General features: G+C 59.4%; 236 protein-coding genes, 1 tRNA gene and 5 pseudogenes (2 of these 242 cut by a window edge). 119 read left to right on the top strand and 123 right to left on the bottom strand.

Features of this window, described 5'->3' with window-relative positions; translation table 11 throughout:
* From IHQ71_RS28865 to pheT, 5 genes are all read left to right on the top strand, one after another.
* Nucleotides 1–36, top strand: partial view of a flippase-like domain-containing protein gene (locus IHQ71_RS28865; RefSeq protein WP_258159823.1) — the 3' end only. 924 nt of this gene lie to the left of the window's left edge; only the last 36 of its 960 coding nucleotides appear in the window; its start codon lies beyond the left edge, outside the window; its stop codon occupies nt 34–36.
* A 295-nt stretch (nt 37–331) separates the two neighbouring features.
* Nucleotides 332–535 (top strand): 50S ribosomal protein L35, encoded by a 204-nt coding sequence (rpmI, locus tag IHQ71_RS28860; protein ID WP_258159822.1) that lies wholly within the window; start codon nt 332–334, stop codon nt 533–535.
* A 36-nt stretch (nt 536–571) separates the two neighbouring features.
* Nucleotides 572–976 (top strand): 50S ribosomal protein L20, encoded by a 405-nt coding sequence (rplT, locus tag IHQ71_RS28855; protein WP_258159821.1) that lies wholly within the window; start codon nt 572–574, stop codon nt 974–976.
* A gap of 116 nt (nt 977–1,092) precedes the next feature.
* Nucleotides 1,093–2,175, top strand: coding sequence for a phenylalanine--tRNA ligase subunit alpha (gene pheS / locus IHQ71_RS28850; protein WP_258159820.1), 1,083 nt, complete (start codon nt 1,093–1,095; stop codon nt 2,173–2,175).
* A 21-nt stretch (nt 2,176–2,196) separates the two neighbouring features.
* A complete protein-coding gene (gene pheT / locus IHQ71_RS28845) occupies nt 2,197–4,626 on the top strand; it encodes a phenylalanine--tRNA ligase subunit beta (RefSeq protein WP_258159819.1) in 2,430 nt (809 codons plus the stop codon).
* Here the strand turns inward: pheT and IHQ71_RS28840 are convergent.
* From IHQ71_RS28840 to IHQ71_RS28815, 6 genes are all read right to left on the bottom strand, one after another.
* Nucleotides 4,623–4,919: a type II toxin-antitoxin system RelE/ParE family toxin gene (locus IHQ71_RS28840; protein ID WP_258159818.1), complete on the bottom strand. Its 297-nt coding sequence runs from the start codon at nt 4,917–4,919 to the stop codon at nt 4,623–4,625. The two genes, pheT and IHQ71_RS28840, sit on opposite strands and share 4 nt — an antisense overlap.
* On the bottom strand, nt 4,909–5,127 hold the full coding sequence (locus IHQ71_RS28835; protein WP_258159817.1) for a DUF6290 family protein: 219 nt from the start codon (nt 5,125–5,127) through the stop codon (nt 4,909–4,911). The genes IHQ71_RS28840 and IHQ71_RS28835 overlap by 11 nt, the downstream gene beginning before the upstream one ends.
* A gap of 59 nt (nt 5,128–5,186) precedes the next feature.
* A complete protein-coding gene (locus IHQ71_RS28830; RefSeq protein ID WP_258159816.1) occupies nt 5,187–5,813 on the bottom strand; it encodes a 3'-5' exonuclease in 627 nt (208 codons plus the stop codon).
* Between the two features lie 309 nt (nt 5,814–6,122).
* Nucleotides 6,123–7,115, bottom strand: a complete 993-nt coding sequence (locus IHQ71_RS28825) for an aldo/keto reductase (RefSeq protein ID WP_258159815.1) — start codon at nt 7,113–7,115, stop codon at nt 6,123–6,125.
* A gap of 126 nt (nt 7,116–7,241) precedes the next feature.
* Nucleotides 7,242–7,730 (bottom strand): thermonuclease family protein, encoded by a 489-nt coding sequence (locus IHQ71_RS28820; RefSeq protein WP_258159814.1) that lies wholly within the window; start codon nt 7,728–7,730, stop codon nt 7,242–7,244.
* A gap of 57 nt (nt 7,731–7,787) precedes the next feature.
* Nucleotides 7,788–8,243, bottom strand: coding sequence for a GNAT family N-acetyltransferase (locus IHQ71_RS28815; protein WP_258159813.1), 456 nt, complete (start codon nt 8,241–8,243; stop codon nt 7,788–7,790).
* A gap of 144 nt (nt 8,244–8,387) precedes the next feature.
* Here IHQ71_RS28815 and IHQ71_RS28810 point away from each other — a divergent pair, with 144 nt between their 5' ends.
* Complete coding sequence (locus IHQ71_RS28810) at nt 8,388–9,374, top strand: Gfo/Idh/MocA family protein (protein WP_258159812.1); 987 nt, start codon at nt 8,388–8,390, stop codon at nt 9,372–9,374.
* A gap of 194 nt (nt 9,375–9,568) precedes the next feature.
* On the opposite strand, the gene IHQ71_RS28805 is transcribed toward IHQ71_RS28810, so the two are convergent.
* Nucleotides 9,569–9,979: a hypothetical protein gene (locus IHQ71_RS28805; RefSeq protein ID WP_258159811.1), complete on the bottom strand. Its 411-nt coding sequence runs from the start codon at nt 9,977–9,979 to the stop codon at nt 9,569–9,571.
* 128 nt (nt 9,980–10,107) lie between these two features.
* On the opposite strand from IHQ71_RS28805, the gene IHQ71_RS28800 reads away from it, so the two are divergent.
* Nucleotides 10,108–10,881 (top strand): helix-turn-helix domain-containing protein, encoded by a 774-nt coding sequence (locus tag IHQ71_RS28800; protein ID WP_258159810.1) that lies wholly within the window; start codon nt 10,108–10,110, stop codon nt 10,879–10,881.
* A 6-nt stretch (nt 10,882–10,887) separates the two neighbouring features.
* On the opposite strand, the gene IHQ71_RS28795 is transcribed toward IHQ71_RS28800, so the two are convergent.
* From IHQ71_RS28795 to IHQ71_RS28785, 3 genes are read right to left on the bottom strand one after another with little or no spacing between them, the layout of a single operon-like run.
* Entirely contained in the window at nt 10,888–11,247 is a 360-nt protein-coding gene (locus IHQ71_RS28795; protein WP_258159809.1) for a transporter, read from the bottom strand.
* Between the two features lie 6 nt (nt 11,248–11,253).
* Nucleotides 11,254–11,946, bottom strand: a complete 693-nt coding sequence (locus IHQ71_RS28790; protein WP_258159808.1) for a class I SAM-dependent methyltransferase — start codon at nt 11,944–11,946, stop codon at nt 11,254–11,256.
* 21 nt (nt 11,947–11,967) lie between these two features.
* Entirely contained in the window at nt 11,968–12,966 is a 999-nt protein-coding gene (locus IHQ71_RS28785) for a glycosyltransferase (protein ID WP_258159807.1), read from the bottom strand.
* Nucleotides 12,967–13,108: 142 nt separating this feature from the next.
* On the opposite strand from IHQ71_RS28785, the gene IHQ71_RS28780 reads away from it, so the two are divergent.
* Nucleotides 13,109–14,968: a hypothetical protein gene (locus IHQ71_RS28780; protein WP_258159806.1), complete on the top strand. Its 1,860-nt coding sequence runs from the start codon at nt 13,109–13,111 to the stop codon at nt 14,966–14,968.
* Between the two features lie 32 nt (nt 14,969–15,000).
* Here IHQ71_RS28780 and IHQ71_RS28775 read toward each other — a convergent pair whose 3' ends face one another.
* The 5 genes from IHQ71_RS28775 to IHQ71_RS28755 form a co-directional block, all read right to left on the bottom strand.
* On the bottom strand, nt 15,001–16,359 hold the full coding sequence (locus tag IHQ71_RS28775; RefSeq protein WP_258159805.1) for a hypothetical protein: 1,359 nt from the start codon (nt 16,357–16,359) through the stop codon (nt 15,001–15,003).
* On the bottom strand, nt 16,359–16,622 hold the full coding sequence (locus IHQ71_RS28770; protein ID WP_258159804.1) for a hypothetical protein: 264 nt from the start codon (nt 16,620–16,622) through the stop codon (nt 16,359–16,361). Before IHQ71_RS28770 ends, IHQ71_RS28775 begins: the two co-directional genes overlap by 1 nt.
* An 80-nt stretch (nt 16,623–16,702) precedes the next feature.
* On the bottom strand, nt 16,703–18,082 hold the full coding sequence (locus IHQ71_RS28765; RefSeq protein WP_258159803.1) for a cytochrome P450: 1,380 nt from the start codon (nt 18,080–18,082) through the stop codon (nt 16,703–16,705).
* Nucleotides 18,083–18,084: 2 nt separating this feature from the next.
* Nucleotides 18,085–19,314, bottom strand: a complete 1,230-nt coding sequence (locus IHQ71_RS28760) for an alpha/beta fold hydrolase (protein WP_258159802.1) — start codon at nt 19,312–19,314, stop codon at nt 18,085–18,087.
* Between the two features lie 88 nt (nt 19,315–19,402).
* Entirely contained in the window at nt 19,403–19,738 is a 336-nt protein-coding gene (locus IHQ71_RS28755) for a PilZ domain-containing protein (protein WP_258159801.1), read from the bottom strand.
* A 147-nt stretch (nt 19,739–19,885) separates the two neighbouring features.
* Here IHQ71_RS28755 and xseA point away from each other — a divergent pair, with 147 nt between their 5' ends.
* Nucleotides 19,886–21,472, top strand: a complete 1,587-nt coding sequence (xseA, locus tag IHQ71_RS28750; protein WP_258159800.1) for an exodeoxyribonuclease VII large subunit — start codon at nt 19,886–19,888, stop codon at nt 21,470–21,472.
* Nucleotide 21,473: 1 nt separating this feature from the next.
* Entirely contained in the window at nt 21,474–22,064 is a 591-nt protein-coding gene (locus IHQ71_RS28745; RefSeq protein ID WP_258159799.1) for an NAD(P)H-dependent oxidoreductase, read from the top strand.
* 1,072 nt (nt 22,065–23,136) lie between these two features.
* Here IHQ71_RS28745 and IHQ71_RS28740 read toward each other — a convergent pair.
* Nucleotides 23,137–24,375, bottom strand: a complete 1,239-nt coding sequence (locus tag IHQ71_RS28740; RefSeq protein WP_258162985.1) for an aminopeptidase — start codon at nt 24,373–24,375, stop codon at nt 23,137–23,139.
* A gap of 195 nt (nt 24,376–24,570) precedes the next feature.
* Here IHQ71_RS28740 and coaBC point away from each other — a divergent pair, with 195 nt between their 5' ends.
* The 4 genes from coaBC (at nt 24,571) to IHQ71_RS28720 (ending at nt 27,325) form a co-directional block, all read left to right on the top strand.
* Nucleotides 24,571–25,782, top strand: coding sequence for a bifunctional phosphopantothenoylcysteine decarboxylase/phosphopantothenate--cysteine ligase CoaBC (coaBC, locus tag IHQ71_RS28735; RefSeq protein WP_258159798.1), 1,212 nt, complete (start codon nt 24,571–24,573; stop codon nt 25,780–25,782).
* A 122-nt stretch (nt 25,783–25,904) separates the two neighbouring features.
* Nucleotides 25,905–26,246, top strand: coding sequence for a helix-turn-helix transcriptional regulator (locus IHQ71_RS28730; RefSeq protein ID WP_258159797.1), 342 nt, complete (start codon nt 25,905–25,907; stop codon nt 26,244–26,246).
* Nucleotides 26,227–26,703 (top strand): SRPBCC domain-containing protein, encoded by a 477-nt coding sequence (locus tag IHQ71_RS28725; RefSeq protein WP_258159796.1) that lies wholly within the window; start codon nt 26,227–26,229, stop codon nt 26,701–26,703. Before IHQ71_RS28730 ends, IHQ71_RS28725 begins: the two co-directional genes overlap by 20 nt.
* A gap of 4 nt (nt 26,704–26,707) precedes the next feature.
* A complete protein-coding gene (locus IHQ71_RS28720) occupies nt 26,708–27,325 on the top strand; it encodes a glutathione S-transferase family protein (protein ID WP_374989932.1) in 618 nt (205 codons plus the stop codon).
* Nucleotides 27,326–27,379: 54 nt separating this feature from the next.
* On the opposite strand, the gene IHQ71_RS28715 is transcribed toward IHQ71_RS28720, so the two are convergent.
* Entirely contained in the window at nt 27,380–28,198 is an 819-nt protein-coding gene (locus IHQ71_RS28715; protein WP_258159795.1) for a class II glutamine amidotransferase, read from the bottom strand.
* Nucleotides 28,199–28,379: 181 nt separating this feature from the next.
* Here IHQ71_RS28715 and IHQ71_RS28710 point away from each other — a divergent pair, with 181 nt between their 5' ends.
* From IHQ71_RS28710 to IHQ71_RS28690, 5 genes are all read left to right on the top strand, one after another.
* Nucleotides 28,380–29,291 (top strand): pirin family protein, encoded by a 912-nt coding sequence (locus IHQ71_RS28710; protein WP_258159794.1) that lies wholly within the window; start codon nt 28,380–28,382, stop codon nt 29,289–29,291.
* Between the two features lie 160 nt (nt 29,292–29,451).
* Complete coding sequence (locus IHQ71_RS28705) at nt 29,452–29,829, top strand: hypothetical protein (protein ID WP_258159793.1); 378 nt, start codon at nt 29,452–29,454, stop codon at nt 29,827–29,829.
* 154 nt (nt 29,830–29,983) lie between these two features.
* A complete protein-coding gene (locus IHQ71_RS28700) occupies nt 29,984–30,604 on the top strand; it encodes a glutathione S-transferase family protein (RefSeq protein ID WP_258159792.1) in 621 nt (206 codons plus the stop codon).
* An 8-nt stretch (nt 30,605–30,612) separates the two neighbouring features.
* Nucleotides 30,613–31,017, top strand: a complete 405-nt coding sequence (locus tag IHQ71_RS28695; protein WP_258159791.1) for a GFA family protein — start codon at nt 30,613–30,615, stop codon at nt 31,015–31,017.
* 34 nt (nt 31,018–31,051) lie between these two features.
* On the top strand, nt 31,052–31,423 hold the full coding sequence (locus IHQ71_RS28690) for a VOC family protein (RefSeq protein ID WP_258159790.1): 372 nt from the start codon (nt 31,052–31,054) through the stop codon (nt 31,421–31,423).
* A 4-nt stretch (nt 31,424–31,427) separates the two neighbouring features.
* Here the strand turns inward: IHQ71_RS28690 and IHQ71_RS28685 are convergent, their stop codons facing one another.
* The gene (locus IHQ71_RS28685) at nt 31,428–31,955 is read right to left on the bottom strand and encodes an Lrp/AsnC family transcriptional regulator (RefSeq protein ID WP_258159789.1); all 528 of its coding nucleotides are present in this window, start codon (nt 31,953–31,955) and stop codon (nt 31,428–31,430) included.
* A 65-nt stretch (nt 31,956–32,020) separates the two neighbouring features.
* Here IHQ71_RS28685 and IHQ71_RS28680 point away from each other — a divergent pair, with 65 nt between their 5' ends.
* Complete coding sequence (locus tag IHQ71_RS28680; protein ID WP_258159788.1) at nt 32,021–32,422, top strand: RidA family protein; 402 nt, start codon at nt 32,021–32,023, stop codon at nt 32,420–32,422.
* A gap of 30 nt (nt 32,423–32,452) precedes the next feature.
* Here IHQ71_RS28680 and IHQ71_RS28675 read toward each other — a convergent pair whose 3' ends face one another.
* Nucleotides 32,453–33,160, bottom strand: coding sequence for a glutathione S-transferase family protein (locus IHQ71_RS28675; RefSeq protein WP_258159787.1), 708 nt, complete (start codon nt 33,158–33,160; stop codon nt 32,453–32,455).
* Between the two features lie 105 nt (nt 33,161–33,265).
* Here IHQ71_RS28675 and IHQ71_RS28670 point away from each other — a divergent pair, with 105 nt between their 5' ends.
* Genes IHQ71_RS28670 through IHQ71_RS28660 form a run of 3 tightly spaced genes read left to right on the top strand, consistent with a single transcriptional unit; the run spans nt 33,266 to nt 35,751 of the window.
* Nucleotides 33,266–34,156 carry a LysR substrate-binding domain-containing protein gene (locus tag IHQ71_RS28670; RefSeq protein ID WP_258159786.1) on the top strand — a complete coding sequence of 297 codons (891 nt, stop codon included), beginning with the start codon at nt 33,266–33,268 and terminating at the stop codon, nt 34,154–34,156.
* 53 nt (nt 34,157–34,209) lie between these two features.
* Nucleotides 34,210–35,154, top strand: a complete 945-nt coding sequence (locus IHQ71_RS28665) for a threonine/serine dehydratase (RefSeq protein WP_258159785.1) — start codon at nt 34,210–34,212, stop codon at nt 35,152–35,154.
* Between the two features lie 12 nt (nt 35,155–35,166).
* A complete protein-coding gene (locus tag IHQ71_RS28660) occupies nt 35,167–35,751 on the top strand; it encodes a YigZ family protein (protein WP_258159784.1) in 585 nt (194 codons plus the stop codon).
* Between the two features lie 182 nt (nt 35,752–35,933).
* On the opposite strand, the gene IHQ71_RS28655 is transcribed toward IHQ71_RS28660, so the two are convergent.
* Nucleotides 35,934–37,517: a peptide chain release factor 3 gene (locus IHQ71_RS28655; RefSeq protein ID WP_258159783.1), complete on the bottom strand. Its 1,584-nt coding sequence runs from the start codon at nt 37,515–37,517 to the stop codon at nt 35,934–35,936.
* A gap of 90 nt (nt 37,518–37,607) precedes the next feature.
* Here IHQ71_RS28655 and dut point away from each other — a divergent pair, with 90 nt between their 5' ends.
* From dut to IHQ71_RS28615, 8 genes are all read left to right on the top strand, one after another.
* A complete protein-coding gene (dut, locus tag IHQ71_RS28650) occupies nt 37,608–38,081 on the top strand; it encodes a dUTP diphosphatase (RefSeq protein ID WP_258159782.1) in 474 nt (157 codons plus the stop codon).
* Between the two features lie 2 nt (nt 38,082–38,083).
* On the top strand, nt 38,084–38,998 hold the full coding sequence (locus tag IHQ71_RS28645) for a serine hydrolase (RefSeq protein ID WP_258159781.1): 915 nt from the start codon (nt 38,084–38,086) through the stop codon (nt 38,996–38,998).
* A 224-nt stretch (nt 38,999–39,222) separates the two neighbouring features.
* A complete protein-coding gene (locus IHQ71_RS28640; protein ID WP_258159780.1) occupies nt 39,223–39,534 on the top strand; it encodes a hypothetical protein in 312 nt (103 codons plus the stop codon).
* A gap of 13 nt (nt 39,535–39,547) precedes the next feature.
* Nucleotides 39,548–39,928, top strand: a complete 381-nt coding sequence (locus tag IHQ71_RS28635; RefSeq protein WP_258159779.1) for a hypothetical protein — start codon at nt 39,548–39,550, stop codon at nt 39,926–39,928.
* A 9-nt stretch (nt 39,929–39,937) separates the two neighbouring features.
* Nucleotides 39,938–40,105, top strand: a complete 168-nt coding sequence (locus IHQ71_RS28630) for a hypothetical protein (protein WP_258163015.1) — start codon at nt 39,938–39,940, stop codon at nt 40,103–40,105.
* A gap of 10 nt (nt 40,106–40,115) precedes the next feature.
* The gene (locus tag IHQ71_RS28625) at nt 40,116–41,513 is read left to right on the top strand and encodes an APC family permease (RefSeq protein ID WP_258159778.1); all 1,398 of its coding nucleotides are present in this window, start codon (nt 40,116–40,118) and stop codon (nt 41,511–41,513) included.
* A gap of 4 nt (nt 41,514–41,517) precedes the next feature.
* Nucleotides 41,518–42,213, top strand: a complete 696-nt coding sequence (locus IHQ71_RS28620) for a hypothetical protein (protein ID WP_258159777.1) — start codon at nt 41,518–41,520, stop codon at nt 42,211–42,213.
* Between the two features lie 10 nt (nt 42,214–42,223).
* Nucleotides 42,224–42,490, top strand: coding sequence for a hypothetical protein (locus IHQ71_RS28615; protein WP_258159776.1), 267 nt, complete (start codon nt 42,224–42,226; stop codon nt 42,488–42,490).
* Here IHQ71_RS28615 and IHQ71_RS28610 read toward each other — a convergent pair.
* The gene (locus IHQ71_RS28610) at nt 42,480–42,932 is read right to left on the bottom strand and encodes an Lrp/AsnC family transcriptional regulator (protein WP_258159775.1); all 453 of its coding nucleotides are present in this window, start codon (nt 42,930–42,932) and stop codon (nt 42,480–42,482) included. The genes IHQ71_RS28615 and IHQ71_RS28610 overlap by 11 nt on opposite strands.
* 111 nt (nt 42,933–43,043) lie before the next feature.
* Between IHQ71_RS28610 and IHQ71_RS28605 the strand changes: the two genes are divergently transcribed.
* From IHQ71_RS28605 to cysK, 5 genes are all read left to right on the top strand, one after another.
* Nucleotides 43,044–43,943: a DMT family transporter gene (locus IHQ71_RS28605; RefSeq protein WP_258159774.1), complete on the top strand. Its 900-nt coding sequence runs from the start codon at nt 43,044–43,046 to the stop codon at nt 43,941–43,943.
* A gap of 13 nt (nt 43,944–43,956) precedes the next feature.
* Complete coding sequence (locus IHQ71_RS28600) at nt 43,957–44,259, top strand: NIPSNAP family protein (protein WP_258159773.1); 303 nt, start codon at nt 43,957–43,959, stop codon at nt 44,257–44,259.
* 1 nt (nt 44,260) lies between these two features.
* On the top strand, nt 44,261–45,142 hold the full coding sequence (locus tag IHQ71_RS28595) for a GNAT family N-acetyltransferase (RefSeq protein WP_258159772.1): 882 nt from the start codon (nt 44,261–44,263) through the stop codon (nt 45,140–45,142).
* Nucleotides 45,143–45,234: 92 nt separating this feature from the next.
* Nucleotides 45,235–45,846: a LysE family translocator gene (locus IHQ71_RS28590; RefSeq protein ID WP_258159771.1), complete on the top strand. Its 612-nt coding sequence runs from the start codon at nt 45,235–45,237 to the stop codon at nt 45,844–45,846.
* A gap of 137 nt (nt 45,847–45,983) precedes the next feature.
* Nucleotides 45,984–46,952, top strand: coding sequence for a cysteine synthase A (cysK, locus tag IHQ71_RS28585; protein WP_258159770.1), 969 nt, complete (start codon nt 45,984–45,986; stop codon nt 46,950–46,952).
* A gap of 57 nt (nt 46,953–47,009) precedes the next feature.
* Here the strand turns inward: cysK and IHQ71_RS28580 are convergent.
* Nucleotides 47,010–48,458 (bottom strand): annotated as a pseudogene (locus IHQ71_RS28580) (YifB family Mg chelatase-like AAA ATPase); the annotation flags it as partial.
* A gap of 43 nt (nt 48,459–48,501) precedes the next feature.
* On the opposite strand from IHQ71_RS28580, the gene IHQ71_RS28575 reads away from it, so the two are divergent.
* Entirely contained in the window at nt 48,502–50,184 is a 1,683-nt protein-coding gene (locus IHQ71_RS28575) for a recombinase family protein (RefSeq protein ID WP_258159769.1), read from the top strand.
* A 68-nt stretch (nt 50,185–50,252) separates the two neighbouring features.
* Here the strand turns inward: IHQ71_RS28575 and IHQ71_RS28570 are convergent, their stop codons facing one another.
* The gene (locus IHQ71_RS28570) at nt 50,253–50,891 is read right to left on the bottom strand and encodes a recombinase family protein (protein WP_258159768.1); all 639 of its coding nucleotides are present in this window, start codon (nt 50,889–50,891) and stop codon (nt 50,253–50,255) included.
* A 125-nt stretch (nt 50,892–51,016) separates the two neighbouring features.
* On the opposite strand from IHQ71_RS28570, the gene IHQ71_RS28565 reads away from it, so the two are divergent.
* Nucleotides 51,017–51,268 (top strand): hypothetical protein, encoded by a 252-nt coding sequence (locus IHQ71_RS28565; RefSeq protein ID WP_258159767.1) that lies wholly within the window; start codon nt 51,017–51,019, stop codon nt 51,266–51,268.
* Between the two features lie 24 nt (nt 51,269–51,292).
* On the opposite strand, the gene IHQ71_RS32115 is transcribed toward IHQ71_RS28565, so the two are convergent.
* On the bottom strand, nt 51,293–51,604 hold the full coding sequence (locus tag IHQ71_RS32115; protein WP_374990067.1) for a Rap1a/Tai family immunity protein: 312 nt from the start codon (nt 51,602–51,604) through the stop codon (nt 51,293–51,295).
* 607 nt (nt 51,605–52,211) lie between these two features.
* Between IHQ71_RS32115 and IHQ71_RS28560 the strand changes: the two genes are divergently transcribed.
* A complete protein-coding gene (locus tag IHQ71_RS28560; protein ID WP_258159766.1) occupies nt 52,212–52,871 on the top strand; it encodes a DUF4145 domain-containing protein in 660 nt (219 codons plus the stop codon).
* Nucleotides 52,872–52,922: 51 nt separating this feature from the next.
* A complete protein-coding gene (locus IHQ71_RS28555; protein WP_258159765.1) occupies nt 52,923–53,273 on the top strand; it encodes a hypothetical protein in 351 nt (116 codons plus the stop codon).
* Here the strand turns inward: IHQ71_RS28555 and IHQ71_RS28550 are convergent.
* Nucleotides 53,236–53,784 (bottom strand): hypothetical protein, encoded by a 549-nt coding sequence (locus tag IHQ71_RS28550; RefSeq protein ID WP_258159764.1) that lies wholly within the window; start codon nt 53,782–53,784, stop codon nt 53,236–53,238. The genes IHQ71_RS28555 and IHQ71_RS28550 overlap by 38 nt on opposite strands.
* A gap of 53 nt (nt 53,785–53,837) precedes the next feature.
* On the opposite strand from IHQ71_RS28550, the gene IHQ71_RS28545 reads away from it, so the two are divergent.
* Nucleotides 53,838–54,032: a hypothetical protein gene (locus IHQ71_RS28545; RefSeq protein WP_258159763.1), complete on the top strand. Its 195-nt coding sequence runs from the start codon at nt 53,838–53,840 to the stop codon at nt 54,030–54,032.
* Nucleotides 54,033–54,035: 3 nt separating this feature from the next.
* On the opposite strand, the gene IHQ71_RS28540 is transcribed toward IHQ71_RS28545, so the two are convergent.
* From IHQ71_RS28540 to IHQ71_RS28525, 4 genes are all read right to left on the bottom strand, one after another.
* Nucleotides 54,036–54,788 carry a hypothetical protein gene (locus IHQ71_RS28540; protein ID WP_258159762.1) on the bottom strand — a complete coding sequence of 251 codons (753 nt, stop codon included), beginning with the start codon at nt 54,786–54,788 and terminating at the stop codon, nt 54,036–54,038.
* Complete coding sequence (locus tag IHQ71_RS28535; RefSeq protein WP_258159761.1) at nt 54,785–56,533, bottom strand: type I restriction enzyme HsdR N-terminal domain-containing protein; 1,749 nt, start codon at nt 56,531–56,533, stop codon at nt 54,785–54,787. Before IHQ71_RS28535 ends, IHQ71_RS28540 begins: the two co-directional genes overlap by 4 nt.
* 479 nt (nt 56,534–57,012) lie before the next feature.
* Nucleotides 57,013–57,435 carry a hypothetical protein gene (locus IHQ71_RS28530; RefSeq protein WP_258159760.1) on the bottom strand — a complete coding sequence of 141 codons (423 nt, stop codon included), beginning with the start codon at nt 57,433–57,435 and terminating at the stop codon, nt 57,013–57,015.
* 136 nt (nt 57,436–57,571) lie between these two features.
* Nucleotides 57,572–60,160 carry a DNA polymerase gene (locus IHQ71_RS28525; protein WP_258159759.1) on the bottom strand — a complete coding sequence of 863 codons (2,589 nt, stop codon included), beginning with the start codon at nt 60,158–60,160 and terminating at the stop codon, nt 57,572–57,574.
* 371 nt (nt 60,161–60,531) lie between these two features.
* On the opposite strand from IHQ71_RS28525, the gene IHQ71_RS28520 reads away from it, so the two are divergent.
* A complete protein-coding gene (locus tag IHQ71_RS28520; protein WP_258159758.1) occupies nt 60,532–61,191 on the top strand; it encodes a hypothetical protein in 660 nt (219 codons plus the stop codon).
* A gap of 386 nt (nt 61,192–61,577) precedes the next feature.
* On the top strand, nt 61,578–61,760 hold the full coding sequence (locus IHQ71_RS28515) for a hypothetical protein (RefSeq protein WP_258159757.1): 183 nt from the start codon (nt 61,578–61,580) through the stop codon (nt 61,758–61,760).
* A gap of 64 nt (nt 61,761–61,824) precedes the next feature.
* Here the strand turns inward: IHQ71_RS28515 and IHQ71_RS28510 are convergent, their stop codons facing one another.
* Both IHQ71_RS28510 and IHQ71_RS28505 read right to left on the bottom strand, forming a co-directional pair.
* Complete coding sequence (locus IHQ71_RS28510; RefSeq protein ID WP_258159756.1) at nt 61,825–62,268, bottom strand: hypothetical protein; 444 nt, start codon at nt 62,266–62,268, stop codon at nt 61,825–61,827.
* A 6-nt stretch (nt 62,269–62,274) separates the two neighbouring features.
* Nucleotides 62,275–62,754 (bottom strand): YccF family protein, encoded by a 480-nt coding sequence (locus IHQ71_RS28505; RefSeq protein ID WP_258159755.1) that lies wholly within the window; start codon nt 62,752–62,754, stop codon nt 62,275–62,277.
* Between the two features lie 145 nt (nt 62,755–62,899).
* On the opposite strand from IHQ71_RS28505, the gene IHQ71_RS28500 reads away from it, so the two are divergent.
* Entirely contained in the window at nt 62,900–63,238 is a 339-nt protein-coding gene (locus IHQ71_RS28500; protein WP_258159754.1) for a helix-turn-helix domain-containing protein, read from the top strand.
* A 65-nt stretch (nt 63,239–63,303) separates the two neighbouring features.
* On the opposite strand, the gene IHQ71_RS28495 is transcribed toward IHQ71_RS28500, so the two are convergent.
* Nucleotides 63,304–63,672: a hypothetical protein gene (locus IHQ71_RS28495; protein WP_258159753.1), complete on the bottom strand. Its 369-nt coding sequence runs from the start codon at nt 63,670–63,672 to the stop codon at nt 63,304–63,306.
* A gap of 131 nt (nt 63,673–63,803) precedes the next feature.
* On the opposite strand from IHQ71_RS28495, the gene IHQ71_RS28490 reads away from it, so the two are divergent.
* Both IHQ71_RS28490 and IHQ71_RS28485 read left to right on the top strand, forming a co-directional pair.
* Nucleotides 63,804–64,595 (top strand): metallophosphoesterase, encoded by a 792-nt coding sequence (locus tag IHQ71_RS28490; protein WP_258159752.1) that lies wholly within the window; start codon nt 63,804–63,806, stop codon nt 64,593–64,595.
* 444 nt (nt 64,596–65,039) lie between these two features.
* Nucleotides 65,040–65,246: a hypothetical protein gene (locus IHQ71_RS28485; protein WP_258159751.1), complete on the top strand. Its 207-nt coding sequence runs from the start codon at nt 65,040–65,042 to the stop codon at nt 65,244–65,246.
* Between the two features lie 9 nt (nt 65,247–65,255).
* Here IHQ71_RS28485 and IHQ71_RS28480 read toward each other — a convergent pair whose 3' ends face one another.
* From IHQ71_RS28480 to IHQ71_RS32110, 7 genes and pseudogenes are all read right to left on the bottom strand, one after another.
* A complete protein-coding gene (locus IHQ71_RS28480; protein WP_258159750.1) occupies nt 65,256–66,416 on the bottom strand; it encodes a PIN domain-containing protein in 1,161 nt (386 codons plus the stop codon).
* Between the two features lie 74 nt (nt 66,417–66,490).
* Entirely contained in the window at nt 66,491–67,609 is a 1,119-nt protein-coding gene (locus IHQ71_RS28475; protein WP_258159749.1) for a hypothetical protein, read from the bottom strand.
* 521 nt (nt 67,610–68,130) lie between these two features.
* A complete protein-coding gene (locus tag IHQ71_RS28470) occupies nt 68,131–68,475 on the bottom strand; it encodes a hypothetical protein (RefSeq protein WP_258159748.1) in 345 nt (114 codons plus the stop codon).
* Nucleotides 68,472–69,563 (bottom strand): annotated as a pseudogene (locus tag IHQ71_RS28465) (IS5 family transposase). Before IHQ71_RS28465 ends, IHQ71_RS28470 begins: the two are co-directional and overlap by 4 nt.
* 261 nt (nt 69,564–69,824) lie before the next feature.
* Complete coding sequence (locus IHQ71_RS28460) at nt 69,825–70,613, bottom strand: HNH endonuclease (RefSeq protein WP_258159747.1); 789 nt, start codon at nt 70,611–70,613, stop codon at nt 69,825–69,827.
* A complete protein-coding gene (locus IHQ71_RS31940) occupies nt 70,610–72,649 on the bottom strand; it encodes a calcium-binding protein (RefSeq protein ID WP_308737887.1) in 2,040 nt (679 codons plus the stop codon). Before IHQ71_RS31940 ends, IHQ71_RS28460 begins: the two co-directional genes overlap by 4 nt.
* Before the next feature lie 57 nt (nt 72,650–72,706).
* Nucleotides 72,707–73,139 (bottom strand): annotated as a pseudogene (locus IHQ71_RS32110) (SOS response-associated peptidase).
* A 195-nt stretch (nt 73,140–73,334) separates the two neighbouring features.
* On the opposite strand from IHQ71_RS32110, the gene IHQ71_RS28440 reads away from it, so the two are divergent.
* The gene (locus IHQ71_RS28440) at nt 73,335–73,712 is read left to right on the top strand and encodes a hypothetical protein (RefSeq protein ID WP_258159745.1); all 378 of its coding nucleotides are present in this window, start codon (nt 73,335–73,337) and stop codon (nt 73,710–73,712) included.
* 30 nt (nt 73,713–73,742) lie between these two features.
* Here the strand turns inward: IHQ71_RS28440 and IHQ71_RS28435 are convergent, their stop codons facing one another.
* The 5 genes from IHQ71_RS28435 to IHQ71_RS28415 all read right to left on the bottom strand — a co-directional run bounded on the left by IHQ71_RS28435 (nt 73,743) and on the right by IHQ71_RS28415 (nt 76,052).
* Nucleotides 73,743–74,039 carry a hypothetical protein gene (locus IHQ71_RS28435; protein ID WP_258159744.1) on the bottom strand — a complete coding sequence of 99 codons (297 nt, stop codon included), beginning with the start codon at nt 74,037–74,039 and terminating at the stop codon, nt 73,743–73,745.
* A gap of 815 nt (nt 74,040–74,854) precedes the next feature.
* Nucleotides 74,855–75,346 carry a carboxypeptidase regulatory-like domain-containing protein gene (locus IHQ71_RS28430; protein WP_258159743.1) on the bottom strand — a complete coding sequence of 164 codons (492 nt, stop codon included), beginning with the start codon at nt 75,344–75,346 and terminating at the stop codon, nt 74,855–74,857.
* Nucleotides 75,347–75,456: 110 nt separating this feature from the next.
* Nucleotides 75,457–75,672: a hypothetical protein gene (locus tag IHQ71_RS28425; protein WP_258162982.1), complete on the bottom strand. Its 216-nt coding sequence runs from the start codon at nt 75,670–75,672 to the stop codon at nt 75,457–75,459.
* 20 nt (nt 75,673–75,692) lie between these two features.
* The gene (locus tag IHQ71_RS28420; RefSeq protein ID WP_258159742.1) at nt 75,693–75,890 is read right to left on the bottom strand and encodes a hypothetical protein; all 198 of its coding nucleotides are present in this window, start codon (nt 75,888–75,890) and stop codon (nt 75,693–75,695) included.
* Nucleotides 75,891–76,052 carry a hypothetical protein gene (locus tag IHQ71_RS28415; RefSeq protein WP_258159741.1) on the bottom strand — a complete coding sequence of 54 codons (162 nt, stop codon included), beginning with the start codon at nt 76,050–76,052 and terminating at the stop codon, nt 75,891–75,893.
* A gap of 144 nt (nt 76,053–76,196) precedes the next feature.
* Between IHQ71_RS28415 and IHQ71_RS32105 the strand changes: the two genes are divergently transcribed.
* The 5 genes from IHQ71_RS32105 to IHQ71_RS28395 all read left to right on the top strand — a co-directional run bounded on the left by IHQ71_RS32105 (nt 76,197) and on the right by IHQ71_RS28395 (nt 82,767).
* Nucleotides 76,197–76,745: a PadR family transcriptional regulator gene (locus IHQ71_RS32105; protein WP_374990066.1), complete on the top strand. Its 549-nt coding sequence runs from the start codon at nt 76,197–76,199 to the stop codon at nt 76,743–76,745.
* Nucleotides 76,746–76,945: 200 nt separating this feature from the next.
* Nucleotides 76,946–77,596, top strand: a complete 651-nt coding sequence (locus IHQ71_RS28410; RefSeq protein ID WP_308737973.1) for a sugar transferase — start codon at nt 76,946–76,948, stop codon at nt 77,594–77,596.
* Between the two features lie 230 nt (nt 77,597–77,826).
* On the top strand, nt 77,827–78,720 hold the full coding sequence (locus tag IHQ71_RS28405; protein WP_258159740.1) for a DUF429 domain-containing protein: 894 nt from the start codon (nt 77,827–77,829) through the stop codon (nt 78,718–78,720).
* Nucleotides 78,721–78,745: 25 nt separating this feature from the next.
* On the top strand, nt 78,746–80,332 hold the full coding sequence (locus tag IHQ71_RS28400) for a hypothetical protein (RefSeq protein WP_258159739.1): 1,587 nt from the start codon (nt 78,746–78,748) through the stop codon (nt 80,330–80,332).
* The gene (locus IHQ71_RS28395; protein WP_258159738.1) at nt 80,329–82,767 is read left to right on the top strand and encodes a hypothetical protein; all 2,439 of its coding nucleotides are present in this window, start codon (nt 80,329–80,331) and stop codon (nt 82,765–82,767) included. The genes IHQ71_RS28400 and IHQ71_RS28395 overlap by 4 nt, the downstream gene beginning before the upstream one ends.
* Nucleotides 82,768–82,851: 84 nt before the next feature.
* Here IHQ71_RS28395 and IHQ71_RS28390 read toward each other — a convergent pair whose 3' ends face one another.
* A complete protein-coding gene (locus IHQ71_RS28390; protein ID WP_258159737.1) occupies nt 82,852–83,352 on the bottom strand; it encodes a hypothetical protein in 501 nt (166 codons plus the stop codon).
* A gap of 235 nt (nt 83,353–83,587) precedes the next feature.
* Nucleotides 83,588–83,914: a hypothetical protein gene (locus IHQ71_RS28385; protein ID WP_258159736.1), complete on the bottom strand. Its 327-nt coding sequence runs from the start codon at nt 83,912–83,914 to the stop codon at nt 83,588–83,590.
* A gap of 1,240 nt (nt 83,915–85,154) precedes the next feature.
* On the opposite strand from IHQ71_RS28385, the gene IHQ71_RS28380 reads away from it, so the two are divergent.
* The 5 genes from IHQ71_RS28380 to IHQ71_RS28360 all read left to right on the top strand — a co-directional run bounded on the left by IHQ71_RS28380 (nt 85,155) and on the right by IHQ71_RS28360 (nt 91,448).
* On the top strand, nt 85,155–86,567 hold the full coding sequence (locus IHQ71_RS28380) for a DUF4236 domain-containing protein (RefSeq protein WP_258159735.1): 1,413 nt from the start codon (nt 85,155–85,157) through the stop codon (nt 86,565–86,567).
* A 64-nt stretch (nt 86,568–86,631) separates the two neighbouring features.
* Nucleotides 86,632–88,092, top strand: coding sequence for a hypothetical protein (locus IHQ71_RS28375; protein ID WP_258159734.1), 1,461 nt, complete (start codon nt 86,632–86,634; stop codon nt 88,090–88,092).
* On the top strand, nt 88,064–88,891 hold the full coding sequence (locus IHQ71_RS28370; protein WP_258159733.1) for a hypothetical protein: 828 nt from the start codon (nt 88,064–88,066) through the stop codon (nt 88,889–88,891). Before IHQ71_RS28375 ends, IHQ71_RS28370 begins: the two co-directional genes overlap by 29 nt.
* Nucleotides 88,888–90,378 carry a hypothetical protein gene (locus tag IHQ71_RS28365; RefSeq protein WP_258159732.1) on the top strand — a complete coding sequence of 497 codons (1,491 nt, stop codon included), beginning with the start codon at nt 88,888–88,890 and terminating at the stop codon, nt 90,376–90,378. Before IHQ71_RS28370 ends, IHQ71_RS28365 begins: the two co-directional genes overlap by 4 nt.
* A 62-nt stretch (nt 90,379–90,440) precedes the next feature.
* On the top strand, nt 90,441–91,448 hold the full coding sequence (locus tag IHQ71_RS28360) for an OmpA family protein (protein WP_258159731.1): 1,008 nt from the start codon (nt 90,441–90,443) through the stop codon (nt 91,446–91,448).
* Nucleotides 91,449–91,452: 4 nt separating this feature from the next.
* Here the strand turns inward: IHQ71_RS28360 and IHQ71_RS28355 are convergent, their stop codons facing one another.
* The 3 genes from IHQ71_RS28355 to IHQ71_RS28350 form a co-directional block, all read right to left on the bottom strand.
* Complete coding sequence (locus tag IHQ71_RS28355; RefSeq protein WP_258159730.1) at nt 91,453–92,133, bottom strand: thermonuclease family protein; 681 nt, start codon at nt 92,131–92,133, stop codon at nt 91,453–91,455.
* Between the two features lie 480 nt (nt 92,134–92,613).
* The gene (locus tag IHQ71_RS32100; protein WP_374989931.1) at nt 92,614–92,838 is read right to left on the bottom strand and encodes an excalibur calcium-binding domain-containing protein; all 225 of its coding nucleotides are present in this window, start codon (nt 92,836–92,838) and stop codon (nt 92,614–92,616) included.
* A complete protein-coding gene (locus IHQ71_RS28350) occupies nt 92,829–93,095 on the bottom strand; it encodes a DUF3892 domain-containing protein (protein ID WP_258159729.1) in 267 nt (88 codons plus the stop codon). The genes IHQ71_RS32100 and IHQ71_RS28350 overlap by 10 nt, the downstream gene beginning before the upstream one ends.
* A gap of 154 nt (nt 93,096–93,249) precedes the next feature.
* Between IHQ71_RS28350 and IHQ71_RS28345 the strand changes: the two are divergent.
* Nucleotides 93,250–93,558 (top strand): annotated as a pseudogene (locus IHQ71_RS28345) (hypothetical protein); the annotation flags it as partial.
* Nucleotides 93,559–93,623: 65 nt separating this feature from the next.
* On the opposite strand, the gene IHQ71_RS28340 reads toward IHQ71_RS28345, so the two are convergent.
* Complete coding sequence (locus tag IHQ71_RS28340; protein ID WP_258159728.1) at nt 93,624–94,010, bottom strand: response regulator; 387 nt, start codon at nt 94,008–94,010, stop codon at nt 93,624–93,626.
* Between the two features lie 354 nt (nt 94,011–94,364).
* On the opposite strand from IHQ71_RS28340, the gene IHQ71_RS28335 reads away from it, so the two are divergent.
* Nucleotides 94,365–95,345, top strand: coding sequence for a L,D-transpeptidase (locus IHQ71_RS28335; RefSeq protein ID WP_258159727.1), 981 nt, complete (start codon nt 94,365–94,367; stop codon nt 95,343–95,345).
* Between the two features lie 124 nt (nt 95,346–95,469).
* Here the strand turns inward: IHQ71_RS28335 and IHQ71_RS32095 are convergent.
* The 8 genes and pseudogenes from IHQ71_RS32095 to rsmI form a co-directional block, all read right to left on the bottom strand.
* Nucleotides 95,470–95,571: pseudogene (locus IHQ71_RS32095) on the bottom strand (ATP-binding protein); the annotation flags it as partial.
* Between the two features lie 203 nt (nt 95,572–95,774).
* Entirely contained in the window at nt 95,775–96,722 is a 948-nt protein-coding gene (gene gshB / locus IHQ71_RS28330) for a glutathione synthase (protein WP_258159726.1), read from the bottom strand.
* A gap of 123 nt (nt 96,723–96,845) precedes the next feature.
* Nucleotides 96,846–97,910 carry a sn-glycerol-3-phosphate import ATP-binding protein UgpC gene (locus tag IHQ71_RS28325; protein ID WP_308737886.1) on the bottom strand — a complete coding sequence of 355 codons (1,065 nt, stop codon included), beginning with the start codon at nt 97,908–97,910 and terminating at the stop codon, nt 96,846–96,848.
* A gap of 25 nt (nt 97,911–97,935) precedes the next feature.
* Nucleotides 97,936–98,778 (bottom strand): sn-glycerol-3-phosphate ABC transporter permease UgpE, encoded by an 843-nt coding sequence (ugpE, locus tag IHQ71_RS28320; protein ID WP_258159725.1) that lies wholly within the window; start codon nt 98,776–98,778, stop codon nt 97,936–97,938.
* Between the two features lie 13 nt (nt 98,779–98,791).
* Nucleotides 98,792–99,673: an ABC transporter permease subunit gene (locus IHQ71_RS28315; protein WP_258159724.1), complete on the bottom strand. Its 882-nt coding sequence runs from the start codon at nt 99,671–99,673 to the stop codon at nt 98,792–98,794.
* A 162-nt stretch (nt 99,674–99,835) separates the two neighbouring features.
* Nucleotides 99,836–101,134, bottom strand: a complete 1,299-nt coding sequence (locus IHQ71_RS28310) for an extracellular solute-binding protein (protein WP_258159723.1) — start codon at nt 101,132–101,134, stop codon at nt 99,836–99,838.
* 137 nt (nt 101,135–101,271) lie between these two features.
* Nucleotides 101,272–101,637 carry a YraN family protein gene (locus IHQ71_RS28305; RefSeq protein WP_258159722.1) on the bottom strand — a complete coding sequence of 122 codons (366 nt, stop codon included), beginning with the start codon at nt 101,635–101,637 and terminating at the stop codon, nt 101,272–101,274.
* A 2-nt stretch (nt 101,638–101,639) separates the two neighbouring features.
* Nucleotides 101,640–102,545: a 16S rRNA (cytidine(1402)-2'-O)-methyltransferase gene (gene rsmI / locus IHQ71_RS28300; protein ID WP_374989930.1), complete on the bottom strand. Its 906-nt coding sequence runs from the start codon at nt 102,543–102,545 to the stop codon at nt 101,640–101,642.
* A gap of 183 nt (nt 102,546–102,728) precedes the next feature.
* Here rsmI and dnaN point away from each other — a divergent pair, with 183 nt between their 5' ends.
* The 3 genes from dnaN to IHQ71_RS28285 all read left to right on the top strand — a co-directional run bounded on the left by dnaN (nt 102,729) and on the right by IHQ71_RS28285 (nt 105,152).
* The gene (gene dnaN, locus IHQ71_RS28295) at nt 102,729–103,847 is read left to right on the top strand and encodes a DNA polymerase III subunit beta (protein WP_258159721.1); all 1,119 of its coding nucleotides are present in this window, start codon (nt 102,729–102,731) and stop codon (nt 103,845–103,847) included.
* A gap of 114 nt (nt 103,848–103,961) precedes the next feature.
* Entirely contained in the window at nt 103,962–104,555 is a 594-nt protein-coding gene (gene pmtA, locus IHQ71_RS28290; protein WP_258159720.1) for a phospholipid N-methyltransferase PmtA, read from the top strand.
* A gap of 9 nt (nt 104,556–104,564) precedes the next feature.
* Nucleotides 104,565–105,152 (top strand): histidine phosphatase family protein, encoded by a 588-nt coding sequence (locus tag IHQ71_RS28285; RefSeq protein WP_258159719.1) that lies wholly within the window; start codon nt 104,565–104,567, stop codon nt 105,150–105,152.
* Nucleotides 105,153–105,170: 18 nt separating this feature from the next.
* On the opposite strand, the gene IHQ71_RS28280 is transcribed toward IHQ71_RS28285, so the two are convergent.
* Nucleotides 105,171–106,046 (bottom strand): sigma-70 family RNA polymerase sigma factor, encoded by an 876-nt coding sequence (locus IHQ71_RS28280; protein WP_258159718.1) that lies wholly within the window; start codon nt 106,044–106,046, stop codon nt 105,171–105,173.
* 122 nt (nt 106,047–106,168) lie between these two features.
* Between IHQ71_RS28280 and IHQ71_RS28275 the strand changes: the two genes are divergently transcribed.
* The 5 genes from IHQ71_RS28275 (at nt 106,169) to IHQ71_RS28255 (ending at nt 109,221) form a co-directional block, all read left to right on the top strand.
* Nucleotides 106,169–106,624 (top strand): carboxymuconolactone decarboxylase family protein, encoded by a 456-nt coding sequence (locus IHQ71_RS28275; RefSeq protein WP_258159717.1) that lies wholly within the window; start codon nt 106,169–106,171, stop codon nt 106,622–106,624.
* Nucleotides 106,625–106,718: 94 nt separating this feature from the next.
* Nucleotides 106,719–107,411, top strand: coding sequence for an orotidine-5'-phosphate decarboxylase (pyrF, locus tag IHQ71_RS28270; RefSeq protein WP_258159716.1), 693 nt, complete (start codon nt 106,719–106,721; stop codon nt 107,409–107,411).
* A 33-nt stretch (nt 107,412–107,444) separates the two neighbouring features.
* On the top strand, nt 107,445–107,732 hold the full coding sequence (locus IHQ71_RS28265; protein WP_258159715.1) for a DUF1330 domain-containing protein: 288 nt from the start codon (nt 107,445–107,447) through the stop codon (nt 107,730–107,732).
* 67 nt (nt 107,733–107,799) lie between these two features.
* The gene (locus IHQ71_RS28260) at nt 107,800–108,780 is read left to right on the top strand and encodes a complex I NDUFA9 subunit family protein (protein ID WP_258159714.1); all 981 of its coding nucleotides are present in this window, start codon (nt 107,800–107,802) and stop codon (nt 108,778–108,780) included.
* A gap of 297 nt (nt 108,781–109,077) precedes the next feature.
* The gene (locus IHQ71_RS28255) at nt 109,078–109,221 is read left to right on the top strand and encodes a hypothetical protein (protein WP_258159713.1); all 144 of its coding nucleotides are present in this window, start codon (nt 109,078–109,080) and stop codon (nt 109,219–109,221) included.
* Nucleotides 109,222–109,289: 68 nt separating this feature from the next.
* On the opposite strand, the gene IHQ71_RS28250 is transcribed toward IHQ71_RS28255, so the two are convergent.
* Nucleotides 109,290–110,093 (bottom strand): undecaprenyl-diphosphate phosphatase, encoded by an 804-nt coding sequence (locus IHQ71_RS28250; protein WP_258159712.1) that lies wholly within the window; start codon nt 110,091–110,093, stop codon nt 109,290–109,292.
* Nucleotides 110,094–110,242: 149 nt separating this feature from the next.
* Between IHQ71_RS28250 and IHQ71_RS28245 the strand changes: the two genes are divergently transcribed.
* From IHQ71_RS28245 to IHQ71_RS28205, 9 genes are all read left to right on the top strand, one after another.
* The gene (locus tag IHQ71_RS28245; RefSeq protein ID WP_258159711.1) at nt 110,243–110,935 is read left to right on the top strand and encodes a glutathione S-transferase family protein; all 693 of its coding nucleotides are present in this window, start codon (nt 110,243–110,245) and stop codon (nt 110,933–110,935) included.
* On the top strand, nt 110,916–112,049 hold the full coding sequence (gene queG / locus IHQ71_RS28240) for a tRNA epoxyqueuosine(34) reductase QueG (protein ID WP_258159710.1): 1,134 nt from the start codon (nt 110,916–110,918) through the stop codon (nt 112,047–112,049). Before IHQ71_RS28245 ends, queG begins: the two co-directional genes overlap by 20 nt.
* On the top strand, nt 112,049–112,921 hold the full coding sequence (locus tag IHQ71_RS28235; RefSeq protein WP_258159709.1) for an SDR family oxidoreductase: 873 nt from the start codon (nt 112,049–112,051) through the stop codon (nt 112,919–112,921). Before queG ends, IHQ71_RS28235 begins: the two co-directional genes overlap by 1 nt.
* 324 nt (nt 112,922–113,245) lie before the next feature.
* Nucleotides 113,246–113,611, top strand: coding sequence for a septal ring lytic transglycosylase RlpA family protein (locus tag IHQ71_RS28230; protein ID WP_258159708.1), 366 nt, complete (start codon nt 113,246–113,248; stop codon nt 113,609–113,611).
* 76 nt (nt 113,612–113,687) lie between these two features.
* Nucleotides 113,688–114,977, top strand: a complete 1,290-nt coding sequence (locus tag IHQ71_RS28225; protein ID WP_258159707.1) for an RsmB/NOP family class I SAM-dependent RNA methyltransferase — start codon at nt 113,688–113,690, stop codon at nt 114,975–114,977.
* A gap of 104 nt (nt 114,978–115,081) precedes the next feature.
* The gene (locus IHQ71_RS28220; protein WP_258159706.1) at nt 115,082–116,359 is read left to right on the top strand and encodes an imelysin family protein; all 1,278 of its coding nucleotides are present in this window, start codon (nt 115,082–115,084) and stop codon (nt 116,357–116,359) included.
* A gap of 41 nt (nt 116,360–116,400) precedes the next feature.
* Nucleotides 116,401–117,909, top strand: coding sequence for a di-heme oxidoredictase family protein (locus IHQ71_RS28215; protein WP_258159705.1), 1,509 nt, complete (start codon nt 116,401–116,403; stop codon nt 117,907–117,909).
* The gene (locus tag IHQ71_RS28210; RefSeq protein WP_258159704.1) at nt 117,910–118,992 is read left to right on the top strand and encodes an imelysin family protein; all 1,083 of its coding nucleotides are present in this window, start codon (nt 117,910–117,912) and stop codon (nt 118,990–118,992) included.
* Nucleotide 118,993: 1 nt separating this feature from the next.
* Nucleotides 118,994–120,073: a DUF1513 domain-containing protein gene (locus IHQ71_RS28205; RefSeq protein WP_258159703.1), complete on the top strand. Its 1,080-nt coding sequence runs from the start codon at nt 118,994–118,996 to the stop codon at nt 120,071–120,073.
* Here the strand turns inward: IHQ71_RS28205 and IHQ71_RS28200 are convergent.
* The 8 genes from IHQ71_RS28200 to pcaD all read right to left on the bottom strand — a co-directional run bounded on the left by IHQ71_RS28200 (nt 120,070) and on the right by pcaD (nt 126,756).
* Nucleotides 120,070–121,383, bottom strand: a complete 1,314-nt coding sequence (locus IHQ71_RS28200) for a type II toxin-antitoxin system HipA family toxin (RefSeq protein WP_258159702.1) — start codon at nt 121,381–121,383, stop codon at nt 120,070–120,072. The two genes, IHQ71_RS28205 and IHQ71_RS28200, sit on opposite strands and share 4 nt — an antisense overlap.
* Nucleotides 121,373–121,717 (bottom strand): helix-turn-helix transcriptional regulator, encoded by a 345-nt coding sequence (locus IHQ71_RS28195; protein WP_258159701.1) that lies wholly within the window; start codon nt 121,715–121,717, stop codon nt 121,373–121,375. Before IHQ71_RS28195 ends, IHQ71_RS28200 begins: the two co-directional genes overlap by 11 nt.
* A gap of 154 nt (nt 121,718–121,871) precedes the next feature.
* Complete coding sequence (locus IHQ71_RS28190; RefSeq protein WP_258159700.1) at nt 121,872–122,918, bottom strand: 3-carboxy-cis,cis-muconate cycloisomerase; 1,047 nt, start codon at nt 122,916–122,918, stop codon at nt 121,872–121,874.
* Nucleotides 122,919–122,945: 27 nt separating this feature from the next.
* Complete coding sequence (gene pcaF, locus IHQ71_RS28185; RefSeq protein WP_258159699.1) at nt 122,946–124,148, bottom strand: 3-oxoadipyl-CoA thiolase; 1,203 nt, start codon at nt 124,146–124,148, stop codon at nt 122,946–122,948.
* Between the two features lie 50 nt (nt 124,149–124,198).
* Nucleotides 124,199–124,822, bottom strand: coding sequence for a protocatechuate 3,4-dioxygenase subunit alpha (gene pcaG / locus IHQ71_RS28180; protein WP_258159698.1), 624 nt, complete (start codon nt 124,820–124,822; stop codon nt 124,199–124,201).
* A 1-nt stretch (nt 124,823) separates the two neighbouring features.
* Nucleotides 124,824–125,564, bottom strand: coding sequence for a protocatechuate 3,4-dioxygenase subunit beta (gene pcaH / locus IHQ71_RS28175; RefSeq protein WP_258159697.1), 741 nt, complete (start codon nt 125,562–125,564; stop codon nt 124,824–124,826).
* A complete protein-coding gene (gene pcaC, locus IHQ71_RS28170) occupies nt 125,561–125,959 on the bottom strand; it encodes a 4-carboxymuconolactone decarboxylase (RefSeq protein WP_258159696.1) in 399 nt (132 codons plus the stop codon). Before pcaC ends, pcaH begins: the two co-directional genes overlap by 4 nt.
* A gap of 11 nt (nt 125,960–125,970) precedes the next feature.
* The gene (pcaD, locus tag IHQ71_RS28165; RefSeq protein ID WP_258159695.1) at nt 125,971–126,756 is read right to left on the bottom strand and encodes a 3-oxoadipate enol-lactonase; all 786 of its coding nucleotides are present in this window, start codon (nt 126,754–126,756) and stop codon (nt 125,971–125,973) included.
* A 91-nt stretch (nt 126,757–126,847) separates the two neighbouring features.
* Between pcaD and pcaQ the strand changes: the two genes are divergently transcribed.
* A complete protein-coding gene (pcaQ, locus tag IHQ71_RS28160) occupies nt 126,848–127,774 on the top strand; it encodes a pca operon transcription factor PcaQ (RefSeq protein ID WP_258162978.1) in 927 nt (308 codons plus the stop codon).
* Nucleotides 127,775–127,782: 8 nt separating this feature from the next.
* Here the strand turns inward: pcaQ and IHQ71_RS28155 are convergent, their stop codons facing one another.
* The 3 genes from IHQ71_RS28155 to ubiE are packed head-to-tail and all read right to left on the bottom strand — an operon-like array spanning nt 127,783 to nt 130,583.
* Nucleotides 127,783–128,166, bottom strand: a complete 384-nt coding sequence (locus tag IHQ71_RS28155) for a DoxX family protein (RefSeq protein ID WP_258159694.1) — start codon at nt 128,164–128,166, stop codon at nt 127,783–127,785.
* Nucleotides 128,167–128,223: 57 nt separating this feature from the next.
* On the bottom strand, nt 128,224–129,804 hold the full coding sequence (ubiB, locus tag IHQ71_RS28150; RefSeq protein ID WP_258159693.1) for a 2-polyprenylphenol 6-hydroxylase: 1,581 nt from the start codon (nt 129,802–129,804) through the stop codon (nt 128,224–128,226).
* Between the two features lie 2 nt (nt 129,805–129,806).
* The gene (ubiE, locus tag IHQ71_RS28145) at nt 129,807–130,583 is read right to left on the bottom strand and encodes a bifunctional demethylmenaquinone methyltransferase/2-methoxy-6-polyprenyl-1,4-benzoquinol methylase UbiE (RefSeq protein WP_258159692.1); all 777 of its coding nucleotides are present in this window, start codon (nt 130,581–130,583) and stop codon (nt 129,807–129,809) included.
* Nucleotides 130,584–130,874: 291 nt separating this feature from the next.
* On the opposite strand from ubiE, the gene IHQ71_RS28140 reads away from it, so the two are divergent.
* From IHQ71_RS28140 to IHQ71_RS28130, 3 genes are all read left to right on the top strand, one after another.
* Nucleotides 130,875–131,546 carry a hypothetical protein gene (locus tag IHQ71_RS28140; RefSeq protein WP_258159691.1) on the top strand — a complete coding sequence of 224 codons (672 nt, stop codon included), beginning with the start codon at nt 130,875–130,877 and terminating at the stop codon, nt 131,544–131,546.
* Nucleotides 131,547–131,613: 67 nt separating this feature from the next.
* Entirely contained in the window at nt 131,614–133,005 is a 1,392-nt protein-coding gene (locus tag IHQ71_RS28135; protein ID WP_258159690.1) for an O-antigen ligase, read from the top strand.
* A complete protein-coding gene (locus IHQ71_RS28130) occupies nt 133,005–133,784 on the top strand; it encodes a metallophosphoesterase family protein (RefSeq protein ID WP_258159689.1) in 780 nt (259 codons plus the stop codon). The genes IHQ71_RS28135 and IHQ71_RS28130 overlap by 1 nt, the downstream gene beginning before the upstream one ends.
* A 291-nt stretch (nt 133,785–134,075) precedes the next feature.
* On the opposite strand, the gene IHQ71_RS28125 is transcribed toward IHQ71_RS28130, so the two are convergent.
* Nucleotides 134,076–134,609 carry a transglutaminase-like cysteine peptidase gene (locus IHQ71_RS28125; protein WP_258159688.1) on the bottom strand — a complete coding sequence of 178 codons (534 nt, stop codon included), beginning with the start codon at nt 134,607–134,609 and terminating at the stop codon, nt 134,076–134,078.
* Nucleotides 134,610–134,754: 145 nt separating this feature from the next.
* Between IHQ71_RS28125 and IHQ71_RS28120 the strand changes: the two genes are divergently transcribed.
* A complete protein-coding gene (locus tag IHQ71_RS28120; protein WP_258159687.1) occupies nt 134,755–135,450 on the top strand; it encodes a hypothetical protein in 696 nt (231 codons plus the stop codon).
* Nucleotides 135,451–135,554: 104 nt separating this feature from the next.
* A complete protein-coding gene (locus IHQ71_RS28115) occupies nt 135,555–136,040 on the top strand; it encodes a GFA family protein (protein ID WP_258159686.1) in 486 nt (161 codons plus the stop codon).
* A gap of 4 nt (nt 136,041–136,044) precedes the next feature.
* On the opposite strand, the gene IHQ71_RS28110 is transcribed toward IHQ71_RS28115, so the two are convergent.
* Nucleotides 136,045–136,734: a TetR/AcrR family transcriptional regulator gene (locus IHQ71_RS28110; RefSeq protein WP_258159685.1), complete on the bottom strand. Its 690-nt coding sequence runs from the start codon at nt 136,732–136,734 to the stop codon at nt 136,045–136,047.
* Nucleotides 136,735–136,928: 194 nt separating this feature from the next.
* Here IHQ71_RS28110 and IHQ71_RS28105 point away from each other — a divergent pair, with 194 nt between their 5' ends.
* Nucleotides 136,929–138,131, top strand: a complete 1,203-nt coding sequence (locus IHQ71_RS28105) for a multidrug effflux MFS transporter (RefSeq protein ID WP_258159684.1) — start codon at nt 136,929–136,931, stop codon at nt 138,129–138,131.
* A gap of 57 nt (nt 138,132–138,188) precedes the next feature.
* On the opposite strand, the gene IHQ71_RS28100 is transcribed toward IHQ71_RS28105, so the two are convergent.
* From IHQ71_RS28100 to IHQ71_RS32090, 3 genes are all read right to left on the bottom strand, one after another.
* Nucleotides 138,189–138,569, bottom strand: a complete 381-nt coding sequence (locus tag IHQ71_RS28100) for a hypothetical protein (protein ID WP_258159683.1) — start codon at nt 138,567–138,569, stop codon at nt 138,189–138,191.
* A 22-nt stretch (nt 138,570–138,591) separates the two neighbouring features.
* Nucleotides 138,592–139,035, bottom strand: a complete 444-nt coding sequence (locus tag IHQ71_RS28095) for an isoprenylcysteine carboxylmethyltransferase family protein (RefSeq protein WP_258159682.1) — start codon at nt 139,033–139,035, stop codon at nt 138,592–138,594.
* A 94-nt stretch (nt 139,036–139,129) separates the two neighbouring features.
* Complete coding sequence (locus IHQ71_RS32090) at nt 139,130–139,507, bottom strand: YegP family protein (RefSeq protein WP_374989929.1); 378 nt, start codon at nt 139,505–139,507, stop codon at nt 139,130–139,132.
* A gap of 155 nt (nt 139,508–139,662) precedes the next feature.
* On the opposite strand from IHQ71_RS32090, the gene IHQ71_RS28080 reads away from it, so the two are divergent.
* Nucleotides 139,663–140,214: a sugar O-acetyltransferase gene (locus tag IHQ71_RS28080; RefSeq protein ID WP_258159681.1), complete on the top strand. Its 552-nt coding sequence runs from the start codon at nt 139,663–139,665 to the stop codon at nt 140,212–140,214.
* 50 nt (nt 140,215–140,264) lie between these two features.
* Here IHQ71_RS28080 and IHQ71_RS28075 read toward each other — a convergent pair whose 3' ends face one another.
* From IHQ71_RS28075 to ung, 3 genes are all read right to left on the bottom strand, one after another.
* The gene (locus tag IHQ71_RS28075; protein WP_258159680.1) at nt 140,265–141,101 is read right to left on the bottom strand and encodes a hypothetical protein; all 837 of its coding nucleotides are present in this window, start codon (nt 141,099–141,101) and stop codon (nt 140,265–140,267) included.
* Nucleotides 141,101–142,933 (bottom strand): translation elongation factor 4, encoded by a 1,833-nt coding sequence (gene lepA / locus IHQ71_RS28070; RefSeq protein WP_374989928.1) that lies wholly within the window; start codon nt 142,931–142,933, stop codon nt 141,101–141,103. Before lepA ends, IHQ71_RS28075 begins: the two co-directional genes overlap by 1 nt.
* 887 nt (nt 142,934–143,820) lie before the next feature.
* The gene (gene ung, locus IHQ71_RS28065) at nt 143,821–144,513 is read right to left on the bottom strand and encodes a uracil-DNA glycosylase (RefSeq protein WP_258159678.1); all 693 of its coding nucleotides are present in this window, start codon (nt 144,511–144,513) and stop codon (nt 143,821–143,823) included.
* 193 nt (nt 144,514–144,706) lie between these two features.
* Here ung and IHQ71_RS28060 point away from each other — a divergent pair, with 193 nt between their 5' ends.
* The gene (locus IHQ71_RS28060) at nt 144,707–145,918 is read left to right on the top strand and encodes a mandelate racemase/muconate lactonizing enzyme family protein (RefSeq protein WP_258159677.1); all 1,212 of its coding nucleotides are present in this window, start codon (nt 144,707–144,709) and stop codon (nt 145,916–145,918) included.
* A gap of 30 nt (nt 145,919–145,948) precedes the next feature.
* On the opposite strand, the gene IHQ71_RS28055 is transcribed toward IHQ71_RS28060, so the two are convergent.
* Nucleotides 145,949–146,218 carry a DUF1488 domain-containing protein gene (locus IHQ71_RS28055; RefSeq protein WP_258159676.1) on the bottom strand — a complete coding sequence of 90 codons (270 nt, stop codon included), beginning with the start codon at nt 146,216–146,218 and terminating at the stop codon, nt 145,949–145,951.
* A 228-nt stretch (nt 146,219–146,446) separates the two neighbouring features.
* Between IHQ71_RS28055 and IHQ71_RS28050 the strand changes: the two genes are divergently transcribed.
* Both IHQ71_RS28050 and IHQ71_RS28045 read left to right on the top strand, forming a co-directional pair.
* Nucleotides 146,447–146,908 (top strand): hypothetical protein, encoded by a 462-nt coding sequence (locus IHQ71_RS28050; protein WP_258159675.1) that lies wholly within the window; start codon nt 146,447–146,449, stop codon nt 146,906–146,908.
* 3 nt (nt 146,909–146,911) lie between these two features.
* Nucleotides 146,912–147,187: a hypothetical protein gene (locus IHQ71_RS28045; protein WP_258159674.1), complete on the top strand. Its 276-nt coding sequence runs from the start codon at nt 146,912–146,914 to the stop codon at nt 147,185–147,187.
* A 60-nt stretch (nt 147,188–147,247) separates the two neighbouring features.
* Here IHQ71_RS28045 and IHQ71_RS28040 read toward each other — a convergent pair whose 3' ends face one another.
* Together IHQ71_RS28040 and IHQ71_RS28035 are read right to left on the bottom strand one after the other, a co-directional pair.
* The gene (locus tag IHQ71_RS28040) at nt 147,248–147,385 is read right to left on the bottom strand and encodes a hypothetical protein (protein WP_258159673.1); all 138 of its coding nucleotides are present in this window, start codon (nt 147,383–147,385) and stop codon (nt 147,248–147,250) included.
* 26 nt (nt 147,386–147,411) lie between these two features.
* Nucleotides 147,412–147,765 carry a hypothetical protein gene (locus IHQ71_RS28035; protein WP_258159672.1) on the bottom strand — a complete coding sequence of 118 codons (354 nt, stop codon included), beginning with the start codon at nt 147,763–147,765 and terminating at the stop codon, nt 147,412–147,414.
* A 247-nt stretch (nt 147,766–148,012) separates the two neighbouring features.
* Here IHQ71_RS28035 and IHQ71_RS28030 point away from each other — a divergent pair, with 247 nt between their 5' ends.
* Entirely contained in the window at nt 148,013–148,321 is a 309-nt protein-coding gene (locus IHQ71_RS28030) for a hypothetical protein (protein ID WP_258159671.1), read from the top strand.
* Nucleotides 148,322–148,339: 18 nt separating this feature from the next.
* On the opposite strand, the gene IHQ71_RS28025 is transcribed toward IHQ71_RS28030, so the two are convergent.
* Complete coding sequence (locus tag IHQ71_RS28025; protein ID WP_258159670.1) at nt 148,340–148,687, bottom strand: hypothetical protein; 348 nt, start codon at nt 148,685–148,687, stop codon at nt 148,340–148,342.
* 184 nt (nt 148,688–148,871) lie between these two features.
* On the opposite strand from IHQ71_RS28025, the gene IHQ71_RS28020 reads away from it, so the two are divergent.
* Nucleotides 148,872–149,810 carry an adenylate/guanylate cyclase domain-containing protein gene (locus tag IHQ71_RS28020; protein WP_258159669.1) on the top strand — a complete coding sequence of 313 codons (939 nt, stop codon included), beginning with the start codon at nt 148,872–148,874 and terminating at the stop codon, nt 149,808–149,810.
* On the opposite strand, the gene IHQ71_RS28015 is transcribed toward IHQ71_RS28020, so the two are convergent.
* Together IHQ71_RS28015 and IHQ71_RS28010 are read right to left on the bottom strand one after the other, a co-directional pair.
* Nucleotides 149,807–150,247 carry a GNAT family N-acetyltransferase gene (locus IHQ71_RS28015; protein WP_258159668.1) on the bottom strand — a complete coding sequence of 147 codons (441 nt, stop codon included), beginning with the start codon at nt 150,245–150,247 and terminating at the stop codon, nt 149,807–149,809. The two genes, IHQ71_RS28020 and IHQ71_RS28015, sit on opposite strands and share 4 nt — an antisense overlap.
* A 21-nt stretch (nt 150,248–150,268) precedes the next feature.
* Nucleotides 150,269–151,666, bottom strand: coding sequence for a phosphomannomutase (locus tag IHQ71_RS28010; RefSeq protein WP_258159667.1), 1,398 nt, complete (start codon nt 151,664–151,666; stop codon nt 150,269–150,271).
* 165 nt (nt 151,667–151,831) lie between these two features.
* On the opposite strand from IHQ71_RS28010, the gene IHQ71_RS28005 reads away from it, so the two are divergent.
* From IHQ71_RS28005 to IHQ71_RS27990, 4 genes are all read left to right on the top strand, one after another.
* A tRNA-Ala gene (locus IHQ71_RS28005) sits at nt 151,832–151,907 on the top strand.
* 783 nt (nt 151,908–152,690) lie between these two features.
* Nucleotides 152,691–152,846: a DUF6471 domain-containing protein gene (locus IHQ71_RS28000; protein WP_258162976.1), complete on the top strand. Its 156-nt coding sequence runs from the start codon at nt 152,691–152,693 to the stop codon at nt 152,844–152,846.
* Between the two features lie 44 nt (nt 152,847–152,890).
* A complete protein-coding gene (locus tag IHQ71_RS27995; protein ID WP_258159666.1) occupies nt 152,891–153,793 on the top strand; it encodes a hypothetical protein in 903 nt (300 codons plus the stop codon).
* A gap of 276 nt (nt 153,794–154,069) precedes the next feature.
* A complete protein-coding gene (locus IHQ71_RS27990; RefSeq protein ID WP_258159665.1) occupies nt 154,070–155,095 on the top strand; it encodes a class I SAM-dependent methyltransferase in 1,026 nt (341 codons plus the stop codon).
* On the opposite strand, the gene IHQ71_RS27985 is transcribed toward IHQ71_RS27990, so the two are convergent.
* From IHQ71_RS27985 to IHQ71_RS27875, 23 genes are all read right to left on the bottom strand, one after another.
* The gene (locus IHQ71_RS27985) at nt 155,090–156,640 is read right to left on the bottom strand and encodes a hypothetical protein (RefSeq protein ID WP_258159664.1); all 1,551 of its coding nucleotides are present in this window, start codon (nt 156,638–156,640) and stop codon (nt 155,090–155,092) included. The genes IHQ71_RS27990 and IHQ71_RS27985 overlap by 6 nt on opposite strands.
* Nucleotides 156,641–156,933: 293 nt before the next feature.
* On the bottom strand, nt 156,934–157,983 hold the full coding sequence (locus IHQ71_RS27980) for a hypothetical protein (RefSeq protein ID WP_258159663.1): 1,050 nt from the start codon (nt 157,981–157,983) through the stop codon (nt 156,934–156,936).
* On the bottom strand, nt 157,973–159,076 hold the full coding sequence (locus IHQ71_RS27975) for an HlyD family secretion protein (protein ID WP_258159662.1): 1,104 nt from the start codon (nt 159,074–159,076) through the stop codon (nt 157,973–157,975). Before IHQ71_RS27975 ends, IHQ71_RS27980 begins: the two co-directional genes overlap by 11 nt.
* An 83-nt stretch (nt 159,077–159,159) precedes the next feature.
* Nucleotides 159,160–159,810, bottom strand: a complete 651-nt coding sequence (locus IHQ71_RS27970; protein WP_258159661.1) for a MarC family protein — start codon at nt 159,808–159,810, stop codon at nt 159,160–159,162.
* 104 nt (nt 159,811–159,914) lie between these two features.
* Nucleotides 159,915–160,490 carry an OmpA family protein gene (locus tag IHQ71_RS27965; protein WP_258159660.1) on the bottom strand — a complete coding sequence of 192 codons (576 nt, stop codon included), beginning with the start codon at nt 160,488–160,490 and terminating at the stop codon, nt 159,915–159,917.
* A gap of 4 nt (nt 160,491–160,494) precedes the next feature.
* Nucleotides 160,495–160,917 (bottom strand): hypothetical protein, encoded by a 423-nt coding sequence (locus IHQ71_RS27960; protein WP_258159659.1) that lies wholly within the window; start codon nt 160,915–160,917, stop codon nt 160,495–160,497.
* 266 nt (nt 160,918–161,183) lie between these two features.
* Complete coding sequence (locus tag IHQ71_RS27955) at nt 161,184–161,486, bottom strand: hypothetical protein (protein ID WP_258159658.1); 303 nt, start codon at nt 161,484–161,486, stop codon at nt 161,184–161,186.
* Nucleotides 161,487–161,628: 142 nt separating this feature from the next.
* Nucleotides 161,629–162,267 (bottom strand): lysophospholipid acyltransferase family protein, encoded by a 639-nt coding sequence (locus IHQ71_RS27950; RefSeq protein WP_258159657.1) that lies wholly within the window; start codon nt 162,265–162,267, stop codon nt 161,629–161,631.
* A gap of 87 nt (nt 162,268–162,354) precedes the next feature.
* Nucleotides 162,355–163,617: an alpha/beta hydrolase gene (locus IHQ71_RS27945; RefSeq protein ID WP_258159656.1), complete on the bottom strand. Its 1,263-nt coding sequence runs from the start codon at nt 163,615–163,617 to the stop codon at nt 162,355–162,357.
* A gap of 117 nt (nt 163,618–163,734) precedes the next feature.
* Entirely contained in the window at nt 163,735–163,860 is a 126-nt protein-coding gene (locus tag IHQ71_RS27940) for a hypothetical protein (RefSeq protein WP_258159655.1), read from the bottom strand.
* Nucleotides 163,861–163,928: 68 nt separating this feature from the next.
* On the bottom strand, nt 163,929–164,255 hold the full coding sequence (locus IHQ71_RS27935; RefSeq protein ID WP_258159654.1) for a hypothetical protein: 327 nt from the start codon (nt 164,253–164,255) through the stop codon (nt 163,929–163,931).
* 24 nt (nt 164,256–164,279) lie between these two features.
* Entirely contained in the window at nt 164,280–164,936 is a 657-nt protein-coding gene (locus tag IHQ71_RS27930; RefSeq protein ID WP_374990065.1) for a L,D-transpeptidase, read from the bottom strand.
* A gap of 41 nt (nt 164,937–164,977) precedes the next feature.
* The gene (locus IHQ71_RS27925) at nt 164,978–165,922 is read right to left on the bottom strand and encodes a glycine betaine ABC transporter substrate-binding protein (protein WP_258159653.1); all 945 of its coding nucleotides are present in this window, start codon (nt 165,920–165,922) and stop codon (nt 164,978–164,980) included.
* Nucleotides 165,923–166,035: 113 nt separating this feature from the next.
* Nucleotides 166,036–168,081 (bottom strand): mechanosensitive ion channel family protein, encoded by a 2,046-nt coding sequence (locus tag IHQ71_RS27920; protein ID WP_258159652.1) that lies wholly within the window; start codon nt 168,079–168,081, stop codon nt 166,036–166,038.
* Nucleotides 168,082–168,114: 33 nt separating this feature from the next.
* Nucleotides 168,115–169,098 (bottom strand): HupE/UreJ family protein, encoded by a 984-nt coding sequence (locus IHQ71_RS27915; RefSeq protein ID WP_258159651.1) that lies wholly within the window; start codon nt 169,096–169,098, stop codon nt 168,115–168,117.
* Nucleotides 169,095–169,982, bottom strand: coding sequence for a peptidylprolyl isomerase (locus tag IHQ71_RS27910; RefSeq protein WP_258159650.1), 888 nt, complete (start codon nt 169,980–169,982; stop codon nt 169,095–169,097). The genes IHQ71_RS27915 and IHQ71_RS27910 overlap by 4 nt, the downstream gene beginning before the upstream one ends.
* A 133-nt stretch (nt 169,983–170,115) precedes the next feature.
* Nucleotides 170,116–172,038, bottom strand: coding sequence for a DUF3604 domain-containing protein (locus IHQ71_RS27905; protein ID WP_258162974.1), 1,923 nt, complete (start codon nt 172,036–172,038; stop codon nt 170,116–170,118).
* Nucleotides 172,039–172,127: 89 nt separating this feature from the next.
* Nucleotides 172,128–172,919: a hypothetical protein gene (locus IHQ71_RS27900; protein ID WP_374989927.1), complete on the bottom strand. Its 792-nt coding sequence runs from the start codon at nt 172,917–172,919 to the stop codon at nt 172,128–172,130.
* A gap of 55 nt (nt 172,920–172,974) precedes the next feature.
* Nucleotides 172,975–173,751 (bottom strand): transporter, encoded by a 777-nt coding sequence (locus IHQ71_RS27895; protein WP_374990064.1) that lies wholly within the window; start codon nt 173,749–173,751, stop codon nt 172,975–172,977.
* Between the two features lie 260 nt (nt 173,752–174,011).
* Nucleotides 174,012–175,442 (bottom strand): DUF1254 domain-containing protein, encoded by a 1,431-nt coding sequence (locus tag IHQ71_RS27890; RefSeq protein ID WP_258159648.1) that lies wholly within the window; start codon nt 175,440–175,442, stop codon nt 174,012–174,014.
* Between the two features lie 143 nt (nt 175,443–175,585).
* A complete protein-coding gene (locus tag IHQ71_RS27885) occupies nt 175,586–175,942 on the bottom strand; it encodes a hypothetical protein (protein WP_258159647.1) in 357 nt (118 codons plus the stop codon).
* On the bottom strand, nt 175,939–176,739 hold the full coding sequence (locus tag IHQ71_RS27880) for a DUF2092 domain-containing protein (protein WP_258159646.1): 801 nt from the start codon (nt 176,737–176,739) through the stop codon (nt 175,939–175,941). The genes IHQ71_RS27885 and IHQ71_RS27880 overlap by 4 nt, the downstream gene beginning before the upstream one ends.
* Nucleotides 176,740–176,812: 73 nt before the next feature.
* On the bottom strand, nt 176,813–177,094 hold the full coding sequence (locus tag IHQ71_RS27875) for a hypothetical protein (protein WP_258159645.1): 282 nt from the start codon (nt 177,092–177,094) through the stop codon (nt 176,813–176,815).
* Nucleotides 177,095–177,356: 262 nt separating this feature from the next.
* On the opposite strand from IHQ71_RS27875, the gene IHQ71_RS27870 reads away from it, so the two are divergent.
* Complete coding sequence (locus IHQ71_RS27870; protein WP_258159644.1) at nt 177,357–179,129, top strand: hypothetical protein; 1,773 nt, start codon at nt 177,357–177,359, stop codon at nt 179,127–179,129.
* A gap of 26 nt (nt 179,130–179,155) precedes the next feature.
* Here IHQ71_RS27870 and IHQ71_RS27865 read toward each other — a convergent pair whose 3' ends face one another.
* The 5 genes from IHQ71_RS27865 to dctP all read right to left on the bottom strand — a co-directional run bounded on the left by IHQ71_RS27865 (nt 179,156) and on the right by dctP (nt 183,663).
* Nucleotides 179,156–179,665 (bottom strand): DUF2721 domain-containing protein, encoded by a 510-nt coding sequence (locus tag IHQ71_RS27865; RefSeq protein ID WP_258159643.1) that lies wholly within the window; start codon nt 179,663–179,665, stop codon nt 179,156–179,158.
* Nucleotides 179,666–180,272: 607 nt separating this feature from the next.
* Complete coding sequence (locus IHQ71_RS27860; RefSeq protein WP_258159642.1) at nt 180,273–180,725, bottom strand: type II 3-dehydroquinate dehydratase; 453 nt, start codon at nt 180,723–180,725, stop codon at nt 180,273–180,275.
* A 5-nt stretch (nt 180,726–180,730) separates the two neighbouring features.
* A complete protein-coding gene (locus IHQ71_RS27855; protein ID WP_258159641.1) occupies nt 180,731–182,032 on the bottom strand; it encodes a TRAP transporter large permease in 1,302 nt (433 codons plus the stop codon).
* Complete coding sequence (locus tag IHQ71_RS27850) at nt 182,029–182,553, bottom strand: TRAP transporter small permease (protein ID WP_258159640.1); 525 nt, start codon at nt 182,551–182,553, stop codon at nt 182,029–182,031. The genes IHQ71_RS27855 and IHQ71_RS27850 overlap by 4 nt, the downstream gene beginning before the upstream one ends.
* Nucleotides 182,554–182,679: 126 nt before the next feature.
* Nucleotides 182,680–183,663 (bottom strand): TRAP transporter substrate-binding protein DctP, encoded by a 984-nt coding sequence (dctP, locus tag IHQ71_RS27845; protein ID WP_258159639.1) that lies wholly within the window; start codon nt 183,661–183,663, stop codon nt 182,680–182,682.
* Nucleotides 183,664–183,805: 142 nt separating this feature from the next.
* On the opposite strand from dctP, the gene IHQ71_RS27840 reads away from it, so the two are divergent.
* The 5 genes from IHQ71_RS27840 (at nt 183,806) to IHQ71_RS27820 (ending at nt 188,966) form a co-directional block, all read left to right on the top strand.
* Nucleotides 183,806–185,695 (top strand): bifunctional sugar phosphate isomerase/epimerase/4-hydroxyphenylpyruvate dioxygenase family protein, encoded by a 1,890-nt coding sequence (locus IHQ71_RS27840; RefSeq protein ID WP_258159638.1) that lies wholly within the window; start codon nt 183,806–183,808, stop codon nt 185,693–185,695.
* 63 nt (nt 185,696–185,758) lie between these two features.
* Nucleotides 185,759–186,406 carry a TetR/AcrR family transcriptional regulator gene (locus IHQ71_RS27835; protein WP_258159637.1) on the top strand — a complete coding sequence of 216 codons (648 nt, stop codon included), beginning with the start codon at nt 185,759–185,761 and terminating at the stop codon, nt 186,404–186,406.
* A 132-nt stretch (nt 186,407–186,538) separates the two neighbouring features.
* On the top strand, nt 186,539–187,381 hold the full coding sequence (locus tag IHQ71_RS27830; RefSeq protein ID WP_258159636.1) for a shikimate dehydrogenase: 843 nt from the start codon (nt 186,539–186,541) through the stop codon (nt 187,379–187,381).
* A 162-nt stretch (nt 187,382–187,543) separates the two neighbouring features.
* On the top strand, nt 187,544–188,125 hold the full coding sequence (locus IHQ71_RS27825) for a hypothetical protein (protein WP_258159635.1): 582 nt from the start codon (nt 187,544–187,546) through the stop codon (nt 188,123–188,125).
* Between the two features lie 136 nt (nt 188,126–188,261).
* Nucleotides 188,262–188,966, top strand: a complete 705-nt coding sequence (locus IHQ71_RS27820; protein ID WP_258159634.1) for a TetR/AcrR family transcriptional regulator — start codon at nt 188,262–188,264, stop codon at nt 188,964–188,966.
* Between the two features lie 4 nt (nt 188,967–188,970).
* Here the strand turns inward: IHQ71_RS27820 and IHQ71_RS27815 are convergent, their stop codons facing one another.
* Complete coding sequence (locus IHQ71_RS27815) at nt 188,971–189,624, bottom strand: TetR/AcrR family transcriptional regulator (protein WP_258159633.1); 654 nt, start codon at nt 189,622–189,624, stop codon at nt 188,971–188,973.
* A gap of 280 nt (nt 189,625–189,904) precedes the next feature.
* Between IHQ71_RS27815 and IHQ71_RS27810 the strand changes: the two genes are divergently transcribed.
* The 11 genes from IHQ71_RS27810 (at nt 189,905) to IHQ71_RS27760 (ending at nt 202,855) form a co-directional block, all read left to right on the top strand.
* Nucleotides 189,905–190,981 carry a phosphotransferase family protein gene (locus tag IHQ71_RS27810; protein ID WP_258159632.1) on the top strand — a complete coding sequence of 359 codons (1,077 nt, stop codon included), beginning with the start codon at nt 189,905–189,907 and terminating at the stop codon, nt 190,979–190,981.
* A complete protein-coding gene (locus IHQ71_RS27805) occupies nt 190,978–191,448 on the top strand; it encodes a hypothetical protein (RefSeq protein ID WP_258159631.1) in 471 nt (156 codons plus the stop codon). Before IHQ71_RS27810 ends, IHQ71_RS27805 begins: the two co-directional genes overlap by 4 nt.
* 36 nt (nt 191,449–191,484) lie before the next feature.
* A complete protein-coding gene (locus IHQ71_RS27800; RefSeq protein WP_258159630.1) occupies nt 191,485–193,101 on the top strand; it encodes an AMP-binding protein in 1,617 nt (538 codons plus the stop codon).
* Between the two features lie 18 nt (nt 193,102–193,119).
* Nucleotides 193,120–194,334, top strand: a complete 1,215-nt coding sequence (locus IHQ71_RS27795; protein ID WP_258159629.1) for an acyl-CoA dehydrogenase family protein — start codon at nt 193,120–193,122, stop codon at nt 194,332–194,334.
* Between the two features lie 14 nt (nt 194,335–194,348).
* Complete coding sequence (locus IHQ71_RS27790) at nt 194,349–194,786, top strand: MaoC/PaaZ C-terminal domain-containing protein (RefSeq protein WP_258159628.1); 438 nt, start codon at nt 194,349–194,351, stop codon at nt 194,784–194,786.
* A gap of 15 nt (nt 194,787–194,801) precedes the next feature.
* Nucleotides 194,802–195,803: a hypothetical protein gene (locus IHQ71_RS27785; protein ID WP_258159627.1), complete on the top strand. Its 1,002-nt coding sequence runs from the start codon at nt 194,802–194,804 to the stop codon at nt 195,801–195,803.
* Between the two features lie 225 nt (nt 195,804–196,028).
* A complete protein-coding gene (locus tag IHQ71_RS27780) occupies nt 196,029–196,997 on the top strand; it encodes an ABC transporter permease (RefSeq protein ID WP_258159626.1) in 969 nt (322 codons plus the stop codon).
* A 50-nt stretch (nt 196,998–197,047) separates the two neighbouring features.
* The gene (locus IHQ71_RS27775; RefSeq protein ID WP_258159625.1) at nt 197,048–198,070 is read left to right on the top strand and encodes a sugar ABC transporter substrate-binding protein; all 1,023 of its coding nucleotides are present in this window, start codon (nt 197,048–197,050) and stop codon (nt 198,068–198,070) included.
* A 74-nt stretch (nt 198,071–198,144) separates the two neighbouring features.
* Entirely contained in the window at nt 198,145–200,265 is a 2,121-nt protein-coding gene (locus IHQ71_RS27770; RefSeq protein ID WP_258159624.1) for an SMP-30/gluconolactonase/LRE family protein, read from the top strand.
* Nucleotides 200,262–201,359, top strand: coding sequence for a hypothetical protein (locus tag IHQ71_RS27765; protein WP_258159623.1), 1,098 nt, complete (start codon nt 200,262–200,264; stop codon nt 201,357–201,359). Before IHQ71_RS27770 ends, IHQ71_RS27765 begins: the two co-directional genes overlap by 4 nt.
* Complete coding sequence (locus tag IHQ71_RS27760; RefSeq protein WP_258159622.1) at nt 201,359–202,855, top strand: sugar ABC transporter ATP-binding protein; 1,497 nt, start codon at nt 201,359–201,361, stop codon at nt 202,853–202,855. Before IHQ71_RS27765 ends, IHQ71_RS27760 begins: the two co-directional genes overlap by 1 nt.
* Before the next feature lie 7 nt (nt 202,856–202,862).
* Here the strand turns inward: IHQ71_RS27760 and IHQ71_RS27755 are convergent, their stop codons facing one another.
* The 5 genes from IHQ71_RS27755 to IHQ71_RS27735 form a co-directional block, all read right to left on the bottom strand.
* Nucleotides 202,863–203,306: a PaaI family thioesterase gene (locus tag IHQ71_RS27755; protein WP_258159621.1), complete on the bottom strand. Its 444-nt coding sequence runs from the start codon at nt 203,304–203,306 to the stop codon at nt 202,863–202,865.
* A 3-nt stretch (nt 203,307–203,309) separates the two neighbouring features.
* Complete coding sequence (locus IHQ71_RS27750; RefSeq protein ID WP_258159620.1) at nt 203,310–203,747, bottom strand: VOC family protein; 438 nt, start codon at nt 203,745–203,747, stop codon at nt 203,310–203,312.
* A 77-nt stretch (nt 203,748–203,824) separates the two neighbouring features.
* The gene (locus tag IHQ71_RS27745) at nt 203,825–204,823 is read right to left on the bottom strand and encodes an NADPH:quinone oxidoreductase family protein (protein ID WP_258159619.1); all 999 of its coding nucleotides are present in this window, start codon (nt 204,821–204,823) and stop codon (nt 203,825–203,827) included.
* 16 nt (nt 204,824–204,839) lie between these two features.
* Nucleotides 204,840–205,688, bottom strand: coding sequence for an SDR family NAD(P)-dependent oxidoreductase (locus IHQ71_RS27740; protein ID WP_258159618.1), 849 nt, complete (start codon nt 205,686–205,688; stop codon nt 204,840–204,842).
* The gene (locus IHQ71_RS27735) at nt 205,681–206,895 is read right to left on the bottom strand and encodes an acyl-CoA dehydrogenase family protein (protein ID WP_258159617.1); all 1,215 of its coding nucleotides are present in this window, start codon (nt 206,893–206,895) and stop codon (nt 205,681–205,683) included. Before IHQ71_RS27735 ends, IHQ71_RS27740 begins: the two co-directional genes overlap by 8 nt.
* 291 nt (nt 206,896–207,186) lie before the next feature.
* On the opposite strand from IHQ71_RS27735, the gene IHQ71_RS27730 reads away from it, so the two are divergent.
* Genes IHQ71_RS27730 through IHQ71_RS27690 form a run of 9 tightly spaced genes read left to right on the top strand, consistent with a single transcriptional unit; the run spans nt 207,187 to nt 217,917 of the window.
* Nucleotides 207,187–207,969 carry an enoyl-CoA hydratase-related protein gene (locus IHQ71_RS27730; RefSeq protein WP_258159616.1) on the top strand — a complete coding sequence of 261 codons (783 nt, stop codon included), beginning with the start codon at nt 207,187–207,189 and terminating at the stop codon, nt 207,967–207,969.
* A gap of 4 nt (nt 207,970–207,973) precedes the next feature.
* Nucleotides 207,974–209,788, top strand: a complete 1,815-nt coding sequence (locus IHQ71_RS27725) for an acyclic terpene utilization AtuA family protein (protein ID WP_258159615.1) — start codon at nt 207,974–207,976, stop codon at nt 209,786–209,788.
* Entirely contained in the window at nt 209,785–211,275 is a 1,491-nt protein-coding gene (locus IHQ71_RS27720; RefSeq protein ID WP_258159614.1) for an acetyl/propionyl/methylcrotonyl-CoA carboxylase subunit alpha, read from the top strand. Before IHQ71_RS27725 ends, IHQ71_RS27720 begins: the two co-directional genes overlap by 4 nt.
* A 2-nt stretch (nt 211,276–211,277) precedes the next feature.
* Nucleotides 211,278–211,784 carry a biotin/lipoyl-containing protein gene (locus IHQ71_RS27715; RefSeq protein ID WP_258159613.1) on the top strand — a complete coding sequence of 169 codons (507 nt, stop codon included), beginning with the start codon at nt 211,278–211,280 and terminating at the stop codon, nt 211,782–211,784.
* A gap of 1 nt (nt 211,785) precedes the next feature.
* A complete protein-coding gene (locus tag IHQ71_RS27710; protein ID WP_258159612.1) occupies nt 211,786–213,393 on the top strand; it encodes an acyl-CoA carboxylase subunit beta in 1,608 nt (535 codons plus the stop codon).
* 10 nt (nt 213,394–213,403) lie between these two features.
* A complete protein-coding gene (locus IHQ71_RS27705; protein ID WP_258159611.1) occupies nt 213,404–214,000 on the top strand; it encodes a 2-hydroxychromene-2-carboxylate isomerase in 597 nt (198 codons plus the stop codon).
* The gene (locus tag IHQ71_RS27700) at nt 213,993–214,766 is read left to right on the top strand and encodes an enoyl-CoA hydratase-related protein (protein WP_258159610.1); all 774 of its coding nucleotides are present in this window, start codon (nt 213,993–213,995) and stop codon (nt 214,764–214,766) included. Before IHQ71_RS27705 ends, IHQ71_RS27700 begins: the two co-directional genes overlap by 8 nt.
* A 40-nt stretch (nt 214,767–214,806) precedes the next feature.
* Complete coding sequence (bktB, locus tag IHQ71_RS27695; RefSeq protein WP_258159609.1) at nt 214,807–215,988, top strand: beta-ketothiolase BktB; 1,182 nt, start codon at nt 214,807–214,809, stop codon at nt 215,986–215,988.
* A 27-nt stretch (nt 215,989–216,015) separates the two neighbouring features.
* On the top strand, nt 216,016–217,917 hold the full coding sequence (locus IHQ71_RS27690) for a propionyl-CoA synthetase (RefSeq protein ID WP_258159608.1): 1,902 nt from the start codon (nt 216,016–216,018) through the stop codon (nt 217,915–217,917).
* A gap of 5 nt (nt 217,918–217,922) precedes the next feature.
* Here IHQ71_RS27690 and IHQ71_RS27685 read toward each other — a convergent pair whose 3' ends face one another.
* The 4 genes in view from IHQ71_RS27685 to IHQ71_RS27670 are tightly spaced (at most 47 nt apart) and all read right to left on the bottom strand, a layout consistent with a single transcriptional unit that may run on beyond the window.
* A complete protein-coding gene (locus IHQ71_RS27685; RefSeq protein ID WP_258159607.1) occupies nt 217,923–218,864 on the bottom strand; it encodes a nitronate monooxygenase family protein in 942 nt (313 codons plus the stop codon).
* Nucleotides 218,865–218,911: 47 nt separating this feature from the next.
* Nucleotides 218,912–220,078 carry an ABC transporter substrate-binding protein gene (locus tag IHQ71_RS27680; RefSeq protein WP_258159606.1) on the bottom strand — a complete coding sequence of 389 codons (1,167 nt, stop codon included), beginning with the start codon at nt 220,076–220,078 and terminating at the stop codon, nt 218,912–218,914.
* 35 nt (nt 220,079–220,113) lie between these two features.
* The gene (locus IHQ71_RS27675; RefSeq protein WP_258159605.1) at nt 220,114–221,160 is read right to left on the bottom strand and encodes a branched-chain amino acid ABC transporter permease; all 1,047 of its coding nucleotides are present in this window, start codon (nt 221,158–221,160) and stop codon (nt 220,114–220,116) included.
* 1 nt (nt 221,161) lies between these two features.
* Nucleotides 221,162–221,867: the 3' portion of a branched-chain amino acid ABC transporter permease gene (locus tag IHQ71_RS27670; protein WP_258159604.1), read on the bottom strand. Its footprint extends 167 nt past the window's final position; the window shows 706 of its 873 coding nt (coding positions 168–873); its start codon lies off the right edge, out of view; the stop codon is at nt 221,162–221,164.

The following is a 221,867-nucleotide window of genomic DNA, read 5'->3' as shown; positions in this document are numbered from 1 at the left end:
CCTTCGATGTTCGTAAGAAAGAGCCCCTCACCCTAGCCCTCTCCCCGTGAAGGACGGGGAGAGGGGACGCTGGAGGCGTAGGCGTTGCCACGAGTCCCTTCTCCCCGCTTGCGGGGAGAAGATGCCGGCAGGCAGGCGCAGCATGTCGCGCCGGAGATGAGGGGCAAATCCTGTGCGAAAGAATCTCCACCCACCCCGTTGCGCTTTTCCCCCACCCCGGTTATACACCGCCCGTCCGAACGGTCCGGCAGGGCATGCCGTGGCCGTTCTTTATGCTTGAAATGGGCTTCATCGGCTCGTTTCTCAAAAACCAGAACAATGGAGTAGCAAAATGCCCAAGATGAAGACGAAGTCGTCTGCCAAGAAGCGGTTCAAGATCACCGCCACCGGCAAGGTTCTGTCGGCAGCTGCCGGCAAGCGCCATGGAATGATCAAGCGCAGCAACAAGTTCATTCGCAACGCCCGCGGCACCATGGTTCTGGCTGAACCCGATGGCCGTAAGGTGATCAAGAATTACTTGCCCAACGGTCTCTGAGACCAGCGCATATTTGTTGTTTAAGGAGATCATGACATGTCACGTGTAAAAAGAGGCGTTACCTCGAGCGCCAAGCATAAGAAGGTTTTGAAGGCCGCCAAGGGCTTTTACGGCCGTCGCAAAAACACCATCCGCGCTGCAAAGGCTGCCGTCGATCGCTCGATGCAGTACGCAACGCGCGACCGCAAGGTCAAGAAGCGGAATTTCCGCGCCCTCTGGATCCAGCGCATCAATGCCGCCGTCCGCGAGCATGGCCTGTCCTATGGCCGCTTCATCGACGGCCTGACCAAGGCCGGCATCGAAGTCGATCGCAAGGTTATGTCCGAAATGGCGATCAGCCAGCCGGAAGCCTTCGGTTCGCTCGTCGCCGCCTCCAAGAAGGCGCTGTCCTACCTCAAGGACGCAGGCACCACCAACGAGTTTGAAAGCGCGGTCAAGTAAGCCAGCGCTTCCCAAATTCTATTTTCATATTGGGAAACCCGCGCTGGCAGGGCTAGCGCGGGTTTTTTCTTGTCCAGCCCCCACCTTATCCAGCCATTCCATTCATGGGCGAAGAAATGTCCGACCTCGATCAGTTGAAATCATCCATATTGGCGGAAATCGCCACCGCGTCAGACGAGGCGGCGATCGAAAATGTCCGCGTCAATGCGCTGGGCAAGAAGGGTTCGATCTCCGAACTCCTCAAGACGCTCGGCAGCATGAGCGCTGAGGAGCGCCAGACGCGCGGTGCTGCGATCAACCAGCTCAAATCAGAGGTGACCGAGCAGATCGGCACGGCCAAGTCGTCGCTCAGGGACAAGGCGATCAACGAACGCCTCGCCCGCGAGACCGTCGATGTGACGCTGCCGGTTCGCTCCTCCCCCGCCGAACGCGGCCGCATCCACCCGATCACGCAAATAATTGACGAGATCACTGCGATCTTCGGCGACATGGGGTTCTCGATCGCGGAGGGGCCGGATATCGAGACCGACTATTATAATTTCACGGCGCTCAATTTCCCGCTCGGCCACCCGGCGCGCGAGATGCACGACACCTTCTTCCTGCCGCCCGACGCCAATGGCGAGCGCAAGGTGCTGCGCACGCATACGTCGCCAGTGCAGATACGCACCATGGAGGCGCAGCAGCCGCCGATCCGCATCATCATTCCCGGCAAGACCTACCGCCAGGATTCGGACGCCACCCATTCGCCGATGTTCCACCAGGTCGAAGGCCTCGTCATCGACAAGTCGGCCAATGTCGCCAACATGCGCTGGGTGCTGGAGGAATTCTGCAAGGCCTTCTTCGAAGTGCCTTCGGTCAACATGCGTTTCCGCCCGTCCTTCTTCCCCTTCACCGAGCCCTCGGTCGAGGTCGATATCCAGTGCGACCGCTCGGGCGACGTTATCAAGTTCGGCGAAGGCAACGACTGGATGGAGATCCTCGGCTGCGGCATGGTTCACCCGAACGTTCTGCGCGCCGGCGGGCTCGATCCGGATGTCTACCAGGGCTTCGCCTGGGGCATGGGGCTCGACCGCATCGCCATGCTGAAATACGGCATGCCCGACCTCCGCGACTTCTTCAACGCCGACGTGCGCTGGATGAACCATTACGGCTTCCGCCCCCTCGACATGCCGACGCTGTTCGGCGGCTTGAGCGCGTGATCGGGCGAAGGAGATAGAGACATGAAATTCACACTGTCCTGGTTGAAGGATCATCTCGAAACCGACGCGACGCTCGAGCAAATCTGCGAGCGGCTGACGCTGATTGGCCTTGAAGTCGAAAGCGTTGACGACAAGAAGGGCTTCGCGCCCTTCGTCATCGCCAAGGTGCTGACAGCGGAGAAGCATCCGCAGGCCGACAAGCTCAAGGTGCTCTCGGTCGATATCGGCTCGGGTGCGCCCGTGCAGGTCGTCTGCGGCGCGCCGAATGCGCGTGCGGGCCTTGTCGGTGCATTTGCCGCTCCGGGCGTCTATGTGCCTGGCATCGATGTCACACTCGGCGTCGGCAATATCCGTGGCGTGGAGAGCCGCGGCATGATGTGCTCGGAGAAGGAACTCGAAATCTCCGACAGCCATGACGGCATCATCGACCTCCCCGAGGATGCGCCCGTCGGCACATCCTTCGCCAAGTATTACGGCATCGACGATCCGATGATCGAGATCAACCTGACGCCGAACCGTCCCGATTGCACCTCGATCTATGGCATCGCCCGCGATCTCGCGGCTTCCGGCATGGGCACGCTCAAGACCCGTCCGGCCCCGTCCTTCAAGGTCGAGGGCGAGACGCCGGTCAAGGTGGCGCTCGATTTCGCTGGCGACGACAAGGCACTTTGCCCCGGCTTCGCGCTCCGCCTCGTGCGCGGCGTCAAGAACGGCCCAAGCCCGGCCTGGATGCAGAAGCGTCTGCGCGCCATCGGCTTGCGACCCATCAACGCGCTCGTCGATGTCACCAACTACCTGACCTTCGACCAGGGCCGGCCGCTGCATGTGTTCGACGCCGCCAAGGTCAAGGGCAATCTCACCGTCCGCCATGCGAAGGAAGGCGAAAAGGTACTGGCGCTCGATGGCCGCGAATACAGTCTTTCGCCGGCTAACGTTGTTATCGCTGATGAGAATGGTGTCGAATCGATCGGAGGCATCATGGGCGGCGAGCATTCCGGCTGCGACGAGAACACAGTGGACGTGCTGATCGAATCGGCGCTGTGGAACCCGCTCAACGTCGCCCGCACCGGCCGCGAACATGGCATCATCACCGATGCGCGCTACCGCTTCGAGCGCGGCGTCGATCCGGAATATATGGTGCCGGGCCTCGAACGCGCGACCGAACTGGTGCTGGAGCTTTGCGGCGGCACGCCAGCCAAAACAGATGTCGTCGGCTACGAAGGCTACACCCCGAAGGCCGTGACCTTCCCGTTCTCCGAGGTCAAGCGCCTGACCGGGCTTGAGATCGCGAAGGACGAGTCGCGGTCGATCCTCAATCGTCTTGGCTTCAAAACCCAAGGCACTGGCGATACAGTGACGGCCTACGTTCCCTCATGGCGCCCCGATGTCGATGGGAAGGCCGACCTCGTGGAAGAAGTGATGCGCATCCACGGCATCAACGAGATCGGCCCGCAGCCGCTGCCGCGCCTCGGTGACGTGAACCAGAAAATCCTGACCACGCTGCAGATCCGTTCGCGGCTCGCCAAGCGGGCGCTCGCCGCGCGCGGCATGCTGGAAGCGGTGACTTGGTCGTTCATCCCGGCCGAGCATGCCGCCCTCTTCGGTGGCGGTTCGCCGTCGCTCAAGCTCGAAAACCCGATCGCGTCGGATATGTCCGACATGCGGCCCTCGCTGCTGCCCGGCCTGCTGGCGGCCGCGCAACGCAATGCCGACAAGGGCCATGGCGACGTGGCTTTGTTCGAGGTCTCGGGTACCTATGAGGACGACACGGCGGACGGCCAGCGCCGCATCGCCGGCGGCATCCGTCGTGGCACCGCGACCCTCAACGGCTCTGGTCGGCTGTGGTCGAACAAGGACAAGGGCGGCGGCAGGCAGGTCGACGTCTACGAGGCCAAGGCCGATGCGCTGGCCGTACTCGAAGCTATCGGCTTCCCAACCGCCAACCTGCAGATCGAGCAGGGCGGACCGAGCTGGTATCACCCCGGCCGTTCCGGCACGATCAAGATGGGTCCGAAGCTGGTCATCGGCCATTTCGGTGAGTTCCATCCGAAGACGCTGGAAGCGCTCGACGTCTCGGGCGCGCTTTGCGGCTTCGAACTTGTCATCGACAAGCTGCCGGAACCAAAGAAGAAGGCGACCCGCACCAAGCCGGTACTGGAACTCTCGCCCTTCCAGGCCGTGAAGCGCGACTTCGCCTTCGTGGTCGATCGCAAGGTCGATGCCGGCTCGATCGTCCGCGCCGCCACCAGCGCCGACCGCAAGTTGATCACGGGTGTCTCGGTGTTCGACGTCTTCGAGGGCGCCGCGCTCGGCGAAGACAAGAAGTCGATCGCCATCGAAGTCTCGATCCAGCCGGCCGAACGGACGCTGACCGACGAGGATTTCGATGCGCTGACCAAGCGGATTATTGCGAATGTGGAGAAGTCCACGGGTGGGGTGTTGCGGGGTTAGTCGCCGCGATCTTCGATTCTTTTGAGATGCCGCTGGTCATAGGCAACGCTTCGATGGGCGACGCTTATGACCAGCACCAATCCTCCGTCCGTTTCAAAGAGTTGGCAAACCAGCCGGATGTCGCCGACGCGCAGTTTCCAGAAACCTTTCATGTTGCTGGAATAGGGTACCAGTTTCTGCCGTGGATCATCGAGTGCTGCTAGCCCATCAAGCACCTTCTTGATGCGCCGCTGATCGGGCGTGCCCAGCTTCCGGAGTTCGTTGACCGCCTCCGGATGCCACTCAATTTTCAATGCCTAGGTCCTTCCAGACGTCATCGTTAGAGACGGCTTTGAAAGGCTTAGCGAGGCGTTCCCGAACGACGTAAAAGTCCTCGAGTTCTTCCAGCTTATCGATGATCGCCTGACGGAAAAGCTCACTCTGGTTCAGGCCATGGATTTTGGCCAGGCTGTTCCAGCGATTCTTGGTGTCGTCGTCGATACGGATGCTGACGGTCGCCATTCTGCGCTCCTAGTGCTACATGTAATACACGTAACACAAGCGTCAGCAAACGCCAAGCTCTACCACCCCACCCGCCGCGCATTCCGCAGCGGCTTCATCTCCGGCTCCACCCAGTTGCTCGGCGGATGCAGCAGATCGTCCCGTGCCTCGGGCACCGGCAGGCCGTGCAGCCAGAGCCACACCTGCATGCAGAGCCAGGCATCTTCCAGCGCGCCGTGCTGCTTGCCGCGGCCGCGATGGCCCATATGGGCGAGCACCTTGTCGAGCCCGCCGGGGCGGCCGTATTTCGTCTTGTAGCGCCGCATCGAGCAATCGAAGCGTGCCGGCCCCAGCGTGTGGCCGCAAAGCGAGAATTCGCCGCGCACGAAACGCTCGTCGAAGGCGGCATTGTGGGCGATGACGCTATCGGCACGCTCGAAGGGCCCGATGATCTCTTCGGCATGGGTGGAGAAATCCGGCTGGAAGGTGAGCGTCCAGTCGTCATAGCCATGCACGGCAGCCGCGAATGGATTGCTCTTGCGGCCGGGATTGAAGATGAGATGACCGGTGTTCGTGCAATCGGCGCCATCCTGCAGCGCCTCGATGTCCAGCTCGACGGCACCAAGCGTGATCACCCGGTCGTCATAGGTGAGACCCGTCGTCTCGACATCGACGAAGAGAAGATGCCTCGGAGTTTTGCCTGCCACGTGTCGAACCCGCCTTGCTGCCCGATTCCGGGTTAGACCGGCGGGGCTGAGTTGGCAAGTGACGTGAGCAAGCAATCCCCTTTGAACTAGCCGTCTCTGAGAGGCTATAGCGCGCGCCGGCAGCAGCGAACTCCCGCTTCTCCCCTTGGGGAGAAGGTGGCGCAAAGCGCCGGATGAGGGGTTCCCATCCATCCACTTTGCGCTTCGCGCAACCCCTCATCACCGGCGCGACAGGCTGCGCCTGAGCCCTTCGGGCATCTTCTCCCCAAGGGGAGAAGCGGGAACAAGCGTCGTTCGGCGCCTGCTCCGTCAGAGATTGGTCATCTTCATCATCGCTTCGGTATAGCGCGCACCGGCCGCCGCCTCGGGCGACACCAGTGCGCCCAGCGCATCCGCTTCCGCATCAGTGAGCACGATGTCCACCGCCGCGGCATTGTCCTCGATATTGCGGATCTTTCGCGCGCCGGGGATCGGCACGATGAAATCGCCCTGGTGCAGGACCCAGGCGAGCGACAGCTGCGCTGCCGTCACGCCCTTATCCCCAGCCATGTCGGCGATCTTGGCGGCGAGAGCGGCGTTGCGGTCGAAATTCTCGCCCTGGAAGCGCGGCAGGCCGAGGCGGAAATCGCCCTCGGCGAGATTTTCGGGCTTCAGCGTGCCGGTCAGCATGCCGCGCCCGAGCGGGCTGAAGGGCACGAAGCCGATGCCGAGTTCGCGGCAGGTATCGAGCACATTCTCCTCGGGATCGCGGGTCCAGAGCGAATATTCGCTTTGCACGGCGGCGATGGGATGAACCGCATGCGCGCGGCGGATGGTGGCGGACGAGGCTTCGGAGAGGCCGAGCGTGCGTATCTTGCCCTCTTTCACCAGATCGGCCATGGCGCCCACCGTTTCCTCGATCGGCACATCGGGATCGACGCGATGTTGGTAGTAGAGATCGATGACATCGAGACCGAGCCGCTTCAGCGAAGCCTCGGCCACGGCGCGTACGTTCTTCGGGGTACTGTCGGTGCCGCCCGCCTGTTTCGTCACGCCGTCCTTCGTCTCGTAGCGAAAGCCGAATTTCGTGGCGATCGTCACCTTGTCGCGCAGCGGCTTCAACGCCTTGCCGACGAGAATTTCGTTGGTGAGCGGCCCATAGGCCTCGGCGGTATCGAAAAACGAAATGCCGATCTCCACGGCGCGGTGCAGTGCTGTAATCGCGTCCTTCTTGTCCGCGCCGCCATAGGCGTGGCTGAAACCCATGCAGCCGAGGCCGATGGCGGAGACTTCGAGTTCTCGTCCGAGTTTGCGCTTCTTCATGGAAATATCCTTTCGAGATAGCGGATTGCCGGACCGGGCGGGCTGGCAAGCAGGCGCCGGGTCAAGAGAAAGGGAAACCATGAGATAGAACCGCCCGGAACAGCTTGCAAGGCGCAGCGGTGGATTTCAGCCGAATGATCCGTCGTTTTCGGTGCACCATGGCTGGCGGCGTCCGGTCCAGGTGCGGGCGATGCCCTCGCTCACCAGGATATCGCCGATCGAGCGACCATCGCGCATGACGACGCGGAGCTTGCGGCCGTATCTGTCCTCATCACGCCCGGCGCTGACGAGTTCGAAGGCGCCGGCGCTCAGGAGTTCCGAGAGCCGGTTGGTCGCACGGTCGCCGAGATCGGCCTCTTCGGCGCAACGCGGCGGATGCGTCTCGGGCGCATCGATATCCGCTATGCGGATCTTGTCCTTGGCCGTGTAGAATGTATCGCCATCGACCACGCAATTGCGCCGCGTTGTCCTGGAGCAAAGCGGATAGGGCCGTTGCGACATGACAAGAGGAACCGGCTCGGGGCGAAGCGAGACATTCTCGACATCTCGGGATCGATCGCCGTAGAGCCAAATGCCACCGAGGCTGAGACCGGCGCCGACCAGCAGGACTGTCATTGTGTTTGCCATGGCGCCGACAGTAGATCGGCGGCCTTAACCCAAACTTAAGACGTGCTACTTGCGGCCCGCAAACTTCATCCTGTACCTGACATGCCCGTCCGGCTTCACATAGGAATCATAGAGCTTGCGCGCCCGGACATTGCCCTCATCGGTATGCCAGTAGAGCCGCGACCAGCCATTCTTCTCACAGAGCGCCACGAGGTCGTCGAGCAACGCGCGTCCGATGCCGGCGCCGCGAAACCGGTCATCGAGATAGAGATCCTCGAGATAGCAATCGTTGTTCATCACCCATGTCGAGGGATGGGTGAGATGGATCGCGAAGCCGGCCAGTTCGCCGTCCTGCTCGGCAACCCGCATCGCCATCGGCGAGGATGGATCGAGCAAGCGTGTCCAGGTGAAATTGGTGACCTCGGCCGGAACATCCACCTTATAGAAGGCGAGATAACCCGCCCAAAGCGCACGCCACGCCTTTTCGTCTCCCGCAGCCACGTCCCGGATCACCAATGCCATACCGTCCTCCATCATGATGATCCGGTTTAGCCTTTACCGGTCCGGATTTACAAGCCACCGCCGGAGGTACGTCCGTCGTTTCCCGATTGCCTTGGTTCCGGCTTGCAAATATGGTGCCGGCAAATCAAAGATCGGGAGAAAAACATGCTACGTTTCGGGATCATTTCGACCGCGCGCATCGGCCATGAGCAGGTCATTCCGGCCATCCAGGATGCCGAGAATTGCGTCGTCAGCGCCATCGCCAGCCGCGACCTTGCCAAGGCGCGCGCCATGGCCGATCGCTTCTCCGCACCGCACGCCTTCGGTTCCTACGAGGAAATGCTGGCATCGGACAAGATCGACGCCGTCTATATCCCCCTGCCGACCTCGCAGCATGTCGAATGGACGATCAAGGCGGCCGATGCCGGCAAGCATGTGCTCTGCGAAAAGCCGATCGCGCTCCATGCCGATGAGATCGACCAGCTGATCGCCGCGCGCGACCGCAACAAGGTTCTGGTGACCGAGGCCTATATGGTCACCTATTCGCCGGTCTGGCGGAAGGTGCGCTCGCTCTTGCAGGAAGGCGCGATCGGCACGCTGAAACATGTGCAGGGTGCCTTCACCTATTTCAACAAAGACCCCGGCAACATGCGTAACATCCCGTCGCTCGGCGGCGGCGGCCTGCCGGATATCGGTGTCTATCCGACCATCTCCACACGCTTCGTCACCGGCAAGGAGCCGCAACGGGTGCAGGCGACGACGGAGCGGGACAAGGAATTCGGCACAGATATCTATTCCTCGGTGCGGGCCGATTTCGGCGATTTCGAATTGTCTTTCTACATCTCGACCCAGCTCGCGGCCCGGCAGGTCATGGTGTTCCATGGCGACAAGGGCTTCATCGAGGTGAAATCCCCCTTCAACGCCAACCGCTACGGCGCCGAGGAACTGGAACTCACCACCCAGAACCATTCCGAATCCCGCCACTTCCGCTTCCAGGATTGCCGCCAGTACAAGCTCGAAGCCGAGGCCTTCACCCGTGCGGCACTGGGCGAGAAGGAAGAAGTGGTGACGCTGGAGAGCTCGAAGAACAACCAGAAATTCATCGATGCGATCTATCGGGCATCGGAGAAGGATGGGTGGGAGACGGTTTGAGGCTGACGCAGAAAATAGCAATGAAGACCCCGCCCCGAACCCCGCCCCACAAGGGGGAGGGGCCAACTCGCGGTGCCCTCGGCGCCCCACGCATCGCGGCAGCTTGCGTATTCGGTGATTTGTGTCGAAGTCGGCGCAACAGCGTAAGCCCCTCCCCCTTGTGGGGAGGGGTTTGGGGCGGGGTCTTTTCGCTTTCACACCATCGCCGTCCGGCCGCGCCGGCCCAGCCCGATCACCTTCAGCAGCATGATATCGGCAACCGCGATAGCCATCACCGCGATGAACGCGGCGCCAAGCGCGGTCAGCCCCTGCCAGTCGATGAACAGGATCGCCGCACTACCCGCGACCCAGATCGCATCGCCGATGATTGCCACCTTGACGCCCGCCGCCGGTGCCTCTGCCCGGCTGCCCATCCCTAGATGAAAGAGTCCCCAGAGCAGCAGAAAGGCACCGAGCCCGATCACGACCTCCGCCGTAAAGGCCGGTCCGACCAGCTCGGCCACCAGCGCGGAGAATGTGAGGAAGGCAGTGCCAGCGGCGACGCAGACGACGCCATCGACAAGGAGTGTGCATTTCAGGAGATTGCGCTTGATGAGGTCGAGCATGGTGTGTTCCTTTCGTTGTTGACGCAACCATCCTCGACAAAACAGGGAATGAAACCAATTACCTCTGAGGTAATGGAAATGATGCCACGCTTGCTGTCTTATGCCGCCAGGAATCATGGAGGCATGACATGCAGTTCGGCGAACAATTGAAGGAATGGCGCGGCCACAGGCGGATGAGCCAGTTGGACCTGGCGACGGAGGCCGGCATTTCCTCGCGCCACCTGTCGTTTCTCGAAACCGGGCGCTCGCGGCCCACGGAGGGCATGATCCTCAGGCTCTCCTCGGTGCTTGATATCCCGGCGCGCGAACAGGGCATGATGTTCTCGGCCGCCGGTTTCCGTCCCCGTTTCGGCACCAAGCCGGCGCAGGCGCTCGACAACCTCCCCTCACCCGTCGCCGAAGCGATCAGGCTGATCCTCGGCCGGCACGATCCTTATCCGGGCGTCGTCTTCGATCATGAATACAACATGCTGGCGGCGAACAATGCCTTCGTCAGCCTTGCCGGCATGGCGGGTGTCGCGGTCTCACTCGGCGACAATTTCCTCGATGCCTATCTCGGGCCGACGCCGCTCAAGGACATCATCGTCAACTGGGAGCGGTCGGCGGCCGATCTTGTCCATCGCATTCGGGGCGAGGCCTGGCTGCAGGGACCGCGCTCGGCTCTATCGAAACGGCTGGAACGGCTGGCAAAGCTTCCCGAGATCGTCGCAGCGCTTGAGGCTTTCCCGGAATCCGAACGGCTGCCGGTGCTGCCGATCGAAATGAAAATCGGCGCCAAGCGTTTCAACTGGATCACGACGCTGACCAGCTTCGGCTCGGTGCAGGATGCGCTGGTTCAGGGCGTGCTGATCGAATCCTTCTTCCCGGCTGACGAGGAGACGAAGCGGCATTTCGAGGGCTGAATCCGGCTAACTATTTATAGCGACCATCCCGCCGATGATCAGCGCCACGCCGAGGAAATAGCGAAGGGTCAGCGCCTCGCCGAGGAAAAGCTGTGCCAGCAGCGGCACGAAGCAGAATGTCAGGCCCATGAACGAATAGGCGATCGTCAGCGGCACCTGCTTAAGCACGAATATCCACACGATGGTGCCAAAGGCATAAAGCGCCAGCGCCGCAATGAATAGCGGATTGAGCAGCAGGCCCGCCAGACCGTTGGCATTCAGCCCGCCGGTGGTCGCGCTCGTCAGTTTGAACAGAACCTGGCCCGCCGCGATCAGGAACGGCGTTCCGAGAAGGCCAATCCAGATCGGGACCGGAAGGCTGAACATCGGATTCTACGCCCTGTCTTCCGAATAAAAAATATCGCGGCCGACATCGACGCAGGCATAGACCGGCGGCACCGGATGCATCGCGCGCAGGAAGGAATGCACATAGGGAAAAAAGTTGAAATGCGGATTGAAGGCGTAGCGCGATTCCCGCTCGCGCGGCACCACGATGATCAGGCGCTTTTTTGCGACGCGCCGCAGTTCGGCGATCGCCTTGTGATATTCCAGCACGTGCTCGATGACATGGGTGCAGATCACGGTATCGAACTCGCCGTCGGCGAATGGCAGTTCTTCCACCTTGGCGGCGACATAGCCGATGCCTTCGAGCTTCGATGCATCGTCGATGACGAAGTCGACGCCGGTCAGGCGCTCGAAGGATCGCGACGCCTTGATCCGGGACAGAACCGCGCCGGTTCCGCAGCCGACATCGACGACGCTGTCGCCTTCGATCGACTCGATGATGCGCTTGATGCAGGCTTCGGAATTGTCGGTTCCTTCATGCACGCGCGGATGCTTGCGGTAGAGGTCGGCATATTCTTCATCGGTCAGGAACGGCGCGCGCTCGCGGAAACGGGCCAGATGATCGATATGCTCGCCCCAGGCGAGCTTGGCGGCATGCCGGAAGATCTGGGAATCCCGTACCACCGGCGGCAGGATGTCCTCGATCACGAAACGAATGCGGTTGGTCATTTCCCGGTTCATGGGATTTTCCTTAAGAGACCGTCAGGCGGCTTTTTTCTTTGCGGGCGTGCCATCGCCCTTTTCGCGCTTGAACGAAAATGCCGAATGCGCCGCCGCGAAGATCGACGGAATGGCGAGATATTGCAGGCGAAGCTGCTCGACCCGCGCCCGCGCCACGGAATCGAGGATCAGCCCGGCCATGAAGATGCCGAACGACATGGCGACCATGGTCACGGCCAGCACCCATGTCGGCATGCGCGTGACAAGCCCCGTCGTGAAGAACTCGTAGAGCACCGGGACAGAGAGCGTGACGCCGCCGGCGAACAGGGCCGCCGCGAAAATCAGGAAGAAGGAGAATGGCCGCGTCATCTTCATCAGCATCGCGAACATCCAGAGAATCTTCGCGCCGTCGTTGACGCTGGAGAGCTTGGAATGCGAGCCCTCGGGCCGCCGGCCGTAGTCGAGTTCCAGTTCACAGACGGGCAACCTCAATCGTGAGGCATGCACCGACATTTCGGTCTCGATTTCGAAGCCATCCGAGATGGCGGGGAAACTCTTGACGAAGCGGCGCGAGAAGGCCCGGTAGCCCGAGAAGATATCGGTGAAATCGCGGCCGAAGATCGAGCGATAGAGCCGGTTGAAAATCTTGTTGCCGAAGGCATGGCCCTTGCGGCCGGCATCGACCGTCACGTGGCGGCGCGTGCCCACCACCATGTCGACGCGCTCGGTCAGCAGCGTGTTGATGAGGTTCTCGGCGTCCTCCGGCGAATAGGTGCCGTCGCCATCGGCCATCAGATAGATGTCGGCCTCGATGTCGGCGAACATCCGCCGCACGACGTTGCCCTTGCCCTGGCGGGATTCGCGGAACACGGTTGCGCCCGCCAATGCCGCGCGCATCGCGGTGTCGTCGCGGGAATTGTTGTCGTAGACATAGATGCGCGCCGTGGGCAGCGCACGCCGGAAGCCCATCACGACCTCGCCGATGGTCAGCGATTCGTTGTAGCAGGGAATGAGCACGGCGATCTGGTGGCTCTCGGTCATCTCTATCCGATCTCTAGGGTCAGGAGAATCTGTCCTGACCCTTATGCGCGAGGCCCGCGCGGTTCTCCTCGGCTTTACTATTTCTTGAGGAGGTTAAGTTTAGGTTTCGGACTCGGCGAATATTCCTCTTTTGGGCTTTGAAATGGCGACTGACCGCGGCAAACCGATAGCCGGACCCACCTATCTCGTCGCCTGGCGCAGGCCGGACCTCAATGACCAGGTAAGCTACGGCCGCTTTTCCCTGATGATCCTGCTGTTCAGCCTGGCGATCATCGCGTTCCAGCTCGCCCTGTGGTTCCTCAAGGCCAAGGATTATGTCGGCATGGATCCGGACGATGCCATGCGGCTCGTCGAGGTGCGGGACTATCTCGGTGGCCAGGGCTGGTTCGATCTGACACAGTACCGGCTCGGGCCGGATGGCGGCACGCTGATGCACTGGTCGCGGCTGATCGACTGGCCGATCGCGACGCTGGTCTCCCTTTACGCCCCGTTCCTTTCACCGCATCAGGCTGAAGTCGCGGCAGTCGCCACATGGCCGCTGCTGCTGGTCGTTCCGCTTCTCGCCTCGATCGGCCTTGCCAGCTATCGCCTTGGCGGCAAAGGCGGCATGGTCATCGGCCTCCTCCTGTCGGTCGTGTTCCTCGCCGCGATCGTGCGCTTCCGGCCCGGCGCCATCGATCATCACAATGTCCAGCTGGTTCTCGCTGCCTTCATGACCGCCATGCTGATCGACCCGCTGGCGCGCGCCTCGAATTTCGCAGCCGCCGCCGTTGCGGGCGGACTGGCGCTGGCCATCGGTGCCGAAACCACGCCGCTCGTCGCGGTCTCGGCCATCGTGGTCGCGGTGCTCTGGGCCATCGACAGCGAACGCTACCGCAGGGCCGCGATCGGCTTCGGGCTCGCCTTTGCGGCGGCCACGGGCGCGATCTTCTTCGGCACGACACCTTTAGGCCACTACGGTTCGGTCACCTGCGATACGCTGTCACTCGGCTATCTGTCGCTCGCCACCGTTGGCGGCGCGGCGCTGGCCGCATCGGCATTCGTCCTGACGGACAAGCCGATCCACATCCGCTTCACGGCGCTGGTGCTTGCCGGCATCCTGGTTCTCGCGACCGCGATCCTCGTTGCACCCGAATGCCTGCAAAATCCGCTCAACAATCTCGATCCGCTGCTCAAGTCGATGTGGCTCAGCACGATCAAGGAAGCCCAGTCGATTGTCGCCGAGATGCAGCACAGCCCGGAGGATATCGGCGGTTTCTATGCCGTCGGCCTGCTCGCGCTCGCGGTCTGCTTCATGCGCATCATGCGCCGCGAACAGACGATTGCCCATGCTATCCTTCTCGCGCTGATCGGGATCAGCTGGGTCGTCAGCGCGCTGCAGGTGCGCGGCATGATGTTTGCGAATTTCCTGGCATTCATTCCGCTTTCGGCGCTGATCGCCGATCTTCGTGCGCTCTATGTGAGCCGGCAGAAGGATAGCCGCGCGGCGCTCGCCTTCGTCATGGCGGCATTGCTCAGCGTGCCCGCGGTCTGGACGATGGGCGGGATGGCGGCTTTCAAGGCAGGCGACGCCATAGCCGGCGTGCCCGCAAACAGGGATGCCGAGGACCCGGATGCCGAAGCCTGCGTTACCGAAAAGCGCGTCGCCGACTTCGCCAGGATGCCCGCCGGGCGGATCCTCGCGGGCTTCAATACAGGCCCCGCCCTGCTGCGCTTCACGCCGCATTCGGTGCTGGCCGCCAACTATCATCGCAACCAGGCCGGCATGATCGCCACGCTGAAAATCGCCATGGCCAAGCCGCAGGACGCGCTGCCGATGATGGAGGCGCAGGGCGTTGGCTACGTCCTGTTCTGCAACGACGATCCGCTGGTCGACCTGATGAAGACGAAATACCCGGATGGCTTTCTGGCGCAACTCGGCAAGGGCGACGTGCCGGGTTATCTCGAGGAAATCCCGCAACGTGCCGCCGGCCTGCACATCTACCAGATGATCCAGAGATAGAGCCGGCGGGACAAACCCGCCGGAACAGATGGTTAGACGAACGCAACAGCTTTCGCGACCAGCGACGCGCCCGATGGCCGGAATGGATAGAGGACGAATTCGTCGTACCATCCGTTGGCGAAACCTGAACCCCGACCGAGAAAAGCCGAGGTGAATGTCGCGTCATGCGGCGTCGCCGAAGTCGCGATGGCAGCGCCGTTATAGGATCCCGCCTTGCCGGCGCCATCCCAGCCGACCGCCGTGCCGAAAGCCGGCAACGGCGCCGTCACGGCGGAGCCGACCTGTATGGCCGATGCATTGCCCAGCGAAATCTGCGTCTGCGCGGTGTTGAGGCCGACGATGCGGGAACTTGCGCAGCCGACGAAATTGCCCGATGGACCCCAGATCGCCTCGCCCTTGAGGACGATGCCCACCGCCGTTCTGCCGATCAACGCCAGCGCCTTTGGACCGAACTGGCAATTGTCGGCGGCACGCGTTGCGGCAGTGCCTGTCGTCGGAATGTAGCTCGTGCAGCGGGGCGATTTTTCGAGCTGTGGGCAGGCGACATCGATCACGGCAGTCCAGGTCTGCCCGGTCGGCAGCGAAACGCCGAATTGCGATCGCACCATGGTCTGGCCGCCGGATGGAAAAACACCACCATTCAGCATGATGGTATTGTCACCAGTGACCAGGTTGGCGCTCTGCATGCTGCCTGTAGGCGTTTGTGCCTCGGTCAGCATGCTTACCGTGTGACTTGACGATATGACCGCCACGAAGACGGATGCCGACCAGAGTTCGCCCGCCACGCCCGCAACCTCGGCAAAGCGAAACCGGGGAAACTGCGTGGAGCCGGTGGCATTGGCGATGTTGAATTCGAGCCTTAGACGCTTCCGCCCCCTGCTGTCGGTGATCACCGAGATGAGATCTACGTAGCCGGTGTTGGCGCCGCCGAAGTTCACCGACATGCCTGTGGGCAGGACGCCGACATTGCCGATGCCATCGTGATAGCGCCGGCCTGCGGTAAAGCCGGTCATCTCCGAAGCCAGAACGGCGTTGGCCGAAGCGCCTTCGAGAAGAAGCTGCCGTTTGCCATTGGTATGGTCGAAGCGCGGCACATCGGATGCAGCGATCTGCAAGTTACCGCCCGCGTCGATGAAACTGGCATTGCTCGCACGGGTGAAGCTGAAGAGGCCGGAGAAACCCACGGCCTGCATCTGGGTCAGCGCATCCGCGGAGGCGGCCGCGATCGACGCGGCCTCCCGGTTGGTAACGGCGTAGCGTCCCAGCCGGAACGAGGCGATCGACGCCGGCAGCCGGGATATGCCGGTGCCCTCCTCGGTCGCCGCACGGGCCGGCGCCTGCCACCAGGCCTTCTGGCCGGCAAGCATGATGTCCAATCCGGTTCCCAGCATCAGACGAGCCCCAGAATATCCGTGGCACTCGTCCCCGTGGCCATGACCTTGGTCGTGCGCACGGGCAGCACCGTGCCCGAGGCGACACCGATGAAGGTGACGCTCGCGCCCGACGCCATGACGATGGCAAGGGTGCCGGCCGAACCGACATAGAGCGCCCGCGTCGTCTCGGACAGCACGTTCGTATCGTTTGGCGTCACGGCAAATCCGTGCGCGGCGGGGCCGGAAAGCGAAGGTGAGGAATTCTGAAATCTGTCAGGCATGAAATTGCTCCTTTGATATAATCGACGCGCCATTATCCCACCGCCCAAAAGGGCGGGGATGGCAGGCGCCGAAAATATTTTCACGAGCGTTTTGTTAGTCTTAGCCGAATTCCGTTTTCGGACCTGAGCGTCAACCGCGCGACCGGGCGCGGCACGTGGCCCTCGACGGGTTGGATATCGTAATGCCGCATGATCATCGCCAGGATGATCGCAGCCTCCTGGAGCGCGAAGGATGCACCGAGGCAGACGCGCGGCCCCTGGCTGAAGGGCATGTAGGCCGAGCGGATCGCATCCTTCTCGTCATCGCGCGAAAAGCGGTCGGGATCGAACATGTCCGGGTTCTTCCAGATCTCGCGATGACGGTGCAGCAGCCAGAGCGAGATGAAGATCGCCGAGCCCTTCTTCAGCTTCTTGTCGCGCATCGTCTCGGGCACGGTGATGTCGCGCGGCACGAAGGAAACGGGCGGATAGAGCCGAAGCGTCTCGCGGAACACATCGCGCGTCAGCTTGAGGAACTTGAAGTGGCGGGGTTGCAGCCCGCCTTCCTGCCCGAAGGCGAGTTCGGTCTCGGCATGCATGCGGTCCTGCACATCGCGGTCACTGGCGATCAGGTAGAGCGCCCAGGACAGCGCGCTCGCCGATGTCTCATGACCGGCGAGGAACATCACCGCGATCTGGTCGATCAGTTCCTTCTCGGTGAATTTCGAACCGTCGCCATCGCGTGCCTCGATCAGCGACTGCAGGATATCCTGCGGCCTGGTCTCGGGGTTGGTCTCCAGCAGTTCGAAGCGCTTGCGCACCATTCGCGCCAGCGGGCCCCTGATGTTGCGTGCATGGCGGATAGCGCGCAGCCTTGGAATGGAGAGCGCCTGGGGCAAGCCCGCCATGTTCCACACACCGTGGATATAGGCGAGTTCCTGGTAGTTGTTGAAGGCGGTGAAGATCGACTCCGCGTCCTCGGGCGGGATCGGCTCGGAGAAGATTGTCCGGAAGATGATATCGGCCGTCACATGCGTCATCTCGAAATCGATCGAGACCTCGCGGCCGTCGGCGACCGCATCGAGCCGCTTTTTCATGTCTTCGGCCGCCTGCATCATCAGCGGGAAGACTTCAGAGATGCGGGCGAATTCGAAGGCCGGGTTCATCATCCGGCGCTGGCGCTTCCACACCTCGCCGTTCGAGACGAACACGCCGTTGCCGAGGATCTGGTAGAGGATCGTCCCCATCAGGTCGCTCTTGGGGTAGAGCGCCACGTCCTCGCCGAGGATGCGGTTGACGATATCCGGCTGCGTGAGGAAATAGAACCTGCGGCGGGCGCCGGTGAATTCGCCCATCTTCATCGAATAGCTCTTCTCGAAGAGAACGTCGAGCGAGGAGTGCCGCCCCTTGATGATGCGGGTGAGCGGCGAGGGCCGCGTCTTCCTGATCTCCGGCATCGGGCCGATGATGCGGCGGCTCATTCTCACTTTTCCTTCTTGAAATACGGCTTGCCAGACTGTCTTGCGGCGTAGCGCTGACGCGCGCTTTGATTTCCCGCAATCAGCAGCACGAAATCGTAGAGATCGGTGCCGATCTGCGGATGTCCATTGGCATGCAGATAGAAGAAATGCATCAGCATGCGGAAATAGCGCGCCTCGTTCATATGCTCCTCGGTGTGGATCTTATGAAACTGGGCGTTCAGCATCTTCGGCATGCTCTTCGGCGGATTCGGCAGGAAATCCAGCACGTTGATCAGCGCGAAGCAGGCGCCATCCGGCGGCGAAGAGAAATCCAGCCAATTGAAATCCGGGAATTTCGCGAAGCGCGACAGCTCCTCGTGGTACCAGCCGTGCTTCTTCCGGAACGACAGCAGCGATTGGGTCTGGCCAAGCGTGACAAATCCGAGCGGGGAATCCTTGCCCCCCCATTCCGGCCGCCGTTCCAGCACGCGCGCGGCAACGATGGTGGCAAGCGTGGTGCCGAAACTGTGGCCGATGATCAGCGCCTCATCCGGCTTGCCCTCCTCGATCGACGCCACGATATGGTCGGCCATCTGGTTGAGCCGTTCGTCGAGACCGGGCACACTATCGCGCGAGATCGCCATCTTGTTGGCAAACACGCCGATCCGCCCGTTCCATTCCGGCCGGTAACGATCCATGTTCTTGCGGATCCACCAGAACGCATAGGCGCCGATGCCGATCAGCGCCAGCGCGATGACCTTGCCGATGATGCCGGGGAAGAAATAAAGGCCGATGAGCCCGATCAACGGCAGCAGCACGCCGAGGCCATGCAGGATGGCGGTCGCGGCAGGTGCGACCATCACAGTGGAAATCGGCCAGGAATCGCGGATCGTACGGGTAAAGACCCCATCTAGGAAAAGCCGCCACAGCACCCCGATTCCCTGGAGATAGACCAGCCAGTTACGCTTGTCCCAATGGGCGCGGATGATGTCGTCCCATTGCAGGAAATCGAAATTCGTCTCGGCCGGACCGCCCGGAATATCCGAGGTAATCACCCAGCGCCGAACCAGTTTGCCGATATTCTTGCGCGGACCGGTCTTGACGGGATAGCCGCTGGTCTCGCTCCACTTGTCGGTCTCGGTGACGCAGTTCTTGTGCAGGAAGAGCGCGCCACGCGGATCGTAGCCGCTGATGAAGAACACCTGGCGGCGGAACGGTTGGGTTTCGGTTTCCTGCATGTCACCCCGGATCATGGACGCGTGATCGCGGCGAGTGCTTGCCCGCCGGTGGCCGTTCCTTAGCGGAAAAGCGTATGTCCGTCCATGAAAAGGCGTGGTTCGCTCAGAAGCGCCTTGCGGCCAGCCTGTCGATCTCGTGTGGCGGCAGCATTTCGGTGAATTGCAGGTTGAGCCGCACCGCCGTCCGGCCCACCACCGTACACCCGATCTTGGCGGGAAGCCCGGCGATGACGATATGAAGGTCGTTGGTCAGCCCGTCCGTCGAGGCGCATGAGACCATGCAGCCGCCTTCCGAGAGGTTGAGCACCATGGCCGACTGGGAGATATAGCCGCGCAGGCCGCTGCGCATGCACGAGAGCATCGCATCCAGCCGGACCTGCCTGCGGCGAAAGTGCCGCTGCTCGTCTTCCAGCACGATGCTGTTGTGGGCATTCATCATGAAACCCTCCGTTAGAATATTCGAAATTAGCCATGGAACAAATTAAGATGCGATTAACGCCGGCCCGGCCATCGCTGCTCAACCGGTCATCGCTGCTCGAACCGGCCATCGCTGTTCAAACCGGCGTGAACCGGTCAATATCCCGACATGACCTTCTTCGAGAATGATTCGCCGTCAAACCTCATCGAATATACGGTGACCGAGCTCTCCGGCTCGATCAAACGCACCATGGAACAGGCCTTCGACCAGGTGCGGGTGCGCGGCGAGATTTCCGGCTATCGCGGCCCGCATTCTTCGGGCCATGCCTACTTCGCGCTCAAGGACGATCGCGCGCGGCTGGAAGCCGTGATCTGGAAGGGATCGTTTTCCAAGCTGAAGACGCGGCCCGAAGAGGGCATGGAGGTGATCGCCACGGGCAAGATCACCACCTTCCCCGGCTCGTCCAAATACCAGATCGTGATCGAGAGCCTGGAGCCCGCCGGCGTCGGCGCGCTGATGGCGCTGATCGAGGAGCGCAAGCGCAAGCTCCAGTCCGAAGGCCTGTTCGACGCCGCGCGCAAACAATTGCTGCCCTTCATGCCGATGGTGATCGGCGTCGTGACCTCGCCGACCGGCGCCGTCATCCGCGATATCCTGCACCGCATCTCGGACCGCTTCCCGTTGCACGTCATCGTCTGGCCGGTGAAGGTGCAGGGCGAAGGCTCGGGCGCGGAGGTCGCCAACGCCATCCGCGGTTTCAACGAGTTCGAACCCGGCGGGCCGATCGCCCGGCCCGATGTGCTGATCGTGGCGCGCGGTGGCGGCAGCCTTGAGGATCTCTGGTCGTTCAACGACGAGATCGTGGTGCGCGCCGCGGCCAGCTCGGAAATCCCGCTGATCTCCGCCGTCGGCCACGAGACCGACTGGACCTTGATCGACTATGCGAGCGACCAGCGCGCGCCCACCCCAACCGGGGCCGCCGAAATGGCCGTACCGGTCAGGGCCGACCTCGAAGCCCAGATCGCCAATCTCGCCGCTCGTCTCTCCCGCGCCATGAGCCGCCAGATGGATACGCGCCGCCGCGAGGTTCGCGACCTTATCCGCGCGCTCCCCTCGCTCGACCAGATCCTCGCGCTCCCCCGCCGCCGCTTCGACGAGGCCGCGTCCCGTCTTGGCCGCGGGCTGGAAATGACCACGGTCACCAAGCGCCGCGCCTTCGAGCGTGTCTCGGCCAATCTCCGCCCCGCCATCCTCTCGACCCGCATCGCCGAGCAACGCCAGAAGCTCGGCGAGCGGATGACCCGTGCCGAACGCGTTATCGAGCGCATGTTCGACCGCCAGAAGGCCCGCATCGCCAGGGCCGATGCGGTGCTCGCGGGATTCCCGGCACGTCTGCACACCCACTCCGAACGCCAAAAAGACAGACTCGGCAATGCCGCAAGGCGCGGCGATTCCGCCGTCGCCAATCTGCTCGCGCGGCACCGGCAGACGCTCTTGGCGCAGGACCGCATCCTGCAATCGCTGTCGTACAAGAATGTGCTGAAGCGTGGCTATGCGGTGATTCGTGGCGATGACGAGAGGGTCCTGTCTTCCGCCGCGATGATTTCGGAGGGCGATGCGCTGTCGATCGAATTCGCCGATGGCGCGGTCAAGGCCGTCGCGGGAGAGAACGCCTCGGCAATTGCTTCGCCGGCTAAGAAGCGATCTGCGCAAAAGCCGGCGCCCGAAAAGGGTAATCAGGGGAGCCTGTTCTGACATGCACATTCTCGTGGTCCTCGCCCATCCGATCAAGGAGAGTTTTGCCGCCGCCATGGCAAGGACGGCGGTGGAGGCCCTGCGGGCGAGCGGCCACACGACCGACCTTCTCGATCTCTACGCCGAAGATTTCGATCCGAGGCTGACGGCCGACGAGCGGGCGCGTCACATGGAGCCGGACTACGACATTTCCACTGTCGCGCCGCTCGTTGCGCGACTCCGCGCCGCGGATGGCCTGATCTTTGTATTTCCGCAATGGTGGTTCAACCTGCCGGCCATTCTCAAGGGCTATCTGGACCGCGTCTTTGCACCGGGCGTGGCGTACGAAATAGATCCGGGGAATGGCCGGCTTGTTCCCATGCTCGGCAATATCAGACATTTCTGGGCGCTGACGACGACCGGCTCGCCATGGTGGATCGTGCATTTCTACATGGGCAATCCGGTCAAGCGCCTGCTCAAGCGCGGCGTCGCCGCCTTCTGCTCCAAGGGGCTGGATTTCAGGATGGTGTCACTGCACAACATGGATCAGTCGACGCTGGAAAAGCGCGAGCGGTTTCTGGAGCGGGTCAGGCGGGAAGTCGCCACGCTTTGATTGTTCGGCGGCCGTTACGCGCCCTGAGACGGGCGAACCGCGGCGCCGTCGCGAAAATGTCCGTAGTTAAGACCCCGCCCCAACCCCTCCCCACAAGGGAGGGCCAAGCTGCAGCGCCGCCTCGCGCCATTCAACGTTACGCATGGGCCGCTCTCTTCGGCGCAACATGTGAAGGCCATGCTATGGTCGGATCAGGCGCCACGGATTGGCCCCTCCCCCTTGTGGGGAGGGGTGCGGGGCGGGGTCGTCCTTGACCCAGAAGCAAGCGCTCTTTGGTATTTTCTTTTTCAACCAAATCAAATGCTTGGTATTCATTTTAGGAAAATAATCCTCTTCCGTCTTCCCAAATTCCCAGCTCCATGCCATACTCCCTGCCGTTCCGCATCGGCTACACCCTGAGGCGTCAGGGCGAGGCGGGACCGGTGACCGGCATGGGGAAGCGACGTAAGTCTCCATGCGGGGCGTCCGCGAGAAGGGCCAGTCCTCTGGGGACGGCAGCCGCAAGGCTGAGTTTCGCCCCGGACGTGCGCTGTAGCGCACACATATCCGCCTCCAGTCCCGCAAGGATGGAGATACGGGGGCAGTGCTGGCGAGTTCGTGGATGGAGACACCGCATGACGGGGCACGGCGACGTGTCTTAACGGCCCGTTCCACAGGCGGGCCTATTACCTCGGCACGGAGACGTGCCCCGGCCGATCCTTCATGCCAAAGCGAAGGGATCGGGGACGTGCATGGCCAAACCACGGAGCGGAAACGCTCGCGTGAATGTGGAGGTGTGTTTTTGGGATAGGATCGCAAACTTTATGTGCCCTTGCATTCACCCCTCACCAACTACGGCCAAGCGTTCGCCTGCGGCTTACGCGGCCGGCGTATCCTCTCCCACAGGGGGAGAGATGGACTCGCGGCACTGTCTTGCCTCAAGTGAAAGCCGAGTGCGGGGCACCTTACCTCTCCCCCTGTGGGAGAGGATAGCAAGTCCGCGCGAGACCATGGGTCGAGTGCATGGACGCGCTTGGTGAGGGGTGAAAGCGTGACGAATTGCATGACATCGCGTGAGCGCGATACCTTAACGTCAAGCCCACTCCCCCTTTCTCATCACCGGCACCCGCGTGCCATCGTGCTTCACGCCATCCACATCCACCGCACCCGAGCCGATCATCCAGTCGATATGGATCAGGCTCGAATTGCCGCCCTGGGCGGCGATCTGTTCGGGCGTCAGGTTGGCGCCGTCGACAAAACATTTCGAATAGCACTGGCCGAGCGCGATATGGCAGGCGGCATTCTCATCGAACAGCGTGTTGAAGAACAACAGCCCCGAGGCCGAGATCGGCGAGGAATGCGGCACCAGCGCCACTTCGCCGAGCCGCGAGGCGCCCTCGTCGGTTTCCAGTACCTTTTTCAGCACTTCCTCGCCCTTCGACGCCTTGGCCTCGACGATCCGGCCGGCTTCGAAACGCACCTGGATATTGTCGATCAGCGTGCCCTGATGCGACAGCGGCTTCGTCGAGGATGCAACGCCATCGACGCGGTGCGCGTGCGGCGTGGTGAACACTTCCTCGGTCGGGATGTTGGGATTGCAGGTCACGCCGTTCTTGGCGACGGAGGCGCCGCCATGCCATTCGTGGCCGTCGGCGAGACCCACCGTCAGGTCAGTGCCGGGGCCCTTGAAATGCAGCGAAGCGAAATTCTGGCCGTTGAGCCAGGTGCTGCGGCTGTGGAGCGCTGCATTATGCGCCTTCCACGCCGCGACCGGATCGGCGACATCGACGCGCGAGGCGGCGAAGATCGCATCCGCCAGTTTCCTGACCGCCGCGTTTTCCTCGAGTTCCGGGAACATCTGCTTGGCCCAGGACGGATTCGGATACGAAACGATGTTCCAGTTGATCTCGAAATTGGAGATCTTTTCGAGCGCCGGCTTGTAGGCCGTCGACATGGCGCGGTTGGCGCGAGCGACCTTGTCCGGATCCTGGCTCGACAACAACATGGGATTGTCGCCGGAAATCGCCAGCCGCGCGGCACCATTGGCATAGGCCTCGGCCATGCCCTTGTAGAGCCAACCGGCGGCGCGATCGAACGTCGAATTCTCGGCGTGCTGGTAGCGCATCAGCGTCGTGACTTCGTCATTGTAAAACGCCGTCACCAGCCCGCCACCGGCGAGATAGGCGTGCTTGGTGATGAAGCGCACCAGCGGCATGGCGGCGACCGGCGCGGTGATCACCAGGTCCTGGCCCTTCTGCAGGTCGAGCCCGACCTTGACGGCCACTTCCGCCAGCTTTTCCAGCTTCTCCATGTCGATGACATCGCCGCTCATGGTGGCGCTCTGTGCTTCGTTCATATCCATCGGAATTCCACCTGTTCTTTTCATTTCTACGCCTGTCTTCCCCGATTTGGCGCCATTTGTGAAGGCATTCCAGCGGAAATCGGCATCGAAGTCGCCGTCGCATTGCACAACAGCCCGCACTCCACTATTTGTCGAAATGAGGCCGAAAGCAGGACGGATACCGGCATGATACTGACAGACAAGCGTATTCTCCTGATCATATCCGGCGGCATCGCGGCCTATAAGAGCCTCGACCTGGTCCGGCGGCTGCGCGAGCGCGGCGCGGTCGTCATTCCCATCATGACCAAGGCGGCCGAGGAATTCGTCACCCTACTGGCGGTCGGCGCGCTTGCGGCCCATAAGGTCCATACCGATCTCTTCTCCCGCGACGACGAGGTGGATGTCGGCCATATCCGTCTCGCGCGCGATTGCGACCTGGTGCTTGTCGCACCCGCCACCGCCGACCTGATGGCGAAGATGGCCAACGGCCTTGCCAACGACCTCGCCTCGACGGTGCTGCTCGCCACCGAACGCCCGGTGCTGATGGCGCCCGCCATGAACCCAAAGATGTGGTCGAATCCGGCCGTCAGCCGCAACGCCTCGCAGCTTCTCATCGACGGCGTACATTTCGTCGGCCCGATGCGTGGCGAGATGGCGGAAGGCGGCGAAGCGGGCACCGGCCGGATGGCCGAACCGCTCGACATCGTCGCTGAGGTGGAGGCCCTGCTCGACACCGCGCCAAAACCGTTAGCCGGCAAAAGAGCGATCGTGACTTCAGGCCCCACGCACGAGCCGATCGACCCGGTGCGCTACATCGCCAACCGCTCCTCAGGAACGCAGGGGCACGCAATCGCCGCAGCCCTGGTCAAATCTGGCGCCGACGTGACGCTGGTATCCGGTCCGGTCACGCTCGCCGATCCGCGCGGCGTCAAGGTGATCCATGTCGAGCGCGCCGAGGAAATGCGCGACGCGGTGCTCGCGAGCCTGCCCGCCGATATCGCCGTCATGGTCGCCGCTGTCGCCGACTGGCGCGTCGCCACGCGATCGGATGAAAAGATCAAGAAATCCGCCGACGGCTCCGTGCCATCGCTTGAGTTCACCGAGAATCCCGACATCCTCAAAACCGTCGGCCATCACGAAAAGCGACCGAAGCTGGTGATCGGCTTCGCCGCCGAGACCAATGATGTCGAAACCAACGCCACCGCCAAGCTCAATCGCAAGGGCGCCGACCTGATCGTCGCCAACGACGTCTCGCCGGAAACCGGCATCATGGGCGGCAAGCGCAACCGCGTCGCCATCATCAGCCGCGACAGCGTGGATCGCTGGCCTGATTTGTCGAAGGATGAGGTGGCCGACAGGCTGGTCACGCTGATCGCCGAAAAGCTCGCCGGAGCCTGAGCAGCATCTGAAATCCAGGATTGGAAGCCTACTTGTGGCGGAGCGTCTGGCGCACCCGCTTGACAGATTGCAAACCGGCAGATATTTAACAGACAGGTTAATTAACGCACTGGTTAAATTTAATGGATCGCCTCAACGAAACCTTTGCCGCCTTGGCGGACCCGACACGGCGCGCGATTGTCATGCGCCTCGCGAGCGGCGAGGCCACGGTCAATGAGCTCGCCGCACCTTTCGACATCAGCCTTCCCGCCGTCTCACGCCATCTCAAAGTCCTGGAATCGGCGGGGCTGATCGCCCGCGGCCGCTCGGGTCAGTTGCGTCCCTGCAAGATCGAGGCGGGCCCATTGAAGGAGATTGCCGATTGGGTGGAGCGCTATCGCGGCTTCTGGGATCAGAGCTTTGATCGCCTGGACACATTCCTCTCCAGCTTAAAGGGAAAAGACGATGCCGACGCCGACTCCTAACCTTCAGGAAAAGCCTGAGCTTCTTATCGAACGATCCTTTGCGGCCCCTCGCGATGTCGTGTTCAGGGCCTGGACGGACCCGCAATGGATGGCGCAATGGGCCGGCCCGAAAGACTTCATTGCGCGGGGCGATCAGCTCGATCCGCGTCCCGGCGGGATTCATCGGGCCTGCCTCATTGCCCCCAATGGCGACGAGCATTGGGTAAGCGGCAAATACATCGATGTGCAGCCGCCGCGCCGGCTTGTCTTTACCCACGCATGGGAGCTGGCGAACGGGGAACGCAGCCCGGAAACGGTCATCACCATAGAATTCACGGAGAAAGGCGATGCCACGCATATGCGGTTTCATCAGGCCTTCTTCGAAAGCATCGAGTCTCGCGATGGCCATGAAGGCGGCTGGTCGCAAAGCTTCGACCGACTGAAGCGGTTCGTTGAAAACGATGTCCCAGGGAGCTGAACCGGTGGCCAAACTTTTTTATTGCGAGACTCTCAATCCACGAAAGGCCTGTGCGGCGGCTCGTTTTCTCGATGCGGATGTCGAATTCGTTCGGGTCGATCTTGGTCGCGGTGAACAAAGGACGGCGGAATTTCTGGCAATCAATCCCAATGGCAAAGTTCCCGCGCTGCAGGATGGCGACCAGACGCTCTGGGAAGCGAACGCGATCATGTGCCACCTCTCCGACAGCGTCGGTGCGGATTTCTGGCCGCATGACGAGCGCCAGATCGACATAATCCGTTGGTTGAGCTGGGATGCCGGCCATTTCACCCACCACGGGGCCACCCTGTGGTTCGAAAATGAGGTCAAGCCGCTTTTTGGCGAAACCCCGAACGAGAGGATCGTGGAAGATGCCGAAGCCAGTCTCAAACAGTTTGCCCGTGTGCTGGACGACCACCTGGCCGACCGCCGCTATGTCGTCGGCGGAAGCGTGAGCGTCGCCGATTTTGCCCTGGCGGCCGCCTTGCCCTATGCCGCAACATCGCGATTGCCGCTCGACGCCTTCACCAATATCCGGCGTTGGCATGACCGTCTGGACGAGCTTGAGGCGTGGCGCGACCCGTTTCCGCATTCCAATCGGTAGCATTGGCGAATGATATTGCCGAAAGGCGACCGGGTTGCGGGTTTCGCATCCGTTTCACATCGCGGCGAGCAGGACCTTTTCCGAAATCGTCGCCTTGATCGTGCCCGTCTCGAAGACCGAGACTTCGAGCCCGTCCGGGCTCATGACGACGGCGCTTTGTTCGGGAATGCTCATCCAGTTGGCGCGGTTGCTGTCGAGCGGTTCGGAGACGAGGCAATAGCCGCCGGTTCCGATCGGGCTGGCATAGAGCGTCGGCGCGACCTCGTTGGTGGCGTAGCGGACCGCGTAGAGTTTTTCGCCATCCGAAAAGGCCGCGGTGAAGCGCACGTCGGCGCCAAGGCCGAAATGGATCGCCAGCCGCTCGATGAAAGCGATCGCCTCGCGGAAGGCAAGCAGCGGCACGCTTTCGAGGCCAAAATGCATGGCAAGCAGGAAGATCAGTTCGGAATCGGTCGTGCCGGTGCGGGCGGCATACAGCTCATCGGGCAGCATGTTTTCCAGCGGACGTCGCAGCTGGGCGAAATTCTCGATCTGGCCATTGTGCATGAACGACCAGCGTCCGTTGACGAATGGATGGCAATTGTCGCGCCGGGTGGAGCCGAACGTTGCCGCGCGAACATGGGCGAGAAAGAGCCGCGAGCGGATCTGGCGCGCGATGCTTTTCAGATTGCAATCGGACCACGCGGGCAGGACATCGCGATAGAGGCCGGGCGTCTCGCGCTCGCCGTACCAGGCGACCCCGAAACCATCGCCGTTGGTGGCGGTGCGGGCCTCGACCGCCGAATGCGATTGCGCGATCAGCGAATGCGCCGGCGAGGAGACGATGTCTTCGAGAAAGAGCGGTTCCCCGCAATAGGCGGCCCAGCGGCACATGACGAGATCCTGATGCGAACAATACGCCGGTCGATCTTGGGCCGTCATGGTAAACAAAGCCTTAAACACTCCACTGTTCACCGTTTGGAAAAGATTGTTCGCAGATCGATCATCTTTCGGAGACAATGAAGAGGCTCTATATTCCCATTCAAGTGAAGAACTCGAATGAGAGGAATGCGAAATGTCGATACGCCCTGTAAAATCCGAATCCCACGCCCAGCCGACCATGGAAGGTGCGGGCGTGCATTTGCACCGCGTCTTCGGCTTCGGCGATCCGTCGCTGACCGATCCCTTCCTGATGATGGATGACTTCCGCAACGACAATCCGGCGGATTATAGCCGGGGCTTTCCCTGGCATCCGCATCGCGGCATCGAGACGATCACCTATGTGCTGGCCGGCACGGTCGAACATGGCGACAGCCTCGGCAATCGCGGCCTGCTCGGCGCCGGCGATGTGCAATGGATGACGGCCGGCAGCGGCATCATGCACCAGGAAATGCCGAAGGGTGATTTCGCCGGCCGGATGCATGGCTTCCAGCTCTGGGCCAACCTGCCCTCGTCGCTGAAGATGACCGCGCCGCGCTATCAGGACGTCAAGGCGGCCGATATCCCTGTCGTGGTCGATGACGACGGCACGGCCGCGCGCATCATCACCGGCGAGTTCTGGGGCAAATCAGGTCCGGTCGACGGCATCGCCGCCGATCCCGTCTATCTCGACATCTCCGTGCCGCCGGGCAAGCGGAAGACCTTCAAGGTGGACACCTATCGCAAGGCCTTCGCCTATATCTTCGCCGGCTCCGGCACCTTCCGCGACGCGTCCAGGCCGGTCGGCGTTCGGGTCGAGAAGGAGGTCAACGGCGAGGAACTCAATATCCGCGACCTCTCCGGCAACCGTACGCTGGTCGTTTTCGACACCGGCGACGAGGTGACCGTGCAGGCGGGCGATGAAGGCATTCGCTTCCTGCTCGTCTCGGGCAAACCGATCGAGGAACCCGTGGCGTGGCACGGCCCGATCGTGATGAATAGCCACGAGGAGATCCGGCAGGCGATGCGCGACCTCCAGAACGGCACCTTCATCAAGGCCGCCCACTAGCGCATCGGCAGCTCGCAGTTCCTGGAAAGACTTGAAGCGGCTTTCCACGGAAAGCGTGCGCCCTCACCGTTCAGGTGAGGGCGCACGATCTGCACTTGCCATCGGCTTGTTTTTGCTGTCCATTCGCAGTTGCGAATACGGCTGTGAGGGACAAGTACGGATGCAATTCAAGAATGCTCTACGATTTGCATCGGTCGTGACGGGGTTCAACGTCCTCGTTTCCGCCAGCTTTGCCGTGGTCGGGCTGGTAAACCCTCTGTCGATGCTGCCGGCCGGCTCCGTCGCGAATGATGCGGCGTTCACATTCGCGCTTTATGCGGCGGCCCGCAGCTTGCCGCTCGCGGTCTTCGTGATGGTCTCCATCTTCATGCGGTTCGGGCGCATGCTGACGGTGCTAGGCTTTCTCGCCGGCATCATCCAGTTCGCCGACATGTGGGTCGGCATTTATGAAAGCAACCTGATCAAGACAATCGGGCCGTTCCTGCTGGGCTGCCTGCAGCTCTACGCCGTCTGGACGCTGCAGAACGCCAAGCGCTAATCGTTCCGGGCGATCTCCTCGCCGAGCTTGCCTTTCATGCCATCGAATAGGATGTGATGATCCGCTCGTTCGCAGCGACCCGCAAACCGTCGCCTATGGCTCTTCCAAAAGCCTCGGCAGACGATAGACTGACCGCGAATTCGAAGGGGGACGCATGTACAAGCTCTATGAATCGATCAATAGCGGCAGCTCAGCTGTCGAAGCCGCACTTGCCGAGGCTGGCGCCGACTATGTGACGGTGCCGACCAGCACTGCAGAGAAACGGCACCTCAGCGAGGAATACCGGGCGATCAATCCTCGCCAGCAAATCCCGGCGCTGGCCCTTCCCGACGGATCCCTAATGACTGAAGGCGCGGCGATGATGCTGCATCTCGCCGACGCCTTTCCTCATACCCAACTCGCGCCACCACCAGGCTCCAGCGCCCGCGCCCAGCATGACCGATGGCTGATTTTCATGGCCGTCAACATTTACGAAGGCGAATTGCGCAAGGCCTATCCATCACGATATTCGGACGATCCTTCAGGCAGCGATGCGGTGCTCAGTAACGCCACGACATATGTGAACCGTCACTACGAATTGCTCGAGGCGGCGATTGGAAAGGGACCCTACTTCTTCGGCGACCAGCTCACCATGGTCGATATCTATCTCTGGATGCTTGCCTATTGGATCGATGGCGACTGGCTTGCGGCACATTGCCCGAAGATCGTGAGCCTCGTGACCCGAGTGCGGAACCGGCCGAAGGTTACGCCCGTTCATGTCAAACATTTCACCTGAGGCACGACATGCATATCGACGGTCAATGCCATTGCGGCCATGTGCGCTACGAAGCGGAGATCGACCCCGACAGAGTGACGATCTGTCATTGCACGGATTGCCAGCGGCTGACCGGCGGCGCCTATCGGGTGACCGTCATTGCCGATAGCGACAAGGTGAAACTGACCGCCAATCGGCCGAAGCTCTATACGAAGCATGCCCAGAGCGGCCGGGCGCGCCTGCTGTCTTTCTGCCCGGAATGCGGCTCGCCGCTGTTCAGCACCGGCGAGGGCAAGGATGCCGCGCGCACGGGGATCAGGGTCGGGACCATCAACCAGCGGCGTGAACTGACGCCGAAAAGGCAAATATGGTGCCGCTCGGCGCTGCCATGGATCAACGATATCGCCGACCTGCCGGGTACCGAACAGGACTGATCAACACGGCTGACAGATACGACAGGAGAATGGAATGCTCGACCACATAGGCCTCAGGACCAGGCAGTTGAAGGAAATGTTCGCTTTCTATGAAGCCGTGCTCGCGCCGCTTGGTTTTTCCAAGCAGAAGGATTTTGGCGTCGCAGCGGGCTTTGGCAAGACAGGGATGCATCCACTCTGGATCGGGCAGGCGGAGGGCGATGCGGCTGCATCGTCGGTTCACCTCGCCCTGACCGCCGACAGCCGTGGCGCGGTCGACGATTTCTACAAGGCGGCACTCGCCAATGGCGGCTCGGACAATGGCCCGCCGGGCATTCGCCCGCAATATCACGAGAACTATTACGGCGCCTTCGTGATCGATCCCGACGGCAACAATCTCGAGGCCGTCTGCCACGAGGCGCAATAGGCTGTCACTCGGGCATCGGAAAATCCGGCCAGGTTTCCGTGACCTCGGCCTGGACCGGGCGATCGAGAAAGGTCGACAGCGCGATGAAGCTTTTCGTGCCCCTGACGCCGGGTACGGAATGGATCTGGCCGAGCAGGTGTTCGAGCGCCTGCGGGCTTTCGGTCCGGACCTTGAGCACCATGCTGGCATCACCCGCCACGGAATGCATTTCCTCGATTTCGGGATAGCGAGCCAGTTGCAGCAGGCGCTCGCTCTTGCCCCAGCCCGCCGCCTCGACATGAACAAAGGCCAGCAGGGATTTGCCGACGGCGGTCGCATCGATGCGCGCCACCGTGTCCCTGATGACGCCGGACTGCTTCATCCGCTTGACCCGCTCATGCACCGCTGGCGGGGAAAGCGCGACCTTGAGCCCGAGTTCAGCGAAACTCTGGCCGGCGTCGCGGGCGAGTTCGGCTAATATTCTTCGGTCGGACGCATCGACGGAGGCACGCTCAAGCCGTCTGCGCCGAACACCATCTGTATTTTCGTTCATGGCTCAAGACGTTCTTTCTCTGAATTATCTTCGGCATTAATCTCATTTTTCTGAAGATTATTCAAATGGAGATCACGATGACGACGATGATGGCGCGTAACCCTACCGAAGGCGTCTACCCCGCGACACCCGATTATGTGCATGCCATGGAGGTGAGCAATCCATCCCGGCTTCTCTTCGTGAGCGGCACGATGGGGTTGGATGCGGTCGGCAATGCAGGCCGGGACCTGAAAGAACAGCTGGACTTGATCTGGTCGAATCTCCGCGCCATCCTCGCGGATGCCGGCATGACCACCGCAAACATCGTTCGGGTCACCAGCTACCTCGGTGACAGGTCTTATGCCGAAGCCAATCAGGATGCGCGCGTCGCGGCCCTCGACGGGCGTATCGTGCCGACCACGGCGATCGTGGTGCAGACCCTCCGCGACGATTGGCTGGTCGAGCTCGAAGTGGTCGCGGCGGGTTGAGGCCGGCGGCTTGACCGCCGGCATCACGTGTTACGCAGCTTTGCGGATCTCGCCGAGCATGTCATCCATGCTCAGATGCCCCTGGAAGCCGCCGGCGCTGAGCGCCTCTTCCTGATGCTCGATCGCATGGGCGAAGCGGACGGCCGGGTCTTCCAGCATCCGTTGGTAGAGGCTGTTGAGCGCCGGAAACTGCCGACGATCGACCACCTTGTGGAAATCGTTCCACCGGGCGATCCCCATGAAATAGGCATCCGCGAAGCTGCGCTTGTCGCCGAGCAGCCATTGCTTGCCATCGAGCAAGGTTTCGAGATCGGCATGCGCCCGTTCGACCTTGGCGATGCCGTAATCGCGCAATGCCTGCTTCGCATCCGGCGCGAGGTCGTGCTCGATCGAATACCAGAGCGGGCTGAAAGCATTGAAGAAGCTGGTGTTGAGAAATGCCAGCATCTGCCTCAGGCGGTCGTCATCCGGCGAGCCCGGCTCGAAGCCGAGGCCCTTGTTCACCGTCTTGGCCGCGATGTGGCCGAGGATCGCCATGCTTTCGCTGATCAGCCGCCCGTCGGGCAGCATCAGCGTCGGCGTTTCGCCGACCGGGTTGATGTGCCTGTAGTCTTCGCTGGAGACTGCTTCCGGCATCTGGACGCGGCAGAGATGATACTTCGCGCCGGACCATTCGAGCGCGACGATCGAGCCGAACGAGCAGCCTTCGGGCACGCCGTAGAACAAAGTGAGGGCCATCGATCATTCCTTCCTGTTGATTGATATCGACCCGATTGATATGCCATTGCGGACGATGGACCGGTAGCCGTGACTTTGGAACCCTAATGTCCACGGATATGGACGATGGATATGAACCTCAACGATCTGCAATTCTTCGTCCAGGCGGTAGACAGCGGCGGTTTTGCCGCGGCGGCTCGACGGCTCGGCGTTCCGAAATCAACGATCAGCAAGCGTGTCGCCGAACTCGAAGCGCGGCTCGGTGCGCGACTGATCCATCGCACGTCGCGCAGTTTCTCGCTGACCGACCTGGGCCGCGACTTCTTCCAGCATGCCAGGGCCTCGGTGATCGAAGCGGAGAATGCCGAGAATATCGTCCGCACCCGCCTTGGCGAGCCGAGCGGTACCGTGCGCCTGACCACCTCGGTACCAACGGCGCAGTTCACGCTGGCGCCGCATCTCCAGGAACTGTCGGTGCGCTACCCCAAGCTGACGCTGGCGCTGCATGTGACCGATCGATTCGTCGATATCGTGCAGGAGGGCTTCGACATCGCCATCCGCAGCCATCAGCAGCCGCTCGCGGATTCCGCGCTGGTGCAGCGCAAGCTCGGCGTCCATTATTTCTACGTCGTGGCCTCGCCGGACTATGTCGAGCAGCATGGCGCACCGTTGCGTCCGGAAGAACTTGCCCAGCATAAAAGCATCGTCGCCAATCCCGCCGAGACGTCGTGGCGGCTTTCCTCGACCGCTGGCGACACCGTGGAAGCGGAGGTCAATCCCGTGATGGCCGCCGATGAACCCTTCGTGCTGCTCAAGGCCGCCGCCGCCGGCATCGGCATCACCTGCCTGCCGACATCAGTCTGCCGAGGCGCGCTGGCCGATGGAACGCTCGTCCGCGTGCTGCCGGACTGGACCGCCGGCAGCATCACGACGACGATCCTCATGCCGCATCGGCGCGGCCAGCTTCCCTCCGTCCGGGCGGTGGTCGATCTGCTGCTCGAACGGGCGGGCGGTTGATTTTCCAATCCATCCGCGCCAAGATTTCTCAGTCCCGCAGAGAGAGACCCAGCATGTCAGCCAGTATCGAAATTACACCGGACCGCATCGCGGCGGCCGAAGCCATCATCCGTCCGCATGTCAGGCGCACGCCAGTCATGATGGTTTCCATGGCGGATTTCGGTTTGCAGGGTGGCGCACTCGATCTAAAGCTCGAATGCCTGCAGCATTCGGGTTCGTTCAAGGCGCGCGGCGCCTTCACCAACCTGCTGACGCGGGATGTGCCCGATGCCGGCGTGGTGGCTGCCTCGGGCGGCAACCATGGTGCTGCGGTCGCCTATGCGGCGATGAAGCTCGGGATCAAGGCGACGATCTTCGTACCCTCGATCAGCGCCAAGGCCAAGACCGATCGCATCAGGAGCTTCGGCGCCGACCTCGTGATCGGCGGCGATCGCTATTCCGATGCGCTGGCGGCGAGCGAGATTTTCGCGGAAAAGTCCGGGGCGATGCAGATCCATGCCTTCAATCAACCGGAAACGCTTATCGGCCAAGGCACGCTCGGCAAGGAGATCGAGGATGACCTGCCTGGTATCGATACGCTTCTGGTCGCGGTCGGCGGCGGCGGGCTGATAGGCGGCATCGCGGCCTGGTATCGCGGGCGAGTGAAGATCGTGGCCGTGGAGCCCGAGGAGGCGCCGACGCTCAACATGGCGCTTGCGGCAGGCCACCCCGTCGATGCACCGGCGGGCGGCGTAGCGGCGGATTCGCTGGCGCCGAAACAGGTGGGTCAGTTGATGTTCCCGTTCGCACGCGATCACGTCGGCCAATCCGTTCTCGTCACAGACGACGCGATCCGGCAGGCCCAGAAGGCGCTGTGGGACAGTGTGCGGGTAGCGACCGAGCCGGGTGGGGCAGCGGCGATGGCGGCGATCCTGTCAGGCCGCTATGTACCGGCGAATGGCGAGCGGGTGGCGGTACTCGTTTGCGGGTCGAACACGACGGCTGTGGATTTCGGCTGAGATCACCACCCCATGTTTCAACTCGTCCAACCGGCAACCGCAGAACAGGTCATCAAGAAAAGCAGGTTCCTCGCGACCGCCGTTCCGATTGCCAACGAGCACGAAGCGAAGGCGGCACTCGCGGCGCATGGACATGTCGACGCGAACCACAATTGCTGGGCCTGGCGGATCGGCGCGGGCTACCGCTTTTCCGACGATGGCGAGCCGAGCGGCACTGCGGGCAAGCCGATCCTCGCGGCGATCGACGGGCAGGCAATCGACAAGGTCGTGGTGATCGTCACCCGCTGGTTCGGTGGAATTCTGCTAGGCAGCGGCGGGCTCGTGCGCGCCTATGGCGGCACGGCGGCGATCTGCCTTCGAGGCGCCGAACGCATCGAGATGAAGCCGTCGGTCGACGGGTATTTTCATCTGGAATTTTCTGATCTTGCCTTGGTCAAGGCGAAGCTCACCGCCTTCAAGGATTTGCAAATCCTGGAAGAGCGCTTCGGCGCGACGGGTGCGGATATCGCCGCCCGTATCGTGGAGACGGATGTCGAGGCGGTGTCGCGCCTCGTGGCCGACCTGACTAGCGGGCGGAGCGACGTATCGTTCGATTGACAGGCGGTCGTGCCGGCCACCGATGCCTTCGCGCGGCCCGCGCTCAGGCCTGCTTCGCTCAAATCAATTCCCTTGATTTGCCAGGCTGCGCCGGCAGCTCACGCGTGCGCCCTCGCGCGGCGTCGCGCTCGGGCCTGCTCCACTCAAATCAATTCCATTGATTTGCCCGGCTGCGCCGGTCGCTACGCAGCCTTGGCGACGTGGTATTCCTTGATCGCCACCATCTTGATCGCGGGATAGCGCTCGGCCTCATAGCGCAGCGAGAACGCGTCCTGCGCAAGGAAGACCGGATCGCCGTCGAGGTCGCGTGCGATGTCGCCGCGGCGGGCGGTGACGAACTTGTCGAGATCGAGCGGATTGTCGGCCGAGATCCAGCGGCAGACGGAGAAGCGGCTCATCTCGAAACTGACCGGCAGCGTGTATTCGCCCGACAGCCGTTCCTTGAGCACATCCAATTGCAGCGCGCCGACGACGCCGACGATTGCAGGTGAGCCATCTTCCGGCAGGAAGAGTTGCACGACACCTTCCTCGGCCATCTGCTGCAGGGCTTCGCGCAGTTTCTTGGCCTTCATCGCATCCTCGAGCCGCACGCGGCGCAGGATTTCCGGCGCGAAATTCGGCACGCCCTGGAAGACCAGCTGCTCGCCTTCGGTCAGCGTGTCGCCGATGCGGAGCGTGCCGTGGTTGGGGATGCCCACGACATCGCCGGCATAGGCGGTGTCAGCCAACTGGCGCTGCGAGGCGAAGAAGAATTGCGGCGCGGTCAGCCCGAGTTGCTTGCCGGTGCGGGCAAGCCGCGCCTTCATGCCGCGCTCGAGCTTGCCGGAGCAGATGCGGGCAAAGGCGATGCGGTCGCGGTGGTTGGGGTCCATATTGGCCTGGATCTTGAAGACGAAGGCCGTCATCTTGTCCTCGGTGGCGTGCACGGTCCTGACATCGGCGACCTGGTCGCGCGGCGGCGGCGCAATCTCGCCAAGCGCGTTGATGAGGTCGCGGACGCCGAAATTCCTCAGCGCCGACCCCCAGAAGACCGGCGTCATATGACCTTCCAGGAAGCTCTCCTCGTCGAAAGGCTTGCAGGCTTCGCGGGCGAGCAGGACCTCGTCGATGAAGGCTCCCTGCTCGTTCTGCGGCAGCCGGCTGGCGACGGCCTCCGGGCCGTTGACCTTCTTGGTATGCGCCTCGGTATCGGAGCCGCGCACCTCGTCGGTCGCGAGATGGTAGCTGCCGCAGAAGCTCTTCGAGCGGCCGATCGGCCATGTGATCGGCGCCGTATCGAGCGCAAGCTTCTCCTCGACCTCGTCGAGAATCTCGAAGGGATCGCGGCTTTCACGGTCCAGCTTGTTGATGAAGGTGATGATCGGGATATTTCTCAGCCGGCAAACTTCGAACAGTTTCAGCGTGCGCGGCTCGATGCCCTTGGCGGCGTCGATGACCATGATCGCGGCATCCACCGCCGTCAGCGTGCGGTAGGTGTCGTCGGCGAAATCCTCGTGACCGGGTGTGTCGAGGATGTTGAAGACATTGCCGTCATATTCAAACGTCATCACCGAGGTGACGACCGAGATGCCGCGTTCGCGCTCGATCTTCATCCAGTCGGAGCGGGTCTGGATGCGGTCCTTCTTGGCCTTCACCTCGCCGGCGAGCTGGATCGCGCCGCCGAACAGCAGCAGCTTTTCGGTCAGCGTCGTCTTGCCCGCGTCCGGATGCGCGATAATAGCAAAGGTGCGGCGGCGGGAGATCGCCTCGGCCAGTTGGTCCGTCATCAATCAAAATCCTGTTGAATGGCGGCTATCTAGCCATTCGGGCCGGCAAATGCAATTGACCCCGCCCGCCCCACGGGCGAGAAAGCATCCATGAGCCAGATCATCACGCCCCCGCCCGTCATCGGTCTCGTCCGCCTGCCCCATGGCGACGGACTGCCGCTCCCCGCCTATGAAACACTGGGTGCCGCCGGCATGGATATCCGCGCCGCCGTGCCCGAGGACAAACCCATCATCCTGAAGCTCGGCAATCGCGCCCTCATCCCCACCGGGTTCATTTTCGAGATACCGCCCGGCTACGAAATCCAGGTGCGGCCCCGCTCCGGCCTCGCCTTCAAGAACGGCATCACCTGCCTCAATTCGCCGGGTACTATCGACAGCGACTTTCGCGGCGAGGTGCATGTGCTGCTGATCAATTTCGGTGAGGAGCGGTTCAAGGTCGAGCGCGGCATGCGCATCGCCCAGTTGGTTGTGGCGCCGGTGGTGCAGGGGATCGTCGAGGAACGCGCGCTGGCCGGCGCCACGGATCGCGGCGCCGGCGGCTTCGGCTCGACGGGACTGCAATAGCAGTGCCATGGCGCCAGGACGGGCTTGCCAGGCTGGGCGTTGAGCTCGGCAGGGGCGGATCGACCGCATTCATGATGCTGCACGGCGGCGAGCAGGTGTTTGCCTGGGGCGACATCGCCGCGCGGTCGAGCGTGGCCTCTGTTCGCAAGAGCCTGGTCAGCATTCTGTTCGGCATATACACTGCCGAGGGGCGGATCGATCTCGATGCGACCTTGGCCGATATCGGCGTGGATGACATCGAGCAGCTGACAGTGGATGAGAAGCGCGCCACGATACGCGATCTCCTCACCACGCGATCCGGCGTCTATCATCCCTCGGTCTACGATACATCTCGCGGCCGACCCGCGCGTGGCAGCCATCCGCCGGGCACGCACTGGTTCTACAACAATTGGGACTTCAATGTGCTCGGCACAATCTTCGAACGCATCACCGGCATGGGGCTGTTCGAAGCATTTTCGAACCGCGTGGCAACGCCCCTCGGCATGCAGGATTTCGATGTCAGCGACCTCCGTTTCGAGCACGGACCGGAATCCATGCATCCGGTCTACAAGATGCGTCTTTCGGCCCGCGATCTCGCACGTGTCGGCCAACTCTACCTGCAGGGCGGGTCATGGAACCGGCACCAGATCGTTCCCGATGTCTGGGTTCGGGAGAGTGTCCGGCCGCATGTCGATCTCGGCGGCGGGCGAGGTTATGGCTACCTCTGGTGGACGGCCGAAGCCGGAGCGCCGGGCGATCGGCTCAATGCGGATGTGCCGCTCTACTATGCCAGCGGGTTTGGCGGGCAATACATCATCGTTCTGCCGGGCCACGACCTTGTCGTCGTACACCGCTCCGCTCGCGTCGATCACGGGATCGATCATGGCCGGATGGGCGAAATCCTCGACGTGACATTGGAAGCCATGTCCGCCGCTTGATGGCGCCAAGGGTGCAATGCCCTTGGCTCGCAGAAGCATAGTCAACTTTTCTCAGCTTGATTGCACTGCCCATTCCGTGGGCTGTCCGCACAAATCCTGTGCAGGATGCGTCATTTCAACGCAGACGATTGTTGACAGCGCTAACATCCGGTCGTATTCCTAACGCGAAAGAAATTTGCCTGGGAGGCAAATGTGTTTCTGCCCTCGCGGGCATGGGAGGACATATGATATTGGCAGAGGAACGCGCCGATGCGTTGCTGACGCAGCGCATCGACAGGATGCATGCGCGCGACCGTTTGGGTCTCATCATTTTCATCGTTGTGCTGTGGTGCACCATGCTTTTCGCATTGTTCACCATCTGGCCATTCATTGCCGTACCAGGCATCCGGATCATTCTTTCCGTGGCCTGCGCGCTGGTGCTGATCTTCAACACGGCGGCCATCGTCGCCATGCTGCGCCACTATTCCGACGACAAGCACTTCATTTACGGCCTCGACCTGAAGCATCTCGACGAGATGCGTGCACGCCGGCGCTAAGGGGGACACATCAATGGCATATCAACCGCCCAAACAAAGTCTCGGCGCGCAGGTCTTCGACGTCATCACGCTGCTCGTGCTGACGGTCGGAGCGCTCTACGTTCCGCTTTATCTCGGGCTCGCCGGCGCCGCCAAGACGCCCGCGCCGATCGCCAACCCGACCTGGGAGGCGCTTGGCCAGAATGCCACCGAGCAGCAGCAGTGGGCGGCACTCGGCATCACCGATCCAGCGGCCGCCAATGACATGATTACCGCCCGGTTCGATTATTCCTTCAGTTGGGCCGCGCTGATTACCATGGCGGTACTCGTCATCGGCTATTTCGTTCTCGTCGTCCGGCTCTCCGATCGGGAATATCGCGAAGTCATCGAAGAGCGTTTCGGCAACAAGAAATAGGGGCGCGACATGGATATCTGGACAATCCTGGAATACGCGGCATGGGCGCTTTCCTTCGTCTTCGGCGCGCTGATGCTCTACGACATGGTGCGCATCGATACGACCTACGACAACGACCTGCTGACCTCGTCGCGCGAAGGCGAGATCGAGGCCGCAGCCGAACGTCACGTGATCTGAGGGGGCTTCCATGGCAGACACAAATTCCACCACCGGCCAGCCCCAGCGACTTCAATTGCTGCGCGTTCTCGGCCCCGCCCACATCTGGGCGCTCGGCGTCGGCATCGTTCTTGTCGGCGAATATATGGGCTGGAACTTCTCGATCGGCAAAGGCGGCATGATCGCAGGCCTGGTCGCCTGCTGGGTGGCCGGACTGCTTTATACCTGCGTCGCGATGATCGACTCCGAAGTGACCTCGACGGTCGCCGCGGCCGGCGGGCAATATGCCCAGGCCAAGCACATCGTCGGGCCGCTGATGGCCTTCAATGTCGGCCTGTTCCTGGTCATGGCCTATACGATGCTGGAGGCCGGCAATGCGATCACGATCGGCTTCCTGCTCGATACGGTCGCCGGATTGCAGGGCCATTCGGGCCTCAACCAGCAGCCTTTCATCATTCTCTCCATCATGTTCCTGGCATGGCTGAACTATCGCGGCGTGCTGGCGACACTGAATTTCAATCTCGTCATCACCGGCATCGCCTTCCTGGCAATCGTGATCCTGTTCGTCGTGGTGCAGATGGGAGTTTCGACCGTTCCGCTCGATTTCTCGGCGGTGACCAGCGACCCGCTTCCCTATGGCTGGATGGGCATCATCGCGTCGCTTCACTTCGGGCTCTGGTACTATCTCGGCATCGAGGGCACCTGCCAGGCGGCCGAGGAAGTTCGCTCCCCTGCCCGCTCGCTGCCTTACGGCACCATGGCCGGCATCATGACGCTGCTGATCGCGGCGACCATGACCTGGTATGTCTGCTCGGGCCTGATCCCGTGGGAATATCTCGGCCAGGCCGGCACGCCGCTGTTCGATGCCGCGCGCGTCACCGGCAGCAGCGGCTTGATGGTGCTGCTGTTCATCGGCACGATCTTCTCGACGCTCGCCTCGGCCAACGGCTGCATCAACGATGCATCGCGGGCATGGTTCTCGATGGGCCGCGACCGCTACCTGCCGATCTGGTTCGGCGCGGTGCATCCGATCTATCGCACGCCCTATCGCTCGATCGTCTTCCTCGTACCGATCGCGCTGATCTTCGCGCTCGGCGCACCGCTCGACCAGGTCGTCACCTTCTCGATCCTGTCGGGCCTGCTCGGCTATACGTTCATGACCTTCAACATGGTGATGTTCCGCAACAAGTGGCCGCTCGGCTCGATCAAGCGCGGTTATGTGCACCCGATGCATCCGCTGCCGACCATCGTGCTCTTGATCCTCTGCGCCACGGCCTACTTCGCGGTGTTCCTGGGTTACGGAACCCAGCTCATCACCATGGTCGGGTTCTACGTCATCGCGTCGCTCTGGTTCCACTTCCGGCGTTATCAATATGTAAAGCGTGGCGACCAGTTCACCATGCCCTGGCCGAAGCCGCAGGGATATTGACGGGATGACCACCAGCTTCGCCTTGCTGATCCTTTCGCTGGCGGCATGCGCATGGCTCGCCGTCCGAGGGATCAGGGAACATCGGGATGCCATGGCTTCGCGCCATCGGCTTCTCGATGAAGCGGTAAACCTGCTCTCTGACGCCTCGATCATGATCGGACCGGACCAATTTCCGGTGGCTACCGGCAGGATCGCCGATGGCAGGCAGGTGAAGATCGAGCTCATCGGCGACAGCATGATCACCCGGCGGCTGCCGCAGCTCTGGCTCAGGGTGACGATCTACGACAGCGGCACGTATCGACGACCCTTGATCGGCGCCTTGGCGCGCCCGACCGGGGGCGAGTATTATTCGCTCGTCCACGACATGCGGGAATGGATGGCGCCGCCGAAGACCGGAACATCGATGCTGATGCGCGGCGACGGCTCCGCCACGCCATGGCAGGCAGAGCGGGTGCTCGGCCATTTCAGCACCGTGTTCGCCGACCCACAGGTCAAGGAAGCGGTGATCAGCCCGAATGGCGTGCGCATCATGCGCCAGGCCGCCCAGGGCGAACGTGCGGCGCATCTTTTCCTGCGCCAATCCCGTTTCGCCATCGCATCGGTGCCGGCCGAGGATATCAGTTCAGCGATCGCGATGGCCAGCGCGCTGGCCGAGGTGCTGCCGGATTCCGCACTGGCGCCGGTCACGGAAGCAGCTTAGAATTGCGCCGATGCAGAAAGTGATGAACCCCTATCTCGTGCTGGCCCTGGCGGTGATCCTGCCGGGCGCCGGGCATGTGGCCGCCGGCGAGCCGCGGCGTGGTCTGGCCTTCGCCTTCTTCGTGGTTCTGTTCGGCGCGCTGACCTATGCGACAACCACGCCGGAGATTTCATTCATCGGGCGCCATGCGGGCGGTCTGTTCATCTGGGCGCTCTCCATTCCTGATGCCTACCGGCGCGCGCGTATCCGGACGCTGAACGCCAAAGTCACCCGTTGAACGGCGGCAGGCGGCGCTCGACCGGCGAGGCCTTGATCATCGACGTATTGGTTTCCGCCCGCTCGGCGATCTTGTCCAGTATGCCGTCGAGCTCACCCATCGAGCGCACGACCAGCCGGGCGATGAAGCAATCGTCACCCGTGACCTTGTCGCATTCGATGAACTCAGGCGTTTCCTGGATCAATCGCTCGACGATGTGAAGCTGGCCCGGCAGCGGTCGGACGCGCACGATGGCCTGCAAGGGATAGCCGAGCGCCGCCAGACCGAGACTGACCGTGAAGCCGGAAATCACCCCACGATCCTCGAGCCGCCGCACGCGTTCGGCGGCACTTGGCGAAGACAGGCCGGCGATCTCGGCCAGTTCCTTCAACGGCATGCGGGAATTGCGGCTCAGGGCTTCGAGGATGCGCTGGTCGATGGCATCGAGCGTATCGTTAGGCATTCTACTCTCTCTGCTTTTCATTATTAGGCACGACGGCAGATGATCCTTCGCCAAACTATATAAAGAACACCATCCGCGCAATATCCTCCTCATAACCCGAGGAGCAAGGCAATGCAGAACGACATACGGCGCGGAACAATCGAAATGACGGCAGCGATGCTGATATCGGGCACGATCGGCTGGTTCGTGCTGGTGTCCGGGCAGCCGGTCGAGAATGTCGTCTTCTGGCGCTGCGCTTTCGGTGCCGTGGCGCTGATAGCCATCTGCGGCGCGCTCGGTTACCTCAAGCCCGGCGTCATCACCCGCCGGCAATTGTTGATCGCCGTGCTCGGCGGCATCGCCATCGTGTCGAACTGGCTGCTGCTGTTCGCCGCCTATCCCCGATCCTCGATCTCGATCGCCACAACGGTCTACAACACCCAGCCCTTCATGCTGCTCGGGCTGGGCGCGCTGTTTCTCGGCGAGAAGATCACACTGGAAAAGCTCGCCTGGCTGGCGCTCGCTTTCGGCGGCATGATGCTGATCGTACAGGCCAAGCCCGGTGGCGGAGCGACAGGCGGGAGCTATGCCATCGGCATCCTGCTCGCACTCGGAGCGGCCCTCTTCTATGCGCTGGCTGCCTTCGCCGCCAAGTGGCTGAAAGGCGTGCCGCCGCATCTCGTGGCGCTCGTGCATGTCCTGACCGGCGTGGCGATGCTGGCGCCCTTCGCGGACTTCCTCAATCTGCCCTCGGATGGCCAGACCTGGTCGCTGCTTGCCACGATGGGCTTTGTCCATACCGGCGTGATGTACATCCTGCTCTATGGCGCGATCCAGAGGCTGCCGGTCCACCTCACCGGCGCGCTGTCCTTCATCTATCCGGTCGCTTCGATCGTGGTTGACAGGCTGGCCTTCGGCCATCTACTCCAGCCGGTACAGATGATCGGCATGGCGCTGATCTTCCTGGCGGTCGCGGGCATGAATTTCGGCCTCAAGCTCGGAATTTTCAGGCGCGCGCCGACAGCACCATGAGGGGGAGCGTTTCGTGATCACGTGCTATCTTCGCTATGTCATCGATCCCTATAAACTGGCTGAATTCGAACATTACGCGAAGCTCTGGATACCTCTGGTGACGCGGCTGGGTGGCACGCATCACGGGTATTTCCTGCCAAGCGAAGGCGCCAGCAACATTGCGCTGGCGCTGTTCAGTTTTCCGTCGCTTGCCGAATACGAGATCTATCGCCAGAGGATGGCGGCCGACCCGGAATGCCAGGCCGCGCTGGATTTCGGCGAAAAGACGCGCTGCATCGTGAGCTACGAGCGCAGCTTCATGCGCCCGCTCTTCTGACATGGTCGGCCAATTAGAATTCCGTTCCGACTATTTCGGAGACCGGGCCGCATTCACGGCGCTAGTGGACCTTCTCTTCGACACGTTCGAGATCGATATCGGACAGCTCGACCGCCTGGGCGGGCCGGATCCGACGTCGATGCCGTTCGGCTATTTCGACGAGACGGGGCGCTGTGTGGCGAATTTCAGCGCATTTTCGACGCCGCTGGTCATCAATGGCCGGCGAGTACATGCGGTGGGCTACCAATCCGGCGCGGTGCGGCCGGAATATCGCGGCCAGGGGCTCTATCGCGACCTGATGCAGCGGGCCTTCGCCTGGGCCGAAGGCCAACGCTTCGAATTCGGAATGCTCCTCACCGACAAACCCGGCCTTTATACATCCTACGGATTCCGCGTCATTAAGCAGCACATGTTCCATGGCCCGATGCCAGCCGCTGCGGGCGTCCTGCCATGCCGGCACCTCTCCATCGAGAACGACGCGGATGTGGCTCTGATACGATCCGTGCTCATACAGCGAATGCCAGTCTCGGAGCGCTTCGCCGTCACCGGGCATATCGAGGAATTCCTGCTCAACGCCTGTTTCGATCCGTCGATCCGACTGTCTCATATGCCGGATCATGATGCGATCGTCGCCTGGCGAGAGGGGGCCGGGACCTTCCATCTTCTCGACATCGCCAGCCGCGATATTCCATTGCTTGCCCAAGTCATCGCGGCCGTGCAAACGCGTGCCGAACGCGCGGCCGTTTACTTCCCGACCGATCGACTGGGCTGGACCGGAGAGACTGGGCGTTACGAAGGCTCCTGTGATCTGATGGTCACCGGTGACACGGACGCTCTTCTCAATTCGGGGCCATTCATGCTTTCGCCATTGGCGGAATTCTAGCGCTTAAATCGAGCATATTCCGCAATTACAACGCAATTTGACCATTGTTTCCGCCTCTGGTATCAACGGCAAATCAGCATGGACCTACTCCAATGACCCTCACAGCCATCGCCGCCTATGCATTCGCCCTGTTCGTTGTCGTGCTCATTCCGGGGCCCGGGATCACCGCGCTCGTGGCCCGCGCGCTGGGGAGCAGCTTTCGCGAAAGCCTGGCCATGGCGATCGGCATCATGCTCGGCGACCTGGTCTTCCTCACCGCCGTCGTGCTGGGCCTCGCGGTCGTCGCACAGGCATTCGGCACCGTGTTCATGATCATCAAGTATGCCGGGGCGGCCTATCTCGCCTATCTCGCCTACAAGATCTGGACATCGGGCATGCTGAAGACCGATGCCGAAATCGGCCCCAGGCGGAGCATTTTCCAGTCGTTGGTATCCGGGTTGCTGGTGACGCTCGGCAATCCCAAGGCGATGGTCTTCTATCTGGCGCTGGTGCCGACACTCATCGATATCGCATCCATCACGGTGACGGATTATTTCGAACTGCTCGCCGTCACGACCGTGGTGCTGATGGCGGGAACGATTCCCTATATCGTGCTCGCCGCCAAGGCGCGCGAGTTCTTCCGCCGGCCGGTGGCGCTCAAGCGGCTCAACCGCACCTCCGCCACCTTCCTTGCCGGAACCGCCGGTTATATCGCCATTCGATAAATTCAATGGAGAATATTGCTTGGCTGCTGGCAATGCGGGAGGTTTATTTCCGAAATTGCGCTCCCCTCGCGCGAATCTGTCTGGAAAGACGAAACCCAAGCGCCTAGTTTCTCCCCAGACAAACCTGGGAGAGCAACATGTCAGACGCCAAGAAGCCTGGTCGCGGCCGGATCTACAATTCGATCACCGAAACGATCGGCGACACGCCCATCGTCCGACTCGACAAGCTGGCCAAGGAAAAGGGCGTGAAGGCCAACCTTCTCGCCAAGCTGGAATTCTTCAATCCGATCGCCTCGGTCAAGGACCGCATCGGGGTGGCGATGATCGAGTCGCTCGAGGCCCAGGGCAAGATCACCCCCGGAAAATCCACCCTCATCGAGCCGACCTCCGGCAATACCGGCATCGCGCTTGCCTTCGCCGCCGCCGCCAAGGGCTACAAGCTGATCCTCACCATGCCAGAGACCATGTCGATCGAGCGCCGCAAGATGCTGGCGCTGCTCGGCGCCGAACTGGTGCTGACCGAAGGCGCCAAGGGCATGAAGGGCGCCATCGCCAAGGCCGAGGAACTGGCCGCGTCGATCCCCGACGCGATCATTCCGCAGCAGTTCGAAAATCCGGCCAATCCCGAAATCCACCGCAAGACCACGGCCGAGGAGATCTGGAACGACACCAACGGCACGGTTGATTTCCTTGTCTCCGGCATCGGCACCGGCGGCACGATCACCGGCGCAGGCCAGGTGCTGAAGGCCAGGAAGCCTGGCCTCAAGGTCATCGCCGTCGAACCCGCCGATTCACCGATCCTCTCCGGCGGCAATCCCGGCCCGCACAAGATCCAGGGCATTGGGGCAGGCTTCGCACCTGCCATTCTCGACAAGTCGGTTTATGACGAAGTCATCACCGTCACCAATGACGACGCCTTCACTAACGCCCGCCTCGTCGCCAGGCTCGAAGGCGTGCCGGTCGGCATCTCGTCGGGTGCCGCACTCACCGCCGCGATCGTACTCGGGCAGCGCGAAGAGAATGCCGGCAAGAACATCGTCGTGATCATCCCCTCCTTCGCCGAGCGCTATCTCTCGACCGCGCTGTTCGAGGGCCTGGGCAGCTGACATTCTGCGTTGGTGTCGAAATCAGAGAGGGCCGGGCAACCGGCCCTTTCTTGTTTGCTAAGCCGCGCTCTGCAGCCGCTCTCCTGCGATCCTGTAGGAGATCGCCTCGGCCAGATGAATGCGGCCGACGCGGGCTGCCTCATCCAGGTCGGCGAGCGTGCGTGCGACCTTGAGAATGCGGTGATAACCCCGAGCCGAGAATTTCATCTTGTCCGCCGCGTCGCGTAAAAGCTGCAGCCCGCCGGCGTCCGGTTCGGCGATCTTTTCGATCAGCGCCGTCGAGCAGCGGGCATTGCAACTGACGCCCGGTTGCCCCAATGCGATGAAGCGGTCCTGTTGCAGTTCCCGCGCTCGTGCCACCCGCCGGGCGATCACGGCGCTCGTCTCCGCGGTCATTGGGCGGATCAGGTCGCCGGCCGTCACCGCAGGCACTTCGATCCTGATATCGATGCGATCGAGCAATGGACCCGATAGACGGGACTGATAATCGCTGACGCAGCGCGGACCGCGCGCACAGGTGTGACCGGGCTCGCCAGCCATGCCGCATTTGCAGGGATTCATCGCCGCGACAAGCTGGATATTGGCGGGGTAACTGACATGGTGGTTGGCGCGCGCGATGACGCATTCGCCGGTCTCGAGCGGCTGGCGCAGCGCGTCGAGCGTGGCCGGATGGAATTCGGGTAGTTCATCGAGGAAGAGCACGCCATTATGGGAGAGTGAAGCCTCCCCAGGCCGGGCGCGCAGGCCGCCGCCGACAAGGGCCGCCATGGTGGCCGAGTGATGCGGGGCGCGGAACGGCCTGCGATCCGAGAGCTTGCCGCCGGAGAGCTGCCCGGCGATGGAATGGATCATCGAGACTTCGAGGAGCTCCGCAGCGCCGAGCGGCGGCAGGATGGAGGGCAGCCGTTGCGCCAGCATCGACTTGCCCGAACCGGGTGGGCCGATCATCAGCAGGTTATGCCCGCCGGCGGCAGCCACTTCCAGCGCGCGCTTGGCGCTTTCCTGTCCCTTGATATCGGCAAGGTCGGGCAGATTGGCGGGGCTCTGGCGGATTGCCGGCTCGGGCCGGCTCAGCACCTGCGTGCCGCGAAAATGGTTGGCGAGGCCGATCAGGCTGCGCGGCGCCAGAATATCCATGCCGGCGCCCGCCCAGGCCGCTTCCGGGCCGCTGTCATGCGGGCAGATCAGGCCCTTGCCCATGGCATTGGCGCTGATGGCTGCCGGCAACGCGCCGGCCACCGGCGCGATCGTGCCATCGAGATTGAGTTCGCCGATAACGACATAGTCGGCCAGCGCGTCGGCGGGAATGGCGCCGAGCGTCGCCATCAGTGCCAGCGCTATCGGCAGGTCGTAATGGCTGCCTTCCTTCGGCAGGTCGGCGGGTGCCAGATTGACGGTGACTTTCTTCGGCGGCAGCGTCAGACCGGATGCGTGGAGGGCCGCCTGTACGCGCTCGCGGCTCTCGGCCACGGCCTTGTCGCCAAGGCCGACAATGTGCATGTTGAGGAGGATTAATTTTTCCGTTATGTAGTCTTCAAGGAGATTGCATATGCGACCTAAAGCCTACTCATACATCAGAATGTCAACGGAAATTCAGTTGCGAGGCGACAGTCTCAGGCGACAAACTGAAGCCGCTGAGAAGTATGCCAAAGCGCATAATCTCGACCTGCAGACGAATTTTAAATTGGAGGACATCGGCGTGTCTGCCTTCAAAGGCAGAAACGTCCGCGAAGGGCAGCTTGGTCGCTTCCTTAATGCCGTGCAGGCTGGAGAAATCGAAAAGGGTTCTTACCTCGTCGTAGAATCGCTCGATCGGATCAGCCGAAGTCAACCGCAAACCGCTGCATCACTTTTCCTTCAGATATTGGAGGCGGGCGTAAACATCATCACGCTGGTCGATAATAAGGTTTATGAGGCAAACAACTGCGCGTTCGTCGATATCATTATGTCCGTTGTCATCATGAGCCGGGCTCACGATGAATCTCATACGAAAAGTGTTCGCGTCGGTGCCGCGTGGGAAAACAAGCGAAAAGGGCTAGCCCACAAGAAGCTGACTAGAGTCTGTCCTGCTTGGCTCACACTCAATGACGATCGAACCGAGTTCACCATCACCGAGGATAGAGCCCAGCTCATTCAAACGATCTTCACCCAAGCCGACGCCGGCAAAGGTGCGTATCAGATTGCGCATGCCTTCAATGCCACCGGGGTGAAACCATTCTCAGATTCAGATGGTTGGCACGAGTCCTACATGGCCAAAATTTTGAAAAATCGATCCGTCATCGGTGAGTTTCAGCCTCATCGGTTTGTTGATGGCAAACGAGTTCCCTGGGGCGATCCAATTTCCGGATACTATCCCGCCATCGTAACGGAAGCCCAATTCGATCGCGTTCAAAAAGGCCGGAAGGTCCGGGGCGCGAGGGGAGCCGGGAGAAAGGGAACACGGCTCGTCAACCTTTTCGCTGGTGTTGCGAAATGCGGATACTGCGACGGCCCCATGTCGATCGAGGATAAGGGGGAAGGACCCAAAGGGGGTGTCTACATTCGTTGCACCAATTCGAAACGTTTCCACCGTTGTGACGCATCGTCTTGGCGTCTTCGTTATTTTGAAAAAAGCTTCCTCAGGTATGTTTCAGAGCTTGACCTAAGTGTGGTTCTGGGCCGGCCGGACGAGGGCCGTGAACTGATCGAGGCTGGCATCCTGGCTAAGACGTCAGCGCTGGAAAAGCTGGAGCTGCAACGTGAAAAGGCATTCGACTTGCTAGCTGATGCAGACAGCGCAGGCGACTTCGTCAAACGCCGCCTCGTATCCTTATCTGACGAAATTACGCAGATCGGAAAGGATATCGTTCAACTTCGTAGTGAGTTGGCGAACCATGCAACGCAGGCCGATCCCAGCTTACCTACTCTGGAAAACAAGATCGATGACATCGACTGGGACAACGCGAAGGCCTATGATGACCGTACGAAGATCGCGAATTGGATCAAGCTGAACGTCAGAGAACTGCTGCTTTATCCAGATGATCTCAGTGGCCCTCCCCCGAGAACGAAAGTCCGAGATTACACGTATTCGCCCGACAAACACTTTTCTGTGCTGTTTGACGATGGCAACTTTCGAACGCTGTCATTTTCTGCCGATGACTTGCTCACGTACAAAGTCTCGATCACGGCTGACGATGATGGTTGGACGCTAACAAACGCTCTGGGAGATGTGCAGCGCCATCTCGATAGCTAGCCTAGCGTAGCGGAAACGGAAATCAAAATCGAAATTGATCGATTTTGAGCGATTTAAAATCGCTGAAATTAAATCGCTGGGGTTGCTCCGCGCTGCAGATAGTTTTTCACAGTCTGCGGATAAAAGGAGCTTCCTGTACGAGTTTTGATGCCCATTGCGTTCAGCCGGCGAGCCAGTTCTGAATAGCCAAGGGACTCCCAGCCGTCGGGAAGCTTCGCGACGATTAGAGCTTTGAATTGATCTGCCGCCTCTGCATTTTCGATGGCAAGCTTTTTCCCGTTGGCTCCCAACAGCACTCCGCGCTGCCTTGCCTGGGCGAGAGCGGCCTTGGTTCTTAGAGAGATCATCCGACGCTCTTCCTGGGCCAAGGCAGCGAAGATATGAAGCTGGAAGTCTGTCGCATGCGGCATGTCAGCAACGACGAGTCCGACACCCGACTCCATCATGCTGGCGATGAAACTCACCCTTCGAGAGAAGCGATCAAGCTTGGCAATTAGAAGTGAGGCTCCAGTTTTCTTGGCAAGCGCGATCGCCTTCTTAAGCTCCGCCCGGTTATCCTTACGTCCTGAAACAGCTTCGATGAATTCTCCAGACAACCTATCGCCTTCTTTTAGAAAGGCCCTAATCGCCTGGCATTGGGCATCTAGGCCTAGTCCGGACCTGGCTTGGCGCTTTGTCGAAACACGATAGTAAGCGATGTACTGCATTGCACCTCCTATGGGAGGCGATCGTCCATTAACGCGTCAAGTTCAACTGGTTTTACACCGCCGACGATCTTGATTTCCAGCGAAGAAGACACAAAATCATTGCTAAGAAAAACAGGGAGGAAACTGTGGCTTTCAGTAGTCAGGAAGGTGCTTCGGTTATCCGGCCGGAAGATTTCAGCGCGATGGTCGAGATCTACAAGGCCGCAATACTTGAGCCTTCATTTACCCAGGATGAGGAAGAGCGGAAACGCTTCGCCAAGCTGGTCATCAGCGCCTACCGCAACGGTATGCACAATTACCATGAGCTTCGGGCTTATGCGCGGGAGCTGGCACGGGAGCAATTCTCGGTCGATGGCCCGGATGGCGTTGGGAATTGATAGGTCTGCCACGCGGCGGGGCGCCTATTTGCAGGGCCAAGCCTCAGAAAAAGACTTTTGCACAAGCTCGGTCGCGGACTGGTGCCGGTTTTCAGGGTGGTTCTCCAGATACTTACAAAATACCTCGTTGAGTTGGCCAACGGTAATGCCTTCCGTTAGGCAAACGCCTCCTTTAGCGGTGTTTACGGCTGACATCGCTACGTTATTTGCCGTTGTGCCAGGCATCGTATCCAGCGCCGTTAGCGTCGCTGCGTCTTTATCCCATTCGTGCTTTCCACCCCACCCGGCAACGTAGCCCGCTACGATCTGCGGTCTTGAAGTGCAGTAATCATGCATTTGAAGTCCGTTAAAGAATTCAGCATTCGCCGGCATGGATGTCAGGCAAAGCGCAGTTGCAACCCATATTCTCATTGAAAATCCCCCTAACGATATTCCGCCAGCGTTCTGTATAAGAGTCAATCCTCAGCCCATAACCATGCTACTGCGGCACTAGTAGAAGTTGATTGGACGCCGATATGTAAAGCCTAGCCGGTGGAGCTGGTGGCAGCGAGCCGGATAGCATTGGCGGAAGTCCCTTATCGCTCGTAGTCGTCTCAGGAATGATTGGGCGCTCACAATTAGGCTGTGGTCCAGTGTGAGGATTTCCCGCTGTGGGCTGTCAAGAAGAGGCTGACTGGTGGGCAAGCGGGGCGCGGGACGGCGACCAACTTGGCAACTTCCTAACGGATGTGCGGCTGGCCGTTGGCAGCAATGTGCTGGTTCGGCGCGACAGGCTGCTGGCATCGTAGCGACTCCAGCTAGATTCGGCTATGAAAGTCGAAAAGGGCGAGGGGCGGGAATGGATACAAAAATATGGAGGGAGTGGTACGGGAGTTATTTTCGGCCTTTGCCGTGCCCACGCTGTCCGACCGGCAAGCTCAAGCAGAACCAAAAGCAGCGACAGATGATACCGCCGCTTCATGCTGAGCGTCACTGGAAGAACAATGAGCTTTCACATGAGATGGAAACTGGCCAGTTCACGGCGGTTTTCACCTGTGACAACCCATTTTGTGGAGAAATAGTCACTGTCACCGGGCGGTATGAAAAGCGTACGCACTACGAGCATAATCCTGAAACTGACAACATGGACGAAAGCGAAGACCTGCTTTTCTGGCCGAAAAGCATGTATCCAGCGCCGCCCGTTATTAAAGTCCCTGAGGGCCTTGGGAAGCCTTGCAAGGAGCACCTCCAAGTCGCTTACAGTCTCATATGGGTAGACGGCGGGTCGTGTGCTAATCGCCTCCGCATCTTTGTGGAAGCGCTACTCGACCAACTGAAAGTGCCCACCACCGGTCCAAAGGGAAATCGCAAGAATGCCACCTGGGACCTGTCGGACCGCATCAAAGCGCTCGATGCGATTGACCCCGGTCACAAAGACAGCCTTGACGCCCTACGGTTTGTTGGAAACGTCGGAAGCCATGAAGGGAAGGTCGAATTCAAGACGGTCCTCCAGTGTTTCCAAATTCTCGAAAACGCGCTGGAAGAACTAATCAACCGCAAGAGTGAGAAGCTGCGCGCCATCATCGACAATTTGGTCGTGTCGAAGGGCAAACCAAAGGCTTGACTCTCCGCTGCAAATGGGAACAAACTCCCATTTGCAGCGGAGAAAATTCCTATGGTCTATCGAAAAGGCGAGTTGAGCGCGGCGGGTATCGACCGCGGCTGGCCGTATCAAGTGGCACTGCCGCAGGAGAAATGTGGCTCCACGAACTACGACATCCACGCAGAATTCAACAAATGCCTGTCTCTCTGCTCACGCGGGCATTCCGTGGTGTTTGAGGACGCCTGGTACAACGTGTTCTGCTACTCGCTCAAGGAAGACGCTGAGGCCTTCATGGCCCGCTTTGGCGGGGAATGGTTCGACCCACGGGAGCGGGGCAAGGGCGCGAAATGGATGAAATGGCATAAAGGGGAGTTAATCGGCAAAGCTAAGCCAAAGTTCTTAACAGTACCATTCGTAGGATAAGGAAGGCCAGTATCCACCCCGGAATCCACAACGGCTTGCGGAGAGGCTTCATAGAGGAGACGCGGCCAATAATGAACCCAGCCAAAACCCCAATGACGGCCCCTGCGGCGCCCACTACTGCCGCGTCAATGAACTGATTGGTCTTAGTGCCAAGAATTTTCTGAGCAAATGATGGCTTTGGCCGGGACTCATCATAGATTGCCATGAGCGCGGGGCGTGCTTTTTCACAGAAGGTTTTTTTCTGCTCCTCTGTCAACGCGTCAGCGTAGCCTTTAGCAGTTATGTCGCCCCTACGGCGCACTTCTTCAGGCACGATATCGTCCTGAGTGGCGACGATGGCGACGACTTCACCGACCATCTTGTCCATCCACGCCTCGGAAGGGCAAGCATGGGTGTAGGCGAGCATCATTGGGACGATATCCGATTTCAGCTTATCCGCTTCCTGAGCGGAGACCGACGCTGTGGATAGAACTGCGACGATGGTAGCAGCGTAGACCGGCTTGATGTTCATGACTCCCCCAACGTCCCGTGCCGGAACCTACGTAACCCGGTATACTGGCGTCAATGAAATCCTCAATATCCACTCACGTCGCGATGGTCGCCGCCCTGGGATGGGTGTTCGCGAAAAAAAGTGTGGGCATGAATGCTCTGGTCGGACAACCTGTCATCGTCCTATGGGATTTGCACGGCGCGATGCTCGTATCCTTTTTGCTGGCTGCGGGTGGTTATGTCGGCGGCATGGCGATGGGCCTGTGGTAACAGCTAGTCGTCCGGTTTTCGCTGGGACGCGCGCGCCTTCAACAACTCAGCATACTCGACGATTTCCGCGAGGCGCAACGCAGCAGCTCGGACTTGCATGACCGGTGAGGCCTGCCTTTCCTTCGCCTGACACGACTTTACTGCCGCAACGACAATATCGAAGCGATCAGGATTGTTCATGGTTATGGGCGTGTTGATCTTCGCAACCCCGTTTCCAGCATACTGACTCGTCAGTTGAGCAGCGATCCGAGCAACGAACTCGAAGTCTTCGACGGAGTCAGGGGCACTGACATTGATCACGTGCGCCCCCTCATGCGTGAAGTTGAACGGACTTTCGTGGAGCCATATGAGGCCTACAAGCTTATTGACCTCGGCTCGGAATAGGTCGTCAAGGTCCGCCCACTTTCGGCGCTTTTCCTCGTCTTCTAAGATGCGGGTTTGCGTTCCGATGTATTCAGCCTGTTTTCGCGCTTCGTCCGCCTGGGCCTTCATGACCTCACGCTGATGGACAAATTCCTCCCGGGTTAGCTGCAACTCAGTACGCTGCTCTCTTAGTTCGGCGGACTGTATCCAGACTGCGGTCACCAGCCAGACGAAGGCAATTGGGGCAAACACCCCAGCCATGAAATCTCCCCACTCGTTAAGCTTTGTTGGCATTTCATCGGGGGTAACGCGGGAGAGAGCAATGCCGGCTCCTATGACCCAGACGGCGGTAATGACGACAGCAAAGCGGTTAGGAGTGAATAAGTGCTTCATGTTGATAGTTCGCTGGCGGCCTGAGCGGCTACTTCGGCTGCGCGCTTTGCAAGCCCACGCTCTTCAGTCTCCTTCCACCAGGGCAGCAGGTCGCCTGGCTCGAACGGATACTTTTGGCTCGGGCGTACTTCTTTCACTGCATTCCGTCGGATTTCGCGAACGCTCCAACCCCGGTACTTGGCATCATGTGCCCCGGCGCGAAATGTCTCTTGGACATCCTCCTCGGTCGAGTGCGCTAGCATGTGTTCCATTTCGGAAATCGAGACGAACAGCGGGACGCGCTTATCCTCGGCGGTCATTTCCGGTTCTTTGGTTGCTGCCAGTTTTTCAGCCTCCGCAACCATCGTAGCTCGCAGTTCGGAAGAGGTTTGCGTCCATGGTTCCATCGTCAACACCACAGCGGCAACCTCGTCGGCTAAGTCCTGTTTGATGATGCCACGCCGCACGTGGGAGAAGAAACGCCATAGCTGGAAAACCGCATTGGCAATCTGGTCGTACTGATTTTTCGCCTCGGACGCCGGATCGTCGGCATATTGCGCCTGGAATGAAAGCTTGGTGGCCTTGCACTCAAACACTGCGACAATCTTCCCGTCTCGCTTCAGCAGTATGTCGGGTGTTTCTGCCTCGGAATTCTTATATTTGTATTCCTCGGCCGGGCAGGGGTCGAACCCGGGAATATAGGCCTTGATGAGTTGACGGGCATATTCTTCAAACCGGGCGCGGGCGTCGTTCATGACGGTGGTTCCGGCGGCGAAAAGGTCGTAGTAAAGCCCTACCGTGGCTCTGAACAAGATCAGCTCTGGCAATGGAGCGATGTAGTGGTTTCGTGGCGCTGCGCGGATGATGGGCTTCAGCCGAAGATAGCTGGGGTGATAGGCCACAGGCATATCCTTCCCAGCAGCAAGAGTTTGAAACAGTTCAAACGACTTGCGGCGGGTCGTCCAAAGCTCGCCGGATACCATCGCCATCGTCTTTTCCATGGCGTCTTCAGGCACATCAACGGGGAACTTGGTGAGGGGCGCGCACCACGGGGCCAGTTGCGTCTGAACCCAGAGAACGAAGCAGCAGGCCATGAAATCGCTGATGGAAAGCCCATAGGTCTTCTTGAAATACTCATCGCAGAGCCCCTGGCCATAGACGAAGGCATGACGGTAAAGGTTGGCAACGTTGTGCCAGCCGATCTGCCACGGAAACTGCCGATGCGAGATTCGGTGGAACTCGCTCATGACGTTTTCGGGGGTGAGGCGTGTGCTCTGCGCGTCCTCGCTGTCTTTGAGGAGGTTGAGCACTCCTGCGAACGAATCGAAATCCGAAGTGTTGATGGGCATCTTCAAGAACACCGGCACAATGTCCTTCTGCATGTTCAAGGTCACCGTCAACAGGGTTTCCAGTTCCCACTTGTGAACCATGTATTCCGACGTTGGGTCATTGGTCACCACCACAGGAGTATGCAGCATCATATGTTGGGCATGCTCGGCTCTCCCACTTTGCAAGGCATGCACGGCCCACACCATCGAGAGGATTGGCCCGTCGTCCGTATCCGCCAGACGTCGTAAGAGAATGGGGAAAGGGTTCTTTACGGGCTCCTGTTGAGATGGCGCTGTGGCGGCGGGTTTCCGAATAGGCTCGAAGCGAAGACGAGAAGCCCAGCCCCGGACGCTTGGCACCCAATCCTGGCTGAAGAACCCGTAATAGGATGGGCTTCGCATGTAGATGTTCCGGATTTCCTGTAGAAGATAGGTCATATTCCGCTGTGTAACAGATTCTTATGCTCGGAATGATAGAAAAAGGCCCGTGAGGCCCTCATGCACAGGGGTGACTAGGCTCGACTGACGACGAAGTTTGCCGCGTACTCAACGACAAGTCCCGACACCGCAATGAGCTGCTTGGCGAGATCCAGCACTTCCTCTACCAGCGCGACGTGGCAACACGTGCGGGAGCATAGCTCAACGCTATTGCTAGGATCGCCCGGGTGCACCATGGTTCAGCATCGCGAAATTCAGCCGTCCGACTGTGTTTGCGAAGCAGCTTGAACAAATGGAGACCGCAGATCCCAAGTTTTTAGAGCCCATAGGAGAGGCGACCAACGAAGCCGTCCTTCAAACATATACCTTGGATTACGTTGGACGATCGTTGACTGAGAATGGGCTGAACGATGAATACGGCCCCGCCACGTTTGCTTTTGGCCGCGGACTGATAGTCTGTGAGACTGTCTTTAGCTGAGCTACTCCCACTCCAGTACTATGTCACGCATCCCAATGTCGATGATTTTTTCGATGTTCCCGTTGCCATCCAACGTCACAGAGGCGTCGATAAAATGGGAGATGCCGGACGCAAGAAGGGCTGCGGTTAAGGTGCCTTTGTTTGGAGCATCTACCATTGCAATCTTTTCGAAGGTCCCGTCTATGAACGCGCCTTCGAATCCCGCCTTTTCAAGAAAGTCTCCAGTGATATTCTGGCCGCTAACGTCAATCACCTCATATTCACCTACGCGAAATATCGGTGCTATTACGAATTTGCCAAGGGTTTCGGTGCAGCTTGCGATCGTCAGAGCCTGCCATTCGGAGTCAAAGACATCACGGCAATGTTGTTCAGCCCTGCCTTCGTGGCGATAGAGTTTCCTGATGCGCTTGGTTGTACGGTCCACAAAGACCGATCCATATGCCCCCTCAGCAAGATATACAAAATTGGTACCCGAAATATGGGATCCTGCCCGTTTGCTCAATCTTAAGCCCTCAAATGTTTATCAATTAACGACACCAACTGGGCGTAGTTTGCACTAGTCATATCTCATCGGTTTCGAGTTCGGGATAGTGGTTCTGTTTCAACATCTCTAATGCCGCAATCACCTCGGGATTCCGGATGGCGTTTCTAGGCTTAAACTCTTTTGCGCGCTTCGCGTTATCGATATCCGAAATGGAGCACGGTATTCCAGAGGATTCCAATGCTTGCCTAAAATCACCATGACTGATTTTTCGTTTTGCTCGGATGGCGTCGAAGCCTGCCCTCTCGTGTTTGAAAGCTATTGTCAGTTGCTGCCGAAGTCTCGGCAATGGCCCGCGTGCGTATCGTGACACCTCTTCATTTGAGTACCGCCTTGATTCCATGGCACGCTGAAATTTGTCAAAATCCTCCAACGTCTTCAAATTGTGCTTGGTCTTCTTCGTGTATTTTTCCCAACTCTCGCGATAAGCACGAAACTCCACTTCATCCTCCAGTGGAACAGTCTTGTACATTAGGTGCGAAAAGATGTCGCCTTCGTACTCGAACTCTACATCTTGGGGGCTAACAGGCTTTCGCTTCCAGTCGAACTCCATCGACAGACGTTTCTCGACTGTCTTGAACACAAAATCTGTATCGTTGCGTATCATGTCTTTCACGCCGACAGACGACTTGTACGTTACGACGGAATCGGGCGTGCGATTCAGGAACTGCCTTACTGTGAAGTCGTTTTCCTGAAGGTCATCGAACAAAGCGTTGACCTTTATTCCGCCCTTTTGCAGAACCACTTCGGACGGATTAGACCGCTTGATGGTTGCGGAACCCCTGGTCCGCCATCCCACAGGCTGTGCGATTGTATGTTTCACATCAAGCGGAGGCCTGTCGGTGTCTAGTTGGGCAAGTGCCCCGGAAAATGAACGAAACAATGCCCCACTGGTCGCGTTTGTAATTTCCGCATCGGTGGCGTTCGACAAAAACCCGTCAGTGGTCACGCTGAAGACAGTTGTATTGGCGGAAAAACGGTTCAAGATTTCGCCGAGTACCGCCCTGGTATATGACGTGATGAATGACGCAAAGAACGGCTGTGTGATCTCGCTCTCAGGAATTGCCTTCAATTCATCGCTTCGCAGATCATAGACCCGTTTTTCGCGAAGGCCCTGAGCCGTCTTTCCATAGGTGCTGTTTCCGACTTCCTTCCAGAAGAGATTTCCGAAGGTGCCCTTTTGATGTTTGCTTCGCTCGTTGATGGACATCGAGATAAAATCTCGAAAGATCGGCATCTCAGGGTCTGTAGGGACATGAAGCCCCTTCCGAAAACGCAATTTGGCCCCGAGTTTTTGCGCGAGAAATAACTCAGGTGCGCCGCACTTGGTGTGACCTCGTAACGGAAAGATGATCCCGTTTGCAGTCCGCACCGGCAACGTGGGAAATCGCGTGGATGGATCGAACTCGAAGTCCATTGAAAAATAGCTAAGATGCCAAGGTTCGACGTCTCCAAAATCCTGGAGTCTGGTGACTTCGTTCCACTTTGGCATTCCAATTATCGACATCGCTGTCGTGTACGCTGAGCTGAGATCGTGGTCTCGCCAAACACCCTCATCAGCGACACCAAAGAGAAACTGCTCGTTTCTGCCGCCGTGATAAGTGCTGCAAACAAAATCCATTTCGTCATCGACGTCTTCGATGAACGGATTTTTCTGCGTGTTCAGGAAGTACCCGAGCTTAGGCTTGTACTGCCGTACCTCAACGGTTTCCCTTCCAAGCACGCTGTTCTTCGACCAACCCCTCTTTTTTTCCCAGCCTTCAGTTACGAGTTTAGTACCAAAGCTTGTAAGCGTCGCCGGGAGTTTGAAAACGTTGAACAGAACCTGATATTGACGCATTACCTTTGTCGCGTATTCGACACACACATGCGCGTCACGAATGGCGTATTCTCTGAATCGGAGCCAATTCTCGCTCCGGAAACGTGCCATATTCTCTTTGATGTCTAGTTCCTTTGCAGGATCAGCATCCAGCACAATTTTCGGAAGTCCGACAATCTCGCCAAGACCCGCAAGCGATCTTGCACTGCCCGGCGCCAATAGCATTGTGTCCCGGATCATCACTTCAAGTTCGGCATGGACATCGTCGCCATCACTGAGAGTGAGCTCCTTAAAGCGATCGATAGAGATGAAGGTATTGCGTATATTAGACATTACGGTCCTCAAGGACAGGAAGTCTTCGAACGCTGGGAGGTCAGCGCGAGTGAAGTGTCCAACCAAGTACACCTTTCGTGGGAGAACCACGTCGGGATACCTCTGCAGAAAGCTAGCGATTGCAATGCCGAGGAATTTATCCTGAGGGTAGCGATCGCCGCTGCTTGGAACAATAATACCCGCCGCGTCGAGATGACCGTGCTCCTCAGAGCGATGGATGAGCCGAACGTAGAATTGGTAAGAAAGCAGCTCGTTCTTGGCTCCCTCAGCAATCTTGCCTGTGGTGCTGTCTATCGATTGATACTCGGTATCAAAGCCAATCAGCAGATATGCGTCGACATCCGGCGGCTTTTTCCTACCTCTTAAGGGCTTTTGATAAATCGGCTGCTTGGCCAGCGTGACAGTTTCCTGGCGCCCGCCATGCTCGTCAGGTTCGATTTTGAATGTGTAGTCCATATGCAGGTGCTTACATTTTCGAGAACCGTGGGTCGCGCGCTAAAGCAGCGGAATCCGTAAAAGTTCTATATGGGTGTGGGGAGAGTAACATTTACGGATTTTGTATTCCTCTAGTCCTCGGATTAGTCGTTTTCTATGCTTAGAAATTTGAAGGGCTGGCCCGGCATTCGCAAACTAGGGACAATTTTTCAGCCAGTCCAGACCTTCAAATTTCTAAGTATATAAAACGGCTAATCCCTTTTCATCGCCTCCCTGTTTATACGCTTAGTTGCGCCCGAGCGAGTTAATACCCTCGTGCATTGCACCTCATACCCGATCTCTCAACGCGATCGGATTAATTCCGTATGCCCGAAAGCCTCATAGGACATCCCATGCAATCGAATCTCTCTAGCGACTACCACCGCCATCTCAACCCCATTCAGCGTGCCGCTATGCTTTCCCGGGCCTACGCTGATTTCGTCGATCAGACCATCATCGACTTTGTAGGTGACGCAGGAACCGACAAAGGAGCGGTGGACGAAGTCCAACGATACCTGACCACTCACGGCTGGTTTATCACATTCACCTTCTACGACCGAAGCTGCCAAGGTCTTTCAAATAGATTGAACAGCGACAACCCCTTGATGATAAAGCTCGATCATCTCTACAAATTGGTGTGTCGCGAATTGCTCGGTCCTCGATATGCCAAGCATAGAAACGAACAACCTCTTTGCATCGCCGCGCTCGATATCAATTCGACTCGATACCGTATCGCTCCATCTGAAGTTCGAAATCCCCATCTTCATTCAATCTGGGTGGCGCGACCTGGGACCGAAACGGCATTCATTTCCTTCATAAACCATGTCCGGGAAGACGCTCGGTTTGGAGGATTTGGCTTCAAGGACATCGACATCAAACCAATCATTTCGTTCAAGCAGTCGGTCGGCGATCAATCCGTACTGGGGTCATATTGCCCGAAGTTCCTCGGAAGAAACACTGATCAGATGGTCTATGCTGACGATTTCAGAGTCTATCCAGTTCACCGGCGATAAGGTCACTAGTTGGGCACGATTGTGACACGAAGGTTGTCGTTGCTAGTGCCATCAACTCCTCCTCTCAAGGACAGTGCATGCGTTAGGTCGAGCACGGTGCTGGCCATGAGGTAAAGCTATGTCAGAAAGAGAAATTGTTTATTTGAACGAGAACGGGGATCGTCTTCACACGTCGAGGCTAAGGCATCCTGTCACACTGTGGGATGAGGGGTACGCTCTGCCGAAGGGCGATATTTGGTACCGTCTGCGAAAGCGGGAAGTCGCTCGGATGAGAAAAGGTGGCCAACTTTTTTTTGATTATCCCCGAGTCAGTTTTGACACCAAGACCGAAGAGTTCCCAACCTATCGATGGGCGGGGTTTAATTGTGCCGAGAGGTGTAAGAAGAATGCTTGAGTATGACGGGTTTGCGATCGCGTCCGCGATCAGTCAGTCGGCAAAGTTTTCAGAGGGGCGTTTCGTTGATGGTCCGCTGACAATCGACGAATTTGTTGAGTTGGTGGAATATTGGGAACGGGAAGATGATTGGGTCCTCAACGCCGATGGGCATGGGATGTCTTTGATCCATTGAAGTCTGGGAAACTGGACCGACGAAATGCGACACGGGCGGCTTCAACGGCCGCCCTCTTGCCAAATCATGGCTCGGCGATCGTTGGATTACCATCATTATCGTAGATCTGACCAATTGTCTCCGCGCCATGATCGAACGTCGTCTGTTTTCCGTCAACGCAGATATGACGAAACTCAGGATTGGCCGGTGAGTCGAACTTTACACCAGTACTGGAATCAAACGTTATGAACCATCCGGTGGGTTCCCCGGCATACGCTCGCAGCTCTTCGACCAAATTGAACACGCATGCCCCATTAGCAACGCTTTCACCACGTTGCACCGCTACTTCCTCGGCTCGTTTGAATTTTTCCAACGGAAGCCTGATGCCATCTTCGGCATTAGCAGAGCAATGCAGAGATGCCACCGTGATCAACACCCCCACGAAGCCAACACGATTTTTCACGACCATATGCTGCGCTCCCACGTAACCAAGCTGTCGACAATGCGTTTTCAGCGTCTTTCCCGTCAACAGTTACTATCCGATCGTCACCCCTCTCGCCGCGCTGAGTTGGGCCTGTGCGTTGCCAATTCGGATAGCTTGGGCCATTTCCTTTGTTACCACTCGCCTCCCAACGGGCCACAATGAGATAGCCGCGAGTTTAAAAGCTTGGATGCCAAAGGGGATCGCAACGATCGTCACACAGCAGAGAATTCCGGCCAAAATGTATGCAAGCGCCAAGCTCAATCCAAATGTGAACAGCCAAATGACATTGGCAACGAAACCAATCGTCCCCGTGGTTGCCGTGACCACGTTGACGCCTTTTTGGTCGATCTCTCGGACGTGGACGACTTCTTTGCCAAACGGAAAGGCCGACATTTTCGCCATCTCGAATGCTGCCCGTGAGAGCGGTAGTCCGATAATGGAAATCGCGAAGGCCAAAGCTCCAATTAGCCACAGCAACGCAATCACGCCACCGCCTAAGACAAACCAAATTACATTGCCGAGAAATCGCATCCAGTCCTCCTGTAAAACCTCCGAACTCTATAAATGAGAGACGAACCAGAGGCGACAGTAAAATCGTATCACGCTACGATTTTTGCTGTTTTTAATCGTAACTAATGCGGCTTCCAATCTTTTCGCCCGTGGTCAATGTCGGACCATGGCGAATGAGAACAATATCGGTGCGATAATACGTGAGTTAAGGCGCACGCGCGGACTAACACAAGCACAGCTTGCTGATCGCAGCGGAAGAACGCTCGATACCATTTCTCAGCTAGAACGTGGCGTAAACTCGCCATCGCTGGATACACTGATGGCGATAAGCAATGGCTTATCGATGACAATGACATCCGTCGTTTCGCTGCTTGAGGTCGATGTTGGTGATAGTCATGTCAGGGAACTTGAACGCGCGCACGCCGCCATTACTAAGCTTCCGAGCGGCGACCTCTTAGTAGCAATCGACATTCTTGAAGCTTTGGCGAGGCATAGCAATCGATGAGAGTGGTTCGATAATCGTTGCATTGGATCATCGGCCGGCTAGCCGATGATCCCCGTTTGAATGGACTAGTTCTTTTTGAAGCCCGATCGGATTGCCTCAGCGGCCAACTCGATTTGCTGGTCAAGCTTCCCCTCGGAAACGGTCTGTTTCACGACCTTCAAGGCAGAAATCAATTGTGCGACGGATGCACATGCGATCCCATGACGACCCTTGGCCACCTCAAGAGCCTTGCTGCCGTACATAATGGCCAACTGAAACGTCCCGTCGGGCTGCTTGAAAATCCACCTGTTTCGTGCCGGGAGCTTCAGCGGTTCCTTCGACAGAACATCGAGGTAGCGGTCGATTTTGTCGGTCACTTTCATGCGCCTGCGCTCCTCCGTCGAGGTCGCAGTCCGCTGAACCGTCTCCAAAAATTTCAGATCATTCATTCCCATTGGCTCGCTCCTTTGTTGGGTGAGCTCCGGTCTCCTTTCTCTGCGCCACGGAAGACAACAGAGAATATTTTGGCGTTGAACATTCCGGTTTAGGACCGGACGGAACTGATTATCGCAATCAGGTTCAGCGGATGAAAATCACAACAATCGTTCCCGATAGGCCAGAGGTGTTCGTTGTCGCAATTGGCGATGTTCACGGCATGGAGGGCTTACTCGACTGTGTCCTTGCGCAAGTGGCGTTAGAGTCGATCCGGCTGAAATGCCAACCTATCTTCGTGTTTCTCGGCGACCTAATCGATCGCGGCCCACGAAGCTGCGAGGTAATGTGCGCAGTGGCATCAACGCTAGAGCAGTTTTCCGGATCAACGCTTGTGCTCGGGAACCACGACGAGTGGCTGCTCAAGTTCCTGCGAACAGACATCTCTCAATCGGAATTTGAAGCTTGGCTTGCAAACGGCGGCGACAAAACCTTGAAATCGTATGTAGGTGATTTCCGTGCAGATTTTGACGTCATTCACGACATCGCAACCGAGATCAATTCGCGATTCCCGAAACATATTCTGATGCTTTCGACGGCATCCGATATTGTCGTTTTTGGCGACTATGCGTTCGTTCACGCGGGCATTCGACCTGGTCTCCCGCTTCCGCTCCAGCAAGTCAGGGACTTGCGATGGATTCGACACGAGTTTCTGAGCTCATCAGAGGATCACTCGCACATAGTCGTCCACGGGCATACGATTACAGAAGGTTACGAGCCCGAATGGTACAGCAACCGAATCGCTCTCGACACAGGTGCGGCCAACAGAGGTCGTTTGTCTTTTGGCTTATTTCTTAGCCAAGGACTATTGGGGTTGTTCCAATGCCATGCGGCATCCGGCGGAAAATATCGCTTATGGAGCTTTCCATTTAACCGGCTTGCTTGATCCTGATCATTCCATGGAATTCACCTCAACGATAGCTTCGGTTGACCGATCCTCGGTATCCCTGAAGAAGCAAACGCTCGATTTCTTGATAAGGCCGAACTTCACCGAAGGGGGTCGACATGAGCGGCGGCTGATAAACGCAGCCTAAGAGGGGCGAACGCCGTAGCAGCGCCACCCACTTCGAAGCTTCGTCTTCGGTGGTGGACGACGGCATACCAAGCAGTCTCAGGTTGATGTCCTTTGCGTATCGGAGCAGCCGTCCAGCCACGGGGCGCATGCTTGATCCAATGCGGGCAATGTGGCCATCCGTCGATCGCCAGATATAGACGCACTGGTCCAACTGCCCGAGAGCGGGATCGTCAACACCTATTGCTATGCTTTTGTCGTCCTCATTGAGCCGCATCGTGGCAAAGGCGAGAAACAAGGACCAGTCAGGCGGTTGGGTTGCATCCCGAGGAAAAGCCGCTGTCGCGTACTGAGATTGCGCTGCGTGCCGCAGGCTTCAAGCCGGCAAATGGCAACGTCATCGATTTCCAATCCGCCATGAACAACTCGGACAACCCCAACCTTGGTGTCTTTGGCGGTGAACCGGAAAAGCTCACACGTGCCGATCGGGCATTGGCTTATGCAGGCTTTAAGCGGAAGACGTGAAAAGGTTGGTCAGTCGTCGCTGTTCTCCTCTGGTGGAGTGCCGAACCATACCGGTGGGCGCTCATCATGCCTCTTACCCGGATAAAATCCCCGGATCCCAAAATTGACGAGCTTGATAACGTGCTCCCATTTGGGTCGACGCACCAGTTTCCCCTGGATTTCGCAAAGCATGGAAGCAGAAAACGCTAAGTCGGCGGTGAGGGTGGGAGGCGAGACGCCGACTAATCGCCGACAAGCTCGCCATGGCTTTCTTCCCAAGGTGTATGGGCCGTAGGTAGCGACCTGCAGAAACCCAATCCATCCCTCCTGCAATTTCCGAGAATTGTTCAACCAAGTGCCACCTCCTATAGGGGGCGACTCAACGAGGGCTGTGTGATGCTTTTCGCATTGAGCCACGACATCCTGCCCCTCGTAGGCAACTTTCAAGCTGTATCGGGTTGTCTTACCTGTCGAATACTCCAAGACCACGGCTATTGGCTTATCGGGAAGCAGGTCGAATGGAAGATGGAGCAACTTGACCCCATCCGGGTTCTCGAACTCAAATGCCTTCTTTCCACTATCGTAGCAAAGCAGGCCGAACGATCGCCATTCGAACATGTAAGATCGGCGCCGACCGGCGAGCATCTTTTCTGAAGCGTCAGCTTTGAAGAAAATATGCCCATCAGCACCAAGTCCGATTCCAAAGACTAATGTAAGATTGCCAGGGTGCGGCTTGACGCACCCGTATAGAACTTCGCGAAGCGTACGGCCATGCAACTGCTGAGCATCAAGATCATGTTGTAGCGGCAGATCTTCGCTGAGCACGATCGCGTCTTCTTTGGCTGCCAGGGCAGCCAGGTGATTATCGTGCGTTGAAATCCCAGCAACTTTGGCTGTGGTGCTATGTACTTCGACTGCCTGCTCTGCGAACCAGTCTATTAGAGGCTCAAGACTACTGAGGTTTTGGCGGAAATCGATTAAGCGCGCTCTTGCTTCGTCAATCGCTGTTTCGGTGGTCAGGAAACGGTAGCCTAGTGGACGCAGATGCGTGATTGCGTTCATGCCTGCGCCCTCAATGATCAGACAAGTATCCAAGATGACATTCGCATCAAGTACGATGTTCCGCTGTTCAGGTGGTAACGGGCGATAGGTGAAGCAGTCGGGTGTGATGTCTCCGAAATAGCGCACCACATCAGCGTCCAAAGGCTAATCGAAAGTGAGAACAGTCCGACATTTTGACTCTCCGTGACACCTCTTTTCGTCGATCATCGAAACAATTCGATTGCCTTTGAGGCCAGCAATACTAAGGCGCCGAAAAGGATGAGATTGATGACGACTCTAAGATACCAAGGCATACGACCCGACAAAGGACGCGACATATCATACGAAAGACGGGGCCGGTCTACATCGCTAGGAATTCTAAGGCGCGCCGCATAATCCAATGCGTCTTGCAATTCGTCGTCGTGAGGTCGCTTGCTAGCTTCTCTTCTGATGCGGCGCACTGTTGCCGGAAGATCCGTATCTGTCGACGATATTATTCGTTGGATCGGAGAAAATTGCTGTTTTGGCGGAGCGACACCAGCGATCTGTTTAATAAAAGCCTGGACACGTTTAACCCGCACGTCCTCAGTAATCGGCTTAGGAAGATCAAGGTGATCTGCATCGATTCCGATCGGGTTCACGCCCGGAATGCCCGGGTTAGCGGAGGTCTGATCGACAACCAAGAGCCCATGGGTCTGCATCGTTTCGTAGAAGACCAATATGTTGATGTCCAATTTTGATAAGCGATTTCTAAACCAATTGTTTAGTTCAACGAGCTCCGGCTGATTGTCTCGCAATTCATCAACAGCCACGCTTGAGTTCGTGATCAACCTGAATCCGGCCAGATAGTCGGCTAGGGGAGAACCGGAATTTGGAGTGCCTAGAAACACAATTCCTTTAATGGATTTGGCAATTGGTTCATACTCAGTAGCGAGATCGAGACTCGTCTGCAGCATCCGCTTAGCTAGTAGCCCGCCATAGCTGTGGCAGATCAGGATTGTCGGAAGATTGGAGTCCATCACCGCAGCAATGGTGGCAAGGACATTAATGGACCGAGCGCCTATCGGCATTGATCCGCCGGCACGATTGGACATCGCCAGGCGATACGAGAGTGAATATATGCGGGTTTCGGGAACCGCTGCAGTTATCCACTTGAGCCATCCCGGAGTCTCGCTTCCTGTCAGTTGCCAGGTGTCAGCGTAATGCCCGGAAAGACCATGAATGAAAATGATATTTAGACGACTTGTTGAACCTGCGTCGGCAAGTAGAAATAACTCGGTCGGCGCCTGCTCGCTCTTTTTGACAGGATTGAACAGAGCGTTGAGAGACGAAAGCAATCCCACTATCTCAACCCCTCACTAGGCGCGAACGCATATTGCGCCAACCTGCGTTGCACCTGAAGGTATCTCCTAACTGCAAGTACATGGTCGCCCCCTACAGCTATAACGTGCCACCAGCATTATAGATGTCAATAGGAAGTTGGGGCGCGGTCTGTAGAAGTCATGATTCATCTCAATTGATTTTCGTTCAGTCTTCGAAGGCGTGGATGGAAACCAGAATACCAGCGCGTGCCATGAGCCGGCCAAGAGGGCAACCGTCGGCAACCGCGATCGATCATGGATGGCCGCACCAGGTGGCACTTCCATACGATCAGTGTACGGGCAAAAATTACGTGACGCCGCATGAATGACGTGCTGATTGGACATCTTGACCGGAACATATGATCTGGCAGGATAGCGGGATGAAGCGCGTGTCCACTTTCCGTCTGGGGATGATAGCAGGCGCCGTTTTCGTCATCGGTGCATATCTCGGCGCGTCCTGGCTTGGCTACTAGTACTCGCCCTGGCACCAACGACCGTGTCGCCTAGCAGGCTGTTGAAGAAGTCTCTCGTTTCGCCTTGAGGATGGCCTCATCGCCATTGTGAAAGGCAAATGTGATCTCGATAGAGCCGTCGTCGAGCAATTCGGCGTGACCGTCGCCGGCGACTTCATCCATTTCGTCGAATCCGGCCCATGTGAAGAATACCATCGACGGGCTGTAGCCGAGATCGAGGCTGGCTTGCACGACGCCAAAGGCAATTTCGCCATGATTGCCGGCCCCGATGGTGATCATGGCGGGCGCGACCAGATCGAGATAGTCCCGATCCCAAAGGTCCGCCTCGACGATCCGCCAGCGGCCGATCAAGTGGCAGCGCTCGGATGCCGTCATGACGACACCGCCAAGAGCTTCGGCAACCGCACCAGATTGTAGGCGGCGGCCGAGAGCGTGAAGGCCCATCCGACCCGATCGCGGCCCCGGAACTTCGTCTTGTCCTGCCCGGCGATGGTCTTGATCCAGCCGAACGCTTCCTCGATCCGCTTGCGGATGCGCAGGCTGACGGCATAGCCGTCATGTCGCGTCGTGCGTCCGTCGATCGCCGAGCGACGACCATTGGTGTTCTGCGTCACATGCGGCGTCACCTTCATGGACCGCAACTCGTTGACGAAGTCCTGGCTATCATAGGCCTTGTCGGCCCCCAGCGTAATCGCTCGCGGCCGGTCGGCGCGAGGCTCGATCATATGCAACGCCGCCACCCGTTCGGCATGGCCGTTGGCCTCGGTCAGGCAGGCATCGACCAGCAGGCCATGGCGGTTCTCCATCAGTCCATGCCCCATGAAGCACAGCTTCGCCTCCTTGCCCTTGCCTTTCTTATAGAGCCTGGCCTCGGGATCGGTCATCGAAGCATGCGTCTCATTCGAACGCCGCTCACCATGGAAGTCTGCTTCCGCGTTGCGTCCGCCGCCCTCTGCCGGCGGTTCGCCCGAGCGGTCCTTCGGCTTGACGCTCTTCATCGAGGCCCAGGCCTCGATCAGCGTGCCATCGACAGAGAAATGGTCCGTGGAAAGCAGCGTCTTCACCTTGGGCTGCACCAGGATCGCGCTCAGGAACTTCGCCGCGATGTCGCCCTCAAGCAGCCGGTCGCGGTTCTTCGAAAACACCGAATGGTCCCAGGCCGCATCGTCAACGCCGATACCGACAAACCAGCGGAACAAAAGGTCGTATTCCAGCCGCTCCATCAAGAGCCGCTCTGAACGGATCGAATAGAAAGCCTGCAGCAGCATCGCCCGCAGAAGCTTCTCAGGTGGGATCGATGGCCGTCCGATCGGCGAATAAAGCGCCGAAAACTCTCAGCCAAGTGGACCAAGCGCCTCGTTCACAATCAACCGGATCGCCCGCAGCGGATGATCGCGCCGAACCCGTGCTTCGAGATCGACATAGCTGAAAAGTGCACCCGTCCTGATATCGCCACCGCGCATCCATCAACTCCGAATCTTGTCGGAACCAGTGAATCATGGACAATCACGCCAGACCAGAGCCTTTTTCAACAGCCTGCTAGGCTCGGCACGTAAATCTTGCCGCCGAACGCCTGCGGAATCACGTGCTCATCTGTGGTTCCGATTTCCTGGCAATACAGACAATGGGGCGGCTGGCGGAGGGCTGGCAAGATTTTAATCATTCAACTTGAGGAGCCGAGACATTATCAAGGTGTCACAGCAAATAGCGATCATGCTCGAAAATCACAGCCATCTGCCCACAACGACACGATAGACCGGCGTGCCGAGAAAGCAGAGTAAGTGAATCCTAACGACCACGAAATCCGACTCCCCACGCGGTTCGATAGAAAGCGAATGCAGTCGATCTGGAATTTCTTCAATTCCCGCGCCCCCCACACAGTCATGAAAAAAATCGTTTCGGTCTCTGATGCGCTCGCTTAGGATCGCCTCAAATCCATCCAACCCCAATTCGGCAACTGCGTACCCATGGGCGATCTTGGCCAACACGCGCTTGAACGAGTAAGAGTCATGCGAACCTGGTGCGAAATCATCGATCCCGTATTTTCGTCTTAGTTTTCCCACGTCAAATGGAAACCGTTTCACCCACAAGTCGGTGAAGAGCGGTTCTTTTTGGGCCGAGAGTATCGGTGGTGCCGGATATCTCAGCATCAATATTGTCGAAGGATAATCCTCCACGTCGATCATCGTCTTGCGGTTCGATTGCGAGAATACCGGGAGCGCCTTGGGTAACTTCCTTGGCTCCCGAGACCTGAACGCCATTTGAATTCGAGGGGCGAGCAACATTCCCCGCAAGAGCAATGCATCGTCTCTGCCGGTAATTCGCTCGCATGCCCTGCAGCTTGCTTGGGGGATAACGAGATCGCCGTTCAAACCGAATGGAATAATATGCTCTTCGGCAAGCTGTCTGTCTGTGTCAGAAGAGTACTCCGTGGCGCCACAATAGATGCACCTACCGACTGCAGGATAACGATAAGACACCATCGGAGGCAGAACGACGTCTGGCTTCATCATATGACGAAATCCGTCCACTCCGAATTTCGAGCGTAAATCGTCGTGCTGTTGGCAAAGACTGCCGGATCCTCGTCTGAGGAAGAGTGACCGCCCGTAAAGCCAATGTTCCACCAGTGGCGATCGTAATCATCTTCAACGAGATACCATCCCGCCGCGATCTTCCCGTCCAGGTCCGGCTGCAGCAAGATCCCCCGAAGTCCCTCTATCGAGATCTTGTCAATGCCAGTTTGAAAACCCTCTATCTGGATACCTTCTGCAGAGCCGTTGATCGTAACGACGTTGTCAATATGGAGGGTCGTGGCTGCAGTAACCGACGAGCCACCGAAATCGAAATAAGTTCTATTGTTGGGGTTGTGCGTTAGATACATGCTTTGCCCCTCCGCCTTGAACGTGAAGTAGGTCGTATCGCCGAAATATGCTCCAACTTCCATCATGTCGATGACCAGGCTCTGTGCCGTGGACATCAGATAGGTGAAGGTAATGCCGACCGCCTTCTGCATGGCTTCGGCAAAATTTCCATTGTAATAATACTCAATTCTCGGCCAATCCTCGGCCAAATTGATCGACATACTCATTATCACGCCGGAACTGTAAAGACGGTAGGTATCCCCGCCTGTTCCTCCGTCAAGCACATCTCCTGCATCGTTGCCGTCAAGGACGTCCCGGCCAGCGCCTCCATACAGGAAGTCTATTCCAGCACCCCCGTAGAGTACGTCGTCGCCGGCCGCACCGTGCAGGGTGTCATTTCCCCCGTGTCCATATATGTGATCAGTTCCGGAGGTGCCGGTAATGCTATCCGCGACGTCAGACCCGATAGGTAGGATTTTTCCTGTCCAATCATGCAAGTATGCTTCAATATGTGCGAGGTTAATGGTGCCACTGGCATCAATCAGAAGATTACCCATGCCTGAAATCTTGACGCCATCCGCCTCCAGGGCGAGCAACTGCTGCTGGGAAAACCTGGCAGTTGCAAGACTGAAGTTTATTACGACTCGATTGACATCATGAATTTCGATGCCTCGAAAGTCATTCTGCCCTTGGACCAACAAGGTATTGATTTCGCTGGCCTCCAATGAGCCGCCGTATATCTTTTCACCTGCGACCGCATCGTTAGTAGCAAAGACGAAGGTATCATCTCCGCTGTTCCCATAGAGCCGATCAGCGCCAACCCCTCCATAGATTGTATCGTTATCGGCACCCCCGTCGATCAGATCCGCACCTCCTAATCCCCTGATCACATCGTCCCCTCTTCCGCCGTGACCGAAGTTATCAGTGGCTCCCATGAGGATGTTATCGTTGTAGTTGCTCCCAATGCGCAACTGACCGGTGACCGCCTGGGCAAACACATCGATGACGGATAAGTCATCCGTTTCGTAGTATGAGTTCAGATAGGTGCTGCCCTTCTTGAGCTCAGTCGCGACGGACAGCGCGGTCACAACAAAATTTGACTTGTTGCTCAGTAGCGCTCGCATCGAATCTTTGATGCCGCCCATGAACGTGCTTGCGCCGCTAGCGTTGTAAAACGCGTCGATGCAGAGCAGAAGGTCATACGTGCCGTTATCTGATTCAAGTATGTTCGATCGATAGGAGGCGTTTTCTCCAAACATAAGGAACAAGATGTTTCCAGACCACGCGCTTACATCACCGTTAAAATGGTTCTCGACCGCGTGAAAGGCATCAAGCTCGGCAATTCGCTTCAAGGTCGGCATACCCTTGGTTTCGAGCACACCGTTGATAACGCTCCTTCCAATTTCATTTGAAATCTCGGTCAACTGATCGCTGGAAAGCGGCGACAGCTCCCGGACTTCATGCTGGTAGGAAGTATAATTTCTAATGAAATCAGATGAGCCTCCGATGCCGCGATTCACGTCGGCGGCTCCTCTCAACCAGACGATCGCCCGATCATCGACGTTACGCAGGACTTTCTCGCCGAGATTCGCGAGATAGTCGTAGGCCATATCAATGTCGTCCAGGTTGAGATAGGTTTCCAGTCTCGTAAGTTGAGCTGGTGTTAGTTGCTTTTGCCTCTTGCCCATATCGTCCGCCGCTAGACTACACACTAAGGGCGAGTAATCGAGTTAATTCAACCAATGTCAATTGGGCGAAGTAAAGAATATATCAATCGAAGGCCTTATACACGCTAGCCTAAGCAACCTCTTACATCGGCATACTTCGACCGCGGCGACTTCGGGGGCGAGCGTCCATTCATAAAAGCCATCGGCGGGGATCAAGCAGCGCCTGGCTTCGAAGCTATCCTTGAAAGACCGCGACGTGGCGATAGTCTCGATCCTGGCATTGAACATAGTGCTTAGGCATTTCCGTCGCCCACCATGGGACCAGCCACCAGCGCGCCTCTTCCGCAATCTCGTTGCCGCTTTTGTCGTTGTGGATGATCGGCACGGTCTGGGTAGGGGCGATGTTGAAGCGCGGCGGCATGTCGTTGCGGCCGATGAACGGATCAAGCGTGAGGCTGTAGAGCCGGTGAACCTCCGACCATGGAACTCTTAGAACAAAGCGACCACACATTGGCGCCTCCTTCAAGACAGGAAGCTATTGATGCGAGCGATGGGCGTCAAGAACGGCGACACCAGTCATGATTCGCTACCACCGATGCTCCAGAGTACGCAGTTCCGGCTTGTCCACGGACTATTTACCCGAAAAGATGTCATACTACTCAGATTTCTGTAATAGTACGCGTCGTCACGGTTGGGAGGCAGGAACATGCGCAGCTCGGTTGGCCTCGATCCTGAAACGGATATGCTGATCCGTATCTCGATGCTAGAGCGCATCCGAAAGGAACGAGATCCGCGAGTGGCCAATGCGATAAAGCGTGAGATCTTGGTCAATGAAGCTCGGTCAAGCACGCTTCCGATAATTCTGACCGACGACACTGTCGAGATAAGAAACGAATCCGCTCAGAGAGCGACGCCGGTAACCACCGAGATAGTGAAGCAATTCGAGCTGGAGAGAGCAGAAAGGTCGGGCCCAAACGCACCGGCCTGGTTAAAGCGGTTTTGGAATGCGCTTGAAATCAAACCAGGTCTTTTTGGGATTCGCCTCGATGTCAAAAAGGCTATGGGTTGGGGCGAATGGACGTAGTTGCCTCCTTACTAACAATTGTCGTGGCGGCTATTCGCGTCCACGGTAGACTTCGACTGCGTCGCGCCCCACGCGCTTGAAAAAGATGCCGACGTCGTTTCCCCGCTCTCGCTGCTCGCCTGTATCCGCCCATAGCGCCTTCGCCAATCGCTCATCTTCCTGTTCTTGAGCTAAGTGGATGGTGACATCTGGCACGTGATTGCCGTTCTCGCCGAGCGACCCAGATATGATGTCGTGTATTGTGCCATCCTTCAGCATTGCATGAAACTGAAGTCTGAGTTCGTTCGCGGCACGCGCAGAAACGTCGAGAGCTTCATCCATACGCATTTGGATTCTCCTGCCCTTGGCATTAATTCAACAAATTTGCCGTAGCTGACACCGGCAGTTGTTTCGCTTAACCTTTAATCTCGTCGACTTACGTCGTGGCGACGTCGAGAGCGAGGTTCGACAGCAGCAATTGATGAACCCGAACTTTTATCCAACGAGCCCTGCTTGGTATTACCAACGCCCACGGTTTCCTAATTCTCTTCGCGCTCGTTCCGGAGTGCGTCTTTAGCGATTTGCTACGAATTGAGCCTCGAAATCAAGACAAACGTCCACACCAAAACAAATGCGAAACTGACGTACCGGACGGTTTTTGTGGTTGTGATGCGGCGACCTTTATTATCCTTCTCCTCATTAATTCGATGAAATAGCTTGCCGTTGAACATCTTCTCGATTTCAACACATCGGTCGGCACAGTTTCCCAACTGCCTTTCATAATACGGAACAATAAAAAACAACATAAGAGAAATACAAATACCGAATAGCGTAATAACTATATGTATTAAAAGAGGCAAATTGGAACCGTCCGGGTCATTTAGCTTAGATATTCCAAAAGAATCCAGCAATATTCCGTTTAGTATTAGAAACGTTCTTGAGTAATTTAAGCCAATATCCACACCCTTAAAGAAGTTGGATGAAGACTCTTTGTATTCCGTCATAAGACAATCCAAAATTTTATCAGGACTAACTTTTGAGAGCTCTTCTGAATCGTCCAAAGCACGTATCCCCCTCATTTTGTTGCAAACTTTCCGCTACCGTCCAGTTTCGCCCTCGTTCGTGTTTCTTCAAGACTTCTTTTTCATCATGCGTTCCCACTTCTATTGACCTGACATAATGACATTGACCGGCTCCCCGCCGCTCACTGTGGCGGTCTCCATGATATTCCCACCCTGTGACCAGTCGCCGGCCATCCATGTTACGGTCGTCACCACATAGTAGCTGCCATCTGGAATGTTCGCGAACGTGAACCGCCCTTCCCCATCCGCCTTTGTCGTCTTCGACAGAGCGAAATAGCGAGGATCGGTCTCTTTAGGTGCTCCGACTATGTTGTTGAATTTGGTGCCACGATAGAGCGCCGCAATTCGAGCGTCGGCATACTTGGTCTTCGGAAGCAGTCGGACTTCGGAGCCGGCCGCGTACACAACCACGCCGTCATTGCGCCTCATGAACGCCTGGCCTGTAATCGTCGCCGTTCCCGGCTGATTGATGAATGCTGCTTCATTCGGATCAAAGACAGCGTCGATTTTGGGTGTTGCAACGCATCCCGCCAGACAACCCAACAGCACAACGCCTATAGCTTTTAGCTTCATAGATTTCCCCCTCTAGTTTAGTCAAAATGCGCAGCTTGGCATCTCGAGTCAATCGAGTGAGGGGCATTTAAGTTGAATGATAGATAGGACCTGGCAGGCGGCCGTTTGTTCTACTCTTTCGGGGGAACGCCATTGTCGTCGGTGGTTTTAAAACTATCCGACAGATCACGCTTTCGCGGATCCTGAAGGTTCTCGCCACTGGCGTCCCGATCGACATCCGGGTCGTCCTTGGCAGGCAAGTAACCGCGCGGACGGGTTTCTTCTGGTCCTTCCCAGCGCGGGGATTGATCAGTGGTGCCAGGTGCACCGTCACGGGGTGATTTGATGGTCATCGGGGAATCCTTTCTCAGTCTCGTTTGTTGGTTTGCGTGCGGACATCGAAACCTGGATTCGGTGAAGGTTTCTTGTCTGCATTTTCGAGAGTGGCGTCGTCCTTCCCGGTGACCGCTCGCGGGGTGGCGCTGGCGAGACCGTTGTTCTTCCTGTCACCCTGCGACTTGGCAAACTGGCCGTTGGCGTCCTGCTGAATTTCTGTCTTGGCCATTTAACTGTCTCTCGGTGGCATCTCGTTGCGGACGTCGTTCGGATCGATCCCGATTTCCGGATTGCCCTCGAATTGCGGACCATCGAACTCGGTCGGGCCGAACCCTGGCTGAGCTCGCGGATCAAGCGTGCCGGTGCCAACAGCCGCCATTTCGTCAGGCAAATTCGGCTTTTGCGTTTCGGTGAATGCGAGAGTTTCGGCTTCTTCGGAGACGGATATTTTCGTGGCGGGAAGGCTGCCATCGCCGGCCGGTACAAGCTCGTCAATCGGATCGGGATTAGGACCGCGCCTCTCGTTGACATACTCATGCCCGCCGTGAGGACCGTTAGCGCTGCCTCCGGTCCTGCGATGGTCGCTGTTGGAGTTGGAACCGGGGTTATTTATTGCTTCGCTTGCCGTTGCCGCGTCTCCTCTGTGAGTACGATTAGAACTCAATCTGGAGGGCGCAGTTCCATGAGGAGGGATTTGCTAAATGGACGTTCCGGTTCGAGCATAGTTAACAAAATATTGACAGTTTACGGTACCCTATGTAGACTTATCTACATGCTTAAGGAAATCAGTCTCACATCTCAGACTAGGAGTGTCATAGCAGCCTTCATCGAGCGGCATGGAAATGGCGTATCGGGTGCGGAAATCGGGCGCAAGACAGGACTTGCGTCAGGGAGTCTTTACCCGATCTTGGCGAGGCTTGAGAAAGCGGGTTGGCTCACCAGCGAGTGGGAGACCGAAGAACCGTCCGCCCTCGGTCGACCGAGGCGCCGCCTGTATAAACTTACATCCGAGGGCATCCGCTGCATCAGTCGCATTGCGCGTGAAATCACTCCTGCGAAGGGAGGTCTGGCGTGGGCACAGTAGCAGTTATCATTCTGGCTTTATGCGGCCTGCTAGGCGCTGCCCTGTCCAAGATATTGGCTGAAGAGTTTCGGGCTTGGGCGCCGACACTCGTGAAATTCGTTATTCGAATTGCAGCGGCTCAGTTGCGACCCAGTGATCGCGAAAGATACGCGGAAGAGTGGCTTGCACACATTAACGAAACCCCAGGCGATCTCGGGAAGCTGTTTGCCGCATGCGGTATGTACTTCGCAGCCGTGAAAATGAGCGACGCTCGGCAACTTCAATTTGCGGGAAAGCGCTGCATTGACCTAGTCGTTTCGATCGGCGCATTGCTAATCCTGTTCCCATTTTTCATCGTCATCGCAATCGCGATAAAGGCTAACAGCGGTGGGCCAATTTTGTTTCGGCAGCAACGGTGGGGTGCGAATGGAAAGATTATTGAAGTCTACAAATTCCGCTCCTTGCGCCTCGACCAAAACGAACTTGCCACTTCCAACGGCACCGATCTGCGTGTGACAAGGATCGGTGCGTGGCTGCGAAAATCGAGCGTTGACGAACTTCCGCAACTCATCAATGTGTTGAAAGGCGACATGTCACTCGTCGGCCCGCGCTGCCATGCGGTGGGGATGCTCGCTGGCGGTAAACCCTATGAACAGGTAGTATCAAATTATCACGCTAGGCACGCTGTGCGCCCCGGTATAACAGGATTGGCACAAGTGCGGGGACTTCGTGGCCCGACTGTCTTCACCGCGAAGGCTCGCCAACGGATTGTCAGCGACCTGTATTATATTGAAAATTATTCGCTGCGCCTTGATCTAAGGATACTGGTCGGCACCGTTCGTAACGAGCTATTCGGCGGAATGGGCTTCTAAGGAGAGTCGACCTCGCTGTGACGGGCTGAAGCCCGCAGTCCGACCGGTCGTCGAAGCATCATTTAGCTGAGTTTACGCAATCCGTGACGTAGGAAACTCGGTCAGATCACTTGCCGGGTAGAACACGCGTTTATAAAAGACATGCTAATTAATCCTCTCCAACATCTGGAGGTTTCGTCTTCCAGTCACCTGTTGAAATGCTCCGTCAACAAGATTCCCTTTTTGGCGAAATGGAACTCATTATTCACGTTTTTGGTGTAGTCATTGCCGATCATTTTAACCTTCGTCCGCAAAAAAAAATGAACGTGTTTGGTATCGACTTTACCAGTTCCCCCAGCAAACGGAAGCCGATTACCTGCGTGGAATGTGAGTTCGACGACCATACCCTGGATTTTGTCGGAATTCGCGAATGGCAGAATTTTGGTCAACTCGAACAATTCTTGCGGGAGCCTGGCCCTTGGATCGCAGGGATCGATTTCCCTTTCGGCCAATCTCGAAAATTTGTGGAAACGATTTATTGGCCGCCCGACTGGGAAGAATATGTTCTTCATGCTTCCTCGTTAGGGCGGCAAGGGTTTCGAGATGCTTTGACAGCCTATCGATTATCTCGTCCGATGGGCGACAGGGAGCACAGAAGGGCAGTTGATGTCGCCGCGTCTTCGATAAGCCCCCAAAAGCTGTACGGCGTCCCAGTAGGACTAATGTTTTTTGAGGGAGCGGCTCGTCTATTAAGTTCCGGCATTACAATTCCTCACATGCTGGCGGGTGATCCGAACCGGATTGCGGTAGAAGCATACCCAGGCGTTCTTGCCCGCCGGCTCATCGGCCGCCGCAGTTACAAAAATGATGCTAAGAAGAAGCAGACGTCGGATCAACTTGCAGCACGCTACGAGATGCTGCGTCTTCTCCAAGGCGGTAGTGCTCTGCATATCTATGGATTTGCTGTTAAGGCGCCTGAACTGATTGCTTATGACCCTGGTGCAGATCATCTCGACGCGCTGTTCTGCGCAATTCAAGCAGCATGGGCTTGGAAACAACGAACTGATCGCTTTGGAGCTCCAAGTAATGTCGATACTCTGGAAGGTTGGATTGCGGATCCTACCTTCCGCAATCCACAAAATTGAACTGTAGAAAAACGAGAAAAAGTGAATGGATGACGCCGTTGTACGTCCGATTAGTTTCCCTGCCTGGACTGAATTTCAAAAGAAGAATGGCTTAGATCCGTTGGGCATGCAAAACAGCAGCGTTAATCTCTATCAAGCTTTGCTACCAGGTATCAGCAACGTTACTCTTCGTGTGCGATACTACGGAATGTACGCATGGCTGTGCAGAGCGTACGCGAAAGAGATTGGCGACACCGATCCAAATACTTGGAAACGATACGTCCGACGTTTCGAAGCACTTTACGCTTTGACCGCGTATCAGCGTGGAAGTGAAGGCGGTATCGCCGGAATCGAATGGGCTGGCAGAGTGCTGAATGCCGCTCTCGCCGACGAGATTGATTTCGCCAACGCTGCGGAGCCCGGAAGTGAGAACTATTATCTTAGGCAGTCATGGGGCGCGTATGGAGCCGCATATGGAAGCCAACTGTTCGAGATGGGAATTCTAACGGGCTCAGACGATCACTCCATCCCCATCCTTACGCCGGAACTTGGTGAACCCTTGGCAGATGCCTTAGACAATGCTGCTGGTCACTTGATGCGTGATTTCCTCGAGGCAATCAAACGAGGGTCAACGTCGAAAAAGGAAATGCAGAAGTTTAGGGCACTCACACCGTCCGAGATCGCAGTGGCGGGCGCTGAACGATCCCTTTACGAGAAGATCCTGCTGGGTGCATTCGAAGGATCGCAAATAAAGGATCACTCGCGCCGGGATACCCTGTTGCTCATTCTCAACATATTCCGACTTTTGGGACGGCCCCCGAGAGCTGAGGAAGTCCGTTGGATATTGTATTCAGGAATGAATGCGGAGGGCAGAGGCTTGGAACTGCAAAGTCTCGCTTTGGAAGCCCAAAGAAAACGGTGGGCAATTTATCAAGCCAACGACCTATGCCACATCGCGTTCGAAACTCTCCTGAAATTCGTTCTCGATATCCTCAGTACTTATCCATCCGGCATCGCGTTGGAACGCCTAATCCCGCTTTGCGTCGATCAGATCGTTGATGCGGCGGATCGGACACCCCAAAACTGGATCGAGTTTGTTGACGAAATCCAGCCTGCGACCAACGCCTTTTCGAAGGACAATGCAGAGTCAGAATGGTCTCTATCGCAGGACATCGTTCGCGGTGCTGGACGCAGCGACGATCGCTTTTGCGATTCTGAACATGCTTGGAAAGCTATCAAGCTCCTAGCTGTCGTTCAAAGGCGATTTCGCGAACACCAGAGTGAGATAGCTGTCGAACTTGCTCATTTGAATCCCGAAGCATTCAGGTCCTTGCTAAGCGAAACCCGGTTCACGGACAGCCATTCCCGCGACGATTTTTTGGCATTTCTTGGAACACTGATCGAACATCGAGTTATCCGTCGTCACCTGTGGGTAGCGATGCGTAAATTCCGGTTTCAAAAGGATTACACCTTCCTTTTTGAAATGGATAACGGTCGTCTGAGGCTTCGCGAGAAAGACGGTCCGGTATTTACCAATCCGCGTTTGGGCCCAGCAATCGAGTTTTTGAAAGATATCCATCTCGTCGCCGAGAGCGGTTTGACGAGTCTCGGACTAGCCGCGGTGAATGCATGATCAAGCTCTACGAACTTTTCGCAGACAAGAACTTTCACACAAGCGTTGCGACGACATTCGGTATCGACTTCGATGCATATGAAACCATTGTTCTGCCTCGACTGCGCGGCTCCGGGTGCCGCAACAATGTCGTTTTTGCGGACGGGAGGATGCTGACCCATGCCCTAGCCGGAGCATCCACATTGCCGAAACAGGCAGGCAAATTCTACAACGTGGAGGGCGTCCTCGCGCAAGGCGTCTTCCACCCCAAGATCTTCCTGCAGCTCGGTCGTCATGGTGGAAGGTTGATTGTCGGCTCTGCCAACATGACTTCTCCCGGCTTGGCAGGCAATCTGGAACTCGTGGATGTTCTTTCGTGCGGGGAAGAGGATTCAGGTGAGCAGCGAATTATTGCTCAGGCCTGGGACTACGTGGTGCAGCTGTTCGACACCGGAAAGCAAGGACTTGCGATACAGCGCGACTGGGCCCTGGCGAGGACGCCATGGCTGAAAAGAGCCATCGCATCCACCAGTGTTCAGGCGCTGTCTGACACTACTTCGGCAGCTTTACTACCGTCTGGTGAAGCGAGAGGCATTGGACGACGTTTCGCTGAACTTGTGACGGGTCCAGTGCTGCAACTTTTCGTGGTAAGCCCCTATTGGGATCGCAAACTGGACGCACTTTCTCATTTGAGGGACAAGCTAGCGCCGAAAAATATCGTGATCCTGTTGGACAAAGACGCAATGACCTTTCCCAAAGATGCGCTGAGACGTCACTCGAACGTCCTCCTTTATGGGCGGAAGGATTTTCGCAAGGGTCGGTTCATCCATGCGAAAATACTGATCGCGCATACGGCGGATGCCGATCATGTTTTACTCGGTAGCGCCAATTGCACTGTCGCGGCGCTGGGCACGGAGAGCTATTCTGGATTGAATGACGAGGTCAGTCTCTATAGGCGTCTACCACCTGGAAGAGCACTGGACGCATTGGAACTATCTTCTGCTTTTATACAGGACAGTATCATTGACCCCGCGACACTTCCCGAGCCGGAACGCGATAACGATCTGCCAATGGATGAACTACTGGGTCAGACGCCAGGGCAGTTCGAATGTAGAGTCGACGTACTGATTTGGCGAGCGCCCAAATTGACGATGGCAGACCCAAAAACAATCCAGCTATTGAAAGAAGATGGTGAGCCCATTGCATGTAGTCTCACGATGCTTTCCCTGACTGACGAACGCTACCGATTTCAAATCACAGGAACGAATGAGAGGCCAAGCTTCGCTACAGTCGTCTATTCAGATGGCCGACGATCTGCTCCGGCAATTGTTACGCTGGTTGACCTGCTTAGCACGGTGATCCGTGAGACAAGATCTAGTAAAACAGAGAATGCACTTCGGGACTTGGATATAGAGACCGAGGCCAGCCTCAAGCTGCTTGAAATTATTGAGTTCGTGGAGCAATTGGAGGCATCGGAAGAGCTCGAAACGATCGACAAAGAAGGCCGGTCAAGGCCAGGAAAGGCCCATTCGCCGAACGAGGAAATCAAATATGGGAAGTTGGACTATGAAAAGTTTATAGCCGGACGACGCCCGCGATCTGTTGGGAGTCCTTCGCACAACAGCCTTTCGGGTAGCGAACTGTCGAACGTTCGGGGACTTCTGAATCGGATTGTGGGCGTTGTAGATGGAATCGAAGGCGACGAAAACCCCACGAACGAAGATGCCGAAGATCCTAATGGGGCTGGCGGCGACACGGAAAGCGAAGACGATTTCCCTTCAATTAAGCAACCAGCCCACGCAGCCGATCTTGAAGAGCAAAAAATGCTGCTCCTTCAACGCAACGCCGCTCGTGCGAAAGCAACCAAGGAGCAGATTGTCGCCGCTGTTATGGCATTTGGGAAGCGGGTTAAGACACGCCAACTTCAAGGGTCGCTCGACAATCGCGATATTCTTCGACTTCGGGCACTATTGATGGTCGTCTGTACCGCAGGTTGGTCCGGAACCGACAAGCATTCAATTGGTGATCAGCGGCGATCGTCTGTACAGGTGCTGCCATCCGAGGGCGACGCTAACAGCTGGCCGTTTGTTATGGGCCGCCTTCTCTTTACGATGTTCGGCGGAAAGGATCCGGCAATCCGACAGCTATATCTCAAGAATGACCATGATCAGATTCCAGCCGATATAACCGAGTGCTGGGCAACGGCCTACTGGTGCCTGCAAGCCTGCTTAGCGGCAAACGTATCTGCACCTGAGAGCAAACGGATTGCGCAGTTCACACTACCAGTCGCAAACGTGGCCTACAGTCTTTGCCTACCAACAAAAGCCGAGTTGCTTGGTGAGGATGTGGCATCCATTATTTCAGGAATGAGCGGGCGTTACTCGAAGTCCGTGGGAGTCGATCCTACTGAAATAAGCAAAGGTCATTCTGCTTTGATCAAAAAGCTATTCGGTTGAATTGAGTAGTCTGCGCCCTACGAGAACATCACTGCTTCCTGATCGATCTATCCTAAATAGAGCAAACCTGCCTGCCTGCTCTCGTCATTTTATCTCGCAGTTTTTGAGGAGGAGGCTCACTGCCTTCCCCGAGCCGGCCACTCGCAATTCCTCAGTCGTCTTAACATCTACAGCCGCTATTTGCAGCCCAACCAGGACCTTCTTCCGAGCGCCGCCGATTTCCATCAATGTATCCAGAATTCCCGGCGAAGCGGAATCGATCTTGAAGCCCCCATAGCTTTGATTGTGCTGATACCCAGTGGCATCAAAGCGATGAGGTTCGGCACCATCAACCTTGACTACCAACGTCCCCGGAATGCCGGCAAAATTTTGGGGTGACGCGTCTTTCATAATAACGGAAAATTCAATCTGCTGACCGGCTTGGCAAGTCGCGTAGACAGATAGCTGTCGATCGAAACCACCGATCAAAGTCGCATCATTTTTACCGGTAAAGACATCCTCTTTGAGGGTAGTCATCCACTCCTGGGCATGAGCTGTTGCAGACACAGCGATCAACCCAACCGCAAGGCAAATAGTCCGATACATGCTCTCTCCCCGGCCTTGTTTTTTTATTTACGGACATTGCAACCAAGATGGGTCAGCGTCAAGCAGGGCCTTTTCCTGGCCACATATTCAGAAAGGCAGATCACTTTGTAAATTAGGCCGCTGACAAGAAATGTGCTCCTAAGACATGCGATGCGATGTTCAATCCTCTACAACATCTGACAGTTGGGGCTCACATAACGCGTGGCGACACCAGGCGCCCGGGCGTTGGCAAGGATCAACCCGTCCTCTCACACTGGTACTTTCCGAGCTCTACCAAATCTTCTCTTGCCATGGCCGCAGCATCCCAAACGGTGATGATAACGGACGAACCAACCGGCATCCCGGCTGAAAACAGATCGACGCAAAAGCTCTCTGCCAAACCGTCTCGTCGCGTCCCATCGTCGTGCACTGACACCCACAAGCTACTAGGTTGGGTGAACGTTGCGTCGATGACGACCTTCGCAGTTTTGATTTGCTCTATTGCCTGGCTCCGCCATTCATCTGCGTAGCTGACGCTCGAGATCATTGTCAAAGCGAAACCCGCAAAAAGTGAAATCTTCATCTGTCCTCCGAAGCCCAAGCGTTAATTAATGTCTCAGCGAGCGATGGCGCAATTGCGCATCCATTTTCCATATCATGTCGCACGGATTCGCCGTGGTCATTTTGCAATTGGAAATCTCGGAGATTGGTCATTGTCGGGACCGAAATCTGTCTGGCTGTCCTCGACACATGTACCTGGGTTTATCGAGCTTTCGACTTCTTCATTATATTAATGTCGATCGCATTTTCGGCATGCTCCTCTCTGAGTCTGTCCTGGATCACTCGGCGCCGGTCGACGTAAGGCGGCACACCCCATTTCTGGCTTCCCGCATGGCAATCCAAGATTCGGCCCGTGAATCCACTGGCAGACCTCACGACAAGGTTGTCAAGTTTGTTGCCTCGCATCTTCCTAACCTCTTGCGAGGAAATGACTTTCACGCCCTGAGCAGTATACACCCAAACGTGTGAGCCTTGCGATCCAGCGTAACTCTCCATTCGGTCACAGGCGTCGATTAAGTCCTTGCGTTTTATATTTGTGTCTAGTTTCGCTTGCACGAATATTGACTTGTCAAATACACCCGGTCCCCCAACTTCCGTGTTATCGAGCTTGTCCTCTAAGCGCTGCCCAAGTCTGGATGTAATGTCGGCTTCTTGCGTTACTCGATGTCCTAACATCGGGTCAGAATAGAGGTCGCGAACTATGCTATCTACCGCTGATCCCAGTCTGTCCATTATCAGGCCCCGGCTGTAGTCGCTAAGCATATCCCCCCACCTCGCAAACTTCATCTATTTAAACCGTTCACCGCAGCGCGTCTGCACCGCAGGTTGGTCCGAAACTGATAAGCATACGATTGGCGATCAGAGGCGATCGTCTGTACAGATGCTGCAGGACCATTTGTTATGGGCAAGAAATCAATCGAAAAGCGAGGGCGCTCGATGGCTGACGACAATCTCCTGTACGCATCTTCGATTTGGGCGATAGGCACTTATCAGCGCTTCTGCTCCAAATTCTGGATAGGCTCATTGTAGGCGGGATCCAGAGCGACATTTAGCAGGTGCGCTAGTCGATAACCTGCTTTTCTTACCCGTTCCTGGGCCACAGCTTCGAACTGGTTCAAGTACGCCTGGCTCACACGAATGGTTCGCTTACCCTTCCTTTGTGCGGTTGTGAATTCGATTGCAAAGCCAGCCATCAGTAAGCAGCTGTGTTCATTGATGTTGCAATGATTTTGTGACTAACTCTTCCAAATGGGGGAGAAGACATGTCGCTGCAGTTTCGGCACAGTTTCAAAGTATTTCCGGGGTTTCGCATTAACGTCAGTCGTTCGGGATTGAGTGCTTCAGTTGGAGCGCAGGGCGCAACGCTAAACTTCGGCAAAACGGGTATCCGTTCAACGATTGGAATTCCGGGTTCGGGATTGTCCGTTTCTAATTATACGCCGTATTCTACCCCGGAACCGCCCCCTGTTCCAAATCATCCAGGTGATGCGTCGAGACCCGCCATTTCGCGGCCGCAGGCGATTGCGTCAGCTGCAATTGAGAATTTGACAAGTGCTTCGCTGGTCGACGTTCAACGAACATTGATGCAAGCAAGAGACCAGGCAACACAGATCCAACGAAAGCTTCAGGACGCGATAGCTGCCAAGGGTAATGCCGAACGCGAGTTGGACCGGCGATCTCGAAGCATTTTTCGATTTTTTTATAAAGCGAGGATACGAGGGCTGCTGGAGAACCTACCAGCGCTAGACGAAGAAGTCGCAGAACTGATGGATTGGAAACGAAGCAGCACTGTAGAGCTTTCGTTCCAAGCTTCTGACGAGGCCAAGCGGGTTTACGGAGATGTCGTCCGAAAGTTTTCGGCTTTGCGAAATGTGTCGAAGGTTTGGGACATAACCGCTGAAGCACAGGTAGATCGGGTCAAGGCGAGGTCTATCGCGACTCGAAGTTTAGATCGCAAGCCAGCGCGATTGTTGATGGACAAGAGCGCCTATATCAAAACTGACACGAACACGCTCGTCTTTGAAAACAAGAATGGCGAAGACATCAAGATTCTGCCGGGTGTCGCCGTGCTTGAACGGGCCGATGGTGCACTTGCTCTTGTTGATCTCCGTGATGTCATTGTCGAATTTGACGTCGTGAACTTCGTCGAGGACGAGGTGGTACCGAGCGACGCCCATGTCATCCGTAAGACCTGGGCAAAGGTGAATAAGGATGGTTCACCAGACAAACGCTTCAACGACAATTACGAAATTCCGGTTTGCCAGTACGGCCAGCTTGTTCTTACGAGTCAGACAGGTATCCGGGAAGAATACCAGTTCTCAAATGCGCTGCCTGCGAGAGAATTCGCTGAAGCTTTCGCTTCCTACAAAAAAGCTCTTTCGAACTCGGACGACCGCATGTCGCCCGACATTTCTAAGCTTGCGATCAAGCCGACCAAAGCCAGCCAGGTCGACGGCACAAGCCAGATTCACTTTGATTTCGAGTTTCACTGCGCTGCCTGCGGGAGCTATGTCATAAGCGTCCCCGATGATCGCGCTGACCACGGAGGGGTTTCATGCTCAGACTGTGGCGCTGAATTTGGGAGTTTCAGCGAACTCAAAGAGAGAGCGACGGAGATTGGAAAGACATGGCTCGCCGATGGATCGTTGACCCTTTCAGCATCTACGAAACATTGAGCCATCGGACGGAAAATGAATTGGGCGACAACATATACAAGCTTAGGCGGTTATAAAAAAACAAATGGCAAAACGTTTTCAGGCACTTAACGACCTTTGGCAAACGGTTCGCGAAGCAAGCCACGATTTCCGTGCTTCGACCGATATTTTTCCAAGCTTCAACGTACAGCAAACAGCCAAGACACTTGAGCTGCAAGCGCATGGTGTGAAAAACGGCACAGAGAACCGGCCCACCAAGGCGGCTCGCGGCCTTGACGAAGTAGAGCAGCGTATCGTCTCCCAAGTGGAAGATGAGAAGAAGACGAGCTACCAGACCCTGGTCGATCAATTCAACCTCTTTTCCGACCGGATCAGAAGCCTCGACTTCGAAGGACAGTTTTCGATGATCCGTCAGGTCAATGCTTCCACATTTTCCGAATTCAAGGCTGCAGCCTCCGAAGGCGTCGATCAGTTGCACGGACTGCGTCGCGATCTCACCGAGGCCGAAGATGAGATGGACGCCTTCAAGAAGCGCCATAAACTGGAACGCGCGGCAAAGGTCAGCAGCGGTGCCCATACAGGTTTCAAAGTTTCGCTGATCGTCTTCCTGCTGTTGCTGGAGACGGTGCTGAACGGCAGCTTCCTGGCCAAGGGCAGCGAACAGGGTATCCTTGGTGGTGTTACGGAAGCGGTCACCTTTGCAGTCATCAATATCGGGTCTGCGCTGTTGCTCGCATTCTGGTGCGTCCGCTGGCTCCTGCACCGGAACTACTTCCTTAAGTTCCTGGGCTTGATCGGCCTCCTGACCTACATTGGGATCGCGGTATTTTCCAATCTGGCGCTAGCCCACTACCGCGAGGTTTCTGCCGTTGTCGTTGAGGGAGCCAGCCAGGCGGCACTGGCGGCACTCTGGGCAAACCCGGTCGGCTTGAAAGACCTCAGTTCCTGGACGCTATTCGGTATGGGTTTGATCGCATCGCTCATCGCTTTCATTGACGGCTGCTTACTGACCGATCCCTATCCTGGTTATTCGGGCGTACAGTCTCGGCTCGACAGGAGACGATCACTCTATGTTACCCGGCGATCCGATTTGATCAACGAGCTTCGCGATGTCAGGGATGACCACAACGAGAAGGTCGAGGAGATTATCCGGGACCTGAACGAGCGCCGGGCAGAAGGCCGCGCTATCATTCATCATCGGGCTCTTTGCGTCGATCTGTTCAAGGAACACCAGAATCAGCTTGAGAGGGCGCTTAACGCCCTACTCACGATCTATCGAGACGCAAACCGGGCAGCCCGAACAGAGGAAGAGCCAAGGACCTTCAGTACCCCCTACAAAATGGATCGTATTGCTCCGTTGAAAGGCCTGCCAGACGAGTGGAACGACGCGGAACTCAGCAAAAAAATCGACGTCGCTCAGAATGAGTTGACCGAGCAGATCAAGCAAATCCGCGCAGAATTCGAGCTTGCCATCGAGCGCTATCACCAGTTGGACAATCTTTTCCCGGAGGGCACGAATGGCCAGACCCAAGCGCAGACGGCGTAAAGCCGAAAGCAATTTTGGACTGATATTCGGTACAGTCGCGCTCGGTCTGGCTTCAGTCGCCATTCTTGGTGGGTACGGCTATCTGAAGTATTATCGGGGTGGTTCGCATGTCGCTATCGATAAGGCGAGCCTTTGCCCCGTTGACGGGCCGAAAGAGATCACCGCAATCCTGCTCGACGTTACTGATCCAATATCCCCGACGACAGCGACCGATCTGAGGAACAATTTTCAGGACACGGTCAATACGGTAACGGTCGGTGGCTTGATACAGGTCTATGCGCTGACGGATGTGACGGGCGAACTGAAACTCACTTTCAGTGGCTGCAATCCCGGCAGCGGTGAGGATGCGGATATCTGGACCAGCAATCCAAGGCTCATGCAGAAACGTTGGGAAGAGGGCTTCGAAAAGCCACTCAAGGACCTTGCGGACAGCATGGATCAGGGGGTTGAAGGCAAACAGTCGCCGATCATGGCGGGCATCCAGAAGATCAATCTCGACGTCTTTGGCAACCCGGCCCACAAAAACATTCTCAAGCGGCTTGTGATCGCGTCCGACATGATCGAGTACACCAAGAGTTTCTCGATGTATGCCACCGGTCCCGATTACGAGAAATTCCTCAAGAGCCCGGCAAGGGACGAATATCGTACCTCGCTGGCAGGGGTGACGGTTCGGATGCTAGTGTTCCAGCGGCCAGGTCTGAAGTTCACCACAAGAGAAATCGGTGAGTTCTGGGGTGAATGGGTGACCGCAAACAAGGGAAGCTGGGGCGGTTACGTCAGGCTGGAGGGCATTAAATGACGGCAACAAGCCGTGAGACCATTCGAGACATCGTCCGCAATAAGGGGCCGCTGGTTGTCTTCGCACTCCTGACATTTGGTGGAATGGCGTTCATCTGGACGGCTAAGCTGTTTGAGTGGGACACGGTCTTCGTCACGGCGTTGCCGATTGCTCTGATGTTGACCTACTTCACCATTGCATTCGTGGCGCAGGGGTTGCGGCTTCATAACGAGCAGGCGGGCGACAACCTCTATTACATGGGGTTCCTGTTCACGCTCTCCAGTCTTGGCGTCTCGCTCTATCGGTTCGCTGGGGACGTCTCGATTGAAGATATCGTCCAGAACTTCGGCATTGCGGTCACGTCCACAATCGTTGGCATCACGCTTCGCATTCTCTTCAACCAGATGCGTCGCGATCCGCTGGATATCGAGCGGCAAGCACGAACCGAGCTTTCTGATATGGCCCGAAAGGTCCGTGCCGAATTCGATTCCTCTGCACGAGAATTCTCGACTTATCGCCGCACCAGCAACCAGATGCTTTCTGAAGGCTTTGGCGAAATCGCCGAGCAGGCGGAAAAGAACGGTGAAGCAATCTTAAAAATGCTGGAAATGCTGTCGACAGAATCCGTCAAGCCTATCCAAGAGGCCGCAACGAAGATGGCTTCAATTCTTGATGCGACGAACAAGGTTCTCGAAGAGCGCACCCGGGCCACTGCCTACCTTGCCGAAACCGCGTCTGAAAAGCTTGAGTCCGCTTCCGATAAGCTTTCCGGCATCCTTGTGAAGTTCGGTGAGCGCGTGGATGCTATTGGCACCAAGCTCGATGAGATGCAGTTGCCGAGCGAAGTCATAAAACTCGAAATGCGCCCGGTGCTAACCGTCATCAAGGAACTGGGAGCGGTTCAGTCACAGAGACTGTCCGAAGCGGCCGAAAGCAACCGCGTCCAGACCGAGAAACTGACCGCTGTACTGGAACCGCTAAACCTGTTGCCGGAGCGCCTTGAAGCGTCTACGAAGCTACTGGCGGGACTTCCTGGCCATCTTGAGACACAGTTGAGGCCGCTTGGCCTGATCCCTGATCGCATCATGGCCTCGACTGAGCCGCTTGCGCAGATGAGCGAGAACATCGGGCGCACCTTGGCTTCGATTGAAGTGACGGTATCGAGCATGGATGATGCGGTGACGAGACTCGATCTTCTCGTCAATGACGTCGGCCGCAATGTTGGCGACCTCGCAAATCATATCGCTGAGCTGAAACGTCCGGCACCTGAAATGCTGCCCGAACCGGTGTTGTCTGATTTCGCCTTCAATGAAGTTGCAGACGGCAGGACAACTCTCCTTGACCGCATCATCGACGCTGCGGATGGCCCAGGCTCGATTACATCACAACCCGCCACTATCGACGGCGAGACGGTCGACCACCTGCCGGAGGTGGCGACAATCGGACCTCCAGGCGGAGGCAACGGTGAAACCGAACCCAAGAAGGGTTGGTTCAAGTGGCGCGAGTAACCGAGCCTGCCGTCCGACTTGAGCACAAGGGATATAACCGAGGGCTGATCCTTGGACTGACTATGGCAGAATCCATGCTGCTGTTGGTATTCTGCCTGCTGCTGGTCGCGGCCGCGATCATCAAGGCTGAACGGGATCGCGCCAATACGGCAGTCAATGAGTTGCACATAGCCAACTCGCTAATCACCACCTTAGAGAAAGAGAAGAACGACGCGGTTGCGCAAAACAAACTCCTCAAAAACCAAATGTTGCAACTCGCCACTGTCAGCCTGTCGCCAGCGGAAAAGAAGAAATTCGAAGATGAATGGCGGGAACTGGACTTGGCCAAACAGACCGTCGAAAAGCTTCGTGAACAGGGCTTGTCTCCGGAACGGCTTGAAAAATTGCAGGCGACCCTCACAGTCCTCGAAAAGAACGATCTCCTGAATGAGGACCCGAAGGTAGTTGAAGCCCGGCTCGAAAAGCTCAAAGCCGATGAAAAAGACCTGGCAGAACTGATCGAGACGCTCGCATTGGCCCAGGCCGAACTCGGCAACGCCCGATTGGAATTGGAGAGCGCCAGGGACCAACTCGCCGCCAGCAAGCCCCACGAGTGGCCGCCGATTATCAATCTGAGCGAGGCCAACAAGAACTTCTTCCGATCTGGAAGCGCGGAATTGACACCCGAGTTCGCAGACAAGCTTCGGGGAATGATCTCGAACGAGATTTCCGACAACCTCGAAAAATATCAAGTTGATATCATCGAAGTGATCGGCCACACGGACGAGCAGCCGCTTGCGCGAGCGTCATCGAACCTCGACGAAACTTATATCGACGTGATCGATGGCAAGAAGTCCATCGACAAGGTTCTGCCTGCCGACAATGCAGGGCTCGGGCTTGCCCGCGCAATCGCGGTAACCAATATCTTGAAGACCAATCCGAAGCTTGCGAAGGCAACGATCCTGCCGATGTCTGCCGCCCAGCTCATATTGCCGGGCGACATCCTGACGACTGGCCAACTCGGCAATGTGGAGGCTCGACGCCGGATCGAAATTCGCATTCGACGCAGGAACGTCCCGCAGACACCTTAAAGGGCTAACGACCCCATTGGGGCGCACGCCAGCCCGCCTGAACGGCCTCGCCCTCGGTGCAGAACCAGCGCTCCCCCTTTGCGACGTTGACCTTCGTGCGCTTGTACCAGGGCGACCATGGCGCGTGGTAGATATGGCCTTTCTCCGAGATATTTCCCTTTATTGGGCAACCGTTTGGGCTTTCCTGTTCCGCGCCTGCCCATTTCTCCGCACGATAATCCCATGGAGCTTGGGTGTCGGCCTGCCAGATGCCGACGCGTTTGGCATGCGCGTCGTCTTCTATGGACGCGTAGTCGGTCGAGTATTTGCGAAACGCCCAGGCTTTGCCTGTCATCACCATGGTTGCGTTGATGTCAACATCCCCGACCTTGCAGACACCTATCGTCCGGCCGTAGCCATCCTGCCCTCGATCATCGCAGACTGGCTCTGCGCCTGCCAAAACTAGAGATTCAAGCTCGGCGATGGCGACTTGGCCGCAATTCCACTTCTTACTACCGGCCCCGTTACATTTCTGCCCGGCTTCTGGCGCGTCAATTCCATGAAGACGAATGGTGACATCGTTCTTTTGAATGGTATCGCCGTCTATCACTCTGAGCGAGCTCGCTTCCGCTTTTCCACTGCCTATAATGAACGCCACCACCAAAACCGACCCAAACTTCACTGTATCCGCCGCTGGCTTTTGCATTTCACGAATTCTCTTTCACGCGCTGATCGCGCACCTGCTCGACTCGATCTGCGCGATTGTATCGAAGTCGTTGCGTTAAGCTATGGTTGGAGAGGGAACTTTGTCGGCCTGGCTCATTGCCCCACTGACGCATTCATTTGCAAAGTTGGCGAGGCCGATGCCATTGAACCGCTGCCGGGCAACTACACCCCAGATGCGGCTAGGGCGCGCGACGTTTTCAACAACACCATTTATGAGGTCTATGCCCACGACCAACATCCTGGAAGCAATGGGCGGCGCTAACAATGTCATAGTAGCACGCGCAGCCTTTGAAGCCCTTAAGCAGTCATCGCGCCCAATCGGCGGCTATCAATGCGCCATGGCGCCCATGAAACAGGCGCGGCGATAGGGAGAACCGAGACCATTTGAAACTTGAGACGTTCGCCGGAGTGATTTCATCTAATCAGCCAACCAAGCGTAGCGTTGCGCAGCGCAGCGCTGTCAATCCGCGCTGCCGCACAAAGTCTCGCATGGACTGCCGTCACCGTCACGGTCGAGCCTGCCGCCCCACGGACAGTTTTCGAGATACCAACGTGCCTCGTCACATGATTGTATCTTCGAACAGGTTTTGCGTGGTGAGCATTCCTGTGCTGTGACAAGGGCAGGCGTTGCCAACAGAAGGCCGGCGACCGCCACTGAGGCAATCAATTTTCGGTTTAACGGCATTCGGGCAGCGAGAGCGGATTATCGTTCCATTGGCCGTCGGCGTAGGTCCGAAGGTACTTGCCGGTCGCACGATTAATGATGCCGATGGCGCCGCGATTGCTGTCCACGCGAGTGTAGAACGTGTGCGCTTTGCGCTCTATCCAGGCGATCACATCCTGGCGCATCCATTTGCCGGACGAATTGCCTAAGTGGGTGATACCCTCATATGGGTCATTACGCGGAATTTTCTTGATGCAGGTAACCTGTATGTCGGCCATCTTATCCTCGTCCGAAGGTGACCGCCGGAGTGTGGCAGGATTCAAACTAGAGTCAAGGTTGCATAATACATCGCCATTCCGGCGGTTACGGCATCACAAAGTTGGCTGGTACGCTTGTTGATCGGGCATCGTAAACACCGCTACATTTTGGGCAAATGGCCGCCTGCCTATTGCCGGCATTCGAACTGTCAGACTGCGAGGACGCGCAATTCAAATCACGTTTCACGTTTTCGACCCACGGGTCGTTGAAAATCTGCTGGATTGAGGAGCCGTCGATGAATGGCGTGAGGAAGACGTCGCTACCAGGTTGGAGAATAGGCGTGGGGCCGCATATCACGCGAAGCTCTCGCATGCGTCCAAGAAAGCAGGCAAAGCTAAGCTCAAGTCGGAATGGGGACCTGAGGATGCTTCCTCGAAATTGGCCGGATGGGACGATTTCGGGCGGGACGGACTCCTCCGCTAGCGTGGGGCGAAAGTGCAGGTCGCCAGGCCGCTGAGATCACGTACAATCCCTTCTTTCGGCGATATCTATCGCCGAGCCATGGCGGCGGGGCGCGTGCGAAGTTGGCTTGCAAGTTCAGCTACGACGGTCTCCAACGCGTAGGGCTTGGAAAGGAAAATTACGCCTGCAGGTAAGGCATTTTCAGGAGGTATCGCCCGACCGGACGTGACTATGATTCCCATCGTTCGGGAAAATCCTGCGACCATGTCGACCAAGTCTAGACCGGAAAGTCCTCCGGGCATGTCGACATCGGTTACCACAGCATGGACATCGTACTTGGCTAGCATGGCAATCGCTTGAAGGACTGTTCGGGCCTCGACTACGGCGTAATCTTCGTCCTCGAGGGCGGACACAAGCGCGAGCCGGATCAGGGGTTCGTCCTCGACGACGAGTACTGTGAGTTTAGATGACATCGTGATCGCCTGTCGCTCGTTTTGAGGGGCAACTCACCTCGATCGTTTCCAATCGATGCGTGGCCGACAGTCTTTGCTAACAATGTTAATAAAATGCGAAGCACCCGATTGGCTATGGCGGTTGAGCTCGCCCTGGAGAGAATTATCGTCAGGTTCGAGGTCGCGGAGGAACTCGCCTGTGGACCAGAAGCTCAACATTAAGGGACTTATCATGGGTGCCGATACAGTCTTAAGCAAAAGCGACATGGCTGTATGCTTGTCATTGGGTCCAAACGGACACTGCGAGGCGGGTGCCGACCAGTTGGACTTGGCGAGCCGAAAGGAACAACTTGAGCTGCATAAACTTCTACGGTGATGAGAAACACAATCCGCCACCTAGCCCTTTCGACAGCTCTGACTCTCTGCAGTCCGGCTTTCGCTGCTTCGATCGACGCGCAAGCTGTCAACAGTGCCGATATCGCCGCCTTGCCAGGTGAAGCGCCAAATGCAACACCCTCCGAGCCTGATCCCGCCATTGTCCATCTTCAGGTCCTGCTCGATCGAGCTGGTGCTTCGCCAGGAGTGATCGACGGATACTTCGGCGAAAACCTCAGCAAGGCTGTCGCCGGGTTCGAGGCAATGCGGGATATGCCGGTCGATGGGAAGCTGGACAACAAGGTGCTGGATAGGCTTGAGGACAAAGTGCCTGTCATTCAGGCCTATGTAATCACGGCAGATGACGCAAAAGATTTGGTTGAGCGCATTCCAAAGGATTACGCGGAGCAGGCCAAAATGGAGCACCTGGCCTATACCAGCGTCGAGGAAAAACTCGCTGAACGGTTTCACATGGATGTGGGCCTGCTTAAGGCGCTCAATCCCGCTGCTGGCTTCACTCCAGGCGAAAAGATCGAAGTAGCTATGCCCGGCGCGGCAAAGTCCGGTACGGTCAAACGGATCGAAATTCGCAGAAAATCTGGAGAAGCCTTCGCGTTTGCGGAGGATGGATCGCTGCTCAGCGTGTATCCCGCCACCATCGGCAGTGAAGACTCCCCTTCCCCCAAAGGTACCCATAAGGTGAAGGGTGTCTCACGCATGCCAGTTTATTCCTACAACCCAAAGGTCAATTTCCAACAAGGCGAGAACAAAAAGGCATTAGAATTACCAGGCGGTCCTAATGGTCCTGTTGGCACGGTTTGGATTGATCTGACCGAGCCAACCTACGGCATTCACGGAACGCCTGAGCCGGAACTCATCGACAAGGTCGGTTCGCATGGATGTGTTCGTTTGACCAATTGGGATGCCGAAGAGCTTGCAGGCATGGTCAAGCCGGGGGTTGCTGTCAAATTCATCGACTAGCGAGCGTTACCAATCCTCCTGGAGTAACGACCGGTTGGCCGCCGCGCTATCACAAGGATGTCAAGGCAAAATTGGTGGGATGGGCGCGGCAAAAAATATTGTGTCTGCAAATGTTAATCCTCTACAACATCTGCATGTTGACCTTACCGGGGCCGATCATCACCTGCACGTCGACGGGCGCGCCTTCGATCCCCTGGAATGCAACCGTCGAAACCCTTGCCACCATCGCCGATGCCCCTGAATTTCCCGCCAAGCCAGCTGAAATGCACGTTTTAGCAGTTAACGATTGCAATCAAGCATGGATTATGGAATAAAACAAGAACAATTTACGAACAAAATCGCGACATGGATGCAATTCGGTTGTATCTGGTTGTGCGATGAGAACAAGCCCATTCAACCGGCGACTCGCCACGCGTGTATTCGTAAGCGTCAGGCGCGCTTGCGCTCGATGGCGTCCCACATCAGTGCCGCGACATCGACGCCACTGAAGCGCTTGACTTCGCGGATGCCGGTCGGCGAGGTGACGTTGATCTCGGTCATGTAGTCGCCGATCACGTCGATGCCGACGAAGATGAAGCCCCTTTCTCGCAAAGCAGGACCGATACGGGTGCAGATTTCGCGTTCGCGGGCGGTGAGCTCGGTATGTTCCGGCCGGCCGCCGGCATGCATGTTGGAGCGGGCATCATTCTCGGCCGGCACGCGGTTGATCGCGCCCACCGGTTCGCCATCGACAAGCAGGATGCGCTTGTCGCCCGCCCGCACATCAGGCAGGTATTCCTGCGCGATGAAGGGCTCGCGGAACATCTGGGCGAACATTTCCATCAGCGATGAGAAATTGCGGTCGTCGCGCGTGGAGTGGAAGACACCGGCGCCGCCATTGCCGTAGAGCGGCTTGAGGATGATATCGCCCATCTCGGCGCGGAAATCGGCGATTTCCTTGGGGTCGCGGGTGATCAGCGTCTTCGGCATCAGGTCGGCGAATTCGGTAACGAAGATTTTTTCCGGCGAGTTACGCACCCAGGCGGGATCGTTGACAACAAGCGTCTTCGGATGAATGCGTTCGAGCAGGTGGGTGGCGGTGATATAGGCCATGTCGAACGGCGGGTCCTGGCGGAGCAAGACTACATCCATGGTTGAGAGGTCGATCTTCTCGGGCTGTCCGAGCGTGAAATGATCGCCCTTGACGTCGCGCAGTTCCATCGGTTCGGCGGTCGCATGGATCTTGCCGTCGCGCATCGAGAGCTGGTTCGGCGTGTAGTGGAACAGCTTGTAGCCGCGGGCCTGCGCCTCGAGACTCATGGCGAAGGTCGAGTCGCCCGCGATATTGATGGAAGACACATGGTCCATCTGGACGGCGACATTGGTGATCCGCGCCATATTCAATCCCCTGAAACAATTTCGGCTGGATGCAACGCCGGACGGAAAACCGCTTCACACTTTTCCTGGCGTTGCCCCGAAGTTCGCATGATGTAGGACGCGGCACCGGCCAAGGCAAGCCCGTCAGGAGCTAGCTTTTACCACATCGATACGCCTACCGGTGCCGGTCGCGAAATAATGCACGTCCGCCGGGTCGATCGCCAGGTCGATCTCGCCGTCGAAATCATCTTCGAGCGCGGTCGCGACGACGAGTGGCTGGCCGTCGATCACGCCATGCAGCAGGCGCTGGGCGCCGAGTTCCTCGACATAATCGAGCTTCATGGTGAAACTGGCGCCGCCGGGGGCGGCGATGGTCAGGTCTTCCGCGCGCATGCCGAGGGTGACGGTTGCATCTCCGTTCGAAGCTTTCGCGATCGCCTGATCGCCGAACTTCCAGCTGCCGTCGCTGCGCGTGGCATTCAGCAGGTTCATCGCCGGCGAGCCGATGAAACCGGCGACGAAGGTGGAGGCGGGCTTGTGGTAGATATCGAGCGGGCTGCCGATCTGCTCGATCTGGCCGGCATTGAGCACCACCAGCCGGTCGGCCAGCGTCATGGCTTCGAGCTGGTCGTGGGTGACATAGATCGAGGTGGTGCCGAGCCGGCGCTGCAGCTTTCGGATTTCGCCACGCATCGAGACGCGGAGCTTGGCGTCGAGATTGGAGAGCGGTTCGTCGAACAGGAAGGCGGCCGGCTTGCGGACGATGGCGCGGCCCATGGCGACGCGCTGGCGCTGGCCGCCGGAGAGTGCGCGAGGCTTGCGCTCCAGATAGGGTTCGAGTTCCAGCATTTTCGCTGCTTCCGCGACGCGGGCCGCGATCTCGGGCTTCGGCGTACCACGGTTCTTGAGGCCATAAGCGAGATTGTCGTAGACGGTCATATGCGGATAGAGCGCGTAGTTCTGGAACACCATGGCGATGTCGCGGTCGGCCGGATCGGTCTTGTTGACGACCTTCTCGCCGATCTTCACCTCGCCCTTCGAGATATCCTCGAGGCCCGCGACCATGCGCAGAAGCGTCGATTTTCCGCAGCCGGAGGGTCCGACCAGCACGATGAACTCGCCATCGGCAACATCGACCGAGACGCCGTTCACGGCGGTCATGCCGTTGGAGTAGATCTTTGAGACCTGGCTGATTTCTATACGCGCCACAGCGGCATCCTTTTGAATTGCATGGCTACTTGTCGCTCTCTGTGAGGCCCTTGATGAACCAGCGCTGGAAGATCACGACGAGCAGGACCGGCGGCAGCATGGCGAGCACGGCAAGCGCGAAGGCCTCGTTGTAATCGGGGATCTGCGAGCCGATCCACACTTGCAGGATCGATTTGATGCCGCGCATCAGCGTGTAGAAGCTCTCGTCGGTGGTCATCAGCATCGGCCAGAGATACTGGTTCCAGCCATAGACGAACATGATGATGAAGATCGCCGCGATCATCGTGCGCGAGATCGGTAATAGGATATCGATGAAGAAGCGGAACGGCCCCGCACCATCGATGCGCGCGGCTTCGAGCAGTTCATCGGGCACCGACATGAAGAACTGGCGGAAATAGAATGTGCCGGTGGCGGATGCCAGCAGCGGCACGATAAGACCGGTATAGGTGTTGAGCAGATGCAGGTTCGACATCACCTGATAGGACGGCACGATACGGACTTCGAGCGGCAGCAGCAGCGTGGTGAAGATTACCCAGAAGGAGAAGGTCGCCAGCCGGAAGCGGAAATAGACGATCGCGTAGGCCGCCAGCATGGATAGCACGATCTTGCCGAGTGCGAAGCCGATGCCGAGGATGAAGGAATTGAGCAGCATGCGAGCGCCGGTCACCTCGCCAGTGAAGCCGCCCTTCTGGGTGAGCACTTTGGTATAGGTCTCTTCAAAATGATTGCCCCAGGAGAGCATCAGGCCCTTGGAATGAATTTCCGCCGCCTCGTGCGTCGAGGTCATGAAGGCGACAAGCACGGGCGTCACCATCAGCAGGCAGCCGAGGATCAGGATCAGGTGGTCGAGAGGCTTGGTCTTGTACATGTCCGCCGCCCTCTCAATTGTAATGGACGCGCCGCTCGATGAAGCGGAACTGGAGAATGGTGAGCACGAAGACGACGATCATCAGGATCACCGATTGCGCCGACGAGCCGCCGATATCGTTGCCCCGGAAGCCATCGAGATAGACCTTGTAGACCAGCGTGATCGGATTGTTGGCGGCCTTGTCCTTCACCATCACGTCGATGACGGCGAAGGTGTCGAACAGCGAATAGGTGACGTTGATGACCAGCAGGAAGAAGGCGGTGGGCGCGAGCAGCGGCAGGATGACGGTGAAGAAGCGTTTCAACCCGTTGCGGCAGTCGATCAGGGCCGCCTCGCGCACCGAGACCGGAATGCCCTGCAGGCCAGAGAGAAAGAAGATGAAATTGTAGGGGATCTGCTTCCAGACCGATACGAAGACCATGGAGAAAGCCGTGTCGAAGTAATTGAGCCCGACCTTCATGTCCCAGCCGAGATAGCCGGCGATCTTCACGAACGGGCCGATATGCTGGTCGAAAAACATCATGCCGATCAGGCCGGCGACCGGCGGGGCGATGGCATAGACCGAGATCAGCAGCGTCTTGTAGGCGGAGGCGCCGCGGATCACGGCATCGGCCTTGATTGCCAGCAGCAGGCCGATCGACAACGCGAAGAAGGTCACCAGCGCGGTGAAGATGGTCGTGAATTCGGCGATCTTCAGATATTGCGACGAGAAGATCGCATCCGAATAATTGGCAAACCCCACGAAGGTCGAGCCGAAGCCGAACGGGTCCTCGATATAGAAGGAGGATTGCACCGCCTGCACGGACGGCCAATAGAAGAAGATGAAGATCACGGCGAGCTGCGGCGCCAGCAACAGATAAGGCAGAGTGGGCGACGAGAACTGCACGCGCTTCATGAAAGGACTTTCGGGCGTTGAGAATCGCCCCTCATCCGGCTGCCGCCACCTTCTCCCCGTGAAAACGGGGAGAAGGGATTTGTGGCACGGATGGCGATCCTGGCGTCCCCTCTCCCCGCGAGCGGGGAGAGGGTCAGGGTGAGGGGCAACCGAGAGGCTAAATCAGCCGGCGGTCTTGGCGAAACGGGCGAGAAGCTCGTTGCCTTCCTTCTCGATCGTTTCCATGGCTTCCTTGACGGTGGTTTCGCCCGAGAAGATACGGCCATATTCGCGTTCCATCACGGCGCGGATCTGCGGGTAGAAGCCGAGGCGATAACCCTTCGACCACTCGCCCGACGGCAGCGACAGCTGCTGGATGCCGATTTCGGCAACCGGGTTCTCCTTGTAGAAGCCTTCCTTCTTGGTGAGCTCATAGGCAGCCTTGGTGATGGCGACGTAGCCGGTTGCCTCATGGTAGAACTTCTGGATCTCGGGCGAGGTCAGGAACTGGAAGAAGTCGGCAACGCATTTGTTCTCTGCATCAGGCTTGCCGGACATCGCGAAGAGCGCTGCGCCACCGATGAAGGATGACGTGCCGGCGCCCTTGATTGAACCCCAGTAGGGCAGGAAAGTCGCCGAGAAGGGCATCTGGGCAGTCTTCTTCAGGCCGCCGAAAGAGCCGGACGAACCGATCCACAGAGCTGCCTTGTTTTCTTCGAAGACCTTCTGATTGTCGGACCAGCCGGCGCCGTAATAGGCGAAGTAGCCTTCATCGGACCAGGTCTTGAGCTTTTCGAACATCATGACCAGGTTCGGATCGGTCACGTGGATCTTGGTATCGACGACCGAGTCATAACCATTGTTGTTGGTGGCGAACTGGATGTTGTTGCGCGAGAAGAAATTCTCGGTGAACTGCCAGGTCAGCTGTGCCTGGACGAGCGGGATGAAGCCGGCTTCCTTGAGCTTCGGCGCGATGGCTTCGAATTCTTCCCAGGTCTTGGGGGCCTCGACACCGGCCTTCTTCAGGGCGTCGGTGTTGATGTACATGATGGGCGCCGAGGAATTGAACGGCATGCCGACGAACTTGCCATCGGAATCGGCGTAGAAATAGCGGACGCCTTCGATGAAGGCATTGCGGTCGAACGTGTAGCCGGCCTTGGTGATCAGGTCCTCGGCGGGGACGACAGCACCCTTGGCATTGATGATGGTGGCGGCACCAGCATCGAATACCTGCAGGATGTTCGGCTGTTCGCCCGAACGGAAGGCGGCGATGCCGGCGGCAAGCGCTTCCTCATACGTGCCCTTGGAGACGGGATTCAGCACGCACTCGGCCTGCGCGGCGTTGAATTTCTGCGCCACTTCGTTGATGACTTCGCCGTTGCGGCCGCCCATGCCATGCCACCACGTGATGTTGGTCGCGGCGAGCGAGGACGTCGTCGTGAATGCGAATGCCAATGCGGCAAACGAGAGCTTCCGGATCATGGTTTTCCCTTCCCACCTTTGAGGCCGTCGGGCCTTGGTTTCGGGAACGTCCAGTAGGCCTCGTCCGTGACGGGTGCGTAACAGTTTGATTGCAGCTTCTTGACAGTCCGCGATGTCCACAGGCTGCCGGCGTTTTTTCAGAACGCGTCCCTGAGATGGACGGGCCAGCGCCAGGGCCGGACGGCGACAATGTCATAGGAATATGACAGAAGGCCCGCATCCTTCTGGCTCGAAAGCCAGAACATGGAGGCGTTGCGGATACGGTTCTGGGTCCAACCATCGACGGCGAAGACCGAGGCCTCGGTTGTCGCCCGCGCCTTGACCTCGATGAAGCTTACAACGTCACGCTTGCGCGCGATGATGTCGATCTCGCCGGATTTGACGCGGTAGCGCATCGCGACGATGCGGTAGCCGCGCAGCGTTAGGGACAAGGCAGCGAGATATTCGGAGACATGGCCGCGCCGCAGAGCCTTCTTTCGATCCTTGGGGCTGCGTGGCGGCATGATCAGCCTTTCAGCTCCAGCAGCCTGGAATAGAGATCCTTGCGGGGAAGGCCCGTCTGCTGGGCGGCGTGGGTCGCCGCGCGTGACACGGGCATTTCCTTGAGCAGACCTTTTAGCAGCGTATCGAGCACTTCGCCCTCCGGCGCCTGTTTCTCCGCGGGCGGCGCCACGCAGATGACGATCTCGCCCTTCACATTGTCATTTGCCTCATAATGGGCAGCCAGTTCGGCGAGCGTGCCCCGGCGGAATTCCTCGAAGGTCTTGGTCAGTTCGCGGCAGACGGCAGCGTCACGAGCGCCGAGCACGGCAGCCATGTCAGCAAGGCTCGATGGCAGGCGGTGCGGCGATTCGAAGAAGATGAGCGTGCCGGGAACATCCTTTACCTCGGCCAGCCGATCGCGCCGGGACTTTTCCTTCTGCGGCAGGAAGCCGGCGAAGAAAAAGCTGTCATTCGGCAGTCCGGATGCGGAAAGCGCGGTGACGACCGAGGATGGCCCCGGCACTGGTATGACCTTGAACCCTGCGGCCAGCGCCTCCTTCACCAACCTGTAACCCGGATCGGAGACCAGCGGCGTGCCGGCATCGGAAACGATCGCCACCGACCTGCCCTGCGCGAGCGCTGCGATCAGTTTCGGGCCGACCTCGTTGGCATTGTAATCGTGATAGGCGTAGGGCCTCTTGCCGATCGCGAAGCGATCGAGCAGCACCCGCGTCACCCGTGTATCCTCCGCCGCGACGACATCGGCGCCGGCGAGCGTTTCGAGCGCACGCAGCGTTATGTCGCCGAGATTGCCGATCGGTGTGGAGACGAGATAGAGCGCAGGCTCCAGCGGCCGGGCGGGAATTTCGAGCGTCCTGATGCGGTATGTCCCGGCTGACGGAAGATCATCGGTTTCGTTCTCGGCCAAGGGGGACTCCGCGAATTCGGCATTTCCGGCTTTATGCGCGTTGGGGATTACGTGCGCAACTATGAATTAATCATAGCCAATGCCCATAACCCCTTGCACAGCACGCGGTATTTCTGCCATTTTGCCCGTCCAATCAGGGACGGAATCCGGTTCTCCCGGCAAGAACACAAAACGGCAGGCATCATGCGTATCACTCTCGAGCGTTCCAATCTTCTCAAATCCCTCGGCCACGTGCATCGCGTGGTGGAACGACGCAACACGATCCCGATCCTTTCCAACGTGCTGCTCAAGGCTGAAGGTTCGAGCCTGCAGATGAAGGCGACCGACCTCGATCTCGAGATAACCGAAGCCGCGCCCGCCATGACCGAGAAGGCCGGCTCGACCACGGTGCCCGCGCATCTGCTCTACGAGATCGTGCGCAAATTGTCGGACGGTTCGGAAGTGGCGCTCGCGGTCAACACCGAGGGCACGACGATGACCGTGATGTCGGGCCGGTCGAAATTCTCGCTGCAATGCCTGCCGGAAGGTGATTTCCCCGATCTGACCGCCGGCACGTTCAGCCATTCGTTCCAGATCAAAGCCGCCGATCTCAAGATGCTGATCGAGCGGACGCAGTTCGCGATCTCCACCGAGGAGACGCGCTATTATCTGAACGGCATCTACTTCCACACCGTCGAGGCCGATGGGGCGCTGAAGCTGCGCGCGGTCGCCACCGACGGCCACCGCCTCGCCCGCTCCGAGATCGAGGCGCCCTCGGGCTCCGAGGGCATGCCTGGCATCATCATTCCGCGCAAGACGGTTGGTGAAATCCAGAAGCTGATCGAAAACCCGGATTCGGAGGTGAAGTTCGAAGTCTCGGATTCCAAGATCCGCCTCTCCTTTGGCGAGATCGTGCTCACATCCAAGCTGATCGACGGCACGTTCCCTGACTATCAGCGGGTCATCCCGGCAGGCAACGACAAGGAAATGCGCGTCGATTGCTCGACCTTTGCCAGCGCAGTCGACCGCGTCTCGACGATTTCGTCGGAGCGCGGCCGCGCAGTGAAGATCGCGCTCACCGATGGCCAGATGGTGCTGACGGTCAATAACCCCGATTCGGGCAGTGCGACGGAAGAACTCGCCGTGTCCTACGAGGGCGATCCGCTGGAAATCGGCTTCAACGCGCGTTACCTGCTCGACATTACCAGCCAGCTGACCGGCGAGGATGCCGTCTTCAAGCTCGCCGATCCCGGCTCGCCGACGATCATCCTGGATTCGTCGAGCGTCGATGCGCTCTACGTGCTGATGCCGATGCGCGTATAAACCACGCGCGTTAACCGATACAAAACTTTACACAATCTGGCGAATAAGAGCCTTGCTTTTACCGTTTTTTAGCTGTTGGAGTAGCCGCAACGAGAAGATGGGGAAAGCCGGAATATGCAGCGCATAAAGAGCCGTTTCGCCGAGAAATTCGACGACAACATCCGTTTCATCAAAGGCGTCATCTCCACACCCAAGACAGTCGGCGCCATCATGCCGACCTCGGCGCGCATGGCCAACCGGATGGCGAGCATCATCGATACCGGTTCCGGCCTGCCTGTTCTCGAACTCGGCCCGGGCACCGGCGTGATCACCAGGGCGATTCTCGACAAGGGCGTGAAGCCCGAGAACGTTGTGTCCGTCGAGTATTCCAGCGATTTCGTGCGCCACCTGCGCGGCAAATATCCGGGCGTCAATTTCATCAATGGCGACGCCTTCTCGCTTGCCGAGACGCTTGAAAATTATCGCGGCCAGAAGTTCGACTGCGTGATCTCGGGCATCCCGCTGCTCAATTTTCCCATGCACCAGCGCGTCAAGCTGATCGAGGACTTGCTCAAGCTCGTTCCCGTCGGGCGGCCCGTCGTGCAGTTCTCGTACGGCCCGGTCTCACCTGTCGTCGCGCGGCCGGACAGCTACACGATCAAGCATTTCGACTTCATCATGCGCAACATCCCGCCGGCGCAGATCTGGCATTACAAGAAGCTGCACTAACTTCCCCCGATGTTCGGCCTCTACATCACCCATCCACAGGTCAGGATCGATCCCGATGTGCCGGTTCCGAAATGGGGGCTGAGCGATGTCGGTCGCGAGCGCGCCATTGCAACATCAGCACTGCCGTGGGTGAAGAAGCTCGGCAGGATCCTATCAAGCGACGAGACCAAGGCGATCGAAACGGCTGAGATTCTGGCGGATGCCGCCGGCGTCCGGTTTGAGATCACCGACGGTGCGCACGAGAACGACCGTTCCGCCACGGGCTTCCTGCCGCCGCCGGAGTTCGAGAAGGCGGCCGACTGGTTCTTCGCGCATCCTGACGAGAGCTTCCACGGCTGGGAGCGGGCAGTGGATGCGCAGGCGCGGATCGTATCGGTCGTCGAGGCGGCGCTCGCCGATCACGACTCCACGGTCCCAATTGCTTTCGTCGGCCATGGCGGCGTTGGCACGCTGCTCAGATGCCATCTCGGCGGCATACCTATCGCCAGAAGCCATGACCAGACGGGCGGCGGTGGCGGCAATCTTTATGCGTTCCGACTGAGCGATCACAAGCTGCTGACGGGGTGGGTGCCGATGGAGAGTTGGCAGGGGCCCTAACTCGGACCCCTGCTTACCTCACTCCAGCACCGTCATCTCCATATTCGCCAGCGTGTCCTTATCAGCCACCGAGCTGATCTCGACGATCTTGCCATCGCGGATGACGACTTCCAGCACCAGCCGTAGCTGGCCCTCGGGCGCGATGATGACGCCGATGGCGCCGCCGACGAGGCCGACCTGGGCGTTGCGGGCGCGACCGGCGAAGGCGTGGGCCACGGCATCGGCGCCGCGGGTTTCCGGCGAGATTGCGCCGAGATTCATGGCGGCCACGTCGGCGCGCATGATCACATTGGGGTCGAGTACGGCGAGCAGGCCTCTCAGGTCGCCCGTCCGTGAGGCTGTCAGAAACGCGGCGACTATCGAACGGTTGCTGGCGAGTTCGGCTTCGTCCGGGCTCGGCTTGCCCTGCACGCGGCGGCGGGCGCGGCTGGCGAGCTGGCGGGCGGCTTCCGGCGTGCGGTCGACGATGGGAGCGATATCGTCGAAGGGCAGGTCGAACATGTCGTGCAGCACGAAGGCGATGCGTTCGGCCGGCGTCAGTTGCTGCAGCACGACCAGCATGGCGAGACCAACCGAATCGGCCATCATCGCCTCATGCTCGAAACCACCGGGATCGGAATGGCTCACCGAGGGCTCGGTGACGGTGGGACCTAACGGATCTTCGCGGCGGCTTTTTCGCGCGCGGAGCATATCGAGCGCCACCCGCGAGATCACCGTTGTCAGCCAGCCGCCCATGTTGCGGATATCGGACGCTTCCGCGCGAGACAGCCGGAGCCAGGTTTCCTGCACCGCATCCTCGGCCTCGCTCATCGAGCCCAGCATGCGATAGGCGACGCTCTTCAGGTGGCTGCGGTTGGCCTTGAATTGCTCGGCGAGAAATTTTTCTTCGTCCATCGGTCACATTCCCCGTTCGCGTTGCGTCAGATGGATGACGAACGAGATCCCGCCGATGTGACAGAGATCATGTCCCAGGGGAAGTCGTCGAACGCAACGCCTTGATTTCGAGGAGAAATATCATGCAAGCAAGAATGAACAACCCCGCCCTCATCCTGCCGCAGGCCCTGCAAGCGCTCTATGCGCTCAGCAAGTCGACCGAAGAGCTGGTGCCGCTGGTGACCCGCAAGCTGGTCGAGCTTCGTGCCAGCCAGATCAACGGCTGCAGCGTCTGCGTCAACATGCATGCGACGGAACTGAAGAAGAAGGGCGAGAGCGACGAGCGCATCTTCTCCGTCGCCGCATGGCGCGACACACCTTACTTCACCGATGCCGAACGCGCGGCACTGGCGCTCACGGAATCGGTGACGCGCCTTGCCGACAAGGCCGACCCGGTGCCGGACGACATCTGGGAAGACGCGACCCACCACTATCCCGAAAAGGAGCTTGCGGCGCTGATCGTGTCGATTTCGCTGATCAACGTCTGGAACCGCCTCAATGCGAGCGTGAAGATGGTCGCTGGCGCGCCTTGGAAGTGATCATTTTCCGGTGACTTGACCGTCTTTCGTCTTGCGGACCAGTGGCAGCCATGCGACTGGTCCGCGAGCGATTCCAAGGCAAGGAGCAGGCACTATGGCAGCCAGGGACCATCTGATCGTCGGGCTCGATGTGCCGAATATCGGTGAAGCCGAACAGATCGTCAAAAAGCTCGGCCATACCGTCGATTATTACAAGATCGGCTACCAGCTGGTCTTTGCCGGCGGCCTGGAATTCGCCCGCGACCTCGCGCGCGAAGGCAAGAAAATCTTCCTTGATATGAAACTGCTCGACATCGACAACACGGTCGCGTCCGGCGTCGAGAACATCGCGAAAATGGGCATGACGATGCTGACGCTGCATGCCTATCCCAAGGCGATGCGGGCTGCGGTCGAGGCGGCGCGCGGCTCCGGGCTCTGCCTGCTTGGCGTGACGGTCCTGACCTCCATGGACGAGACCGACCTGATCGAGGCGGGATACGAGTACGATCCGCATACGCTGGTGCTGCGCCGTGCCGAACAGGCCCGCCGCGCCGGCATGGGCGGCATCGTCTGTTCGGCCGAGGAGGCGAATGCCGTGCGCCGCATCGTCGGTGCCGATATGGCGGTGGTGACCCCGGGCATCCGGCCGGTGGGTTCCGATCCCGGCGACCAGAAGCGGGTGATGACGCCAGCCGAGGCCATCCGGGCGGGTTCCAGCCATCTCGTGGTGGGTCGGCCGATCGTCAAGGCGTCCGATCCACGCGAAGCAGCGCGTGCGATACTTGCCGAAATGGAGACGGCGCTCTAGATTTTGATAAATCATAAGTCCCAGGAGGAACTGATGGCCAAAGGATATTGGATCGCCCGCGTCGATGTACGTGAGCCGGAGCGCTACAAGGACTATGTGTCCGCCGCCAAGCCCGCATTCGAAAAATACGGCGCGGTGTTCCTCGCACGCGGCGGCCGCCATGAGCGGCTGGAGGGTCAGGTCCGGGCGCGCAACGTGGTGATCGAGTTTCCTTCGCTCGAAGCGGCGCATGACTGCTACCACTCGCCGGAGTACCAGATTGCCGCCGTGATACGGCAAGAGGTCGCAGACGCCGAAATGGTGATTGTCGAAGGGATTTAGCCGCTTCCAGTCACCGCACGATTGCGGTAATACGAACCAAGCAATTCCCGCTGTTCAGGAGATGGAAATGACGCTGTCCAACGTGCCGAAACTTGTGACCATATTCGGAGGGTCGGGTTTCCTCGGGCGTCATATCGTGCGCGTGCTGGCCAGGCGCGGCTACCGCATCCGCGTCGCCGTCCGCCGGCCGGATCTCGCTATCCACCTTCAGCCGCTCGGCAACGTTGGCCAGATCGCCTTTGTCCAGGCTAATCTGCGCTACCGCAATTCCGTCGATGCGGCAGTGCGCGGCTCCGACCATGTGATCAATTGCGTGGGCATCCTGCATGAGGCCGGCCGCAACGGCTTCGATGCCGTACAGGATTTCGGGGCGCGCGCCATTGCCGAAGCCTGCCGCAATGCCGGCGTCAAGCTCACCCACATCTCGGCGATCGGCGCCGATATCGATTCGGCCTCGGCCTATGCCCGCACCAAGGCGAAGGCGGAAAAGGCGATCCTTTCGCTGCTGCCGGATGCCGTGATCTACCGGCCGTCCGTCATGTTCGGCCCCGAGGACGGCTTCTACAACAAATTCGCCGACATGGCCCGCATCGCGCCCGCTCTGCCGCTGGTCGGCGGCGGCCACACCAGGTTCCAGCCGGTCTATGTCGATGACGTCGCCGAGGCTGTCGCGCGCTCCATCGAAGGCAAGGTCGAAGGCGGCAAGATTTATGAACTCGGCGGCGCCGAGGTGAAGAGTTTTCGCGCGATCATCGAGGATATCCTCCGGATCACCTGTCGCGAGAAGACGCTGGTGCCGCTGCCCTTCTGGGTGGCGTCGATCATCGGCTCGATCAGTTCGCTCATTCCGTTCATCACGCCGCCGATCACCGCCGACCAGGTGACGCTGCTCAGGAGCGACAACGTGGTTTCCGAAGCGGCGAAGAAGGAGGGCCGGACCCTGGAAGGCCTCGGCATCAAGCCGACGCTGGCAGATGCGATCCTGCCGAGCTATCTCATACGCTACCGGCCCGAGGGCCAGTTCACCCAGCCTGACAAGGCAGCCTGAACAGATCGGTCCTGAATTTTCACTTCCAATATCTCTCAAGCGCCGGGCATTCCGGCGTTTTCTGCGTTCGGCCGAACCAATTCAGCTCATCGTAATCCGACAGAGATTCGGCTTCCGCTGTAACGCCTATTCCGAAGTTGCAGAAAAGACGCATGAAAAAAGCAATGCGGCGTTAACGCCGTCTTCAGCATGCATGTTTTATTGCTAATGCAAATTTCGCTGACTAGAACCCGAGCCAAGAGACTGCCGGATCGGTAGGCAGATTGGGCAGCTTTCAGTCATTCCAGGGGAACTAAAATGGGCAAATCGATCGCATTGTTTTTTGCGTGTGCGGCGCTTGTCATTCTTGCCGGCTCGTTCGTCGCACCGCGCACGGTCGCGGCTGACCAGTCCAAGTGCTCGCCGGCTTACGGCGTCTGCGCGGAAAACACCGCCAAGTAAGACCAAATCGAGTTTGAATGAAAAGGGCCGTTTTCGCGGCCCTTTTTGTTGCTCCAGTTTCCCCAGGCTCAGCCGAGATAATAGAGGCCGAGCAGGCCCAGCGCGCCGACGATGATACGCCACCAGGCGAAAGGCGCATAGCCGCGGCGCGAGACGAAGGCGAGCAGCGAGCGCACCACGAACAAGCCCGACACAAAAGCCGCAAGGAAGCCGACGACGATTGCCGTCGTGTCGTCTATCGTCAGATCGTTGCGGACCTTGTAGAGTTTGTAGACGAAGGCGCCGACCATCGTCGGCATGGCGAGGAAGAACGAGAATTCCGCCGCCGAGCGCTTGTCGGCCCCCATCAACAACGCGCCTACGATCGTCGCGCCGGAGCGGGATGTGCCGGGTATCATCGCCACGCACTGGCAGATGCCGATCTTCAATGCCAACGGCAGCGGATAGGCCATCGCATCGAAATGGCGCGGCTGGAGCCGCAGGCGATCGACCGCCAGAAGCACGATGCCGCCGATGATCAGCACGTAGCACATGATCGCAGGCTTCTCGAGCATCTGGTTGATGTAGCTTTCGGCAAAGACCCCGACCACGACGGCGGGCAGGAAGGCGATGAGAATGGACAACACGAAATATCGCGACCGCTCGCTCGATCTCAGCGTCAGCGCCACATCCAGCAGTCTTTTGAAATAGACGAGCAGGATAGCCAGAATCGCGCCGAGCTGCACCAGGATCGTGAACGCATTGCTGGGCGACTCGAATTTGAGGAAATGGCTGGCCAGTTGGACATGCGCCGTGGACGAAACCGGGATGAATTCGGTGAGCCCTTCGATGAGACCTAGGATAAGGGCGCTGAAAATATTCGGTTCGCTCATGAGGACCTCATGGAAAATTAAGAATGATGCAGGGTTTTAGATGAGATAACGTGCAATGGGCTGGCAAGGTTAAAAACCCCTATACAGCCTTGACAGTCCGGCTGACCAGCCGCCATTGAGTGAAATTCGCTAATCCAGCCGGGACGAATATGCCTGTTCTTTATCACCACTCCATGTCCACCGCCTCGCGCTTCGTGCGCCTGATCTTCGCGGAATACGGCTTCCAGGCGGAACTGATCGAGGAACAGCCTTGGGAAAAGCGCAGGGATTTCATTGCCTTGAATCCCGCCGGAACTGTGCCCGTCTATCTCGACGACAATATGCGGACGCTCTGCGGTGCCACGATCATCTCGGAGTTCATGGACGAGACCAGCGGCGTTTTGAAGCGGGACCGCCGACTGCTCGCCGAGGACCCTTTCCAGCGCGCGGAAATCCGCCGGCTGACCGAGTGGTTTCTGTTCAAGGCCGAACAGGACGTGACGCGGCCCCTGGTGCGCGAGCGTGTCTACAAGCTGCAGATGACGCCGGACCATGGCGGTGGCGCGCCCGATTCGAAAATTCTGCGCACCTCGCGCAACAATATCCGCCAGCACATGCGCTATCTCGCCTGGCTTGCGGGCTCACGCACATGGCTTGCGGGCGAACGGCTGTCCTATGCCGATCTCGCCGGTGCCGCGACAATCTCCGTCCTCGATTATCTCGGCGAGGTCGACTGGAACGAGTGGCCGCAGGTCAAGGAATGGTACCAGAGGCTCAAATCGCGCCCGAGCTTCCGGCCGCTGCTCAACGACCGGGTGCGCGGCGTCACGCCGGTATCGCACTATGCCGACCTCGATTTCTAAAGACCCGAAGAAACTCTCGGAATACGCCAAGCGGCTGGCGCGTGAAACCGGTTTCGACATTTGCAGGATCACGTCCGCCGATACCGACGCGGTGCTGGGCGAAAACCTCTCCGCCTTCGTCGATGCAGGCCATCACGGCACCATGGCGTGGCTCGAAGAAACGCGCGAGCGCCGCGCTTCGCCAATGAGCCTGTGGCCGGAGGCGAAGTCGGTCATCATGCTGGGCATGAACTACGGACCGGATCACGACCCGCGTGAAGATTTGCAGCGGAAAAGCGTGGGCAACATCTCCGTCTATGCCCGCAACCGCGACTACCACGACGTGATCAAGGGCAAATTGAAAGAGATCGGTAGTCGTTTTGCCGCCCGCAGCGGCGCGGAGATCAAGGTCTTCGTCGATACCGCGCCGGTGATGGAGAAGCCGCTTGCCGCCAAAGCGGGACTGGGCTGGCAAGGCAAGCATACCAATCTGCTGAGCCGGGAATTCGGCTCCTGGCTGTTTCTCGGCAGCATATTCACCGATGCCGAACTGATCCCCGATACGCCGGAGGTCGATCATTGCGGCTCCTGCCGGGCCTGTCTTGACGCCTGTCCGACGAACGCGTTCCCGGCGCCCTACCAGATCGACGCGCGGCGCTGCATTTCTTACCTGACGATAGAGCACAAGGGGCCGATCGCGGCCGAGTTCCGGCCCCAGATCGGTAATCGCATCTATGGCTGCGACGATTGCCTTGCGGCCTGTCCGTGGAACAAGTTCGCGGTCGCCGGCCACGAGATGAAGCTCAAGGCGCGCGCTGACCTTGCGGCTCCGCCGCTGGCCGAGTTACTGGCACTCGACGATCCGGCCTTCCGGAGCTTCTTTTCCGGCTCGCCGGTCAAGCGGATTGGTCGCGACCGTTTCATCCGCAATTGCCTGATTGCCGCCGGCAATTCGGGCGATGCTGCATTGATCGAACACTGTCGGCGCTTGCTGTCGGACGCCTCGCCTGATGTCCGGGCGATGGCGGTATGGGCACTCTCGCGTCTTGGAGGGCTTGAAACTTCGCGCCATTTGTTGTCGGAAGAGACCGACGAGAATGTGTTGACGGAATTGCAGCAAGCGGAGAATGTGTGATGAGGCTCCTGATCCTGGGCGCGGGCTATTCCGGCAAGTCGATTGCGCGGATCTGCGGGCCATCCTTCGACGAGGTTTTCGGCACGACCCGCTCGGCGGCCAAATTCGCCGAAGTCGAGCGCGCAGGTGCCAAGCCGCTGGTGTTCGACGGCGCTACAATTTCGCCCGAACTGATCGACGCCTTCGCCGGCGCCACGCATCTCGTGCAGTCCATCTCTCCGGGTGAGTACGGCGACGCTTTCCTCAAGCGCTTCGGCGATCTCAAGGCACTTGCGCCAAATCTCCAGTGGATCGGCTATCTCTCGACCATCGGCGTCTATGGCGACCGCCAGGGCGGCTGGGTGGACGAGGATGCCGATCTCGAACCGGTCTCCGAACGCTCGCGTGAGCGGGTGATCGCGGAGAAAGAGTGGCTCGATGCTGGCGAAAAGATCGGCGTGCCGGTGGCTATCCTGCGGCTCTCGGGCATCTACGGCCCCGGCCGCAATCAATTTCTCAACCTGGAAAACGGCACCGCACGGCGGCTGATCAAGGAAGGCCAGGTGTTCAACCGCATCCGTGTCGAGGATATCGGCCGCTTCGTCCAATTCCTGATCTCGCTGAATTATGGCGGCATATATAATGTGACCGACGAGGAGCCCGCGCCCGCGCAGGATGTCGTGGAATATGCCGCCCGGCTGATGCATGTGCCGGTGCCGCCGGACGTCGCCTTCGAGACCGCCGAACTCAGCCCCATGGCCCGCTCCTTCTATGGCGAGAGCAAGCGGGTATCGAACGCCAAGGCAACGGCGCTGGGCTTCGAGTTTCTCTATCCCGATTATCGGGATTCCCTGACCAAGATGTGGAACGAAAACGCCTGGCGGTCGTTCTGAGACTCGGCCTCAAAGCTCATCCGCTCTCGACCGCCGGCAAAAATCTTACGGAATTGGCCGGTTAAAATATGCTTAACTTCAAGATTCTTCGCGAATTCTGTGAGTGTTGCGCGAATACAATGCCATCCGCGAACGTTGCTGCTTAATGTCTGTTTTCAAGGCATAAATAACTTACAGTTGTGTTAGGCGTCGCGCAGATTCACCTGCGATCACCCATTAAATATTTCATTCATTAATATTGCGTGATCACGCGAGGCACGTTTTTGCCATTTTTTACCCGTCAAAGCCGCTTTCACACATGAAACGGGACGGGAAAGTTCAAAATTGAAAAAAATAATCCACACTGCGGCGTTCGCCGCGACAATCATCGCGACGACGGCACTCTCCACGAACGCAGCATTCGCCAAAAACGGTTGTGGCGGCGCGTCCTGGTACGCTCTCCATTCCCGGACTGCATCCGGCGAGCGTATGAACCCTAAAAGGCTTACGGCGGCACATCGTTCCATGCGTTTTGGCACAAAGCTGAAAGTCACCAATCCCCGCAACGGCAAGAGCGTCATCGTACGTATCAACGATCGCGGCCCATTTATCAGGGGACGCATACTCGATCTTTCCAAGGCGGCTGCCAGCCAGATCGGCATGATCAGCTCCGGCCACGCCAAGGTCTGTTACGAGACTGTCAGCCGCTAATACGGCGCCTGACGCCCGAACGCTTGCTCTTCCCCGCAATCGCGGTTACGACCCCGATGGAGAACTGGAGAAGATCATGCGTTTGGGCGGTCGCCTGGCGGGGGCCATAGAGGTCCTCCACGATATCGAGACCCGTCGCCGGCCAGTGGCCGACGCGCTCAAGGACTGGGGCCTGTCGCGGCGTTTCGCGGGCTCCGGCGACAGGGCCGCTGTGGGCAATATCGTCTACGACGCGCTGCGCATGAAGCTCTCCCATGCCTGGCTGATGGATGGCGCAAGCCCTTCGGCAATCGCCCATTCGGTGATGTTTCGCCAGTGGGGCATCTCTCCCGAAAAGCTCGCTACAGAACTCGACGGCGACAAGTTCGCACCCGAGCCGCTCGATCCGCTGAGCCTCGCCGCGTTCCAATCCCGCAATCTTTCCGACGCGCCAGCCCATATCCAGGGCGACATTCCCGAATGGGTCGTGCCGCTGTTCGAGGAGAACTTCGGCGACAACTGGCTGAGAGAAGCCCAGGCGCTGGCGCTCCGCCCCTCGCTCGATCTTCGCGCCAATACGCTGCGTGCCACCCGCGACAAGGTCGTGTCGGCGCTTGAGGAAGCCCATGCCGTCCCCTCGCCGATCGCCCGCGAAGGCATCCGCATTCCCTCCGGCGAAGGCCCCTCGCGGCTGCCGAATGTGACGGCCGAGCTTTCCTTCGCCAAGGGCTGGTTCGAAGTGCAGGACGAGGGCTCGCAGATCGTTGCCGATCTCGTCATGGCAAAGGATAGCGAACAGATCCTCGACTATTGTGCAGGCGGCGGCGGCAAGACACTGGCGCTTTCGGCGATCATGCACAACAAGGGGCAGATCCACGCCTTCGACGCCGACCGCAAGCGGCTTGCGCCGATCATCGAACGGCTGCGCCGAGCCGGCACCCGCAATGTGCAGGTCCATGAGCGCGAAAAGGATCTCGCCCACCTCGTCGGCAAATGCGACCGCGTGCTGATCGATGCGCCCTGCACCGGAACCGGCACATGGCGCCGCCGCCCCGATACCAAATGGCGGCTGACGCAGAAGAACCTGGACGAGCGCATCAACCAGCAGCGCCAGGTGCTGGAGTCCGCTGCGCCCTACGTGCGGCCCGGCGGCATGCTCTGCTATGTCACCTGCTCGGTGCTTCCCGACGAGAACCAGAAGCAGGTCGCGAATTTCATCGCAAGCGATCCCAGTTTCGAATTGGTCTCGGCGCTGGAGGGCTGGCAGGCGCTGTTCGGCGCCACCGGCGTCGCACCGCTTTCGCATGACGGCATGACTGTAACGCTCTCGCCTGCGCTGACCGACACCGACGGCTTCTTCTTTGCCATGATGCGCAAGAAGGGCTGAACCAGGGCTTTAGCAGTTTGGATTCGTTGTAAACTATACTGTTTGACACAGGTATGTTTTTGCGCGAAGACCCCTCATCATTCCAGAACGGTGAGGGAGAATTCATGTCCAGGACCTTGATACGATCAGCCGCATTCGCATTCTTGGCAGGCGCATCGCTGATCGCGACCGCTGCCGGCGCCGCGACCGATCCTGCCGCCGTGGTCAAGCATTATGCCGAACTGGGCCATGCCAAGTATGAAGATGCGCTGATCACCGCCAAGGCGCTGGATGCCGCGATCGACGCCTTCCTCGCGGCACCTTCCGAAGAGACCCAGAAGGCGGCCAAGGACGCCTGGATCAAGGCTCGCGTTCCCTACCAGCAGACCGAAGCCTACCGCTTCGGCAATGCGATCGTCGATGATTGGGAAGGCAAGGTGAATGCCTGGCCGCTCGACGAAGGCCTGATCGACTATGTCGACAAGTCCTACGGCACCGAGAGCGACGACAACGGCCAGTATACGCTTAACGTCATCGCCAATCCGAAGTTCTCGATCGGCGGCAAGGAAGTCGATGCGACGAAGATCACGCCGGAACTGCTTTCAGGCACCCTGCAGGAAGCAAACGAAACCGAGTCCAACGTCGCGACCGGCTATCACGCGATCGAATTCCTGCTCTGGGGCCAGGACTTGAACGGCACCGGCCCGGGCGCCGGCAACCGGTCCTACATCGATTACGACCTCAAGAATTGCTCCAACGGCAATTGCGACCGACGCGCCGCCTATCTCAAGGCCGCCTCGACGCTTCTGGTCTCCGACCTCGAATTCATGGTCAAGCAATGGGCGCCGGATGGCGATGCCGCCAAGGCCGTGACCACCGATCCGACCAAGGGTCTGTCCGCCATGCTGACCGGCATGGGTTCGCTCTCCTACGGCGAACTGGCCGGCGAGCGCATGAAGCTCGGGCTGCTGCTGCATGACCCGGAGGAAGAGCACGATTGCTTCGCCGACAACACGTTCAACTCGCATCTCAACGATGCGATCGGCATCGACGGCGTCTATACCGGTAAATACACCCGCGTCGATGGCACGAAGATGGAAGGCCCATCGCTTTCCGATCTGGTGAAGGAAAAAGATGCGGCCCTCGACACCGAGCTGACCGGCAAGCTCAACAAGACGCTCGACGCCATGCACGCCATGGCCAAGCGTGGCGAGACGGTCGAAGCCTATGACCAGATGATCGGTGACGGCAACAAGGACGGCAATGCGGTGGTGCAGGCCGCGATCGACGGCCTTGTCGACCAGACCAAGTCTATCGAGCGTGCCATTTCCGCGCTGAACCTCGGCAAGATTGAACTTGAAGGTTCCGACAGCCTCGATAAACCTGAAGCCGTGTTCCAATAAGACAGGCAGGAGGCGGGCGTGATCCGCCTTCCTGAACGGCAATGAAAAAGCAATGGCTGATGGCCCTGCCGGCGCTGGCACTCGTGCCGGCGCTCTATGGCGCTTTCGCTCTGGCGACCGGCAGCAGCGAATTGACCGCTGCTGAGGCGGCGCGGGTCGAGGCGGTGCTGAAGCCGACGACGGATTTCTCCCAGGCAGAGGAATTCGAGGCGTTGCAGGCGGGCGCGGCAACCTCAATCGAAGAGCCCGACCGCCTCGCCTTCTCGCATTTCTCCACTAACCTGCCGGAGGACCGGCGGATGGATTTCCGCCTCGGCAATGCGCTGTTCCGCAAATTGTGGGTCGCCTCGCCATCCTCGACCCAGGCTTCGGATGGGCTCGGGCCGTTCTACAATGCGCGTTCCTGCGAGCAGTGTCACAAGGATGACGGCCGCGGCACGCCGCCGGATGGCAAGAATCCTGGCACGATGTTCCTGCGGTTGGCAAGGCCGGCCGCCACGGATGAAGAGCGGGCGTTTCTTGCCGAGACGATGGCGCCGAATTTTGCCGATCCGGTCTACGGCACTCAGTTGCAGGACAAAGCGATTGCCGGCATCAAGGCCGAGGGACAGATGAAAGTCACCTATTCGGACCTGCCCTTCACCTTTCCAGACGGCAGCGTCGTGACGCTGCGCAAGCCGGACTATTCCATAACCGATCTCCGGTACGGCCCGCTCGACAAGACCACGACGCTCTCGCCCCGCATCGCGCCGCAGATGATCGGGCTCGGCCTGATCGAGGCTATTCCCGAGGTGCAATTGCGCGCGCATGCAGATCCCGATGACGCCGACAAGGACGGCATATCCGGCAAGCTCAACATCGTGGGCAGCCTCGACGGCAAAACGCGGATTGGGCGTTTCGGCTGGAAGGCGGAGACGGCGCTGATCGGCGACCAGGTGGCACATGCTTTTGCCGGCGATATCGGCATCTCGACATCGGCGATCGACCGGCCGCATGGCGATTGCACCAGCGCTGAGGTTGACTGTCTGGCGTTGGCGACCGGGGAGCAAGAGCGACTGGGCAAGAGCGAGGCGCCGGACCCGATCCTCGAACTCGTCACGCATTATTCCAAGCATCTGGCGGTTCCGGCGCGGCGGAAATCCGGTTTTCCCGATGTGCTCAGGGGCAAGGAACTGTTCTACGCATCCGGCTGCATCGCCTGCCACACGCCAAAATTCGTCACGGCAAAGGATGCGGCATTCAAGGAATTCCGGTTCCAGCTGATCTGGCCCTATTCGGATTTCCTGCTGCACGACATGGGCGACGGCCTGGCCGATGGCCAGGTCGTGGGGGGTGCGACAGGAAGGGAGTGGCGCACTGCGCCGCTCTGGGGTATTGGGCTGACGAGCACCGTGACGGGCAAGACTTTCTTCCTGCACGATGGCCGGGCGCGGACACTTGAGGAAGCCATTCTCTGGCATGGCGGCGAAGCGGCGAAGACCCGGGACAATTATGCGAAACTCTCGCGGACCGACCGCGAAAAGCTGATCGCCTTTCTGGAGTCGCTTTAGATGAAATCATTCGTCTGGCTTGCAGCGTTGCTCTCGCTCTCCCTTTTCGCGCAGCCGGCCTCCGCTCTCGATGACGCCAAGGCGAGGCAGGTCATGGCAAATGCTGTCGATGGTTATGTCCGGCCGGCCTACAAGGATTTCCGTGAGAAAGCGGCCGCGCTCGTCTCCGAGACAGGCAAGTTTTGCGCCGCACCGAGCGATGACGGCCTGAAGTCCGCGCAGGCCCGTTTCGCAGAGACCGTCGCCAGTTGGGGCCGTATCGAATTCCTGCGCGAAGGCCCCGTGATGCAGCAGAACCGGCTCGAACGCATCCTGTTCTATCCCGACCGCAAGTCGACCGGGCTCAAACAGGTACAGGCCCTGCTCGCAAAACCGGACGAGACGGTCACCGATGCAGCGAAGCTCAAGGATCGCAGCGTCGCGATTCAGGGTCTCGGCGCGTTCGAGTTCCTGTTTTTCGGCACCGATCCGGAAGTCATCGTCTCGGAGAGGGATCCATTCCGCTGCCGCTACGGGCTGGCGATCGCAGGCAATGTCGAGATCATTGCTGGTGAACTCCAGGCGGCCTGGGATGCGCCGGACGGCGTCGCCAAGGACTGGAAGAACCCCTCCGCCGACAATCCCATCTATCGCGACAGCAAGGAGCAGGTCTCGGCGCTGATCGGCGTTGCCGTGCATGGCGTGGAAATGGTGCGCGATCAGCGAATCAAGCATTTTTACAAGGGCCGGGATTCCAAGGCGTCGCCGAAGCTGGCGGTCTATTGGCGATCTGGCCTGACGATGACGGCGCTGGCGGCCAATGCCGATGGACTGACCAAATTCTGGAACGCCACCAAGATTACCCTGATCATGGACAAGGACATGGGCTCACTCGCGGATTCGGCCGGCTTCGACCTGCATGCTGCAGCCAATGCGCTCGGCAGAATGGAGCAGCCGACGGCAGCGCGCCTCAAGGACGACGAGTATCTCGGCAAGCTCGATTTCATCGAATTCAATCTCAAGGATGCGATGACGCGCATAGACAATGATGTCGGCGGCGCCGTGGGTCTTGGTGCCGGCTTCTCCTTCGCGGATGGCGACTGAGATGATCACGCCCTTGCTGAGCAAGCGCGAATTCCTCAAGGCGGCAGGCGCAGGCTTCGCCGCTTCGCTGCTACCGCGACAGGCCGATGCATTGGCAAGGGCGGACGCGGTTTTCGCTGCCGCCTTCATGGCCAAGGACGAGAGCTACGGGGTGGCGCTACTGACCGAACAGGGCCGGGAGATCAGCCGCATCGCGCTTCCCGATCGCGGCCATGATGTCTGCTTCGACACCACCTCGGCCCGCGCCGTGGCCTTCGCGCGCCGCCCCGGCACGTTCGCGCTGGTGTTCGACACGCAAACCGGCGAGCCGGTGAAGCTGATCGAAGCGGCGGAGGACCGGCACTTCTTCGGCCACGGCGTGTTTTCACCCGATGGCAAGCTGCTCTATGTCTCGGAGAACGACTTCGACAATTACTCGGGCATGATCGGACTTTACGACGCGCGATCCGGTTACCGGAAGGTCGGCGAATTCCCGGCGCATGGGATGGATACGCATGATATCCAGTTGATCGAGGGCGGGCGCTATCTCGCCATCGCCAATGGTGGCATCAAGCAGCACCCCGATACCGGCCGCGCCAAGCTCAATATCGACCATATGGAGCCGTCACTAGTCATCGTCGATCTTGCCGATGGGCGGCTGGTCGAAAAGCACGATATGCCGGACGATATCCGCCAGCTTTCGACGCGCCATATGGATTTGGACGCCAAGGGCCGTGTGTGGTTCGGCTGCCAGTTCGAAGGCGCACGCAACCGCCACCCGCAATTGCTCGGCAGCTTCCGCCGTGGCGAAGACGTGCGCTTCATAGATATCCCGGAGCCGGTGCTCAAGGGTTTCGACAATTATGTCGGCTCCGTCACCGTCAACCGCGATGCGGGGCTTGTCGCGATCTCCTCTCCACAGGGCGGGCAATGGGCGGCATTCGACACGGATACCGGCAAGGTGGCCTATGAGGAAAAGATCCCCGGCGTCTGCGGGCTGGCGCGCGAGGAAAAGCTGTTCGTGCGCTCGACGGAGACGGGCGAATTCGGCGCGGCGAAATCCGAGCTTGCCTGGGACAATCACATCACGCGGCTGCGCTAACCATTCTCTGCGCGGTAGACCGTCGCCTGGTCCGCCAATGCCACGGCCGCGCCTTCGAGATTATAGAAGGCATAAGGGTTGAGAAATTGCCGCCCCCAGAACAGGGCGCGGTCGACCTCGCCCAGATCGGCTTCGGCGCATAGGGCGCGCCAGTTCTCGCCGATCACGCGGATCTGGCCCGCGACGATCTCGATCGCTTGATGACTATCGAGATGGAAATGCGGCGCCGCTCCAAGACAGCTGGCGATCTGGCTCGCCCGGTTCTGACCGGAAATCAACATGGCCTGGCTCGCCTCCTGCCCGGATCGCGGCTGCGGGCAGACATCATAAGCCGGAGTCAGCGCGAGGGAAGAGCCATCCCAGAAAGCCGCATGATTGCGTGCATGATCATCGAGATTGCCGACAAGGATATTCAAGCTTATTCGGGCAAAAAGCTCGCGAAGCGTTTCGGAAACCCGTGTGAAGCGTATCCGCACAATTTCGGCCAGATCCTGGTAGCTCGCATATCGGGCCTGCATCTCATCGAGTTCGAGCATGGTCAAGCCCGACACCATCGCCCTGCGCCGCCATGTGCCGGCAACGTTGACGCGGTCGAAACGCTCGACAAGCAGGACGTCCTTGCCGGACGCCTGCACCAACCGCACCGATGGTACGCTCAACCCGGCGAGTGCCGCCAGGCGCATCGCGATATATTCGCCCTTCACGACGCTGTAGATATCGCTGCTGCTCGAGAATTTCGCGATGTATTTTTTCGCTCCGTCATCGATAAGAGCCTTGGGTCTCGCCCCGCCGATGGAACTGCCATGATGGAGGGCCTGGTCGAGCTCCACGCTGAGCGGCAGATTGCGCTCCACGCGTTCGGCGGATGCCAGGAGCTCGCCCAGCGAAGCATGGGCGCCGCCACGCGCGACGTAATGCGTGGCCGAGGTCTGGAAGTCGAGCGCCCCGACGCGATCCGATCCGGATTCCAGGAGAAAGGTGAGTTCGTCCAGCTCAAGCTCATCGAGAGCATCGCCCTTGTGCCCGGATGCCCGGTTGAGGATGACGCGCCGTCCCCATGCATCGGGTGAAGCATCGCGGATCGCGCTCGGCATGGCGAGCCCGTGCATTGGGCGGATCAAGTCCGATCCGAGCGGCAGTTCGGGCAGATAGAGCGGTATCGCCTCGGGGTTCTCCCGGTATGAGCGACCGTAGATGAAGCAGATTTCCTCTTCGATCGGCACGAGCCTGCCCGCGACGATCGGCTGCGTCGCATCCGGGAGCCATGTCCAGACATAGGCCTCAGGTGGCTGGCTTTCTCTAGAAGTCATCGTCGACGACCGCCTGCTTTGTTGGCCTTGCGTATTTCGGCAGAAGTGCGAGTTGCTTGCCGACATCATCGGCGCGCGATACGAGCCCGCCGAGATCCTGCTGTTCGAACAAGTGGATGCCGAGGATCGTGCAGGCCTCGAAGGCGATGCCGAGCTCGACCTTGGGATCGCCAAGCTCCAGCCGCAGCACGGTGCCGCGCGCGACGCCGAGCCGCTCGGCCAGTTCCTGCGCCGTCATGCGCCGGGATTTGCGCTCGAGCTGGATCAACTCTCCGAGCAACTTCGCCGCTGCAAGCGTATAGCGGGCGTAGCTGGTCTTTCTTGTTGCCGGCATTTGTTCTATCCATAGCTCACATCATATCGATATGTATGATGGGTTGATCACGAATAGCATGAATGGGGCGCACACGGCAAGGCTTGTTCGATGCGTGATATGTATTGGAGCCATGTGCACTATGCGTCGAGCAAAATGAAGCAGACACTGGCTCTCAGCCAGCCGAACCCATCCGTCTCACTGATCCCAGCAATGCCTCTGCATGGATCAGCGCCGTACCCGTTGCGTTCAGCATCCCCGGCAGGATCATCCATTCGAGCGTCCAGGCGGCGCCTGAACGCTCCTGCTCGTGCACCAGCGACTGATGCAGGCCGGAGACCTGGACGGCATTGTAGCGGGCGAGCGCGACCAGCACCTCGGCCCGCACCGGGTTCTGCTTGTGGGCCATGGCGGACGAGCCGCCGGTGCCGGAGAGTGCAATCTCGGCGATTTCGTTCTGCGCCATCAGCGCGATGTCCTGGCCGATCTTGCCGAGGGCGCCGGTGACCTGGCTCAACCAGTTGCCGAGAGCGGCGATCCGGTCGCGCGCCGCATGCGGCACGTAATCCGGCACGCCGAGATGGAGCAGTGCCGCCATGGCATGACGGACGTCACCTATCCGGCCGCCAAATTTCTCGGATGTTCCGGCGGGGCCGGCAAGCGAGACGATGAGATTGTGCGAGCGGACCTCGCCGAGTGCGACATGCACCCGCTCGACCAGCCCGCGCCATACGGCGAGGCGGTCAGAGACCTTGATCGGAATCGCCGCCTGCATGCGCGTTCGGCCCATCAGCGGATTGTCGCCAGCGGTCGCCGCGAGATGATCGAGCGATTTCAGCAAAGCCTGGAGCCTGCCATCGAAGAGTTCGAAGACGGCGATGAGCTCCACGGCCAGCGCGGTGTCGATGATGTCCTGGCTGGTCGCGCCGAAATGAACCGATACATCATGCGGCGCGCCGACAGAGGCCTGCAACTGCCTGACAAGTTCAGGTACAACGACACCGTCCTTCAGCGTCGCTCCGTTGAGCTTTGCAAGGTCGGGCTTGAAGCCATGGCCGGCGGTCGCGATCGCTTTGGCCGTGTCTTCGCCGATCAGGCTGCATGCACAGGTCGCCTTGGCGAGCGCCAGTTCGACGCTGATCATCGCCGTGATATCGGCCTCTGTCCCGATCAGCGCTTCGAGCGCCTCGTCCTTGAGCAGCAAATCGAGAAATCCAGTCATCGGTCCCGCCATGTCGTGGATCGAGTATCACACGCGTTCGAGCGCAACCGCAATGCCCTGGCCAACGCCGATGCACATGGTCGCTACCGCGTAACGTCCGCCCGTCTCAGTGAGTTCCAATGCGGCCGTGCCCGCAATACGCGCGCCCGACATGCCGAGCGGATGCCCGAGCGCGATGGCGCCGCCGTTGCGGTTGACCCGCGTGTCGTCGTCGGCAATGCCGAGAAGCCTGAGTGTCGCGAGGCCCTGGCTGGCGAAGGCTTCGTTGAGTTCGAAGACATCGAGTTGCTCCTGCTTCAGGCCCAACCGGGCGAGCAGTTTCTGGGTGGCGGGTGCCGGGCCGATACCCATGATGCGCGGTGGTACGCCGGCGGTTGCACCGCCGAGGATCCGGGCGATCGGGGTCAGGCCATGCTTTTTCGCAGCGGCTTCCGAAGCGACGATCAGCGCCGCCGCACCATCGTTGACGCCCGAGGCGTTGCCTGCGGTGACGGTGCCGTCAGCGCGGACGATCGGCCTCAGCTTGCCGAGCGCTTCCATGTTGGTGGCACGCGGATGCTCGTCCTTCTCCACGACGACCGGCTCGCCCTTGCGGCTTGGAATGGTGACCGGCGTGATTTCCCTGGCCAGCCTGCCATTGGCCTGCGCGGCAGCCGCTTTCGCTTGCGAGCGGAGGGCGAAAGCATCCTGGTCCTCGCGGCTCACCTTGTATTCATCGGCGACGTTCTCGCCGGTCTCGGGCATGGAATCGACGCCGTATTGCTTCTTCATCAAAGGGTTGATGAAGCGCCAGCCGATGGTCGTGTCGTAGATCTCGGCATTGCGCGAGAAGGCCGTATCGGCCTTGGGCATGACGAAGGGCGCGCGGCTCATGCTCTCGACGCCGCCGGCGATGATCAGTTCCGCCTCGCCCGCCTTGATCGCACGGGCTGCGGTGATCACGGCATCCATGCCGGATCCGCAAAGGCGGTTCATCGTCGTGCCCGGTACATTGACCGGCAGGCCAGCCAGCAGCAGCGACATACGCGCGACATTGCGATTGTCTTCGCCGGCCTGATTGGCGCAGCCGAAGATCACTTCATCCACGGCCTCGAAATCCACCGAGGAATTGCCGGCCATGAGAGCCTTGAGCGGAATCGCAGCCAGGTCATCGGCCCGAACGGTGGACAAGGCGCCGCCGAAGCGGCCGATGGGTGTGCGGATGTAGGCACAGATAAAAGCGTCGGACATATCAAACCTTTCCTCGCCCAGCGGGCGGTATTTTCTCAAGCGCTCGTCGCTCACATATCGAAGAAGATGGTTTCCTTGTCACCCTGCAAATGGATGTCGAAGGTTACGACGTCACCCTCGCGCCGGCCGATCAGGGTGGGGACGCGCACGCGGTGCTCGATGCGCATGAGCATCGGGTCCTCGGTATTGGCGGCCTCCTCGTCGGAGAAGTACATCCGCGTCTGCAGGCCGATATTGATGCCGCGCGCGACGATCCAGAACAATACATGCGGCGCCATCGGGCGCGGATCGTTCTCACGGAATGGCGCCCGGCCGGGCTTGATCGTGTGGAAAACGAATTCGCCCGTCGTCATGTCGGACGGGCAGCGTCCCCAGCCGATGAAGTCGGGATCGGCTTGTCCGCGCGTTTCCGCCGGGCTGTTATAGAGCCCTTCGCTGTCCGCCTGCCAGATCTCCACCATCGCATCGCGCAAGGGTGTCCCGGTGCCGTCGATGACCCGGCCACGGATGGTGATGCGTTCGCCGCGCGTCTTTTCGTTGACCAGCGAGCCGCAGCCGAGATCGGTTGGAAAAACGCCCGTGATTTCCGCGAAGTTCGGCGTGCAGCCGATATGGACATAGGGGCCGGCGGTCTGGGAGGGTGTTTCCTTGAGATAATTCAGACTCTGAACCATGTCAGTTGCCCTCCAGCTTGTTCTCGAACAGCGTCGAGCGACGGCCGCGCAGCACGATGTCGAATTTGTAGGCGCGCATATCCATCGGGATCGTCGCGTTCATGTCGAGCGGCGCGATCAGCTGCTCGACCGCCGCCTTGTCGGGAATCGTGCGGACGATCGGACAGCGCCAGATCAGCGGATCGCCCTCGAAATACATCTGCGTGATCAGCCGCTGGGCAAAGCCATGGCCGAAAACCGAGAAATGGATATGGGCCGGCCGCCAGTCGTTGGGGCCGTTCGGCCAGGGATAGGGACCGGGCTTGATGGTTTTCAGCCAGTAATAGCCCTCGCCATCGGTGATCGTCCGGCCGACACCGCCGAAATTGGGGTCCAGCGGCGCGGTATAGAGTTCCTTCTTGTGGCGATAGCGTCCGCCGGCATTGGCCTGCCAGAATTCGACCAGCGTGCCGCCGACGCCACGACCGCGCTCGTCCATTACCCGTCCATGGACGAGGATGCGCTGGCCGATCGCCATCTCGCCCGGCCGGGCGTAATTCAGGATCAGGTCGTTATCGAGCGCGCCGAGCAAGTTGTGGCCGAAGGCCGGACCGGTGATCTCGGTTTTGGTGCTGTCAAAAGAGAGCAGCGCCCGTTGCGGCGATCGCGCCACGGATGTCTTGTAGATCGGCGTGAAGGCCGGCGGATGCCACTCGCGGTCGCGAGCGAAGAAGGTGCCGGTTTCGGGCGGTGTGTTCTTCAAGTCGGTTCCTCCTTCATGTCTGCCAGCGTCGTCTTGATGATCTTGATCGCGTGGTTGGCGGCCGGCACACCGGCATAGATTGCCACATGCAGCATGGCTTCACGAAGATCATCCGGCGTCGCGCCGGTATTCGCCGTGGCCCGCACATGCATCGCCACTTCCTCGTCCTGGCCGAGTGCGGCAAGAAGCGCAATCGTCACGATCGAGCGCTCGCGCAAGGTAAAATCCGGCCGCGACCAGACATGGCCCCAGGCAGCTTCGGTGATCAACTCCTGGAATGGCTCGTCAAAGGCAGTCTTGGTTTGCTCGGCCTTGTCGACATGACGATCGCCCAACACCGCCCGGCGGGTTGCCATGCCCTGGATATAGCGATCGGATGCGGTGTGGGTCGGCATGGCGGTCACTTTCAAGCGTTGATGAAATCATCAAGTATGTCGGCAAGTGCCGCAGGTTGCTCGACGCAGGGAATATGGCCGCAGCCCTCGATAATCTCGAAGCGGGCATTGGGGATCATGCCTGCCGTCGCGCGCACCACGTCGGGCGGCGTCGAGCCGTCCTGGTCGCCGACGATGCAGAGCACCGGCACCTTGATCTGTGATACCGAAGCGGTGAAATCGGCGTCGCGGATCGCGCCGCAGGTCGCGGCATAGCCGGCGCGATCCTGCCGGACCAGCATGTTGCGATAGCCGGTGAGGTCGGTTCTGCGGCGCTGATGAAAGTCCTTGGTGAACCAGCGTTCCATCACGCTGTCGGCGAGTGATTCGATGCCATGTTCCTCGACATCAGCGATACGGCCCGCCCACATCTCCGCCGTTCCGATCTTATGGGATGTGTTGGAGAGGATGATCTTCTTCACCAGTTCCGGCTTCTTGAGATAGACGCTCTGCGCGATCAGCCCACCGACCGAAAGGCCATAGATGGTCGCTTTCCTGATGCCGAGATGGCGGCACAGCCCGATCAGGTCGTCGGCATGGTCTTCGATCGAATAGGGAAGCTTGCCGACTTCGGACAAGCCATGGCCGCGCTTGTCGTAGAGAAGGATCGACCATTCCGAGTTGAGTTCATCAAGCAGGGGCAGCCAGATGCGGAAATCGGTGCCGAGCGAATTGATCAGGATGAGGACCGGCGCGTTCTCGTCCTCGGTCAGATATTCGTGGTGCAGTACCGTGCCGTTGATATTGGCGAATGCCATCCTGGCCTCCCTTATGTGGAACAGAATTACTCAGTGAATATTGTTTGGTATAATGATATTTTCAACCCAAACCATAACAATCCTGGAATGAATCATGGATAGCAGAATCAAGTTCCGCCATCTTCAGACATTCATCGAAGTGGCCCGCCAGAAGAGTGTGGGCAAGGCCGCTGATGTGCTCTCCGTCACCCAACCGGCCGTGACCCGAACCATCCGCGAACTCGAGGACTATCTTGGCGTCGATCTCTTCGAAAAGGAAGGGCGTGGCATCAGGATCAGTCATTTCGGCGAAGTGTTTCTCAAGCATGCGGGCGAAAGCATCGCCGCTGTGCAGCGCGGCGTGGATTCGATCGTGCAGGCAAAGCATTCGCTAGGCCCGCCGTTGCGGATCGGCGCGCTGCCGACCGCGTCTGTCAGCCTCATGCCGGAAGCGGTGGCGGAATTCCTGAAAGCTGGCACCGGAAGCCTCGCCACGATCGTCACCGGCGAGAACCGCTGGCTGCTTGATGCACTGAGGGTCGGCGATCTCGATCTCGTGGTCGGGCGCCTGTCCGCGCCGGAGCGCATGACCGGCCTGCATTTCGAGCCGCTTTATACGGAAGAGGTGATTTTTGCAGTCCGCAGCAGTCATCCGCTGCTCTCCCGAAGAAATTTCTCGCTCGGCGAGATCGCAAACTACACCGTGCTGATGCCAACGCAGGGTTCGGTGATCAGGCCCTTTGTCGATCGCTTCCTGGTGACCAACGGCATCGCCGAACTCACCAATGTCGTCGAGACGGTATCCGACAGTTTCGGCCGGGCCTATGTCCAGCGCTATGACGCGATCTGGCTGATCTCGGGCGGTGTCGTCGCTTCGGAGATCGAGGCGGGGCGGATGGCGAGGCTGGAGGTCGATATGTCGGAAACCCGCGGCGCCGTGGGCCTGACCACGCGCGCCAATGAAGCACCCAACCTGTCGCTATCGATCATGATGAACACGATCCGCGATCGCGTGAAGCAATCCGGACGAGGAATTTAGGTGGAATCCTAGACCCCGCGCCGCGTATCGAGCGAGATGATGCCGGCACCGGCGGCTGCGACATAGAACAAGCCGCCTGCGATTGCGATGTCCTTCATGAATGCCTGGAAATCGGCGATATTGGACCAGTCCGAGTGTCCGATGAAAGCAGTCGCGATGCAGAAGAGCGCGAGGATGGTCGCGGCGATACGGGTGTAAAGGCCCGTCAGGATCATCAGCCCGCCCACGAGTTCCACAAGAATGACCAGCCAGATCGTCACCGATGGCAGCAGCAGGCCGAGCCCCTGGAAATAGGCGATCGTGCCGGAGATATCCATGAGCTTGGAAATCGCAGCCTGGATGAAGATCACCGACAGCAGGATGCGGCCGATAAGCATGGCGATGCTGGACATGTTCGTTTCCCCTCGGAATGCGTCGTCATTTTTGATCCGGACAAGGTGCCCCGCCGGTCAGAAGTGTGACAGTTTCCAGGCGATATAAACCAAGGCTGCGGCAATGATCCAGAGGGCAATGCGTCCAGATCTGGAATGCCGCGCCTCTGATTTGCCGATCGCCTCAGCCGTCGCCGCGTCGAACCGCAACCCATTCTCGCTCATATCGGTGATATTCTGCGCCAGCTTCTCGGCCTTCTCGGCGATCAGAGGTGCTGCTTCCGCCAGCCTGAGCGCTGCCTTCAGCCCATCCCTGAGGTCCACGGCAAGGCGCTTGGGTCCGAGATTGTCCCGGATCCATTTGCCGACCACCGGCTCGGACGCCTTCCACATGTTGAAGCGCGGATTGAGCGATCGCGCGACGCCCTCGACCACGACCATGGTCTTTTGCAGCATGATCAGTTCGGGCCGCGTCTCCATGTCGAAAAGCTCGGTGACTTCAAAGAGCAGCGTGAGCAGCTTCGCCATCGAAATCGTGTCGGCCGGCTGTCCGTGGATCGGCTCGCCGATCGCGCGGATGGCCTGGGCGAACGAGGCATGATCGTGATGGCTCGGCACATAGCCGGCCTCGAAATGAACATCGGCGACCCGGCGGTAATCGCCGGTGATGAAGCCAAAGAGAATCTCGGCGAGAAAGCGGCGTTCCTTTTTGCCGAGCCGACCGACAATGCCCATGTCGACCGCGACGATGATGCCGTCGGGATCGACGAACAGGTTGCCCTGGTGCATGTCGGCATGGAAGAAGCCGTCGCGCAGCGTATGCCTGAGGAAGGATTGCATCAGCGTTTCGGCAAGCTTGTCGAGATCGAAGCCCGCGGCGCGAAGACCCGCCACATCCGACATCTTGATGCCGTCGATCCATTCCATGGTGACGACGTCGCGGCCGGTGCGCTCCCAATCGACGTGCGGCACGCGGAAGCCGGGATCGTCCTTGGAGTTCTGTGCGAGCTCGGAAAGCGCCGCCGCCTCGAGCCTCAGGTCCATCTCCACCTTGGTGGTCTGTTCGAGCGTCCTGGTGACCTCCACCGGCCTGAGACGCCGCGCCGGCGGATAGAACCGCTCCTGGAAACGAGCCACTACGTAATTGGTTTCGAGGTCTTTGGCGAAGCGTTCCCGCACGCCCGGCCGGATCACCTTCACCGCAACCCTTGTGGTCACACCGTCCTTGACGATATCGGCGGGATGCACCTGGGCGATCGAGGCCGCGGCGATAGGCTCGCCGAAATGGGCGTAGAGCTGGCCGATCGGCCTGCCGAGCGAGACCTCGATCTGGGCGACGGCCTGTGCCCGGGGAAAGGTTTGCATCCGGTCCTGCAGCTGCGCGAGATCGGCGGCAAACGCATTGCCGACCACATCGGGGCGCGTTGCCAGGAACTGGCCGATCTTGACATAGGACGGCCCGAGCCGTTCGACCGCGCGCGCCAGATTGTCGGACTGTGCGGCAGACTTCGCACGGCGGCGGGCGACGAGGCCCGCGAGCGACTGGCCGAACCGGGCAATGGGCGGCAGGTTTTCGGAAGGCAGCGCGGACACGACGCCTTCGCGCGCCAGCACCCAGCCAAGCTTCATCAGGCGAAAATAGGCTCCAATCGTACTCAAGGTCAGATTTTCCAACCCGAGTGCAGCGCGGCGATGCCGCCGGTATAATTGGTGAAGGTCACGCGGGAGAAACCAGCGCGCCGGATCATCTCGGCGAAATTCCGCTGGTTCGGGAACTTGCGGATCGATTCCACCAAATACTGATACGGTTCTGCTTCGCCGGTCACGACCTTGCCGATCCTTGGGATCGCATTGAAGGACCATGCATCATAGACGCGGTCGAGCAGCGGCAGATCGACATCCGAGAATTCCAGCACCAGCAAACGGCCGCCGCGCTTCAGCACACGGTAGGCTTCGGTGAGGGCAACATCGATGCGCGGCACATTGCGGATGCCGAAGGCGATCGTATAGGCGTCGAATGTGCCCGTCTCGAACGGAAGTTCCTCGGCATTGGCCTCGACGAAGGTCAGATTATTCCGCAGACCGTTCTTTTCGGCACGCTCGGCGCCCACCGCCAGCATCGAACCATTGATGTCGAGCACGGTGGCGCTGGCCAGGCGGTTGGAGGCTTCGATCGCCCGGAAGGCGATATCGCCGGTGCCGCCCGCCACGTCGAGCAGATGATAGCCGGCATCCTTGCGCGGATTGAGGGCGGCGATCATCGCGCTCTTCCAGATCCGGTGCAGCCCCGCCGACATCAGGTCGTTCATGATGTCATAGCGCTTGGCGACCTTGTGGAAGACCTCGTTGACCTTTTCCTGCTTCTCGCCCTCGCCGACGCGCTGGAAACCATAGGACGTTTCCATGCCTCCCTCGGCATTCGTGCGCGCGCTCGTCATCGTCAAACTCCACCAGCTTCCAATTGCGGCGGGACCATAGCGGATCGTTTGCCGCGAGGCCATATGCCAGCGCGGCAAAATGGTCGCGGCTACGGAATGGGTTTCTCGCCGCGGCGGTAACTATCCTTGATGAAATTCAGGCGGCCCGGCGCCTGCGGTTATCGACTTTTTTTCAAGATGTTGCTAATGCCTCGCAGGGGCAAGAAACAGACATCGCTGACGAAAGCCTGCGACGACAAACGCGCGGAGTATCGGGTAGTAATCGCGCATGCGCACAGACCGGGATTTTACATGACACGTCTTGCCACGCTGACGGCGCTTGCGCTGTCTCTTGCCGGAGTCTGCTTCGGCGCCTATTCGGTGGCCCGGGAGGCCACGATCCTCGATCGGTCGCCCGAGCGAAGCATCGAGGAATACGACCGCATCGCGTCCGGCCAGGCCGAATTCGGACTTTCGGCCTATTCCAAGAAGCAGGTTCTCAGCAGTTGCTATTACGGGCTGGGTTCACGCCTGGCGCGCGTGCGCCCCGCACCCGAAATCCGCCGCTTCGCCACTCAGTGTTTCGAGAAGGCAAACGCGATCACCGCGACGATGCCGACGAATTCCTTTGCCTGGCTGGTTGCCGCCGCGGCGGCCGAAGCGCTCGACGATCAGGCTGGCATGAACGCGGCGCTGGTGCGTTCGCAAAAGACTGGCCCCCGCGAGCAATGGATCACAGAACTCAGGGTCCGGCTCGCCGAGGACAATTACGCCAGACTGGACGACACCACCCGCAAGACGAACGAACTGGATCTCGCGCTGCTCGCCGAGAGCTATCGCGGCGTCAAGACGATCGCCAGCCGATACATCAATGACGCGGGTTTTCGCGAACGCATCACCACCGTCGTCTCGGCACTGCCCAACGATGTCCAGCAGCGGTTTCTGTGGTCGGTGAAGAAGGCTGCCCAGGAGTCGTTGCAATGATCGATGCAAATCGCAAAGCTCGCAAGCCGGCCTGGCATCCTGCAAGCGTGAACCGCGAGGCTCTGTCATGAATGCCGCGAGCACCCAGCGCCACAAGCTCAACACCCACGCCATGTGGGCGCTCTCCCTCCTGCTCATCACACTGCCGCTCATCCTCGGTGGCAATCGTCCAATGGCCTGGACGCTCTATGCATTGCTGCTGTCGTTGCTAGCGGTCTATTATTTCGCGATGCTGCTCTGGAATGGCATCGATCCCAGGATCACCGTCTCCGACCTGAAATTTCCCACGGCGCTTCTCATCGTATTCTGCGGCTATATTGTCCTGCAGACCTTGCCGTTGGCTTCGATGCTGCCCGCGTCGATATTGTATCTTCCGGAGGGCGTACTGCCACCCGAGACGATCAGCATCTCGCCGCAGGATACGCTGCTTGGATTTGCGCGCTGGATCAACATCGCGCTGACCGGTTATCTCGCGCTGCAGATCGCGGCCAATTCCATTCGCGCCGCCCGTTTTCTCAGGATCCTGTTCTGGATCGCCGCGGCGCATGCGATCTATGGCCTGCTGCTGCGCTATCAGTTCGGCGACACCATCCTCTTCACGCAGAAATGGGCCTATATCGGCTTCGCGACGGGCGGTTTCGTCAACCGCAACTCCTTTGCGACCTTCCTGGCCATCGGCTCCGTGATCGGCGTCATCAGGCTCTATGACATCTTCCGCCAACGGCCCAATGACAATGGCCAGGGATTGTTCATGCTGCTGAACGTGCGCGAGGGGCTTCTCTTGCCGCTTCTCGGCTGGCTGATGATTCTCATCGCGATCGTCGCCACCAGTTCGCGCATGGGGCTGTTCGCGTCCTTTGCCGGCATGGCGGTCGCGGTCGGCCTGTTCCATGCAAGGCGATCCGAGCGTACGACCGGCCCGCTCGGCACTGTCGCAGCGCTTGGCCTGCTGATCGTAGGCGCCACCACGATTGCGTATCTCTATGGCACGTCGCTGATGGAGCGGTTCCAGACAGTCGATCAATCGACGGAAGTCCGCATGCAGCTCTACGATCAAATCTGGGGCATGGTCATGGTCCGGCCATGGACGGGCTTCGGCGGCGGCACGTTCGAATATGCCTATCCGCTTTTCCACCAGAGCCCGGTCAATTTCGACTTCGTCTGGGACCGGGCGCATTCATCCTATCTGGCGCTGTGGTCGGAATATGGCCTCATCTTCGGCACGCTGCCGATGATCCTGGTCCTCTACTTCTTCGCGCTTCTGGCAGGCACCTATCTGAAGTCCACCAAGGCGGATGCCTTTGTCATCGCGGCGATCGGTGCGACGGTCGCGGTGGCCATACATTCCTCGGTCGATTTCAGCCTCGAAATGCACGGCGTGACGCTGTTCTACGTGGCGCTTCTCGCTGGCGCCGTCGGCAAGTCCGTCTCGATCAGACGGGGGCTGGAGGCAGGCTGATGCTGAGAGACCTGCTGCCGCGCCTGTTTGGAAGCAGGAAGACCGACCGGAAAGCCCCGATCCGCCCGCGCCTGCATGAAAGCAACATGCCCGGTGTGATCTATGTGATCGGCGACATCCACGGCTGCCACAAATTGCTCCGCCAGCTAGAGAGTGCGATTGCGGCCGATGCGGAGGGTATCGACGGGGAAAAGTGGCTCGTCTGTCTCGGCGACTATATCGACCGGGGACCATCGTCGGCGATGGTACTGGATCATCTGCTCTCTGCGCCGCCCAGCGGCTTCAAACGCCTTTGCCTGGCCGGCAACCATGAGGAAATCGCCTTTGATTTCCTCACGAACGCCAACTACGGCAATGGCTGGCTCGACTTCGGCGGACGCGAAACCCTGGCTTCCTACGGTCTTTACGATCTCGACCGCGATACCGCGCGTCTGGGCCGCCAACTGGCGAGCCACATTCCCGAGGATCATCTGCAGTTTCTCGGCGCGCTGCCCTCGATGCTGACCGTGCCCGGCTACTGCTTCGTCCATGCCGGCGTCGACCCTCTGCTCCCGCTCGCGGACCAGCGCGAGCAAGTCCTTTTGTGGTCGCGTCCTCCGGATTTCATCTGGCCAGACGCGGGCACCGGCTACCGCGTCATCCACGGCCATACCCCGATCGAGTATCCCGATCTGGCGCAACAGCGGATAAACATCGATCTCGGCGCCTATGCGACCGGGAAACTCGGCGCGCTCAAGATCACCGGTACCGGCAATATTTCCGTCATTCTGGCAAGTTGACCTAACTACATTTGTGACGATTGCAGCCCGCGGCAGGCGAAGCTCGCCGCAGGCTATAAGCATTCCGGCTACGATACCAGGCAACGCTCGCTCTCATTTGTAGACACCAAAAAGCCCCGGCGTTTGACGCCGGGGAGGATAGCCAGTCTCCGGGGACGCGGAGACTGGCGGTGAGGATTGGTTGGCGGTGAGGCTGTTGGTTGGCGCCGGTCCGCGGTACGCTGGCCGGCACCGTGCCGGGGGTCAGGGCCGCTTGAACGCGCGGCCCCGGCCAGTCACACAATCTTCAGGTCACACGAGCTTTTCGAAACGGTAGCCGGTCCGCGAGCGGCGGACGATCGACTTGCGGATATTGTCGAGCGCGAATTCGCCAGACGTCGTCTTGACGATCAGGATCGCATGGCCCTCGCCACGGCGGGTGCGGACGACGGCGATCTTCAAGGCCGAGGCAGGCACGCCGGCGCGGATCAGCTTGTGGCGCTTGGTCATCGCATAGTCGTCGCAATCGCCGTAAGCCGGATTGATCGACCATGTGTCGCCACGCTCGCGGCGTGGGCGGATCGAGCGGTTGACCTGGGCATTGACCGACACGAGAAGCGCGCGGATCTTCGGTGTGTAGGCGACGACCGAGCGGCGCGACTTACGGCATTCCGAGGGGTTCTTGAGGCAGAACAGCTGGAAGGCGAGCGGGGCGGCGGCCATCTCGGCGCGCTGGTGGCGCGAGCGGGAGCCGAGGTTCCAGGCATTGGCCTCGGGCACGATTGCCGCGGTGAATGTCAGAGCCGCGAGAGCCGCGACGATAAGCTTGCGAAACATATCAGTCATCCCCGTTTTCCGGCCTGCCCTTTTGTTGCCGGGCCTGGTGCCGTTTGGTTGGGGCGAAGGTTCCTGTTTTTCCAGATATTCTCTCCGCCGATGACACCAATCTACCGATGACCCGCTAAGGCCTCCTCAAACCAATCGCTAAAATTTGACCTATCTGTCGTTTTCGGGGACGCTCGAAGCAATGCATCTGCCCCAATTCAGGACAGAAAACGGCAAACGCGCGATCAAGAAGCAAGCAACAGCTGAGCTCAACTTTGGGGATGCGCCGGTTTATTGTGCAAATGCACGGATTTTTCGTGTAAGCAGCGTGATATTGTCGTCCTCCCGGCAATATTTCGCGGGTGCGAAAGATTCCAATTGTTGCTTGGTAAAGAATGTGTTACGTTTTCTAGTAATGAGGGTTTTATGGGGATTTACCATGTTTAAACGTACTGTTGTTGCGATGGCTTTTGCCTGTGCGGTGCTTCCGTCGATTGCATTTGCGAGCGCAGCCAGCGTCGCAGCAGGCTGCGCCAGCGGCGGCAACTGTGTGGCTTTGGTCAATGCGGAAATCGCCGCCATGGGCGGATCGCCGGCCGACAAGGACAAGGCGATTGCCGATCTCGTCGTTGCCATTGGCAACGAAGCGCAGAGCGTACAGCCGGAAACTCGCCAGAGCATGGCCAATGCGGTCGATGCCGCTGCCCTGCAGGTGTCGAACCCCGAGCAACGCGCTCGTATCGTCGCGATCGCTGCCTCCCTTCGCCGCATTCTGGAAACCGAGACCGCTTCGCTCGGTGGCGATGATGGACCGGATTCGGATGGCGGCGAACGGAACGAGTTCGCGGCGAGCGACAACTGATCCTTATTTCCGGATCATAGATTTTGAGAGGGTGCGGTTTCCGCACCCTCTTTTCTTTTGGCCTTCCATCGGTCAGGATCGGCAGCGGTGGCGGAGGATGCGGTATGCCGGATGCTTGGAACGGGCAATGCTTTTGCGGCGGCGTCAGGTATAGAATGCACGGCCGGCCGATGTTCATCCATTGCTGTCATTGCCGCGACTGCCAGCGACAGACGGGCAGTGCCTTTGCAATCAACGGCCTGATCGAAGCCGACCGGATCGAGCTTCTCGGCAAAGCGCCGGAACCGGTGCGCATGGCGACGGAGAGCGGTCATCCGCATGACATCTATCGTTGCAGCGAATGCCGATCGCCGCTGTGGAGCGACTATGGCGGCCGCACATGGCTGCGGTTCCTGCGGATCGTCACTCTCGACACGCCGGATGACTTCATGCCCGACGTTCATATCTATACGCGCTCGAAACTGCCCTGGGTCGTGCTGCCGGATGGCGCCCGTGCCTTCGAGGAATATTATGATGCGAGGCAGGAATGGCCGGCGGCAAGTGCCGCGCGATACCGGGTGGCGAAGGAGAAGGCCGGAGTGGCGCGTTAGATATTCAGATCGCCTCGGCGAATGAAGGCCCTTCAACCTTCCGGCCGCCAAAGGCGCGCAGGAATGTCCGCACCGCATTGCGGGCAGCACTTTCGAGCTCCACCTCAGCAGGTGTCTCGCCGAGCAGCAACGGCATTTGCAGGTCGGCATTGCCGAGTGCGAGAAACTGCCGGGCCGCGACGTCGAAATCGTCGATCTCGAGCGCACCGCTGGCGCTAAGTCGCGCTAGACGCGCCGCGATCGCGCTTGTCAGCTTCAACGGACCCTGGCGACGCCAGGATTCGAAAAGATGCGGATAGCGCGCGCCCTCGGTCTGCACCAGCTTGCGCAGGAAGCGGCCGTCCTTGTTGCAGACGCAGTTCTTGTTGAGCCGCACGAGGAAGGCTGCAAGATCCTCTTCCAGATTGTCGGCGTTTTCGGGAAACGTCGAGAGCAGTGCAAAGACGGCGGCATTGGCACGCGCCAGCACGTCCTCCACCACCGCCATGAAAAGGGTCTCCTTCTCGCGGTAGTGATTGTAGACGGTCTGGCGCGACACCCGCGCCTCGACCGCGATCTCGTCGATGCAGGCGCCGCCGAATCCTTCGCGGCAGAACACGTCCGCCGCGGCACCGATGATCGATTGGCGCTTGCCCTGGTGCCCGCGCGGCGCAATCGAATCCAGGGTTTCCGCCACTGCCAGATTTTTGTTCATCACTAAAAGATAATGCACCTTGACGATTTAGACAATAGTGTCTAATTTTACATGCGTGTCCAAATTTATGGACACGGTGTTTATCGAAGGTGCGATCCTCCCAAGCCGCGCCTTCCCCCGTATCACTCATCAATAGAAGCAAGCGGCGGATGGCAATCCGGCTGGTCCGCCTGCGTTTTATGAAAGACGACATCATGACCGCTTCTTTCTATCGTCCGGCCATCATTCTCGGCCTCTTATCCGCGATCGGGCCCTTCGCGATCGACATGTATCTTCCGGCGCTGCCGGCCATTGGCAAGGATCTTGGCTCCGATACTTCGGTGACCCAGCTCAGCCTGCTGGCGTTCTTCATCTCCTTCGCGCTGTCGCAGCTGGTCTATGGCCCGCTTTCCGACATGTGGGGGCGCAAGCTGCCGCTCTATCTCGGCATTGGCATCTTTGCCGCAGCCAGTATCGGTTGCGCGCTGGCGACCGATATCGAGAGCCTGATCGCCTTCCGCTTCCTGCAGGGCATCGGTGGCGCTGCCGGCATGGTCATCCCCCGCGCCGTGGTGCGCGACATGCATACGGGCGTCGAGGCCGCGCGGCTGATGTCGCTCCTGATGCTGGTCTTTTCGATCTCGCCGATCCTGGCGCCGCTTTCGGGCAGCGTCGTCATCGAGTTCTATGGCTGGCGTGGCGTGTTCTGGGCGGTGACGGTCGCGGCCTTCATCGGCCTCGTCCTGCTCGCGACCCAGATGGAAGAGACGCGTCCGGTCGAGCATCGGCGTGAAAGCAGCATCAAGGCGGCGCTTTCCGCCTATGGACTGCTGCTGCGCGACAAGAACTTCCTGACGCTGACCTTCATCGGGGGCTTAGGGATTTCGAGCTTCCTCGTCTACCTCGCCAACTCGCCCTTCGTGCTGATCGAGCATTACGGGCTGACGCCGGCGCAGTATTCGATCGCCTTCTCGATCAATGCCGTGTCCTTCTTCTCCGTATCACAGCTGACGGGTTTCTTCGGAGCCCGCTACGGTCTCGTACGGGTGATGAAGGTTGCCGTAACGGCTTTCGCGCTGACCATGGTGGTGATGGCGGCCGTGATGGCCTCGGGCTTTGACAGCCTGCCCGTGATGGCGGTGTTCCTGTTCATCGGCTACGGCTTCCTCGGCCTCGTCATTCCCACCAGCGCCGTGCTGGCGCTGGAAGAGCATGGCGAGATCGCCGGTACCGCCTCGTCGCTGATGGGCACGCTGCATTTCGTGGCCGCCGCCTTCGCCATGGTCATCGTCAGCACGGTGTTCGATGGCACGGCACTGCCAATGGTGGCCGGCATCGCGCTGGTCGCGGCACTTGCCTTCATCCTGACGCAGGTGACGATCGGCCGGCGCGCCGCTGCCGTCAGCGCTGCGGAGTAGTCACGGCTTGAAGACAGCGAGGCCCGGATCCCGGTGGGATGCGGGCCTTTTTCATTTTCAGTGGCGTTTCACTTCCCAGAAATCGAGTATCCAGGCCATCAATATACCCGGCACGGCAAGCATGATGATGAAGGGCAACGCCATGTTGACCGCGATCAGGTTGTTTCGCGCGCTGACCTCGGTGCCCGCGGCATCGCGGCAGATCATCCGCGTACCCTTGCTTCCACTCGCCACGTCGTCGATGTGCTGGCCCTCGCCGCAGAGCGCATAGCCGAGCGCGTCGGACTTGCGGAAGAGATCGCGATTGAACTGGTATAGTGCCACGCTGATGGCAAAGCCAAGCACCAGTGCCGCCAGCAGGATGAAGCCGGAGATGATGAGCCGACCCTTTATGGTGATCGGCTTGCCGGTGATGTAGCGCGAGTGGCTGCTGGCCATTGTTTGTTCCGGTGTGATTGCTTCACAGCCAACGTCTGACCCGGCTCTTATATTCACGGTAGGCATCGCCGAATTTCCGCTCCATCGCCGCTTCCTCGAACCGGATGTACCAGCGGTCGGTGATCACGACGAACGCAACGACCACGATGAAGGACGTCAGGATTGGAAAGACGATCGCCAGCCCGAGCAGCATCAGTGAAAAACCGAGATACATGGGATTGCGCGTATAGCGGAACGCGCCCTCCGTGACCAATTGGCCGGGTTCGTTGAATGTCCTGATGTTGGTTCCGATTCTGTGGAAACGATTGGCCGCGGGAATCCCCACCACAAGCCCTGCAACAATGAGCAACAGTCCGAGCCAATGCCAGGGCGGCGGAATCAAGTTCGACTGAGGCCAGACGTATCTGGCCCCGATCAGCAGCAGTATCGCCAGGAGGAAAAGAAAAGGCGGCAGCAGCTTCTTCACGACGCGACTCCTTCTTGCCGCAGCAAAGTCGATGATGCTCGACTGTCGGGTCAGAATTCAACGACGCGATAGACGCGACCGCCTGTCCGGTCTGTCAGGCCGTCTTGCCGGTCTCGTCGAACACTTCGGCGCCTGGACCGTTCGTCTTGACCGAATCGATGCAGTTCTTGGCGCTGGCCTTGCTGGCATAGGTCTCGGATCGCACCATGGTCTCGCCGTTCGAGGCTTTGAAGCGCACGAAGGTCTGCCCATCCTTGGACTCGACGAGCTCGAAACGGTAGCCGGAACCCGTCTCTTCCTTGGTCAGGTCGACGGTGGAGGCGCCCGGTGCGTTCTTCTTGATCGATTCGACGCAGTTCTTGGCGCTGGCCTTCGAGGCATAGTTCTCGGACCAGACCATGACCTCGGAATTGTAGAGAAATTGCACCCGGAACTGGCCGTTCGCGGCGTCGAGGATTTTGAACTTGTGCATGGTAAGTCCCCCCTGCTTTTGGCGAGCGGGCTGGCCCGGAGCGGGCATGCCCATACCAGATGTGTAGTATAGAGACGTTCCGACCGCAAGCCATTGCAACTTGGGAGACAATCGGCTTGGATTTCTCGCTTCGGATACCGGAAGGACGGCGCGGCATGACGAGCGAAAGAATGAAAATGGCTGACGGCGAATGGTATTGCTGCCTCGATCCGGAACTGGAGGCGCTGAGGCAAAAGGCGCGAAACGCCGTCCACCGCCACAACACGATGCCGCCGGACGAACGCGGCGCGCTGGCACCGGAACTCCGGGCGCTGTTTGCATCGGCGGCCGGGGATATCTTCATCGAGGCGCCCTTCCATTGCTCCTACGGGATCAACATCGCGCTTGGCGAGGGTGTCTATTTCAATGCCGGCTGCACGATTCTCGATACGGCACCGGTCCGCATCGGCGCCCGCACCATGTTCGGGCCGGGCGTGCATGTCTATTGCGCGGAGCACGCCAAGGATCCGAAAATGCGGTTCGAAGGTCTTGAGATCGCCAAGCCGGTGACGATCGGCGAGGATGTCTGGATCGGCGGTGGGGCGATTATTCTCGCCGGCGTGACGATCGGGGATCGGGCCATTGTGGGCGCGGGTTCGGTGGTGACGCGGGACGTGGCGGCGAATGCGGTGGTGGTGGGGAACCCGGCCAGGGTGATGCGGAGGTGACGCCAGATCAAGCTAGTGCATCGGAATCTTGATCGCCATATGCAGCCGGTTCAGAACTCCGTTGGGATGTCGAACTCGAATTTTCCGCCGTCCGAAAACTCCCCGACGATCTTATCTCCTGCCATTTTGTAAGTAACGATCCAGTCATCGAACAACCTATTCCAGCTAACCGCGCCATCCATTGAGATGCCCGCAAAACCTAGCTCGTTCGCAATGATGATTTGGTGGTCATCGATATGAAGGAATTCGTTGAATCGCGGAAAAATCTCGCTGGAAAATTCGGGCGTCAAGTCAGGATAGCTAAATACTGCAACGGTATTTTCGAAGGCGACGAACATTCGATCTTTGTAGATAGCACCCCCGCTAGGTTCCCCCAGATGCTTGAGGCCTATTGCAATGATCGCCAAATCGGGAAGAACCACATAGGCCCATCGCTTGGCAGCAGCAAATCCAATGCGTGCTGCAACGCGCTGCGACTGGAACCAGAGCTCTGCCTGCGCGCCCTCAAGGTCGGTCAGAGCATAGGCTTTCAGCCTGAGATCGTCACAAGACTTCGCATGATACTTCGGAAGTGAAAGCTGATCCGCGCGCACTGTAAAGACTTTTTCGCCGGCGAGTTCCTCGACGTGGTCGAGTTGGCCCGTATCGATCACGGCCAATGGGCGCCCGGCTCCATCGATGTACCGCCCTACGATCGTGCAGCGCACCACAGCAGGCACGGGGTAACTTGAGCGCTCGTCAAGATACAGTTCGCTGACTATCGGAACTTTATCATGGAAGAGCCATTTTTCACCGAGTGCGTCATGAAGCACGAATTCGACGAAGTTAGGTTGACCTTCTGCGACGAAGCCGACGATGGAGACAGTGACTTCTGCCTCTTCCCCCACTACTCATCACTCATCCTCAGCGCTGCAATAAACGCCTCCTGCGGAATATCCACCTTGCCGAACTGGCGCATGCGCTTCTTGCCCTCTTTCTGCTTGTCGAGCAGCTTGCGCTTGCGGGTGGCGTCGCCGCCGTAGCATTTGGCGGTCACGTCCTTGCGCATGGCGGAGATCGTTTCGCGGGCGATGACGTTGCCGCCGATGGCCGCCTGGATCGGGATCTTGAACATGTGGCGCGGGATCAGGTCCTTCAGCTTCTCGCACATGTCGCGGCCGCGCTTTTCCGCTGCCGAGCGGTGGACAAGCATGGAGAGCGCATCGACCGGCTCGCCATTGACCATGATCGACATCTTCACCAGGTTGCCTTCCTGATAGTCGGTCAGGTGGTAGTCGAAGGAGGCGTAGCCCTTGGAGATCGACTTCAGCCGGTCGTAGAAATCGAAGACGACTTCGTTGAGCGGCAGGTCGTAGGTCACCATGGCGCGGGCGCCGGCATAGGTGAGCTCGACCTGAATGCCGCGGCGATCCTGGCAGAGCTTCAGCACCGAGCCGAGATAATCGTCCGGCGTCATGATCGTGGCGCGGATCCAGGGTTCCTGGATGTCCTTGATCTTGACGACATCGGGCATGTCGGCGGGATTGTGCAGCTCGCGCTCTGAACCGTCGGTCATGCTGAGCTTGTAGATAACCGATGGCGCGGTGGCGATCAGGTCGAGATTGAACTCGCGCTCCAGCCGTTCCTGGATGATTTCGAGATGCAGCAGGCCGAGGAAGCCACAGCGGAAACCGAAGCCGAGTGCGGCCGAGCTCTCCATTTCGAAGGAAAACGACGCGTCGTTGAGGCGAAGCTTGCCCATGGCAGCGCGCAGGTCCTCGAAATCGGCGGCATCGACCGGGAACAGGCCGCAGAACACCACCGGCTGGGCGGGCTTGAAGCCCGGCAGAGCCTGTGCGGTGGGACGCTTGTCCTCGGTGATCGTGTCACCGACGCGGGTATCGGCAACTTCCTTGATCGAGGCGGTGATGAAGCCGACCTCGCCCGGGCCGAGTTCATCGATGGCGACCATTTTCGGGGTCAGCACGCCGACACGCTCGATGCTGTATTTGGCATCGGTGCCCATCATGCGGATGACCTGACCCTTCTTCAGGACGCCATCGATGACGCGCACCAGAACCATGACGCCAAGATAGGTATCGTACCAGCTATCGACCAGCATGACCTTGAGGGGGGCATTGGCATCGCCGGATTTCGGCGGCGGCAGGCGGTGGACGATGGCTTCCAGTACATCGGGAATACCGAGCCCGGTCTTTGCCGAGATCATCACGGCATCGGAGGCATCGAGGCCGATCACGTCCTCGATCTGCTGCTTGATGCGATCGGGTTCGGCGGCCGGCAGGTCGATCTTGTTGAGGACCGTGACGATCTCGTGATTGGCATCGAGCGCCTGGTAGACATTGGCGAGCGTCTGGGCTTCGACGCCCTGGGACGCATCGACGACCAGCAGCGAGCCCTCGCAGGCGGCCAGCGAGCGGGAGACCTCATAGGCGAAGTCGACATGGCCCGGTGTGTCCATCAGGTTCAGCACATATTTCTCGCCATTGTTGGCGAGATAATGCAGGCGCACGGTCTGCGCCTTGATGGTGATGCCGCGCTCCTTCTCGATATCCATGTTGTCGAGCACCTGCTCGGACATTTCACGATCGGCCAGGCCGCCGGTGGTCTGGATCAGGCGATCGGCCAGCGTCGACTTGCCGTGATCGATATGGGCCACGATCGAGAAATTGCGGATATGGGACAGGGGCGTGCGGTTTTCAGTGCTCATGTGCGCCCGCATATCCCGGACGGGTAAAAGTGTAAAGATTGTTCGGGCCAATGAGGCTGGAATTCGCGGGGTTTGGGTGTTTTGGGGGAATTCATCGGCAATATCTTCGCTCCCTCCAAAACACGCCTCTTCGTTCACGCGGGCGGTTCCGCCCCGTGGTTTGACCATGCACGTCCCCGATCCCTTCGCCTTGGGCAAAGAGGATCGGCCGGGGCACGTCTCCGTGCCGAGGTAATAGGCCCGCCTGTGGAACGGGCCGTTAAGACACGTCGCCGTGCCCCGTCAAACGGTGTCTCCATCCCCGAACTCGCCAGCACTGCCCCCGTATCTCCATCCTTTCGGGACTGGAGAACGATAATGTGTGCGCTACAGCGCACGTCCGGGGCGAAACTCAGCCTTTCGGCCGCCGTCCCCAGAGGACTGGCCCTTCTCGCGGACGCCCTGCATGGAGACTTACGTCGCTTCTCCATGCCGGTCACCGGTCCCGCCTCGCCCTGACGCCTCAAGGTGTAGCCGATACGGAACGGGGATGATTATAAGGTCGCCGGAGAGCGTGTGGATTTTTTCGCGTAAGGGATTGATATTGAAGGGAATAGTGCTGGGAGAATGGAAGAATTCAGGGGAAATGGCGAGATATTTTCTTTTGGATCGAATAAGACGTTGAATTTATTCATGAAAAATTTCGCTCTGGGCTTGAAGACCCCGCCCCGCACCCCTCCCCACAAGGGGGAGGGGCCAATCCGTGGTGACCGCCTGCCCCAAGCTTCCGTCGAGATATTGCACCGAGAACGGTATGGCTTGCACGACGTCGAGTGGGCCGAGACAGTGCGGCGGGTTAAGCCCCTCCCCCTTGTGGGGAGGGGTTTGGGGCGGGGCCTTCTGGCGCGAGGCACCGGAGCTCAAGGCTTCTCCGGCAAGGCCCAATCAATCGGCGCGAGCCCTTTCGACTCGAGGAACCGGTTGGCCCTTGAAAAGTGCTTCGAGCCAAAGAAACCGTTATGCGCCGAGAGCGGCGAGGGATGCGGCGCCTTGAGGATCAGGTGCTTGTGCGGATCGACGAAGGCGGCCTTCTTCTGGGCGTAGGAGCCCCAGAGCATGAACACGGCCGGGCTTTCCTGCTCGTTGACGCGGGCGATCACGGCATCGGTGAACCGCTCCCAGCCCTTGCCCTGATGCGAGGCGGCGAGCGAGCGTTCCACCGTCAGCACACTGTTGAGCAGCAGAACGCCCTGCTTCGCCCAATGTTCGAGATGGCCGTGACGGGCGGGTGGAATGCCGAGATCCTCGGCCATTTCCTTGTAGATATTGACCAGCGACGGCGGAATGCGCACGCCGGGCTGCACCGAGAAGCACAGGCCATGCGCCTGCCCGTCGCCGTGATAGGGATCCTGGCCGAGGATCACCACCTTGACCTTGCCGAGCGGCGTGAGATCGAGCGCGCGAAAATATTCAGGTCCGCGCGGAAAGATGACCTTGCCGCGATTTTTCTCCTCGAGCAGGAAGGTTTTGAGGGCGGCCATATAGGGTGCTGAGAATTCACCGGCCAGAGCCGCTTTCCAGCTGGCTTCGAGTTTGATGGATGGTTCGCTCATCGCGTTCTCCTGTCACGGGAATCGAACCGGATGCGCACCCGCATCGCAAGCCCGATGTTGCGTTATGCACATCTTCCATCCTTTTCATTCTCTGGCGCCCGGTTCAAATTCCGCCTTCTTCCTGACGGTTCCCGGCGTGCACGCGCTCATGAAATCGGCTACAGGTAAGCCGCTTTCAAGGGAGACGGATTTCATGAAGATCAAGGATGTGAAGACCTGGGTCGTGGCCAACGAGGCGGGCTTTGGCGGCCCCTATTTCATCTTCGTCAAGCTGACGACGGATGGCAATGTCGTCGGCTATGGCGAGGCCTATAACGCGACCTTCGATCCGCATCTCACCGCCAAGCTGATCGAGGATTGCGCCGCGCGCTATCTCGTCGGCCGCGATCCGCACGATATCGAGACGTTCTTCCGCAACTGCTATTCCTCGGGTTTCACGCAACGCCCCGACGTGACCATGATGGGTTGCTTCTCGGCACTCGAAATCGCCTGCTGGGATATTATCGGCAAGGAGGCCGGCAAGCCGGTCTACAAGCTGCTCGGCGGGCAGGTGCATGAACGGCTCAGGACCTATACCTATCTCTATCCGAAATCCGGCAGCGTGGTGCCCGCCGATCTCGCCGGCACGAAGAACGTCTATAACGACCCGGATATGGCTGCCGCCACCGCGCTTGAATATGTCAAGGAAGGCTTCAACGCGGTCAAGTTCGATCCCGCCGGCCCCTATACGATCTATGATGGCCACCAACCGCGGCTGATCGATATCGACCTCTCCGAACGCATGGTGAAGGCGGTGCGCGAAGCCGTCGGCACCAGGGCCGACATCCTGTTCGGCACGCATGGCCAGTTCACCGCGTCGGGGGCTCTGCGCATGGCCCGCGCGCTGGAAAAATACGATCCGCTGTGGTTCGAGGAGCCGGTGCCGCCGGATATGCCCGAGGTCATGGCGCAGGTCGCGCGCGGCACCTCCATCCCCATCGCCACCGGCGAGCGGCTGACCACCAAGTTCGAATTCGCCCGCGTCATCGAAATGCGCGCGGCGACAATCCTGCAGCCCGATCTCGGCCGCTCCGGCGGCATACTGGAAACCAAGAAGATCGCGGCGATGGCGGAGGCCTTCCACATCCAGGTCGCACCGCATTGCTATTGCGGCCCGATCGTCGCCGCCGCCAATATCCAGCTCGCGACGACACTGCCGAATTTCCTCATCATCGAGGCGATCAAGCAATTCGATGGTTTCCACGAGACGCTGCTCGAGAAGAAGATCGAATGGCGGGATGGCCACGTGATCCCGTCGAAGGAGCCCGGCCTCGGTGTTGTGCTCAACGAGGCGATCCTCGACGATTATCCATGGTCTGGTCCGCAACTGCATCTGTCCATGGTCGAGCAGGTCATCGGCGGGTAGCAGGTCGCGTCAATCCGGCTCGATCACCGCTTAGTGAATGTCGGCGGCGGTCAGGATGAACATGTTGTTGCGCTTGCTCTTGCCGTAGACCCGCTCGGCGGCTTCGAGGATTTTCTTGCGGAGATCGTCGAAGGCCGAGAGAGCCTCCTTTTCGCTGGAAAGCTTTGCCGCCAGAGCCTTTGCGAGCGTGTCGATCCCGATGAAGAACTTGACCTCGAACATGCCGTCATAGCCCATGAATCGAACGCGCCTTTCAGAATCGTCATAGCTGCGGCTGCGATTTGGAAATGATATCGACATCTGGAATCCTGCTATCTTAAGTTTTTCGGGATCGGTCGATAATATCATGAAAAGTATTTCCCGGACCATGAATTTGTCCATGCGGCCGCGAATTGCATCTTTATTTTTGCAATCGACGGATAATCATGGATTGGCCGTATTCAGCGAGGCGAAAACCTAATATCGCCGTATTGACAGCTTATCCAGCGGCACCTCGAAAACATGCGGCTAGAGCAAAAGGAAGACGGCATGCCTTCCCGATTCAAACAATATTTCACCGAGACCGATCTGACCATGCTGGAGCGCATTCTCGATCGCGCCGGCCTCGCCAATGGCGATGATCCGGATGATCGCAGGAAGCGCCGCGACGGCGCCCAGTTCCTGATCGGCCAGTTCCAGCGGGGCGTGACCGCGGAAACCGCCCTCGGCCTGGCTTTGAAGGCCAAGCCGGCCGCGCAGGCTCCGGATACTGTCACCAGCGCCGGCTACGAACAGGCTGCCCGGCAATTCCGGGAGAGGGCAACGCCGGTCTCCGGCGAAGCGGGTGGCTACAGCTTTGGCCGGCGCGTCGAGCCGAACGGCACATGGACGATCTATCACGTGTTCAGCGGCGTGCCGGCGGAATTCGCTTCGTGGAAAATGGTCGGCCTGCACGTCAAGACGGCGGACCGCGCGTTGAAAATCCTCAACACTCCGAAGAAAGCATCGTAGGCCATGACCAATCGTTCCGCCGATTCCGTGGTTACGTTCAAGCATCCCTTCGCCATAGGCGCGCATGGGCCGGAACTGCCAGCGGGTGCTTACCGGCTGAGCGTGGAGGAGGAATTGATCGAGGGCCTGTCCTTCGCGGCATTCCGCCAGACCTCGACCACGCTCGAAGTGCCCGCGATCGGGGTGGCATCGGCGATCAGGCAATATCTCAACATCACACGCGACGATCTCGACGCGGCGCTCGACAAGAACGACGGCGCCGGACCTGACGCGTCATAGGCATCCGGTCTTGCGGTTTTCCCGGACGACCTAAGAGGCCGCCCGGGGACTCAGCGATTGCTACTTCTTCTTGCCGATCGGCGTCGTGCTGCCGGCAAGCTTGACCTGCGATCCCTCGGTCGAGACAGTCTTGACGACGCTCTTGTCCTTCTTGGGTTTTCGCGTTTCCTTGTTGCCGCGAATCTGACCTTTTGCCATGGGGTATTCCTCCTGCTGATGATTCCTTATACTGGCTTGCCGAGTTCGGCTTCGCAAGCCGCGGCCAGCAATGTGTTCGGCTTGTCGCCGCCGAGCGGGGTCGCCCAGCCGGCCTTTTCGAGCACGCCACGGCGATTGTAGCCCGTAGCGGCCTTCAGTTCAGCAAGCACCGTGGCCGATGCCGGGTCGCTCTTCGACTTGGCAACGCAATATGGCATGAGGGCCGTGGCAACGCCAGTCGCAGTCTCACTGACCGAGAATTTGGCGGCGGACGAGCGGGTTACCCAGCCGCCCCATGATGAGAATCCCACAATTGCAAGTGCTGCGGCGCCAACCACCGCGCCAAAAAAGGCGGGCTGGACCCAAGCGGGAATGTTCATGAAAGTATCCGATCTTGAAAAATGCCCGCACCATCGCGCGCAGTCGCACAGCATAGCACCGATTGGCTGGAGGACAGATTTAATTCGTGCACCGAAAATATGCGCCGTGGGCTGGAATCATCGCTCGAGCCAGAGGTCGCAAGAACCAAAGTCCGCCCACCGGCGTTACACAATATCGGCGCATGGCTGGAAGTCCGGCGCCGCAATATCCACTTACAGCCCATCGGTCACCCGGCATGGAGAGACAATGACGACGCGCGACCACGACCACCTCGACAGGATCGTCGAGAGATACCAGGCAAAGATGCCCGGCTGGATGGGACGCTTCGTCGGCTGGATCCGGAAGCCCGAACTGCGCCTGTTGCGGCTGGTTGCCGGCGTGCTGCTGGTGTTGTTCGGCTGCGTCGGCTTCCTGCCCATCCTCGGTTTCTGGATGGTACCGCTCGGCCTGCTGCTGCTGGCGCAGGACGTCACCTTCCTGCGCAGGCCGACGGTCAATGCGATCTACTGGGTCGAGCGCAAGATAGAGGCTTGGCGCGGCAGGCCGAGTTCCTGACCTTCACAACGTCTTCGCCTACCACTCGTCGTTCTTGCGGCTGCGATCCCAGGAGGCCTCGCCCCAGTTGCGCACGGCCTTGAACCGGATCAAGGCCATGGTCGGGTTGACACCGGCGAGCTTCATGTCGCGCAGATAGCCTTCGTCGCAATCCTTGCGGCTCCTGCCCTGCGGGTCGGAATAGCAGGCGTCGTGATTGTAGCAGGCGATATTCTCGCCCTTCGACGGCTTGCTCAGCTTGGCGTCGTTACAGTAGACCTTGCCCTCCTTGTATGGCCGCTTGGTGGTGTTGGTCACCGGCACGGGATCGGCGATCGCAGTGCCGGCGATCGCGGCCATGAGAAGAGCGGTAACGATGCGGTTCATTCGGATCATGTCCTTGGAAGCTGGATGAGATTTCGGCCTGTCTGGTTCGAAAAAGGGAAGAATTGATGGCGCAGCACAGCCGCACGCTCGATCGATGCGGAAAACTTGAGCTCCGCCTCCTTCCATTCCTCGACAGCCTGTACCATATTTGCTTCGTGCGATTGTGGTGCCGCGAGGGGCGACGATGACCGAGACCGAGACCAGGCGCAAGCTTACCACCATCATGTCGGCCGACGTTCAGGATTATTCCCGCATGATGGGGGTTGACGAGGAAGGCACGCTCGCGACGTTGCAGCGCTATCGCGATTCGATGCGCGCGGTGATCGGCCTGCATGGCGGCCGCGTCGTCAATACCTGGGGCGACGGGCTGATTGCGGAATTCCCGAGCGTCGTCGAGGCGTTGCGCGCGGCGATCGATATCCAGAACGATATTGCCGGCCGGAACGAGCCCCATCCCGCCGAGCGCCGCATGCAGTTCCGTATCGGCATCAATCTCGGCGATGTCATCGAACAGGACAATGATATCTACGGCGATGGCGTCAATATCGCGGCACGACTGCAGAGCCAGGCCGAGCCAGGCGGCATCGTGATTTCCAATACCGTCTACGATCAGGTGCGCAATAAGGTCGCCGTCGCTTTCGATTTTCTTGGGCCCCTCTCGGTCAAGAATATCAACGAGGCGATCCCGAGCTATGCCGTTCGCGTCGGCGATACCGGTCATGCCCACCAGAAGCCTTCCGACGCTACGCCATCGCAGCCGCCGATGCAGGAGCAGTTCGGGCGAGTTGCGCGCGATTCAACCCCGCCAAGGCGCATACCCTTCAGCAACAGAATCATGGGTTTCCTCGGCGTCGCCTCGGCGATCGTCCTCGTGATCAACCTCCTGACCTGGCAGGGCGAATTCTGGGCCCGGTGGCCGGTGATGGGCATGGCCATTGCAGCCGCCCTCATCTGGTCCCGGAGCCTGAGCGGGCGGCCAAGAACAATGGCACTTGCCATCATCGCCGCCGCCACCATCGTGACCATCAACCTTTTCAGCTGGCACGGCGAATTCTGGGCTCAGTGGCCCCTCCTCGCCATCGCCATCGCGGCCGCGCTGGGCTGGGTGCTGCGGCGGTCCTAGAGATTGATGCTGTAGCGGATGAACTCATCCTTGCCGACATAGGTGTCGTAGAGCTTCTGCGCGGTCTTGTTCTTCTCGGCGGTGATCCAGTAGATCGAGACCCAATCGCGCTCCTTGCCGCGTGCGACGAGATCGTCGATCAACGCCCGGCCGACGCCGAGGCCGCGCGCGGTGGACGAGACAAACATATCCTCGAAATAGCAGGTCGGGCGCGCGTCCCAGGTCGTCAGGTGCGTGTGGTGGTTGGCAAAGCCGATCATATTGCCGCCCACCAGCGCCACCCGTGAGGTCAGCGGGTTCATCGGATCGAGGATGCGCGCCCATGTGGCCATGGTGATATCGGGCGCGATATCGACCTCGTAGAAATCAAGATAGCCCTGCCAGAGCGGCATCCAGTCGGCGAGGTCGCCGGCTTGCGCATCACGGATCTCGATCATTCCATTCCCCTCGCAATCCGGTCAGAAGGCCGATTGCAGCTTTTCGATCAGTTCGCCCAGCAGCGTGTCGGTCGCTTCCACCGAGCCGGTCTCCACATAGATTCGCATTTCGGGCGCATTGCCCGACTGGCGGAAATGCACCGTGTCGCCATTGGCGAATGCCATGCGGACACCATCGAGCGTCGAGATTTCTATGGGATCGGCAACGCGGGCGTCGAAATTCCGGCGGAAGGTGCGCGACATCTCGATCTCGCCGAGGAAGATCCTGGCCTTGTCGGCAGCGACGTCCTTGACGCGATCGGCCTTCATGAAGCGCGGCGGCAGCGTCGCCGCGAGCGCCGAAAGCGTGAGGCCTTCCTTTCTCGCAAGTACCAAGGAGGCGACAGCGGGCAGGATCGCGTCGCGGGTCGGCAGCGCCGTGAGCGTGCCCTTGGCGAGCACCACATCGTCGCCCAGCAGGAAGCCGCCATTGGCCTCGAAGCCGGCGACCGGATGAAGGGTGGCGGACGCCATCGCCGCGACGACATAGGGCGATCCGATGCGGGTGCGCGCGACCGTTTCGAACCAGCCGGACTGCTCGATCGCACTGGTGGAGGACAGCGGCGTGACCACCGTCTTCGTACCGATCAGCCTGGATGTCAGGACACCGAGCACATCGCCGTTGATCTGGCGGCCCGTCTCGTCGATGACCAGCGGCCGGTCGCCATCGCCATCGGTGGAGACCACGGCATCGAGCTTCTCATCGGAAATGATTTTTCTCGCGCGGGCGATATCGTCGGGGTCCAGCGCCTCGGTATCGACGGCGATGAAATGTTCGACGCGGCGGAACGCATGGCACGACGCGCCGAGCCCCTCGAAGATGCCGGCGGTCAGATCGCGGCCGACGGCGGAATGAAGATCTATACCGATCCTGAGGCCGGCCAGCGCATCCGGGCCGAAGGCATCGACATAGCGGCGGACATAACTTCCGGCGACATCGGCGAGCGGCGCGCCGGGCTCGATTGCCGCGACATCGCGGCCTTCGGCGAGGATCGCTTCGGCACGCACCCGTACCGGCGCCTCGTCGTCCTTGAGGAATTCGCCATCCGGACGGTAGAACTTGATGCCGTTATAGGTCTCGGGAATGTGGCTGCCGGTGATCATGATCGCTGGCGCCGAGCGGGCCATGGCATAGGCCGCAAGCGCCGGCGTCGGCACGTTGCCGGCCCAGACGGGCGTCCATCCGGCCGCCTTGATGGCCGCCAGGCACTGGCCTGATATGCGGGGACTGGAATCACGCAGATCGGCCCCGACATAGGCGGTCCGGCCGGATGCCTCGCCGCATCGTTCGAGAAAGGCGGTCACATAGGCCATGCAGACCCTTCCCGTGAAATCCGTCGCGGGCCCGCGCAGGCCCGATGTTCCGAATGCGGCTGCCAATGCCTTCTCCTCGGCTGGTTGGGACGACGCATGAATAGCTTATTTGCGTGGCGAAGCAATGTCCGCGCACGGGCCCCGCGAGACATGCCGACATAAATTTGTCCGCCATATCGATTGAATTTTCCGCGACGCGTGCTATCTATTTGACGACCGCTAAGGTCGTGTGGGGCTATAGCTCAGCTGGGAGAGCGCTACGTTCGCAATGTAGAGGCCAGCGGTTCGATCCCGCTTAGCTCCACCAACCAACTCCGATATTTTCAGTATCTTCCGAACCTACGAGCCTATTTTATGTAGTGTTCCACAGGTCCAATCAAACTTTGGTCATTTTCTGGGGGTCAATGACCGAGTTTGTTTCGCTCCAGGCGATCGACGCGCTCCCTCATCTTGGCATTTGCATCACGAAGATTGTAAGTATCGGTATACTGCGCGCGCAGCCGATTTGTTTCGTCCCGAAGATCCGCGATTTGCTGGTCAGTAGCTGCCCATACGCGTTCTAGTTCCTTCCGGGGGACTTGCTCATCCCGAAGGATGGCGATTGCGGCTTCAGTGCGCTGGCGTCGAGGATGGCTTCCATGCCAGTCACCGGATCCTGAGTCAGCTTGCCGGCGAACAGCGAGGCTCGCACTGCGTTGTAAACAAAGCACTGCGGTTCATGATGATGATCCTTGAAAAGAAAGGCCCCCGAAATGGGAGCCTTCAATCGATGTTTTGTGGTTATCGGTCAGGGCCAATAGCCGATGATCCTCGTCGCGCGCTCGTCTCGCTCTTCTATTTGTGGTTCGATTTGGAACTCACCATGGAGGAAACTGTGACACACGCAGATCTTGCGGACACGTTATCGGAGTTGGCTGACATTATCGAAACGGCGCCAGTTCACATCGTTGGCGCCCAAATAAGTGCACGCGGACGTGCTGGCGGCTCGGCAACAGGTCTTAGAATAGAGGTGGGTGCCGGTCCATCCGGCACATACTCCGAAGGTATGCGAATTTCCGGTCTTAGGTAGCAAAAGCACCAACAGGGAGTCATCTACGCCGCGCTAGTTGAGAAGCGGGCGCAAATAGGAGTTGACGAAAAAGAGGTAAACGTGCGGAATAAGCTCTCTAGGGGCAAATTCACAGCGGCGTTCTTACTTCAATGTCTAATGGCGATAGGGTCCTCGAATATACACTTGCAACCATAGTCGGTTGCCTTTTCATCATAACGTCGGGGTTCGTATTTCACTCTGTGATCTCAGATTATGCCGAAATACATCAGGTTTATGCCCGTTACCAAGACAACGCCGATGAGGACAAGCGCGAAGCCCAAAAGCGTATAGAGCGCATCTGCGTCAACCGACCTCCTGCTGAGGCCGCCGGATGCGTCTCGGATGAGCTTCAGACCTATTACACCAAGCAATCCACCCAGGCAGATTTGCAAGCCCAACAGGATATGGCGATATGGGCGAAGATGATGTTCTTCGCCTCGCTTGTAAGCATCCCTATCGCTATCCTCGGCCTGTTTTATGTACGAAGAACTTTCCATGAAGCCCGCGAAACGACGAAAGCCGCGTTGGCTTCCGTTGCCCAAGGGAGAGAACATTTCGTTACGGAAAATCGCCCCTGGCTGCGTCTTGACGATCCTCGAATTGATAAGATGTTGGCCGTTGAACGGATTGACGGGGTGGATCAGAACGTCTTCAAGGGCGGTAAGGTTAGATTTGCTCTTACCAACGTTGGCAACATGCCCGCTGTTCAGTGCTACATGCAGAGCAATTGGCTGGTGACTAACGAAGATGATTTCTTGGCGAAGGTCGTTGAACTTACTGAACCTTTGATTGCCGGAGTCGCGGCTAAAAATGGGGGCGCGAAAATACTCTTGCCCAACATGGACACGATAACACCACTCCAGACATTCATTCCCGTCGAGCTTTTTTCCGAATGGGCCGCCCACAACACGAGACTCTTCGTCGTCTTTATGGCGTCTTATCGGTTTACCCAGATGAGCAAAAATGAACCCAGCAAGATTGTCCTTTTCGCCTTTGAATTTACAAACAGAGTATCCGTCGCGAGCATGGTTTCCGCTGATGAAATGATTGGTCCGGAGTGGTTCGACGCAGCGCTCATTCCAGACATCACAATGATTACCTAAAGCTGCGAAAAGCAGCGCTGCTATAATGTGCGGTAACATACCATCTCCCTTGAGATGGCTTTGTGTGGCTCGGCACCCTTGGTGTGCTTGCTACATAAGACCGTGAATTTCAGTGAACCCTGGTGAATATGGGCCAAAACCCCAGCGGTTGTGCGCGGAACTTCGAGATGCGGCCAGCGCATCGCGGACAGATTATCGCAACATGCGTTTGCATTTGGCTTGACCTTCGTCAAACTGCAGGGCTAATCCTCATTCAACCCCGAATGGAGAATGCCGATGTTTCTCGATGCTCAGCGTTTTTTCAATGATCGCTTGGTCGACTTAGGCCAGAAACTTGGCAACGCTTACGATGGCATTCGAGCGCCTGAAGGATTCATCGATTTGGCCAAACCGGGGGTCGGCAGCCAATTCCTTGAGGAGGCCGACAAGTACCACCAGCAGTGGTTCAACCCCGAACTTACCAAGAAGAATCTTAAACCCCAGATAGCGGCACTTTCCAGGCTCCCTAAGCACCCTATCATTCTCGACGTCGGGTCAGGATCGGGGAATTCCATTATAGCACTTTTCGACCTCTTGCCGGAAAGCACCATACTCGCCACAGATATCAGTGAGCACATTCTGGCGATCCTCAAGAGAGAAGTGGAACAGCGTGACATCGACACGTCCAGGCTGGCGGTCTCCTGTGCGGATCTTCACAGCATCAAACTAGTTCCGAACACCTTCGATCTGGTGGTGGGCGGCTCAATCCTTCACCATCTATTCGATCCGCTGATCGCACTTCAAAACATCTCTCGCGGTCTAAAAGTTGGCGGAGAGGCCATATTTATGGAGCCGCTTGAGCCTGGGTGGGCGCTCACCAAACTCGCCTTCCAAACCATGATTGCCGACGCGGAGGTGCGACCGGGCTTGGGGGAACAAGAGTTAGCCATCATGAAGTCTTTCGCCTGGCAGTGGGAAACCAGAAAGGGGACGGACAAGTCCGCGCAGGCGCTTAAGAATTTCGACGACAAATGGCTATTTGCTCGCTCCTACCTCGAAAAGATTGCGTCGGACGCTCATCTGTCAGTCAGGATTGTCCCCCATTCTGTCCCGAAAGATTTGATAAACGCACTCACCACGCAGGTGATGAACAACTTTATTGGCGTCGGAAAGTGGTCGCTGCCCGACTGGGCGAAGGCAGTAATGGCTAGATTCGATAACACGTTCTCAGACGAGCAACGAGGTGACATGGGTGCTGGCGGGCTTGTTGTTTTCCAGAAGACTTGGTCCAAGACCTCAAGACGAGAGAAGGATACCCTATGACGCTAACGCGTCCGGTGATCGGGCGAATTGATTAGTCGGCCGATGCGTTGCCACCATATTCCTCGTCCGGTTCCAAATCTCGTCCTTCATTTTGATTGCCTCCTCATAGACGCGCTGATCGACGCGGTTCAGCCTACGTATCAGTTCTATTTCGTGATCGGATGCAGAAGAATTCACGGCGCTAAGGCTGCTAACACTTGGTATCATTAAGCCGGTCAACTCGCCGATGCGGGTAAGAAATTCCATACCCTCGTGCGCAAAGCCTATTAAATTGACCTGGTGCAAAGCCGAAAGCGCCTGTTCCTCGAGCTGGACGTCGGTCCAGTCTCGGTACGGCCTATCCCGGCGAGCCGTAACGGAGGCGTCGTGGACCAACATCCAGGACATCGCATTGTCGCATGCCCACTGCATGTGGCGGTTTTGAAGGAAATCGATTAATGCAAGCTCCGTCTCGCCGTCCCGAACAAGGTTGCGATATGCCTCTAAGGTGCGTTGTGTAGGGTCTCGCAACATAACCGCCGTCAGACAATGCTCCCCCAATCTGCGCGCAAAATGCAACCCAGCATTGCCGATAAGCATCTGATGTTTCTTCACGTCCGCATCCGATAATCTGGTGAGGGGAATACTGGACGTGAAACACAGCGCATTGACATCCTCTGCCGAGCGATACGCCTGGACGATTTCTTCAACTGTATTCGGGGCTCCAGTGATAAATATGGGCCTTTTTGCCCCTTCCGACGACGGCGTTTGCGCTCCCTCTCTCGCGTATGGCTCCAATGCCGCTGCGACATGCTTCGCTTCGGTTACTGCGGAAAGGCCCGACTTTATTTCGTCCGCATTCTTGACTCGGACATTGCTTACAGATGAAAGCCGCTTCAATCGCGGTAAAAAACTTGCTTTCAGCCCAAACTGACGCTGCAGGATCTGCCCCAAGTCGATCCGATGCTCATCAAGGAAAAGCGCCTCATACTGGACTTCGACGACATTGCCATGGCCGCGCAGCCATGCAGAAACCTGATCGTAGGCTCTCTCTCTACCAGTAACATCAGCAATCAAGCGATCGATATCAAGATACACCTCTGCGTTCGATATTTCTCCTTGGTTTGAATGAAATAGACCAGTACTCACCGCGACCTCCTGCGAGAGCGTGGCCGCCAACTTGTTTCTGCGGTTGAGATGGATGATCTTGAAGTTTCTGGCCAGCAAGTATTCTAACAGCAGCGGGCAGGCGCCGATCGCTCCTGGATGCGTCGGCACAATCCCGAGATCGTGATATTTGATGTCGAATATGTAATGCGTTCTTGAATCCCACAGCGGGTCGGAAAAAAATCCATCCAAGGCATCGAGGACGATTTTGCCATCAGAGAGAACGTCGGAATAGGTTAGATCCCGTACCGTTCGATAGAGGTGACGATGCGAGGTGGACACCTCTGGATACAGAATTTCACCAAGGAACTCCGCGCTGGCGCCAATCTGCAGCCCCGTTCCGAGTGCAGTAGAGCCCACTCGCGTGTCGGCCAATATCCCTACGAAATTTTCAAACATCCCGCCTACCTTGATTTTTAAAAGTGCGTACCCCGATTAGACGGTGACCGCAAGACCGTCAAAGATTGCTCTTGGAGGTCTTTGCCCACCAGGTAAATGTCGCCTGCCCAGCCCCGGGATCGACATCAACGTCAATCGTGAATTGCGTTGATGTGACTGAAGAAATCCAAAGCTTGGAAGCGTTTCCCCACGTCCTGGCGACGACATAATGTCTGCGATTGCCGGAGTTGAGGACAATGTATGAGCAACGCCGGGCGCCAAAGATTGTCCTCATTGTCAGTTTCGAGCGTCAGTCAACCGGCGCCGGCGGGCTCCGTCCGCCTTGCGCGCGGCCATAGCAGCGCCGCCAGCAGGAAGGCGTACATGATTGCCCCCGTGACATAGATGATCCGGGTGCTGAAGGATTCGGCCGCACTTCCTGGAATTGGCGACACGCCCAGCCCAAAGAGAATCAGGAAGGTGGTAAGCGCGCCGGCAAACACTTTCGCCTCCTTGGTTTCCGCCGCGGCGCGACCTCCAAGCAACAGCGCAACGACCAATACGATGACCGCCATGAAGAACAGGTTGGGCCGCAGGTCCAGAATGGCAAAGGCGACCGAGGCGATGACGCCGCCCAACACATTGACGATGATGAGCCCGAATGCCGTGCCGCGGCTGGCGACGATATCCAGCTGGCCGAGCATCGACGCCACGGTGATCGGAATGACCATCGCCGACGCGAGCTGATCATTGACCATGCAGACTGTCACCGCAATCAACAGGATTGCCGTGTTGGCCGACGCTTTCCAATAGGGATTGGACGAAGCAGGTGCCTCCACCGCGCCTGGCGCCTCTCCGGCTGGTTCGGGGACGAGCAGATGCGCCAGCCACATGAGGATGGTACCGGTGACGACCGCAGTGGTCAGGATCGAAAGGATGGATCCCGCCAGTTCGGTATTCAGCACGCCGATGAGCGGCACGATGATCGCCACGATGAGGATGAGAAAGATGGCGGCTCCGCCCTTGCCGAGGGCCTGCATGAAGAAGCACAGGAAGTAGATCAGCCCGAGCAGCAGCAGGAAGGCGATGTGGCGATCGGAGAAGATCGTGGTCAACAGCATGAAGAACATGCCGGCGACGAAAATCAGGATCGCCGCCCCCAGCGTCTGGCCGAGGCCCAGGGGTCTGGAACTCGACAGCAGGAACTGTGCTGCAAAGAGCGGCCCGAGAAACGGTATGATGGCGCCGATCCATACGGCAAAGGTCAACCCGATCGAGACAGCGATCGCCACGCGCCATCCCTTGCGCCGCTGCCTGGCAAGTGCCAGTGCGGTGGGGGACAGTTGATCGGCGCTACCCGACATAGGTCAGGACCGACATGATGCGGATCCACATTGCACCCCAGGCATTGGTCACCGGATTGTCGCCGGTATAGATGAGGACCGTTGCCTGCGATCCATAGCGCACGCCTTTTGGCCGGCCTCCGTCGAGTGTCAGCCGGATCGGAAAGCGTTGTGCTTCCTGCACCCAGCCCGTGTCGTTTCGGATCGTCGGAAGGCCGGTGCTCGGATCGGTATTGGACTGCGAAACGCCGAGGCCAACACTTTCGACGGTCGCCGTGAAGAGCTGTCCGGGAAGCGCGTCAAAAAGCACTTCGGCCCTGTTGCCGACCTTCGTGTTCTCGAGGCTGTTTTCCTTGAAGGCGGCCGAAATCCACACAGTCCCGATATCGATGAATGTCATGGCCGACTGGCCGGCGCTGACGACTTTGCCGACGGAAAGCTGGAGATTGGTGACCACGCCCTCGGACGGCGCTCGCACTGTGGTTCTGAGAAGATCGGTCTCGGCACGCTCGAGAGCGGCAAGTGCTTCCTTGAGCTTGGGATTATCCTGGCCGGCGGGCCCCAGTTCCTGCTGGGTCCTGACGAGATCGGCCTCCGCGGCGACCACTGTCGCCTCGGTCTGGTCGAGTTCCGCCTTTACGTCATCCAGCTTCGCCTGGGTGAAGACCTTTTTCTTCACCAGCACCTCGGACCGGGCATAGACATCGCGCTTGTTGTCGCGAATGCCGCGTGCCTCGACGACGCGCGCCTGGGCGGCATCGACATTGGCGACCGAAGCGCCGATCGACTGGCCGACGGATTCGAGCCTCGCCTTGGCTTCATCAACGGCGATCTGGTATTTCGTCGGATCGATGCGGAACAAGATCTGGTCTGGCTGCACGAGAGAATTGTCATCCACGCCGACCTCGATCACGCGCCCCGTCACCTCGGGTGCAATGCCGACGACATAGGCCTGGACCTGCGCCTGGGTCGAAGATGGCGTGCGGCGTTCCATGAACACCGAGAGCACGAACAGGATCAGTGCCAGCAAGATGATGACCAGCGCGACTTTTCGCAACGGGTTTCCGGTCTTGGCAGCTGGTGCGGGTTCTGTCTGGATGTCGTCGGCGGCCACGGCTGGCTCCCCATAACTTGACTACTATGGTCTTGGCTGGTCCGGCCTGGCGGAATGCCTTGCCGGACCGGACTGGCGCGAAGTCAGTGTGCGGCGCTCGCGGAGATGATGCCCAGTTGGCTGAGGCCGCTGATGACCAGCGTCACTGCAACGGCCGTCAGCAGAATGCCGAAGACGACCTCGGAGATGATGAGGCTCGCGGGCTTCATGCGCTTGGCAAGGACATCGATATTGGTAAACACCAGATAGTCGAAGGCCGCGACAATGAGGACAAGGCCCACCACAAGTGCGGCGCTCGCAACCGAGACAATTTCATCGGACGCGATGATCAGCACGGTAATGCCGACCGGATTGAGCAGATAGGGAATGGCGAGGGGAAAGACCGCGATCTTCTCGGGATCGACCGGAGCGCCCAGATCGTCGTCATGATGCTTCTCGGTCGGGCCAGCCGCCATCTTGAGCGCCAGCAGTGTGAGCACGATGCCGCCTGCAATCGCGACCGCGCCCCCGCTGATGTGCAGGAGACGCATCAGCAGCGCACCGGTAGCAAGAAGGATAAGCGCCGTGATGGTGGCCGTCAGCACCATCTGACGGCCGATCTTGGCCTTGGTCGGGCCGTCGAATTTCTGCGTCATTTCAAGGAAGGGCACAAGGGCGATCTTAGGTCCCATGCCGATCAGCAGCAGAAGAAGAAGCTTCGTGACAAGGCCTACGTCAATAATAGATAAATCCATCTCACCCCCCGGGAATAACCGACCCTTTTGCAACTATCACGTATCGGAAACGGAATGTCCAGTTTGGTAGGGCCAGTCCGCCTGCCTTCATGTCAAATCCGGGACTACTTCCTGAAAATACCGAGATTGACGAGCTGGACGCGCCTGTTGGCGGCGGCTTTTGAATCAGACCCTGGAATCGGGAAGGATTGTCCGACGCCGATGGCATAAAGCCGCCCTGGATCGATGGCGAAGGTGGTAGCCAGAGCCTCCCGAATTGCCGCTGCCCGCTGTTCGCTCAGTTCCATATTGCGCTTTTCACCACCAGTCGAACTGGAGTGACCGATGATCAGGAATTTGTAGGCCCAGAGATTCGGATGATGCAGGGCGTCGGCGATCATGCCGAGGGTTCGATAGGACTTCGGCTCGATCGCAACCGAGTTGTTCTCGAAGTCGATCTCGACCACCATCTGCGGCAGCTTTTCGATCTTGCTCCAGTTGGGCAGGCCCGACATTTCCGTGCCGCCGCTGTTCAAGGCTTCCTGCCGGAGTACCTCGACATCGATGATGGGCGCGGCCGCGGTCAGCTTGTTCAACCCCGTCACGATCCGCTCTCGGGAGACCTCCTGGGCAGCCGCGAGGCCAGGCAGCAGGGTCATCGCGAGTACAGCCGCCAGTATTTTTGCTCCGAATTGTTTCATTGTCTTACCTCCAGCCTGCATCGGTCATCGTCTGAGCGCATTCATCGCTGATGTGCTTGTTGGGCTTGTTGAGGCAGGCGAGAACATAGCCATCGCCCTTGATGCCTTTGCAGCGGCGCGCGATGTCGCCCTTGCAGATCTTCTTGTAGGACGCCTGCGCCTGCTGGCGCGTACCGATCGAACTGAAGACCACAGCGATCGTGCCTTTGCAGGTGGACGAGACCTTGGCGGACTTTTCCTGCAGGCAACTCGCGATGCGGCCGCCGCCGAGGTTGAGCCCCTTGCAGAGCTTTTTGATGTCGGCGCCGCAGTCGTCGGCGAGCTTGGTGACCGCGTCGGCGTAGCTCAGCGTCTGAGCCCTTGCCAATCCGCTGCATGCCACGAAGGCGATCAGGATCGCCGCCCAGACAAATCTACCCCTCAACATTCTCGTTCCTCCTGTTTCGGCTCACGTGCCGCCGCCTTGCAATTGCTATCGATTCTTGAACTCGCACGGGAGGTTCGGGTCGCAGATTCCGCCCGCGGAAGCCGCCTTCATTGGCCCGCGACGGTCGTCATCGACCCCGTTTATTGGAGATAAGCTAGCGGTGGCGCGGTTGCAGGGATACGTAAACCACGTAACTTACGTGGTGGATTGATGGATTTGCCGGGATTGCCGATGGGTTGGCGGCCAGCAAAGCCGCCTCGCCGCTCTCACCAACGACAAGCGCGGCGCAGCTTGTAGCGCACCTCGCCCCATCTGTTCACCTTCAGGCGGTAACAGCCGTTTCTACGGCCGCTGACATAGACGCGGTCGCCGCGCCAATAGTGCCGCCGCCAGTGGCGGTGGCCCCGATAGCCATAGCGCCAGTAGCCGTCCTGATACTCGTATTCACCGCCACGATCGTTGAAATTGCGGCCGATCTCATTGTTGCCGCCGCGCATGTCCGCTTCCGCAACGGCCACGCTGGCGGTCGTCATGACAGCGGCAAGTATGCTGACCAAAAGCCTCTTCATTGGAATTCCTCCCGTTGAACGATTACGGAAGATGCTGTGTTGCCATTGGTCTAAACGTGACGCCGGGACTATTGTTCCTGTGATCGTGTTCACGCTGTGTATTCGCCATCCGTACTCACCCGGTACCCCAAGTCGGCCGGCCTTAGCCTTTTGAATTCGTGGTTATTTCCTGTACATGGGCGGTGAGTGCGTCCAACGCATCACCCAACTCAGCCGGCGTGAGCGTCTGCAGCGGTTCGCCATAGGCAACGCGGATGGTTCCAAACGGATAGGGAAGCCGGAAACGGTCCCACGTATTGAAAGTCTTGCCCCGCACCGGCCATGCCGCGCAGGGGATAAGCGGCAGGCGCGCAAGCCGGGCTATCTGGGTTGCGCCTTCCTTGGCGATCCGCGCGGGCCCGTGCGAGCCGTCAGGCGTTATGTAAAGGGAATGGCCGCTACGCGCCGCGCGGATGAGCGTTCGCGCGCCGACGAAACCGCCGCGACGGCGTGAGCCCTCCACGGCGTCAATGCCAAACCAGATAGCGACCTTGCGAATGACGACGCCCGCGCGGCTGGCGGCGACAAGTGCAAACAATTTGGCAGGATTGGGACGGTTCATAATGGGTAGCATTGGAATCTGTTGATGCCAACTCGCGAGAACAACCGGCCCGAGGATCAAAGGAGCGGGCACAACAGTTACCACCTGCACACGGCTCGTCACGAGTACGAAGTACATGTAAGCGGAGATAAGCGCAGCGATTACGCGTACAGTCAGCGGGTGATTGAAGAACTTCTTCATTCTATTAACACCAACAGTTCAAGGTACAATGTCCCAATCGCGCGGCAATGACCAGAGCTTTTGAAGTCGAGCGTTAATCGTTGCCTTCTACCGGTTGGAGGACTGAATGGGCTTGCAATCCAGCGCCGGCACATCCGGCTTGCAGTCCGGAACCGCCTTTACCTTGCCGGTGAGGTCCGTCACCTGATGGGAATAGTTGTCGCGCGTTACGGGATCGATCACGGCGACCGGGGCGCTGAGTACCAGACCGGTCGTACTTCCGGCCACCAGGGCCGCCTTGGTCGTCCCTGCGAGAATCTTGTCTCCGACGCTGACCCTGCTATCGGTCAGCGTCTGCCCATCGGACATGCGTGTTCCGATGAGCTGGACGATCTCCGGAGACTCCGCGAATTTGCCGTGGTGGAGGCTGTCCATCGCCTTCATCTTCGTGAGGTCAACCACGTTGATCTTGTTGTCCGCCAGTTCCTGCTTGTACGGCGCCTGCTCCGGATCGATGGATCCCAGCCGCTCGACATCGCCCCAGACCCGTCGCGAGACAGCCAGCGCGCGATCGTCGCGCGAGACGAACAATGTGAATTGCGGATGCGGTGTTCCCATATCGACGATCTGCGACCGGAACACATCGACATCGACATCCGGTGCCGCGAGCATGACATTCTTGAATTTGGCGGGGAGGCCGTCGTTGCGAATCGCCATCTGCCGCAAGGCTTCGAGCGTCAGCCAATTCCCCATCGAATGGGCGAGGATGTTCACTTCATGAACGTCAGGATCTTCCTTCAGGTACTGAAACAGATTTTCGAGAGCATTCCGCGTGTAATTCGTGCTCTCGCGGTCGTAACCGTAAGCGAGAACGCTTCCTCTCGACGGCCAGGTCACGAGAATGGGTGCGCTCTTGACGTTGGAATCGTGGATGATCTGCGCGAAGCGATAGACGGAGTCTTCGAACCGGTTGTTGAACCCGTGTATGAACACCAGCACGCTGCGGTCGGGGCTCTTGACGACAGACGCCTTCAGCCACACCTTGGCAGCCTCGACATCGATTTCGTCCGCCTTCAACGTCGCGAAGTCGGTCTGCGGATTGGATGGAAGCTTCTTGGGCCAGGAGACCTCACCGACCTTCCTCGCTTTCTCCGGAGGAATGGAGACGGTGATCTCCGCAAACGAGGCCAGCGGCGCCCGCTCACCCGTGTACATTTCCCCGGTATTCTTCGATCGCGCGCGCGTGGTGGCGATAAGCATGTCGACTTTGCTGGAATTGGGAGATGTATCGGCAACCGGCGTCAGAACGTCTTTCGGAGTGCCGCTGCATCCCGCCAACACCCCCGATAGCGCCGCAAACAGGGCTGCCAATACCGCGAGGTGCCTAAACCTCGCCCGCCAGCCGCGAGAAACAGAAAGACATACCAATTGCCAATCCTCAATTCGAAAGTGAAGCGCCGGTAGCGGTTGCCAACGGCGTCAGGCGCGTCAATCCTTCCCGGTCGAGGCGCCCGCTATCAACCGGCGGGCCTCCTCGATTTCCTCCGCGGTTCCACTCGAAGTGACGAGTGAAAGATAGATCGCGGCAAGGCGCGGATTGCGCAGACTGTTCATCACCGCAAACACCTCGTGAGGCCGTTCCGGTCTGAACTGGCCGGGGTTCGCCTGTTGCCCGGCGCTCCTCATGCCGCGGGCATCACGGTTTTGACCGTACCGTCGGCGCCGACCGTGCAATCGTATTTCGTACCCGCCGCATCGACCTTCACCGCATAGGTCGTGTCATCGACCCTGCTCGAGCTGATCGGCAGCGTCTTGGCGCTGTCGGCCTTGGCGGCGGTCGCCGCAGCACTGGCGCAAAGCAGTTGCAGGTCGGCCGGCGCGACCTCGGTCGTGGTACGCGCCATGGCGTCAGGTGCCGGCGCGCTTTGGCAGGCGGCAAGCGGCAGAAGGCAAGCCAATGCCAGAATGAGCCGATGCCGTGTCGTGGCGTTCGAGAGAATAGACTGCATGTTCCTGTCCTCCGATGATTTCGTTTACACGCCCTTGTAGAGGGCCGCGCCCTGCATCAGCACAATGACCTTGGCGCCAACTTCGATGCGTGAATGCAGGTCGGTAATGTCGTCGTTGCGCAAGCGGATGCATCCCGAGGATACGTCGAGCCCGATCGTCCACGGCTCCGGCGTGCCGTGGATGCGGTAGATCGTATCCTGGTCACCCTCGTAGAGATAAAGCGCGCGCGCGCCGAGAGGATTGTCCGGACCGCCCGGCATGCCGCCAGCCCATTTGCGCGCCTTCTCGTCGCGCGCGACCATTTCCGCCGGTGGCGTCCAGGTCGGCCATTCCGCCATGCGTCCGATGCGAACCCTGCCGGCCCAGCCGAAGCCGTCGCGTCCGACGCCGATGCCATACCGGATCGCCGTGCCGCCGGGCTGCACCAGATAAAGATAATGCTGGTTGCCGTCGATGATGATCGTGCCGGCTTTTTCAGCGGTGCGGAACTTGACGACCTGCATGCGGAAGGCCTCGGGAGGCTGCTTCTTGTTGCGGTTGTAATATTCGCGCGCCTTGCGGCTATCGTAATTGACCCATTTGCGGCTCTTGGGATCGTAGATCTGCGTCTTCGCCATCGCCTGCTGGGCCGGCATTGCCGGTGTGGGGAGGGCAAGCGCGGCCGTCGCCGCGAGCGTCATACGCAGGAACGTGCGGCGGGTGGCCATCGTGCTGTCCTTGCTCATGGCTTTGCCCACCCATTGACGCGTGATTTCCGATCTTCCACCCATTTGGTAGCATATTCGAGCGGTACCTGCCGTTCCACTTGAAGAGCGTAGCTCATCTGGCTCACCTCTTCCTCGGTGAAGTCGATTTTTTCCAGGAAGCTTGCAATGTCGGGATGCGCCTTGCCGAAGGCCGCTCCATAGGCGATGTGAAAGCGGGCGGCATCCCAGGCGACCGGCGCGTTCGATTTGGATATCCAGAGCGGATCGCCCGGATCGGCGATCTTCCATTTCGCCGCATCGAATGCAGGTTCGGTGATCCGGCTGATCTTGTGCAGCTTGAACAGATGATGCGGGCTGTAGCAATAAAACACCATTGGCTGGCCGGTCGCATTCGCCGCATCAACGGCCGCCATGGCGACGTCTTCCTCGGCCTCCACCAGCGTGACATCCTTCGCATAGCCGTAGCTGTTGGCCCGAACGCGCTCGATGCCGGTCGATAGCCACGCGGTGGCCCCGATCCAGATCTCGCCCTTGCCGTCGCCATCAGTGTCGAGCGCCCTGGATTTCTGCGGATTTTCAAGATCCTCGACAGACTTGATGCCGAGCTTTTCGGCGGCATCGGTCGCGCACAACCCCTGCCAGGCCGACACGGAGTGGCCGGTCAGCACGGCGACCTTCTTCTCCGTCACATAGCGCCGGATGATATCATCGTAATTGGGCCGCCAGACCTCGGGATGGATCGCAACGGTGCCCGCCTCGAGCCCCGCGAAGGAATTGAGCGCGCCCATTTCCTTGACCTCGGCATCGAGGTTGAACTCCGCCTTGATCGCGACCTTGATTATATTCGCCGTCGCCTGTCCCGATGGCCAATTCGGCATCGAGATGACGAGATCGGCGGCGGCGGCAACCGATGCCATGCCCGCCAGGATAAGCGTAGAGATCATGGATCTGTACAACATGTTACCTCGCTCCCTTCGGTTCACTGCTGATCGATATACATTGCTGCCGGTCACTACACTGGATTGAATGTCGTCTTGGTGACCATATGGTTCCTCGAAATGGTGGTGAGGTTTCATGTTCCTTCACCTCCCCCACCGGCTGCTTCAGCCTGCTTGCGCTGTTCGGCCAGTTTCAGCATTGCGGCCGCTGCCGCTTCGGGCTTGTCGTCACCGCCGACCTGCACCGTCGGCTGGGCGAAGTTGATGCCGTTCTCCGCGAAGGTCTTGCGGAGCATCGCATAGGCCCGGCGGCGAACCATGGCCTGGCTGCCGGGCTTGGTGCTGAAGGCGAAGCCGAGTTCGACGCCATATTCGTTGATCTGCTCGACACCCTTCATCTTCACCGTCTCTATGATGAGCGGTCCAAGCTCTTCGTCGGCGAGCAGTTCCGCGCCAACCACCTTCGTCAATTTCTTTGCCTTGGCGATATCGGCATCGAAGGTGACCCGCAGGCGGAACTTGTCGATCACCCAGTCGCGGCTCATGTTCTGCACGGCGCCGAGCTCACCGAAGGGCACGGTGAAGACTGGCCCGCGATGATGGCGGAGCCGCACCGACCTGAGGCTGAAGGATTCCACCGTTCCCATATAGCTGCCGCTCTGGATATATTCGCCGACCCGGAAGGCATCGTCCATCAGGTAGAAGACGCCCGATATCACGTCCTTGACCAGGGTTTGCGACCCGAAGCCGATCGCGACGCCGAAGATGCCGGCACCGGCGATCAGCGGCCCGATCTCGACCCCCATCTCCGACAGCACAGTGAGGATGGTCACCAGCAGGAGTATAGCGGCGAGCGCATTGCGGAAGATCGGCAGCAATGTCCTGATCCTGGCCCGACGCGCGGCTTCTTCCGGCGCCAGTGGTTCATCGCCGCTTACGGAGGCGAGCTTCTTCTCGATCAGCGCCTTGCACACGCGCCAGCCGAAATCGGCGGCAAGCAGCACCCCAACGCTTTTGAGAAGACCTGAAACGATCGTGTTGCTGACCGATCCGGCTGTCGGGTCATTCAGCGCATTGCTCCTCCAGACAAAGGCTAGCCAACCGATCGCGGCAGCGAGCACGATTGTCCTGACGCCATATACGATCAGCACTGATTTCAGACTGTTAGCCGGCCTGTCGGGCCAATGGGCGAGCGTGAAGGCACGGGCGAGATGCTCCATCGACCCGAGGACTTTAGGCAGGAAGAGCGCAAACAGGCCGATCCAGCACAGGAGATGGAAGCCCATCGCCCAGATCACCCAGATTGCGACCAGAAAGACCGTCTGCAGCACCTTTGTCCGGACGGATGAATCTTCCGTGGGCTGCTTCCATACGGCCTCGATGAAAATGGCAATCAGCGCCAAGGAGACGATGAAGGACAGCGCCTGAACCGCGTTGGGATTGATGCCCATTGGCACGGTGAGCATACCCGTTGCCTGAGCGAGGAGAAGCACGCCGAAGAACGCAAGCGTTCTGCGATACATCGCTGGCGAAAGACTGCCGGCAGCGACGAGGATGCGGCTCACGGCCAGGACGAATCGGAACAGGAGGGCCGCGATCAGATAGGATCGCAAAACGGCTCTCAGCAACGGCGGCCAGTCGGCGACGAAGAACAGGGCGACAGTAATGGCAGCAAAGGCTGCGGCCGCCACCAGTTCGCGGTTGATCATGGTTACTAGCGTGGCGTCCTCCCGGACGCGCACGAACCGGCGCAGGGCCCATTCGCCGGCGGCTGCGGCAAGCAGGATGAGGGACAGGTAGACGATCCCCGGCATCATGCCGCGCGAACGCGCCTCGGCTATCACGCGTGAGGAGGCCGCCGAATATTCGGACATGAGGATGGGAAATCCCGCCGCTGCGCTGCGAAACTTCACCCGCGCCCTGCTGTCCCAAACTTCCATGCCGTCAGGCTTCACAACGGCTGGTGCAGCCACCTTATCCGCCGGCTTCTGGCTTTCGACCCATTTACGGATATCGGGGTCATCCATCAGCTTCATCAGGGCCTGGAGCTTGTCGACCGGCGGAGCGGCGGGCGTCTGCGCTTTCGCCGGCAATGCCACGAACGCGCAGAACAGCACGAGCAGAAGATTGCGAATTAGAGGTACGAGCGACAAACCACGTGTCGCCATTCGAATGATCATCGTCCCTTGCTCCCCTGCAACATCAATTCGCCCTTAAAACCCCACCACACGCTGGACGAACCAAAAAGCCGACACTGTGCCGATCAAATAGGCAAGCCAGAAGCGCAGCCGCGATAGATCATGAACCATCAGCAGCCGGATGCAAGCCAAAGCTGCAAGCGCCAAGCCCACGAAGATCAATTGGCCGGCTTCGACGCCGAGATTGAAGGTGAGAAGCGCAAGTGGCACATCGGTCTGTGGCAGCCCGATGTCGCGAAGCGCGCCACCGAAGCCGAATCCATGCAGCAGGCCGAAGATGAAGCTGATCAGCCAGGGATAGCGGCTTGAAAGGTCCTGGCGGCCCCGGTTGCTGCGAATGATCTCGGAGGCAACGAACATGATGCTGAGGGCTATCAGCGCCTCGATCGGCGGCTGCGGCACCGCGGCGATGCCCATCGTCGCGAAGGCAAGCGTGATCGAATGCGCTATCGTGAAGGAGGTAATGGTCAGCAGCAGGGCGCGGGGCCGGCGGATCAGCAGCAACAGGGCGAACACGAAAAGCAGGTGGTCGAAGCCCAGCATGATGTGTTCCATGCCGAGCAGAAAGTAGGTACGGGCAGTGTCGATAGCGGTCGGAGCAGCAGCCACCACCATGTCTGGGAAATCGGGCGATATCCGGCTGGTCTGGTGGGTCCCGGCCAGATTGGTGATCCTTACGAGCGCATCGGTATAAGTCGAGGACAGACCGTCGATCGAGATGGTCCTGCCGGCGAGGCCGCCCTCGCAGATCGATTGCCAGCGCGTCACGTAAGCAGCCTCGACATAGCCGCCCGCCGGTTCGGTCACCGGCCTGCATCCATCGGGCATCTTCGCATAGAGCGCCATCTTCATCTCGCCGCGCGCTGGAACCTTCCAGGTTATGGCATAGCGCTCCGCCGCGACTTCATTGATCTCCAGATAGGCCGGCCGCAGTTCGTGCGCGGCCGCTGGCAGGGCCAGCAACAATGAAATGATTGTGAAGATGACCAACCGGATCATTTCACACCCGCTGTCTTGATGGGCGTGGCCGGCATGTTGGAAGGCAGGTTCACCCGCACCTCATAATTCTTCTTCATCTCCTCATAGCGCCGGTCGGCGATCTCGCGGCGCCTCGACGCTTCCCAATCGCCCTGCACGGCGGCGCGGACGGCATCGAGTGCGGGCGTCGAAGCGGCGACCCTTTTTGCAGGGCGAACCAGATGCACCCCGAACGTGGACCGCACAGGACCGGACCATTGATCCATTGGTGCCTGCATCACCGCCTTGGCGAAGGCATCGCCGAAGTTGGATGCGATCATGTCAGCGCCTGAAAGCGCCATCGTTGGCGGCAGGATCGTGGGATCGCTGATCAATGTGGTTTCGGCTGCCTTGGGATCAGCCTTGAGTTTTTCGAGTGCTTGCGCGGCGGCCAGTTCCCCTGCATCTCCTGACGCGTCGCTTCGGAAGAACAACTGCTCGAATTCCAGCATCGCTGCCGCCTTGTATGTCTCGGCATGAAGCTTGAAATACGCTTCGAGCTCACCTGCCTTGGGCGTCAGTTCCTCGCTGTCGGGCTCAAGCAGGAATTCCAGCTTCTGCTGCATGCGCCGGCGAAAGATGGTGTCATTCTCGTCGAGGCCCATCTTCTTGCCTTCGCGGTAGAAGACTTCCTCCTTCACATACCCATCGACCAGCCCCTTGAACTCCGCTTCCGTCGGCGGCCGTTGCCAGGTTCGGGAAAATGTCTGGAACATCTGGTCCAGTTGGCCTTGCCCCACCTCGATGACCTGCACATCCGCCGACGGCGGCGACGTGTCGAGTGCGGAGTAGGCGCCGAAGACAACGGCCCCCAGGATCAGGAATTGCGCCAGCGGTTCGCGGATGATTTTTCCAATCAGCGTCATGCCAATCCCCCCGATTGCGCGATCTCCATAACAAGCACCAATGCCGGCGACGCCAGGAATGGGAGCAGGATGGCCGCGGCGGACAATCTTGCCGCCACGGCTGGATCCATCGACGTCCTGCATGCCCGATCGATCATGATGGATTGTACCAGATCGGCGAGGTGATGGCACGTTCCTGCAGGGTCATCTTCGTGCCCGGCAATGGGGTCACTCCAAATCGGACGGCGTCGTATGCGGTCCAACGAGGGGTCGGTATTTCGATCACGCGGCCATAATAGAACGCCCGTTGGCTCGGGTCGAAATCCGGATCCTTCCAGACCGTGATAAGTTCGGGTGACCCAATCGAATTGGTCCAGGTGGCCGTCTTCAAATCGACGGTATCGCCGACAGGCGGAAGCTTTCCGGTGTTTGCATCCGGCTTTCGGTCTCCTGACCATGCAACGTCGTAGACCTTTTCCTGGGCGTTGCCGTCCTTGTCGAGCCAACCCTTGACGATCTGGTATCGGTCGAGATTTGCCCCGATCGGGTCCTTGAGCGCCGCGACGAGGAATGTCGGAACCTTGCCCTCTGGCGGATCGATAAGATCACCGCCCATAGGAACGCCCTTGGAATAGCCGATTTCCGCCGGCAGACGATTTTGGGCGTCCTTTGCCTCGAAATCCCAGCCGCCGAAGAAGCGGACCGTCATGCGTGGACCGCTCGTTGAATAGGTTTCTTTCCGCTGCATCGCATCCCACAGGGATGCGCGCGTATTTTCCTTGGCCCACACGGCGGCATAACCGGCGGCTGAAACCTCCCAATCCATGATTTTGACGCCGGTCTGCTTGTTGTCGACAAAGGTTGCCGAGATGCGCTCCGGGCTCGGCTCCTGCGGCGTGGTCTTGCCGAAGAAGTTTTCCTCTTCCATGGCGCTGAGACCGGTATGGGCGTCGCTGCTGCTGACCAGGCCGAATTTGTATGGATTGGTGCCAAACTCCTTTTCAAGCTTCAGGCCATTCTTCAACGCCGAACGGGCATATTCGAACTCCAGCATTTCCTTCGTCTTGGGAATGCTGCCGTCGAGGTTGCCCTTGTCCCAGATTTCGAAATCGGCGAACTCATCGTTCGGCGACAAGTAAGGATGGCTCTCCCCCGCCCCCTTGGTTTGCGATGTCTCGTAAAGGCGTTCCCACTTCGCCCGCGTTTCGACATATTCCTTGCTGATCTTCTTGCCGAATTCCTCGACCGTCGGGAACATCAAGCCGCTGCTCAGGTTGCCGTTGTGCGCGATGGCCAGCACCCTGCCGCCCGTCTTGGCCTCGTAAGCCGCCATCCACTTCCAGAGTTCCACGGGATTGTCGCTGCCATAGGGCGGATAGACCGTAAACGGCTCGACCTGGCTTGCCTTATCGCCATTGTCGCGAAAAATGACATTGCGGTGCAGGTTGTTGCCGTTGGTATTCGAGGTCCATTCGTACCCGATAAACGCCGTGAAGCGTTGCGGCTCGTTATAGGCCTCGGCCGCCGCGATCGTCACCTGCCAGGCGCCGCGATAAGCGGTCGTGCCGGGAAAATACATGATCTCCTTGGGAAATGTGCCGTGCGAGAACGCGACGATGATTTCAATCGCTGCCTGGGCACCGTTGCCGGACTTGAGCATGTCGTACCATTTCTTGCCGGTTGGATTGGCGAGAATTTCAGGCTTGCCAGCAAACAGATCCGGAAAGAAACCCATATTGTCGGAATGATCGGCGACGACCAGGAAATCCAGCGGCCGCGACAGTTTTACCGGTTCGCCCATTGAAGCGGTAATCTGCTCACCTCGCGCGAACCGATAGGCGTCCCGTGGGCCCAACTTTGCTCCAAAGGCTCCAGCATCCATCGAAAATGCGGTGTGCAAATGTGTGTCGCCGAAAAATGGGCGCGTGGGAAAATCCCGGTCAGCATAGGGGGAATAGGCGCGCTTCTTCGGGAAGACCCGCGCGGCTTTGTCCTTGTCGATGTCCCCTATATCGGTGCTTACCGATTCCTGACTTCGCGCGGTGTGGGAAAAGCCGGTTGCGAAAAAAAGAGCCATCACCGCCACGCCTGCCAACGCAAGACGCCTGTTGCGCATGTCTGTCGAATACCGCATGGTCGCTTCTCCCTGTTGTATCATGTTGAAGTTCAGAACTTCACGGTCATGCCGAGGATCGGCCCCTGCTGGACCGTGTCGAAGACAAAACCGTCATTGCGATAGTTCACGCCGAGCGCCCGGTAGCCCGCCACCGCCGAGATCGTGTCGTTGAACTGGTAGCCAATGTTGGCGGCGACATCCCAATCCACATTGGCGCCGCCGGTGCCGACCAGACCCCATCCGGAGATGAACCATTCTTCCGTCAGTGCATACTTGCCGCGAAAGCCGCCCATGCCATCGACCCAGGTCGCGCCGTCGCTCGTCGAGCGCCCGTCGAGGAAACCGCCATTGAGGGATATCGTCGTATCGACGGACCACACCCGTATGCCGGCGACCACATCGAGATGGCCCCGGTCGCCATCGAGCACCGCATAACCGACGCCGAGCAATCCGGTAACGGTTTCCGATTGCACGTCGACTTCCTTGGTCAGCAGGCCGAACGGCGTATCGGCATCGGCCGAGAGCTTGATATACATGAAGTCGCCGATGACGCTGAAGCGCTCATGGCGCAGTTCGGCCGCCCCCATGAAGGCGAAGTCGAGGTTCTGGAATATGTCGCTGAAGCTCGAATCGACCTTGATGGTCGGCAAGCCGAACTGCGAGACCTTGCCCGACAGGCCCGCACCCCAGAAATAGGGAGAGGCGGCGAAAGACCAGTCTTCCGTGCTGTCCTCCGGCGCCGTTTGCGGCATGACAAGCGGCGAAACATCCGCGGCAAGCGCGGTCGAGCCGAGCATCATGGCGATCGCCGCCGCCAAACCCAGTTTGTGATATTTAGTCATTGGGCAGTCCTTCTTGCTTTAGGCGCCTGTCGTCCCTGCAGGTGACGACCTTGGCTTACTTTGGAAACAGGAATGTGAGGCCGGCGCGGAAAGCGACGCCCTCCGGTCCGCCTTCCGGCGTCTCCGCCCAGTAGCGGGCGCCGGCAAACAGGCTGACCGGTTGGTCGCCGAATTTCACCAGCTTGGAAACCACGAGATTAACCGGCACCGACCATTGGTCGTTTTTCCAGTCATAGGTGCTTTCGGTGTTGAGCGAAAACGTCCAGGCCGTCGGGGTCGTGTAGGAAACGAAGGGCTGCAGGAAGGTCGAGCTGATGTCCGGCCGCGAATCGTCGCCCGCCACCGACCAGATGTGGTTGCCGAGGCCGCCGATCGTCCAGCCGCCCATCTGCTTCAGCACGACAGCCGTCGGGCCGATGCCGAATTTTTCCGAACCCAGCATCTCGTCGGTGGCAACCGGCAGCAGGAAGACCGGGCCAACGCCCCAGATGATGCCGCTCGGACCCGGATCGGACGGCGAGAAGAAGAAGCTCTGGGTGATGTCGCCCATGCCGAACTGCGTGCCAGACGGCCCGACGATGTCGTTCTGCTGGATCACAGGGACGATGGTGCGCGAAATGACGTTCCAGTCTTCGGTGAGGGAGATGGGAACGACGGGCTGGATGTTGAGGACCGCGCGATAGCCGTCATCCGGCCCATAACCCTGGTCGTAGTTGAACTGCAGCGGCACGCTGATCATCGCCGCCACCGGATTGCTCAGTTTCTTGGCCAGGTCGGTGTCGCCCTCCTGGGCAAGGGCCTGGCTGGCAAGGCCGGATGCCAGCGCCAGCATCGCAAGCCCGACCGAATGATTGGCGAAGGTATTTTTCATGGTCCCGCCTTCTGGCAATTTGCTCACATATGATCGTTCGAGGAATTGCCGGCAAAATCAACCGAAATGATACCACGTTCGACCGAAGCACACGCCGAAATAAAATCGATGTGGGCCGCCCATCTATCCACTGAATAGAAGGGCGCTCCCTCCGACAACATCTCCCCGAACTCGAAAATCCGTATCCTGCACCACGCATCGGCATGGTCGGGGGATGATTATTACGCCACCTTGATACCGGGTGGCTGCCATGTCCCTTCGCCCGCCGGCAGGATCGAAGGCGCTTCTGTTTTCGGCCAATACAGGCGCAGCACGAGATAGATTTTGTCATCCGGTGCAGGAAGCCAATTTGCTTCCTTATCCGCACCGGGGCTGTCCTTTTGAATGTATAGCGTCAGCGAGCCATCCTCGTTCTTGTTCATCGCCGGCAACATCGGAGAGTTGATGAGGTAGCGTTTGATCGGATTCTTGACCAGGAGTTGGCTCTTGCCGTCGTACATCGTAACCGACCAGAACGCATTCACCGGCGGCAACTGGCGGGGTGCGAAGGTGATGGTGTAGTTGTGCTTGCTGCCGTCGAGCGGCGCGCCGTTCGCGTCCGTTCGGGTGTAGGGGTACATCGCTTCTATGGCATCGTTGCCCAAGAGACCGCCCTTGGCGGCGCCTGCCCGCATCAGCCAATCGCCGTTGTAGAAAGCCTCGTCGCCAAAGAACGAGCCGACGTTCCAGCCGTTGATGTTTTTGTTTCCGCTGGCCAGCCATTTGTCGACCTTGTCGTCGCCCTGCTTCATGGCCACCAGGATTTCGGCTTTGTGTTCGAGCGACAGTTCCTTGAAATCGAAAGTCTTTCCGGGACCGATGCCAATGCTTGCGAGTTTCGCGCGTATCGCGCTGTCCTTTGGCGTCTCAGGAACAAATTGCAGGGCTGCGTCCAGATACTGGAAGAAGTTTTTCTTGATCCCGGCAGTGGTGGCAGGAAGGAAGTCGATCTTGGGCGCGGCAGCCGGGGCGGGTTGTTTGAGGAAGGCAGAAAGCGGCTGCGCCTTGTAACCGGCCTGAATTTTCTCGACGTTCGGCATGTCGTCGGGGTTGAAGAGTTGGGTGCGGATAAGCGCCAGCGAGAACGGCGTCGTCGATCGGAAGACCTTCTTGATTCCGGCGGGCTTCTCGCCCTTCCAATCCGGGCTGACCACTAGATAGTCGCCCAGCTCGGACCCCGTGGCGCGCGTGCCGATATAGCCATAATTGTAGGTGTTGCCGTCGACGAGTTGGACCGAGTAGTAGCGGTCCGTATCGACCGTCGGCACCGAGACGACCATCGGTTCAGCGCGCAAATCCAGCCAGAGGAACGAGTAAGGCGTGTCGCTGTTCGGGGTGATCACCGCTGTGTCGTCCGGGGTGGCGACATTGTGCATGTTGTTGATTTCGTTGAACGATGCCTTGAACTGCCCCGAGTTCCTGTCTACGGCGAACTCCTGCATGACCGCATAATTCATCACGAGCGGCAAGCCGTAGATGAAGCCTTCCTCGGCAATGTCCTTGGTCTCGATGATGCCAGGATGACTCTGCGCCATCAAGAGGCCTGGCCGCGCAATCGCGGCGCCGGCGGCGATCACCGCAGCGGATCGAAGTAGATCTCGCTTCGTCAACATTTAGCGTACTCCTTTGTTATTCGATGGATTAAACGCTTCGCGCTTCGGGACAGCTCAGCGGGAGATGAAGGCGGCAACGGTCAGGATCGCCTCGAGGTTATGATTGAGAGAAATAGGCTCGAGCGTCTGGCGGGTGCCGCGGATCAATCGATGTAGACCACCGCATACCGGCCGCCGTAGGACTGGTAATAGGTGCCGCCGCATCCCCACACCGCGTAGCCGCTGACGGTTGTCCGCGCGCACCCTCCGGGCAACGTGTTGACATAGATCGCCGAGCGGCGGATCACGCGTCTTGTGGTGCGCCGCGCCACGCCGACTGGCCTGACAACCGGGCCACGGACGACCGCGGTACGCCTGACGACGACACGGTTCGCCTCGGCCTGGGTGAAGATCAGGCCGGATGACGAAAATTGACTGCCGATCCAGCTGTCGGTTACAAGAACGGCCGCGATGACGGCTACGGCCGAGACATATTTGAGAATCTGTTGCTTCATGGTCATTTGCTTGTCTCCAGCACAATCTCGCCCGTCTCGTCGGCTTCGATGGATTCAAGGCGCTTGGCGTCCGCCGGCGGGGTGAATGAAAACAGCTTGGGATCGATCTTGTCGGTGGTCCAGCCGCTCAGCCGCAATGTGTATTGCGGCGCGCCGGTCACCCATTTCGTGGTAATCACATACTTGACCGGAAGCGGCTTGTCGGAATGGCTGATCCAGATCTGCCAATCGACGAGATCGGTGCGGAACGCCAGGTGGTCGCATTCGACGCCATCCACGAAACCGACGCCGACGACGCGTCCGGAGGTGACGCCTTCGGTCAGCACCGGATAGGGATCGGATGCCAGAAGATCCGCGCCGGTCGCATCGAGACCCGTCGCCGTCCGGAACTCACCGACAGCTTCGTCAATCGACGGACCGGGGCTGTCGAGCTGGCCGTAAACGTTCAGTGCCTTGCCGAAAAGGGTGATGGTCTTGCCGTCGAAGATGACTTCCATGTCGGCAAGCGGTCCCTGCCGGGTCATCAGGAAGCCTGACGACCGCGACAGCGAGATCATGCCCGTTGCGCTAAGTTGCAGCTTCTGGCCGTCGGCGTCGACGACCTCATGATCGGTGTCGTAATCGACACTGAACTCCTTGAGCGACTTCAGATGTTCCGTCATCGCTTTGAGGATAGCGTTCGCCTCGGGCTCGATCGCATCCTGGGCCTGAGCGGGCAATCCGAAAAACAAGCCGCCCGCGATTACGCATCCGGCACCGATCTTGCGCACCGTCGATATTCGATCTTTGGTGAATGTCTTCACGATGTCGTCCTCTCCATGTGGGCCGCGGGACGACCGGTTTCACCAGCGCCACGCGGCATAAATTGGATCAAGCTCAGGGTCCGATCTCAAACCGCTTGAGTGCCTGCTCGACCTCGCTGACCAGTTCCTGCACCAGCTCCTGCCATTCGCGCTCACGCGCCTGCTGGAGCGCCGCTACGCTTTCCGGTACGTTGGCCAGCGCAGCTTCCGCGTCGGCGAGTTCCTCGCAAAGCTCGCGAAAAGTTTCATTGGAGTGGAGCAGCCTTCGAATCGTGAACTCGGATCGCGGGAACCGTTTGGCCGCCGCCTGCAGAGCTTTGCCTTGCCCGATCCCCAGTTCGCTCTCTGTCGCCATCAGCCTCCCCAGTTCTGACGTAGGATTATCGGTCGAGCGGCGGCGACGCTACGTAAACCATGTAACTTACGTGGATTCCGCACATAGTTTCAAAGTGTTGGATGTCGGCCGCGATTGCATGACGTCGATGTATCGCTGCCGGGTCCTGGCTGTGCATTCACGTTGAGCAGTTGCTAAGATGCAATCATGAGATATACGATGGTAGCAGACTGGGATGCGGCTTCGGGGAAGTTGCGACCATCGCATCTGGCACGGGGGTGCTATGAGAGACGCTATCGCAATCGTGCCGGAAGCAATTGTAGGCGCCGATGAATGTCGGGCCCAGATGAGGAAGATTGTCTCCAGTCCCGACTTCGAGGCGACCGAGAGAGAGCACAGATTTCTCGCCTATATCGTGGAAGAGGCCCTGCAGGGACGCGGCGACAGGATCAAGGCCTATTCGATTGCGGTTGAGGTGTTCGGCCGCGAGGCTTCGTTCGATGCGCAGCACGACCCGATTGTTCGCATCGCCGCCGGCCACTTGCGTCGGGCAATCGAGCGGTATTATCTGACTGGCGGCAACGCAGACCGCGTTCGGATCAACATCCCGAAAGGGAGCTACGTCCCACAGTTCTCAAATATTGAATGCGTCACCGCAGTGCCGCCCGCCGTAGCGCCATCAGGCCCGGATCACCTGACGGCAGCGCCTTCAGAGAGTGGATCACCAAGTTTCTGGCGTGGACTGATTGGTGGCTTGAGTGTTGCCACCCTCATTGTATTTGCAGTCTGGTTCTTTCTTCCTTCACCACCCGTCCAACAAGCAAAATCCCCGGAGATTCCACGCATCCTTGTCACGCGCCTGGAAGATATGGCGAAAACCCGCTCCTCTTCATCGATCGCCAATGGTCTCACACAGGAAATCGTCGCACAGCTTTCCAAATCCAAGGAAATTGTCGTCCTCCAGGCGACGGAAGGCGGTGTTGTAACCGGTCCGCCGCCCCGTTTCGTCCTTGCGGGAAGCGTTGATATTGCAGGTGATGCCTTTCAACTCAGGATCCGGTTCGTAAACCAGGAAGACGGTTCCGTGCTCTGGGCGGATAGCTTTGGCGGCGCACTCAAGGCATCCGAACTGGTTCGCGCGCAGTCCCTCATCGCCAGCAGCGTCGCAACCACGCTCGTGCAGAGCTACGGCGTCATCTTCCAGGCCGATACGATGCGTAATATTGCCAATCCACCTGACGATTGGGCCGCCTATTCCTGCACGCTTTCCTATTATGCATACAGGACAAATGTCGAACGACATGTTTTGCCGCAGGTGAGGGAATGCCTGGAGAAGGCTGTCAGGCGGTATCCCGAATATGCAACGGCGTGGGCCCTGTTGGCTCAGACATATCTCGAGGATATCAGGTTCCGCGTGCCATATGACGCAGCCGTTTCTCCACAGGATCTTCAGCATGCGCTGGATACTGCGAGGCACGCGGTGCGGCTTGACCCATACAATACGCGCGGCCTACAAGCCGAGATGTTCGCCCTGTTCTTCTCCAAGCAATACGAGGCAGGCAAGGTGGTCGGTGAAAAGGCAATCAAACTCAATCCCAACGACACCGAGCTTATGGGAGAATATGGATACAGGCTTGCTGTCTCGGGAGACTGGGCGAAGGGCTGTCCATTGATCGCGGAGGCCAGACTCCGCAACCCCGGCATGTTCAGCTACTACGAGAGCGGGCTCGCATTATGCTCCTATTTTGGCAACGATCTCGAAGAAGCCGTCATGTGGATCGGCAAGACAACCGCACCCAGCAACCCGATATATCACGCGATTGCGGCTGCCATCTATGGCGAAGCCGGGCTCAAGCGTGAGGCGGAAAAGGAGGTCTCGTGGCTGTGCGAGAACCATCCGGCCTTGCTGAAGAATATTCGTCAGGAAGTGACGACACGCCTGGGGCGAGCGCAGGATATCGATCGCTTCATCTCTTCACTCGGCAAGGCTGATGCCGTGTTCACACCGGGTAGAAATCCTTGCTCAGGCGTGGAGGCCGTCAAGAATAACCCCTGAATTGGCCCGGTGGCACCGAGGGCAATTCAGCCGATGGACTCGTCGGTACCCGTTTTCCCGGATGAGGTGCGCAGCTTCCTACCTGATTTGTCATCGGCTATTTGTCGCATCATGCTGCGGGCGGCACTGATCATTTCGTACATGAAAGCTACAAAAGCGCCCATCAGCAATATGACTGAAAGGCTGAAGAGCCAGATCAGCATCGCTTCTCGAAAATCTTCACGGATTGCACCCGCCATGAGTCCCAGCGTGGAAAGGCAAGTGAAAATCGCGGACGCCCCAGCCAGAATCGCGGAAGTTTCGAGCGCAAGCGTCCTTCGACGTAGGTAAGCCAATTGCCTGGACCTGGCGGACGAAGCCTTCTCGCCAGAAATGACAATATCCGCGACGTCGTTCGCACGGTCGGAAATTCGAGCAAGTCGCGTGCTTACGACATTGAGCATGCCTGCAGTACCGGCAAGAAGAAAGACCGGCGTCAGCGCGGTCTCAAGTACGTTGACGACCGAGGGTGCAATAGCTGATGAATCGCCGTACATCTGACATCCCGTTACGTGTTGTGAGTGACGAGCTGCCCACTCCCGAGCATCAGCTTCCGAGAGTGTATTCAGGGTCGCAACCGTCTTTTTGCTGTCGTTCGCAGGCGTTCTAGAGCGTTTCATTGTTAAATGGAAGCAGTTCTGCCGGAGCAGGTTTTCGTCAGGAAAGGCGGCGGGCGAGCGTCGTACCCTTAGGTACGGCCGAGACCGACGCCGCAGGGAATGGCGGAAAGATGCCCGGCCCTTCGGGTTGGCTGAAACGGGCCGCCTGATCGATCGGCCGGCTTGGCCGTAGATCGTGGCTACGACGCGCGCCGGCCGGTCGACCATCCGACTCCGTTTAAGCCAACAGAACTGATTCCATTTAACAATGAAGCGCTCTAGCACAGGTTATCCGACTTGCTAAATCTTCTTCAGTGACTTCGCCCGATCACGGACAGCGCGTTCCGGCGGCCGGAACGCGGTTCGCCCTGATCAGTCCAGCCCGGCCGAGGCCAGCGGTTGCAGGGCCTCGGCAACGCTGACGCGACGATAGGATTCGGTCGCGACACCCCGTCCGGCCTTCGATTTCGATATCGAACATGCCGGCCTGAATCTTGTGCAAACTTTATCGCTGCCCGCGGCGCACCAGATCCCGGATCGCGGCGACCGCTATCCGATATCCCTCCGCGCCGAGCCCGGCCATCACTGCCGTCGCCGTCATCGAGACCAGGGACTTGTGATAGATCGCCTCTCGGCGGTGGACGTTGGAAATGTGGAACTCGATGATCGGGCCGCCAAACATCTTGAGCGCATCGAGGATGGCGATCGAGGTGAAGGTCCAGCCGGCGGGGTTGATGATGATCGCCGCGCCCTCGTCGATCGCCTCGTGGATCCACTCGATCATCCGCTCTTCGCTGTTGGTCTGGCGGAACTCCACCGGCCAGTCACCGGCCGCCTCGCGGCAGAATGCCTCGACTTCGGCGAGCGTGGTCTTGCCGTAGATTTCAGGTTCTCGCTTGCCCAACCGATTGAGGTTGGGGCCGTTGAGGACGTAGAGCGGCTTGAGGTCAGCAGTCATCGGCATTATCCCTGATAGCCCAGCAGGCGGGGCAGGAAGAGGACGGTCTCGGGCACGAAGGTGATGATCACGAGACACACCACCATCCAGAAGATGAAGGGTGCCGCATCGCGGATGATGTCCTTCACCGGTGCGCCCGATATGTTGGTCATGATGAAGAGCAACAGGCCATATGGCGGCGTGACCAGCCCGAGCATGATGTTGACCACCACGACGACGCCGAAATGCACCATGTCGATGCCGAGCGCCTGTGCGGTCGGAATGAAAACCGGCACGATGATGAGCAGGATGGCGGTGCCTTCGAGGATGCAGCCGAGGATCAGCAGGATGACGTTGACAAGGATCAGGAACGTTGTCGGCGTCATCTCCCAGCCGGTCAGCAGCACGCGAATGCTGTCCGGGATGTTCTCGACCGTCACCACGTAGTTGAACACCAGCGATCCGGCGATCAGCATGCCGATCGAAGCGGATGTCTTGGCGCTGACGAGCAATGAGCCGTAGAAATCCGCAAAACTGATCGATCGGTAGAGCACGACCGAAATCACCAGCGCATAGGCGGCGGCGAGCGCGGCGGCCTCCGTCGGCGTGGTGATGCCGCTATAGATGCAGCCGAGCAGCAGCACGGGCATCATCAGCGATGGGAACGCCCGCCAGGTGATCAGTGGAATTTGCCTGAGCGGCACCGGATCCTCGACCGGGAAATTCTTGCGGCGGGCGGTGATCGCCACCTGCATCATCTGCAGGCCGGCCATCAGCAGACCGGGTATCATGCCGCCGAGAAACAGGTAGCCGATCGACGCATCGGAAACGAGCGCATAGAGCACCATCGGGATCGATGGCGGAATGATCGGGCCGATGACCGATGTCACCGCCGTCAGCGCCGCGGCGAAACTCGGGGTGTAGCGGTTGTCGCGCGTCATCATGCTCTGCATCATCCGGCCCGAACCTGCGGCATCGGCAATGGCCGAGCCGGACATGCCCGCGAAGATGATGCTCTGGACCACGTTGACCTGCGCCAGCCCGCCACGGAACCGGCCGACCAGCACATTGCAGAAGGTGAGAAGCCGCTCGGTCATCGAGCCGATATTCATGAACTCGGCGGCCAGGATGAAGAGAGGCACGGCGAGAATGATGTAGTTGGTGTACATGCCGTTGAGCAGCTGCTCGGCTACCGTTCCCATGTCCGCGCCGGTCATGAACAGGTAGAGGATCGATCCGCAGATCATCGAGAGGCCGATCGGCATTCCGATCAATGCCAGGAATGTCATCAGGACGATGGCGATGGAGAAGGGACTCGCGAGATTCATACGCCGGAGCCCGCCTTGGTGGGATCATAGGCTTCGGGCGCCTTGCCGCGGATCGCCTGGATGCCAAGCCAGATGTAGCGGACGATCATTGCCAGCACGAAGACGACGTAGATCGCATAGAGATAATCGAAGCGGATCTTGAGATAAGCCGTCTTCTCGACCTTCATGAACATGATGTAATCCACGACCGCCGGCAGCGAGAGCGCAAACAACGAAATCAGCGCCACCGCCATGAGGACGACCATCACCCGCCGTGCCCTGTCGCTGGCGCCGGCCCAGAACAGGTCGAAGCGAATTTCCTCGCTTTCGCGCACCACGAAGGCGGCGCCGAACAGCACGATCCAGATCCACAGCGCGACACTGATCTCATTGGTCCAGCCGATCGGCCACTTGAGCACATAGCGGAAGACGATCTGCAGCATGAAGGCCGCGAACATCAGCAGGAGAAGCATGGCGAGAACATTCTCCGCCCGCCGCCGCAGCCACGCGCCTTGGGCCGCGTATTTCGTAAGCCAGTTCATAAAGATCGTCCCGTTCCAGATTTGCGAATGCGGCATCCGCCGATGCCGCATTCGCGTCGAGCAGGTCAAGCAATTCCAGGAAAAGTGTATCGCGGTTTTCCGACCGGAATTGCGCAATACAAGAAGCTAGAGTGCTTCGACCTTCTCGATGATACCGGGCGCCCAGGATTTGGACAGTTCGGAGCCGGCATATTTTTCGCGCGCAAATGTCCGGAAGGCAGCGACATCGGGTTCGTAGATGTTGAGGCCAGCCTTCTTGAACTCTTCGATCAGCGTGCCTTCCTGCTTGATATGCTCGCCCTGGCTCCAGGTCATCGCCTTGTCGGCGGCGGCCTGGAATGCGGTCTGCTGTTCCGGGCTCATTTCGCCCCAGACCTTGCTGGATACCGTGAGCAGGTCGTAGCCGATCAGGTGCGAGGTGAGCACGATCTGCGACATGACCTCGTAGAACTTCATGTTCTTGACGTTGGGCAGCGGATTGTCCTGCCCGTCGATCGCGCCGGTCTGCAGGCCGGTATAGACCTCGGCATAGGCCATGGCCGTCGGGTTGGCGCCGAGAGCGGTGCCGAGGAACTGCCAGGCGTCACCACCCGGCATGCGCAGCTTGATGCCCGCCATGTCGGCCGGCGTGGTGATCTTCTTGTCGGGCTTGAGACCCACCTGGCGCGAACCGAAATAGGTCGGGCCGAGAATGCGGACGGAGAGCTGGTCCTCGACCATCTTCTTGTATTCGGCGCCGAGGTCGCTGGCGAAGAATTTCTGCACATGGGCGGCATCGCGGAAGAGATAGGCCGAACTCAGCACCGACCATTCCGGGATCTGCTTGGCGAAATCCTGCGGCGCGATATTGCCCATCTGCAGATTGCCGCGCTGAAGTGCGACAAGCTCCGTGCCCTGCTTGAAGAGGTTGCCGCCGTAATAGGGCTCGAGCTTGAACGCGCCCTCGATCTCCTTGGCGAACATCTTGGTCATCTCGGCGCGGATATCCTGTTCCGAGAAGACGGCCGAGAACTTGAGCACAGGCTTGTCCTGCGCGAATGCGGGCAGCGGCAAAACAGAGGCGGCGATGGCGCCTCCGACGAAATGACGACGGGTCAGGTCGATTGTCATGTTTCCTCCTCCTTGCACCATGGTTCATGGTGCCAAAATTATCGCTCCTCCGCGACTGAAAAATATTGTACGAAATAGTTCGTTTATGTCAACGGTGGTTCTGAGGAGCCCCTGTTGACACCTGCGACAGAAGGAGGATGGGATGAAAACCTCGATCGCGACCGTGACGATGAGCGGCGAACTGGACGCCAAGCTGCGCGCCATCGCGGAGGCGGGGTTCGACGGCGTGGAGATCTTCGAGAACGACCTGCTCGCCTCCGACAGCTCGCCGAGCGACGTCGGCCGGATGGTCCGGGATCACGGCCTGGAGATCACGCTCTTCCAGCCGTTCCGTGATTTCGAAGGCATGCCCGAACCACAGCGCGGGCGGACCTTTGATCGGGCCGAGCGCAAATTCGACGTGATGCAGGAGCTGGGAGCAGACCTCGTGCTCGTCTGCTCCAATGTCTCGCCGGTCTCGCTCGGCGGACTGGACCGGGCAGCAGCCGATTTCCATGAACTGGGCGAGCGGGCTGCAAAGCGTGGCTTGCGCGTCGGCTACGAGGCGCTTGCCTGGGGCCGGCACATCAGCGACCACCGGGATGCCTGGGAGATCGTCCGCCGCGCCGACCATCCGAATGTCGGCCTGATTCTCGACAGTTTCCACACGCTCGCCCGCAAGATCGAGGTCAATTCGATCAGATCGATCCCGAAGGAGAAGATCTTCATCGTCCAGTTGGCCGATGCGCCGCTGATCGACATGGACCTGCTCTATTGGAGCCGCCATTTCCGCAACATGCCCGGCGAGGGCGACCTTGACGTGACCGGGTTCACCCGCGCGGTCGCCGCCACCGGTTACGATGGCTACCTCTCGCTCGAAATCTTCAACGACCAGTTCCGCGGCGGTTCGACCCGCGCGATTGCTGGCGATGGCAGGCGCTCGCTGATCCATCTTGGCGACCAGGTCAAGCGCGCCGAACCGGACATAGCGCTGACCGTTCCTGACATGCCCGACCGAGTGGTGGTGAAAGGCGTCGCCTTCGTGGAATTCACCGCCGACATGTCGGAAAGCCCGGAACTCATCGAGATGCTCCACACGCTCGGGTTCCGCAGGTCTGGCCGGCACAAGTCGAAGAAGGTCGATCTCTACCAACAGGGCGAGATCAGGCTGGTGGTCAATAGCGAAGACAAGGGCTTTGCCAGTGCCGCCTTCCATCTTCACGGCACATCCGCCTATGCCTTCGGGCTGGAGGTCGAGAATGCGGCCGATGCCGTGGATCGCGCCGCCGCACTCGGCTCGGAGCGCTTCATGCAGCCGGTGCCGGAGGGGGAGACGACGATACCGGCGATCCATGGTCCCGGCGGTGGGATCTGCTATTTTCTCGATGCCAGCACGCCGCTCGCATCGGTCTGGACGCGGGAGTTCTCGGCTATCGAGGACGATGGCCCGGTCAAATCCGCCGGGCTCGAGCACATCGACCATATCGCGCAAACCGTGAGTTACGACGATCTGCTGACGACCGTCCTGTTCTACAATTCGCTGCTCGATGTCAGGAAGACGCCTGTTGTCGACATCATCGACCCCTCGGGCATCGTCCGCAGCCAGGTCGTCGAAAACGGCAATGGCTCGTTCCGCGTGACGCTCAACGGTGCGGAGAATCGCAAGACGCTGGCGGGCCACTTTCTCGCCGAAAGCTTCGGTTCCTCGATCCAGCACGTGGCCTTCTCGACGCCGGACATCTTTCGGACAGCGGAGAGCCTTGCCACCAACGGCTTCACGCCGCTTCACATCACCCGCAACTACTACGATGACGTCGAGGCCCGCTTCGGGCTGGAACCCGATTTCGCCGAGCGTCTGTGTGCCGCCAATATCCTCTACGATCGCGACGAGCATGGCGAATATTTCCAGCTCTACAGCCCGGTCTATGGTGAAGGCTTCTTCTTCGAGATCGTCGAGCGCCGGGGCTATCGCGGTTATGGCGCGCCGAACGCGATCTTCCGCATCGCGGCGCAAAAGCGCTATATCCGGCCGGAAGGCGTGCCGGCGGGTTGACTTGCCGATATCGGATATTTGGCTTACGCCCTGAAACGGAACGGATGGGAAAAGGTCCTGGAAATGCAGACTGCCGAAACACGCGTCGCGCGGAAGAACGATCCCGACGGCACGAAGGAGAACATCATCGCGGTGGCGACGGAAGAGTTCGTCAATTCGGGCTTCTCGGGCGCGCGTGTCGACCAGATCGCCGAGCGGACCAAGACCTCGAAGCGGATGATCTATTACTATTTCGGCAGCAAGGAAGGCCTCTATCTGGCCGTCCTCGAACGTGCCTACCAGAAGATCCGCTCGCTGGAGACGCGGCTCAAGCTCGAGGATCTCTCCCCCGAGGATGCGATGCGGACGCTTGTTGGTTCGACTTTCGACCACGACGATGCCAATCCCGATTTCATCCAGCTCGTCAGCATCGAGAACATCCATCGCGCTGAACACCTGAAGAATACCGATGTCCTGCAGCGGGCCAATTCCGGGATCATTGCGATCCTGTCTGCTATCCTCGAACGCGGCTATCATGACGGCGCTTTCCGGCGGCGCATCGATCCCGTGGACTTGCACCAGATGATCTCGGCGCTCTGCTTCTTCCGCGTCTCGAACCGTCACACATTCGGAGCCATCTTCAGCCGCGACCTGATGGAAGGCACGCTCAAGGCGCGGCACAGGCTGATCATTTCAGACATGGTCCTCTCCTACCTCAAGTCCGGCGGTTAGGCTGGCTCCTTGATCAGCTAATTGACATTACGAACCAGTTCGTACATTTTGAAAGCGTCGGTGGACATAGTGTTGCCGGCGCCATTCAAATGACTGGAACCGGGTGGAGCTTTGCAGTCATCTGCGAAAACAATGACGCGCGTGGTCCGCGCGGGCTTGATCGGGAGCGGCATCGGCCTGTCCCGCACGCCCGCGCTGCATATGGAGGAAGGCCGCCAGCACGGCATCGATTATCGCTATGACCTTATCGACCTCGACGTGCTCGGCGTCGGTCCTGAGGCGCTTGGCACCCTGATAGCCGGGGCGGAAGCACAAGGCGTCGCCGGCCTCAACATCACCCATCCCTGCAAGCAGGCGGCAATCGCCCATGTGGACGAGCTCTCCGACGATGCGGCCGTGCTGCAATCGATCAACACGATTACTTTCAAGAACGGCAAGCGTCAGGGGCATAACACAGATTGGTGGGGCTTTCAGGAGAGCTTCCGCCGAGGTCTGCCGGGTGCCGACCTGAGCCACGCTGTGCTCATCGGCGCCGGCGGCGCCGGGGTTGCGGTGGCGCATGCGCTGGCCCGCATGGGCACAGCCAAGGTTACTATATTCGACGTCGATCCGGCGCGTGTGTCGGCCGTGATGGACCGGTTGGCTCCTGTCCACCAGGATTGCGTTTTCGCAGCCGGCAAAGACCTCGATGCAGCCTTGGCGAACGCCAGCGGCGTTGTGCAGGCGACGCCGATCGGCATGGCCTCACACCCCGGAACGCCGTTCGATCCCGGTCTCCTGTCAGCGAGGCTCTGGGTCGCCGAGATCATCTATTTCCCGCTTGAAACGGAACTGCTTGCCGCCGCGGCTGCGCGCGGATGCCGCATTCTCAATGGCGGCGGCATGGCCGTGTTCCAGGCAGTCGGCGCATTCGAGCTCTTCACGAGTGTGGCACCGGACGCCGAACGCATGATCCGGCATTTCAGCGCGATGTAGTTCCGCCGACACAAGCTGACTCCGATTGCTCCGAAACAGGGCGCCGGGCGCGCCGTCAGTAAATCTCTCGTTAGTCGTGATGTCATATGCGGCATGCTTGGATGCAACGTATTGGCGCTTTTCTTATTTTAGCCTTGGCGAATAAACGAAAGGACTTCAGTCATGCGTAACTCAGTACATGTGTTGTTGATGGCGTCGTGTGTTCTACTCGCCGCCGGACAAGTATCGGCGAAAGACAAGGGCCTTGGCGTCGGAGTTTCCATTGGTGGAGACCAGGGTATCAACGCCGATGTCGGTCTCGGCGTGAAGAACGGTCTGGATGCCGATGTCGATGTTTCTGTTGGGGACAGTAAGGGTATCGACGCTAACGCTGATGTCGACGTCGGCTCCAATAATGGCATCACCGGCGATGTCGATGTCTCGATCGGTGGCGACGATAGCATCACCGCCGACGTGGATACCTCCATCGGTAGCGACGACGGGATGAATGCCAATGTGGATGTCGGTCTCGGCCTTCCTGAGGACGACGACAGCAATATCCGGCCCACCTCCAACGTCACCGATGGAGATGACAATGCGAGGCCCGATCGCGCCCTGACGAGCGCTCAGCGGCAGGCGTTCAACGCCATGTCGAGCCATGAGAAGAAATCCCTGATGAGGCGCTGCAACTCGGTGAGTTCGGACGGCTACGACCCGGCGTTGGTCAATCTCTGCAAGCTGCTGCGGATGTCGGCATCTCGTTAGAAAATATGGCGGCCGGGGCACGACTCGGCCGCCATCCCGCCAATGTGAAGGCGCCAGTTGAAACTCATCGCTTGACTGTTCAATATGGAGAGACGTAAGCGGCGGGTTTCCGCGGAATGATCGGGGCGCTTGGGGAATGGCAAAACTAGAGGTGAGTGGCCAGAGGCGGGTCAGGCGTCAGGTCAACCGGCTGCCCGCAACGCGCCGCATCGAGGATATCATGGCCGCCGCCCGGCAGGTGTTCTCGGAGAACGGCTATGCCGATGCCTCGATCACCGACATCGCGCTCAAGGCTGGTGTCGTCGAGGGCAGCATCTACCGCTTCTTCCAGAACAAGCGCGATCTGCTGATCCGGGTCGTCGAGAACTGGTACGAGGAGACGCTGCTGCGGGACGACGAGCAGCTTGCCAGCATCAAGGGCACCTGGAACAAGCTGCGCTTCATCATCTATCACCACCTGCTGTCGATCAAGCGCGAGCCGGCGCTGGCCCGGCTGGTGCTGCAGGAACTCAGGCTCGATCCAGAATACCGCAATTCCAAGCTCTTTCATCTCAACCAGTCTTATACGCACCGGGTGACCGAGGTGGTGAAGGAGGCGATCGAGCGCGGCGAGTTCCGCACCGATGTGTCACCCTCCTTCGTTCGTGACCTGATTTATGGCTGCATCGAGCACCGCACCTGGGCTTTCCTGCGCAATGAAGGCGATTTCAACGAGAACGACACGGCCGACAAGCTCGCCGACATGGTCTACCGGGGGCTTATTATCGAGCCGGAGCGAACGGAGCCGATGAAAGAGGTACTGACCAAGCTGGATTATCTGATCGGGAAGATCGATCGCTAGAGTGTCAGGCTGATTTTCCGGAGAAAATGCCCCGGATCGTGAGGTTCATATAGGTGTCGATCACCTCCGGCGGCGGCTGAATCACTTCGCCGTCCTTGATGCAGAACCGGGTGCTGAGCCATTGGCGGGCGCCGAGTAATATCTGCGAGATCGCCGGGATCTCTTCTCTCGCGATGTCGGGCAGGTGGCCCTGTTCGAACTCGTGCTCCATCGCCCGCTCGAAACTCACGGTCTGCAGCGCGATGTGGCGGCGGAAGCCTTCGGGCGCCTGGATCTCGCCTTCGTGCAGAATCTTGAAGAGATGCGGTGTCTGTTCGAGGAACTCGAAGAAACCGGTGATCCTCGCCCGCTCGCGGGCAACGGGAGAATCCTCGGCCTCGGCGACCTTCTCCTTGACATGGGCAAGCAGGGTCACGCTGATCGATGGCAGGAGTTGGTCTAGAAGATCCTGGCGGGATTCGAAATAATTGTAGAACGTGCCCTGGGCGACGCCGGCGCGCTCGGTGATCCGGGCGACGGACGTGCCAGCATAGCCGAATTCGCCGACAATGCCGATGGCCGCCGTGAACAGCCGATTGCGGGTCGCCTCGGATTTCTCCGCGCGATTGAGCCTGCGGGCGCTATCCTGCTTGCCCCGGTTTTCAGCGATCGTTGACATGAGGAACCTCTAGCGGGGGCTCATCGCGATGTCAATAAAATGAATTATGACTCATGATTCATTTTTTCTTTACACGCGATGCAAGTCGTCATAGCGTGAGGGTGGGAGTGATCGCCGGGCAACCGGACCGATCTTGAGCCTCGGGGGCGAACCCGAGACGGAATGGGAGTGAGTCATTGCATCGTTCTGACATGCGCCGTGCCGGCGCAGGCTCTTATGACATTGTGTCATGCCGCGCGGAAATTGCAGCGGATCGCGACGCCTTGGCGAGGGCCGCGTGATGTCCGGCAGCGTGGCTTCGATCAAGGGCGAAGGCAATCACGAGGCTCCGGTCTTCGATCCGTTCGATGTCGAGCGCGTGCGTGCCCGGTTGACCGAATTCCTGCGCCTGAACGCGGATGCGAAGGCAGAGGTCGGAGCGTTGCGTCGTTATACGGTGGGCTTTTCCTGGGTCACCTATGGCTTTGAACTCTCGATCGGGAACAAGGTCCAGAATCTCATTCTTCGCGTCGGCCCGCCAAACGGCATCTTTTCTCCGTACAAGGCGTCGCCGGAGTCGATCACGCTGCGGCATCTCGCGGGCAATGGCGTGCCTGTACCCAAGATCCATTGGTTTTCGGATGCGCACGATACATTCGGGGCGCCGTTCTTCATCTGCGATCTCGTGCCCGGCGACGTGCCGATCCCCTGGACGACGGATGGGGGCGATGCCTTCGGCGCCGACGAGCGCGTGCGTATCGGCGAGCAATTCCTTGGCGCGCTGGCATCGCTGCACAATTTCGACTGGCGCGGGAAGCTTGAAATGGCTGTCGAGGGCGTTACGGATACAACCCAAACCGCCCATTCCCAGATCGATTACTGGGTCGGGCGCATGCATGAATGGTCGGAGCGGCGCTTTCCGATGCTCGAATGGGCGGCAATCTGGCTCCGGCAGAACGCGCCGGTTGCACCGAGGATATCGGTGGTTCACGGCGATTACCGGATCGGCAATTTTCTCGAACACAAGGGGCGCATCACATCGATCCTGGATTGGGAGCTTGTCCATCTCGGCGATCCGCTGGAGGATCTCGGCTGGATCTGCCTGCAGGCATGGCGCGGCCGGTCGCCCTATATGTGCCATCTCTTCACCCGCGATGAGCTCTATGAGCGCTACGAGGCGCTGACCGGCATCCATCTCGATGCGGCGGCCGTGCGCTACTGGGAAGCGTTCGGCACCTTCAAGCTTGCCGTGATGCATCTCGGCGCCACCCATTGCTACGAGGCGCGCGGGTTCAATGACCTGCGGATGGCCGGCATGGGCGCGCAGGTGCCGCGCATGCTGCTGCAGCTCGAAACGGCACTGGAGCGGGCGGCATGAACAACTCGCTCGACCGTCTCGTCGAAGGCATCATCGCGACGCTTAGGATCGATGTCATCCCCAATGTCACGGATGACTATGCACGCGGCCAGGCGATCGGTGTGATCGATCTACTCAACAACATCGCGCCGCGGCTGGAATGGCAAAGGGCACCCTTGATGAAGGCGGTCGAGGCGCGGCGTAAGGTCATCAGACAGGTCACATCGTTGAAAGGGACGACGGCGGAATTCCCCCATGCAGATAAGACTGGCGACGACCCGTCATCGAATGATCTCATCACCGAGCGCGACCGGCTCGACGGCGAGATATCGGACCTGGTTAGCTGGGCATTCTCGAAGCAAACCGATGCGGCGATCACCGCGCGGCCGCTGCTTCGAAAGCACATGCATGACGATGCGGCTGAGCAGATGAAACTGACAAAGAAACCGCTTTTCGCGGAGATCGCCAAGGGCAAGGCGGCGGACTGACATAGCGTGTTTATGCCCATTGGGCAGGAGGAAGCCATGGAACACCATCTCGATCCGCGCATGCCTGCGCCGGAAAGATGCGTCCAGCGATACATGCTCGATTTCTGGGCGCGGGAGCAGCCCGACAAGATCTTCGCCACCTTCGCGGATGGCGAGGAATGGACCTATCGCGAGGCGCGGTTGATCGCGATCCGCACCGCCAATGCATTTCGGGCGCTGGGTGTGAAACAGGGCGAGCGCGTGATGGTGTGGCTGCCCAACAGCGCCGATTGCCTACGCGTGTGGTTCGGGCTGAACTATCTCGGCGCCGTCTTCGTGCCGATCAACCTCTCCTATCGCGGCACGCTGCTTGAGCACGTTGTGGGACTGTCGGAAGCCGGGCTGGCGGTGGCGCATGCCGATCTCTTTCCACGGCTGGCCGATGTCAATCGCAAGGCTTTGCGCGAGGCGGTGATCCTAGGCGGCGGCCCGACCGAGATCGACGGGATCGCCGTTCATGGGCCGGAGGCACTCATTTCGGACAACGACACGCCGCCGGACCTGGAGCACTCGATCGCGCCCTGGGACATGCAGTCGATCATCTTCACCTCCGGCACGACAGGGCCCTCGAAGGGCGTGATGTCATCCTACATGCATCTCTATTCCATGGCCATCAGCGCGCCGTTCCTCAGGCAGGACGACCGCTACATGGTCAACCTGCCGATGTTCCATTCCGGCGGCGTGATGCCGGTGACGGCGATGCTGATCCATGGCGGCTCGATTGCCATGGTGGACTCGTTTTCGACCGAGGATTTCTGGCCGACGATCAGGAGCCGTGAGATCACCACCGTGATCCTGCTCGGCGTGATGGGCGGGTTCCTGCTCAAGCAACCGCCCGGCCCCGATGATCGCAACCATCCGCTCAGGACCTGCACCTATGTGCCGCTCAACGAGACCGCGCCGCGTTTCCACGAGCGGTTCGGCACCGAAGTGCACACGCATTTCAACATGACCGAGATTTCCATGCCGATCGTGTCGCAACCGAACCCGACGGCGCTCGGCAGTGCCGGCCGGCCGCGACATGGCGTCGAGATCAGGCTGGTCGACGAGAATGACTGCGAAGTGCCGGCGGGTAGCGTCGGCGAACTCGTGGTGCGTACCGAATGCCCATGGGCGATGAACCACGGCTATGCAGGCGACCCCGTCGCGACCGCAAATGCCTGGCGCAATGGCTGGTTCCATACCGGCGACGGCTTCCGTAGGGATGCCGAGGGCGATTTCTTCTTCGTCGACCGGCTCAAGGACGCGATCCGCCGCCGGGGCGAGAACATCTCGTCCTTCGAAGTGGAATCCGAAGTACTGGCTTTCCCTTGCGTGCGGGAGGCTGCCGCCATTCCGGTCAAAAGCGACGTCGCCGAGGACGAGGTGATGGCCATCATCGCGATCAAGCCGGGCGAGGCGTTCGATCCGGTCGAGTTGATCGAGTTCCTCAGGCCGCGCATGGCGCACTTCATGGTGCCGCGATACGTCCGCGTGGTCGAGGCGCTGCCGCGCACGCCGACGGCGAAGATCGAGAAGGTCAAGCTGCGCGCCGAGGGCATCACGCCGGATACCTGGGACCGCGAGAAGGCGGGCATCGTCGTCAAGCGTGAAAAAATCGGCCAGCGCGGCTGAGCGTGTGGGAGAGAGACAATGTTTGTGGAACTATCGGACAAGACGGCGGCGTTGAAGGAAAAGCTCACAGCCTTCATGCAGGTGCATGTCTATCCCAATGAGCGGGAACTTCTCGACGAGCACAAGCGCGGCGAGAGCCGCTTCACCCCCCATCCGCTGACGGCGGAACTGAAGAAGAAGGCGAGAGCCGAAGGCCTGTGGAACCTGTTCTACAGTCACGGCCCGGAGGGCCAGGGCCTCTCCAATTACGAATATACCCATCTCTGCGAAATACTGGGCCGATCGCTGGCGGCGCCGGAAATATTCAATTGCAACGCGCCGGATGTCGGCAACATGGAGATCCTCTCCATGTATGGCACCGAGGCGCAGAAGGCGCGCTGGCTGAAGCCGCTGCTCGAGGGCGAAATCCGCTCCTGCTTTGCGATGACCGAGCCCAGGGTGGCCTCCTCCGACGCCACCAATATCGAGACGGCCATCATTCGCGACGGGGACGCCTATGTGGTCAACGGCCGCAAATGGTGGATCACCGGCGCGATGAACTCGGCCTGCAAGGTCGCGATCGTGATGGGCAAGAGCGATCCTGATGCTGCCAAGCACAAGCAGCAATCGATGATCCTGGTGCCGATGGATACGCCTGGTGTGACGGTCGAGCGGCCGCTCCGCGTCTATGGTTATGAGCATCCGCCGCTCGGCCACGCCGAAGTGGTGTTCGAGAATGTGCGGGTGCCGGTCGAGAACATGCTGCTTGGCGAAGGCCGCGGCTTCGAGATCGCGCAGGGCCGGCTCGGGCCGGGACGTATCCACCATTGCATGCGCTTCATCGGGCTCGCCGAGCGCGCCATCGAGATCATGTGCCAGCGAGCGCTGAAACGGACGGCCTTCGGCTCGAGACTGGCCGATATGGGCGGACTGCGGCAGGTGATAGGCCAGTCGCGCTGCGAACTCGAACAGGCGCGGCTCGTGACGCTGAAGGCCGCCTGGGCGATGGACCGTTTCGGCAACAAGGCAGCGCGCAACGACATCGCGGTGGCCAAGATCGTTGTGCCGACCGCCACTGGTCAGATCATCGACCGGGCGATCCAGGCCCATGGCGGCGGCGGGTTGAGCCAGGATTTCTTTCTCGCCGAAGCCTTCGCCGAAACCCGGTTCCTCCGGATCGGCGATGGACCGGACGAGGTCCATCGCGAAGCACTGGCACGGGCTGAACTCGTCCGTCATTCCGAAACTCTCTGAAAGCAGGATCGACCATGTCCAACATTTCACGGCCCATCGAACCCGGATTGACGGTCACCACGGCCTCCCGCACCATCGGTGAAGGCGACATCTCGATTTTCGCTGGCCTGACGGGCGATTTCACGCCGATCCACATCGACGAGACATTTGCCAAGACCACGCAGCATGGAACGCGAATTGCACATGGCCCGCACACGATGGCTGCGGCGATCGGGCTTTCGACCCATACCGGTATCTTCGGCGAGCGGGTGATCGGCATGGTCAACCTCAACTGGGATTTCATGGGTGTGGTGAAGCTCGGCGACACCATTCATTCCCGCGTGGTGGTCGAGGAAGTCCGCCCCACCTCGAAGCCCGGCCGCAACCTCGCGACCTATGCTTTCGAGGTGCTCAATCATCGCGACGAAACGATCCAGCGCGGCACGATGCGCGTGATCGTGCGGGCGGACTGAGGCGGGAGATTTGACGTGAACAAGTACATCATGCGCGCCGAGCACGAATTCCCGCACCAGCCGGACCAGTCGGTCAATTTCAACGAAAGCGTCTATACCAACGCCTTCAATTCCGCCTCCCCCGTTGGCGGCTGGATGCGGCTCGGCAACCGGGTGAACGAGGGCCATGCCGAACTCTCGGTCTGCCTCTACCTTCCCGACGGCCGCATCGCCTGCCAGTTCCAGCGGCCGAGGATCGAGAAGAACGACAGGTTCGAGGCCGGCGGGATCACCTATGAAGTCGTCGACCCCTTGAAAAGCGTCGGCATGACCTATCGCGGCGATGTGATCATCGCCGAGGATCCCGACCAATTGCGCGATCCGCGGACGCTGTTCGCCAATGGCCAGCGCTTGCCCGCCCATGTGCATTGGGTGCATGTGGCGGAATCGCCGGTCCATGGCGGCGAACCCGCCAACGATCAGGTCCAGACCATGTACGGCCGCGATTTCTCGCTTGGCCATTTCAACCAGCACAGCCGCGCCAAGGGCTTCATCGAAGTTGGTGCCGAGCACTGGGAGATCGACGGCCGCGGCTGGCGCGACCATTCCTGGGGACCGCGCTACTGGCAGGCGATCTATTGCTACCGGCTGTTCATCGGCAATTTCACCAATGGCGACGGCTTCATGCTGCTCAAGATCACCGATGCCAACGGCGCGTCGCGCCGCGAGGGCGTGCTGCTGGTCGATGGCCAATATGAAGAGATCATCGACATGGATGTCGTGACCGATTGGACTGACAAGGCCGATCCGTCGCGCGTGAAGATCGGCGTGCGGACGGCCAAACGGGCGGCTGTTATCGGCGCCGAGATCATCAAGCTCGCGCCGCTTCGCAACCGCCGGAAGGCCGGCGACGACATTCTCGTTTCGCGAATCGCGGAAGGCTTCACGCGGTTCACCTGGGACGACAGACAGGGTTACGGCATGACGGAATATATCGAACGCATCGAGAATGACGGGCTGGCGGGCTATCCGCTCTGACCGGAAAGAATTCGTGACGAATGAGAGCTTTTGATGAGTTGAATTCATTTCCGATATCTTGGACGCTGCCGAGCCAATACAGCGAGAATGAACGAGATTTAAGAAGAAATCTGCGATAAAAGCCCAATCTCTCAACGGCTTGTTCGTTGACAATTTTGGCAAACAGTGAATATAATTCATTTGTGATCGGCAGGAGGAAAAGCCGCTCGCCGGGAGGATCTTGGAATGCTTCACCAGCTCAATCAGGAGCGGATCGTCTTTGCCATCGCCGTCGTGCTTTTCGTCGTCTTCTCGATGACGCTGAACGGCTTCTGGCAGCCTTCCAACCTGCTCTCGCTGGTCCAGAACGTGTCGATCCTCGGCATTCTCGGCATCGGCATGGCGCTGGCGATCATTGGGCGCGGCATCGACCTGTCGATGGTCTCGACCATGGGCATGTCAGTCGCCTGGATGCTGACGCTTTATAACAACGGCATGCCGATATCGCTCGCCTTCCTGCTGGCGCTCGGCTTTGCGGCGCTGGTCGGCATCGTCAATGGCATCCTGATCGCCTATGTCGAAATTCCCGCGATCTTCGCGACGCTTGCCATGGGCATCGTGGTCTATGGTTTCGGCAAGTCGATCCTCGTGCCGATCGATGCGGTTTATATAGACGATGTCAGCGGCTGGTTGTTTCTGCTTGGCAGCGGCCGGGTGCTTGATGTGCCGATGCCGGTGATCGTCTTCGCGGTGATCGGCCTGCTTGCCTACCTGTTCCTGCGCTATCTCAAGCCCGGCCGCTTCATTTACGGCATGGGCGACAATCCTCTGACGGCGCGCATCACGGGTATCCCGACGCGGCCGATGATGGTGGTTCAATATGTCCTGATCTCGGTCATCGCGCTGATTGCCGGGATCGTGATGGCCACCGCGGTGTCGGGCATGAATACGCGCGTGGCACTCTCCACCATGGTCTACGATGTCATTCTCGTCGTGGTGCTCGGCGGCATCGGTCTTTCGGGAGGAAAGGGCGGTATCCGCAATGTCGTGGTGGGCACGCTGCTGATCGGCATTCTTCTCAACGGCATGACGATCATGAACCTGACCTACACGATGCAGAACATCCTAAAGAGCGTGATTCTCCTGGCTGCGATCGTCGTGGACACGCTTCTCAACCCGCGTGACGAACAGACTGCCCAACATGGAGATATCTGAGCGATCGATACCTCTGGAATTATTGCTAACTCAACGAGTGGAGGACTTTCATGAGAAGGCTTTTAACGACCGCATTCGCGGCTACGATTACGCTTGCAGCATCGCTTTCACCCGTCATGGCCGATCCCTATGACGACGGCCAGTCGAAGGCCTATTATGAAGCACTCAAGGGCAAGCGCGTCGCCTTCGTGCCTCTGTCAATGGGTTTCGACCTGACCGAAGGCTGGAATGCGGGCATGCAGAACCAGGCCGAGGCGCTTGGCTACACCGTTGACATCCGCGACCCGAACTGGAACGTCGAAGCCGGTGTTCAGGCGGTGAACGGCTTCATCGCCGACAAGCCCGATGTGCTGATACTGCATCCGCTCGACCAGCAGGCCTACAATCGCCTGGTGCCGAAGGCGATGAAGGCGGGTATCAATGTCATTCAGGTCAATCTGAAGTCGATCACCAATGGCGACGCCTATGTTGGCGCCGACTGGTACGACCTCGGCCGTCAGCAGGCCGAAGCCATCGTCAAGGCATGCGGCAAGGACTCCGGCAAGAACGGCAAGATCGCCATCGTGACCGGCCAGGCGGCAACGCCGACGATCGTCATCGGCAATATGGCATTTGAGGATGTCTTCGCGCAGCATCCGGAAATCCAGATCGTCGCCAAGCAGTCGGCGGACTTCGATCCGGCAAAGGCCAAGGCGATCACGTCGACGATTCTCAAGCAGAATCCCGATCTCTGCGGAATTCTCGGAGTGTGGGACGGCCAGGACACCGGTACCGCGGCAGCGATCCGGGAAGCCAACATGCAGGACCAGATCTACTTCGTGTCTTCGGGCGGCGGAACCCGGGACGCGGCTTGCAAGAATGTCGAGAACGGCAGCTTCGATGTCTACATCTCGTACGATGTTCCAGGCCAGGCACGCGATCTCAATGCTGCCGTGAAAATCCTGCTTGAGACCAAGCCGGTGCCGGGAAGTGCTCCCTTTGCGCTCTACACGCCGCTGAAGGTCATCACCAAGGACAACCTTACAGCGACGTCCTGCTGGACGCTGGATGAGATGAAGGCCAGCGGCGGCTGACGAGAGCCATGCTCAAAGCAGGCCAGCACTGGAAATGGTGCTGGCCGTTTCATAATCGACCTCGGAGTTTATTCATGGCCTCGGAAACCTGGACACGCTGGCGCTATCGGCTTGTTCCCGATCACGTCGTCGGCGAAATCCTTGCCAAGACCTGGATCGACACCCTGATACCGGTCGTTTTCCTCGCGGCGGTGCTGACGTTTTTCAGCATTGAGCTGCCGGGATGGCTGGCCGGATCCAACCTTTCCGACATCGCCCAGATTTACGGCGAATACCTCATCATCATTATCGGCATCACCTTCGTCATGATGGCCGGCGGCATCGACCTTTCCGTCGGCTCGACATTCGCACTGTGCAATCTTGCGGCACTGATGCTGATCAACTCGATGGAACTCAATCTCGCGCTCGGCATCCCCATGATCATGCTGCTGGGCGGCCTGATCGGGCTCGTTAACGGTCTGCTGATTGGCTATCTCGGCATGCGGGCATTCTTGACCACACTTGTGACGCTGATCATCGTTCGTGCCGTCGTGGAGCAGGGTCTCCTGGACTACGGTCAGATCATCAGCAGCGGGTTCAACGCCTCGGCCAGTTGGGAATTCATGGCCATCGGCAGTGTCTTCGGCATTCCATCCAGCCTGTTCGTCGCGGCATTCATTGCAATCGCCGGTCATATCGTTCTCACGCGCATGAAATTCGGCTGGCACGTGATGGCGGTGGGCGGTTCGCGCCGCTCGGCCTACAATGCCGGCATCAAGGTCAAACGCACGGTCTGCATCACTTATGTGCTGTCGGGCGTGTTGACCGGGTTGTCATCGACCTTTTACGCGGCGCGGCTGTCGAGCGCCGGAACAGATGTCGGAAAAGGGCTTGAAGTTACGATGCTGACAGCGGTTGTGCTCGGTGGCATCAGCCTGGGCGGCGGCCGTGGTTCGGTGGTCAAGGCGATGCTCGGCGCCGTCATCATCCTGCTGGTGCAGAACAGTCTTATCCGCATGGGCCTGACCAGCGGCACCAGTTCGCTGATCCTCGGCGGCATATTGCTGCTCGCCGTCGCCATCGATGTGCGCTGGGTCAAGAACCGCCACAAGCTGCTCGCCCGCGCCTATGTCTCGCCGACCTATTTCAAGCTGCCGCCGCTGCCAGCCACGGCCGAAGGGTCGGGTTCGGACTATGCGCTGAACGACAGGCTGCACGGCGTCCAGGCGATAGGCCTCGGCGTGCTCGACGGCCCTGAAGACATGACGTTCGACAGGGACGACAACATGTATTGCGGCAGCCGGCACGGCGATATCATGCGGCTGTTCGCGCCCGACTACACGCGATCGGAGGTCTTCGCCCACATCGGTGGCCATCCGCTGGGGCTGGCATTCGACAAGCAGGGCAATCTTCATACCTGCGTCGGCGGCATGGGCCTGTTCCGGATTTCGCCGGCTGGCGAGGTGACCAAGCTCTCCGACGAGACCAACCGGACGTTCCTGTCGGTGATCGACGATTCCCGCCTGCGGCTGGCCGACGATCTGGATATCGCGCCGGACGGGCGGGTGTTCTTCTCCGAAGCGACGATCCGCTACGAGATGTATGACTGGGTGATCGACGGGCTGGAAGCACGCGGCAATGGCCGCATCATCTGTTACGATCCCAAGGACGATTCCTCCCGCACCGTGCTGCCGAGCCTGCAACTGCCGAACGGCATTTGCGTCGAGAAGAACGGGCAATCGCTGCTCTACGCCGAGACCTGGGGCTGCCGCATCACCCGATGGTATTTCGACGGGCCGAAGAAGGGCCAGCGCGAAGTCATCATCGAAAACCTGCCGGGCTATCCTGACAATATCAACCGCGCCTCGGACGGCAATTACTGGTGCGCGCTTTGCGGCATGCGTTCGCCGGTCTTCGATCTGGCGCTGCGCATGCCCGACTTTCGCCGCCGCATGGTGCAGAAGGTCGGCCGCGACGACTGGCTCTACCCCAACATGAATACCGGCTGCGTGATCAAGTTCGACGCCCAGGGCAATATCCTCGACGTGCTGTGGGATCGGGCTGGCGACAACCATCCGATGATCACCTCGATCCGCGAGCACAAGGGCTATCTCTATCTCGGCGGCATCTACAACAACCGGGTGGGCCGGATCGCGCTTTCCGGCGCCGACCCGAACTGGACCTCGTTCAGGGAATATTGGGGGACGCCAGCGTGATTGGTGCGTTGAAACGAACCTGGGACAATTTCCGCGGTGCCGGCGAAGCCGCCGTGACCGTGCCGCCGATGGATGGTGCGTTGCGCCCGAACCGGCTGCTCGAGGAAGCGCCTGTTCTCCTCGACATCACGGCGCCTGAGGACATCGCCACGAACGGCCAGCGGACGTTCATCGCGGCGGGACGGCAGGTGTTGAGCCTCGACGTATTGGCCAAGACAACCACTGTCGCCCACGAATATGCCAGTGACATCACGGCCATTGCGCTGTCTCCAAACGGCATGCTGGCGGTGGCACTTGCCGATGGCGAGATCCGCATCGAGGCTGGCGAGACCGGCAAGCTGCCACGTGTTCGTTGCGTCACGGCAATGACTTTCGTCTCGGAGACGGAGCTGGCAATAACCCAGGGCTCGACCAGCCATTCGGCCGACGAATGGAAGCCCGACTTGATGCAGCGTGGCGCCACGGGCACCGTGCAACGCATCAACCTGAAAACCGGCGAGGCAAAACGCGTCGCGGACAAACTCTCCTGGCCCTATGGGATCGTGGTGACGTCTGATGGGAAGCTCGCGGTCTCCGAAAGCTGGCGGAACCGTCTAGTGATCGTCGGCGAAGCTTCGGCCGTGACGCCCGTTCTCGACGATCTGCCCGGCTATCCGGCCCGGATCACGCGGGACGCGGGCGACGGCTTCTGGCTGTCGATCTTTGCGCCGCGCAACCAGATCATCGAATTCATCCAGCGCGAACCGGAATTCCTGCGGCGCATGATGACGGAAGTTCCAGCGGAATACTGGGCAGCGCCGACTTTGAAGCCATCGGCCACCTTCCTCGAACCATTGCAGGGCGGTGCGCAAAAACATTTCGGCATGCTGAAGCCCTGGGCGCCGTCGCGCTCTTATGGGCTGGTCGCTCGTCTCGACAGGCAGTTTCGCCCCGTCATGGGCTATCACAGCCGCGCCGATGGCACCCGCCATGGGGTGACACAATGTGTGGAAACGACGGCGGGCCTGCTGGTTGCCAGCAAAGGCGGTGATGCGATCCTGCTGCTCGATCCGAATGCCAGAAGCGTCGCGCGTGACCAGTTGGGAGAACACTGATGCAGCCCCTGATCGAAATGCGCGAGGTCACCAAGGAATATCGCAGTGTTCCCGCCGTGACCAAGGTCAGCTTCACGCTGCAACCGGGCGAAGTTCACGCCCTGCTTGGCGAGAACGGTGCGGGCAAATCGACGCTGACCAAGATGATGTGCGGCGTGACTCAGCCGACGTCGGGCGAGATGCTGTTCGACGGCAAGCCCGTCACATTCAACACACCATCCGAAGCGCTCGACAATGGTGTCGCCATGGTGTTTCAGGAAACCAGCCTGGTGCCCTCGATGACCGTGGCGCAGAACCTCTATCTCGGCGACGAAAAGCTGTTCAATCGCATTCGCGGCCTCAATATCGCGGCGCAGACGTTTCTCCAGTCGCTGAATTTCAACGTCAATCCGACCGCGATCGTCTCCGGCCTTGGTGCCGCCCACAAGCAGATGGTCGAGATCGCGCGCGCGGTGCGGAAAAATGTCCGCGTCATCATTTTTGACGAGCCCACGGCGTCGCTGACGCCGGAGGAGAAGCATCACTTTTTTGCGCTGATCGCCCGGCTGAAGCAGCGGGGTGTGTCGATCATCTTCATCTCGCATGCCATCGAGGAGGCGCTACAGATCGCCGACCGGATCACCATCCTGCGCGACGGCGAACTGGTGGCGAGCGACGTGACCTCGGCCTTCGACCGCGACAAGATCATCCGCGCGATGGTCGGGCGCTCGCTTTCGAATGCGCTCTATCGCAAGCATAGCGGCAGCGGCGCGCGCGAGGTCGGCGACAAGGTGCTGAGCGTGCAGAACCTGTCGATGGGCAATATCGTCAAGAACACCTCGTTTTCGATCTATTCCGGGCAGATCACCGGCATGTTCGGGCTGATCGGATCGGGCCGGACGGAGACGGCGAAGATCATCGCCGGCGTGGTGAAGCGCAATTTCTTCAACGGTGGCGAAATCCATCTGCGCGACAAGGCGGTGCGCTACCGGGTGCCGCGCCAGGCGGTGCAGGATGGCATCGTCTATGTCACCGAGGACCGCAAGATCGAGGGATTCTTCGAGACCATGACGATCGCCGAGAATCTGCATATGGGCGCGCTCGCCGCAGGCCAGAGCAAGGGCGTCGTGGTCAGCATGACGGAGATGAAGACGCTTGCCGACGAGTGGACGAAGACACTCAACATCCGCGCCATCAACAGCAATGCGCGCGTCATCGAACTCTCGGGCGGCAACCAGCAGAAGGTGGTGATCTCGAAATCACTGGTGCAGAGGCCGAGGATCATCATCTTCGACGAACCGACGCGCGGCGTCGATGTCGGCGCGATCGCGGAAATCCACCAGTTCATCAACAAGCTCGCCGATGAGGGCCTCGCGGTCATGGTGATCTCGTCCTACCTGCCGGAGATCCTCAACATTTCGGACCGGATCCTCGTCTGCCGGTCCGGCCGCGTGGTCGAGGAATTCGCGCCCGAGGAGGCGACCGAGGACAAGATCATGTATGCGGCCGTGCACTGACGAAAGGTCACGCCCTGGATACAGCCTTCCAGATACCCGAGGCGTCGGCGACAACCCGGCTGCCGACCATGCAGGTGCCGCGAACGAAGGAGAGCGTGGTCGTCGCCTTGACGATCTCGCATTGAAGCTCGACCAGTTCGCCGAGTTTCGGGCCCGAGATGAACTTGCACTCGAAGCTGATCGTCAGCAGGTGCTTGCCCGGATGCGGCACGCGTGCGGTTACGCCCAGACCATCGTCGCAGAAGCTCATGATCATGCCGCCATGCGCGCGGCCCAGCGAATTGTCGTGCTTTTCCTTCATGACGAAGGCGAAGCGGTGCTCGCCATCGCGCTTCCAGGCGGGCCCGACGAGGTCCGAGAACGGGGAGATGTGGATGATCGACCAGCCGCTGTCTCTCAGAAGCTCTTCGGTCTCGGCATAGGAGGGTGGCGGTTCATTTCGTGCGATCATCGGCTAGTCCTTGATAAATTCCATGAATTCGAGAACCACGCCATCCGGGTCTTCGACACAGAATATCTTGATATTGGAACCACCAAGACGGATCCGACCCGGCGGCGTGTAGGGCATGTGGCCGGCATCGATCAGCTCGCGATGAAGCCGGTCCGTATCCAGCACTTTGAGGCAAATGCGGCCGAAACCCCGTCGCGCGAGATTTGGAGCTGGCCCATCGTTCACGATGGGTTTTTTCCATTCGATCAGGTCGAGTCGCAGCGCGCCCGGCTGGTCGCTAAGGGCGAGAAGTGCCGCGCGTCCGTCGCAATCATCCGGCAGGCGAAGGATGGGGCCGAGGCCCGTCTCGCCAAAGGTCATCTCCTCGTCGAATTCCAGCACGACCTTGAAGCCCAGCCTTTGGTAGAAGGCGAGCGAGACATCGAAATTCGAGCAGTTCACATTGATGTGGAAGAAGCGCTAGACGTTCTGGAGCTCGCTCGCCCGCTGATCATTGCCATGGAGTGCGGGCGCGTCCGTCATGGAATGGTTATCACCAGCTTGCCGGTTGCCTTTCGGGAAGCGAGGTCGATGATAGCCTGAGCGCTTTCTTCGAACGGATAATGTTTCGAGATCGTGGGCCGCACCTTGCCCTCGGCGTAAAGCGCGAAAAGCGCCTCGACCGCAGTGCGATGCCGCACGGGATCTCGCTCCATCGCCGATCCCCAGAAGATGCCCAGGATATCGCAGCCCTTGAGAAGCGGCAGGTTGAGCGGGATCTTGGCGATACCGGCGGGGAAGCCGACCACGAGATAGCGGCCGAGCCAAGCGATGCTGCGCAAGGCCGGCTCCGAATAGCCGCCGCCAACCGGATCGTAGATCACATCAAATCCGCCCTCGCCGCAGACGGCCTTGAATTTCGCGGCGAGTGCGCGTTGCACGGTCGTGTCGTCCGGGTCGGAACCGTAGACGACACCATCCGTCGCGCCGCGCTCGATAGCAAGCGCCATCTTCTCGTCCGTCGAGGCTGCCGCGATGACCCGCGCGCCAAGCGCTTTTCCGATCTCCACCGCCGCCAGCCCGACGCCCCCCGAGGCGCCGAGCACCAGCAAGGTCTCGCCCGGCTGCAATCGCGCACGATCAACCAGCGCGTGATAGGACGTGCCGTAGGTCAGGATGAATGCGGCGGCCTCGTCGAAGGGCATGGCATCGGGTAACTTCGAGCAGCGCCAGGCATCGACGGCGACTTTCTCGGCGAGCCCGCCCCAGATGATCATCGCCAGCACGCGGTCACCGATCGCGAAATCCTCGACATCTTCGCCGACGGCCGAGACCACACCCGAGATCTCGCCGCCGGGAGAGAACGGGCGCGCTGGCTTATGCTGGTAGCGGTCGGAGATAATCAGCGAGTCGGGGAAGTTGGCGCCCACCGCCGCCACCGACACCACAATCTGGCCGGGTCCGGGCATGGGTTCGTCGATCTCCTCGATCGTCAGGGATTCCGGACCGCCGGCAATGCGGCTGAGGATGGCTTTCATCTCGTTCCTCGCTGCGTCACACCTTGAAGTAATCCGGCTTGTCGATCGTCCAGGTCTCGCCCCACAATTGGGCGCCGCCTGCCACATGCACCACCTCGCCGGTGACATAGGCCGCCGCCGACCCACCGAGATAGGCGCAGGCCTCGGCCACATCCCAGGTCGTGCCGTTGCGCATCATGGGATTGGACTTGGGATAGGCCTCGACGGCCTTCTCGTCATAGACTTTCCAGCCTGGCGTCTCGATGACGCCGGGGGCGATGCAATTGACCCGGATATTGTGCGGCGCCCATTCCACGGCCAGCGCCCGGGAAAGTCCGATGACGCCGGAGCGCGCGGCAATCGTATGCGCCACGCCATGCAATCCATGGCCGGTGACGACGACGATGGTGACGATGCTGCCCGGCCTGCCGGTGTCGCGCCAGTGCCTCCCGGCACCCTGCATCATGTGCCAGGTGCCGTTGAGATTGGTATTGACGACAGTGTTCCAGCCCTTGACCGAGAAATCGATCGCGGCTTGCGGGAACTGGCCGCCCGCGCTGTTGACCAGAATATCGAAGCCGCCGGACTCGGCAATCGCCGCATAAAGCGCCGCGACGCTTTCCGGCTCCCTGATATCGACCGTCTGCGACGTGACGTGCAGTCCGCGCGCGGTCATCGCTACGACTGCGGATGCGAGCTTGGCTTCGCTGCGGCCGGCTATGATGATGCGCGCGCCGAGACGGCCGAGCAGCCAGGCCGTGGCACGGCCGATGCCGCCGGCGCCGCCCGATATGAGCACGGTCTTGCCCTTGAACGCCTCCGGCCCATAGACAGTGGGGTGGATCGCGAGGGCGTCGTCGTCCAGGCCGAATTCCTTCTCAGCCATTGCGCTTCATTCCTTTCAGGAGTTCGCCCGCAATGATCATCTTGCGGACCTCCGTCGTGCCGGCGCCGATCTCGAGAAGCTTGGTGGAGCGGAACAGCCGGTTGATCTCCGATTCCCAGATATACCCCGATCCGCCATGAATCTGCACCGCCTTGTCGAGCACCGCGTTGACGGAATTGGCGGCATACATCACCGATGCCGCCGTCAGCATGTGGATATCGCCGCGCCCGCCCTCGCCAATCTCCAATGGGGCTGCCGCGGCAAGCGTCTTATAGGTGAAGCTGCGCATGGTCTCGACCAGCACGTACATTTCGGCGAGCATGGATTGCACCATCTGGAACGAGCCGATGGGCTTGCCGAATTGCTGGCGCGTCTGGGCATAATCGATCGAGAGTTCCAGCGCGCGTTCGGCGATGCCGAGGCAGAGCGGCGAAATCATCGCACGCTCGAGATCGAGACCGCTCATGACCACGGACACACCGCGATTCTCGCCGCCGACAAGATTTTCGGCCGGCACGCGGCAATCCTCGAACACCAGCTCCGCCGTCTGGCTGCCGCGATAACCCATCTTGATCAGCTTCTGCGCCACCTTGAAGCCGGGAAAATCCTTTTCGACGATGAAGGCGGAAATTCCGTGTGCGCCCTTCTCCTTGTCGGTCTTGGCGTAGACCAGCAGGACATCGGCGACAGGGCCGTTGGTGATGTAGATTTTCGAGCCATTCAGCACATAGTGGTCGCCATCGCGGCGGGCTGTGGTGCGCATCGAGCCGAGCGCATCCGAGCCGGCGCCGGGCTCGGTCAGGCCCAGCGCACCGATCTTCCGGCCCGAGCACAAGCCGGGCAGATATTTGCGGCGCTGTTCCTCGTTGCCGTTGCGGTAGATATTGTTGGCGCAGAGGTTGTCATGCGCCACGACAGCGAGCGCCATCGCATGATTCCAGCGCGAGAAACCCTGCAGCACGAGGCCGGCGGAGACGAGGTCGAGCCCGACGCCGCCATATTCCTCCGGCACCGTGACGCCGAAATAGCCCGCATCGCCGATCTTGGGAAAGGCATGCTCCGGCCACCACTCCTCGTTATCCATCCGCTCAGAGAGGGGATAGAGCTCGCCGTGCGCGAACTTGTCGGCCTGGTCCAGTATCTCCTGCTGGTCGGGCGTCAGGTCGAACGCCGATGCGGCGAAATCGTTCTTGAGACTGGCAGTCATGGTTCCTCCCTGCCTTCCAGTGTTCGTCGAAATCCGCTGCCGGACTTTCGGGTAACTTGTGTGGCGATAATGAACTGTTTTCATCTAATTCGTCAATATCGAAAGTCATAAACTATGGGGTAAAAAATACATAACATATTCAACGAAATTTCCTTGGAGGCAGAAATTCTCCATCTTCTTGTCACCGAATTTGAACGCATGTCTTGACAGTCTTGATGAATTGCAATCATTATCTCCGGGAACGAAAAGTCGAGGCGGAACGAGACTCGGCCATAGTCCTGGAGGATCATCTTGAAGGTTCCGGTCAGAACAGAGCGCGACGGCGCCGTCCTGTCGATCATGATCGACCGCGAAGAGCGGCGAAACGCGCTGAACGAGAGCGTGGCGTCCGCAATCATCTCCGCGTTGGACGCGGCCGAAGCAAACCGCGACATCCGCGCCGTGGTGCTGACGGGTGCGGGCGAAAAGGCATTCTGCGCCGGCGGCGATCTGCAGCCGGCCGCCGATGGAACGCCCTTCACCATCGATCCCGCCAACCCCAGGCATTACGTCGCCGGCCTGCTGACGCGGATGGAGCGGTGCTCGCTGCCGATCATCGGCCGCATCAATGGCCATGCGCTGGCGGGCGGTTTCGGCCTGCTCTGCGCTTGCGATCTCGTCGTGGCGCGAGAGGATGCCCTGCTCGGCGTCTCCGAGGTCAAGGTCGGGCTCTTCCCCATGATGATCCTGCCCTTCCTGCTGCGCAACCTGCCCAACCGGCTGCTGATGGAACTGTGCCTGACAGGCGAGCCGATCACCGGCGCGGAGGCGAAGGCGGCGGGCATCATCAATTACGCCGTGCCGGGTGCGGAACTCGACGCCAAGGTGAGCTGGCTGCTCGACCGCGTCACCGGCAAGTCGCCCACCGGCATCCGGCTCGGCAAGCAGGGCCTGCGCAATATCAGGGAAATGAGCATGGCCAACGCGCTCGAATATGCGCAGTTCATGCTGGTCAACATGGCGCGCACCGGGGATGCGAAGGAGGGCTTTGCCGCCTTCAACGAAAAGCGCGCACCCAACTGGACGGCGGAGTAGAGACGTGAAGAGCATCGTCAAGATCGGTTGCGGCGCCGGCTTCTGGGGCGACAGTCCGGAGGGGCCGGAGCAACTCGTCAAGGCCGGCGTCGATTACCTCGTCATGGATTATCTCGCCGAGATCACCATGTCGATCCTGACCCGCATGAAGGCCCAGAAGCCCGAACTCGGCTATGCGACGGATTTCGTCACCACGGTGATGAAGCCGCTGGCGGCTCAGATCAAGGCGAAGAAGATCCGCGTGGTGACCAATGCCGGCGGCGTCAATCCCGAGGCCTGCCGCGATGCGCTGGTGGCCCTGTTCAAGGAACTGGGCGTCGATCTGAGCGTCGCAGTCGTGCTCGGCGACGATCTCACCGATCGCGCCGGGGAGTTCCAGGCGCGCGGCGTCACCGAGATGTTCTCTGGCGAGCCGATGCCGGCGAAGCTCACCAGCGTCAATGCCTATCTCGGCGCCTTCCCGATCGCCCGCGCGCTCGATCTCGGCGCCGATATCGTGCTGACCGGACGGTGCGTGGATTCGGCGGTCGTGCTCGGACCGCTGATCCATGAATTCGGCTGGAAGGAAGATGATTTCGACCTGCTGGCTGCGGGCAGCCTAGCCGGCCATATCATCGAGTGCGGCGCGCAGACCACGGGTGGCGTGTTCACCGACTGGCGTGACGTCGCCGAGGACTGGGACCGGATGGGTTTCCCAATCGCCGAATGCCGAGCCGACGGAACGTTCGAGATCACCAAGCCGGAGGACACCGGTGGCGCGGTGACGCCCGAGACCGTGGCCGAGCAGGTCGTCTACGAGGTCGGAGATCCCCGGAGCTACCTGCTGCCTGATGTGACCTGCGATTTCTCGATGGTGACGCTGGCAGCGAGCGGTCCGGACCGGGTGCGCGTGACGGGCGCCAAGGGTCGCGCGCCGACCAGTACCTACAAGGTCTGCGCGACCTATGCCGACGGCTATCGCTCCGCCGCAACCATGATGATCGCCGGCCGAGAAGCGGTGGCCAAAGCCGAGGCGGTTGGCCGGGCGATCCTGAAGCGTTCGTCGCGGCTGATGCACGAGGCGGGGTTTGCCGATTTCACCGAGCGCGCGTTAGAGGTGATCGGCAGTGAATTCAGCTATGGCGCGCAGGCCGCCCATGGCGACGCCCGCGAGGTTATTCTTCGCATCGCCGTGCGGCATGGCTCGAAGGACGCATTGCAGATTTTCGGCCGGGAAATCTATCCCGCAGCGACGGCCATGGCGCAGGGGCTGACGGGCTTCGCCGGCGGACGGCCGGAGCCGCAGCCGGTGATACGGCTGTTTTCGTTCCTGACCGACAAGTCGGATGTGCAGGTGCGCATCGTGTTCGGCGACGAAGCGCGCACGATTGCGATCTTCCAGCCCGACCCGGGAAGCGGAGAGGCTCTAGTCGAGCACCCGCTTCAAAGCCAAGAAATTCCCACGGGGGCGGTAGCCAATGTCCCGCTGATCCGCATCGCACATGGCCGTAGCGGCGATAAGGGCGATACCGCCAATATCGGCGTCATCGCCCGCGACGAGAAGTTTGTGCCGATCATCCGTCGCGCTCTCACCGAGCAGGCGGTCGGCCAGTATTTCCAGCACATTCTGCGCGGCAAGGTCACGCGGTTCGAGTGGCCGGGGCTCACCGGCTTTAACTTCGTGATGGAAAACGCGCTTGGCGGCGGCGGCGTGGCATCGCTGCGCAACGATCCGCAGGGCAAGGCGCTGGCGCAGATTCTCATGGACATGCCGGTCGCGGTGCCGGTGCGCTTGCTTGAGGATAACGGCCAGCGGAACGGACGGAAAGTATCAGCATGACTGCTCGGGCCTTGCCATTCAAGAAAATCCTCATCGCCAATCGCGGCGAGATCGCGGTGCGCGTCATCCGCACGCTCAATGAACTCGGCATCGCCTCCGTCGCGGTGCATCACCGCGTGGAAAAGCGGGCGAAGCATGTGCGGCTTGCATTCGAAGCGATCGAGCTGGAAGGCGCCTCGCCGGTCGCAGCACATCTAGACGGGCCGCAGATCATCAAGGCGGCACTTCACTGCGGCGCCGATGCGATCCATCCGGGCTACGGCTTTCTCTCGGAGAATGCGGGCTTTGCCCAGGCCGTCGCCGATGCGGGCATCACCTTCATCGGCCCCTCGGCTGATACGATCAGCCTGATGGGCGACAAGATCTCGGCCCGGAATTTCGCCGAGGAGCGCGGCGTGCCGGTGGCGCCCTCCGTTATGCCGACCGACGATCTTGACGCCTTTGCCGCGGCGGCCGAGAAGATCGGTTTCCCCCTATTGATCAAGGCGGCTGCCGGCGGCGGCGGCAAGGGCATGAGCATCGTGCGCGAGGCGTCGCAACTGAAGGAAGCCGCGCGCATCGCGGCCAGCGAGGCACAGCGCTATTTCAACGATGGTCGCGTCTATGCCGAGGTCTATGTCGAAAAGCCCAGGCATATCGAGGTGCAGGTGCTCGGCGATGGCAAGGGCAACGCCATCCATCTTATGGAGCGGGAATGCTCGGTGCAGCGGCGGTTCCAGAAGATCATCGAGGAGGCGCCGGCGGCCAACCTGCCGGCGGCACTTCGTGACGAGATCTGCGCATCAGCCGTACGCCTCGCAGCCGCCGCGAACTACAAGAATGCCGGCACGGTGGAATATATACTGGGCGCCGATGGCCGCTTCTTCTTCCTCGAGATGAACACGCGGCTGCAGGTCGAGCATCCCGTGACCGAGATGATTACCGGGCTCGATCTGGTCAAGGCGCAGATCGAGATTGCGGCGGATTTCGGCCTGCCGCTGACGCAGGATCAGGTGCGGGCGAACGGACATTCCATCGAGTGCCGCATCTGCGCCGAGGATCCGGACAGCAATTTCATGCCGGAAACCGGCTCGATCGATTATCTTGGCGTGCCCGAGGGACCGCATCTGCGCTTCGAGAATGCGCTCGACAGCGGGCAGAAGGTGACGACGGATTTCGATCCGATGCTGGCGAAGCTGGTCGCGCATGGCGCCGACCGCGACGCGGCGATCGCCAACACGATCGAGGCGCTGAAGGATCTGGAAATTCTCGGCGTCAAGACCAACACCGACTACCTGATCCGGGTGGTCGGCCATCCGGCCTTCGTGGCCGGCGAGCTGCATACCGGCTTCATTCCGCAATATGCGGGAGACCTTGCGACGGCCAAGCTCACCACCGAGGAGCTCGACAAGGCGCTGATCGCAGCGGCGCTCGGCTTCAAGGAATTCCGCGACATCGCCTTCGGTCTGCCCGAGCCGCATGCCTCAATCGGCTACTGGAGAAACTGACAATGACCTTCAAACTCGATCTTGAAGGCGAACGGCATCTCGTCGAGATCGTCAGGCGACGGCCGCATCTGGTCATCCGCATCGATGGGCGCGAGCATGAGGTCAACGAGCCCGGCAGCGTCGATAGCGGCCGTCATACGCTGGAGATCGGCGGCAAGCCACTCCGTATCGCGCGTGCCCATACCGCCAAGAGTCAGATCATCCGCTTCGGTGGACGGACGATCGAGGTGACACTGGTCGATCCGCGTTCGGAGGCGGTCAATAGCGGTGCGAGCGCCAGCCAGATCCGCGCGCCGATGCCGGGATCGGTGGTCTCGATCCAGAAGAGCGTCGGTGACAGCGTTTCTCGTGGCGAAACCATACTCACTATCGAGAGCATGAAATTGCAGACGGCGCTGACCGCGCCCCGCGATGGCGTGATCGCTGAAATCCTCCGCCGCGAGGGAGAGACATTCGATAAGGACGAGGTCGTCGTGCGCTTCGAGGATGTCTCGGGAGAAGGGCAGTAACATGCGACGCATTCAATCAAACGTCAGCACCTCGAGCGCCGATTTCCGCAGGAATGACGAGTATAACCGTGGGCTGGTCGCCGAATTCAGGCGCAAGCAGGACGAGGCGCGGCATAGCCGGCCGCAGCGCGATCTCGACCGGCTGCTGAAGCAGGGCAAGATGACGCCGCGCCAGCGGATCGAAAAGCTGCTCGACCCGGGCACGCCTTTTCTGGAGATCTCATCGCTCGCGGCGAACATGGCTTATGACGGCGAGTCGCCATCGGCCAGCTGCATCGCCGGCATCGGTGTCGTGTCGGGCCGGGAGGTGATGATCCGCGCCGACGATTCGACCATCAAGGGCGGCGCCTGGTATCCGCTGACGGCGAAAAAGATCGTCCGCGCGCTGGACATCGCCATCGAGAACCGGCTGCCGGTGATCCATCTCTGCGATTCCGGCGGCGGCTTCCTGCAATTGCAGTCCGAGGTCTTCCCGGACAAATACATGGCCGGGCGCATTTTCCGCAACCAGTCGATTCTGTCGAAGATGGGCGTCAAGCAGTTGGCGCTGGTGTTCGGTCATTGCACGGCGGGTGGCGCTTACATCCCGGCGCTGTCCGACTACAGCGTTATCGTGCGCGGTACGGGCGCCGTGTTCCTCGGCGGCCCGCCGCTGGTGCGCGCCGCGACCGGCGAGGACGTCACGGTCGAGGAACTCGGCGGCGCCGACATGCATACAAGCGTCTCCGGCACCGTCGATTATCCAGCGGCAACGGAGGAAGAGGCGATCCATATCGGCCGCGAGATCGTGTCCCAGTGGGATCGGGCGCAGAAGTGGCATATCCAGCGCGAGACGCCGGAGGAGCCGGCCTACGATCCGCAGGAAATCTACGGCATCCTCGCCGACGACATCAAGAAGCAGTTCGACATGCGGGAGATCGTCGCCCGTATCGTCGATGGCAGCCGGTTCCATGAATACCAGCCGAACTACGGCACGTCGCTGGTCTGCGGCTATGCCAATATCTGGGGCTACAAGGTCGGCATCCTCGCCAACAATGGCGTGCTGTTCAACGATTCCTCGCTCAAGGGCGCGCATTTCATCGAGCTCTGCAATCAGAACAACACGCCGCTGGTGTTCCTGCAGAACATCACCGGCTACATGATCGGCCGCGAATATGAGCGTAAGGGCATCACCAAGGACGGCGCCAAGATGATCATGGCGCAATCCTGCAGCCGGGTACCGAAGTTTACCGTGATGTGCAACGGCTCCTTCGGCGCCGGCAATTACGGCATGTGCGGCCGCGCCTTCGATGGCCGCATGCTGTTCACTTGGCCCAACCACCAGATCGGCGTGATGGGCGGCGACCAAGCCGCCAATACGCTGGCCGAGATCAAGGTCAACCAGCTCAAGCGCAATGGCGATGCGGTCAATCGGGAGGACATCGACAAACTCTGGGAGACGACGCGCAAGGCCTATCAGGAACAGCTGTCGTCCTATTATTCGACCTCGGAACTGTGGGACGACGGCATTATCGATCCGGTCGATACGCGTAACGCGCTCGGCGTCGCGATCTCGGCATCGCTCAACGCGCCGCTCGGGGATCCGGGCTATGGCGTCTTCCGGTTCTGAGGCGGCAGCGATGGCGGCGCCGATCATCTTCTACATGGATTTCGCCTCTCCCTATGCGTATTTCACGCTGGATGGCATCGAGGAAATCGCCCGCGAAGCGGGCCGCACGGTGGAGTGGCGGCCGGTGCTGATATGGGCGGTGTTCAAGCAACTCGGTATTTCCGCGCCGATGGATGTTCCGGCGAAGAAAGACTATCTCGTCACCGACATGCGGCGTTCGGCTGAATATTTCGGCGTACCCTACCGCCATCCCACGCGGTTGCCGGCATCGGCCCATCTCGCGACGCGGCTCTATCTGACGATCGCGGAGCGGGATGGAGCATTGGCGCGACAATTCGGCCTTGGCATCTTCCAGTCGTTCTTCCAGGAGGACGGCGATATTACTAACAAGGATCATGTCATCGAGATTGCCTTACGCCATGGAATCGATAGCCAGACTGCCGAGGAGGCGATGAACGGACCGCGAGGCCGGGAACTGCTTGCCGCTCGTGTTGATCAGGCTATCGCCGACCAGGTGATCGGCTCGCCCTTCTTCCTTGTCGATGGCGAACCCTTCTTCGGGGCGGACCGGCTGCCGCAGGTCAAGTGGAGACTTCGCAATGGCTGACTACGAGGACGTGACGCTCGATATCAACGGGCATATCGCGACGATCGCGATCAACCGTCCATCGCGCCTCAATGCATTCCGCGACCAGACGGCGAACGAATTGCGCGCGGCGCTCGCCGAGGCGTCGGCGGATGCGAATGTCCGTGCCGTGATATTGACCGGGAACGGGCGGGCCTTCGGCGCCGGCTATGACCTGGCGCAGATCACGCCGGATGAAGTGCCTGCGCTCGACCACGTGCTGGAGACGCATTTCAACCCGCTGATCAAGGCGATGCGCGAAAGCCGGCTGCCTGTTGTCACGGCGGTCAATGGACCCTGTGCGGGTGCCGCGATCGGCCTGGCGCTCGCCGGTGATATCGTGCTTGTCGCGCGGTCCGCCTATTTCTACGAGCCCTTCGTCAACATCGCGCTGGTGCCGGATGCGGGCAACACGCTGTTCCTGCCGCGGATCATTGGCCGCGCCCGCGCCATGCCGATGATGCTGCTCGGCGACCGGATCAGCGCCGCGAAGGCGCTAGAATGGGGGCTGGTCTGGGAAGTTCATGACGACGACCTGCTGATGAACGCGGCGATCACGATTGCCGCGAAACTCTCCGGCCTCGACCCCGATGCGGTGGCTGCGACCAAGCGGCTGGTGACGGCCGCGTCCGATTTCGGCATGGACGAGCAGCTCGGACTTGAGCGTGATCTTCAGGGCATCGCGGGCCGGTCGGAAGCGGTTCAGAAAGAAATCGCGGCATTCTTCGCGCGCAAATCGGGCACATAACGTCCCGGGCGATTATATCAAGGTATTGGAGGGGCGACCCATGACACTGAGCGTTTTCATCCTTTCGGGCGTTCGCACCGCGATCGGTACGTTCGGCGGCGCGCTTGCCGGCGAGACGCCGACGAAACTCGGCGCGGCGGTGGTGACAGAGGCTCTCAGCCGTGCATCGGTCGCGGGCGATCAGGTCGGGCATGTCGTGTTCGGCAATGTCATTCCCACGGAGCCGCGCGATGCCTATCTGGCGCGCGTGGCTGCGATCGATGCGGGCATTCCGAAATCGGTGCCGGCGATGAATGTCAACCGGCTGTGCGGCAGCGGCGTGCAGGCGATCGTCTCGGCGGCGCAAAGCGTGATGCTCGGCGATGCCGAGATCGCCGTCGCGGGCGGCTCCGAAGTGATGAGCCGGTCGCCGCACAATATGCGGCCGACCCGGTTTGGCCAGAAGATGGGCGATTTCACCGTGGTCGATGTCCTGACCGGCATTCTTACCGACCCGTTCGGCAATGGCATCATGGGCGTGACGGCGGAGAATGTCGCCGCGAAATACGGCATCAGCCGCGACGACCAGGACGCCTTCGCCTATGCGAGCCAGATCCGCGCGGCGAAAGCGATCGCAGCAGGTCATTTCAGGGAACAGATCCTGCCGATCGAGGTCAGCAAGGGCCGCAATACGGTGAGCTTCTATGCGGATGAGCACAACAAGCCGGATACGACACTCGAGGAACTGGCCAAGCTGCGCACCGTGTTTAAGAAGGATGGCTCGGTGACCGCCGGCAATGCGTCCGGGATCAACGACGGTGCCGCGGCGCTGGTGCTGGCAAGCGGGAGCCGAGTGGAGCGCGACGGCCTCAAGCCGCTCGCCCGCATCATCGGCTACGCGCATGCCGGCGTCGAACCCGGCGAGATGGGGATCGGCCCGATCCCGGCCGTCCGCGCGCTGCTGGAGAAGACCGGCCTGCGCGTCGGTGATTTCCACGTGGTCGAATCCAACGAGGCCTTTGCGGCGCAGGCGCTGGCCGTGTCCCGCGCCTTGGAATTCGACCCTGAAAAGACCAATCCGGATGGCGGGGCGATTGCGCTCGGCCATCCCGTCGGCGCGACCGGTGCGATCCTGACCATCAAGGCGCTGCATTATCTCAAGCGCACGGGCGGCCGCACGGCGCTGATCACACTGTGCATTGGCGGCGGCCAGGGTATTGCGCTTGCCATCGAACGTGTGTGATTTTCAGCTTCGCCTGGGAGGGACAAGATGATGAGCCGCTATTTCGAGACCTATGTAGACTGGCAGGCCGATCCCGAGGGCTTCTGGCGCAAGGCGGCCGAGGCGATCGACTGGTTCGAGAGGCCGAAGCAGATTTTCGATGCGACGGCGGGCGTCTACGGCCGCTGGTTTCCGGATGCCGTGACCAATACCTGCCACAACTGCCTCGATCGCCACGTCGCCGCCGGCCGGGGCGACCAGGCGGCCCTGATCTACGATAGCGCCATGACCGGGACGAAGCGGTCCTACAGCTATGCGCAGGCGCTCAAGGAAGTCGAGGCGATTGCCGCCGTCATGCAGTCGCTTGGCGTCGAGAAGGGCGACCGGGTGATCATCTATATGCCGATGGTGCCGGAGGCTGTGTTCACCATGCTTGCCTGCGCCCGCATCGGGGCCATTCATTCCGTGGTGTTCGGCGGTTTCGCGGCGGCGGAACTCGCGACCCGCATCGACGATTCCACTGCCAAGCTGATGGTCACTGCGAGCTGTGGCATCGAGCCTGGGCGGATCGTTGATTACAAGCCGCTGGTGGATGCGGCGATCGATCTGGCTCAGGCCAAACCCTCGAAGGTTTTGATGCTGCAGCGGCCAATCCGGCCGGCAGACCTTGTCGATGGCCGCGACGTGGATTTCGCCAGCGCTGTGGCGGAGCAGAAGGCCAGCGGCGCTCAAGTGCCTTGTGTTCCAGTGAAGGCCACCGACCCTCTCTACATCCTCTACACGTCGGGCACGACCGGCCAGCCGAAAGGCGTGGTGCGCGACAATGGCGGCCACATGGTCGCGCTCGCCTGGTCGATGCCGAATATCTTCGGCGTGGCGCCGGGCGAGGTCTATTGGGCTGCGTCCGATATCGGCTGGGTGGTCGGGCATTCCTACATCGTCTATGGCCCGCTTCTCAACGGCAACACGACGATCCTCTATGAAGGCAAGCCGGTCGGCACGCCCGATGCAGGCGCGTTCTGGCGGGTGATCAGCGAACATGGCGTGAAGGCGATGTTCACCGCGCCCACGGCGATCCGGGCGATGCGGCGCGAGGATCCCGAGGGAAAGCTTGCCGGCAATTACGATCTCTCCGCGCTACGGGCACTGTTTCTCGCCGGCGAGCGCGCCGATACCGAAAGCCTCAAATGGGCCGAAACCCTGCTCGGCAAGCCGGTGATCGATCACTGGTGGCAGACCGAGACCGGCTGGCCGGTCGCGGCCGACCCGCTCGGCCTCGGCCTTCTGCCTGTTAAGCATGGATCTTCGTCGGTTCCCATGCCGGGCTACACCGTGGAGATTCTCGACGACGCCGGCCATCCCGTCGAACGCGGCCAGCTCGGCAATATCGTGGTCAAGCTGCCGCTGCCTCCGGGGTGCCTGGCAACCTTCTGGAACGCCGACGACCGGTTCCGCAAGGCGTGCCTCGAAGAGTTTCCGGGCTATTACAAGACCGCTGATGGCGGGTATATCGATGAAGACGGTTATATCTTCATCATGGCGCGGACCGATGACATCATCAACTGCGCCGGCCATCGTCTCTCCACCGGGCAGATGGAAGACGTGCTCGCGAGCCATGCCGATGTCGCGGAATGCGCGGTCATCGGCGTACATGACGACCTCAAGGGCCAGGTTCCGGTGGGGCTGGTGGTGTTGAAGGCGGGTGTCGCGCGCGATACCACCGATGTCAGCCGCGAGGTCGTGAGGCTGGTGCGCGAAAAGATCGGGCCGGTGGCCGCGTTCAAGCTGGCGATCTGCGTCAAGCGACTGCCGAAGACCCGGTCGGGGAAGATCCTGCGCGGCACGATGCAGAAGATCGCAGACCGCGAGGAATGGAAAATGCCGGCGACGATCGAGGATGCCAGCGTGCTCGACGAGATTTCGGCGGCACTCCGGGCGCATCTTGGCTGAGCTGATTAGGCGAGGCTGAACTGCCCCGTGCTGGCGAGGCTGTTCTCATACTCGCGGGCCAACCGCGCGCACAGCTCCCGCACCGGAAGCACCGCATCGACGGCGCCGACGCCTTGTCCCGCCGCCCAGAAATCGCGCCATGCCTTGGGCTCGGTCGTGCCGAAATTGTAGGTCGCGGCGGGTGTCAGGTCGTCGGGATTGCGGCCGGCGGCAATGATGCTCTGACGCAGGAAATTTCCAGGGATTCCGCTGATGGCTGGGGTATAGACGATGTCGGACGCGTTGGCATCGACCAGCATCTGTTTCAGGTTCCGCACCGCGAGGCTCTCCTCGGTTGCCATGAAACGGGTGCCGATATAGGCCATGTCGGCGCCCATCATCCGTGCGGCGGCGATCTGCGCGCCGTTGGACATGGCGCCGCCGAGCAGCAATGTGCCGGCAAAAATCTTGCGGATTTCGTGCAGGCCGGCGAAAGGGCTGAGCTGGCCGGCATGACCACCTGCGCCATGAGCGACGAGGATCAGGCCATCGACGCCGGCCTCGCCAGCCTTCTCGGCGAATTTCATGCTGGTCACGTCGTGGAACACCAGGCCGCCGTAACCATGCACCGCCTGAATGAGATCACGGTTTAAGCCGAGCGAGGTGATGACCAGCGGCACTTGTCTCTCGATGGTCACCGCCAAATCGGCATCGAGCCGCTGATTGCTACGGTGAACGACGAGGTTGACGCCATAGCCTGTCTTTGAGCCTGTCGCTGCGAGCCGTCCAGAGATCTCGTCGAGCCAGTTCACGTAGCCGGCTGTCGTGCGCTGGTTGAGCGCCGGGAAGGTGCCGACGACGCCGGAGAGGCAGGCGCCGACCACCAGGTCCGGCCCCGAAATAAGGAACATCGGCGCGGCAACGACCGGCACTTTCAACGTGCCCGAGAACTGGCTGGGTATCGGCATGTATTCTCCTTTGGGAGGCGCCCGGCCGGAGCCGGGAGCTTCAACGCTCAATATTGCTGGAAGCCGGCGCGTTCCTCGAACTTGCCGTCCTTGATATTGTACTGGTACACGCCGACGGCAGTGCCCGAATGCTGCTCGGGATTGTCGAAGCTCACGGGGGCGCTAAGACCGAGCGTGTCGAAATCCTTGAGCTTGCGGAGATTGTCGATCGTGCATTCGCGGGTGAGATCCTGACCGCATTTCTCCATCGCGGCGGCAAGCGACGTGAGGCCAATGAAGGATGCGTAGGTGTAGCGGCTGACATCCTTGAGCTCATCGGCGGTTACGAACTGCTTGGCCATCTCCATGAACTTGTCGTTGGCCGGGCCGGTCAGCGAGACATAGTCGGCCACCATGAAGTCATAGCCGGCCGGCGCCAGCAGCTTGGCAGAAGCCGGAATGCCTTCGCTCCAGACTTCCGCCGGCTGAAGCTGGAGGTCGAGCTTGCGTGCTTCACCGAGAATGTTGCCGGCGCCCGCGAAGATGCCGCCATTGGCGAGCACGGTGACGCCCGCTTCCTTCATTTGCGCGGCTTCGGCCGAGAAGTTGGTCGTGCCCTTCTTGAAGCGCAGGCGGATGCCGTCCTTCACCCCGAATTCCTTGACGGCACGGTCATAGCCGGCTTCGACTTCCTTGCCGAAGTCGTCGTCCTGGCGGATGATGCCGAACACGGCGTCTTTGCTCGGGTTCTTCTCGTGGATATATTTGAGCTGGGCGTAGAAAGCGTCCGAATAGCTCGCGCCGAAGGTGAAGACCGAGGGCCGAACAGGATTATAGACGATCGCAGCGGGCGCCTGGCTGACGACGGTCGGAATATTGTTCTCCTCGATCAGCGGCATCATCGCCATGACATTGGCGGTGCCCGACGTGCCGTTGAGCGCGAAGATTTCGTCGACCTCGATCAGCTTGGTCAGCGCCTGGAAGGAACGGGCCGGGATATATCCGTCGTCCTCGGTGATGACGGTGATCTTGCGGCCGTTGACGCCGCCCTTGGAATTGATCAATCCCGCCGCGATCTTTGAACCGAGCGAGAAGCCCTTGCCGACGAAGGCGGCGGGGCCCGTCATGATGTTGACGTCACCGATCCTGATTTCGGTATCCGTCACGCCGGGGTCGGCGGCGTAAGCGGCGGTCGAGGCCAGAAACGCGGCCAGCGTCATTGCCAATCTCTTCATTGCACTTCCTCCCAAAGTGGCCGACGCCTGATTATTCAGTACGCCAATGGCCAGTTGCTCCAGTATTTGCGCGCGTCCCGCCATGCGCCGATCAGTCCATCCGGCTTGAAGCGGAGGAACAGCACGATGACGACGCCGTAGGCGATGCCCCGGATCTCGAAGACATAGTTGGTGTAGAAGGTGGATTCGGAATTCGCGAACAGCGAGAAAAACAGCCGCAGCCCCTCGGGCAGCAGCGTCAGGAAAATGGCGCCAAGGATCGCACCGGCGATCGAGCCCAGCCCGCCGAGAATGATGATCGCGAGCGCCTCGATGGAGAGGATCAGCGCGAAGACATCGATATTGACGAAACGGAGCTGTAGCGACATCAGGCCGCCCGCGATGCCGACGATGAAGGACGATATGGCGAAGGCCAGCAGCTTGTAGCGCACCAGATCGACGCCCATCACGCGCGCCGCGATATCGTGGTCGCGGATCGCCATCCAGGCGCGACCGATGCGCGTGCGCGAAAGATTGAGCACACCGAAGACGATCAGGATCGTCACGGCAAGCGTCATATAGAAGAGCGGTGCGCCTTTCTGGACGTTGAAGCCGAACATCGTCGCGCCCTTGACGAAGACGCCATTCGGCCCGTGGGTCAGGTCTTCGGCGTAGAGAATGATGTGGTTGATGATGAAGGAGAAGGCGAGCGTGGTGATGGCGAGATAGAGGCCCTTCAGCCGCAGCGACGGCACGCCGACGAGCACGCTGATTGCGGCCGCGACCACGCCGGACATTGGCAGCGAGAACCACACGGACCAGCCATAATCGCTGAGCAGGATGGCATTGGTATAAGCGCCGACCGCGAGGAAACCCGCCTGGCCGAGCGAGACCAGGCCCGTTGTGCCGGTAAGCATGTTGAGCCCCACGGCGCCGACGATAGCGATCATTACCGACACCAGGATGGTTAGCGAATAATTGCCGACGAGCAAGGGTGCTGCCGCGACCACCGTGATCGCGGCGATCGTCCAGCCCCAGACGGTTCTGCTGGTGCTGAGCGCGACGAGTTGGCTGTGCGTTTCGTTGAAATGTCCGGTGCGCATGTCAGATCCGCTCGATTTCGCGATTGCCGAACAGGCCGTAGGGACGGACCATCAGGACGACGATGATGACGATGAAGCCGGAGATCTCGCGCATGCCCTGGCCGATATAGCCCTGGGAAAGATTCTCGATCAGGCCGATGATGATGCCGCCCAAGGCCGCGCCGACGACCGAATCCAGGCCGCCGAGGATGACGGCGGGAAAGGATTTCAGCCCCTGGAACCAGAGATCGGGCGCCAGCTTGAAATTCGCCGCGATCAGCAGGCCGGCCACCGCGGCAATCGCCGATGACAGCATCCAGGCCATGGCATGGATGCGGCTGACACTGACGCCGACCAGCAGCGCCGCCGTCTCGTTGGCGGCCACGGCCCGCATCGAGATGCCCATGCGGGTGAAGCGCAGGAACAGCCACGCCAGCAGCGTCACCACGGCGAGCGCCGCGATCAGGTAGAGCTGGGCCGGATAGAAGGGTATGCCGCCGACCTTGACGACCGTGGTGGAGATGCCGGCGTCGAAATTATACGGCTCCGAACCCCAGATCATGATCGTGACGCCGCGCAATATGACGGCGAGGCCGACGGTCACCATGACGATGGCGAAGATCGGCTCGCCCAGCATCGGCCGGATGAAGATGCGCTCAAGCGCCAGCCCCAGCAGCATCGAGATCGGGATCATGACGATCAGCAGGGGAAAGAACGACAGGTGGAAG

This window comes from Rhizobium sp. TH2, assembly GCF_024707525.1.
GTDB lineage: Bacteria > Pseudomonadota > Alphaproteobacteria > Rhizobiales > Rhizobiaceae > Rhizobium_E.
The sequence above is the reverse complement of the archived record's forward strand: the minus strand, read 5'-3'. Positions and strand labels throughout refer to the sequence as shown.

Bases quoted from the DNA above. Each gene is read 5' to 3' on its own strand.
- IHQ71_RS27735 (WP_258159617.1), bottom strand. From the start codon at position 206,895: ATGACTGCCAGTCTCAAGAACGATTTCGCCGCATCGGCGTTCGACCTG.
- IHQ71_RS28355 (WP_258159730.1), bottom strand. From the start codon at position 92,133: ATGCAAAAGCCAGCGGCGGATACAGTGAAGTTTGGGTCGGTTTTGGTG.
- pheT (WP_258159819.1), top strand. From the start codon at position 2,197: ATGAAATTCACACTGTCCTGGTTGAAGGATCATCTCGAAACCGACGCG.
- IHQ71_RS28385 (WP_258159736.1), bottom strand. From the start codon at position 83,914: ATGAAGATTTCACTTTTTGCGGGTTTCGCTTTGACAATGATCTCGAGC.
- IHQ71_RS27940 (WP_258159655.1), bottom strand. From the start codon at position 163,860: ATGAACAGTCTGCGCAATCCGCGCCTTGCCGCGATCTATCTTTCACTC.
- IHQ71_RS28665 (WP_258159785.1), top strand. From the start codon at position 34,210: ATGTCAGCCAGTATCGAAATTACACCGGACCGCATCGCGGCGGCCGAA.
- IHQ71_RS28610 (WP_258159775.1), bottom strand. From the start codon at position 42,932: ATGCCTAACGATACGCTCGATGCCATCGACCAGCGCATCCTCGAAGCC.
- IHQ71_RS27865 (WP_258159643.1), bottom strand. From the start codon at position 179,665: ATGTACGGCGATTCATCAGCTATTGCACCCTCGGTCGTCAACGTACTT.
- IHQ71_RS28525 (WP_258159759.1), bottom strand. From the start codon at position 60,160: ATGGACTACACATTCAAAATCGAACCTGACGAGCATGGCGGGCGCCAG.
- dctP (WP_258159639.1), bottom strand. From the start codon at position 183,663: ATGACAATCGACCTGACCCGTCGTCATTTCGTCGGAGGCGCCATCGCC.
- IHQ71_RS27745 (WP_258159619.1), bottom strand. From the start codon at position 204,823: ATGAAAGCCATCCTCAGCCGCATTGCCGGCGGTCCGGAATCCCTGACG.
- IHQ71_RS28660 (WP_258159784.1), top strand. From the start codon at position 35,167: ATGTTTCAACTCGTCCAACCGGCAACCGCAGAACAGGTCATCAAGAAA.
- lepA (WP_374989928.1), bottom strand. From the start codon at position 142,933: ATGCGGGCGCACATGAGCACTGAAAACCGCACGCCCCTGTCCCATATC.
- IHQ71_RS28395 (WP_258159738.1), top strand. From the start codon at position 80,329: ATGATCAAGCTCTACGAACTTTTCGCAGACAAGAACTTTCACACAAGC.
- IHQ71_RS27840 (WP_258159638.1), top strand. From the start codon at position 183,806: ATGAAAACCTCGATCGCGACCGTGACGATGAGCGGCGAACTGGACGCC.
- IHQ71_RS27920 (WP_258159652.1), bottom strand. From the start codon at position 168,081: ATGATCATTCGAATGGCGACACGTGGTTTGTCGCTCGTACCTCTAATT.
- IHQ71_RS28015 (WP_258159668.1), bottom strand. From the start codon at position 150,247: ATGATCGAGATCCGTGATGCGCAAGCCGGCGACCTCGCCGACTGGATG.
- IHQ71_RS28780 (WP_258159806.1), top strand. From the start codon at position 13,109: ATGGCGACTGACCGCGGCAAACCGATAGCCGGACCCACCTATCTCGTC.
- IHQ71_RS28785 (WP_258159807.1), bottom strand. From the start codon at position 12,966: ATGACCGAGAGCCACCAGATCGCCGTGCTCATTCCCTGCTACAACGAA.
- IHQ71_RS28725 (WP_258159796.1), top strand. From the start codon at position 26,227: ATGCCGACGCCGACTCCTAACCTTCAGGAAAAGCCTGAGCTTCTTATC.
- IHQ71_RS28155 (WP_258159694.1), bottom strand. From the start codon at position 128,166: ATGTCCAGCATCGCCATGCTTATCGGCCGCATCCTGCTGTCGGTGATC.
- IHQ71_RS28680 (WP_258159788.1), top strand. From the start codon at position 32,021: ATGGAGATCACGATGACGACGATGATGGCGCGTAACCCTACCGAAGGC.
- IHQ71_RS28470 (WP_258159748.1), bottom strand. From the start codon at position 68,475: ATGACGGCATCCGAGCGCTGCCACTTGATCGGCCGCTGGCGGATCGTC.
- IHQ71_RS28265 (WP_258159715.1), top strand. From the start codon at position 107,445: ATGGCCAAAGGATATTGGATCGCCCGCGTCGATGTACGTGAGCCGGAG.
- IHQ71_RS28590 (WP_258159771.1), top strand. From the start codon at position 45,235: ATGACCCTCACAGCCATCGCCGCCTATGCATTCGCCCTGTTCGTTGTC.
- pheS (WP_258159820.1), top strand. From the start codon at position 1,093: ATGTCCGACCTCGATCAGTTGAAATCATCCATATTGGCGGAAATCGCC.
- IHQ71_RS28820 (WP_258159814.1), bottom strand. From the start codon at position 7,730: ATGACAGTCCTGCTGGTCGGCGCCGGTCTCAGCCTCGGTGGCATTTGG.
- pcaF (WP_258159699.1), bottom strand. From the start codon at position 124,148: ATGTCCGACGCTTTTATCTGTGCCTACATCCGCACACCCATCGGCCGC.
- IHQ71_RS28535 (WP_258159761.1), bottom strand. From the start codon at position 56,533: ATGACCTATCTTCTACAGGAAATCCGGAACATCTACATGCGAAGCCCA.
- IHQ71_RS28225 (WP_258159707.1), top strand. From the start codon at position 113,688: ATGCGTTTGGGCGGTCGCCTGGCGGGGGCCATAGAGGTCCTCCACGAT.
- IHQ71_RS28715 (WP_258159795.1), bottom strand. From the start codon at position 28,198: ATGTGCCGCTGGGCCGCCTATTGCGGGGAACCGCTCTTTCTCGAAGAC.
- IHQ71_RS28700 (WP_258159792.1), top strand. From the start codon at position 29,984: ATGTACAAGCTCTATGAATCGATCAATAGCGGCAGCTCAGCTGTCGAA.
- IHQ71_RS27825 (WP_258159635.1), top strand. From the start codon at position 187,544: ATGCGTAACTCAGTACATGTGTTGTTGATGGCGTCGTGTGTTCTACTC.
- xseA (WP_258159800.1), top strand. From the start codon at position 19,886: ATGACCTTCTTCGAGAATGATTCGCCGTCAAACCTCATCGAATATACG.
- IHQ71_RS27985 (WP_258159664.1), bottom strand. From the start codon at position 156,640: ATGTTTGAAAATTTCGTAGGGATATTGGCCGACACGCGAGTGGGCTCT.
- bktB (WP_258159609.1), top strand. From the start codon at position 214,807: ATGACACTGAGCGTTTTCATCCTTTCGGGCGTTCGCACCGCGATCGGT.
- IHQ71_RS28390 (WP_258159737.1), bottom strand. From the start codon at position 83,352: ATGTATCGGACTATTTGCCTTGCGGTTGGGTTGATCGCTGTGTCTGCA.
- IHQ71_RS28210 (WP_258159704.1), top strand. From the start codon at position 117,910: ATGAAATCATTCGTCTGGCTTGCAGCGTTGCTCTCGCTCTCCCTTTTC.
- IHQ71_RS28515 (WP_258159757.1), top strand. From the start codon at position 61,578: ATGCTTGAGTATGACGGGTTTGCGATCGCGTCCGCGATCAGTCAGTCG.
- IHQ71_RS27815 (WP_258159633.1), bottom strand. From the start codon at position 189,624: ATGTCAACGATCGCTGAAAACCGGGGCAAGCAGGATAGCGCCCGCAGG.
- IHQ71_RS27710 (WP_258159612.1), top strand. From the start codon at position 211,786: ATGCGACGCATTCAATCAAACGTCAGCACCTCGAGCGCCGATTTCCGC.
- IHQ71_RS28285 (WP_258159719.1), top strand. From the start codon at position 104,565: ATGTTCGGCCTCTACATCACCCATCCACAGGTCAGGATCGATCCCGAT.
- IHQ71_RS28030 (WP_258159671.1), top strand. From the start codon at position 148,013: ATGACGACGCGCGACCACGACCACCTCGACAGGATCGTCGAGAGATAC.
- IHQ71_RS27760 (WP_258159622.1), top strand. From the start codon at position 201,359: ATGCAGCCCCTGATCGAAATGCGCGAGGTCACCAAGGAATATCGCAGT.
- IHQ71_RS28245 (WP_258159711.1), top strand. From the start codon at position 110,243: ATGCCTGTTCTTTATCACCACTCCATGTCCACCGCCTCGCGCTTCGTG.
- IHQ71_RS27930 (WP_374990065.1), bottom strand. From the start codon at position 164,936: ATGACGCTCGCGGCGACGGCCGCGCTTGCCCTCCCCACACCGGCAATG.
- IHQ71_RS28695 (WP_258159791.1), top strand. From the start codon at position 30,613: ATGCATATCGACGGTCAATGCCATTGCGGCCATGTGCGCTACGAAGCG.
- IHQ71_RS28560 (WP_258159766.1), top strand. From the start codon at position 52,212: ATGATACCGCCGCTTCATGCTGAGCGTCACTGGAAGAACAATGAGCTT.
- IHQ71_RS27700 (WP_258159610.1), top strand. From the start codon at position 213,993: ATGGCTGACTACGAGGACGTGACGCTCGATATCAACGGGCATATCGCG.
- IHQ71_RS28800 (WP_258159810.1), top strand. From the start codon at position 10,108: ATGCAGTTCGGCGAACAATTGAAGGAATGGCGCGGCCACAGGCGGATG.
- IHQ71_RS28220 (WP_258159706.1), top strand. From the start codon at position 115,082: ATGTCCAGGACCTTGATACGATCAGCCGCATTCGCATTCTTGGCAGGC.
- IHQ71_RS28215 (WP_258159705.1), top strand. From the start codon at position 116,401: ATGAAAAAGCAATGGCTGATGGCCCTGCCGGCGCTGGCACTCGTGCCG.
- IHQ71_RS28260 (WP_258159714.1), top strand. From the start codon at position 107,800: ATGACGCTGTCCAACGTGCCGAAACTTGTGACCATATTCGGAGGGTCG.
- IHQ71_RS28020 (WP_258159669.1), top strand. From the start codon at position 148,872: ATGACCGAGACCGAGACCAGGCGCAAGCTTACCACCATCATGTCGGCC.
- IHQ71_RS27870 (WP_258159644.1), top strand. From the start codon at position 177,357: ATGAGAGACGCTATCGCAATCGTGCCGGAAGCAATTGTAGGCGCCGAT.
- IHQ71_RS27715 (WP_258159613.1), top strand. From the start codon at position 211,278: ATGACCTTCAAACTCGATCTTGAAGGCGAACGGCATCTCGTCGAGATC.
- IHQ71_RS27970 (WP_258159661.1), bottom strand. From the start codon at position 159,810: ATGGATTTATCTATTATTGACGTAGGCCTTGTCACGAAGCTTCTTCTT.
- IHQ71_RS28205 (WP_258159703.1), top strand. From the start codon at position 118,994: ATGATCACGCCCTTGCTGAGCAAGCGCGAATTCCTCAAGGCGGCAGGC.
- ung (WP_258159678.1), bottom strand. From the start codon at position 144,513: ATGAGCGAACCATCCATCAAACTCGAAGCCAGCTGGAAAGCGGCTCTG.
- IHQ71_RS27855 (WP_258159641.1), bottom strand. From the start codon at position 182,032: ATGAATCTCGCGAGTCCCTTCTCCATCGCCATCGTCCTGATGACATTC.
- IHQ71_RS27905 (WP_258162974.1), bottom strand. From the start codon at position 172,038: ATGGCTCTTTTTTTCGCAACCGGCTTTTCCCACACCGCGCGAAGTCAG.
- IHQ71_RS27795 (WP_258159629.1), top strand. From the start codon at position 193,120: ATGTTTGTGGAACTATCGGACAAGACGGCGGCGTTGAAGGAAAAGCTC.
- IHQ71_RS28520 (WP_258159758.1), top strand. From the start codon at position 60,532: ATGCAATCGAATCTCTCTAGCGACTACCACCGCCATCTCAACCCCATT.
- IHQ71_RS28115 (WP_258159686.1), top strand. From the start codon at position 135,555: ATGCCGGATGCTTGGAACGGGCAATGCTTTTGCGGCGGCGTCAGGTAT.
- IHQ71_RS28635 (WP_258159779.1), top strand. From the start codon at position 39,548: ATGGCATATCAACCGCCCAAACAAAGTCTCGGCGCGCAGGTCTTCGAC.
- dnaN (WP_258159721.1), top strand. From the start codon at position 102,729: ATGCGTATCACTCTCGAGCGTTCCAATCTTCTCAAATCCCTCGGCCAC.
- IHQ71_RS28195 (WP_258159701.1), bottom strand. From the start codon at position 121,717: ATGCCGGCAACAAGAAAGACCAGCTACGCCCGCTATACGCTTGCAGCG.
- IHQ71_RS28540 (WP_258159762.1), bottom strand. From the start codon at position 54,788: ATGAAGCACTTATTCACTCCTAACCGCTTTGCTGTCGTCATTACCGCC.
- IHQ71_RS28555 (WP_258159765.1), top strand. From the start codon at position 52,923: ATGGTCTATCGAAAAGGCGAGTTGAGCGCGGCGGGTATCGACCGCGGC.
- IHQ71_RS28755 (WP_258159801.1), bottom strand. From the start codon at position 19,738: ATGATGAATGCCCACAACAGCATCGTGCTGGAAGACGAGCAGCGGCAC.
- IHQ71_RS27860 (WP_258159642.1), bottom strand. From the start codon at position 180,725: ATGACTGCTGACCTCAAGCCGCTCTACGTCCTCAACGGCCCCAACCTC.
- gshB (WP_258159726.1), bottom strand. From the start codon at position 96,722: ATGGCGCGGATCACCAATGTCGCCGTCCAGATGGACCATGTGTCTTCC.
- IHQ71_RS27885 (WP_258159647.1), bottom strand. From the start codon at position 175,942: ATGACCATGAAGCAACAGATTCTCAAATATGTCTCGGCCGTAGCCGTC.
- queG (WP_258159710.1), top strand. From the start codon at position 110,916: ATGCCGACCTCGATTTCTAAAGACCCGAAGAAACTCTCGGAATACGCC.
- pcaD (WP_258159695.1), bottom strand. From the start codon at position 126,756: ATGGCATTCGCCAATATCAACGGCACGGTACTGCACCACGAATATCTG.
- coaBC (WP_258159798.1), top strand. From the start codon at position 24,571: ATGATACTGACAGACAAGCGTATTCTCCTGATCATATCCGGCGGCATC.
- IHQ71_RS28550 (WP_258159764.1), bottom strand. From the start codon at position 53,784: ATGAACATCAAGCCGGTCTACGCTGCTACCATCGTCGCAGTTCTATCC.
- IHQ71_RS28140 (WP_258159691.1), top strand. From the start codon at position 130,875: ATGACACGTCTTGCCACGCTGACGGCGCTTGCGCTGTCTCTTGCCGGA.
- IHQ71_RS27775 (WP_258159625.1), top strand. From the start codon at position 197,048: ATGAGAAGGCTTTTAACGACCGCATTCGCGGCTACGATTACGCTTGCA.
- IHQ71_RS28655 (WP_258159783.1), bottom strand. From the start codon at position 37,517: ATGACGGACCAACTGGCCGAGGCGATCTCCCGCCGCCGCACCTTTGCT.
- IHQ71_RS27925 (WP_258159653.1), bottom strand. From the start codon at position 165,922: ATGTTGTACAGATCCATGATCTCTACGCTTATCCTGGCGGGCATGGCA.
- IHQ71_RS27950 (WP_258159657.1), bottom strand. From the start codon at position 162,267: ATGAAGAAGTTCTTCAATCACCCGCTGACTGTACGCGTAATCGCTGCG.
- IHQ71_RS28045 (WP_258159674.1), top strand. From the start codon at position 146,912: ATGACCAATCGTTCCGCCGATTCCGTGGTTACGTTCAAGCATCCCTTC.
- IHQ71_RS27955 (WP_258159658.1), bottom strand. From the start codon at position 161,486: ATGAAGAGGCTTTTGGTCAGCATACTTGCCGCTGTCATGACGACCGCC.
- IHQ71_RS28335 (WP_258159727.1), top strand. From the start codon at position 94,365: ATGAGAAACACAATCCGCCACCTAGCCCTTTCGACAGCTCTGACTCTC.
- IHQ71_RS28490 (WP_258159752.1), top strand. From the start codon at position 63,804: ATGAAAATCACAACAATCGTTCCCGATAGGCCAGAGGTGTTCGTTGTC.
- IHQ71_RS27740 (WP_258159618.1), bottom strand. From the start codon at position 205,688: ATGGCTGAGAAGGAATTCGGCCTGGACGACGACGCCCTCGCGATCCAC.
- IHQ71_RS28605 (WP_258159774.1), top strand. From the start codon at position 43,044: ATGCAGAACGACATACGGCGCGGAACAATCGAAATGACGGCAGCGATG.
- IHQ71_RS32100 (WP_374989931.1), bottom strand. From the start codon at position 92,838: ATGCCGTTAAACCGAAAATTGATTGCCTCAGTGGCGGTCGCCGGCCTT.
- IHQ71_RS32115 (WP_374990067.1), bottom strand. From the start codon at position 51,604: ATGCATGATTACTGCACTTCAAGACCGCAGATCGTAGCGGGCTACGTT.
- IHQ71_RS28235 (WP_258159709.1), top strand. From the start codon at position 112,049: ATGAGGCTCCTGATCCTGGGCGCGGGCTATTCCGGCAAGTCGATTGCG.
- IHQ71_RS28790 (WP_258159808.1), bottom strand. From the start codon at position 11,946: ATGAACCGGGAAATGACCAACCGCATTCGTTTCGTGATCGAGGACATC.
- IHQ71_RS28080 (WP_258159681.1), top strand. From the start codon at position 139,663: ATGACGAGCGAAAGAATGAAAATGGCTGACGGCGAATGGTATTGCTGC.
- IHQ71_RS31940 (WP_308737887.1), bottom strand. From the start codon at position 72,649: ATGGGCAAGAGGCAAAAGCAACTAACACCAGCTCAACTTACGAGACTG.
- IHQ71_RS28365 (WP_258159732.1), top strand. From the start codon at position 88,888: ATGACGGCAACAAGCCGTGAGACCATTCGAGACATCGTCCGCAATAAG.
- IHQ71_RS28670 (WP_258159786.1), top strand. From the start codon at position 33,266: ATGGATATGAACCTCAACGATCTGCAATTCTTCGTCCAGGCGGTAGAC.
- IHQ71_RS28405 (WP_258159740.1), top strand. From the start codon at position 77,827: ATGGAACTCATTATTCACGTTTTTGGTGTAGTCATTGCCGATCATTTT.
- IHQ71_RS28130 (WP_258159689.1), top strand. From the start codon at position 133,005: ATGCTGAGAGACCTGCTGCCGCGCCTGTTTGGAAGCAGGAAGACCGAC.
- cysK (WP_258159770.1), top strand. From the start codon at position 45,984: ATGTCAGACGCCAAGAAGCCTGGTCGCGGCCGGATCTACAATTCGATC.
- IHQ71_RS27890 (WP_258159648.1), bottom strand. From the start codon at position 175,442: ATGTTGACGAAGCGAGATCTACTTCGATCCGCTGCGGTGATCGCCGCC.
- IHQ71_RS28705 (WP_258159793.1), top strand. From the start codon at position 29,452: ATGCAATTCAAGAATGCTCTACGATTTGCATCGGTCGTGACGGGGTTC.
- IHQ71_RS27915 (WP_258159651.1), bottom strand. From the start codon at position 169,098: ATGATCCGGTTGGTCATCTTCACAATCATTTCATTGTTGCTGGCCCTG.
- IHQ71_RS28420 (WP_258159742.1), bottom strand. From the start codon at position 75,890: ATGGCCAAGACAGAAATTCAGCAGGACGCCAACGGCCAGTTTGCCAAG.
- IHQ71_RS28495 (WP_258159753.1), bottom strand. From the start codon at position 63,672: ATGGGAATGAATGATCTGAAATTTTTGGAGACGGTTCAGCGGACTGCG.
- IHQ71_RS28810 (WP_258159812.1), top strand. From the start codon at position 8,388: ATGCTACGTTTCGGGATCATTTCGACCGCGCGCATCGGCCATGAGCAG.
- IHQ71_RS28200 (WP_258159702.1), bottom strand. From the start codon at position 121,383: ATGACTTCTAGAGAAAGCCAGCCACCTGAGGCCTATGTCTGGACATGG.
- IHQ71_RS28100 (WP_258159683.1), bottom strand. From the start codon at position 138,569: ATGGCCAGCAGCCACTCGCGCTACATCACCGGCAAGCCGATCACCATA.
- IHQ71_RS28460 (WP_258159747.1), bottom strand. From the start codon at position 70,613: ATGATGAAGCCAGACGTCGTTCTGCCTCCGATGGTGTCTTATCGTTAT.
- IHQ71_RS28190 (WP_258159700.1), bottom strand. From the start codon at position 122,918: ATGACTGGATTTCTCGATTTGCTGCTCAAGGACGAGGCGCTCGAAGCG.
- IHQ71_RS28595 (WP_258159772.1), top strand. From the start codon at position 44,261: ATGGTCGGCCAATTAGAATTCCGTTCCGACTATTTCGGAGACCGGGCC.
- rplT (WP_258159821.1), top strand. From the start codon at position 572: ATGTCACGTGTAAAAAGAGGCGTTACCTCGAGCGCCAAGCATAAGAAG.
- IHQ71_RS27820 (WP_258159634.1), top strand. From the start codon at position 188,262: ATGGCAAAACTAGAGGTGAGTGGCCAGAGGCGGGTCAGGCGTCAGGTC.
- IHQ71_RS28545 (WP_258159763.1), top strand. From the start codon at position 53,838: ATGAAATCCTCAATATCCACTCACGTCGCGATGGTCGCCGCCCTGGGA.
- IHQ71_RS28435 (WP_258159744.1), bottom strand. From the start codon at position 74,039: ATGCGTATGGATGAAGCTCTCGACGTTTCTGCGCGTGCCGCGAACGAA.
- IHQ71_RS27705 (WP_258159611.1), top strand. From the start codon at position 213,404: ATGGCGGCGCCGATCATCTTCTACATGGATTTCGCCTCTCCCTATGCG.
- IHQ71_RS27675 (WP_258159605.1), bottom strand. From the start codon at position 221,160: ATGCGCACCGGACATTTCAACGAAACGCACAGCCAACTCGTCGCGCTC.
- IHQ71_RS27770 (WP_258159624.1), top strand. From the start codon at position 198,145: ATGGCCTCGGAAACCTGGACACGCTGGCGCTATCGGCTTGTTCCCGAT.
- IHQ71_RS28710 (WP_258159794.1), top strand. From the start codon at position 28,380: ATGTCGATACGCCCTGTAAAATCCGAATCCCACGCCCAGCCGACCATG.
- IHQ71_RS28135 (WP_258159690.1), top strand. From the start codon at position 131,614: ATGAATGCCGCGAGCACCCAGCGCCACAAGCTCAACACCCACGCCATG.
- IHQ71_RS28765 (WP_258159803.1), bottom strand. From the start codon at position 18,082: ATGAGCCGCCGCATCATCGGCCCGATGCCGGAGATCAGGAAGACGCGG.
- IHQ71_RS27980 (WP_258159663.1), bottom strand. From the start codon at position 157,983: ATGTCGGGTAGCGCCGATCAACTGTCCCCCACCGCACTGGCACTTGCC.
- IHQ71_RS28630 (WP_258163015.1), top strand. From the start codon at position 39,938: ATGGATATCTGGACAATCCTGGAATACGCGGCATGGGCGCTTTCCTTC.
- pcaG (WP_258159698.1), bottom strand. From the start codon at position 124,822: ATGGTTCAGAGTCTGAATTATCTCAAGGAAACACCCTCCCAGACCGCC.
- IHQ71_RS28040 (WP_258159673.1), bottom strand. From the start codon at position 147,385: ATGGCAAAAGGTCAGATTCGCGGCAACAAGGAAACGCGAAAACCCAAG.
- IHQ71_RS28805 (WP_258159811.1), bottom strand. From the start codon at position 9,979: ATGCTCGACCTCATCAAGCGCAATCTCCTGAAATGCACACTCCTTGTC.
- IHQ71_RS28815 (WP_258159813.1), bottom strand. From the start codon at position 8,243: ATGGCATTGGTGATCCGGGACGTGGCTGCGGGAGACGAAAAGGCGTGG.
- IHQ71_RS28760 (WP_258159802.1), bottom strand. From the start codon at position 19,314: ATGATCCGGGGTGACATGCAGGAAACCGAAACCCAACCGTTCCGCCGC.
- IHQ71_RS28775 (WP_258159805.1), bottom strand. From the start codon at position 16,359: ATGCTGGGAACCGGATTGGACATCATGCTTGCCGGCCAGAAGGCCTGG.
- IHQ71_RS28380 (WP_258159735.1), top strand. From the start codon at position 85,155: ATGTCGCTGCAGTTTCGGCACAGTTTCAAAGTATTTCCGGGGTTTCGC.
- IHQ71_RS27875 (WP_258159645.1), bottom strand. From the start codon at position 177,094: ATGGCGACAGAGAGCGAACTGGGGATCGGGCAAGGCAAAGCTCTGCAG.
- IHQ71_RS28620 (WP_258159777.1), top strand. From the start codon at position 41,518: ATGACCACCAGCTTCGCCTTGCTGATCCTTTCGCTGGCGGCATGCGCA.
- IHQ71_RS27830 (WP_258159636.1), top strand. From the start codon at position 186,539: ATGACGCGCGTGGTCCGCGCGGGCTTGATCGGGAGCGGCATCGGCCTG.
- IHQ71_RS28370 (WP_258159733.1), top strand. From the start codon at position 88,064: ATGGCCAGACCCAAGCGCAGACGGCGTAAAGCCGAAAGCAATTTTGGA.
- pyrF (WP_258159716.1), top strand. From the start codon at position 106,719: ATGGCAGCCAGGGACCATCTGATCGTCGGGCTCGATGTGCCGAATATC.
- IHQ71_RS28375 (WP_258159734.1), top strand. From the start codon at position 86,632: ATGGCAAAACGTTTTCAGGCACTTAACGACCTTTGGCAAACGGTTCGC.
- IHQ71_RS27800 (WP_258159630.1), top strand. From the start codon at position 191,485: ATGGAACACCATCTCGATCCGCGCATGCCTGCGCCGGAAAGATGCGTC.
- IHQ71_RS28110 (WP_258159685.1), bottom strand. From the start codon at position 136,734: ATGAACAAAAATCTGGCAGTGGCGGAAACCCTGGATTCGATTGCGCCG.
- IHQ71_RS28500 (WP_258159754.1), top strand. From the start codon at position 62,900: ATGGCGAATGAGAACAATATCGGTGCGATAATACGTGAGTTAAGGCGC.
- IHQ71_RS28745 (WP_258159799.1), top strand. From the start codon at position 21,474: ATGCACATTCTCGTGGTCCTCGCCCATCCGATCAAGGAGAGTTTTGCC.
- IHQ71_RS27965 (WP_258159660.1), bottom strand. From the start codon at position 160,490: ATGAAACAATTCGGAGCAAAAATACTGGCGGCTGTACTCGCGATGACC.
- IHQ71_RS28795 (WP_258159809.1), bottom strand. From the start codon at position 11,247: ATGTTCAGCCTTCCGGTCCCGATCTGGATTGGCCTTCTCGGAACGCCG.
- IHQ71_RS28340 (WP_258159728.1), bottom strand. From the start codon at position 94,010: ATGTCATCTAAACTCACAGTACTCGTCGTCGAGGACGAACCCCTGATC.
- IHQ71_RS28400 (WP_258159739.1), top strand. From the start codon at position 78,746: ATGGATGACGCCGTTGTACGTCCGATTAGTTTCCCTGCCTGGACTGAA.
- IHQ71_RS28305 (WP_258159722.1), bottom strand. From the start codon at position 101,637: ATGCCGCCACGCAGCCCCAAGGATCGAAAGAAGGCTCTGCGGCGCGGC.
- IHQ71_RS28350 (WP_258159729.1), bottom strand. From the start codon at position 93,095: ATGGCCGACATACAGGTTACCTGCATCAAGAAAATTCCGCGTAATGAC.
- IHQ71_RS28125 (WP_258159688.1), bottom strand. From the start codon at position 134,609: ATGACTGATATGTTTCGCAAGCTTATCGTCGCGGCTCTCGCGGCTCTG.
- IHQ71_RS28825 (WP_258159815.1), bottom strand. From the start codon at position 7,115: ATGAAGAAGCGCAAACTCGGACGAGAACTCGAAGTCTCCGCCATCGGC.
- IHQ71_RS28360 (WP_258159731.1), top strand. From the start codon at position 90,441: ATGGCAGAATCCATGCTGCTGTTGGTATTCTGCCTGCTGCTGGTCGCG.
- IHQ71_RS28430 (WP_258159743.1), bottom strand. From the start codon at position 75,346: ATGAAGCTAAAAGCTATAGGCGTTGTGCTGTTGGGTTGTCTGGCGGGA.
- IHQ71_RS28310 (WP_258159723.1), bottom strand. From the start codon at position 101,134: ATGATCCGGAAGCTCTCGTTTGCCGCATTGGCATTCGCATTCACGACG.
- IHQ71_RS28035 (WP_258159672.1), bottom strand. From the start codon at position 147,765: ATGAACATTCCCGCTTGGGTCCAGCCCGCCTTTTTTGGCGCGGTGGTT.
- IHQ71_RS28055 (WP_258159676.1), bottom strand. From the start codon at position 146,218: ATGTCGATATCATTTCCAAATCGCAGCCGCAGCTATGACGATTCTGAA.
- IHQ71_RS28730 (WP_258159797.1), top strand. From the start codon at position 25,905: ATGGATCGCCTCAACGAAACCTTTGCCGCCTTGGCGGACCCGACACGG.
- IHQ71_RS28025 (WP_258159670.1), bottom strand. From the start codon at position 148,687: ATGAACCGCATCGTTACCGCTCTTCTCATGGCCGCGATCGCCGGCACT.
- IHQ71_RS28575 (WP_258159769.1), top strand. From the start codon at position 48,502: ATGCGACCTAAAGCCTACTCATACATCAGAATGTCAACGGAAATTCAG.
- IHQ71_RS28315 (WP_258159724.1), bottom strand. From the start codon at position 99,673: ATGAAGCGCGTGCAGTTCTCGTCGCCCACTCTGCCTTATCTGTTGCTG.
- IHQ71_RS27990 (WP_258159665.1), top strand. From the start codon at position 154,070: ATGTTTCTCGATGCTCAGCGTTTTTTCAATGATCGCTTGGTCGACTTA.
- IHQ71_RS28615 (WP_258159776.1), top strand. From the start codon at position 42,224: ATGCAGAAAGTGATGAACCCCTATCTCGTGCTGGCCCTGGCGGTGATC.
- dut (WP_258159782.1), top strand. From the start codon at position 37,608: ATGAGCCAGATCATCACGCCCCCGCCCGTCATCGGTCTCGTCCGCCTG.
- IHQ71_RS27685 (WP_258159607.1), bottom strand. From the start codon at position 218,864: ATGCCGATACCCAGCCAGTTCTCGGGCACGTTGAAAGTGCCGGTCGTT.
- IHQ71_RS27900 (WP_374989927.1), bottom strand. From the start codon at position 172,919: ATGACTAAATATCACAAACTGGGTTTGGCGGCGGCGATCGCCATGATG.
- IHQ71_RS28440 (WP_258159745.1), top strand. From the start codon at position 73,335: ATGCGCAGCTCGGTTGGCCTCGATCCTGAAACGGATATGCTGATCCGT.
- IHQ71_RS27910 (WP_258159650.1), bottom strand. From the start codon at position 169,982: ATGACGCTGATTGGAAAAATCATCCGCGAACCGCTGGCGCAATTCCTG.
- IHQ71_RS28570 (WP_258159768.1), bottom strand. From the start codon at position 50,891: ATGCAGTACATCGCTTACTATCGTGTTTCGACAAAGCGCCAAGCCAGG.
- IHQ71_RS28280 (WP_258159718.1), bottom strand. From the start codon at position 106,046: ATGGACGAAGAAAAATTTCTCGCCGAGCAATTCAAGGCCAACCGCAGC.
- IHQ71_RS27790 (WP_258159628.1), top strand. From the start codon at position 194,349: ATGTCCAACATTTCACGGCCCATCGAACCCGGATTGACGGTCACCACG.
- IHQ71_RS27805 (WP_258159631.1), top strand. From the start codon at position 190,978: ATGAACAACTCGCTCGACCGTCTCGTCGAAGGCATCATCGCGACGCTT.
- IHQ71_RS28250 (WP_258159712.1), bottom strand. From the start codon at position 110,093: ATGAGCGAACCGAATATTTTCAGCGCCCTTATCCTAGGTCTCATCGAA.
- IHQ71_RS28675 (WP_258159787.1), bottom strand. From the start codon at position 33,160: ATGGCCCTCACTTTGTTCTACGGCGTGCCCGAAGGCTGCTCGTTCGGC.
- IHQ71_RS27720 (WP_258159614.1), top strand. From the start codon at position 209,785: ATGACTGCTCGGGCCTTGCCATTCAAGAAAATCCTCATCGCCAATCGC.
- IHQ71_RS27755 (WP_258159621.1), bottom strand. From the start codon at position 203,306: ATGATCGCACGAAATGAACCGCCACCCTCCTATGCCGAGACCGAAGAG.
- IHQ71_RS27690 (WP_258159608.1), top strand. From the start codon at position 216,016: ATGATGAGCCGCTATTTCGAGACCTATGTAGACTGGCAGGCCGATCCC.
- IHQ71_RS27960 (WP_258159659.1), bottom strand. From the start codon at position 160,917: ATGTTGAGGGGTAGATTTGTCTGGGCGGCGATCCTGATCGCCTTCGTG.
- ugpE (WP_258159725.1), bottom strand. From the start codon at position 98,778: ATGTACAAGACCAAGCCTCTCGACCACCTGATCCTGATCCTCGGCTGC.
- IHQ71_RS28835 (WP_258159817.1), bottom strand. From the start codon at position 5,127: ATGGCGACCGTCAGCATCCGTATCGACGACGACACCAAGAATCGCTGG.
- IHQ71_RS28505 (WP_258159755.1), bottom strand. From the start codon at position 62,754: ATGCGATTTCTCGGCAATGTAATTTGGTTTGTCTTAGGCGGTGGCGTG.
- IHQ71_RS27780 (WP_258159626.1), top strand. From the start codon at position 196,029: ATGCTTCACCAGCTCAATCAGGAGCGGATCGTCTTTGCCATCGCCGTC.
- IHQ71_RS28060 (WP_258159677.1), top strand. From the start codon at position 144,707: ATGAAGATCAAGGATGTGAAGACCTGGGTCGTGGCCAACGAGGCGGGC.
- IHQ71_RS27850 (WP_258159640.1), bottom strand. From the start codon at position 182,553: ATGAACTGGCTTACGAAATACGCGGCCCAAGGCGCGTGGCTGCGGCGG.
- IHQ71_RS32090 (WP_374989929.1), bottom strand. From the start codon at position 139,507: ATGCACAAGTTCAAAATCCTCGACGCCGCGAACGGCCAGTTCCGGGTG.
- IHQ71_RS28640 (WP_258159780.1), top strand. From the start codon at position 39,223: ATGATATTGGCAGAGGAACGCGCCGATGCGTTGCTGACGCAGCGCATC.
- pcaC (WP_258159696.1), bottom strand. From the start codon at position 125,959: ATGCCGACCCACACCGCATCCGATCGCTATATCCAGGGCATGGCAACC.
- IHQ71_RS28105 (WP_258159684.1), top strand. From the start codon at position 136,929: ATGACCGCTTCTTTCTATCGTCCGGCCATCATTCTCGGCCTCTTATCC.
- IHQ71_RS27895 (WP_374990064.1), bottom strand. From the start codon at position 173,751: ATGCTGGCGCTGGCATCCGGCCTTGCCAGCCAGGCCCTTGCCCAGGAG.
- IHQ71_RS27935 (WP_258159654.1), bottom strand. From the start codon at position 164,255: ATGCAGTCTATTCTCTCGAACGCCACGACACGGCATCGGCTCATTCTG.
- pmtA (WP_258159720.1), top strand. From the start codon at position 103,962: ATGCAGCGCATAAAGAGCCGTTTCGCCGAGAAATTCGACGACAACATC.
- IHQ71_RS28740 (WP_258162985.1), bottom strand. From the start codon at position 24,375: ATGAGCGGCGATGTCATCGACATGGAGAAGCTGGAAAAGCTGGCGGAA.
- IHQ71_RS28050 (WP_258159675.1), top strand. From the start codon at position 146,447: ATGCCTTCCCGATTCAAACAATATTTCACCGAGACCGATCTGACCATG.
- IHQ71_RS27680 (WP_258159606.1), bottom strand. From the start codon at position 220,078: ATGAAGAGATTGGCAATGACGCTGGCCGCGTTTCTGGCCTCGACCGCC.
- IHQ71_RS28625 (WP_258159778.1), top strand. From the start codon at position 40,116: ATGGCAGACACAAATTCCACCACCGGCCAGCCCCAGCGACTTCAATTG.
- ubiE (WP_258159692.1), bottom strand. From the start codon at position 130,583: ATGACGAGCGCGCGCACGAATGCCGAGGGAGGCATGGAAACGTCCTAT.
- IHQ71_RS27810 (WP_258159632.1), top strand. From the start codon at position 189,905: ATGTCCGGCAGCGTGGCTTCGATCAAGGGCGAAGGCAATCACGAGGCT.
- IHQ71_RS28770 (WP_258159804.1), bottom strand. From the start codon at position 16,622: ATGCCTGACAGATTTCAGAATTCCTCACCTTCGCTTTCCGGCCCCGCC.
- IHQ71_RS28690 (WP_258159790.1), top strand. From the start codon at position 31,052: ATGCTCGACCACATAGGCCTCAGGACCAGGCAGTTGAAGGAAATGTTC.
- rpmI (WP_258159822.1), top strand. From the start codon at position 332: ATGCCCAAGATGAAGACGAAGTCGTCTGCCAAGAAGCGGTTCAAGATC.
- IHQ71_RS32105 (WP_374990066.1), top strand. From the start codon at position 76,197: ATGCCCGCCGTGAGGACCGTTAGCGCTGCCTCCGGTCCTGCGATGGTC.
- IHQ71_RS27835 (WP_258159637.1), top strand. From the start codon at position 185,759: ATGCAGACTGCCGAAACACGCGTCGCGCGGAAGAACGATCCCGACGGC.
- IHQ71_RS28275 (WP_258159717.1), top strand. From the start codon at position 106,169: ATGCAAGCAAGAATGAACAACCCCGCCCTCATCCTGCCGCAGGCCCTG.
- IHQ71_RS28685 (WP_258159789.1), bottom strand. From the start codon at position 31,955: ATGAACGAAAATACAGATGGTGTTCGGCGCAGACGGCTTGAGCGTGCC.
- IHQ71_RS28255 (WP_258159713.1), top strand. From the start codon at position 109,078: ATGGGCAAATCGATCGCATTGTTTTTTGCGTGTGCGGCGCTTGTCATT.